Genomic DNA, 222,096 nt, shown 5'->3' on the forward strand with positions numbered 1-222,096 from the left:
AGGCGTACCGTGCGTAGCCTGTCAGACCACAGGCGGACTCCACGGAATCCACGGAATCCATCGCCTGCGTGAGCGCAGCGGAAGGGACGGCGGTGACCGACACACCGATCTACGACCAGATTCGCGACGAGCTCAGCATGCGCAGGGAGTCCGAGCAACAAAGCACCGGCAAACGCGCCGAGCGCGGCGCGACCAGCACCGTGTCCGTGTGGGCCCTCGTCGACGCGAACCGCGACGCGGGCGGCCGGCGCAGGCGGTAGCTCGTTGACGACCTTGCCGGAGATCTTGCACCGGTTGTGGCCGGACCCCGCCGAGCTGACCGACGCCGACCTGGAAGAGCTGTACGACTACCCACCGGACCTGACCAAGCCGTGGGTGCAGGTCAACTTCGTGAGCAGCGCCGATGGCGCCGTGACCGTGAACGGTCGCTCCGCCGGGCTGTCGAGCCCGGGCGACAAGAAGGTGTTCGCGCTCGGGCGCGATCTCGCCGACGTCGTGCTGGTCGGTGCGGGCACGGCCCGCGCCGAGGGCTACAAGGGCGTGAAGCGCACGGAGATGCGCACCGAACGGCGGGCACGACTCGGCCTTGCCCCTGTGCCGCCGATCACAGTGATCACCGCCAGCGCCAACCTGGACCCCGCTTCACCGCTGATCTCCGGCACCGAGGTACCCACGATCGTGGTCACCTGTGAGAGTGCCCCAGCCGAGCGGCGCAAGGCGCTCGCCGACGCGGGCGCGGACGTGGTGGTCGCCGGTCAGGACACCGTGGACGTGCGTGCGTTGCTGGCCGAACTCGGCGAGCGCGGCCTGCACCGGGTGTGCTGCGAGGGCGGCCCGACGCTGTTCGGCGAGCTCATCGTCACCGACCTCGTCGACCAGCTCTGCCTGACGATCGCGCCGCTGCTCGCCGGCGGTGGCGCCGGGCGGATCGTGTCCGGCAGCCCGGTCACCGCCGGGCTCGACATGACCACCGAATCGGTGCTGCGCGACGAGGACGGCTTCCTCATGCTGCGGTACCGGCGCACCTGACGGCCGGTTCACCTGGCGCGTGCGACGCTGCGGCCTGAAATGGGATTCGACTCGAGGAGAATCGCAGTGCCGCGCCGCATGGGTAAGGCCGCGCTGGCCTGCGTGTCGGTCGTCCTGTTCGGTGCCGCGTGCACCGCGGGGCCGTCGCAGAGCCCACCGATCCTCGTCAACGACGGCAACGGTGGCAGCCCGCCGTCCGCCTCCACACCGCCCACCGCTGCCACTCCCCTGCCGCCCCTCGAGCGCGAGCGCGACTCGGTCTACCCGTGGCGCGACTGCAACGAGACCGTGCTGAAGACCATGCCGGATAAGCGGCCGAAGGCGTTGCAGTGCACCAGGATCGCGGTCCCGCTGAAGTCCCCGGCGCAGCCCGAGCGGCTGCAGGAGCTGGTGACCATGGACAAGGTCGGCACGGGGCCGGCGCCGGTGCTCGTGCTCAACGACGTCAGCGGCGTGCCGGGCACGGTGTACGCGGTGCAGCTGGCCGACGAGCTGCCCGCCGACGTGCTCACCAAGATCTCGCTGATCGGCGTGGACCGGCGCGGCACCGGGCAGTCCGACCCCGTGCGGTGCGTCCCGCCGCACGCCCGCAGCGGTTACCTCGGGTCCGACCCGGCCGTGCTGGACGTCTCCGGGCTGCTCGACTACACGAGCACCGCGGGCCAGACGTGCACCATCGACCTGGAAGAGCAGCTGCTGGCGCTGGACACCAAGCGCACGGCGGGTGACCTGGAGGTCATCCGCGCGGGCCTGGGCATCGAGAAGCTCAGCGCGATCGGCCACGGCGAGGGCTCGCGGGTGCTCGAGCAGTACGCCGACCTGTACCCCGACAAGGTCGGGCGACTGGTGCTCGACGGCGCGCCCGAGCCCAGCCTGGACGCCCAGCAGGCGCTCGCCGACGTGGCCGCCGGGGCCGAGGCGACGTTCGACGCGTTCGCCCGCGACTGCTTGTCACGCTCGTGCTCGCTCGGCCCGGACGTGCGCAAGACGCTGACCACGGTGCTGGACCAGGTGCGCCACGATCCCCTCGACGACGGCGACCTGACCGGCGCGGGCATCGGGCCCGGCGAGGTGATGGAAGGCGTGCTCGCCGGCCTGGCCGACCCGTCGAGCTGGCCGAAGCTCGCCGACGCGATCGCGTCGCTGCGCGACGGCGACGCGAAGGGCATCATCGCGTTCCTCACGCCGATCATGGCCGACGACCGCGACGACCCACCGCGCTTCGACGTGACCACGGTGACCAGCTGCAACGACACCAAGTCCCGGTTGTCGCCGGACATGATCACCAAGGCCGGCGCCGACTGGCAGCACCGGTTCCCGTTGTTCGGCACCGTGATCGCGAAGCGGCTCGTGCTCTGCAGCTCGTGGGCGGCGGCCTCCGACCCGCCGGGCCCGATGCCCGCGCGGGGTGCGCCGCCGATCCTGGTGCTGGGCACCGCGAACGACCCGGTGACGCCGTTGCCCGGCACCGAGCACGCGGCGACGGCGTTGACCAGTGGGGTCATGGTGACGTGGCAGGGGTCGGGCCACGGCGCGCTGACGGGGTCGCAGTGCGCGGCGTCCGCCGCTCGCGGCTACCTGATCGACGGCACCGTCCCCCGCGACGGCCTGGTGTGCCCTCCGTGAACCTTTGACCAACTAGCTTTCGACTATGGTCAAGACCCACGGAGCTGGCTTAAGGTCTGGGCCATGCGTCCTCGCCTGCTCGCTCTTGCGACCGCTTTCGTCGTGGCCGGCTCCGTCGCCGCCGCCACCCCCGCCGCTGCTTCCGGGTTCCCGCACGTCGCGCCCCTGCGCGTGATGGCCTACAACATCCATTCGGCCATCGGCGAGGACGGCGTCCTCGACGTCGACCGCACCGCGGCGACGATCGCCGCGCAGCACCCGGACGTGGTCGGTCTCGAAGAGGTCGACGTCAACTGGGCGACCCGGAGCAACTACCTCGACGAGGCCCGCGAGCTCGCGCAACGCCTGCACATGCACGTGTTCTTCGCGCCCATCTACGACCTGCCGCCGGACCGGCCGGGTGCGCCGAACCGCCAGTTCGGCGTGGCCGTGCTGACGCGCCTTCCCGTGCTGGCAACGGAAAACCACCCGATCACCCGGCTGTCCACCCAGGACCCGAATCCGGTGCCGGCTCCCGCGCCCGGGTTCGGCGAGGTCGTGGTGAACGACCGCGGGGTGCGGGTGCACGTGTACGTGACGCACCTGGACTACCGGGCGGACCCCGCGGTGCGCGCCATGCAGGTGGCCGACACGCTGTCCATCTTGGACTCCGACCCCGTTGGGGAACCGCAGATCCTGATCGGCGACTTCAACGCCGAGCCGTCGGCGCCGGAGCTCGCGCCCCTGTTGGCCCGCATGCAGGACACGGCGCCGGCGGGTGCGCCGACCTACCCGGCGGACGTGCCGACCAAGAAGATCGACTACGTGACGGCGGCCGGCTGGTTCCGGGTGCTGGGCGGGTCGGTGCCGGACACCCTGGCGTCGGACCACCGCCCGGTCGTGACGCAGTTGCTGGTCGGCCGCGGCTAGCTTCCCGGCGTGTCCCACACTCGCGCCGGGTGTGTCCCCCGCTCCCGCAGGGCGTGTCCCACACTCGAGCGGTTCGTGTCCCACACTCGCGCAAGGCGTGTCCGACAACGAATGTGGGACACGCGCCCCTTGGACGTGGGCCACACCCGGCCTGAACGTGGGACACACCACGCGCCAACGCGGGACACCCGGAGCGGAACAACCAACCCCGAGACCAACCCGCAGCCAACCTCGCCCGTGGGTTCGGTTTTACACGGGGCACGACGGCCCTAAACTCGCGCGGTGCGGGCGCCTCCCCTTCCTGCCCGTTTTAGCGCCCGCAGGGCCGTCGTGGGGGTCCCCGTGTCAAACCGAACCCACCCCAAAGACCCTGAACACAACGTCGGACTCACCCGACGCCAACAGGGGACACACCCAGCCTCAACGTGGGACACACCGGGTCGGATGAGGGGACACACCCGGTCGGAACGGGGGACACACCCCACGCGAACGTGGGACACGCCTGAGGAGGTCAGAACTCTTCGGCGTCTTCGCGCAGGCGGTATTCGCAGCCGTACTCCACGGAGTAGGCCAGGTCGTAGTGGTGGACGATCTTCGGGCCGCCGTGCAGGTGGATGTGCCGGACGGTTTCCTTGGGCTCGTCCGGCGGCGCACCAAGGGTGTCCACACGACCGTCCAGCGGCCCACCGACATAGCGCACCACGTAAGACGCGGTTTCGTCAGCGGTCATTCGCCGAACCAATGCTGCAGGACGAACACCACCGTGTCCCAGGCGGCCACGGCCACGCCCAGCATGATCAGCAGGACCAGGATCCCCGCGGTCAGCCTGCGGTGCCCGCCGAGGCGGTTCGCCGACTCGGCGAAGTCCTGGATGCCGGAGACGTAGCCCTCGACGGTGTAACCCGGCCCACTGCGGCGGATCCGGTCCAGGTGCTCGGCGAACGCGCGGGCCTCCGGGTCCTCGGGGTCGAGGCCCAGCAGCTCGTCCTCGTGGAACCGGTCGGGACGACGCTCATCGTCGTCCGGCTCGCCGATGGTCCCGCTGACTCCCATCCGTCCACCGTAGCTCCAGGCGGACGGTTCTGGCGTCAGGTGACCTTCACGGCGTCGACGACGAACACCAGCGTCTCGTTGGGCTGGATGCCGTTGCCGCCCGGCCCGTAGCCGAGGTCCGGCGGGATGATCAGCAACCGCCGGCCACCCTCCTTGATGCCGATCATGCCCTTGTTCCAGCCGTCGATGACCTGCGCGTGCCCCAGGTCCTCGATCGGGAACGGCTGACCGCGGTCGAAGGAGTTGTCCAGCACCTGCTTGTCCGACCACGTGACCAGCAGGTAGTTGGTCTGCACGGTCGACCCTTTGGCGGCCTTCTTGCCCGACCCGGCCGACAGGTCCTTGATGACCAGCTTGGTCGGCGGCGCGCAGGTGTCCGGGATCGTCACCTCGGGCTTCGCGCCGAACTTGCCGGCGACCTTGATGTCCGCCGCCGTGCACTCGGGCTTGTCGGCCACCGTGGGGCCCGCCGCGGACGTACCGGTCGGCGCCTCCGGCGCCGGCGGTGCGGCCGGTGCGGCCGGGGTGTTGCCGCCGGCACCGGCGTCGCGGGAACCGCAGGCGGTCAGGACGAAGACGAGGACCAGGAGGATCTTGCGCACGGGGCGCAACCCTACGGGACCGCTCAGAACGGCCAGCCGGTGACCGGCAACGACAGCGCCGAGTCCACCGCGAGCGCCACGAACACCGCGCACAAGTACGAGTTGGACAAGTGGAACAACTTCATCGGGTCGCTGCGCTCGCCCCGGCGCACCACGTTGTGCAGGCGGTGCGACGCGATCAGGAACCACGCCCCGAGCACCGCCGCGAGCCCGGCGTAGAGCCAGCCGGTCGCGGGCACGAGCAGCAGGCTGCACAGCACCATCGCCCACGAGTAGAGGACGATCCGGAACGACACCTGCGTGGCGGTCGCCACCGCCGGGAGCATCGGCACGCCGGCGTTGACGTAGTCGTCCTTGAACTTCATGGCCAGCGCCCACGAGTGGGGCGGTGTCCAGAAGAAGATCACGCCGAACATCACGAACGCCGGCCAGCCGACGTTGTTCGTCACCGCGGCCCAGCCGATCACCACCGGCATGCAGCCCGCGATGCCGCCCCACACGATGTTCTGTGACGTTCGCCGCTTCAACAGCATCGTGTAGACGAAGACGTAGAAGAGGATCGCGCCGACGGCCATCACGGCGGCCAGCAGATTCGTGGTGAGCAGCAGGAAGCCGAAGGAGATCAGCCCCAGGACCACCCCGAACACGAGCGCGTTGCGGGTGGGCACCTGGTGCTTGACCAACGGCCGCGCGCTGGTGCGCTTCATGACCGCGTCGATGTCGGCGTCGACCACGCAGTTGAGCGCGCCGGCGCTGCCCGCCGCGAGCGTGCCGCCGACCAGGGTGGCCAGCACCAACAGCGGCGACGGGATGCCCCGCTGCGCCAACAGCATCGCGGGCACGGTCGTGACCAGCAGCTGCTCGATGATGCGCGGCTTGGTCAGTGCGACGTAGGCACGGACCACTTCCCTGCGGGTGCGGGTGGTACGGGGTGTCGCCTCGGAGGTGGTGCTCACCGCGTCCCACTCATCCGAGCCGTGCTCGTCGCTGTTTCCCGACCGTCGGTCACAACCGCGAATAGTAGCCGCGCTACGCGTGCACCCCCTCTTCGGGTGGCATGCGGCGCGCGCGGTCCGAGGTCATCCACCGGCGAGCGCGCCCGCGACTAGGCTGTGGCTCGGACGAGGGAGAACAGCGGGGGTCGCGCCCCGTCCGGCCGACGTCTGCGACGGCATCGCCGGCGTCGAGGCGCCCCTTTCACGAGAAGGAACTGGGAGCAACTGTCCGTGGCCAACACCGATTCCGCCGAAGTCTCCACGCTCACCGCCGCACACCTGCCGGACGACTGGACCGACCTGGACAAGCGGGCCGTGGACACCATCCGGGTGCTCGCCGCCGACGCCGTCCAGAAGGTCGGCAACGGCCACCCGGGCACCGCGATGAGCCTCGCGCCCACCGCCTACTCGCTGTTCCAGCGGATCATGCGGCACGACCCCGCGGACCCGGAGTGGGTCGGCCGCGACCGGTTCGTGCTCTCCTGCGGGCACTCCAGCCTGACGCTCTACATCCAGCTCTTCCTGTCCGGCTACGGGCTCGAGCTCGCCGACCTCGAAGCGTTGCGCACCTGGGGTTCGCGCACGCCGGGTCACCCCGAGCACGGCCACACCGCGGGCGTAGAGATGACCACCGGCCCGCTCGGCCAGGGGCTCGCGAGCGCGGTCGGCATGGCGATGGCGGCGCGGCGCGAGCGCGGCCTGCTCGACCCCGACGCGGCACCGGGCGAGAGCATCTTCGACCACCACATCTACGTGCTCGCCTCCGACGGTGACATCGAGGAAGGCGTCACGTCCGAGGCCTCGTCGCTGGCCGGGCGCCAGGAGCTGGGCAACCTCGTGGTGATCTACGACGACAACAAGATCTCCATCGAGGACAACACGAACATCGCGCTCTCCGAGGACACCGCCGCCCGCTACGAGGCCTACGGCTGGCACGTGCAGGTGGTCGAGGGCGGCGAGAACGTCGCGGGCATCCTCGAGGCCATCGAGAACGCCAAGGCCGAGACGACCCGGCCGTCGTTCATCCTGCTGCGCACGATCATCGGCTACCCGGCGCCGAACCTGATGAACACCGGCAAGGCGCACGGCGCCGCGCTGGGCGACGCCGAGGTCGCCGAGGTCAAGAAGATCCTGGGCTTCGACCCGGAGAAGAACTTCCAGGTCGAGGACGAGGTGCTCGCCCACGCCCGCGAGGTCGCCGAGCGCGGCAAGCAGGCGCACGCCGAGTGGAACGAGCGGTACGCGGCGTGGGCTGAGGCCAACCCCGAGCGTGCCGCGTTCGCCGATCGGCTGCGCACGCACACGCTGCCCGACGGCTGGGCCGACGCGCTGCCCAGCTGGGACCCGGACCCGAAGGGCGTCGCGACCCGCAAGGCCTCCGGTGAGGTGCTCACGGCGCTCGCCGGCGTGCTGCCCGAGCTGTGGGGTGGCTCGGCCGACCTCGCCGAGTCCAACAACACCACCATGAAGGGCGCCGACTCGTTCGGCCCGGAGAAGGCCTCCACCGACATGTGGCAGGCCAACCCGTACGGCCGCACGCTGCACTTCGGCGTCCGCGAGCACGCGATGGGCTCGATCCTCAACGGCATCGCCCTGCACGGCGGCACCCGCCCGTACGGCGCGACGTTCCTGGTGTTCAGCGACTACATGCGCCCGCCGGTGCGCCTGGCCGCGCTGATGAAGCTGCCGGTCACCTACGTGTGGACGCACGACTCGATCGGCCTCGGCGAGGACGGCCCGACCCACCAGCCGATCGAGCACCTCGCGGCGCTGCGCGCCATCCCCGGGCTCAACGTGGTGCGCCCCGGCGACGCCAACGAGACCGCGGCGGCGTGGGCGGCCGTGCTCGAGGACGTCCACGCGCCGTCGGGCCTGGCGCTGACCAGGCAGAACCTGCCGACGCTGGAAGGCACCAAGGAGAAGGCCCGCGAGGGCGTCAAGCGCGGTGGCTACGTTTTGGCCGACGCGAGCGGCGGTACCCCGCAGGTGGTGTTGATCGCGACCGGGTCCGAGCTGCAACTGGCCGTGGCGGCGCGGGAGACCCTGGAGGCCGACGGCGTGCCGACCCGCGTCGTGTCGATGCCGTGCGTGGAGTGGTTCGAGGCGCAGGACCAGGCCTACCGCGACTCGGTGCTGCCGCCGACGGTCACCGCCCGGGTCACCGTCGAGGCGGGAATTGCCCAGCCCTGGTACCGGTTCCTCGGTACAGGGGGTCAGGCCGTCTCGATCGAGCACTTCGGCGCCTCCGCCGACTACAAGACCCTGTTCAAGGAGTTCGGGTTCACGCCGGAGGCCGTGGTCGACGCCGCGCGCCGCGCCCTCGGCAACTGACCCCGCGACTTCTTTCCGAGGAGGAATTCCCATGGCAGTCGATCGCCTCGGCGCCCTGAGCGCCGCCGGTGTCTCCATCTGGCTCGACGACCTGTCCCGCGAACGGCTCGAGAGCGGCAACCTCGCCGAGCTGATCCGCGACAAGCACGTCGTCGGCGTCACCACCAACCCGACGATCTTCGCGACGGCCCTGTCCAAGGGCGAGTCCTACGACGCGCATGTCCGCGAGCTCGCGGCCCGCGGCGCCGACGTGGACGCCACCGTCCGCGAGATCACCACCACCGACGTCCGCAACGCGTGCGACCTGTTCCGCGACATCTTCGAGGCCACCGACGGCGTGGACGGCCGGGTGTCCATCGAGGTCGACCCGCGCCTGGCCCACGACTTGGACAAGACCACCGCCGAGGCCCAGGACCTCTGGAAGACGGTGGACCGGCCGAACCTGTACGTGAAGATCCCGGCCACCCAGGAAGGCATCCCGGCGATCGCCAAGACGCTCGCCGAGGGCATCAACGTCAACGTGACGCTGATCTTCTCCGTCGAGCGCTACCGCGAGGTCATGAACGCGTACCTCGACGGCCTCGAAGGCGCCAAGGCCAACGGCCACGACCTGTCGAAGCTCACGTCCGTGGCGTCGTTCTTCGTGTCCCGTGTGGACACCGAGGTGGACAAGCGCCTGGACGCCATCGGCACCGACGAGGCGAAGGCGTTGCGCGGCAAGGCCGCCATCGCCAACGCGCGGCTGGCCTACGCGGCGTTCGAGGAGGTCTTCTCCAGCGACCGCTGGAAGGCCCTCGCCGCGCAGGGCGCCAAGCCGCAGCGTCCACTGTGGGCGTCCACCGGCACCAAGAACCCCGACTATCCGGACACCTTGTACGTCGACGAGCTCGTCGTCGCCGACACGGTGAACACAATGCCCGAGAAAACGCTGCACGCGGTCGCCGACCACGGCAGGATGTCCGGCGACAGCTTCCCCGACAAGGTCACCGGCACCAAGGACGAGGCGGCCCAGGTCTACACGGACCTGTCCGCGGCCGGGATCGACATCGACGACGTCTTCCTGACCCTCGAGAACGAGGGCGTGGAGAAGTTCGAGAAGTCGTGGGTCGAACTGCTGGATACGGTGTCCGGTCAACTGGACAAGGCCGGGAACGGAAAGGGCTGAGGCCGGCAACATGGCAGAGCCGCAGGGTGAGCTCAACATCAACGTCTCCATCACGGACGAGCGGCTCGCCGGCGAGGCGGCGCCGCTCGTCGACGAACTCGTCGCCGACAACGTCGCCTCGAAGATGACCGCCCAGGACCCCACGCTGTGGGGTGAGGCGGCGCGGTCCGAGGCAGCCATCCGGCTGTCGTGGACCACGCTCGCCGAGTCGTCCCGGCCGCTGCTGGCCGAGATCGACGCGTTGCGCGCGGAACTGCGCGGCGAGGGCGTCGACCGCGTCGTGCTGGCCGGGATGGGCGGCTCGTCGCTGGCGCCGGAGGTGATCACCCGCACCGCCGACGTCCCGCTGGTGGTCCTCGACACCACCGACCCGGCTCAGGTCGCCGACGCGCTCGCGGGCGATCTGAGCCGCACGGTGCTCGTGGTGTCGTCCAAGTCGGGCTCCACCGTGGAGACCGACAGCCACCGCCGGATCTTCGCGAAGGCGTTCGAGGCCAACGGCGTCGACGCCGCTTCGCGCATGGTCGTGGTGACCGATCCCGGGTCGCCGCTGGAGAAGCTCGCGACCGAGGCGGGCTACCGCAAGGTCTTCACCGCCGACCCGCACGTGGGTGGGCGCTACTCCGCGCTGACCGCGTTCGGGCTGGTGCCCGCCGGTCTCGCGGGCGCGGACATCACCGGGCTGCTCGACGACGCGGCCGCCGCGGGTGAGCTGCTCTCGGCGGACTCGCCCGACAACCCGGCGCTGCGGCTGGCCGCGGCGCTCGCCGTGCGCCACTCGACCGGCGCGGAGAAGGTCGTCTTCGCCGACACCGGCTCGGGCATCAAGGGCTTCCCCGACTGGGTGGAGCAGCTGATCGCGGAGTCCACCGGCAAGGAGGGCACCGGCCTGCTGCCGGTGGCCACCGAGGGCCCGGAGGCCGTGGGCTTCGCCGACGCGAAGGACGACGCCACGACCGTCGCGATCGGACCGGCGGTGGCGGGCGCGCGGATCGCCACCGAAGGCCCGCTCGGCGGGCTGATGTTGTTGTGGGAGTACGCGACCGCGGTCGCCGGGCGGATGCTCGGCATCAACCCGTTCGACCAGCCCGACGTCGAGGCGGCCAAGAAGGCAGCGCGCGCGCTGCTGGACGACCCGGAAGCCGGCAAGTCGGGTGCGCCCGCGCTGACCGACGGCACCGTCGAGGTGTACGGGAACGTTCCCGAGGGCACGAGCACGCTGGCCGCGGCGCTCAAGGCGTTCTTCGGCGAGCTGCCCGATTTCGGTTACGTCGCCGTGCAGGTCTACCTCGACCGGCTGGACGACGCGTCAGCCGCGCTGCTGCGCCCGGAGATCGCACGCATCACCGGCGCGCAGACCACGTTCGGCTGGGGCCCGCGGTTCCTGCACTCGACCGGCCAGTACCACAAGGGCGGTCACCAGAACGGGATCTTCCTGCAGGTCACGGGCGCGAACGAGCAGGACCTCGAGGTGCCCGACCGCCCGTACACCCTCGGCGTGCTGCAGAAGGCGCAGGCGCTGGGCGACGGTCAGGTGTTGCTCGAGCACGGACGGCCAGTGTTGCGCCTGCACCTGACCGATCGCGCCGCCGGACTGGCGCGCGTCGTCGAGGCTTTGTCGGAGGTCGGCAAGTGAGGGCTTGGACCAACCCGCTGCGTGACGAGCGGGACAAGCGGCTGCCGCGGATCGCGGGCCCGTGCGGGCTGGTGATCTTCGGGGTGACCGGTGACCTGTCCCGCAAGAAGCTGATGCCCGCGATCTACGACCTGGCCAACCGGGGGCTGCTGCCGCCGGGCTTCTCCCTCGTCGGGTTCGCCCGCCGCGACTGGGCCGACGAGGACTTCGGCCAGATCGTCTACGACGCGGTCAAGCAGCACGCGCGCACGCCGTTCCGCCAGGAGGTCTGGGACCGCCTCGCCGAGGGCGTGCGGTTCGTGCAGGGCTCCTTCGACGACGACGAGGCGTTCGACAACCTGGCCGCGACGGTCAAGGAGCTCGACGTCGTGCGCGGCACCGGCGGCAACCACGCGTTCTACCTGTCGATCCCGCCGGGTGCGTTCCCGGTGGTGACCAAGCAGCTGGCCCGCTCCGGGCTGGCCGACCAGACGGCCACCGACCAGTGGCGCCGGGTGGTCATCGAGAAGCCGTTCGGCCACGACCTCGCGAGCGCCAAGGAGCTCAACGCGATCGTCAACGACGTCTTCCCCGAGGAGTCGGTGTTCCGCATCGACCACTACCTCGGCAAGGAAACCGTCCAGAACATGCTGGCGCTGCGCTTCGCCAACCAGCTGTTCGAGCCGATCTGGAACGCCAACTACGTCGACCACGTGCAGATCACCATGGCCGAGGACATCGGCCTCGGCGGTCGCGCGGGCTACTACGACGGCATCGGCGCCGCGCGTGACGTGATCCAGAACCACCTGCTGCAACTGCTCGCGCTGACCGCGATGGAGGAGCCCGTCTCCTTCCACCCGGGCGACCTGCGCGCGGAGAAGATCAAGGTGCTGTCGGCGACCAAGCCGATCGGGCCGTTCAACGAGACCACCGCCCGCGGGCAGTACACCGGCGGCTGGCAGGGCGGGCAGAAGGTGCCCGGCCTGCTGGAGGAGGAGGGCTTCGCCAAGGACTCCACCACGGAGACCTTCGCCGCGATCACCCTCGGCGTCGACACCCGCCGCTGGGCCGGCGTGCCGTTCTACCTGCGCACCGGCAAGCGCCTGGGCCGCCGGGTCACCGAGATCGCGGTGATCTTCAAGCGCGCACCGCACCTGCCCTTCGACGACACCGCGACCGAGGAGCTCGGCCAGAACGCGCTCGTCGTGCGGGTGCAGCCGGACGAGGGCGTGACGCTGCGGTTCGGCTCCAAGGTGCCCAGCACCACCATGGAGGTCCGCGACGTCACGATGGACTTCAGCTACGGCCACTCGTTCACCGAGGCGTCGCCGGAGGCCTACGAGCGGCTGATCCTGGACATGCTGCTCGGCGAGCCGTCGCTCTTCCCGGTCAACGAAGAGGTCGAGCTGTCCTGGGAAATCCTGGACCCGATCCTGAAACACTGGCGCAGCAGCGGAAAACCCGAGCCTTACCCGGCCGGGACCTGGGGGCCGGTCTCGGCCGACAAGATGCTCGGTCGCAGCGGCCGCAACTGGAGGCGTCCATGATCATCGACATGCCGTCGACGACCACCTCGCAGGTCAACGCCAAGCTGGTGCAGCTGCGTGAGCAGGGCGGCGTGACCACGCTGGGCCGCGTGCTCACCCTGGTGATCGTGACCGACGACGGGCAGAAGACCGAGGGCGCCATCGAGGCCGCGAACGCCGCGAGCCGCGAGCACCCGTGCCGCGTGATCGTGGTGGCCCGTGGCGCCAAGCGGGCCGCGGCCCGGCTGGACGCGCAGGTCCGCATCGGCGGCGACGCGGGCGCGAGCGAGGTCATCGTGCTGCGCCTCTACGGCCCGCTCGCCGAGCAGGGCGCGAGTTGCGTCGTCCCGATGCTGCTGCCGGACGCGCCGGTCGTGGCGTGGTGGCCCTCGGAGGCGCCGCCCTCGCCCGCCGAGGACCCGATCGGGCGGCTCGCGCACCGGCGGATCACCGACTCGGCCGCGGAGAAGAACCCGATCAAGGCCCTCGAGCAACGCCGGAAGTCCTACGTGGAGGGTGACACGGATCTGGCCTGGACCCGGCTCACGCTCTGGCGGGGCCTGCTGGCGTCCGCATTGGACCTGCCGCCGTACGAGCGGGTGTCCGACGTTGTCGTGACCGGTGAGGCGGACTCGCCGTCCACGGAACTGCTGGCCGCGTGGCTCGCGGTGTCGTTGAAGGCGTCGGTGCAGCGCAAGAAGGCGACCCAGGGCGAGGGCATCGTGTCGGTGCGCCTGGAGCGGCGCTCCGGTGCGCTGACCCTGGAGCGCCCGGACGGCAAGGTCGGCACGCTGGAGCAGCCGGGCCAGCCCGCGCGGCGGGTGGCGTTGCAGCGCCGGTCGGTGCAGGACTGCCTGACCGAGGAACTGCGCCGGCTCGACCCGGACGAGATCTACGAGATGACGTTGAAGGGCCTGGACAAGCTCAACAAGGGCCGGTCGGCGGCCAACGGCGCGAAGACCGCTTCCGCCGCCCGGCGGGCGCCGCGCAAGGCACCGGCCCGCAAGCCGAAGGCGGCCGCCGCCAAGGGCTCCTCGTGACCACGGCGCCGCAGGTCGTCGTCCACCGCAACCCGGAGCTGCTGGCGGCGGCGACCGCGGCGCGCCTGGTCACCAAGCTGGTCGACGCGCAGGCCGCGCGCGGCCACGCGTCCCTCGTGCTGACCGGCGGCCGCACCGGGACGACGGTGTTGCAGCAGTTGCGTTCCACGCCGGCCCGGGACGCGATCGACTGGTCCCATGTGGACTTGTACTGGGGCGACGAGCGGTTCCTGCCCACCGGGCACCAGGACCGCAACGAGACCCAGGCCCGCGAGGCGTTGCTCGACCACGTCCCGGTCGACCCGGCCCGCGTGCACGTGATCGCGGCGTCGGACGGTGCCTACGGCGACGACCCCGACGCCGTCGCGCACGCCTACGCGGAGATCCTCGCCGCGGCCGCCCGCCCCGAGGACCACGGCGACGTGCCGGCGTTCGACGTGTGCCTGCTCGGGGTCGGCGAGGAAGGCCACACGGCGTCGATCTTCCCGTCCTCCCCCGCGGTCTACGAGACCGACCGCACGGTGGTGGCCGTCCGCAACTGCCCCAAGCCCCCGCCCACGCGCGTGAGCCTGACGCTGCCCGCGATCCGCTGCTCGCGCGAGGTGTGGCTGATGACCACCGGCTCGTCGAAGACCGCGGCCGTGGCGATGGCACTGGGTGGCGCGGGTGAGGTGCAACTGCCCGCCGCGGGCGCGATCGGCACCACGCGGACGCTGTGGCTGCTGGACAAGGCGGCCGCCGCCAAGATCCCGAACGTCTTCACTCCCCCGCTGGCGTAGCGCGGGCCTGAGGTCAGCCGCCGTCGGGCACCGATGGCGGCTGATTGCCGACAGGATTCGGGTCATCCGGCCCTAGCGCGCCGAGCGTTCGCCAGTGCGACTACCGGCAACTGTGGAATGTGCCAATGCACACACATTACCCACGAGACGTCCCGCGGGTGGCCCAAGTCTGTCTTCAATGGGTATCGACCGGCTGACCCATCGCCGGCCGAGGAAAGGGCCCGACATGCCCCGCCAGCAGCGACCGGCGACGCCGCACCGGCGCCCGGCCGCACCGCGCCAGGAGATGCCACTGCCACGGCAGCCCCAGGGCGCGGGTGATACTGGCACGGTCCCGGACCCTGCCGACACCGGAGGTGCCGCCTTGGTCTTGCAGAACGTCGCTCCGGCCGAACTCGCCGCCGCCACCGCGCTCAAACGCGCGCCCAAGGCCAGGTCCGTCGTCTCCGACCGGCTCGGCGCGTTGCGGGGCAAACGCTGGCTGACCGGGTTCGGCGGCGACCTGCTCGCCCTGCTCGTCGCCGTGCTGGACGTCTGGCTGGTCATCCCGAACGACGCCGAGCCCTACCAGATCATCACGTCCGGGATCGCCTGCTCGGCCATGCTCATGCGCCGCTTCGTGCCGTTCCTCGCCGTGCTGGTGACCGTGCCGGGCTTCCTGTTCGGCTGGTCGGAGCTGGCCGCGATGATCGCCATGGCCACGCTCGCGTGGAAGCACGCGTGGACGTGGCGCACGTGGATCGGCTTCGGCCTGATCTGGACCTGCCGCGAGGTGATCTGGCCCTTCGACGAGTTCCTCGCCACCGGGTGGCGCGGGCACATCCTCGACGGGATCTGGGGCGTGATCGTCGGCGGCATGCCGGTGGCCATCGGGTTGCTGATCATCGCCCGCACGGAGCTGTCCGCGCAGATCGCCGAGCTGGCCGCGACCCGCGAGCGGGAGAACCGGCTGCACGCCCACGCCGTGCGTGAGTCCGAGCGGGCGAAGCTGGCCCGCGAGATGCACGACGTCGTGTCGCACCAGGTCACGTTGATCGCGATGCAGGCGGGCGCGATGCAAGTGGCACCACCGGAAGAGGCCAAGAAGATGGCCGAGACCATCCGGTCACTGAGCACGAAGACCCTGGACGAACTGCGTGAGCTCGTCGGCCTGTTGCGCTCGGGCGCCTTCGACGACGAGTCCGCGCACCCCGGCCTCGACCAGGTCGCCCAGCTCGTCCGCACCAGCGACGTGAAGGTGACGCTGCGGATGGACACCGACCCCGAGCGGCTGCCCGCACCGGTGTCGGGCGCGGCCTACCGCACGGTGCAGGAAGCACTCACCAACGTCCGCAAGCACGCGAGCGGCGCCAAGGCCAACGTGTGGATCCGCGTCGACCACGACGAACTGCTCATCGACGTGACCAACTCGAAGGCCAAGGCCGGGCGGAAGCTCGACCTGCCCTCGGGCGGGCACGGCCTGGTCGGGCTGCGCGAACGGGCGGGCCTGCTCGGCGGCACGTTCGACGCCCACACCACCTCGGACGGTGGCTTCGAACTGCGCGCCCGCTATCCCCTGGCCGGCTGAGCCCCTCATCCGCTATCCCCTGCTCGGCTGAGCCCCTCACCCGCTGTCGCTTGGCCTGCTGAACCCTCACCGGCCATCGCCTGGCGGCCGGCTGAGCCCTCACCCGTCATCGCCTGGCGGCCGGCTGAGTTCCTCATCGCCCGGCGCAGCACGCACCGGGCGATGACGGCTGACTCAAGACGGCATCAGACACCCGACCGACGAAGCCCAGAGAACTTTGTGCACGGTTCGTGCAACCGTTGCCCCTGATCCTCGACGCTCGCGCGCACCTTCCATTCCAGCGAACGCGCGCAGACTCGCCGCCGTTCCCGCGGTGCACCGCAAGGTTGCACTCGCGGGACACGCGTTGGCGGGAACCGGCTGGTGAGACCCCAGAAGTCGCGGGTTCAGCCGGCGAGCGTGCGCTAGGAAAGGCCTTCGCGCTGCTTGCGCAGCTTGGCCAGCGCCTCGGCGAGGATGGCCTCGCCGTCGGCGTCGGAGCGGCGCTCCTTCACGTACGCGAGGTGGGTCTTGTAGGGCTCCGTGCGCGGTGCCGCGGGCGGGGCTTCCTTGTCCCGGCCACCCGGCAGGCCGCACCGCGGGCAGTCCCACGAGTCCGGCTTCTCCGCGTCCAGGGCGAACGACGGCCGCGATTCGTGACCGTTCGCGCACCAGTACGAGATCGTCTCGCGGGGCGCGGACTCGCCGCGCTCCGACTCACCCATCGGCCCGGCACCGACCCGGGTCCCCCGGATCGCGTTACCACCAGCCATCGAGCGTCACACCCCCAAATGTGTGTTCACGGCGCGGAATTGACCGGTCAAGGCCACCGCGCAGGTCTCCACCATGCCGGGCACTGCCCGGGTCACACCTTTGCCAGCAGCCCGAGGCCGATGATGCAGATCAGCCAGATCGCTCCGAAGAACAGCGTGATCCGGTCGAGGTTCTTCTCCACGACGCTCGAGCCGGACAAGCTCGACTGCATCCCACCGCCGAAGAGGGACGACAGGCCGCCACCGCGGCCACGGTGCAGGAGCACCAGCACAACCAGGATCAAGCTGGTGACGATCGCACCGATCTGCATTGCCAGAATCATGTCGTCCTCGCGCGTAGGGAAGGTCGGCTACAAAGGTTACCGGGTCCAGGCCGGTGGTTCGACCACCGGCCTGTCCGAACGATCAGGACGGCAACGGCCCGCCGGCCGCCATGGCGCTGAGCTTGGTGAACTCCTCGGCCTGCAGGCTGGCCCCGCCGACCAGGGCGCCGTCGACGTCCTTCTGCGCCACGATGTCGCCGATGTTGGCCGACTTCACCGAGCCGCCGTAGAGGATGCGCACCTCGTCGGCCACGTCCTGGCCGTACTTCTCGGCCAGCGCCGCGCGCAGGGCGCCACAGACCTCCTGCGCGTCCTGCGGGGTCGCCGTCTTGCCGGTGCCGATCGCCCAGACCGGTTCGTACGCCACCACAACCTTGCCCACTTGGTCAGCCTTCAAGCCCTTCAGGCACGCGAGCAGCGACGTCGTGCAGTGCTCGACGTGGCCGTTCTCCTCCCGCACCTCGAGCTTCTCGCCGACGCACAGGATCGGCGCCATGCCGTGCTTGAGCGTCGCCCGCACCTTCTTGCCGACCAGTTCGTCGGTCTCGTGGTGGTACTCGCGCCGCTCGGAGTGCCCGACCACGACGTAGGTGCAGCCGAGGGTCGCGAGCATCGGCGCGGACACCTCACCGGTGTACGCGCCCGAGTCGTGCGTCGACACGTCCTGCGCGCCGTACTTGAGCAGCAGCTTGTCGCCGTCCACGGACGTCTGCACGCTGCGGATGTCGGTGAACGGCGGCAGCACGGCCACCTCCACCTTCGCGTAGTACTTCTCCGGCAGGCCGTGCGCGATCTTCTGCACCAGCGCGATGGCCTCGCGGTGGTTCAGATTGCACTTCCAGTTGCCCGCGATGAGCGTCTGCCTGGCCACCCGCTCAGCCCTCCAGCACGCTGACACCGGGGAGGTCCTTGCCCTCCAGGAACTCCAGCGACGCACCGCCGCCGGTGGAGATGTGCGAGAACCCGTCCTCGGCGATGCCCAGCCGGCGCACCGCCGCGGCCGAGTCGCCGCCGCCGACCACGCTGAACGCGCCGCTGCCCGCGATCGCCTGCGCGACCCCGCGGGTGCCCTCGGCGAACGGGGCCAGCTCGAACACGCCCATCGGGCCGTTCCAGAACACGGTGCCCGCCTGCTCCAGCGCCGCGCTGTAGCGCTCGACGGTGATCGGGCCGATGTCCAGGCCCTTCCAGTGCTCGTACATCTGCGCGACGAGGACCGTCTCGGTGTTCGCCTCGGCGGAGAAGTCGTCGGCGATCACGACGTCGGCCGGCAGCATGATCTTGTCGCCGGATTCGGCCAGCAGCCGCTTGCACGTGTCGATCATGTCGGCCTCGAGCAGCGAGTCGCCGACGCCGAGTCCTTGTGCGGCAAGGAAGGTGAAGCACATGCCGCCCCCGACGAGCAGCTGGTCCACCTTGGGCAACAGCGACTCGATCACCGCGAGCTTGTCGGAGACCTTGGAACCGCCCAGCACCACCACGTATGGCTTGGCCGGGTCGCCGGTGAGCTTGCGCAGCACCTCGACCTCGGCCAGCACGAGGCCACCGGCGTAGGCGGGCAACAGGCGGGCGACGTCGTACACCGAAGCCTGCTTGCGGTGCACCACACCGAATCCGTCGGAGACGAACGCGTCGGCCAGCTCGGCGTACTCGCTGGCCAGCGCGGTCCGCTCGGCCTGGTCCTTGCTGGTCTCTCGGGCGTCGAAGCGCACGTTCTCCAGCAACGCCACCGCACCGTCGGTCAAGCCGTCCACAGTGGACCGTGCTGACGCACCGGTGACGTCCTGCGCGAGCGCGACGCTCGTGCCGAGCAGTTCCCCGAGCCGCGCCGCCACCGGGGCGAGGGAGAACTTCGGGTCCGGGGTGCCCTTCGGCCGGCCCAGGTGCGCGGCCACCACGACCTTCGCACCGGCGTCGGCAAGCTTCTTGATCGTCGGCACCGACGCGCGGACCCGGCCGTCATCGGTGATCTTGTCGCCGTCGAGCGGGACGTTGAGGTCGGCGCGCACCAGCACGCGCCGACCCGCAACACCCTCGGACAGCAGGTCGTCCAGGGTCTTCAAGGGGAACTACCTTCTCAGAGCTTCGAACCGACGAGGGCGGTGAGGTCCGCGAGGCGGTTGGAGTAGCCCCACTCGTTGTCGTACCAGCCGACGACCTTGACCTGGTTGCCGTTGACCTTGGTCAGCGGCGCGTCGTAGATGCAGGAAGCCGGGTCGGTGACGATGTCCGACGACACGATCGGGTCGTCCGAGTAACGCAGGATGCCGGTCAGCGCGCCCTCGGCGGCCGCCTTGTACGCGGCGTTGACCTCGTCGAGGGTCACGTCGCGGCCCAGCGTCACGGTCAGGTCGGTGGCCGAACCGGTCGGCACCGGGACCCGCAGCGCGTAGCCGTCGAGCTTGCCGTTGAGCTCGGGCAGCACCAGGCCGATCGCCTTGGCCGCACCGGTCGACGTCGGCACGATGTTGATCGCCGCGGCGCGCGCCCGGCGCAGGTCCTTGTGCGGCGCGTCCTGCAGGTTCTGGTCCTGCGTGTACGCGTGGATCGTGGTCATCAGGCCACGCTCGATGGTGAACGCGTCGTGCAACACCTTCGCCAGCGGCGCCAGGCAGTTCGTCGTGCAGGACGCGTTCGAGATGACGGTCTGCGAGCCGTCGTACTTGTCGTCGTTGGCGCCGAGCACCACGGTCAGGTCCTCGCCCTTGGCCGGCGCGGAAATGATGACCTTCTTGGCGCCGCCCTCGTCGACGTGCTTGCGGGCGTCGTCCGCCTTCGTGAAGAACCCGGTCGACTCGACGACCACGTCGACACCGAGGTCCTTCCAAGGCAGCTTGCCCGGGTCACGCTCCGCCAGCGCCTTGATGGTCGCGTCGCCGACCTTGATGCCGTCATCGGTGACCGACACGGGCTCGGCCAGCCGGCCGAGGATGCTGTCGTACTTCAGCAGGTGCGCCATCGTCGCCACGTCACCGAGGTCGTTGAACGCGACGATCTCGATGTCGTGGTCGCTGGCCTGGACCGCCCGCCAGAAGTTGCGGCCGATACGACCGAAGCCATTGACACCTACGCGAACCGTCACGGGTGGGACTCCTCCTGCTCGACCGGCACCGCCGCCGGAAATGGGCATGGATTACCGACTCAAGGCCACACCCTAGTCGGCATGGACCAGCACGAGACCCTGGCCCTACGTCGACTTTATCGAATCAGAGGGAGACGTCACCACCCTCGTCCCACCATGTGCCCGGACGCAAAGTGGGTGGCGCAATGTGGGATGACGCAATGTGGGAGAGGCCGGCCTCCCCGCCGAACCCCTCCCACATCCGCCCCCCGGGGCAGATCCGTTGCACCGCGCTGACCGGCATCCCCCTCGAACCCCGGTAAACGTCCCCAATCGGAATCCCCACGGAACAAGAGCAACCACCTGCTCTCTGGGATACAAACCAACCCACAATGCGACCCAGGTCACAGTGTCTAACTGCGCGCGCTTCGCTGCGCGCGGGCCTCGGCCCCTTCATGGCCTGCCTCGCTCCGGTCGCGAGCGACCTCCACGAGGCAGCCCGGGCCGAGGCCGTTGTGGCTGTGTTGGATGGCGCGCGCTTCGCTGCGCGCGGGTTTCGGGCCTCTCATGGCCTGGCTCGCTCCGGTCGTGACCGACCTCCACGAACCAGGCCGGCCCGAAACCGTGACGGTTGGGTTTTTGCTTACCGGGCTTGGGTTACCCGGCCCTGCCGACCTGGGCCGCCAGTCAGGCTTCGGCTTCGAGCATGTCGGGGGTTACCGCCGACTCCGTGTCCGGGACGCCTAGTTCCTTGGCGCGCTTGTCCGCCATGGCCAGCAGACGCCTTATGCGGCCGGCCACCGCGTCCTTCGTCATCGGCGGGTCCGAGAGCTGGCCCAACTCCTCCAGCGAAGCCTGCCGGTTCGCCAGGCGCAGGTTGCCCGCCATGATCAGGTGATCGGGCGCGTTCTCGCCCAGTATTTCGATCGCCCGCTGCACCCGCGCCGCCGCCGCCACCGCGGCCCGCGCCGAGCGCCGCAGGTTGGCGTCGTCGAAGTTCGCCAGCCGGTTCGCGGTCGCACGCACTTCGCGGCGCATCCGCCGCTCCTCCCACGCCAGGACGCTGGAATGCGCGCCGAGCCGGGTGAGCAACGCGCTGATCGCGTCACCGTCGCGGATCACCACGCGGTCGGCGCCACGCACCTCACGCGACTTCGCCTGGATCCCCAGCCGCCGCGCCGCGCCGACCAACGCCAGCGCCGCCTCGGGACCCGGGCAGGTCACCTCGAGCGCCGACGAGCGGCCCGGCTCGGTCAGCGAGCCGTGCGCCAGGAAAGCCCCGCGCCACGCGGCTTCCGCGTCGCACACGCCCCCGGACACCACCGCGGCCGGCAGCCCGCGGACCGGGCGACCCCGCGTGTCGAGCAGGCCTGTCTGCCGGGCGAGCCCGTCGCCGTCCTTGACCACGCGCACCACGTACCGGGTGCCCTTGCGCAGCCCGCCGGACGTGATCACGTGCACGTCCGCGTGGTGGCCGTAGAGCTCGTGGACCTCCTTGCGCAACCTGCGTGCGGCCGCGCCGGTGTCCAGCTCGGCCTCGACCACGACCCGGCCGCCGACGATGTGCAGGCCGCCCGCGAAGCGCAGCAGCGACGACACCTCGGACCGCCGGCAACACGTCTTCGACACGGCAAGTCTGCTCAGCTCGTCCTTGACGGCAGCGGTCATCGCCACAGGTGCTCCTCTCCCCGCGCCCGGGGTCCCCGAGCCACGCTCCCGGCCTCAATCCCATCACGGCGCAGTGTTCGCGCCGGTCAGGCCCCCCGCACCTCGGCCAGCGCGGCCCGGAAGCTCTTCGCGAGCGATTCCGGGTCGTGCCGCCAACCCGCCCCGGGTGCCGCGACGACGTCGAGCCGGGTGGTCGCCCCCAGCCCGCCCGCCGCCCGCTTGCGTAGCCGGTCGGGCGTCGCCACCGCATCCGCGTCGGCGATCACCGCGTCGACCCGCAGCCGTGGTGCGTGCTCGCAGAGTACGTCCAGGTGCCGTTCGGGTGAGAACCCCGTGGTCTCCCCCGGTTGGGGGACGAGGTTCAGTACCAACAGACGTGTCGCAGAAGTGGTCACCAACGCTTCATGCAGCTCAGGGACCAGCAGGTGGGGCAGCACGGACGTGAACCACGAACCGGGGCCGAGCAGGACGACGTCGGCGTCACGCACCGCTTGCACCGCTTCCGGGCAAGCCGATGGAGGTTCACCCGGGCGGGTGGCACTGTGCAGGCGGATCCGGCGCACCCGGCCCGGCGTGGAGGCGACGGCGACCTGCCCGCGGATGCGGCGCATCGCGGTCGGGTCCTCATCGACGCCCTCGACGTCGGCCTCGATGTCGAGCGGCTCCAGGCTCATCGGCAGCACGCGACCGGTCAGGCCCAGCAGCTCCGCGACCTTCGCGAGCGCGAGCACCGGGTCGTCGAGCACCTCGATCAGCCCGGCGATGAGCAGGTTGCCCACCGCGTGCCCGGCCAGCGCGCCCGTGCCGCCGAAGCGGTGCTCCAGCACCCCGGCCCAGTCGTCGGCGCCGTCGCCCGCGAGGGCGGTCAGCGCCTTGCGCAGGTCGCCCGGCGGCAGCAGGCCGAAGTCCCGGCGTAACCGCCCGGACGAGCCGCCGTCGTCGGCGACGGTCACCACCGCGGTCACGTCGGGGGTGATCCGGCGCAGGGCGCCGAGGGTGGCCTGCAACCCGTGCCCGCCACCCAAAGCCACGGCCTTGAGATCAGCGCTCACTCACGCCCCAAGTCCCGGTGGACGACCTTGACCGCCGTTCCGTCCTCAGTGGACATACGGCGGGCCAGTTCTTCGGCGATCGCCACGCTGCGGTGCTTGCCGCCGGTGCAGCCGACCGCGAGCGTCATGTACCGCTTGCCCTCGCGCCGGTAGCCGGCGCCGATCAGGCGGAGCAGGTCGTGGTAGCGGTCGAGGAACTCGTCCGCACCCTCCTGCGTGAGCACGTAGTTGCGCACCTCGGGGTCCTTGCCGGTCTGGTCGCGCAGCTCCGGAATCCAGAACGGGTTCGGCAGGAACCGCACGTCCATCACGAGGTCGGAGTCCATCGGCAGGCCGTACTTGTAGCCGAAGGACAACACCGTCACACGGGTCTGCAGGCTGGACTCGGTGCCGAAGACGTCCTCGATCTTGGCCCGCAACTGGTGCACCGACAGCCCCGTGGTGTCGACGACCAGGTCGGCCTCTTCGCGCAGCGGCGTCAGCAGGTCGCGCTCGGCCTTGATGCCGTCGATCAGCCGGCCGTCGGCCTGCATCGGGTGGCTGCGCCGGACCTGCTCGAACCGGCGGATCAGCACGTCGTCGGTGGCCTCGAGGAACAGCACGCGCGGCTTGTAGCCGCGGGCGTCGAGGTCGCGGATGACCGAGGCCAGGTCGTCGGTGAACGCGCGGCTGCGCACGTCCATCACGACGGCGACCTTCGTGATCACGCCGCGGGCCTGCGCGCCGAGCTCGACCATCGTGGCGATCAGTTCCGGCGGCAGGTTGTCGACCACGAACCAGCCGAGGTCCTCCAGGCACTTGGCGGCGGTGCTGCGCCCGGCCCCGGACAACCCGGTGACCACGGCGACTTCCACCCCGCTCTTGTCTGGTCGTCCCCGCGTTTCTTCGTCGGTCATGACTGCCCCTCCGGTGCGTCTTGTGCGTCCATTGTGGCCGGTGCCGCGCCGGTGAGCGCGGCGTGCACGGCCTCGGCGGTGCGGGTGCCGATGCCGGGCACCTCGCTGATCTCGGCGACGCTCGCCCCACGCAGCCGCTTGAGCGAGCCGAAGTGCTTGATGAGCGCGGATTTGCGGGTCTGCCCCAGCCCGGGCACCTCGTCGAGGGCCGAGGTGGTCATCCGCTTGGACCGCTTCTGCCGGTGGTAGGCGATGGCGAACCGGTGCGCCTCGTCGCGCACCCGTTGCAGCAGGTAGAGCGCCTCGCTGGTGCGCGGCAGGATGGCCGGCTCCGGCTCGACCGGCAGCCAGACCTCCTCCAGCCGCTTGGCCAGCCCGATCACCGCGACGTCCTGGATGCCCAGCCCGGCGAGCACGTCGGCGGCCGCGTTGGCCTGCGGGCCGGCGCCGTCGACGACCAGCAGGTTCGGCGGGTAGGCGAACTTGCGGGGCTTCCCGGTCTCGGGGTCGATGCCAGGACGGTGGTCGGGCACACCTGGGTCATCGTTCGCGGTCTCGCTCTTGTAGCGGGCGAACCGCCGGCGCACGACCTCCGCGATGGACGCCACGTCGCCCTCGGTGGCGGCCTCCTTGATGGCGAACCTGCGGTACTCGGACTTGCGAGCCAGGCCGTCCTCGAACACCACGAGCGAGGCGACGACGTCGCTGCCCTGGATGTGGCTGATGTCGATGCACTCGATGCGCAGGGGCGCGGTGTCGAGCCCCAGGTTGTCCTGCAGCTCCTGCAGGGCGGCCGAACGCGCGGTGAGGTCACCGGCGCGGCGCAGCTTGTGCTGGGTGAACGCTTCCTTCGCGTTGCGCTCGACGGTCTCCATCAAGGCCTTCTTGTCGCCGCGCTGCGGGATGCGCACGTTGACCCGCGAGCCGCGCAGCCGGGAGAGCCAGTCGCCGACCGCCTCGGCGTCCTCGGGCAGGGCGGGCACCAGCACCTCGCGCGGCACGGCGCTGCCACCGGTCTGGTCGTCCTCCTCGGCCTGGTCACCGTAGAACTGGCCGAGGAACTGGTCGACCAGGCCCGCCTCGTCGAGCTCCTCGATCTTGTCGATCACCCAGCCGCGCTGGCCGCGGACCCGGCCGCCACGCACGTGGAAGACCTGGACCGCGGCCTCGAGGTCGTCGTGGGCGAAGGCCACGACGTCGGCGTCGGTGCCGTCGCCGAGCACGACGGCCTGCTTCTCCATCGCGCGGCGCAGCGCGGCGAGGTCGTCGCGCAGCCGGGCCGCCCGCTCGAACTCGAGCTCTTCGGAGGCCGCGGACATCTCGCGTTCGAGCCGCTTCATCATCAGGTCGGTGCGCCCGGCCAGGAAGTCGCAGAAGTCCTCGACGATCGACCGGTGCTCGTCGGCGGTGACCCGGCCGACGCACGGCGCCGAGCACTTGTCGATGTAGCCGAGCAGGCACGGGCGCCCGATCTGACCGTGCCGCTTGAAGACGCCGGCCGAGCAGGTGCGCGCGGGGAAGACCCGCAGGAGCAGGTCGAGCGTCTCGCGGATGGCCCACGCGTGGGCGTAGGGGCCGAAGTAGCGCACACCCTTGCGGCGCGGGCCGCGGTAGACGTGCAGGCGCGGGAACTCCTCGTGCAGCGTGACCGCGAGCACCGGGTAGGACTTGTCGTCGCGGTAGCGGACGTTGAACCGCGGGTCGAACTCCTTGATCCAGTTGTACTCGAGCTGCAGCGCCTCGACCTCGGTGCCGACCACGGTCCACTCGACGGAGGCGGCCGTGGTCACCATCTGGCGGGTGCGCGGGTGCAGCCCGGCGAGGTCGGCGAAGTACGAGTTCAGCCTGCTGCGCAGGCTTTTTGCTTTCCCTACATAGATGACACGACGCCCGGCGTCACGGAACTTGTAGACGCCGGGTGCTTCCGGGATCGTGCCCGGCGACGGTCGGTAGGTCGACGGATCGGCCACACCCACAACCCTAGATGGCACCACCGACACCGCCGATCGCGCGGCCGCCTCCGTAAAGTCGTCGCGTGCCGAGATTGGAGATCGTCACCGCCATCGCCGCACCACCGCGGCGGGTCTTCGACCTCTCGCTGCAGGTGCAGACGCACACGGAGTCGATGGCCGGTTCGGGCGAGCAGGCGATCGACGGCACGACAACCGGCCGGCTGCGGCTCGGCGACCAGGTCACGTGGCAGGCGCGCCACTTCGGTCTGCGGTGGCGGATGACCGCCCGGGTCACCGCCTACGACCCACCGGCCGGCTTCGTCGACGAGCAGGTCACCGGTCCGTTCCGGCGATGGCTCCACCGCCACGCCTTCGAGCCGGACGGTATCGGCGGAACCGTCATGCTGGACACGGTCGAGTTCGCCGCTCCGCTCGGCCCGCTCGGGGTCCTCGCCGAGGTCGCTGTGCTCAATCGGTACCTGCATCGGCTGATCCGCCGGCGCAACGCTCACCTCAAGGCCGTGGCCGAGGCGGAGCCGGCTGGGTGATCCCCGCCGACAGTGCCGATGGCGCTCTCTCCGTTCGCGCGGATCGCGGCCTCTTGACCGCCTGGCTCGCTCCGGTCGCGGGCGACCTTCACGAACCAGGCGCGGCCGCGATCGCGCTGGTCACCACCCGATACTGTCGGGAAATGCGGATCCGGCGAACCGTGCCGGTCGAGACGATCAAGGTCAGCCAGGAGGAATGGCTGCGGGTCCGGCAGGCGCCAGGGGTTCGCGGCCGGGAGCTGACCGAGCTGGCAGCGTGGCTGTACCCGAAGTCGCAGCGCGCGCCGGGCGGTCACGTGTTGGCTGGGCCGGGCTGGTTGCTCGACCAACCGGTCGAGCTCGACTCGGTCCGGCTGCGGTGGACCCCCGACGCGCCGCCGCACACGCCGCCTGAGGTGACGACCGACCTGCTGCCGCTCACCGACAGCGGCGCCCGCTACTCCGACTACAGCCGGGCCGTGCGCGACCTGGTGCGCCCCCGGCTGCTGGAGAACCGGCCCAGCTACCGGCTCGCTGGAATCGACCCGACGCCATCACTGGGCATGAGCTTCACCACCACGACATTCTTTGAGGTGTTCAACCTCAAGCAAATGGTGGCGCACGAGTTCAAGCGCGCCTGGCTCGACTCGGGCCGGCAGATCCCGCGACTTGACCTGCTCCCGCTTCGAGCGGCGATCGCGGATCCGTTCGACCCGCGCAAGCTGCTCATGTCGCCGGGGATCAACACGCTGACCATCAGGCGCGGTGGCATCGGCGAAGAGCCGACCATGGTGTTGCACGAACGCGACGGTGGCAAGGTCGCGGACGGCGGCGGCCTGTGCCACGTGATGCCCGCGGGCGAGTTCCAGCCGACCTCCCCGGCCCCGGCCGATGTCCGCAACGACTTCTCTTTGTGGCGCAACATCATGCGGGAGTTCTCCGAGGAGTTCCTCGGCAACCCCGAGCACGACGGGTGCGGCTCGCGGTCGATCGACTATGCGCACGACGAGCCATTCGACCGATTCGAGCGGGCTCGGCGCCGCGGGTTCCTCCGGCTGTGGCACTACGGCCTGGTCGTCGAGCCGCTGGAACTGGGAGTTCAGCAGCTCACCGTCGCCGTGGTGGAAGCACTCGAGTTCGACCGGCTGTTCGGCGCCATGGTGGCGGTCAACGATGAGGGCAGCGTCATCGGCATGAACGACACCAAACGGGTTCCGTTCACCGAGGAGGCGATCGACCGGCTCGAGCCGCGGTTGTCCGCCAGCGCCGTCACGTTGCTCCGATCAGCGTGGCGGGACCGGAAGGTTCTTCTCTGAAGAACAAGATCACCTGCTGAGCCGCCGCCAGCGGGGGATCTCCACCACCGTGGCCACGACGACCAGGACGGTCACCAAGATCGCCGCCCACACGGGCCACGCCACCCACGCGCCGACGAGAGCCGCCACGAACTGCAGGACCACCAACGCGATCGTCACCCAGCCGGGCACCGCCACCACGACACCGCGCTTGTCGCCCGGCGTCGCGAACACCGTGGGCAACCCGATCAGCAGCACATCCGCGAGGATCGCCAGCACCACCGAGTGGGGCGCCAGCGCCCACGGCACCGCGACCCACGCCACCAGTTCGGCCAGCGCCCGGGGCAGGGACGACGCGACCGGTTCCTTGCCGACCTGCGGCGCTTCTGTCATGACGCGGATTGTGCACGGTGCCCGGACACGCCGACGGACGGCCCGTTTCGGGGGTACGGGCCGTCCGTCATCACCGCGGGAGTGCGGCGGGTCCTACGAGTTGGCCGCAGCCGACACCGTGGCGTGGAGGTTGCCGTCGGAACCGGCCAGGCACTGGCCCGACTGCGAACCCGACTGCACGAACTCGGTCACGCACCGGCCGAGCTGGGAGTGGCCGAGGGCGTTGGGGTGGAACGACTGCTGCGCCATGTGGATGCCGATCGCGTCGAGGCCGCCGTGCACCCAGGCCCACGGGTCCACCGTGATCCGGTTCTGCCACTCCGAGGACTTGTCGCTGCCGCCGCTGCAGGCCTCGTGGCCTTCGGTGGCCCGGGAGAAGTCGATGAACTTGATCCCGGTGTTGTTCGCGACCTGGTGCAGCGCGTCGGCGAACTGCGGGACCGCTTCGGTGCGGCCGTACTTCGCGTCGTCGAGGCGCAGCGGGCAACCCTGCGGGCCGTGCAGCACGGAGTCCATGTGCTCGGTCACCGGCGAGGCGTACGACGTCAGCACGAAGGTGTAGCTGCCGTCGGCGTAGCCGGCCTGGCGCATGGCCTCCTTGATGTCGTTGACCGCGTGCGTCACCTTCGGCTGCATGGCGGCCAGGCGCTGCGGCCAGTCCGTGCGCAGGTGCTTGGCGCAGCCGGACCCGAACGGGTTCAGCCAGCGCTCGATGCAGTCGAGGATCGTGTCGGCGAACTGCGGGTCGTCGTTGGCGCCGTCCTGCAGGATGACCGTCGTGACGCGGTACTGCCGCGCGACGTCGATCAGCCTGCGGGCCTGCGAGCCCTCGGTGTAGTGCGTGGTGTCGTCGAGCGAGACGTTCGCGGAGTCGGCGCCGGAGCACGCGAGGTTGATCGTCTTGTCGGCCAGCTGGGTCTGGTGCACGAGCGCGTTGGCCGAGCGGTGGCACCAGTCGCCGTTCTCCCCTTCGGTGCCGGACTCGTAGTTGCCGGCGCCCTCGCCGGAGATGGCGCTGTCGCCGAGCGACACCACCGCGGTCTGGCGGTCGTCGGACGCGGACGCGATGCTCGGCACGACGGCCAGCGCGGCCCCGGCCAACACGAACGCCAACGCGGCGCCGAGCGCCTTGCGTGGCACCTTGCGGGACATCTGGTTCCTCCTCGATCGACGCTGGCCGAGGTGTGGCCAAGGAGCACCGTAAGCCCGCGCTACTCGGTGAATCAATCAACTGATTGGACGTTCTTGACGCCATTCGGCCCACACCGTCCGATGTGGTCAATTGACCACATCGAGCTTCCCTCTTGTGACCAAAGATCCGATCACTCAGCGCCACCAACGCCTGTTGACCGCTCCAACTGCATCGAAATAGGTCTAGACATCTGATGCTTAGCCCGCCTAAGGTTCGCCGGGAAGACCCCCGCTGGCCTCTCCAGGAGGAAGCAGATGCCGACTTCGACGGTGCGCGGTCTTGTCGCCGCCGGCGCAGTGCTCGCCGCAGTTTTCAGTGCCGCAAGCGTTCCCGCCGCCGCAGCCCCGCAGAGCAGTGGCTGCACCGGCGCCATCAAACCCGCCTCGATCATGCAGGTGCTGCCCTGCGACGACTTCGACCGCGTGCTGGCCAAGGCGGCCAACGTCGTCCCGCGCGAAGGGCAGGTCGCGTGGCAGCAGCGGCCGGTCACCGCGTTCACCCACTTCGGCATGAACACGTTCACCGACCGCGAATGGGGCTCCGGCGCGGAACCCGAGTCGCGCTTCGACCCGCCGGTGGTCGACACCGACCAGTGGATGCGCTCGCTCAAGGCCGCGGGCGTCACGCAGGTGATGCTGACCGTCAAGCACCACGACGGGTTCGTGCTCTACCCGACGCGCTACACCAACCACTCGGTCGTCGCGAGCCCGTGGTGGGCGAACGGCGCCAACCCGCGCGGTGACGTCCTGCGCGACTACATCGACTCGGCCCGCGCGCAGGGCCTGAAGATCGGCGTCTACCTCTCCCCCGCAGACGGCGCCGAGCTGCCCAAGGCGTTCTTCGCGAGCGAGGTCCAGCGGATCGCGGCGAAGGTCCAGGCCGGCCAACCGCTTTCCATCGAGGAGCAGGCGACCTGGGACGACCGCGACAGCGCGCCCCGCGGCGAGGGCCGCTACGGCAGCGGCAGCGCGATCACGCAACGCACGATCCCCACGCTGGTCCCGAACGACGACCGTGCGGCCGCGCTCGCGCACGGCGAGCTGCCGAAGTTCACGGTCCAGGAGGACGACTACAACGCCTATTACTTGAACCAGCTCTACGAGCTCTTCACCCAGTACGGCCCGATCGACGAGCTGTGGCTCGACGGCGCGAACCCGTGGCGCGACCGCGGGATCAGCGAGACCTACGACTTCACCACCTGGTTCTCGATGATCCACAAGCTGTCGCCGGACACCGTGACGTTCGCCGGTCCCGCCGGCGTGCGCTGGGTCGGCAACGAGGGCGGTTCGGCCCGCACGACCGAGTGGAGCGCGCTGCCCACCACCGGCGACCCGAACACCGCGCACAACGAGGAGCTGTTCCTCGGTGGCGCGACGGCCACTGACCTCGGGTCCCGCACGGTGCTCGCCGATCCGTCGGTGCGCTACGTGCAGTGGGCGCCCGCCGAGTCCGACGTCTCGATCCGGCCCGGCTGGTTCTTCCACCCGAGCCAGCAGCCCAAGACCGCCGCGCAGCTCGTGGACATCTACCGCCGCACGGTCGGGCGCAACTCCTCGCTGCTGCTCAACGTCCCGCCGGGGCCGGACGGCAAGATCGCCGACACCGACGCGGCCCAGCTGGCGTCGTTCGGCGGTTCCGTTGCCCAGACCCAGGCCCGCAACCTGGTCCCGGGGAACTCCGTGGTCACCGACGACGAGCTGACCACCGCGTGGTCGCCGGCCCGCGGCGCGCTCACCGGCACGTTGGACCTGCCGCTCGCCGGACCGACCACGTTCGACCAGATCCGCCTCGGCGAGGACATCACCCGCGGTCAGCACATCGAGGGCGCGGTCGTGCAAGCCCGCGTCGATGGCACGTGGAAGTCGATCGGGACGGTGACCACGATCGGCTACACCCGGCTGATCACCCTCACCGCACCGGTCACGGCCGACCGGCTGCGCGTGGTCGTCACCCAATCCCGGGCCACGCCAAGGGTTTCAACCGTCGCCCTGTACCGCACCGTGCCCCCGGCCGCCTGAGAAGAAGGAAGCCCATGAGAATCCAGCTCGCCGCGGTCGTCGCCGGCCTGGCGACCATCGCCCTCGGCGCGCCCGTCGCCGACGCGGCGCCCGCAGCCACACCGCAGGCGCTGCCGCCGGTGTCGCCCACTCCGCAACAGATTTCCCGCGACGGCGCGGACGTCCAGGTGCCGAGCACCGTCACGGTCGTCACGGACTCGGCGACCGACAAGCCCGCGCTCGACCTGCTCACCACCCAGCTGCGCGCGCACGGCGTGCACAAGGTGGTCACGGACAACGACAACCACGGTGGCCTCGTGATCCGCCTGGGCGGACCCGAAATCGCGTCCGTGCCGACCCAGGCCGAGGGCTACACGCTGCGGGTCGACCGCGACGAGGTCGTCATCGCCGGGCGCGACGGCGCCGGGCAGTACTACGGCGTGCAGACGTTGCGGCAGCTCTTCGTCCGGTCCGGGCAGAGCTGGAAGCTCGCCGGCGCGTCGGTGCAGGACTGGCCGAACATGGCGCTGCGCGGATCGATCGAGGGCTTCTACGGTCCACCGTGGACGACCGCGGACCGCGTGCGGCAGCTGGAGTTCCTGGGTTCGGTCAAGGCCAACACCTACGTCTACAGCGCGAAGGACGACGCCTACCTGCGTGCGCGCTGGCGTGACGCGTACCCGGCCGACCAGCTCGCCACCCTGGGCACGCTGGCCCAGGCGGCAACGGCCAACCACGTCGAGTTCACCTACGCGCTGTCCCCCGGCGTGTCGATCTGCTTCTCGTCGCCCGCGGACCGGGCGGCGGTGTTCGCGAAGTTCCAGTCGGTGTACGACCTCGGCGTGCGGTCGTTCTCCATGCCGTTCGACGACATCTCCTACACGCGCTGGAACTGCGCCGCCGACCAGACGGCGTACGGCGCTCCGGGCCGCTCGGCCGCCGGGGCCGCGCAGGTGTCGCTGCTCAACGACATCGCGCAGAACTTCATCGCCACGCATCCCGGCACCAAGCCGCTGCAGACCGTGCCGACCGAGTACAGCGACCTGGCCGACTCGGCGTACAAGACGCAGCTGCGCGAGCACCTGGACCCGTCGGTGGTCGTGCAGTGGACCGGCACGGACGTGGTGCCGCCCAGCATCACCACCGGCCAGGCCGACCAGGTGTCCACTGTGTACGGACGCAAGGTCTTCCTGTGGGACAACTACCCGGTCAACGACTACGGCCAGTCCGGCGGACGGCTGCTGCTGGCGCCCTACGACAAGCGCCAGGCCGGGTTGTCGGACTACCTGAGCGGGATCGTGTCCAACCCGATGAACCAGGAGGCCGCGAGCGAGGTCGCCGAGTTCGGGGTCGCGGACTTCGCGTGGAACGACAAGGCCTACTCCGCCGCGAAGTCCTGGCCGCTGGCCCTGGCGCACCTGACCGACGGCGACCAGCGGGCGGTCGACGCCATGCTGGTGTTCGCCGACCTGGAGCACCTCGCGCCGACGTTCGGCACGACGCCGTGGCAGCCGCAGGCCCCCGCGCTGGCCGCTCGCGTCGACGCGTTCTGGCAGCGCTGGAACGCCGGTGACCACGCCGGCGCGGCAACGGAGCTGCGTGCGTACGCGCAGCGGATCGCCGACGCGCCAGGGGTGATCCGCGACGGGGCCGTGTCCCCGGCCTTCGTCACGGACGCCGGGCCGTGGCTGGACGCCACCGCGTTGTGGGGCGCCGCGCTGGTCGACCAGCTCGACGCGCTGGTCGCCGCCGACAACGGCGACCAGCAGCAGGCCCGGCAGCTCACCGCGTCCGCCGATGCCCTCGTGGCCCAGGCGAAGGCGACGAAGACGGGCAACACCAACCGCTGGGGCATCCGCCAGGCCCTCGTCGGCGACGGTGTGCTGGACGTGTTCATCACCCAGGCTCGCGAGCTCACCGCTCCGTGAGGCTGCCGTCGGCGACGTGCTGCTCGATCGACTTGGGCAGCAGGTAGACCGGTCCACCGCCAGGCCGGTCGTGCCACGGCACGGTGCGGCCGGCGAGGGTGCTCCCTCGCCGGCCGCTCCGCCATGGCGGGAAGTCGGCATCCCCGTCTCGACTACGGGACGAGGATGGCCTTGCTCAAGCCACCAGGACCGTGCCCACCGCGATGATCGTGCCCACTGGGAGCGGGACCGGGTCGTTGCACGTGAGGACCTTGTCGCCGTTGCGGGCCGCGGGCTTGCCGTTGATCAGCACCGTCGGGCTGCCCACCACGATCTTGCCGTTGTTGGTCGGCGGCTTCTGGAACGAGCCGGACGACGGCACGTGCGGCGGCACGATCACGGCCTCGCTGCCCACCACGGCCGCGGGCTTCCCGGCGATCAGGACGTTCGTGCTGCAGCCGTTCAGGATCTTGGCGTTGAACGGGAACGGTTGCGGCGTCGGCACCGGCCCACCCGGCGACGGCACCATGACGATGTGCGTGTCGGTCCCGGTCACCGCATCGCCCATCTTGGCCGCGGGCTGACTCATGCGATCACCTCGCGGACGCGAGACGGTGTCCGGTCCCTTCGGCGCATGACATCCATGATTCGCTCGCAAGCTTCGCTCATGCGGGGCTCTCCGTGATCCGGCCGCGCGGCGGCGGCACCGACCGCACGGGTTCCGGGTCCGGTGGACGCGACCCGGCGATGCCGAGGTCGACCTGTGCCGGCGCAGGCGCGAGTTCGGTGACCACCGGCATCGGCACCGGCGCCGTGAGCACGAGCTCGATGCTCGCGCGCGGCGGGATGCCCAGCGCCGACCACAGGTCCAGCGGCGCGGGCGCGAACTCGGGGCTCGCCACCGCGAGCGCGACGTCGTGCAGGCCGCCGTGCAGGTGTTGCTCCGGCACCGATGTGCCGACACCGAGCCCGGCGAGCGCCATGCCCAGCAAGGCGTGTTCGCGTTCGACGTCCGCCGCCCACGCCGTCAGCAGGTAGGTGAGCTGGTAGCGGCGCGAGACCGGCACGCGTGCGGTCACCCTGCCGTTCCCGTCGCGCACGTCCGACCAGGCCGCCGCACGCGCGGCCAGGTCCTCGACCACGCGGTAGAGCAGCGCACCGACCGCCTCTCCCCCGGCCCGCCAGGCCGGGTCGGGCGGGTCGAAACGCACGGCCGTCCCCGCGGGCAGCGCCTCGGCGAGCATCGACCGCACCACGGTGTCCACGTCGTGCAGCACGCGTCGAGCATCCGTCGCCGCCGGCCGGCGGGGCAGTCGCGACGGGGCACGTCATCGGCCTTCGGGGCATACCCCATGAGGCAACGCGGCCTGCTCGTTGGCTTGTGGTGCGAGCGGTCCCGGGCGATGGACAGTGACCGCGACACCCGCAGTGGTTGGGAGGGGCGATGCCGAGTTATCTGTCACCTGGCGTGTACATGGAGGAGGTTTCCTCCGGCTCGAAGCCCATCGAAGGCGTCGGCACGGCGGTGGCCGCGTTCGTCGGTTTCGCCGAGATGGGACCGGTCAACGAACCGGTGCTGGTCACGAACTGGACCCAGTTCACCCAGGCCTTCGGCGGCTTCATCGAGGGCGGCTACCTCGCGCACGCCGTCTACGGTTACTTCTCCAACGGCGGTGGCGCCGCGTACATCGTGCGGATCGGCGGCGGCAACGCCGACGCCGGCAACAACGGTCACGCGCAGCTGCCCGCCGCCGCGCGAGCCGAGTTGCCCGCCGCGAAGGGCGGGAAGCCGCTGGCGTTGCGCGCGGTGGCGACTGACGCGGGCGCGGGTCCGATCACCGTGGAGGTGCAGGACCCGTCCGAGCCCGGCGAGGAGAGCTTCAAGCTCGTGGTGAAGCAGGGCGAGAAGGAAGAGGTCTTCGACAACCTCACCACCAAGCGCGGGCCCGCGAACGTGCAGACCGCGTTGCGCCAGTCCACTTTGGTCGCCGTCGAGGAGGAGACCAAGGGCGGCACGCTTGCCGTGCCGCGCAAGGGAACCCAGGTCACGCTGGCCGCCGCGGCGGCGGAGGCGCCGGTGCCGGCCCGGCTGAGCGCGGACGACTACGTGGGCGACGCGGCCGACCGCACCGGGTTCGCCGGGCTCGAGGCGATCGACGACGTGACCATGCTGGCGGTGCCGGACCTGATGATGGCCCACCAGAACGGCGTCATCGACGACGAGGGCGTCCGCGCGGTGCAGGCCGCGATGATCGCGCACTGCGAGCTCATGTCCGACCGCGTCGCGATCCTCGACCCGCCCCCGGACATGCGCCCGCAGCAGGTCAAGGACTGGCGGATGAACGTCGCCGGCTACGACTCGAAGTACGCGACGCTGTACTGGCCGTGGATCAAGGTCATGGACCCGCGCAGCGGCAAGCCGGTCTTCGTGCCGCCGAGCGGGCACGTCGCGGGCATCTGGGCCCGCAACGACGACACCCGCGGCGTGCACAAGGCGCCGGCCAACGAGACCATCCGCGGCGTCATCGACCTGCAGTCCGGGCTCACCCGCGGCGAGCACGACCAGCTGAACCCGATCGGCGTGAACTGCATCCGGGCGTTCCCCGGCCAGGGCATCCGGATCTGGGGCGCGCGGACGCTCTCCAGCGACCCGGAATGGCGCTACCTGAACGTGCGGCGGCTTTTCAACTACGTGGAGAAGTCGATCCTCAGCGGCACCAACTGGGTCGTATTCGAACCGAACGACGAATTCCTGTGGCGTTCGGTGGAACGCACGATCAGCATGTTCCTGCGCCGGGTCTGGCGTTCGGGCGCGCTTTTCGGCCGCACCCCGGAACAGGCGTTCTACGTCAAGTGCGACGCCGAGAACAACCCCGAGGAGAACCGGGACGCCGGCATCCTGACCGTCGACGTCGGCATCGCGCCGGTGAAACCCGCCGAATTCGTCGTCTTCCGCCTCTCGCAGTTCTCCGAGGGCGCGGCGCTCGACGAGTAAGGGTGGAGGATCGCCATGACCGCGGTGGTCAGCGCCGCCCGCTTCTGGATCTCCTGCGAGGGCTGGGCGACCGGGCTCGGTTTCTCCGAGCTCGCCGGGTTCAACACGACGGTGGAAAGCCAGGAGTACTCCTACAACGGGCTGGTCGGCAACGTGCACACCAAGCAGTTCGGGCGCTCGCGGCCACCGCAGATCAGCCTCAAGCGGGCGCTCGACGCCACCGGGTTCGCCCAGCTCTTCGGCTGGCACATGCTGGCCCGGATGAACAACCCGCTGGCGAAACTGCCGGCGATCTTCACCATCATGGACGCGTCCGGTGAGGTGTCGATCGTGTGCACGCTGGAAAACGCGTGGTGCGCGAAACTCGACATCGATTCCACGCAGGCCGGGGCGGCGAACGTCGTGATGATGAAAGCCACGATCGAATGCGACAGCATTCTCATCGGATGAGAGGGTGAGCGTCCATGCCTTTGGGCACGCAACAGCAGCAGGTCGTCAGCGCGGCCCGGTTCGTCATCGATTTCCCCGCACCGCTGGGCCGGATCGCGTTCCAGGAACTGGGTGGCATCACGTCGAAGGTCGGCTCGCAGGAGTACATCTACAACGACGACCGCGGCCACACCATCCACACCAAGCAGTACGGCAAGACCGAGCCGCCCACCGTCACGCTCAAACGCGGCCTCGACACCGAGGGCAGCAAGCTCATCATGGCGTGGCACGGGCTCGCCCGAAGCGGTGACCCGAAGGCCCGGCTCGACGGCCTGCTCACGGTGATGGACGCCTCGGAGCCGCCGACCATCCAGATCGTCTACAAGCTGCACAACGCGTGGTGCTCGGACGTGACGGTCAGCAGCATGAAGGCGGGCTCGGCGGACGTCGCGACGATCGAGTGCAAGATCACCTGCGAAGCGATCGTGGCGGCGTGATGAGCGCGCCACACCTGACCGCGCCCGACACGGCACTGCGCACGGAGTATCCGTTCGTGCTGCCAAGGGGTTTCGTCGACGACCACGGTGTCGTGCACCGCAACGGCGTCATGCGCCTGGCGACCGCGCGGGACGAGATCGCGACCCAGACCGACTCGCGGGTCCGGCAGAACCCGGCGTACCTGACCGTGCTGTTGCTGGAGCGCACGGTCAGCTCGCTGGGGTCGCTGCCCTTGATCGACACGCTGGTGATCGAGGGCCTGTTCGCCTCGGACCTCGCGTTCCTGCAGGACCTCTACCGGCGCATCAACCAGGAGGGCCACACGGAGGCGCAGGTGGCCTGCCCGTCGTGCGGCAACGCGTTCGCGGTGGACCTCGCCGGTGATGCGCCGGGGGGATCGTGACGTACACGGCCGACCGCCTCTGGCAGGAAGCCGTGTACGTCGCCTACTACCTGCACTGGCCGCTGGACCACATCCTCGGCCTCGAACACCCGGCCCGCAGGCGGGTCATCGAAGAGATCGGCGGGATCCACCGCGAGCTCAACGCGGCGGACCAATCCGCGCCATCCATGCCATCCATGCCGTGGTGAGGGAGGGACACGATGCGCTGGGCGTTCTGGCGACGCGGCCGCAAGACCGCACATGTCGTGGCCGCGGACGTGGTACCGGATGTCGCGGGGCGACCGGCCGTGCGCGGGCACGCCTGGACGCAGCTGCCCGCGTTCCGCACCACGATCCGGATGTCGGCGCCCACGCTGGTTCCGGTGCTGCGCGGGCCGGCCGTCGCGGGCACCCGGTCGCTGCTGCACCGGCGCCGGCCGCGGCGCGTCATCACGGGCGAAACCGTTGTGCCCGTTGCTGTTTCGGCGTTCCCGCCGGCGCCGAGCGGCCAGGTCGAGGGTCTGCTCACGGTGGCGGCGCCCGTGTTCGCCGAGCCGCCTGTCGAGCCACCTGTCGAGTCGTCTGCCGGGCCACGGGCCGTCCGGCCGACAGCTGACCCGGTACTCGCGGAGGTGGCGGAGGACGCCGCTACCCCCATGGCGCCCGTGCCGGTGCGGGTCGTGCCGGTGGCCGGTCCACCGCGCAGCCACCCGGTGCTGACGAAGGCCACCGACGACTACGTCGGGACGCCCACCGCACCGGCCACACCGTTCCACAGCGTCACCGAGTTCGAACGGATGATGCGGCAGTACACCGACGAATCCGGCGAGCTCGACGTAGCGGCGCTGGTGGGGTTCTCGTCGTCGGCGTCCATGCCGCCGGCCGAACCGGTCGTCCCGGTGGCCGCTCCCCCGGCTCCCGAGCAAGTCCTGCGCCGGCCGACCCTCGCGGAGAGCCGCAAGCTCGGCCTGCGCAGGCCGCCGGTCACCGCCGCGGACGACGCCGAACCGGTCGCCGAACCGGCCGACGAAGCCGCCATCGATGTGCCACCGGAACCCGCCGTCCCGGTGGAGCCGGCGCGCGAAGAGTCCACTGTGGAGGTTGCGGCGCCGCCGACCGCGCGCCCGGCCCCACCGCGGCGGCTCGGCCTCGGCGCGCCGGTGCCGTCCCGGCCGGACACGACCCTGACCCACCGCCGGCCGTTCGTGCCCGCGCGGCAACGGCAGGTGGACACCCCGGCCGCACCGCGCCAGGACGAGCCCGACGACACGGAGCACGACCAGGCCCCCGCGCAACCCGTTCGCCTGGAACGACTCCAGGCCGAGCCGCCGATCGTGGAGCAGGAGCCCCTGCTCCACGAACAGGTTCACGCCGAACCCGTGGCCACCGAGCTGATCCACCCGGCGCCACCCCAGCCAGCGCCACCCCACCCAGACGCAGTCCACCCAGGGCCAGTCCACCCAGGGCCAGTCCACCCAGCGCCATTCAACACAGCGCCGACCGAATCGAGTGCGGTCGACCCGGGGCCACCTGATCCGCCGGCCACACGGCCCGCACCGGATCGGCCGCCGGCGGCAGAAGCGGCGGCGGAGCAGGAGCCCGGACCGGTGCCGACGTTCGCGGAACCGGTCTACCGCGCGCCGCTGGCGGTGTTGCCACCGCCGGCGGCGCCCGAATCGGCCACCTGGTACGAGCAGACGCGCCAGGTCGTGCCGTCGGAGCTGGTGAGCGTCTTCATGACCACGTTCGGCGTGGACGTCACCGATGTCCCGGTGCATCGCGGCCGGTCCGTGTCACGCCAGGCGCGTGCGCTCACCGCGCGGGCGTTCACCCGGGCCGGGCAGGTGTACCTGCCCGACGAGGTCGGCGAGCTGACCGGGCCGGAGGCGAAACCGTTGCTGGCCCACGAACTCGTGCACGCCGTGCAGCAACAGGTCCTCGGCGAGCAGCTGCCCGGCGCGGACACCGCCGAGGGGCACGAGCTGGAAGAGGCGGCGGTGACGGCCGAGCGGTGGGTGCGTGGCGAGAGCGCTCCCCCGCTCACCTTGCTGCACCGCCAGGCTCCGGCACGGCCGGCGCCCGACGCCGGGAACGCCGCCCCGGTCCAGGCGCCGGACAACGTCCAGCTGGCCGAGAACGACGCCGTCGCCGCGTTCCTGGAGATGGCCCGCGAGGAGCGGCGCGAGGACACCGAGCCCGCACCCGTCGAGCACGAGGTCACGAAGGTCGCGTCGTGGGCGCTCCCGGAGAGCCACTTGCCCTTCCCCGCGTCGCAGTCGTCCATGCCGGCCACTGTGTCCACATCGGACCAGTCGGCGGTCGACCAGGCGGTGCTGACCCGGCTCGCGCAGCTGGACGCGGCCGTGACCGCGTTGACCGAGAAGCACCAGGAACGCGATGCCGAGCCGGCGGACGCGACGTCGATGCAGGAACTCGCCGACCGGCTCTACGGCCGGCTGCGCAACCGGTTGCGTGCAGAACTGCTGGTGGACCGGGAGCGGGCGGGCACGCTCGCGGACCGCAGGTAGGAGGAGATCACCATGGCCCTCGGCGGCATCTCGGGGATGGGCGCACCGTCGAAGATGGCGGAGCTGCTGACCGGACAGGTCGGCATGAGCCACCGGTTCGTCGTGCGCATCGACGACAGCGACTACGACCTGGGCAGCTGGCAGAAGGTCTCAGGGCTCAAGGTCACTTGGCAGAAGGCTTCCTGGCGACCGGGCAACAGCAACGACGAGCGGATCAGCTCCGGCAACATCAGCTACAGCAACATCAAGCTGTCCCGGGCCGCGTGCTCGGATTCCGCCGTGGTGCAGAAATGGCTCGCCAAGACCAGCAGGCACCGGCAACCGTTGAGCGGCGCCATCTTCATGGTCGACTTCGTCGGCCTGCCGGTGATCGAGTGGACGCTCAAGGAGTTCTTCCCGGTCGGCTGGGACATCACCGATTTCGACGCGACCGGCGCCAAGGCCGCGGTCGAGTCGCTCGAGCTCGCCCACACCGGCTTCCTCAACGACGAAGGGATGGCGAGCACATGACCGGGGCACTCGGCGTGGTCGGTGGGCTCGCCAACGCGCAGACGCTGCAGAACGCACCCGCGGCCATCGGCGCGGGGTTCACGCAGAAGGGTCGCACGTCGAAGAAGCCGGACAAGACCGCGCTCGGCATGTCGATGTGGTTCAGCGTGAAGGTCGCCGACGGGGACCCGGACAAAGCCGGTGACCAGTCCCTGGGTGACTGGTCCTCGTGCTCGGGGCTCAGCGTCAAGTTCAACACCGAGCCGTTCGACGAAGGCGGCGACTACGACAGCCCGTGGCACATGCCGGTCAAGATCACCTATGGCGAGGTGACGCTGGAACGCGCCATCACCAAGGAAAACGCCAAGAAGACCGAGGCGTGGCTCCAGCAGGTGGCGACCAAGTGGATGCGGGGCGACGCGGGCGGCAGCAAGGAGGTGGCGCACCAGAGCAGCACCGGGAAGAACGAGCCGGGGGCCACCTCCGCCAACGTCTCGACCACGGTCGAGATCAAGTTGCACAGCAGCATGATCGCCACCGACACCAAGGACAACATCGTGCACACCTGGCGGCTGCGGGACGCGCTCCCGGTCGGCTACACCGGGCCTACGTTGTCCAGCAAGAGTTCCGACGTCGCCACCGAGAAGCTCACCATCGCCCACCGGGGCATCGAGTCGATCCTGCAATCGAACTCCGAGGACACCACCAAGCCGTCCACCTCGAACGACGGCGCGCTCGTCCTGTCCTACGGCCCGCCCGACGAAGGCACCGTGACGTTCCCCTTCAACCCCAAGACCGTGAGCCTGTCGAAGACCGTGACCTTCTCCAAGGACGGTGTCGTCGGCACGCTCGAGCAACAACTCACCGACGCGGGTGAACTGGGCATCACGATCGACGGGCTGCGCCTGGAGGGGGTCAAAGCGGTCGAGGACGTCGAGCAGCTGATGAGCTGGATCGACCCGATCCCACCCCCTGAAGGCGAGAAGAAGACCCCCGACTCCCCGCCGAAGGTGGTCGCCTCCGCCACCGCGGCACCCAGTGCGTCGGCCCCACCGGCGAAGAACTCCAAGGAAGAGGCGGCCACCAACCAGTCGCCCAAGGGCACCGCCAAGGAGATCCAGCTCAAGCTGGGCAGCGGGCTCAGCTTCACCGTGTTGTTGAAGGGCGTGACCGCGAAGTACGTCCGGTTCACCAAGTCAGGGATCGCGAGCCGGGCGGACGTGAACCTCACGATGCAGGTGAAGGACAAGCCCCGGCACAAGACGAATCCGACCTCCGGCGGCCGGCCCGGCGGCACGATCCACACCGCCAAGGCGGGCGACACGCTGGCCGGCATCGCCGTCTCGACCTACGGCACACCATCGGCGTGGCGGGACATCGCCGAGGCCAACGGGATCGACGATCCGATGCGGTTGCCGCCCGGCCGCGTGCTGTTCCTGGAGGGGGCATGACCACCGCAGCGGGGAGCCTGACCCGGGTCGCGCCCGCCATCTACGTGGGCAAGGGCCAGCGTCTGCTCGCCGCTGAGGACGGCAACCTGGTCGTGGACGTCGTGGTGGACCTGCACCTGCACCTGCCGGACATGTTCACCATCACCTTCCGCGACCCGCACGGCGACGTGGTGGCGCGCACCGGGCTGCTCATCGGCACGCCGGTGGCGATCGCGGGTGCGTCACCGATGTCGCCCACGGTGCCCTACACGCTCATGGCGGGCGAGGTGACGGCGATCGAGGGGACCTTCGACGAGCGCTGCCACACGGTCATCCGCGGCTACAGCAAGGACCACCGGCTGCAGCGCGCGGCCCGCACCAGGACGTTCGTGAACATGACCGACTCCGACATCGCCCGCAAGATCGCCACCGACGCGGGGTTGTTGATCGGCACCATCGAGTCGACGCGGACCACCCACGACCACCTCGGCCAGCTGAACGAGACCGACTGGGAGTTCCTCAGCGCGCGAGCGGCGCTGATCGGCTTCGAGTTCGGGATCGCGGACGACAAGTTCTTCTTCCGCAAGGCGTCCGGCACCACGGGATTGGGCCGGCCGGTGGAGCTGACCTACCCGAGCACCCTGCAGTCGTTCCACCCGAGGATCACCGCGGGCAACCTCGCGTCCGAGACCGAGGTGCGGGTGTGGGATCCCGTTGCCGCGAAGCTCACCAGCGCGAAGAAGCCGACCGCGACGACGTCGGTCACGCTGGCGAGCGCGACCCCCGCGGAGGCCGCCGGCGTGTTCGACAGCAAGCAGATGCCCGCGGCGGTGGCGGCCGCGAACCCCGCGCTGGGCGACCTCGGTCCGCCGCCCAGTGACCACGGCCACGTGTTCTCCGACCGGGGCCTGGCCATCGGCGGCGCGACCGGCGCGGCCTCCGACGAGGCACTGGCCGGTGCGCTCGAGCACGTCGCCAGCACGTTCGCCGAGGCACACGGCATCTGCATGGGCGACCCGCACCTGGCCGCGGGCGCCGCGGTGAAGATCGCCGGGGTGTCGACCGTCTTCTGCGGCACCTGGGCGCTCACCCGGACCCAGCACGTGTTCGACGTCGACGGCTACCACACCCACTTCGAGGTCAGCGGCAGGCACGAACGTTCGCTGCTCGGGCTGGCCACCGGCGCCGCGGCGGGCCCGACGAGCCGCGTACCCGGCCTGGTCTGCGCGATCGTGTCCAACATCGCCGACCCGCAGCACAAAGGCCGCGTGAAGCTGACCATGCCGTGGCTTTCGCCGCAGTACGAGTCGGACTGGGCGCCGGTCGTGCAGCCCGGCGGCGGCAAGCGCAGCGGCGGGATGTTCATGCCCGAGGTGGGTGACGAGGTGCTCGCCGGGTTCGAGTTCGGCGACCCGTACCGGCCCTACGTGCTCGGCGGCGTCGTCAACAACAACAGCGCCTACGACCTCGGTGGCGCGCCGGTCAAGGGTCAGGGCGGCAGCGCAGGCATCGCGTGGCGCGGGCTCGTGTCGAGTTCGGGCAACCGGCTCGCCTTCCACGACGAGCTGCCGCCAGGCGAGGGCGGTGGGCCGCCGCAGGCCTCGGAGATCGTGCTCGGCACCAAGACCGCGTCGCTGGCCCTGGCCATCGACCAGGTCGCCGGAACCGTTGCGCTGACGTGCAAGCCGGCGCCGCCGGACAGCAAGTCAGCCAAGGGACAGCTGACCATCGAGTGCGGTGACGCCGGCGTGATCGACATCAAGACCGGGCCCGGCGGCACGGTCAACATCGACGGCGGCGCGCAGCTCAACCTCAAGGCGCAGGCCGCGGTGAAGATCGAGAGCAGCGGTGTCGTCGAAATCAAGGGCAACCCCATCAAGCTGAACTGAGGGAGGCACAGCGGTGATCACGAACTCGACCGATTTCATCGGCGCGGGGTGGAACTTCCCCATGGAGATCAACGTGAACGGCGAATTCGCGCTCGCCAAGGGCACCCACAAGATCGAGCAGGCGATGCACCTGATCCTCGCCACCTACCCCGGCGAACGCCCGATGCGCCCGGAGTTCGGTTCACGCCTGCGGGACTTCGTGTTCCAGCCGACCACTTTGGACAATGCGGCCGACGTGGGCCGCGAGGTGACCCGCTCGCTGGAGCGCTGGGAACCGCGGGTGACGATCAAACAGGTCGACGTGGTGCCCGACCCGGTCGACGTCGGCCTGCTGCACATCGACATCCACTACCTGGTCAAGGCCACCAACGACGAGCGGAACCTGGTTTTCCCGTTCTACACCATTCCCGAGACCGAAGGGGTGTGACGAGATGGCGCTGCCCACCCCGAACCTCGACGACCGGCGTTTCCAGGACCTCGTCGACGACGCCAAGCGGATGGTGCAACGACGCTGTCCGGAGTGGACGGACCACAACGTGTCCGACCCGGGCGTGACGCTGATCGAGACCTTCGCCTACATGACCGACCAGCTGCTCTACCGGCTCAACCGGGTGCCCGACCGGCTGCACGTGACGTTCCTCGACCTGATCGGGCTGCGCATCCTGCCGCCGACCGCCGCGCGCGCCGACGTGACCTTCTGGCTCTCCGCGCCCGCCGAGAACCCGATGACGATCCCGGTCGGCACCCAGGTCGGCACCGTCCGGACCGAGACCGAAGAGTCCATTGTGTACTCGACGAGCGGGCCGCTGAAGGTGGTGCCGTGCTCCTTGGCCGCGATCCGGACCGGCACCGAGAGCGGTGACGCCGAGGAGCAGGTCGACCGGACCTCGATGCTCGCCGACCGCGTGCCGTTCGCCGCGTTCGCCGACGTGCCCGGCCCGGGTGATCACCTGCTGGTCGGGTTGACCACGCCGGTGCCGCGGTGCGCCGTGCGCATGGACTTCAGCGGCACCGTGCAGGGCATCGGGGTGCACCCCGACCACCCGCCGCTGGTGTGGGAGGCGTGGACCGGCGAGGGCTGGACCGAGTGCGAGCTCAGCGCCGACGAGACCGGCGGGCTCAACCGGTCGGGCCAGGTGGTCGTGCACGTCCCGGCCGGGCACGAGGCGAGCATCGTCGACGGCGTGCGCGCGGCCTGGCTGCGCGCCCGGGTCACCGAGCCCGAGGAGGGCCTGCCGCCGTACTCGGCGTCGCCCACCGTCGAGGCGTTCTCCGCGTGCACGGTGGGGGTGACCGGCGAGACCATCCACGCCGAGGTGATCACCCACGAGGTGCTCGGCAACTCCGAAGGCGTCGCCGGTCAGGTGTTCCGGTTGCAGCACCGGCCGGTGCTCGCCGGCGTCGGCGACCCGGTGCTCGAGGTCAGCTCCACCGAGGGCTGGGTCGAGTGGCGGCCGGTCGACGCGTTCGCCGACAGCGGCCCGGACGACCGGCACTTCCTGCTCGACGCGTTCGCGGGCGAGGTCCTGCTCGGACCCGTGGTCCGCGGCGCCGACGGCACGCTGCACCACCACGGCGCGGTCCCGCCGAAGGGTGCGGTGCTGCGCCTGCGGCAGTACGCGATCGGCGGCGGCGCGCGCGGCAACGTCGGGGTGGGCGCGATCAGCACGCTCAAGTCGTCGATCCCGTTCGTCGCGCGGGTGGAGAACCGGCACTCCGGGCACGGCGGCATCGACGGGGAAACGTTGGAGGAAGCCAAGAACCGGGGCCCGCTGCTGATGCGCACGCGCAGCCGCGCGGTGACCGCCGAGGACTACGAGGTGCTGGCCCGCGAGGCGGTGCCGGAGGCGGCGCGGGTCCGGTGCATCACCGCCGGCGAGGCCGGTGTGCACGCCGGGTGCGTGAAGGTGCTCGTGGTGCCCGCCGCGGCGGTCGACAACGGGCGGGTCCGGTTCGTCGACCTGGTGCCGCCCGAGGACCTGCTCGCGCGGCTGGCCGACCGGCTGGAGCAGGTGCGGCTGATCGGGACGCAGGTGCTGGTGGAACCGCCGCGCTACCGGGGCGTCACCGTGGTGGCCCGGTTGATCGCGCGGCCCCGGGTGAACATGGCCCGGGTGCGTGACGACGCGCTGAACGACCTCTACCGGTTCCTGAACCCGCTCGCTGGGGGTGGCCCGGACCGCACCGGCTGGCCCTTCGGCCGGTCGGTGCGCACCGGGGACGTGTACTCGGTGCTGCAACAGGTGCGTGGCGTCGAGTCGGTCGAGGACGTGCGCCTGTTCACCGCGAACCCCGTGACCGGCGAGCGCGGTGACGAGGCCGACCGCATCGACCTCGAGGCCAACAGCCTCGTCTTCTCTTTCGAGCACCAGGTCCGGGTCGAGGAGCACTGATGGTCATCTGCCGAGATTGTGGACACCACAACGACGACAAGGACATGTTCTGCGGGTCGTGCGGGCATTTCCTCGAGTGGACCGGCGAGAAGGTCCAGGTGAAGGTCGACGAGGAACTGGTCAAGGAAGTCGAGGAGGAGCAGGCCGCCGCGCCCAAAGGCGGGTTCCTGCACCGGATGCACCGCAAGGCCGTCGCCATCGTCAGCGGGCCCGGCATGTTGACCGATGACGAGGCGTTGCACGGCAAGAAGGACGCCGGTGGTGCTGGGGCCGCCAAGCCGGGTCCGCCGGGTGCGCCCGCGCCGCCCGGCGCGCCCAAGCCACCTGGTCCGCCTGGCCCGCCGAAGCCACCCGGTCCCCCTGGGGCCGCCGGGCCGCCCAAGCCGCCTGGACCACCGGCGCCACCGAAGCCGCCCGGTCCGCCGGCGCCACCCAAGCCGCCCGGCCCACCGCCGGGTGCGGCGGGTCCGCCGAAGCCACCCGGTCCGCCCAAGCCGCCCGGACCTCCGCCGGGCGCGGCCGGTCCGCCCGCGCCGCCTGGCCCGCCCAAGCCGCCGGCTCCCCCGGCAGCCCCTGGACCACCTGCGCCGCCGAAACCACCAGGCCCGCCGAAGCCACCCGCGGCCGCAGGTCCGCCGAAGCCCCCGGCTCCCCCGGCTTCCCCTGCACCCTCGGCTCCTTCGGCCGAGGACAAGGGCGCGGAGGCGTTGGTGGCGCCGGTGACCAAGGCACTGGACCTGCCCGCGGATGCCACCGACGAGTCCACAACGGACGGTGAGCTGGTGCCGCAGGCCGCGCGGACCAAGCCGCCCGCGGTCACCAAGCGCCCGCCGACGCGCAAGCTCAGCGCGGGCGACCTGGTTTGCGGGCAGTGCGGCGAGGGCAACAAGCAGTCCCGCAAGTTCTGCAGCCGGTGCGGGGAGTCGCTGGCCACCGCCGAGACGGTGAAGCTGAAGTGGTGGCAGCGGCTGATCCCCAAGCGGCGCAAGGCGAAGGTGCTCGCCGCCGGGACGCGACCGAGCTCGCCGAACGCCGCCAAGGGCCGCACCGCGGTGCGCTCGGTCGGCCGCAAGGTGCGAGCGCTGATCGGGGTGATCGTGCTGACCGGCGGCATGCTCGTCGGGTTGTACCCGCCGGCACGCACGTGGATGGTCAACCAGGTGAACGCGGTGAAGGCGAAGCTCACGGGCGTGGCCGAGACCGCGCTCAGCCCCGTGCACCCGGCGAGCGTCAAGGGCAACGCGCAGGTCAAGGGGCACCCGGCGAAGTTCGCGCTGGACGAGTTCAAGAACACCTACTGGCTCGCGCCGTGGAGCGACACGAAGCACCCGATCCTCACCGTGCGCCTGCAGCACAAGGTCGCGTTGAAGAAGCTGATCGTGTTCAGCGGGGCCAGTGGGGCGTTCATCACGCACGACCGTCCGCAGACGCTGCACCTGACCTACTCCAACGAGAAGTCGGAGACGGTGGTGCTGAAGGACACGTCCGAACAGCAGGAGCTCACCCTCAACGACGGGCTGGGTGTCGACGTGGTGCAGATCGAGGTGACCGGCGTCTTCCCCGCGCAGGGGGCGAAGGACGTGGCGCTGACCGAGGTGGAGATGTTCGGCATCGGCTGAGAGGATTCCCATGCGTGGCACGGTGATCGGCCTGGAGACGCCGCACCCGATCGGCGCGACGCTGCCCGCGATCCTGCAGGAGGACCCGTTGACGATGCGGCTCACCGCCGCCTTCGACGACGTGCTCGCGCCGGTGATCGCAACGCTCGACTCGCTGTACGCCTACGTCGATCCCCGGCTCGCGCCCGCGGACTTCCTGGAGTGGCTCGCGAGCTGGGTGGGCGTGACCCTGGACGAGAACTGGCCGATGGAACGCAAGCGGGTGACGGTGCTGCTCGCGATCGAGCTGTACCAGTCGCGCGGCACGCTGGCCGGCCTGCAGCGACACCTGGAGGTGGTGACGGGCGGCCTGGTCGAGCTCCACGACAGCGGCGGGGTCCGCTGGTCGACGGCCCCGGACGGTGAGTTCCCGGAGTCTCCGGCGCCGCGGCTGGCGGTGCGGGTGACCGGCCCGGACTCGCCGAAGGTGCGGCACTCGGTGGTGGATGCGGTGGTGTGCGCCGCCAAGCCGGCACATGTGGTGCATCGGGTCGAGCTGTACGGCGAGCCCGGGGACCAAGAACCCTTGACGCAGTGAGTTGCCGGTTGGGTGGGTGGTGCAGTGAGTAAGGGCTCCTAACAGATTGAGTGGTTCTTGAGTCGGCGCCAGCAGATGATGCTGCAGCCCAAGCTGAGGACAGCTTCGTGGATGTCGTCGTGGACGTCCCAGCGGATGCGCAGCCGGCGGAACCAGTGCAGCAAGGCGAAGCATCCTTCGACGACCCAGCGGTGGACACCGAGTCCGGAACCGTGGACGACCCCACGGCGGGCGATGACCGGGCGGATGCCCTTGGCGCGGACCAGCTTGCGGTACTTGTCGTGGTCATAGGCCCGGTCGGCCAGCACCTGGTCGGGGCGCTGCCGGGGCCGGCCTCGGCGACCGCGAACAGGAGGGATGGCCTCGATCAGCGGGATGAGCTGGGTGACGTCGTGGCGGTTGCCGCCGGTCAACAGCGCCGCCAGTGGGATGCCGGTGCCGTCGGTGATCACGTGATGTTTCGAGCCGGTCCGGGCACGGTCGACCGGGCTCGGACCGGTTTTGGGCCGCCCTTCACCGCCCGCACATGTGACCCGTCCGCGGCGGCCCGTGACCAGTCGATCAGGCCCGCGGCATGCAGCTTCACCAGTAGCACCTCGTGCAGGCGAGGCCACACCCGGCATCGGTCCACTTCCGCAACCGACGCCAGCACGTCATCCCCGAGCCGTAGCCGAGTTCCTGGGGCAAGAACTCCCACGGCAGGCCGGTGTAGAGCACGAACAAGATCCCGCCGCGCACAACGCCTGCCGGTCATCCAACCGCTTACGACCGGGATGCCGGTACCGGCGCTGCACTTGCGGCAACAGAGGCTCGATCAACTCCCCCAGGCCGTCGTCGACCTCCCACGGCCGCCGCTGCGCCACCCCAACCCACCCCCAGAAGATCAACAGTATGGGCAGCATCCAACCACACCAAGATCATTCTGTTAGCAGTCCTAATTGGCCACCGTAGGCTAAGCCGCCAACAACAGCGGCTGGGCAGAGGCCGCGGCGGACACAGCGCGCGCCGTCAAGCGGTGCGTTGCAGCCAGGCCGGTCGGGTGAATACCGGCATCCCGTTGTCCATATGCACCGTCCACCCGGCATGATGGATCAGGCGATGGTGGAATAGACACACCAACACCATGTTGTCCAATGTCGTCAATCCCCCGTCAGCCCAATGTTGAATATGGTGGGCCTGACATTGATTCGGTGTTCGCTCGCATCCCGGGACCGCGCAACCTTGATCCCGGATGGCGAGGGCTCTACGCAATCGTTTGTCGGCCAGGCGTTTCGATTCGCCGATGTCGATTGGCTGGGACTTGCTACCCAGCACCACCGGGATGATTTCCGCATCGCAAGCGAAGCGGCGGGCCTGCTCCGGAGTCATCCACCGGGCGTCGTCGAGAGTGGCCTTGCCGATCGCGGTCTGCAAAGTCTCCAGGGAGACCGTGACGGCAATGTGCGGGCGCTCGCCACCCTCCACCGGGGCCTGACCGGAGTCAGCAGCAAAGCGGATCACCTCCGCCAACGCATCACCCTGACGCTCGACCAGGGTGCGGTCATCGTCCGGCTGGGGCGCGGTCAGCGACGACAACAGAGGGCGCAGGAAAGCGGCCGTTTCGGCGCCCAGCTCGAACCAGCCCTTCAGTGAGCCGTCCTCGCGCTCCTGCAAGTCCAGGATGTTCTGGGCTTCCACCACAGTCGGGTCGTCTGGCTCGTCACCGTCGGGGTTCAGAGCATCGACCATGCGCTTCCCCAGGCGCGCGAGCTGAGCGGGGTTGAACTCGCGGGCCAGCTCGGCCAGGTCAGCTTCGACCTGGTCGACGTACTCGGCGGGCACCGCCGCGACCGTCTTCGCGATGCGGGTGACGTGCTCGGTGGAGATCGCGCCCTCGGCCATCGCCTCCCGCGCAGCAGGAAGCTGCGGCGGGATTACCTGACCCGTGATCCCTATCTTCGGGCACAGCAGCGAAACCTGAGTCTCCAATATCTTGGCTTCGCGTCGACCCACCCGTAGCGCATCCATCAGGAACTGCCACAAATGCAGATACCCAGACTCACGCCAATCCACCCGAGAAATCGAATCCAGGATCGCCAAATCAAGCCGCCGACGCTCGGCGACAAGCGACTGAAGCTCCCCCAGATCCATAACCCAATCATACCACAACATACCGCCAAACGGCCTAACAGCAAACGGACTCAACGCAAACAAAACCCACGCCACCAACAACGCAACCGCAGCCCGGCAACGCAACCCAACAAAGGGCGAACACCAGACCGCCCCTCAACCTCGTCCGGGCGCCTTTTAGCACGCTGCGGTCAGGGTCAAGGGTCGGCGAAGCCGATCGCGAAGCGACGCCGAAGGCGCCCTTGAGGCTGACCGCAGCGTGCTAAACAATCAAGCCAGAGGTTGAGTCACCCGCGCCAACTAATGCACAATCGAATGCGCGTCCGCCAGCGAAGCCCCAGCCAGCCGAGCAGCGGCGATCTTGGTGAAGTTCGGGCAGTCGTACGTGGGCTGGTGCTTGCACGCCAGCCCGTGCTCCAGCGCCGAGCGCGCGGCCTGGATCTTGGCCATCCGCTCGTCCAGCTCGGCGAGCTTGCGTTCCTGGAACTCCCGCCACGCGGCCGGGGACCCGGCGCGGACGGCCACGAGCTCCTTGGTTTCGCTCAGGGTGAACCCGACGTCCTGCAGGATCAGCACCAGGCCGACCAGCGCCACCGCCGACCGCGGGTACCGCCGCTGGCCGGAAACCCTTGCCGGCGCGGGGATCACGCCCAGTTCTTCCCAGTAGCGCAACGCCGAGGTCGCCACCCCGGTCGCCTTGGCCAGCTCGCCGATCGTCAACTCCGCCATTGCCTTCAAGGGTACTTGAAGTTGTTGGCTTCGATCATGTCCCTCAAGCACTACCTGATCACCCAGTTCGGCCACCCGCGTGGGCTCACCGGCCGGTTCGTCGGCTGGTTCATGGCGCACCGCTCCTCCAACCGCCGGCGCGGCCTTTGGGTCGTCTCCCTGCTCGACCCGCGCCCGACGGACCGCGTGCTCGAGCTCGGCTGCGGCCCCGGCGTGGCCATTCGCGAGCTCGCCCGGCACGCGGGTCACGTCCACGGCGTGGACCACTCCGCGGAAATGGTGCGCCAGGCCCGCAAACGCAACGCCGCCGCCGTCCGGGCGGGCCGGGTCGAGGTGGTGCAGGCGTCCGTTGACCGGTTGCCGCGCTTCGACGCGCCGCTCGACACGATCATGGCCATCAACACGGTCGGGTTCTGGCCGGACCCCGACCAGCGTCTCGTCGAACTGCGCGGGCTGCTGCGGCCGGGTGGGCTGATCGCGCTGGCCAGCCAGCCGCGTTGCCCCGGCGCCACGGCGGCGACCACCGCCAAGGCCGGCCGCGAGCTTCGGGACCGGCTGGTCCGGGCCGGGTTCACCCAGCCACGCCTGGAAACCCTGCCGCTCGACCCGCCCGTGGCGTGCGTGCTGGCCACGAGGCCGGTCACCGGCGACCGGTGAACCCGGGCGGCTGGAACGTGCCCAGCACGACCAGCAGCGGCGCCTCGATGTGCAGGGTCGTGCCGGGGGCGGTCACCACCACCGGCGCCGGTCCCACCACCGCGTGGTCGAAGATCACCAGCGGAGTGGTGAACGTCCCGGTGGCGCTCGTGTGTGCGGTCACCGGAGTCGAGCCGGGGCGGCTCACCGTGACGTCGTGGTCGAGCGGGAACCCTTGTCCCGTCACGGTGGCCACCCGCCCGGACGGCAGCGCGGCGGGACTCACCTGCAGGGTCGGCACCGTCGTGGTGAAGAGCAGCCCGACCAGGTGCGGCCCACCGGCACTGGTGTCCGCAATGGACAGCACGGCCTCGGTCAGCCCGGCGCCGTGCCCGGTCGCCACCACCGTCACCCGGCACGTTCCGCCCGCGGGCACGGTGGTGTTCGCGCACGTGTTCGCCGTGATCTTGAAGTCGCCCGGGTTGAGGTGCGGGCCACCGATCACCTTCACCGCGCCGATGTTCCACGGCACCGGACCGCGGTTGGCGATGGTCACCACCGCCGGTCCGGTCGGTGCCAGCGCCGGCTTGATCGCCGTGAACACCAACGGGTTCGGCGCCGCGACGAAGCCGGTGGCCACGCCGCCGCCCGCCCCGGTCAGCGACACCACCGTGGGCGGCGCGCCCACGACGTCGATGCGCAGGGTCCCGGCGCGACCGGTCACCGCGGTGGGCGCGAACCGGACCGACACCAGGCAGCTGCCGGTCTCGTAGAGCGTCGCGCCCGCACACGTTTGCGCCGGGAACACGTCGAAGTCCACACCGGACACGGTGACACCGGTGATCCGAAGCGGGCTGAACCCGTTGTGCCGCACGGTGATGGTGCGGGTCTGCGAACTACCCAGGGGCACCTGGCCGAACTCGGCCGGGTCGGCCTGGGCGAACGGGCGGAACGTGCGCGCGTACACCCGGTCCGGGCAGCACGGCAACGGCGTGCTCATCAGATCCGTCGCCCTGGAGTCGAAGGCCACCACCCGGCCATCACCGGACAGCGACGGCGTGTAACTGCTCCCGCTGCCACCGCATTGCGTGCCGGGCGGCAGGTCTTCCCCGCAGTCGGGCTGCACGCTGACGGTCGCCAGCTCGCCGGGCAGCTGCGGCTGGTGGGCCGCGGCGCGCTGCTGGTCCACGACGATGTCGCGCACGACGATCTCCGACGGCGGTCCCTCGCTGCCCATCGCCGAGCCCGGCGTGACGCCGTCGGACATGTCCTGGTCGCTCGTCGCGAACGCGACGTAACGCCCGTCCGCGGAGATCGACGGCTGGAACGCGTATCCCGGCTCGCCGTTGTTGTTCCGAGAGACCACAAAGGACTTCACGGGTTCGCCGTCACCGGGGCCGAGCTTGCCGTCGCCGTCCGGGTCGCGGTCCACCGCCATGATCGTCGGCACGACGTCGTCCCCGGTCTGCGAGTAGTCGGGCTGGGCCTGGTACACCACGACCCGTCCGTCACCGGAGATCGCCGGGTCGTAGACGTAACCGGTCGAGCGCAGGTGGCCGTCCGGCTCGTAGTCCACCCGCACGGTGCGGCGGTTGGTCAGGTCCTCGACCTCGACGACCGTCAGGTTGCTGTAGACGGGCGCGCCGTCCAACGCCAGCAACGGTTTGCGGTGCAGGTACGTCACGCAGCTCTCGCCGCACAGGTGCACCACGAACGCCACCTGCCTGCCGTCGGCGGACACCTTCGGCGTGCTCGACCCGACCTCGGTGGCCTGGTCGTGCTCGGCCGACGCGAGGTCGATGTAGTCGGACTCCTGCGGCTGGAGCAGCACGCCGTCGTCGGTCGACAGGTGCACGGCGACGACCGTGGTCGCGTAGTCCCCGCCCAGCGCGTGCTGCCGCCACGCCAAGGTCATGCCGTCGGCGGAGATGCTGGGCGAATCGTTGGTGTAGGCCCGGACGCCGCCCTGGTAGGCGCGGCCAACGACCACGTACCGGTCGTTGGTGCCACCACCCTCGACCGGCTCGTCGAACACGCCGTTGCCGTCGGGATCGCGGTCGCACACGACGACGTCGCTGGCGGCGTCGCGGTCGTTGTCGGGCAGGTTGGCCGCCGTGGTCTGGAACGCGACGAACCGGCCCGTCGCCGAGAGCGCGGGTGCGGCGCTCTCGCCGCTCGGGTCCGCCGCCCCGATCCCCAGCTCGACGGTGATGGAGCTGCCGGAGCCGCCGTCCTCGTCCGGGACCGGCCTGCTGATCAGCACCGTGTGGCCGGGCGCGCGCAGGTCGCGGACGTAGACGTCGCGGTTGCCGTAGTAGCTGCCCGGCGGATCGGGGTCGGCGGGGTCGAGCGCCTTGATCGTGTCGAACCCGACGTAGCGGCCGTCCTGCGACAGCGACACCGCCATCGAGTCGCCGTACGTGTCGTCGAACGGTGGCTCGGAGCCGTCGTCGCGCACCGACGCCAGCTGGGTGTCGCCGGGTGCCACCGCGGCCGCCGCGGGCCCGCCGACCGCGACCAGCACACCGGCGAACAAGACCAGCACGACGGCGGGCACGACGCGTGCGGACCGGGTTCTCACGTAGGCAAGCTAAAGGCGCGAACCCGTGCGCCGGTCCGCTGATCGGGCCGGTGTTCGGGCTCGTCCACACGCCCGATCGGGCACGCCGGCTTTCCCTGTCCGGTACCCAGGAGCCGCTGCCCGTGCGGGCGCGGCCACCGGAAACTGACGGCCATGAGCGTCGCCGTATCGCTGACCGCCCCCGTGCTGACCGTCGCCGGGGGCGCCGAGACCACGTGCACCGCGCGGGTGCGCAATTCCGGTCAAGTGGTCGACCAGTTCGCCATCGACCTGGTCGGCGACTGCACGGGCTGGGCGACCGTGGTGCCGTCCATGGTCAACCTGCTGCCCGGCACGCACGCCGACGTGACCGTCACCTTCGCGCCACCCAAGGACTCGCGGGTGCTCGCCGGTGAGGTGCCCTTCGGCGTGCGGGTGGGTTCGCGGGAGGACCCGCACAGCACCGTGGTCGAGGAAGGCGTGGTCACGGTCGAGCCGTTCGTCGAGGTCGGCGCGGAACTCGTGCCTGCCAAGCGGAAGGGCCGCAAGCGGGCCAAGTTCCGGCTCGCCGTGGACAACACCGGCAACCAGGGCGTGCCCGTCGAGGTCCTCGGCGCGGACCCTGACGACGAGCTGGCCATCGAGATCGACCCGCCCGCGTTCGTCGCGCAGGCCGGCACGGCGACGATCGTCAAGGTCAAGGCGGTGCCGCACAAGCGGTTCCTCAAGGGCGACCCGAAGACCCGGCCGTTCCAGCTGCTGGTGCTCGCCGAGGGCAAGGACCCGGTGACCGCCGACGGCGTGATGACCCAGGAGCAGTTGCTGCCGCGCTGGCTGCTGCCCGCGGCCGTGGCGCTGGTGGCGCTGGCGGGGGTGCTGGTCGCGGTCTGGTTCACGCTGCTCAAACCGTCGGTGGAGTCGATCGCGCAGGACAAGGCGCAGGAACAGGCGAGCCAGGCCAACAGCGCGGCGGCGCGCGCCGACCAAGCCGCGGCGCGGGCCAACAAGGCCGCCGACGGGTCCGGCAGCGGTGCTGCCGGCGGCGCGAACGGAGCCGCCGCGGTCACCACGACGGCCAAGAGCGGGGCCGCGGGGGCCGGCGGCGCGGGTGGTGCGGGCGGTTCAGCCGCGGCACCGGCCAGCAAGCCGGTCTCGTTCCGCGTCGCGACCCAGGCGCCGCCGGTGACCGACGGGTCGTTCAAGGAATTCAGCTACACCGCGCCCGACCACCACACCCTGGACATCGGCGACCTCGTGCTGCAGAACCCCCGTGGTGACACGGGTTTCCTGCGGATCATGATGGGCGACAAGGTCGTCCTGGAGGAGGGCCTGGCCAACTTCCGCGACCTGGACTACCACTACGTCACCCCGCTGCACCTGGCCAAGGACCAGCCCGTCGTGGTCGCCGTCAGCTGCACGACGCCCGGCGCGGGCGCGTCGCAGTGCACGCCGTCGGTGTCGTTCTCCGGCATGCTCGGCAAGTAGTCGTCAGGTTTAAGCGGCGAGCACGTTGCCGCCGCTGACCTTGACCGGCACCTGCTTCAAACCCGAGGTCGCCGGACCCTTGGTCACGGCACCGCTCGCCGCGTCGAACGTGCTGCCGTGGCCCGGGCACACGATGGTGCCGCCGGCCGGCGGGCTCACCGTGAAGCCCTGGTGCGGGCACGCCGGGTCGAACGCATTGACCGTGCCCGCCGTCGGCTGGACGAGCAGGAGCTTGCGCCCACCCGCGTCCACCAGCACGCCGCCGCCCACGGGGACGTCGCTGACCTTGGCCAGCACGCCGCCGGGCTTGACCGCGCCATCGCTCGGACTGCCGCCGCTGTCGCTGTCGGTCGAGCAAGCGGCGAGCACCGCGCCCGGCGCGACCAGCGCCATGGCGAGTCCGCAGAGGACCTGTCGGCGAGAAGTCACGCGCACACCTCCGAGTAGTCGATCACCACCAGGGAGTACGCGCCGCGCGCGTGAATGGTTCAGCCGGCCGCGCGCTGCTGGTACGCACGGTGCAACCGGCGCAGCTCACGCATGGCTTCCACCGCACGCACACCGTCGAAGGCCTGGATCGCCATCACCGGGACGTATTCGTAATCCGGCAGCTCGACCCGGGCCCACCACGCCTTGTCCGGGAAGCTGATCGACCGCACCAGCTCCCACTCGTAGCGCTGCCAGCCCAGCAGGTTGCGCACCTCGATGCCCTCGTCGTCGGCCCGCACGGACGGCCGCATGATCACCAGCGTCGCGGCGGCGAGCACGACCCCGATTCCGATCATCGCGAGCTGGTCGGAGGTCTTGAAGAACACGCCCGTGGACGACTTCTTCAGCAGCAACGCGATCACGGTGAACACCACGACGAAGAACACCGCGCCGGCGATCGCGACGAACCGGATCCGCCGCGGCCGTGCCTGGTACGTCGTCACGAGAAGCCACGCTCCGTCCACGGTTGACGCAGCCCGCGCAGCACCTTCGCGGTGTCGAGCGCCGCGACGCACGCCTCGAATCCCTTGTCCTCCACCGAACCCGGCAACCCGCAGCGGTCCAGCGCCTGCTGCTCCTCGTTGACGGTGAGCACCCCGTTGCCGACCGGCGTCGCCTCGTCGAGGGCCACGCGGGTCAACCCGGCGGTCACCGCGTCGCACACGTACTCGAAGTGCGGGGTGCCACCGCGGATCACGACGCCGAGCGCGACGACGGCATCGTGGTGCTTGGCCAGCGCCTGGCACACCACGGGCAGCTCGATCGCGCCCGCGACCCGCACGACCGTCGGCTCGTCGATGCCCGACTGCTTGGCCGCGACCAGCGCGCGCTCCAGCAACGCGCCGGTGATCTTCGCGTGCCAGCGGGTGGCGACGATGCCCAGCCGGATGCCCTCGCATTCGGGCACTTCCAGCTCCGGGCGGCCTTCCCCGCTCATGCTTGCGGCTCCTCGTCCAGGTGGCCCAGCTCGTGTCCCATCCGGTCGCGCTTGGTGCGCAGGTAACGCAGGTTCTCCGGGTTCGGCCAGATCGGCAGCGGCACCCGGTCGACGATGGTCAGGCCGTAGCCCTCCAGCCCGACCCGCTTGGCCGGGTTGTTGGTGAGCAGTCGCATCGACCGCACGCCCAGGTCGACGAGGATCTGCGCGCCCTGGCCGTAGTCGCGGGCGTCGGCGGGCACGCCGAGCGCGAGGTTGGCGTCCACGGTGTCCGCGCCGTCGTCCTGCAGCTGGTAGGCCTGCAGCTTGTGCATGAGGCCGATCCCCCGGCCCTCGTGCCCGCGCATGTAGAGCACGATGCCGCGGCCTTCGGCGGCCACGGCGGCCTGCGCGGCGTCGAGCTGCGGGCCGCAGTCGCAGCGCAATGAGCCGAACACGTCGCCGGTCAGGCACTCGGAGTGCACGCGGACCAGCACGTTCTCGCCGTCTTCGAGGTCGCCGTAGACCAGCGCGATGTGCTCGATGCCGTCGAGCAGGCTGTCGTAGCCGACCGCACGGAACTCCCCGTGCGCGGTCGGGATCCGTGCCTCGGCGACCCGCTTGACCTGCTTTTCGGTGCGCCTGCGGTAGGCGATCAGGTCGGCGATGGTGATGATCTTCAGGTCGTGTTCGGCGGCGAAGACCTCGAGCTCTTCGCGCCGGGCCATGTCGGCGTCTTCCTTCTGCGACACGATCTCGCAGAGCACGCCGGCCGGGCGCAGGCCGGCCAGCCGGGCGAGGTCGACGGCGGCCTCGGTGTGACCGGGCCGGCGCAGGACGCCGCCTTCCTTGGCCCGCAACGGAACCACGTGCCCGGGCCGGGTGAAGTCGGCCGCGGTCGACTTGGCGTCGGCGAGCAGGCGGATGGTGTGGCAGCGATCGGCGGCGGAGATGCCGGTGCTCACGCCCTCGCGCGCGTCGACGGTGACCGTGTACGCGGTGCCGCGCACGTCCTGGTTGGTGTGGAACATCGGCGGCAGGTCGAGCCGGTCGCAGTCGGCCTCGGTCAGCGGGACGCAGACGTAGCCGCTCGTGTAGCGGACCATGAAGGCGAGCAGCTCCGGCGTCGCCTTCTCGGCGGCGAAGATCAGGTCGCCTTCGTTCTCGCGTTCCTCGTCGTCGACGACGATGATCGGGCGCCCGGCCGCGATGTCGGCGATGGCGGCCTCGATGACCTCGGTCAGCGTCTGGGTCATGACCCGCTCCGCTCGGCCCGCGCGGCCAGGTCCTGCGCGGGCGGGTGCTGCGCGGCCAGGTGCGGGGCGGCCAGCCTCTCCAGGTACTTGGCGAGCACGTCGACCTCCAGGTTCACCAGCTCGCCCGGCTGTCGCTCGCCGAGCGTCGTCATCTCCAGTGTCGCCGGGATGAGCGCGACCGCGAACTTGTCGTCGGTGACATCCACCACGGTGAGCGAGACACCGTCGACGGTGATGGAGCCCTTCTCGGAGAGGTAGCGGGTCAGGCGGGCCGGGATGCCGAACCAGGTCAGGCCCTGCTCGTCGCGCGAGAGGAACACGCCGGTGCCGTCGACGTGGCCCTGCACGATGTGCCCGCCGAGCCGGTCGCCGAGCGCCATCGCGCGCTCCAGGTTGACCGGGTCGCCCTTGGCGATCTTGGCCAGGCTGGTGCGCTCGAGCGTCTCGCGGACGGCGTCGACGGTGAACACCGCGTCGGCCAGGTGGACCACGGTGAGGCAGACGCCGTTGACCGCGATCGAGTCGCCGAGCTTGGCGTCGCTGGTGACCAGCGGCCCCGAAATGGCGATCCGCGCCGAGTCCGGCAGCTCCACGACCTCTACGACTTCGCCACGTTCTTCGACGATCCCGGTGAACACCGACAGCCTCCTCATGCCTCGCGGACAGTCTTCTCCACCGGCTCGGTCGGTCAGCGAGCGGCCTGCGCCCGCAAGGCGGCGACCGCCCGGGCCGGGTCGTCGGCGCCGTAGACGGCCGAGCCCGCGACGAAGCAGTCGACGCCGGCCTCGGCGGCCTGCTCGATGGTGTCGGCGTTGATGCCGCCGTCGATCTCGACGATCAGGTTCAGCTCGCCCTTGTCGGTTCTGTCGCGCGCGACCCGGACCTTGTCGAGCACGTCGGCGATGAAGTCCTGGCCGCCGAAGCCCGGCTCGACCGACATGACAAGCAACGTGTCGTAGTGCTTGAGCAGGTCGAGGTAGGGCTCGATCGGCGTGCCCGGCTTGATCGACAGGCCGGCCTTCGCGCCTGCTGCTTTGAGATCCTTGGCGAGCTTGACGGGGTCGTTGGCCGCCTCGACGTGCACGGTGACGTTGTAGGCGCCGGCCTCCGCGTACCCGATCGCCCACCTGTCGGGGTCGTCGATCATCAGGTGGCAGTCGATCGGGATGTCGGTGGCCTTGAGGAGCGCCTTCACCACGGGCAACCCGAGGGTCAGGTTGGGCACGAAGTGGGCGTCCATCACGTCGACGTGCACCCAGTCAGCCCCCTCGACGGCGGCCAGTTCGTCGGCCAGCCGCGCGAAGTCCGCGGACAGGATGCTGGGGGCGATCATCGGCTTACGCTGCACGTTTGCCGAGTCTAGGCGAGGTTGCCGACCACCGGCTGAAGGGCTCCCGGGCTCAGGTGCCCATGGCTTCAGCCACCAACGACTGGGCGGCGCGGGCGGTGCCCCAGGACAGAGTGACGCCCATCCCACCATGGCCGTAGTTGTGGATCACGGTGGACGAGCCGATGTGTTCGGCTTCCACGCGCGGGGCCGGACGGCCGGGGCGCAGGCCGACCTGGTGGTCCAGGACCTCGGCGTCCGCCAGCAGGGGTTCGACTTCCGCGCACAGGGCCAGCATCCGGCGCGCGGTGTCCAGGTCCGGCTCCAGGGACGTCTCCCCCGGCTGCGCCACGCCGCCGACCACCACGTAGTCGCCGTGCGGGAAGTAGCCGGCCCAGATCGAGCCGTCGGCCTCGGTGTCTTCGGCGGCCACGGGCGGGAAGAAGCCCGCGCCCTTGCCCGCGCGCGCCTCGACGTAGAACTCGTCGATGCCCGGGTTGGCCACGACGACGTGCTGGCCGCGCACCGGTTCGAGCGCGTCGTCGGCGGTCAGGGCGAGGGCGCCGTAGCCGGTGCAGTTGACCACGATCGGCGCCACGTCGAGGCGGTCCACCGACCGCAGCTCCACCGAAACCCCCGCCGAAGCCAGCCGCGACACCAAGTACCGCAGGTAGACCGGCATCGTGATCACCGGGACGGTGGTGCGCAGGCCGAACAGCATGCCGTGCGGCAACGTCGCCGGGTCGCAGTACTCCAGCTCCGGCAGGTGGTCGACCCACGGCGGCGGATCCGCGGAGATGTCGGTGACCTCGCGGCCGCGGACCTGGCGCACGCCGGTCGACGGGTCGAGCGCGAGCTGGTCGAACTCGGCCTTGGCGGCCAGGCTCCAGCCCAGCTGCGGCTCGCCGAACGCCGGGCCCCACAACGCGCCCGCCACGATCGACGTCGTGCGTTCCGGCGGTTCGGCCGCCCAGACCCGCACCGGCACGCCGAGCTCGGCGAGCCCCAGGGCGGTGGTCAAGCCGATCACACCCGCGCCGAGCACCACCACGTCGTCCATGCCGCGACGCTACTAAGACCGCACCGCCTCGACCAGCACGTCCTCGTCGGCGGTCACGTCCTGGGCGGCACGCACGAAGGCCGCCACCGCCCGCGAGCTCGACGACTGCGCCCAGCCCAGGTAGAGCGTGGCCGGGCTGAGGTCGGCGACGGGCACGAAGACGACGCCACGGTCGGGGTAGGCGTCGCGCACCGAAGCGGGCAGGAACGCGACGCCCTGACCGAACGCCACGACCTCCAGCAACTGCGTCATGTCCGTGATCACCGGCCCCGGCTTGGTCTTGATGTCCGGGTGCCGGTCGGTGCCCGACCAGTACCGGGCCAGGTCGCTGTCGGGCTCGGCGTCGGGCCAGAGCGGGATGGCTTCACCGTCCAAATCGGACCGCAGCAGGCCGGTGCGGTTTGCCAGCCGGTGACGGGCAGACAAGGCGGCCATGCGGGGCTCGCTGTGCAGCGGCTCGATGTCCAGGCCGACGGCGCAGAACGGGCCACCGATGAGGGCGACGTCGGCGCGCCCGTCGCGGACCATCTGGGCTTGTTCGGCCCAGCCGCCGATCACGACCTCGGCCGGCGGGAGGCCGGGGTCGAGCGAGTACCGGCAGATGATGTCGCGCAGCAGGTCGCCGCCGGTCCCCGGCTTGATGGCGACGAGCAGCGCGGGATCGGCCGCGGCGGCGCGGCGGGTGCGGGCGACGGCGGCCGCGACGCCGAGCAGGACCGGGCGCGCGTGTTCGGCCAGGACGCGACCGGCCTCGGTGAGCTCGACCTTGCGGGTGGAGCGGGTGAACAGCTGGACGCCGAGGCGGTGCTCGATGGCGCGGATGGCCTTGGAGAGGGGTGGTTGCGCGATGCCCAACCGTTGCGCCGCACGGGTGAAGTTCAGCTCGTCGGCGACGGCCAGGAAGTAGCGCAGTTCGCGGACTTCGAGGTCATCCATACCCCCAGGGTATGACTAACGGCGGTGCAGGACGAATGCCCACCAGGCCTCGGCCGGGAACCGCAGGACCGGGCCGGAGATGTTCTTCGAGTCCCGCACGGCCGCGCGGCGCGGACTGATCGCCACCTCCACGCAGTCGCTGCCGTTCCCGCCGCTGTAGCTGCTCTTGCGCCACTCGGTCATCGGCTGCGCCGGACGAACGCCTGCCAGGCCTGAGCCGGGAAGCTCAGCTCGGGACCCTCGGTGTTCTTCGAGTCGCGCACCGCCGCCTGGACCTGGCCGAACGCCACCTCTACACAGTTGGTCCCCCCACCCTGGCTAAAACTGCTCTTCCTCCACTCGGTCGGTGGCATGCCGGAAACCCCTTCGGTCGTACTCGTCCGCCAACGCGGCGATGAACGACCTGGATTCTTCCGCAACCATGGCCACCGACGCGAGTTCGTTCGCCAGGGCGCTGTAGGTGGCGATGTACGTCGGATCTTCGAGGAAGAGCGCGGTGACCGCACCACCGAGGTAGGCGAGCGGCTCGTGTTCTTCGTACTGGAACAACACGAAGTCTTGTCCGAAGTAGGACCGCGCTCCCGCCTTCGCGGGAACAACTCGCAGCTCAAGTTTCGGTTCGGCCGCCGCCAAGGTCAGAGCAATCATTTGCTCATACATGAGATTGGCGCTGCCAACCTCGAGGCGTAGAGCCTGTTCATGGATGTAGAAGACGTATTTCGACGACAAGCGATCAAGGGTGTTGCGCCGATCGAGCCGTATTTCCACCGCCGACTCGATGTCGGCGGGCGTGCGCCAGCGCTCGCGGCTGATCATGGCGTGCGCGTAGCGCTCGGTCTGCAGCAGGCCAGGCACGACCATCGGCTCGTAGCCGATCGACAGTGAGGCCGTTGACTCGTGGTAGATCAAAGAGCTTAGCGTGTCCGGGATCCACTCGCCGTGTTGGCTCAGCCAGAAACCCTTGTCCTCCTTGGCCTGGCGGCACAGGTCGATCAAGGGCAGTGCCACGTCTCTGTCCACGCGGAGTATCCCCAAGTACCAACACAAGTCCGCCACATCGATGTTGATCTGCCCCGACTCGATGCGCGACACCCGGGTGGGGTCCCATTTGGTCTTGCGCGCAATCGAGCGCCCCGTCAATCCGGCCGCTTCGCGCAGCCGTCGCATTTCCGCGCCCAGTTCCCGGTAACAGGCTGCCGCGTTCCCTCTGCCCATAGCCGACAACGCTAGAGCGTGATCGGCCATCTGCGGAGGGTCACGCGCCCAATCCACCCCAAAGGATCACCTGTAGCCGGGCAGGCAACACCCATACCCGCGCGCTATGACTCCGGACCGTGACGGTCTTTCCCTTGCCCCGCACACCAATGATCGACTGGGCCCATGAGCAAGACGATCGCGCTGGTTACCGGCGCCAACAAGGGAATCGGCAAGGAGATCGCGCGTGGCCTGGCCCGGCTCGGCCACACCGTCCTGGTCGGCGCGCGCGACACGACCCGGGGCAAGGAGGCAGTGGCCGAACTGGAGGGCGACGGCGACGTCCGACTCCAGCAGCTCGACGTGACCGACGCTGAATCCATTGCAGCAGCAGCACAATCGATCGAGAACGAGTTCGGTCGGTTGGACGTCCTGGTGAACAATGCGGGCATCCTCAGCATGACCCACGACGACCTGCGGCCCATCTACGAGACCAACGTGTTCGGCGTGGTCGACGTGACCAACGCGTTGCTTCCGTTGCTGCGCCGCTCTTCCGCGGGCCGCATCGTCAACGTGTCGTCGTTCATGGGGTCGCTGACGATGATGAGCAAGCGCCTCGACGGCGTGCCGGTGTCGCTGGCGTACCCCACGTCCAAGGCGGCGCTCAACGCGATCACCGTCCAGTGGGCGACGATGCTCGCGGACACGCCGATCAAGGTCAACGCCGTCTGCCCGGGCTACTGCGACACGGACCTCAACGACCACAGCGGTCCCCGCACCCCGGCCCAGGGCGCGGCCATCGCCATCAAGATGGCCACAGTGGACAGTGACGGCCCCAGCGGCACCTTCGTCGACGACAACGGCGAGATCCCCTGGTAGGCCTAGCCGTAGAGGGCGAATGCGGCTGAGATGCCGTCGCGGTCGGTGCCCGCCGCGAGCAGGAGCTGGAGCAGCACTCGGGCCTTCGCCGGGTCGAGGAAGCCCGCGTGGATCAGCCCGCGCCGCAACAGGTCCCGCTCGGAACCGGGGTAGGCGTAGGTGTTGCGCAGCACCGATCCGGAGCCGGTGCGGGAGGCGAGCACGACCGGCATCTCGGCCGCGACCTCGGACACCAGGTCGACCATGGTGGCGGGCACGTGTCCCGCGCCTAGTCCACCTAGGACGAGGCCATCGCAGGCGGGGTAGGCGCGGCGCAGCAGTTCGCCGTCGTCGCCGAGGGCGATGGTCACGAGGCCGACTCGCAGCCGCGCGACCGCCGGGGTGGCGGGCAACGTGAGCGGAACCCTTGGCGTGGGCCGGAATCGCGGCTCGCCCTCCACCATGAACCCCAACGGCCCGAACTGCGCGGAGACGAACGCGGCGGTACTGCTCGTGTGCGTCTTGCGGACGAAACGCGCGCCGTGCACCTCGTCGGACATGACGACCAACGCGCCCAGCCCGCGGGCCTGCGGCGCGATGGCGACTCGGACGGCGGCGTAGAGGTTGGCGGGCCCGTCGGCGCCGGCCGACGCGGGGGCGCGCATGGCGCCGGTGAGCACGACGGGCGCGTCGCCGGGGACGGTGAGGTCGAGGAAGAGCGCGGTCTCCTCGATGGTGTCGGTGCCGTGGGTGACCACGACGCCGACCGCACCCGCGTCGAGTTCGGCTCGCACGGCGGCGGCCAGGTCGACGAGGTCGGCGAACCCGATGGACGGGCTGGGCAGGGACCGCAACGTGCGCGCGGTGATCTCCAGGTCCAGCTCGGCCAGCCCCGGCACGGCCGCGATCAGGTCGTCGGCGTTCAACTCGGGCACGACCCCACCGGCCGCGGTCGGAGTCATGGCAATGGTCCCGCCCATCGCGATGATCGCGACTCTCACCACGCGTGTCCCCTCTTCCGACCCGGCGTGTCCCCTCGTCCGACCCCGCGTGTCCCCCGCTCCGGCCGGGTGTGTCCCACACTCGCGTCGGGTGTGTCCCACGTTCGGCCCCCGCGTGTCCCACGTTCAAGCCGGGTGTGTCCCCCGTTCCGGTCGCCCGTGTTCCACATCGGCGTGGCGCGCGGCTCGGTCACGGGCCCTCCAGCAGGTCCAGCATGGGCTCCCACCCGACCTCCGGCGGCTCGTCCGACACGAGCACCCCGGCCTCGCGCAACGCCTTCACGTGCCCCGCGAACGCCGGATGACCGCGCTGCGCATCCCCGGCCTGCGGCCGCACGACCATCGGCACCCGCGCCCCGACCGCCTCGCACGCCGCCGTCAACGCCTGGCTGTCGGCGATGCCCAGGGCCAGCTTCGCCACCGAGTTCGCCGTCGCCGGCGCGAACACGAACGCCGACGGCATCGGATACGGCTTGGGCTGCCCCGGCATGCGCGGCTCGCTGCGCACCGGTAGATCCGTCAACGACTGCAGCTTCGCCAGCTCACCCGTCGCCGCCAGCCAGCGGGCCGCGGTCGGCGTCAACGTCACCGCGAGCGTCCAGCCACGCGCGACGGCCGGCTCGGCCAGCTCCGGGCGCAGCCGCCGCTCAACCCCGCCGCCGGCGGAGGCGATCAAACCGAGGATCACGACAGGATCACTGCAGGTTCACTCGGGCTTCCGCAGCAACGCGCAGAACATCGCGTCGGTCCCGTGCCGGTGCGGCCACAACTGCACGTACGGGCCATCGCCGAGCTCCGGCACGTCGGGGAAGTACGCCCGCGCGTCCAGCGCCTCGACCTTCTCGCGGCGCAGCACGTCGGCGAGCACGCTCTCGGTCTCGGCGAGGTGCGGCGAGCACACGACGTACGCCACCACGCCGCCCGGGCGCACGAGATCGATGGCCGCGTGCAGCAACTCGCGCTGCAGCTTGGTCAGCTCACCGACGTCCGATGGCTGCCGCCGCCAGCGGGCCTCCGGGCGCCGCCGCAACGCGCCGAGCCCCGTGCACGGCGCGTCCACCAGCACCCGGTCGAAGCTCGCCGACGGCAACCCCGAGGATCGGCCGTCGGCGACGTGCACGGTCACCGGCAAGTCCTGCGTCGCCTGCTCCACCAGCTTGGCGCGGTGCGGTGCCTGCTCGACGGCGTCCAGCGTGCCGCCGTTGATGTCGACCAAAGCGCCCAGCAACGCGGCCTTGCCACCGGGCCCCGCGCACAGGTCGAGCCAGCGATCATCCGGGCCGTCCACCGGGGGCCGGGTCAGCGCGACGGCACACAGCTGGCTGCCCTCGTCCTGCACCTGGCAGAGGTGCTCGCGCACCGCCTCCAAGTCGCCGGGGTCGCCCGCGCCTGCTTCCAACCGCACGCCGTAAGGCGAATACGGCGCGGGGTCGCCGCCGGTGATCGCGGCCAGCTCCTCCGCGCTGACCCCGCCGGGGCGCGCGGCCAGGTGCACGGCCGGGCGAGCGTCGTCGGCTTCCAGGGCCCGTGCCAGCTCGTCGCCGGTGGTGCCCAAGGCATCCGCGAACGCACGCGCGATCCACTTCGGGTGCGCGGTCCGCAACGCCAGCGCGCCGATCGCGTCGGAGGGCGCGAGCTTCTCGACCCACTCGGCCTCGTCGTGCTGGGTGATCTTGCGCATCACGGCGTTGACGAACCCGGCGACGCGCGAGCCCAGTTCCTCCCGAGCCAGGTCCACTGTGGACATCACGGCAGCGTGCGGCGGGATCCGGGTGCGCAGCAACTGGTACGCGCCCAGCCGCAACGCGTCCAGCAACTGCGGCTCGACCTTGGCCAGCGGCCGCTCGATGCAGTCGGCCAGGATCACGTCCAGCAGCCCCGCGGCCCGGCAGGTGCCATAGGCGAGTTCGGTGGCCAGTGCCGCGTCCCGGCCGCTGATCCGCCGTTCTCGCAACAACTTCGGCAGCACGAGGTTGGCGTAGGCGTCTTCCAGGCGCACCGCGCGCAGCACGTCGAGTGCGACCCGGCGGGCCGGGTCCTCGGCGGGTGGGCGGCCTTGTTCCCTGCGGCCACGGGGCGGGCCGGAGTTGCGCGGGCGGGAAGGTCGTCGGTCCATCAGTGCAACCGCTCCCCCGCCTCGATGCGGGCGCCGCGGGCCCAGTCGGTCGCGGCCATCCGCTTCTTGCCCGGCGCCTGCACCTCGCCCAGCGCGACGGGCGTGGTGGCGGTGCCCACGAGCACGCGCTTGCGTTGCACCAGCAGCTCTCCCGGTTTCAAGTCGACATCGGCTTCCGCGGCGACCGGCTTGACCGGGCCGAGCTTGATCCGCTCCTCGCCGAGCAACGCCCAGCCGCCGGGGTCGGGGGTCACCGCGCGCAGCAGCCGGTCGACGGCCATGGCGGGGGCGGTGAAGTCGGCGTGCGCGTCGTCGACGCTGATCTTGGGGGCGTAGCTGACGCCGTCCGCCGGCTGCTCGACCGCGTGCAGCGTCCCGTCCTCGATGCCATCCACAGTGGACACGAGCAAGCCGGCGCCCGCCTCCGCGAGCCGGTCGAGCAGCGCGCCCGCCGTGTCGTCGGGGCGGATCTCCTCGGTCAGCACACCGAACACCGGGCCGGCGTCGAGCGCCTTGACGATGCGGAACGTGCTCGCGCCGGTGATCTCGTCACCGGCGCGCACTGCGGCCTGCACCGGCGCGGCGCCGCGCCACGCGGGCAGCAGCGAGAAGTGCAGGTTCACCCAGCCGTGTTCGGGGATGTCGAGCGCCGACTGCGGCAGCAGCGCGCCGTAGGCGACGACCGGGCAGCAGTCCGGCGCCAGCTCACGCAGCCGCGCCTGGAACTCCGGGTCGGACGCCTTGGCCGGGGTCAGCACCTCGATGCCTTGCTCGTCGGCGAGCGCGGCGACGGGCGAGCGCACCACGTGCCGGCCACGCCCGGACGGCGCGTCTGGGCGGGTCACCACGGCGACCACCTCGTGGCGCGGCGATGCCAGCAACGCCCGCAACGACGGCAGCGCGACCTCGGGGGTGCCCGCGAAGACCAGCCGCATCTTCACGCCCCGCCGAAGAGCGGGTGCGGGCTCTGCTTGATGACGGGCACCGTGCCGTCGAACCACTCGGCGGCGCGGATCTCCTTCATGGCCTGCTTGCGGGTCCGCGCGTCGAGGCGGTCGAGGAAGAGCACGCCGTCGAGGTGGTCGGTCTCGTGCTGGATGCAGCGCGCGAGCATGTCGGTGCCCTCGACGGTGATCGGCTCGCCGTGCTCGTTCCAGCCCGCGGCCACCACGTTCTTGTGCCGCACGCACGGCCAGTACATGCCGGGGATGGACAGGCAGCCCTCGTCGCCGTCCTGCGTCTCGTCGCCCACCACCGTCCACGTGGGATTCACCAGGTGCCCGGCGAACCCGTCGGTGTGGTAGGTGAAGACGCGCAGGCCCACGCCGATCTGGGGGGCGGCGAGCCCGGCGCCACCCTGCCCTTCCATCGTGTCCCACAAGTCCTTGACCAGGGTGCGCAGCTCCTTGTCGAAGTCGACGACCTCGGCCGCGGGGGTGCGCAGCACCGGGTCACCGAAGAGCCGGATTGGCTGGACGGTCACGGTGCTCCTCTCGTGCGTGCGTAACCATGTCAGTCTAGGTGCCCCCGCCGACGCAACACGCGAGGTGGCTGCGGACACCTCCAGACGTGACGACAATCCCGATACGACAACGGGGGGCGGGACCGGCGATGGACCGATCACCGGCCGACGCCCCGGTGAGCGACCCGGACCTGTGGGACCGGGCGGCGACCGGCGACCAAGCCGCCTTCGAGCAGCTGTTCCAACGCCACGCCGAGGCGGTCTGGAACCACGCGTACCGGCTGACCGGGGCGTGGAGCCTGGCCGAGGACCTCACCTCGGCGACGTTCCTGCTGGCCTGGCGCAAACGCGCCGAGGTGCGGCTGGTCCGCGACAGCGCGCTCCCATGGCTCTACGCCGTGGCGGGCAACCTCGCCCGCTCGGAGTTCCGGCGCGCGGGCCGGTTCACCCGGGCGCTGCGCCGGGTGCCCGCGGGGGACAGCAGCCCCGACCACGCCGACGAAGTCGCCGGGCGGGTCGACGACGACCGCAGGGTCCGTGCCGTGCTCGAGGCGGTCCGGGCCCTGCCCAAGTCGGAGCGGGAGGTCGTCGAGCTGTGCCTGCTCGGCGACCTCTCCACCGCCGACGCGGCCGCCTTGCTCGGGCTCGCCGAGCCGAGCATCAGATCCCGCGTGTCCCGCGCCAAGGCGCGCCTGCGCACCCTCCTGGAGGTCTCCGATGATTGATCTGCCACCGCGGCGCTCGCTGCCGCCGCAAGTCCGCGACAAGATGCTCGTCGACCTGCGCGAGAAGCTGGACGAGAAGCCTCGTCGGTCGAACACGCCGTACGCCGTGGCCGCGGGCGTCGCAGCCCTGGTTGCGGGCGGCGTCGTGGCCGTGACGACCTTGCAGGGCGGGGGCGACGGCACCGACACCGCGTCGGGCAAGGTCACCGGCAACACGAAGGGCGTCGAGATCGCCGCCCAGCGTTGCCACGACGCATCGAAGAAGGTCGGCGGGTTCCCGGCGAAGGCAGACTGGCGCGTCGTGGCGCACATCGCGGCTGCCGGCTACACCGACCTCGCCGTGCGAGTGGGCGACCGCCCGGTGTTCTGCGAGGTGACCGCGACCAGCGTCACGCTCAGCAAGTTCGACGCGCGCCCCGCCTACGTGCCCGGCACGAAGACCGGCGTGCTGGTGGAAACGCCGGGCCACGTGCTGGGACTCGTCGTCGACCCCTCCTGGCACGGGATGGACGCCTACGAGGGCGGCACCACTGGCAACAACAGGGATTCCGGCGGGCCGGACAACCTCGGTTACGGGTCCGGGGACGACATGGTCGTCTGGATGCCGGAGTACCCCTTCGCCAAGCGGTTCGTGGCGCCGCCGAAGGACAAGCACCCCACCGCCCTTCCCGCTGCCCCGGGCGACAACACGGCGACGGTCCTCGACCGCCCCGGCCACGGGCCGGCACCGGATCGCACCTCGGCCGCAGGCAAGCTGGTGGCCGCCTGCATCGAACGCGACGCGAAGGCGGGTCACCCCCTCCCCGACCCCGACACCTGGCAGACCGGCCCGATGCTCACCGGCGACACCGACGCCATCGTGGTGATCCGGGGCCTCCAGCAGGTGACGACCTGCAGTCGCGAAGGCACCCCCAGCATCGGTCTGTCGGGCGGCGCGCTGCGCGTGGCCGCACTGCCGAAGGGAAACCGGCCCGCGGTCGCGATCGCAGACCGGCTCCTCGTTCGAAACAACGAGAACCGAGACATCCTGTTCGGCTCGGTTCCGCTGAACGCGGCATCGATGACCGCGGTCACCGGTGAGCACCGAACCGTCACCGCGCAGGTGGCCGACGGCATGTTCATCGCGGACGCCCGGGCGACGCCCGAGAACTACGACGACTTCACCCCCTACGCGGAGCTCGTGTCCGTGACCGTGAAGGACAAGGACGGCAAGGTGCTCTACCAGGGCAAGCCAGGCAAGTGACCGGCCTCAGCTCCGAGGAGACCGATCCTGCAGCCCGCGACCACATCGCCGTGGAGATCCTGTTCGAACGGCACGCCGACCAGGTCTGGAACCACGGCTACCGCTTGACCGGCACGTGGGCCAGGCCCAGGACCTCCTGATCGCGACGTTCGCGCGGGCTTGGAGCAAGACCGGCGAGATCCGTCTCGTCCGCGACGACGCACTGCCCTGGCTGTACGCCACCGCGGGCGACATCGCCCGGTCCCGGTGGTTGGGTCGCATGCCGCCCGGGGCCACCAAGGAGAACCTGCGCACGCGGAAGGTCGCCGAGGCCGTCCGGGCGCTGCCCGGGCCCGAAGTGGAGGTCGCCGAGCTGTGCCTGCTCGGCGGGCCTCGCCCTCGGCGATGTCGCGGCACTGTTGGACCTGACCGAGTCCGACGCTCAGTCCCTCTTGTCCCGGGCCGAGTCGCGACTGCGCTCTCCCCAGGAAAGTCCTCAGGAAAGGAATCGATGACCGACCGCGACCACTAGATCAGCTCCAGCGGATCGAGCCGGACCCGGACCGGGTCCGGCTCTTTTCGTGCCGTGCGCACCGATTGGGCCGCGGCGAGAGCGGCGGCCAGTGCCTTTCCCTGAGCGCGGGGGACGCGCACCAGTGCGCGTTCCTTGCCGTCCGGGTCGCCTTCGATCGGGACCGGGCCGAGGACCTCGCCGGTGTCGGGGAGTTCCAGTTCGTCGAGCACCGCGGCCAGCGCGTCGGGGCTGCCGTCGATCGAGGCCATGCGCACCGCCGGCGGAAAGCCCAACTCCGTGCGGCCGGCCAATTCCAGGCCCGCGTGCCACGCCGGGTCCCAGCGGACCAGGGCCTGCACGGTGGGGATCGACGACTCGGCGATCACCACCACCCGGCCGCCCTCGCCCGCGGGCTTGGCCAGCGCGGCCGCCGACATCCAGCGGCGCAGCGTCTCCTCCGACGCACGCAGGTCGGGCCGGCCGAGCAACGCCCACCCGTCCAGCAGCAGGACCGCGCCGTAGCCGCCTTCGGCCACCGGCTCGGCGCCCGGGGTGGCCACCACCAACGCCGGTTCCGCGTCCACTGTGGACAACACCTCGCCCGCGCCGGAAGTCCGCACGGGCACACCGGAAAACGCCCGGCCCAGTTCCTCCGCGGTCCGCTTGTCGCCGACCACGACGGCCCGCAACCGCCGCGAACCGCAAGTGGCACAACGAAAAGCCGCCTCCGTGACGCCGCACCACCGGCACCTCGGCAGCCGCGCCTCACCGCCGCTGACCGGCAACGCCAGCGGACCCGCGCACCGGCGGCACCGCGCGGGCGCCCGGCACTGCGCGCAGGACAACGACGGCACATACCCGCGGCGGGGCACCTGGACAAGCACCGGCGCCCCGGCCTTGAGGGCGGCCCGCGCGGCGTCGAAGGCCATCGAGGGCAGGCGGGCAGCGTGGGCGGCGGGGTCGCGGGCGAGCTGCCCGTCGTGCTCGCCGACCGAGGTGACCCGGGGCATGGTGGCGCGCACCGCGTCACGGCCGGCGTCGATCGGGTGGGCCCAGCCGGTGTCGACCAGCAACTGGGCTTCGGCGGTCCGGGCGAACCCGGCGACGACCAGCGCCGCGCCGGTCTGGTGGGCGCGCTGGACCAGCACGTCGCGCACGTGCGGGTAGGGCGCGCGCTGGTCGGCGTGCAGGTCGTCACCGTCGTCCCAGACCACGAGCAGCCCGGGGTCGGCCACCGGCGCGAACGCGGTCGCGCGGGTGCCGATGACGATGCGTGCCGTGCCCCGTTCGGCGGCGAGCCAGGCCCGGTAGCGCCGCGCCGGGCCGAGATCGGCGGAGAGCGCGACCACGGCGTCCTTGCCGGCGAGGCGTTCGCAGGCGTCGCGCAGGCGGGCGAGGTCGCGGTGGTCGGGCACCACGAGCACGCTCCCCCGGCCCTCGGCGGCCACGGTCGCGGCCAGCTCGGCCAGGCGCGTCGGCCAGTCCTCGCCGGGCAACGCCTGCCAGACGGCGTGCGCGTTACGACCGGCCTTGAGGGCATCGAGGAAGGCCGGGCCGCGGGCGTAGCGCTGCCAGCCGGTCGAGTCGGGCGGCTCGTTGCGTTCTGGCGGTGGGGCGGGCTCCTCGCTCTCGACTTTGGCGTGCCGTGGCGGAATCGCGAGCCGCAGCACGTCGATCATGGCGCCTGCGTAGCGATCGGCGACCGCGCGGGCGAGAGCGGCCAGCTCGGGACCGAGGACCGGCTCGGGCGAGGTGACGCGTTCCAGGAAGGCCAGGCGGCCGGTGTGCTCGGACGTCTCGGCCCGCTCGACCACGAACCCGTCGACCAACTGGCCCGCGAACCGCACCCGCGCCCGGCAGCCGGGCACCGCCGTCTCCTCGAACTCGACCGGCACCTGGTAGTCGAAGAGCCGGTCGAGGTGGGCGAGCGGGACATCCACGCACACGCGCGCGATCGGCCGGGTGGCCGCGGGAGTGCGCTGGCCCCGGCCGGGCTTGCCGGACTTCGGCACCGCGCGGGTCACAGACCCTGGTCTACCAGAGGACGCCGACGGACACGTGCGGTACCGGCTCCGCGCAAGCACCCACGACGCGTGTCCCCCGTTCCGGCCGGGTGTGTCCCCTGCTCCGGCCGGGTGTGTCCCCCGCTCCGGCCGGGTGTGTCCCCGTTTCAGCCGGGCGTGTCCCCCGTTTCAGCCGGGTGTGTTCCACGTTCGCGCAGGGTGTGTTGCACGTTGGGTTCGTGTGGGGTGGGTTCTGTTTGACACGGGGACCCCCACGACGGCCCTCGCGGGCGCTAAAACGGGCAGGGGTGAGGCGCCCGCACCGCGCGAGTTCAGGGCCGTCGTGCCCCGTGTAAAACCGAACCCACTAGCCGCGGTTGGATGCGGCTTGGTCTCGGGGTGAGCGACGGATTTCGGGGCAAACAAACGCGACTCCGCGTTCGGCGCGCGTGTCCCACGTTCGCGGCGGGGCCAGGCCCGAGGGGTGCAGATTTGTAGGACTCACCTGTCGTGAGTGGGGGACACACCCGGCCGGAACGAGGGACACACCCTGCGGGAGCGGGGGACACACCCGGTCGGAGCGGGGGACACGCCCGACGGGAACGTGGGACACGCCCGGGGGTTACTCGTGGTACTTGGCGTTGCCGCGGTAGCGGGCGGCGTAGCGGGCGACGACTAGGCGCCGGTCGGGCATCGGGATCTCCTCGCGGATGGCCCGGGCGAGCCCCGCCGGGTAGCCGTGCTTGACCACCCGGCGCTCGGAGGCGTCCTCCGTGAACAACAGCGACAGGAAGATCGACAACGACACCGCCAGGGCGAACGCCCACCAGCGCACGTCCCACTCCAGCGGCAGCAGGAGCACGACAAACCACAGGGGCTGCTGCGCGATCACCCGTGCCAGGTGCCGGAACACCCACGTGCGGCACGTCAGGTCGTTCAGCACCCACTCCCGGCACCGCTCCGGCAGCTTGCCGCCGTAGGCGTACCAGAGCCAGCGGAACGGGCCAGGACGCATTCGACCAAGGCTAGTTGGTCACCGCGCGAGTGGTCAGGCGCCGGCCGCGGCCTTCAGCGCCTCGGCGCGATCGGTGTTCTCCCACGGCAGGTTCAGCTCCGGGCGGCCGAAGTGGCCGTACGCCGCGGTCTGCGCGTAGATCGGGCGCAGCAGGTCGAGGTCGCGGATGATGGCCGCCGGGCGCAGGTCGAAGACCTCGGCGATCGCGGCCTGGATCTTCGTCGGGTCCACGGTCTCGGTGCCGAAGGTCTCGACGAACAGACCCACGGGCGCGGCCTTGCCGATGGCGTAGGCGACCTGGACCTCGATGCGGGTCGCGAGCCCGGCGGCCACGGCGTTCTTGGCCACCCAGCGCATCGCGTACGCGGCCGAGCGGTCCACCTTCGACGGGTCCTTGCCGGAGAACGCGCCACCGCCGTGGCGGGCCATGCCGCCGTAGGTGTCGACGATGATCTTGCGGCCGGTCAGGCCGGCGTCACCCATGGGACCGCCGATGACGAAGCGGCCGGTCGGGTTGACCAGCAGCCGCACGTCGGAGGTGTCGAAGTTCAGGCCTTCCAGCTCGGGCGCCACGACCTGCTCGCGCACATCCTGGCCGAGCAGCCGCTCGAGGTCGATGCCGTCGGCGTGCTGGCTGGAGACCACCACGGTGTCCAGGCGCACCGGCTGGTCACCGGCGTACTCGATGGTCACCTGGGTCTTGCCGTCCGGGCGCAGGTAGGGCAGCACGCCGTCCTTGCGCACGGCGGTCAGCCGCCGGGACAGCCGGTGCGCCAACGCGATCGGCAACGGCATCAGCTCGGGGGTGTCGGTGCACGCGTAGCCGAACATCAGGCCCTGGTCGCCCGCGCCCTGCCGGTTGATCTCGTCGTCGGCGCTCTCCACCCGCGACTCGTACGCCGTGTCGACGCCCTGGGCGATGTCGGCGGACTGGGAGCCGATGGCGACGTTCACACCACAGGAGTTGCCGTCGAAACCCTTGGCCGAGGAGTCGTAGCCGATGCCGAGGATCACATCGCGGACGATCGCCGGGATGTCGGCGTAGGCCTCGGTGGTCACCTCACCGGCGACGTGCACCTGGCCCGTGGTGACCATGGTCTCCACCGCGACGCGGGAGCGGGGGTCCTTGGACAGCAGCGCATCGAGGATCGAATCGCTGATCGCGTCGCAGATCTTGTCGGGGTGCCCTTCGGTGACCGACTCCGAAGTGAACAGGCGGTGATTCACAGTTGCACTCACGACAAATCCTCGCTCGGCTGGGTGGATGGCACTTTCAGCGTACTGACGTCGCACCGTGGTTGCGTAGCGCTACAACGGCGTCCCACACCTCGGTAGCCAACCGTGCCTTGGACCCCAACTCAATCGGCCGTTCGGCGCCGTCGGCGGCCAGCAACCAGCCCGCGTTGTCCTCCACCTCGAACGCCTTGCCGTCGCCGACCGCGTTGACGACCAGCAGGTCGCAGCCCTTGCGGGCCAGCTTGGCGCGGCCGTGGGTGAGCACGTCACCGCTGGCGTCGCCGGTCTCGGCGGCGAATCCGACGATCGTCTGACCCGCCGCCCGTTTGGCCACCAGTTCGGCCAGGATGTCCGGATTGCGGGTGAGCGCGACCGGGTCCGGATCGTGATCGGTCTTCTTGATTTTGTGCTCGGTGACCTGAGTCGGCCGGAAGTCGGCGACGGCGGCGGCCATCACGACCACGTCGGCGTCCGCGGCCGCGTCGAGCACGCCACTGCGCAGCTCCTCCGCGGTCCCGGCGTGCACCAGATCGACGCCGGCCGGGTCGGGGATGGCCACGGTGTGCGCGGCCACCAGCGTCACGCGGGCGCCCCGCTGGGCGGCCACCCGCGCCAGCGCGTAGCCCTGCTTGCCCGACGAGCGGTTGCCCAGGTAGCGCACCGGGTCGAGCGGCTCGCGGGTGCCACCGGCCGACACGACGACGTGCAGCCCCTCGAGGTCGCGGGGCAGCCCGTCTGGGCGCTCCAGCATCAGCCGGGCCAGGTCGACGAGCTCGGCCGGGTCGGCGAGCCGGCCCTTGCCGGTGTCCTTGCCGGTGAGGCGGCCGCTGGACGGTTCGAGGACCACCGTGCCTCGCGAACGCAGCGTCGCCACGTTGGCCCTGGTCGCCGCGTGCTCCCACATCTCGGTGTGCATCGCGGGCGCCAGCACGACGGGGCACCGCGCGGTGAGCAGCGTGCTGGTGAGCAGGTCGTCGGCCAGGCCGTGCGCGGCCTTGGCGATCAGGTCCGCGGTGGCCGGGACGACCAGCACCAGGTCGGCCTCCTGGCCGATCCGGACGTGCGGGACCTCGGGCACGTCGGCGAACACCGTGGTGTGCACCGGCTGCCCGGACAACGCCTCGAACGTCGCGGCGCCGACGAAGTGCAGTGCCGCCGCGGTGGGCAGCACGCGAACCTCGTGCCCGCTCTCGGTGAGCCTGCGCAGGACCTCGCAGGCCTTGTAGGCGGCGATCCCGCCGCCCACGCCCAAAACGACCTTGGGTTTGCTCACCTGGTCATCGTGCCAGGATCACTCGCCCTCGGTGTGCTCGAGCAGACCGGAGTGGATCTCGCGCATCGCGATCGACAGCGGCTTCTCGCGCGGGCCCGGCTCGACCAGCGGGCCGACGTACTCCAGCAGGCCCTCGCCCAGCTGGGCGTAGTAGTCGTTGATCTGACGCGCGCGCTTGGCCGCGTAGATGACCAGCGCGTACTTCGAGCTGACCTTGTCCAGCAGGTCGTCGATCGGCGGGTTGGTGATGCCGAGGTTGGACGCGTCGATGCCAAGCTGGGAGGGGGTGCTCACTCGGTGTGCTCCTGAACGTTCAGAGAAGAAGAGGCGGTACCAACCACCAAGGTTAGCAACTCCCGCGCGGCCCGGTTGAGGTCGTCGTTCACCACGACCACGTCGAACTCGTCCTCGGCCGCCAGTTCCTCCTTGGCGACGGCGAGCCGGCGGGCCACCTTGGCCGGGTCCTCGGTGCCGCGGCCGGTCAGCCGGTCGACCAGCTCCTGCCACGACGGGGGCACCAGCATCACCAGCTGCGCGTCGGGCATCGACCGGCGGATCTGGCGCGCACCCTGCAGTTCGATCTCCAGCACGGCGGGCCGGCCATCGGCGAGCGCGCGCTCGATCGGCTCACGCGGGGTGCCGTAGTTGTTGCCCGCGTAGTGCGCGTGCTCGAGCAATTCCTTGTGCTCGACCATCTCGTCGTAACGGGCCTGGTCGATGAAGTGGTAGTGGTCGCCGTGCGCCTCGCCGGGGCGCGGCGCGCGGGTCGTGACGGAAACGCTCAGATAAATGTTCGGGTCCAACCGGCACAGCTCGCGGACGACAGTCGACTTGCCGACGCCGGATGGACCCGACACGACAGTGAGCCGGGGCCGGACGTTGCCGCCCGGCCCCGGCTCACCGCTTGTGATTCCGTTGTTCATTCGCCGCCGAATTCGGCGAGCAGCGCCTTGCGCTGGCGCTCGCCGAGACCGCGCAAACGGCGGCTGGGGGCGATTTCGAGGCGCTCGATGATTTGCTGGGCGCGCACCTTGCCGACGCCCGGGAGGGCCTCGAGAAGCGCGGTGACCTTCATCTTGCCCAGAACCTCGTCGCTGTCGGACTGGGTCAGCACCTCTTTGAGGGTGGTGCCGCCTCGCTTCAGGCGCTCCTTGAGCTCGGCGCGCGCGCGACGGGCGGCAGCCGCCTTCTCCAGCGCTGCGGCCCGCTGCTCCTCGGTCAGCTGGGGAAGGGCCACGATTTCCTCCGGTGGGGTGGGGTTTTCTGGATCGGTGCCGCGACGTTACCGACTTCCGATGCCACAGGACAACGCGGGTCCCGTCAATTGCGCAGCGTAATCACGCATTCGGTCCATGATCAACAGCGGGTGAGCGGTGCAACCCGGCTCCGCCGGCCACGAGCAGGCCGTTCGCCGTGTGGTCCCAGGCCAGGGCGTGGACCGGGCCGGGTGTGGTGTGAATCGCGCCAAGGGCGCCGTCCACGACGGTCACCCAGTGGATCCGCCGGCCCAGCCCGACGGCCAGCCACTGCCCGTCCCCGCTGAAACACGCGGTCGCGTGAGTCGGCTCGCCGGGCTCGGAAAGGTGCCTTGTCCAGCGCAAAGAGCCGTCGTCCGGGTCGACGACGACCAACGCGCCGTGCCCGGGTCGTCCCTGCGCGTGGGCCCACATGGCGACCGAACGACCGTCCGGTGCGCAACCGAGCCAGCCGACGCAGGACATCCGTTCTCTGATGAAACCGACCTCGTCGTCGGTGTGCAGGTAGCGCAGCACCGGCTGGTCGCCGCCGAGGTCGGTGCCGGTCAGCGTGAGCCGGCCCGCGTCGTCGGACAGTGACACGACGCGATCACCCACCAGCACGGCCCCACCAGGCCACGCGCCGGCGAAGACGTCCGCGCCGAACCGCTCGGCCAGCGCGCCGAGGTCGGCGACCTGGGTGCCGCCGCGGTCGAAGACCAGCGGCCCGCCGCGTTCGGCGGACACGACGATCCGCGCACCGGCGTGCTCGACGGTCACCAGCCGCGCCCCCGCCTCGGGCCGGATCGTGGTGACGTCCCCGAGGTCGCGCCACGGCCGCAGCTCCAGCCGGTCGCCGCCGACCGCGACCAGCTTGCTGCCGTCGGGCGCGACGGCGAGCGCACGCGGCACCGCGTGACCGGCCCAGCGCGTCTCCCCCGCCGCGAACGCCTCGATGGGCCGCGGCGGGTCCTCGGCCAGCGACCACCGCACCAGCACCGGGTCGTCGGCGACGGTGATGGCCTCGGCCATGTACGGGTGGACGACCAGGGCCTGGTGCGGCACCGCGGTTTGGTCGGCCGGGTCGAGCAGCAGCGAGCCGGTGTGGACGCCCGCGTCGGCCAGCGCCGCGCGCAGCCATGCGTCGCCGCGCTGGGCGGCGATGCGGGCGGCGGTGGCGCTCGGGCGGGCACCCGCGTCGAGCAGCGCACGCACGTCCGCCCGGTAGGCCCGCTCCCCCGCCGCGCCCGCCACGACGTCGTCGAGCATCGCCTCGGTGACCTGGATGCCTTCGCGCACAAGGAAAGCGAGCGCACCCGGCACCTCGGCGGCGTCGTCGGCCGGAGTCACACCGTTGGCGTCCTCGACGCGCGGGCCGGCGCCGTGGCGCAGCAGCAGCGCGATCAGAGCGGCGTCGCAGGCTCGGTGCAGTGGCGTCTGGCCGGACGCGTTGCGGGCGTGGACGTGGTTGGGGTGGCCCGCTTCGAGCAACAGCTCGCCCGTGGCGGCGTCGGCCGCCCAGTGCAAGGCGATGTTGCCGCACCGGTCGGCGCACTCGGGGTGCGCGCCGTGGGCGAGCAGCACGCGCACCATCGCCGGGTCACCCGCCGCGGCCGCGAGGTGCAGCAGCGGTTCGCCGCCGAACTGCAGGCGCTGGTCGGGGTCGGCGCCGTGGGCGAGCAGGACGTCGACCACGTCGGCGAGCCCGCGTTGCACGGCGGCGCACAGCGGGGTGTAGCCGCTGACGTCGGGCCGGTCCACGGCGTCGGCGCCGAGGTGCTCGAGCAGCAACGCCGCGCCCTCGGCCGTGGCGACCTCGTGCAGCGCGCCGGCTCCGGCGTCGTCGGTGGCCGCCGGGTCGGCACCGCGGGCGAGCAGCGTGTGCACCACGGCCGGGTTCGGGTGACCGGCGGCGCGCAGCAACGGCGTCGCGCCGAAGTCGCCCAGCGCCTCCAGGTCCGCGCCCGCGTCGAGCAGCAACTCGACGACTTCCTTGGCGGCGGCGCGGTGCAGCGGCTGGTCGGCGCCCGCGGCCGTGTGCACCGGCGCGCCGCGGGCGAGCAGGACCGAGACCGCCTCGGGTCCGCCGTGCTCGGCCGCGTCGTGCAGCGCCGTGCGTCCGTAGCGGTCGGCGAGGTGCACGGACGCACCCGCGTCGAGCAGGGCACGCAACACGGCGGTGCCGTGCAGGCGTGCGGCATATTGCAGCGGGAACGAGTCCTGCCACCACGTGTCGTTCACAGGAGCGCCCGCGGCGAGCAGCTCGCGCACCGCGGCGAGATCGTCCTGCTGGATCGCCAGCCGAAGCCGAGAGCCGAGCATCGGGACAATCTAGGGCCAAATGGCCGAATCCGCGCCCGACGTCACCCCTTCGGTACCAACAGCGCCACCTCGGCACCCCGCGTGGTCAGTGCACGGGCAAGGTGTCCCGCACCCGCAGGGCCGCCGCACGCAGCGCCTTCACGTCCGGGCCGTGCCGGAGGATGTCACGCGACGACGCCGGCAGCACGTGCCGCAACGCGCCGCCGAAGACAGTGCGCAGCTCGGCCAATCCCGCGCCCTGCGCGCCCAGGCCGGGCGCGAGGATCGGGCCGTTGAGCTTCGCCAGGTCCAGCCCCGAATCCCCCACCGTCGCTCCGATGACCAAGCCGGTGCTGCCCAGCGGCGACGCACCGGCGTTGCGGGCGGCCGCCTCGTCGACCATCGCCTGGGCGATCGTGCGGTCGTCCGACAGCGCGCGTTGCACCTGCGCGCCCTCCGGGTTCGACGTCATCGCCAGCACGAACACCCCGCGCCCGGTCCGGTCGGCCAGGTCCAGGGCGGGCGCCAGCGAACCGAACCCGAGGTAGGGCGACAACGTCACCGCGTCCGCGGCCAGCGGCGAGCCGTCGGCCAGGTACGCCTGCGCGTAGGCGGCCATCGTGGAGCCGATGTCGCCGCGCTTCACGTCCAGCAGCACCAGGGCGCCCGCGTCCCGCGACTCGGCGACCACCCGTTCCAGCACGGCGATCCCGCGCGACCCGAAGGCCTCGAAGAACGCCGACTGCGGCTTCAGCACGGCGATCTCGCCGGCCATCGCCTCCACGCACGTGAGCGCGAACCGCTCCAGTCCGGACGCGTCGACCGGCAGGCCCCACGCTTCCAACAGGCCCGGGTGCGGGTCGATGCCCGCGCACAGCGGCCCGCGCACCGAGACCGCGGTGGTCAGCCGGGCCCCGAACGGCGCCATCACCGCATGCTCCGCAAGGCCGCCTGCAGCTCCTGCAACGGTTGTACGCCGATGTCCTGGCGGATCAGCGCCTCGATGCCGTGCACGGCCGCCGCCGCGCCCTGGATCGTGGTGATGCACGGGATGTCCTTGGACACCGCGGCGGTGCGGATCTCGTAGCCGTCCACGCGCGGGCCCGGGTTGCCGTACGGGGTGTTGATCACCATCTCCACCTCGCCGTCCTTGATCAGGTCGACGATGTTCTGCTGGCCCTCGAAGTGCTTGCGCACCACGGTGCAGTCGATCCCGTTGCGCCGCAACACTTCCGCGGTACCGGAGGTGGCCAGGATCTGGAATCCGAGGTCCGCCAGGCGTTTGACCGGGAACACCACGGCCCGCTTGTCGCGGTTGGCCACGGACACGAACACCCGGCCGGAGGTGGGCAGCGAGCCGTACGACGCCGTCTGCGACTTGGCGAACGCCTTGCCGAACGACGCGTCGATGCCCATCACCTCGCCGGTGGACTTCATCTCCGGGCCCAGCAAGGAATCCACGCCGTGGCCCTCCGGGGTGCGGAACCGGTGGAACGGCATCACGGCCTCCTTCACCGCGACCGGTGAGTCCATCGGCATGTTCTCGCCATCGCCGTGCGCGGGCAGGATGCCCTCGACCCGAAGTTCCGCGATGGTCGCGCCCAGCATGATCCGCGCAGCGGCCTTGGCCAGCGGCGTGCCGGTCGCCTTGGACACGAACGGCACGGTCCGCGACGCACGCGGGTTGGCCTCGAGCACGTAGAGCACGTCGTCCTTGAGCGCGTACTGCACGTTGAGCAGCCCGCGCACGCCGACGCCGTGGGCGATCGCCTCGGTGGAGCGGCGCACCGCGTCGAGATCAGTGCGGCCCAGCGTGATCGGCGGCAGCGCGCACGACGAGTCGCCGGAGTGGATGCCGGCCTCCTCGATGTGCTCCATCACCCCGCCGATGAACACCTCGTCGCCGTCGCACAGGGCGTCGACGTCGATCTCGATGGCGTCGTCGAGGAACCGGTCGACGAGCACCGGGTGCTCCGGGGAGACCTCGGTGGCCCGCTTGATGTACCCGGCAAGGGAAGCCTCGTCGTAGACGATCTCCATGCCGCGCCCACCGAGCACATAGGACGGACGCACGAGCACCGGGTAGCCGATCTCGTCGGCGATGCGCCGGGCCGCCTCGAACGAGGTCGCCGTGCCGTACTTCGGCGCCGGCAGCCCGGCCGACATCAGCACCTCGCCGAACGCGCCGCGCTCCTCGGCCAGGTGGATGGCCTCGGCCGGGGTGCCGACGATCGGCACGCCCGCGTCCGTGAGCCGCTGCGCGAGGCCCAGTGGCGTCTGCCCGCCCAGCTGCACGATCACCCCGGCGACGGTGCCGGACTCCTGCTCGGAGTGCACGACCTCGAGCACGTCCTCGAACGTGAGCGGCTCGAAGTACAGCCGGTCGGAGGTGTCGTAGTCGGTGGACACCGTCTCCGGGTTGCAGTTGATCATCACGGTCTCGAACCCGGCCGCCCGCAACGCCATCGCCGCGTGCACGCACGAGTAGTCGAACTCGATGCCTTGCCCGATCCGGTTCGGCCCGGAGCCGAGGATCAGCACCTTCGGCCGCTCCCGCTGGGGCGCGACCTCGCTCTCGGCGTCCGGGTCGTACTCGTAGGCGGAATAGTGGTACGGCGTGGTGGCGGCGAACTCCGCCGCGCACGTGTCGACGGTCTTGTAGACCGGCCGCACGCCGAGGCGGTGGCGCAGGATGCGCACGCCGTTCTCCCCCGCCAGCTCCGGGCGCAGCGCGGCGACCTGGCGGTCGGAGATGCCCGAGCGCTTGGCCGTGCGCAGCAGGTCCGCGGTGAGCACCGGCGCGTCGATGAGCTCCTTGCGCAACTCGACCAGCGACAGGATCTGGTCGACGAACCACGGGTCGATGCCCGACGCCTCGTGCACGTCGGCCACGCTCGCACCCAGCCGCAACGCGCGCTCCACGGTGTAGAGGCGTCCGTCGTGCCCGGTGCGCAACGCCGACAGGCAGGCGTCCAGCGTCATCGTGTCGGGGTCGGGCACGGTCCAGAAGCCCGACTGCTTCGTCTCCATCGACCGCAGCGCCTTGCCCAGCGCCTCGACGAAGTTGCGGCCCAGCGCCATCGCCTCGCCCACCGACTTCATGGTGGTGGTCAGCGTCGGGTCGGCGCCGGGGAACTTCTCGAAGGCGAACCGCGGCACCTTCACCACGACGTAGTCCAGCGAAGGCTCGAAGCACGCTGGGGTCTCGCCGGTGATGTCGTTGCGGATCTCGTCGAGGGTGTAGCCGATGGCGAGCTTCGCGGCGATCTTGGCGATCGGGAAGCCGGTGGCCTTCGACGCCAGCGCACTCGACCGGGACACCCGCGGGTTCATCTCGATCACCACGAGGCGACCGGTCTCCGGGTGCACGCCGAACTGGATGTTGCAGCCGCCGGTGTCCACGCCGACCTCGCGCAGCACGGCGATGCCGACGTCACGCATCTTCTGGTACTCGCGGTCGGTCAGGGTCATCGCGGGCGCGACGGTGACCGAGTCGCCGGTGTGCACGCCCATCGGGTCGACGTTCTCGATCGAGCACACGACCACGACGTTGTCGTGCTTGTCGCGCATCAGCTCGAGCTCGTACTCCTTCCAGCCGAGCACGCTCTCCTCGATCAGCACCTCGGTGACCGGCGACTCGGACAGGCCGACGGTGGCCATCCGCTCGAGTTCCTCGTGGGTGTGCGCGAGGCCGGAACCCAAGCCGCCCATGGTGAACGACGGCCGGATCACCACCGGCAGGCCCAGCTCCCGGACGGTGTCGTTGACCTCGTCGAGGGTGTGGCAGACCCGGCTGCGCGGCACGTCGCCGCCGATCTTGCGGACGATGTCCTTGAACAGCTGGCGGTCCTCACCACGCTGGATCGCGTCGATGTCCGCGCCGATCAGCTCCACGCCGTACTTTTCGAGCACGCCGCGCTCGTGCAGCGCGACCGCGGTGTTGAGCGCGGTCTGCCCGCCCAGGGTCGCCAGGATCGCGTCCGGGCGTTCGCGGGCGATGACCTTCTCCACGAAATCGGGCGTGATCGGCTCGATGTAGGTGGCGTCGGCGAACTCCGGGTCGGTCATGATCGTCGCCGGGTTGGAGTTGACGAGGCTGACCCGCAGGCCCTCCTCGCGCAGCACGCGGCACGCCTGCGTGCCGGAGTAGTCGAACTCGCACGCCTGGCCGATCACGATCGGGCCGGAGCCGATGACCAGCACATGCTTTATGTCGGTGCGCTTGGGCATCAGCTGCTCCTGTTCATCAGGCCGGTGAACTCGTCGAAGAGCAGGGCCGCGTCGTGCGGGCCGGCCGCCGCCTCCGGGTGGTACTGCACCGAGAACGCGGGCACGTCGACCGCGCGCACGCCCTCGACGCAGCCGTCGTTCGGGCAGTAGTGGCTGACCACGGCGTCGCCGAACGGGGTGTCGAACCGGGTGCCCGGCTCGCCCGCGAGCGCGAACCCGTGGTTCTGCGCGGTGATCGCGACCCGCCCGGTCGCGGTGTCGATCACCGGGATGTTGATGCCGCGGTGGCCGTAGCGCAGCTTGTAGGTGTCCAGCCCCAGCGCGCGGCCGAGGATCTGGTTGCCGAAGCAGATACCGAAGAGCGGCAACTGGCGGCGCAGCACCTCCTCGGTGAGCGCGATCGCGTGGTGCTGGGTGGCCGGGTCGCCGGGACCGTTGGACAGGAACACCCCGTCCGGCTCAATCGCCAGCACGTCGTCGATGCTCGCCGTCGACGGCAGGATGTGGGTCTCGATGCCGCGCGCGGCCATCATCCGCGGAGTGTTGGACTTGATGCCGAGGTCCAGCGCGGCCACCCGGTAGCGGGCCTCGCCGTCCGCGGGCACCACAACCGTCTCCTTGGTGGTGACCTCGCCGGCGAGGTCCGCGCCCACCATGGCCGGGCTGGCCTTGACCTTGGCCACCAGGTCGCCGGTGATCGCCTCGCCGGAGAAGATCCCGGCCCGCATGGCCCCGCGTTCCCGCAGGTGCCGGGTCAGCGCGCGGGTGTCCACCCCGCTGATCCCGACAACCCCTTGGGCGGCAAGGGCTTCGTCCAGTGGCCGGGTCGAGCGCCAGTTCGACGGCACCCGCGCCGGGTCGCGCACCACGTACCCCGCGACCCAGATCCGCGCGGACTCGTCGTCCTCGTCGTTCCAGCCGGTGTTGCCGATCTGCGGCGCGGTCTGCACCACGATCTGGCGGTGGTAGGACGGGTCGGTCAGCGTCTCCTGGTAGCCGGTCATGCCGGTGCAGAACACCGCTTCGCCCAACGTCTGGCCGGTCGCACCGTAGGAGCGCCCACGCAGCGTCGTCCCGTCCTCGAGCACCAGCACCGCCGGTGTCTGCTCGCTCATCGCGCGCTCCCTTCCCCGGTGTTCGTTCCTTCTGGGGCCGCCAGTTCCTTGATCGCGTGGACGAAGGCGACGGATGCTTCGTCCTCCTCCGGGAGGAACCCGGTTTCGTAGCGTTCGCCTGCCCACCGCCAGCGCACGACGAACGGGACGCCCACCTGCGCGTTGACGGCGGGCTCGGCGTCGAGCAGCGCCTCCGTCGGGATCCACACGGGCTCACCCGCGCACTGGAACAGCAGGCCCTCCTCGGTCAGGTAGGCGATCGCCGCCCCTTCCTTGGCCAGCTCGCCGGGCGCCTTGCCCGCGATGGCCGTGGTCCCGACGTAGGTGCCGCCGGTCGGCGGGGCCAGGAAGTCGCTCTCGTCGCGCTCCTCCGGGTCGTCCAGGTCGGCGGGCGGCAAGGGGAACTCCGTCATCGGCCGGCCCTCCCTTCGCGTGCGGTGACGTTGCCGCGCAACAGGGTGGCCAGCACCCGGCCGGGCAACACCATGCCTTCGTACGGCGTGTTGTGGGCGATGCTGGCCAGTTCCGCGCCGCGCACCGTCCACTCGGCGTCCGGGTCGACCAGCGTCAGCGTGGCCGGCTCGCCCACCGCGATCGGCCGGCCCTGGTCGGGCAGGCCCGCGATCTCGGCAGGGCGTTCGCTCATCACCCGCGCGACGCCACGCCAGTCGAGCAGGCCCGGTCGCACCATGGTCTGAACCACCACGGACAGCGCGGTCTGCAGGCCGCACATGCCCGGGCGGGCCGCCGCCCACTCGCAGTCCTTGTCCTGCACGGCGTGCGGCGCGTGGTCGGTGGCCACGCAGTCGAGCACGCCCTCGGCCAGCGCCGCGCGCAACGCCTCGGCGTCGGACGCGGTGCGCAGCGGCGGGTTGACCTTGTTCACCGGGTCGAACGTCTCCAGGCGGGAGTCGTCGAGCAGCAGGTGGTGCGGGGTGACCTCAGCGCTCACCTGCGTGCCCGGAGCCGTCGTGTCCCGTGCCTTGGCCCAGCGCAGCACGTCGACCGTGCCCGCGGTGGACACGTGGCAGACGTGCAGCCGCGCGCCGAGCTGCCCCGCCATCAGGCAGTCGCGCGCCACGATCGACTCCTCGGCGAACGCCGGCCACCCGGCCAGCCCGAGCCGCGCCGCGGTCGGGCCTTCGTGGGCCTGCGCGCCGACGGTGAGCCGCGGTTCCTCGGCGTGCTGGGCGATCACGACGTCCAAGGCGGTCGCGTACTCCAGCGCCCGGCGCATGATCAGCGGGTCGGCGACGCAGTGCCCGTCGTCGGAGAACACCCGCACCCCCGCCGCCGACGCGGCCATGCCGCCGAGCTCGGCCAGCTTCTCGCCGTCGAGCCCGACGGTGACCGCACCGACCGGGTGCACGTCGACCAGCCCGGCCTCCTGGCCACGGCGCCACACGTGGTCGGTCACCAGCGCGTTGTCCGCGACCGGCGTGGTGTTGGCCATGGCGAAGACGGCCGTGTAGCCGCCCAGCGCGGCCGCGCGGGAGCCGGACTCGATGGTCTCGGTGTCCTCGCGGCCGGGCTCGCGCAGGTGCGTGTGCAGGTCGACGAAACCGGGCAGCAGGACCGCGCCGTTCCCGTCGATCGTCGTGTCGGCGCCGGTGTCCACGGTGCCGAGTTCGGCGATCACGCCGTCGCGCACCAGCACGTCGACCGGGTCGCCTTCGCCGTAGGGACGGACCCCACGCAGTACGAGCTGTGACGTCCCTGTCATGAGCGGTCCTCCTCCGCGGCGAGCAGGTGGTAGAGCACGGCCATCCGCACGTGCACACCGTTGCGCACTTGTGCGGTGATCGCCGAGCGCGGCGAGTCGGCCACCGCGGACGCGATCTCCATGCCGCGCAGCATCGGGCCGGGGTGCAGCACGACCGCGTGGTCGGGCAGCAGGTCCATCCGGCGTTCCGAGAGGCCGTAGGCGATCGAGTACTCGCGGGCGCTCGGGAAGAAACCACCGTGCATGCGCTCGGCCTGGACCCGCAGCATCATCACGGCGTCCACAGTGGGCAGTTCGGCGTCGAGGTCGTGGGTGACCCGCAGGCCGGGCACGCCCCACTCCGCCAGCCCGGTGGGCAGCAGGGTCGGCGGCGCGACCACGACGAGCTCGGCGCCGAGCGCGGTGAGCAGGTGCACGTTGGACCGCGCGACCCGGCTGTGCCGCACGTCGCCGACGATCGCGATCCGGCGCCCGTCGATCCCGCCCAGGCGTTCGCGCAGGGTCGCCGCGTCCAGCAGGGCCTGGGTCGGGTGCTCGTGCATGCCGTCGCCCGCGTTGACCACGTGGGTGCCGGTGTCGCGCAGCCAGCCGGCCAGCCGGTGCGCGGCGCCCGAGGCCGGGTGCCGGATGATCACGCAGTCGGCACCCGCGGCGGACAGGGTGAGCGCGGTGTCCCGCAAGGACTCCCCCTTGCCCACCGACGACCCGCCCGCGGAGACGTTCACCACGTCCGCGCTCATCCACTTGCCCGCGATCTCGAACGAGACGCGCGTGCGGGTGGAGTTCTCGTAGAACATGGTGATGACGGTGCGGCCGCGCAACGTCGGCAGCTTGTGCACCTCGCGGCCGAGCAGCGCGTGCTTGAGGCCGTCGGCGGTGTCGAGCACCGCGGTGGCCGCGGCGGCGTCGAGGGCGGCGGCGGTCAGCAGGTGTTTCACCGGGCCTCCCCCCGTCGGACCAGCAGCACGCCGTCCTCGCCGTCCAGTTCGGACAGCAGCACGTCGACGCCCTCGTCGGTGGCGGTCGGCACGTTCTTGCCCACGTAGTCGGCGCGGATCGGCAGTTCCCGGTGGCCGCGGTCGACGAGCACCGCGAGCTGCACCGCACGCGGGCGACCGAGGTCGCGCAGGGCGTCGAGGGCGGCCCGCACGGTGCGGCCGGAGTAGAGGACATCGTCGACGAGCACCACGAGCGCGTCGTCGATGCCGTCGTCGGGCACGACCGTCTCGTGCAGCGGCATCGTGGGCTTGCGGCGCAGATCGTCGCGGTAGAGCGTCACGTCGACGGCGCCGGTGGGGACTTCGATGCCGGAGAACTCGGCCATCCGGGTGGCCAGCCGCTGGGCCAGCGGCGCTCCCCGGGAAGGAACACCCAAGAGGACGACCCTGGGGGCCGATGCTGAGCCGAGCGTGGTCTTCTCGATGATCTGATGGGCCATTCGGGCGACGGTGCGCGCGACATCACCCGCGGACAGCAATTGGCGCTGCCCGCCGGGATCCGTCGCGCCACGGGTGCGCGGCGCCACGGTGGACCTCCTTCCCCGCCTCGCCGGACGGGTCATTAAAGGATGTCGGATACCCGCTGTTCAGCGGGCCTGGCACGCACGTTATCAGCCTCGCGCGCATCCACCGTCCGGGTGGTGTAGACCGATTCGTCACACCACGCCGGTGCTATCGGCTTGACCTGATGGCAACAGTGGGTAACCATTACTCTGCGTATCGATCTCAAGCCACCCGCGGCACCGCCATTGAGCCGTCGGGTTGAACGAACGGAGAACCGCCAGATGGGCGACTACGCCAAGGCGCTAGGGGCCAAGCTCCGCGCGATTCGCCAGCAGCAGGGCCTGTCGCTGCATGGCGTTGAACAGAAGTCTGGGGGCCGCTGGAAGGCCGTGGTCGTCGGCTCGTACGAGCGTGGCGACCGTGCGGTCACGGTGCAGAAGCTGGCAGAACTCGCGGACTTCTACGGTGTGCCCGTTGTCGAACTGCTCCCCGAGGGTCGGGTCCCGTCGGGCGCCGAGCCCGCCACCAAGATCGTGATCAACCTGGAGCGACTGCAACAACTACCCGCCGAAAAGGTCGGCCCCCTGGCGCGCTACGCGGCAACCATCCAGAGCCAGCGTGGCGACTACAACGGCAAGGTGCTGTCCATCCGAACCGAGGACCTGCGGTCCCTGGCGATCATCTACGACATGACGCCGGGAGAGCTGACCGAGCAACTGATCGACTGGGGCGTGCTGCCGCCGGAGGCGCGGCCGTCCAAGGAGGACTAGGTTCGTACGCAGCACGCCCTACCGCGCGGCCGGGGATACCGCGCGGTGGGGCGTCCGTAGCCCGCCCCACCGCGGGCGTGTCTCCCACTCACGCCGCGCGTGTCCCCCACTCACGCCGCGCGTGTCCCCCACTCAGGCAGGGCGTGTCCCCCGCTCACGCCCCGCGTGTCCGCAGTCAGGTCGGGTGTTTCCTGCGCTCAAGCAGGCGAGTTCCGCATTCCGGGCACGCGTGAGCCACGTGGGTGGTGCAACTTGGCGCGGGCTTGTTCTCAGAGAGTGGCGCGCAGGCGGTCGGCGATCCCGGCGATCCGGCCCAGCACCCCGTTCACGAACCGGGGCGAGTCGTCGGTCGACAACGACTTGGCCAGCTGCACGGCCTCGTCCACAGCCACCGGGTCCGGCACGTCGTCAGCCCACAGCAGCTCGTACAGCCCCAGCCGCAGGACGGCCAGGTCGACCTTGGGCATGCGTGCCAGGGTCCAGCCCTCGGCGTGCTCGGTCAGCAGTTCGTCGATGCGCTCGCGGTGCTCGGTCACACCCTCGACCAGCTTGATGGTGTAGTCGTTGAGCACCGGCACCTCGGGGTCCCCGACGCGGTCGGAGAACAGGGACACCGCGTCGACGCCGCGGACGTCCGCCTCGTAGAGGACGTCCACGGCGCGCTTGCGTGACTTGGACCGGGCGCCCATCAGTTGTTGATACGACCGAGATAGCGCCCGTCGCGGGTGTCGACCTTGACCTTCTCGCCGGTCGTCACGAAGAGCGGCACCTGGATCTCGGCGCCGGTCTCGAGCTTCGCCGGCTTGGTGCCGCCGGTCGACCGGTCGCCCTGCAGGCCCGGGTCGGTGTGCTCGATGACCAGCTCGACCGAGGTCGGGAGCTCGATGAACAGCGCCTCGTTGTCGTGCTGGGCGACCACGACTTCCTGGTTCTCCAGCATGAACTTGGCCGCGTCACCCACGACCGCACCGGGGATGGTGATCTGGTCGTAGGTCTCGCCGTCCATGAACACGAAGTCGGCGCCGTCCTTGTACAGGTACGTCATCGCCCGGCGGTCGACGGTCGCGGTGTCGACCTTGGTGCCCGCGTTGAAGGTCTTGTCGACGACCTTGCCGGTCAGCACGTGCTTGAGCGTGGTGCGCACGAAGGCGCCGCCCTTGCCCGGCTTCACGTGCTGGAACGCGGTCACGGTCCACAGCTGGCCGTCCAGGTTGAGGACGAGGCCGTTCTTCAGGTCGTTGGTGGTGGCCACGGGCTTGATCTCCTGTAGGGGCCGTGCAAGCGCGCGCTACACGACTACGAGGTTCTTGGTGGTCAGGGTGAGGAGTTCCGCGTCGTCGTCGCGCACGACGAGCGTGTCCTCGATGCGGACTCCGCCCTTGCCCGCGAGGTAGACGCCGGGCTCCACGGTGACCGCCATGCCAGCCGAAAGTGTACCTTCACCGGTCTTCGCCAGGGACGGCGCCTCGTGGATCTCCAGTCCCACGCCGTGCCCGAGGCCGTGCAGGAACTGCTCGCCGTAGCCCGCTTCCTCGATCACCGCGCGGGATGCGGCGTCCACGTCCTTGACGTCCGCGCCGACCGCGAGCGCGGCCCGGCCGGCCGCTTGCGCCGTGGCGACCAACTCGTAGATCTCGCTCTGCCAGGCCGCGGGCTTGCCCAGCACCAGCGTGCGTGTCATGTCGGAGTGGTAGCCGTCGACCAGCGCGCCGAAGTCGATCTTGACGAGGTCGCCCGCCTGCAACACCGCACCGGTCGGCCGGTGGTGCGGGACCGCCGAGTTGGCGCCGGTGGCCACGATCGTCTCGAACGACGGGCCCGCGGCGCCGTGGTCGAGCATCCGGGTCTCGAGCTCGCGGGCGACTTCCTTCTCGGTGCGACCGGGGCGCAGGCCGCCGTGCTCGATCAGGCCGGCGAGCGCGCGGTCGGCGGCGGCGCACGCCATGCGCAACGCCTCGACCTCGACGTCGTCCTTGACCAGCCGCAACTGCTCGACCAGGCCGGGCGCACGCACGAAGGCGGCCGCGCCCGCGGCGGCGGTCAACTGGTCGAGGCCGTCGACGGTGACGTGCTGGCTCTCGAAGCCGACCCGCCGGTAGCGGCTCGACCGCTCACCGGCCACGGCGGCGAGGCGCAGCGCGCTCGGCCGGTCGATCAGCCGGGGCAGGTCGGGCACCTGCGCGGCCGACTGGGTGAGGTAGCGGCCGTCGGTGCAGAAGACCGTCAGGTCGTCGGCTTCGTCGGCGTGGACGAGCAGGGCGGCGTTGGAGCCGGTGAAGCCGGTCAGGTAGCGGACGTTGAGCAGGTCGCCGACGAGCAACGCGTCCAGGTCGCGCTCGCGCAGCAACGCCCGCAACGCGGCACGGCGATGAGCGTGGGATACCGGCATGGCGGCCAGCCTAGGCAACTACGCTGGGCGGATGCGACCCTGGCTGACCCGCGCCGCCGTGCTCGCGGTGTTGCACGCCGCCGCCGACACGCTCATCGCCTACTACCGGCTCGGCGAGCCGACGGCGTTGAGCCTGCCGCGGGGTGTCGCGCTCGGCGTCCTGGTCGGTGTCGCCGCCCTGTGGGGTGCGCTCGACGGGTTGCGGCGCAAGCTCGACAGCGGCCGCACGTGGGTCCTCGCCGCGATCTTCGGCGGTCTGCTCGCCGCGATCATCGGGTTGGTCGCGAAGGCGATCCTGCTCAACCAGACCAGCGAGGAGGACATCTGGCCGGCCATCACCGGCGGGGCCGCGTTCACCGCGCTGCTGGTCCTGATCCCGGCGGGCATCGGGCTCGCGGTCGGCGGGGCGATGAAGTCGCCGCGCAAGCCGGTCGAACTCGACGACTCAGACGAGAATGCGGACGACGAGGACGACGAGGAGCCGGTTGCGAAGCCCTCGCCGCGGCCACGCAAACCGCGCCCGGAGCAGCAGGCGCGCCACCGTCACCGGAAGGACAAGGTTCCGCCGGCGTAGCCGTCGAACTCCTCGGGTGTCACGGTCGCCGTGGCCGACGCGTTGAGCGCGGCCGCCGCGGCGGGCACCGTCCAGAGCTTGCCGTCGTCGAGCAGCAGGCCGACGCCCCGGCCGGGAGCGGTGCGGGCGGGTGCACCGGGCTTGAGCCGAGCCAGCACCGGCACCCCGGCCAGCGCGGGCACGGGGTGGTCGAGCACGGCCACGGCGAGCTTCGCGGCCACCGAGCGCCGGTCGACGCGCACCACGCCGGACCCGACGACGAGGTCCATCGTGCGCTGCGGTGACGGGAACGCGTAGCCGCGCAAAGTGTTCAGCGCGCGCTCGACCGTGCCGCAGCCGTCCGCACCGGTCACGTCCAGTCCGAAGTGGACCATGTTGGTGGGCGCGGCCGGGTTCACGGTGGCGCGCAGGACGTCCAGCGGCACCCGGCCGCACGGGTCGTCGACGGGGATCACGGCGTGCCCGTCCGCCGTGCGGGCCAGCCCCGGCCCTTCCTGCCACGGCCCGGTCAGCACGACCGGCTCGTACGGAGCGGCGGTCAGGTCCGCGCCCAGGAACGTGATCGTGGTGCCGCTCTTGGTCTCGTGCGCGACCGCGAACGCGTTCAGGGCGTCCACCCACATCCAGTCGGCGCTGAACGCGTCCACAATGGACTTCTTGACCGGGTGGGCGTCCCGCGCCTGGAAACCGTTCGCCGTCAGCGTTTGCACGTCCTTGGTGAAGGCCGCGTCGTGCGCCCGGAGCACGAACTGCCCGGCGCCGTTGGGGCCCGCGCCGGGCTCGGTCGTGTCGGTGTACATCAGGTAGAACCAGGCGCCGAGCTTGAGCGCGGCGGGCTGGCCGATGCCGTACTTGTTGGCCTTCGGGTCAAGACCGGACGCGGTGGCGATCGGCTTCACGCGCCGCTGCCAGTGCCGGCCGTCGGTGCTCACGGCGAGACCGATGGCGTTGCCGTGCGCGTGCCCGCCCGCGGAACCGGTGTAGTAGAGGTAGTAGGTGCCGTCGATCCGGAGCACCGACGGGTCGCAGGTATGCACGGCGTCGAAGCCGCGCCGGCTGCCGGTGAAGACGGCCCTGGGCGAGCGGAACGGCCCGTCCAGCGTTGGGGCGCTCGCGTAGAGGATGTCGTCCCCGGGCGGGCCGGCCGAGCCGAGCTGGCTGCACCACCACAGCCGCACGGCCCCGCCGTCCTGCATCACGGCGGGTGCGTAGTTGTAGTGCGAGTCGCCACCACCGGCCGCCACGGTGCCCCTGCTGGCCCGGCCGCCGGCGGTCTCGAGCACGACGGGGGCGACGGGCGCCGCGGTGGCGGCACGCTGCTGCGCGTGCGCGACCGGGGTCTCCTGGGCGGTCGGCAGCAGCGGTTCCGAGGAACAGCCGGCCAGCACCGTCACCGCCGCGGCGGCCACGAACAACCGTCGCGCTCGCATCACCCGATCGAGTGTAGAGAGGGTCCCCGATCAGGTGGTGGCGATCCGGACCTTTACCGGTTTGCGAGCCAGCGCAGGGCGAGGGCGTAGCCGTCCACGCCGAGGCCGACGAGCACGCCGTCGGCCACCGCCGAGATGTAGCTGTGGTGGCGGAACTCCTCGCGCTTGTGCACGTTCGAGATGTGCACCTCGACCAGGGGCGCGGTCAGCTGCGCGCACGCGTCGCGCACGGCGATGGAGTAGTGGGTCCAAGCACCCGCGTTGAGCACGACCGGGGCCTCACGGTCGGCGGCCTCGTGCAGCCACTCGACCATGACGCCCTCGTGGTCGGTCTGGCGCACCTCGACGTCCAGGCCCAGCTCGGTGCCGGTCCGCTCGCACAGCGCGACGAGGTCGGCGTAGGTGGTGGCACCGTAGACGTCGGGCTCACGGGTGCCGAGCCGGCCGAGGTTGGGGCCGTTGAGCACGAGCACGTTCACTGCGTTCCTCCCGCGACCGCCCGGTAGGCGGCGGTCAGCAATTCCGGATCGGGGCCTTCGAGGCGGCCGGGCTTGGCGAGGGCGTCCAGCACCACGAACCGCAGCACGCCGGACCTGGTCTTCTTGTCCCCGGCCATGGCCTCGAGCAGTTGTGGGAAGGCGTCCGGCGCGTAGGTGACCGGCAGCCCGAGGGCGGTCAGCACCTCCCGGTGACGCGCGGCGGTGGCGTCGTCGAGGCGCCCGGCGAGGCGCGCCAACTCGGCGGCGAACACCATGCCGACGCTGACCGCCGCGCCGTGGCGCCAGGCGTAGCCCTCGCGCCGCTCGATGGCGTGGCCGAGGGTGTGGCCGTAGTTGAGGAACTCGCGGCGCCCGGATTCCCGCAGGTCGTCGGCGACCACCTCGGCCTTGACGGCGATCGCGCGCCGGACGAGCTCGCCGAGCACCTCCCCGTGCGGGTCGATGGACCCCGCGGGATCGGCCTCGACGAGCTCCAGGATGCGGGGGTCGGCGATGAACCCGGCCTTGACCACCTCGGCCATCCCGGCCACGAGTTCGTTGCGCGGCAACGTGATCAGCGTGTCGAGGTCGACCAGCACGGTGGCCGGCTCGTGGAAGACGCCGACGAGGTTCTTGCCCGCGTCGGTGTTGATGCCGGTCTTCCCGCCGACCGCGGCGTCGACCATGCCGAGCAGCGTCGTGGGCACGTTGACCAGGCGGACACCGCGCATCCAGGTGCCCGCGACGAACCCGCCGACGTCGGTGACCGCTCCCCCGCCGAGCGCCACGACCGTGCCGGTGCGGTCGAGCTTGATCCGCGCGAACTGCTCCCAGAGGAAACCGGCGACGGCGAGGGTCTTGCCGCTCTCGGCGTCCGGGATCTCGATCTGGTGGGCGTCGATGCCCGCGGCGCGCAGCCGCCCGCCCACCTCGCCGGCCCGGCTCGCCAGCGTCGGCGGGTGCACGACGGCGACCGTGCCGGTCACCGCCGCGACGAGGTCCTCGCCCAGGCCGGTGCCCACCACTACGTCGTAGGGGCGCTCGGTGGACACGGGGATGCGGGCGTGCTGCACGTGCTTCCTTTCGCGGGCCTTGCGGGTTGCTCCGGTGGAGCATTCCACCCCGGTCTGCTCGCCGCTGACCCTGGTCAGCTGCCGGGAGCGGCGAGCCTTACCTGGTGGTCAGCAGTGCTTGGCCTTGGGCGCGCGAGGTGATGCGGATGAAGTCGAGGTGGCGCCAGGCCGGGTCCGCCGCGGCGGCTTCGTAGCGGTCGCGGTAGGTGGTGTGGCGGGTCCACGCCCAGCGGATGACCGACTCGTTGGGGTCGGTCTTGAAGAGGTTCGCGAGGCGTTCGCGGTTGCCGTTCCACAGCTCTTGGCGCAACAGGCCGCGGCGGACCGTGCGGCCGATGACCTGACGCATCACCGTGCGGCGGGGCAGGTCGAACCAGATGACCGTGTCGGCGCGGGCCCAGACCTGGGGGCGTACCGCGCTGTAGTTGCCGTCGATGACCCAGCCGTCAGCGGCGACGACCTGCGCCACCCGTGCCTGGAACTCGTCCGTCGGCAGCGGCTGCCAGTCGGGCTGGTGCTGGATCGAGTCCAGCTCGACGAACGGGACGCCGAGGCGGGCGGCCAAGGCGCGGCCGATCGTCGTCTTGCCGGAGCCGGAGTTGCCCACCACGGAAATGCGCTGCACAGCGACCGATTCTAGGAGGGATGACCACCTATTTTGAGGTGACGATCCGCCCGGAGACTCGGACTAGCCCGCCAGGTGAGCCAGCACTTCCTTGACCACTCCCTGGACGTCCAGGTCGTCGGTGGCCACCTCCACGGCGGCCACCTCGCGATAGATGGGCATCCGCTCGTCCAGGAGGGCCTTGAAGGTCGCCCTCGGGTTCACGCCGGCCAGCAGCGGCCGGGCGGTGGACATGCCGGTGCGGCGGAAGCCTTCGGCCAGGCCCACCGTCAGCAGGACCACCCGGTGCTCGGCCAGGCGCTCGCGTGTCGCCGCCGAGAGGACCGCTCCCCCGCCCAGGGCCAGGATGCCGTCGTGGTTGACCAGGGCGTCGGCGACCGCCTGCTCCTCGATGGCCCGGAAGGTCGGCTCGCCGTCGGTGGTGAAGATGTCGCCGATCGACCGACCCTGATCGGCGACGATCTTGGCGTCGGTATCGAGGAAGGGGACGCCCAGGTGCTCGGCCAGCGCCGTGCCCACCGAGGTCTTGCCCGCGCCCGGCGGGCCGACGATCACTGCTCGCGGAGTCACCAGCGCTCCACAAGGGACTTGAGGTAGCCCTCGGCATTGCGCCGGGCCTCGGTCAGGGCGTCGCCGCCGAACTTCTCCGCGGCGGCGTCGGCCAGCACCAGCGCAACCACGGACTCCAGCACGACCCCGGCGCGTGGGACCGCGCACACGTCGGAACGCTGGTTGATCGCGACCGCGGGCTCGCCGGTCGTGACGTCCACTGTGGCCAGTGCGCGGGGCACGGTGGAGATCGGCTTCATCGCCACGCGCACCCGCAGCGGCTCGCCGTTGGTGATGCCGCCCTCCAGGCCGCCCGCGCGGTTGGAGCGGCGGGTCACGCCGGTGACGCTGCCCTGCTCCGTCGAGCGGTCGATCTCGTCGTGGGCCTTGCTGCCCCAGCGGGTCGCGGTGGTGAAGCCGTCGCCGATCTCGACGCCCTTCATCGCCTGGACGCCCATCACCGCAGCGGCGAGCCGTGCGTCGAGCCTGCGGTCCCAGTGCACGTGCGAGCCCAGGCCCGGCGGCAGGCCGTAGGCGAGGACCTCGATCACGCCGCCGACGGTGTCGCCCGCCTTGCGCACGGCGTCGACCTCGGCGACCATCCGTTCGCTCGCTGCCGGGTCGTACGCCCGGACCGGGCTTTCGTCCACAGTGGCCAGATCGTCGGGGCCGGGCATGGGTCCGTCCGGGTCGGCGGCCGCGCCGCCGATCGAGACGACGTGGCTGATCACCTCGACGCCGAGCAGCTGGCGCAGGTAGGCCTTCGCGACCGTGCCGAGCGCCGTGCGGGACGCGGTCTCCCGTGCGCTGGCGCGCTCGAGGACCGGGCGGGCCTCGTCGAAGCCGTACTTCTGCATGCCCGGCAGGTCGGCGTGGCCGGGGCGGGGACGGGTGAGCGGCTCGTTGCGGGCGAGCTCCGCCAGTTCGGCCGGGTCGACCGGGTCGGCGGCCATCACCTTCTCCCACTTGGGCCACTCGGCGTTGGCGATGCGCACCGCGATCGGGCCGCCCTGGGTGCGGCCGTGGCGCACCCCGCCGAGGAACTCGCAGGCGTCGGTCTCGAAGTTCATCCGCGCCGACCGGCCGAAGCCGAGGCGGCGCCGGGCCAACTGCTCGCCGACATCGCTCGTGGTCACCTCGACGCCGGCCACCATGCCTTCCAGCACAGCGATCAGCGCGGGCCCGTGCGATTCGCCGGCCGTCATCCACCGCAACACCCCCGAATCCTCGCACGTCGCACCGTGGCCTCATGGCGGTGGTGTGGCGGGGAGCACCGGGAACAGCGTCGCCAGCGAGCAGACCGCCACCACCGCCGCGGTGAACCGAACACGCCCACCGATCGACGCAGCCAGCTTCGCGACACCCGATGCGCCTGCCAGTCCCGGCCTCAACGCCACGGCGGTCCGACCGCCGTGAGCACCCGCCAGCCAGGCGACGCGAACACGCGACCATGCATGCCAGGCGCCACCAGGGCCGAGTGCCGCAGCGACGCGCGGAGCCACCGTGGGCAACTCGGCTCGCGAGCTCATGGCGGCGATGCCACGGGAAGCACCGGGAACAGCGTCGCCAACCAGGCGGCTGCCAGTAGGCCGGGGCCGTGGGGTGCGCCGGTCGTGCGCCAGGCCGGCGCCAGCCTCAGGACCAGCGAGCAGACCGAAGCCACCACCGTCACCAACACCATCGCGGGCCAGCCGAGCACGCCCAGCACGCCACCGAGCCACCCGGCCAGCTTCACGTCACCCGCGCCCAGCGCGTCCGGGCGCCACCAGTGCACGGCCAAATGCGCACCACCGAAGACGAGCACGCCGAGCAATGCCGCCAGGCCCAGTGACACCCCGCCCCAGGACGCGGCGACCACGACGGCGGCGCCCAGGGCTGGGTAGCCGAGCAAGTTCACTGGATCCGGTAGTCGGCGGTGGGCGAGGTCGGCTGCCGTCAACAACACCGTGAACCAGCCCAGCAACACCGGCACCGGCAGCCACCACGGCGGCAGGGAGCCGAACCGGGCGCCGACCAGGCACCACACCGTGGCGGTGCCCACGACGCACCACAGTGGACGGACGCGAACACTGCGCGCCAGCAACCGGCTGCCGATCCACCCGGCGGGCGCACCGGCCACGCCCGAAACGATCATCGTCGAAACGTTCATGACTCCACGATGGACGCGCCGGACCGGCGTGCCAAGGACGAGCCCGGGCGAAGGGTGCCCTTCGCCCGGTGTTCACCCGACACGGTGAAACAGCGGCAACTCAGAGTGGCAGCGGGACGGCGTTCCCGGTCGCGGCGAGCAACGCATCACGCATCGCCGCGCGTGGCGCCGCACGCCCGGTGAACAACTCCACCTGACCGAAAGCCTGGTGCAGCAACATGTCCAGGCCCGTGGACAACCGTCCACCGCGGCGGTGCACGGCGGCGGCGAGCGGGGTCGGCCACGGGTGGTAGATCACGTCCAGCACCCGCCCGGCCGCGGCCACCTGGTCGGCGACGGCCTCGGTCGCCGACGGCGGAACGGTGCTCACCACGACGTCGGCCCGCGCGCAGACCGCCGCGAAATCGGTCTCCGCCCACGCGTGCACGGCAACCTCGGCCACTCCCGCACCGGACGCGGTGCTCAGAGCGTCGGCGGCCCGCGCGGGATCGCGCACCACCAACGCCAAGTCCTTGACCCCCAACGAGACGAGCCCGGCGATCGCCGCGCGCGCGGTCCCGCCGGCGCCGAGCACGACCGCCGACGCGGCCGGTGCGCCGCCGAGCGCGCCGGTCACCCCGTCGACGTCGGTGCAGTCGGCGAACCAGCCAGAATCCTTGCGCACCAACGTGTTGGCGGCGCCGACCAACGAGGCGCGGTCGGACACGGCGTCGGCGAAGCGCAACGCCGCGACCTTGCCCGGCATGGTCACCGAGAGACCGATCCAGGACGCGTCGAGCCCGCCGACCAGCGGTGCCAGACCTGCTTCGTCGCATTCGATGCGCGAGTAGGTCCACGACAGGCCAAGGGCTTCGTACGCGGCACCGTGCAGAACCGGGGAGAGCGAGTGGGCGACCGGCGAGCCGAGTACGGCCGCGTGCCGCTCAGTAGACATGGTTCGCGCGGGCCTTGTCCACGTTGCGCTGGTGCTCCTCGCCGGTCACCGCGAAGCACGAGGTGCCGTCCTTCTCGCACTTGACGAAGAACATCCACTTGCCCGGCGCCGGGTTCACCGCGGCGTCGATGGCCTCGTTGCTCGGCGCGGAGATGGGCGTCGGGGTCAGGCCGAAGTTGTTGTACGTGTTGTAGGGCCCGCCCTTGGCGCGGTCGGCGTCCTTGGTGGTGATCTCGGGGCGGTCCAGCACGTAGTTGATCGTGGAGTCGTAACCCAGCTTCATCGGCTTGGCCAGCCGGTTGTAGGTCACCCGCGACACCTTCGGGAAGTCCGAGGTGATCGCCTCGCGCTCGATGAGCGAGGCCATGATCAGCACCTCGTACGGCGTGAACCCGGTGTCCTTGGCCACCGACGGCATGCCGACCGCCTGCAGGTGCAGCGCCGACTTGCTGAGCACCGTCTTCCACAGCTCGGTGGCGTCCGAACCCGGCTTCACGTCGTACACGTCGGGCAGGATGAGCCCTTCCAGGCGCCGCTTGGGCTCGGCCTTCTTGGCGTACGGCACGGCCCAGTCCGGCACGCCGAGCGACGCGAGGTCCGCCTTCTCGTAGGCGTTGCGCAGGGCGTCGGGCGACACGCAGGTGTCCTTGCCGTTGAGCTTCGCGCAGGACGCCTTGGACAGCTTGGAGATGATGCCCGAGACGATCGAGCCGTCCGGGGCCTTCACGTCGTCGAGCTGCGAACCCGCCCGGATCTGCAACTCGCCGACCCGCGCGTCCGGGTTGACGATCGCGGCCACGGCCGCGGCCCCCGACATCTTGGTCTTCATCACGTAGAAGCCGGGCTGCACGCCACGCAGCTTCGAGTTGTCCTCGCCCGCCTTCACGAACGCCTTCGCGCTGGCCACGACGTCGGCCTTGTGCAGCGTCTCGGCGATGTCGCCGGTCGACTCGCCGTCGGTGACCTCGACGACGACGTCCGCCTCGCCCTGGCCGGAGTAGTCGTCGTAGCTGCCGAAGCCGAGCACCTGCGTCACGCCGTAGTAGGCGCCGCCGGCGATCAGCAGGACGACGACACCGACGATGGACCAGATGACGAGCTTCCGCTTGGGCACGCGCTCGCGGCGCCTGGGGGTGGTGGCCCGTTCCTCGCCGTGCCCACCGCCACTGGTGTACGGATCGTTGAACAGGTCAAGGTCGTCACTCATCGTCGCTTCCCGTCCTGCCCCCGTGGATACCGCGCTCGCCCAGCATGCGATGGGCGGCCGACCGCGCGTCCAGCCACCCCTGCAGGATCGACACGGCCGCCGCCTGGTCGACCACCGCGCGCTGCTTGCGCCCCTTCACCCCACGCTCGCTGAGCATCCGGCTCGCCGTCACCGTGGTGAGCCGTTCGTCGGCGAGCCGGACGGGTACCGGGATCCGCTCCGCCAGCTGGTCGGCGTACCCGACCGCGGCTTCGGCGGCCGCACCGTGCCGGTCAGCCAGCGTCCTCGGTAAGCCCACGATCACCTCGACCACTTCGTGCTCGGCGACGAGCGCGACGACCTGGTCGAGGTCGCTGCCCGACCGGGTGTCCCGGGACAGCGTAACGAGCGGGGTCGCCAGCACCGGGCTGGGATCGCTCAGCGCGACACCGACCCGCACCGAGCCGACGTCGATCCCCAGCCTGCGGCCCGGCCCGGGATCGTCGGATCCCGGGCGGTCGGGCCGTCGGCCGGTGGTCCCGCTGGCCATGGGCTACAGGGCCGCCCGCAGCGAGGCGATGGCCTGCGGCACGCCGGCCGGGTTGCTGCCACCGCCCTGGGCGAGGTCGGGCTTGCCGCCGCCGCGACCGCCGATGGCCTCGGCGAACGAGGGCACCAGCTTGCCGGCGGCGAGGCCGGCGTCGCGGGCGGCCGACGTGGTGGCCACGACGAAGCTGACCTTGCCCTCGGCGGCCGAGAACAGGGCGACGACGCCGGGGCGGGCACCGAGCCGGTTGCGGACCTCACTGGCCAGCTGGCGCAGGTCGTTGCCGCTCACGCCGTCGGGAGCGGCCAGGGCGACCAGGGCCGTGCCGCGCACTTCCTCGGCCTGCTCGGCGAGTGAACCGGCCGAGGACAGCAGCTGGCCGGCCCGCAGCCGCTCCAGCTCCTTCTCGGCGGTGCGCAGCCGGGTCACGGTCTGCTCGATGCGCTCGGGCAGCTCCTCCGGCTTGGCCTTGAACTGCTCGGCGAGCTGGGAGACCAGCACGTGCTCGCGGGCGAGGAACCGGAAGGCGTCCAGGCCGACCAGGGCTTCCACGCGCCGCACGCCGGAGCCGATCGAGGCCTCCGAGAGCAGCTTGACCACGCCGATCTCGCCGGAGCGGTGCACGTGCGTGCCGCCGCAGAGCTCCTTGGAGTAGTCGCCGATGGTGATCACGCGGACCTCGTCGCCGTACTTCTCGCCGAAGAAGGCGATGGCGCCGGACTTGCGGGCCTCGTCGAGGCTGAGGATCTCCGAGCGGACGTCGTAGTCGTTCAGCAGCACGTCGTTGACCTCGTCCTCGACCTCGGCCAGCACCGAGGGCGGCACGGCCCCGGTGGGCGAGGTGAAGTCGAAGCGCAGCCGGCCGGGGGCGTTGAGCGAGCCGGCCTGGGCGGCCTGCGTGCCCAGGGCGCGCCGGACCCCGGCGTGCACGAGGTGAGTAGCTGAATGCGACCGACTCACCGAGCGGCGGCGCGTCGGGTCGACCTTGGCGTGCACCTGGGCGTCCAGGGTGATCTCGCCGGCGGTCACCTTGCCGCGGTGCACGGACAGGCCCGCGACCGGCGTCTGCACGTCGTAGACCTCGACCTCGGCGCCGTCGGCGACGATCGTGCCGGTGTCGGCGAGCTGGCCACCGCCCTCGGCGTAGAACGGGGTGCGGTCGAGGATCAGCTCGACCTCGGTGCCGGTCCCGGCGGCGGGCACGGCGACACCGTCGGCCAGCAGCCCGACGACCCGCGACTCCGTGGTCAGCTCGCTGTAGCCGAGGAAGTTCGTGCTGCCGTGGCTGTCGAGCACAGCGCGGTAGGCCGAGGCGTCGCCGTGGCCGGTCTTGCGGGCGGCGGCGTCGGCCTTGGCGCGCTGGCGCTGCTCGGCCATCAGCCGGCGGAAGCCGTCCTCATCGACCTTCAGGCCCTGCTCGGCCGCCATCTCCAGGGTCAGGTCGATCGGGAAGCCGTAGGTGTCGTGCAGCTGGAAGGCCTTGTCGCCGGGCAGCGTCGAACCGCCGCCGCTCTTCACCTCACCGGCGGCCATGTCGAAGATGCGCGAGCCGCTGACCAGGGTGCTGAGGAAGGCCTCCTCCTCGACCCGGACGACCTGGTCGATGCGGGCGAAGTCGGTGATCAGCTCCGGGTAGGACTCGCCCATCTCGTCGCGCACGACGGCGGCGAACTCGCCGAGCACCGGCTCGTGCACGCCGAGCAGGCGCACCGAGCGGATGATCCGGCGCAGCAAGCGGCGCAGCACGTAACCGCGGGCCTCGTTGCCCGGCGACACGCCGTCACCGATCAGCATCACGCCGCTGCGGGCGTGGTCGGCGATCACGCGGAACCGCACGTCGTCGATCGGGTCGGCGCCGTAGCGGCGGCCGGACATCTCCTCGGCCTTGGTGATCACCGGGCGGACCAGGTCGGTCTCGTAGACGTTCGCGACGTCCTGCAGCAGGTAGGCGACACGCTCGACGCCCATGCCCGTGTCGATGTTCTTCTTCGGCAGCGAGCCGAGGATCGGGAAGTCGGTCTTGCCGCTGCCCGGACCACGCAGGTCCTGCATGAAGACCAGGTTCCAGATCTCCAGGTAGCGGTCCTCGTCGACGACCGGGCCGCCGTCGCGGCCGTGCTCCGGGCCGCGGTCGTAGTAGATCTCCGAGCACGGGCCGCTGGGGCCGGGCACGCCCATCGACCAGTAGTTGTCGATCATGTCGCGGCGCTGGATGCGCTCCTCGGGGATCCCGGTGAGCTTGCGCCACAACTGGAAGGCCTCGTCGTCGTCCTCGTAGACGGTGGCCCAGATGCGGTCGGGGTCGAAGCCGTAGCCGCCCTCGTCCTGGCTGCCGGTGATCAGCTGCCAGGCCAGCTCGATGGCGCCTTCCTTGAAGTAGTCGCCGAAGGAGAAGTTCCCGGCCATCTGGAAGAACGTGTTGTGCCGGGTGGTCTTGCCGACCTCGTCGATGTCGGGCGTGCGCACGCACTTCTGCACGCTCGTGGCGCGGTCGTAGGGCGGCGGCACCTCGCCGAGGAAGTACGGCTTGAACGGCACCATGCCGGCGTTGACGAACAGCAGGTTCGGGTCGTCCACCAGCAGCGGAGCGCTGCGGACGAGGGTGTGCCCGTTGCGTTCGAAGTGGCTCAGGAAGCGGTTGCGGATCTCATGGGTCTGCACGGTCGTGTCCTAGGAGAGGTCGAAGCGGGATCGTGGCGGGTCCGGCGGTCCGGCCTCGTGCCTGCGCCGCGCGCAGGCAGCGGTCAGCCGTCCGCCCGGCGCGCTCGCGCGTCGTGACGGGCGTAGCGGGGCGCCTCGACACGGGCGCGCCGGTACCCGGGCGTGACCCCGGACCGCTGCTCCACCACGTCGGCCAGCTCCTCTTCCCGCTCGCTCATCCCAGCCCGCACGTCGGCGCCGAACGCGCCGATCGCCCCGGCCAGCTCGCTCACCGCGTCGCCCAAGGTCGACGCGATGCCGACGGGGGCGTTGTGCACCGTCTGCTTCGCCTTGCGCGTCAAGGCTACGCCGGCCGCGACGCCGACCCCAAGCCAGAAAAGCCGCCTCACTTCTTGCGTCCCTTGCGCCTGCCCCGCTGGGAGTGCTTGCCCTCGGGGTCGTTCTTCGCCTTGCGCCGTGCCCGGACGGCCTTGCTGACGCCGTAGGACAGCGCCGCGACCTTGACCAGCGGACCGCCGAGCGTCGCGGTGAACACCGAGCTCAGCGCGGACACGTTGCCGGTGACCGCCTGCGCGTTGGCCGTGATGCCGTCCACGCGCTCCAGCTGGGTGTTCACGTGGTTCAACGAGGTGTTCGCGCCCTGGAACAGCGGCTCACTGTTCATGTGGGCCTTGTGGATGGCCACCGTCGCCTCGTCGAGGGTTCGGCCGAGCTTGATCATCGCGACCGCGAAGAACGCCACGGCGATGACGAACGCGACCGCGGCGACCAGGGCGATGATCTCCCCTGTTGACACGAAACCTCCTGCGATGTGGAGCACGACCGATGTGGCCAGGGCCCGATCGATATGGGCGGGCGTCAGGCTACCGCGCGGCCGGTCGCACGGCCTGATGGCCCCGCCGGGGATGATCAGGTGTTGCGGCGCACCCCGGTGTACAGCGCGGCCATGTCGTCCTCGCCGTGCCCGGCTCGCTCGGCGGCCTCGAGGTGGCGCAGAGCGGCCCGGATGCCGGTGAGGTCGTTGTCCTCGCCCGCGGCCTCGAGGACCAGGCGCGCGTCCTTCGCCGCGAGGCTGGCGGTGAAGCTCGCCGGGTACTCGCCCTTCATCATGGCGCCGCCCTTGAGGTGGGCGTAGGGCAGGTCGAGCCCGCCCCCGGAGATCGCGTCGAGGAACTGCGCCGGGTCGACACCCAGCGTGTTCGCGAGCGCGATGCACTCCGCGACGCCGTTGGTCACGGCGAGCACCCAGGAGTTGGCGACCAGCTTGAGCTTGCTCGCCGTGCCCGCCGGACCGAGCCACATCGTGCGCGTGCCGACCGCGTCGAACACGGGCGTGCAGCGGTCCTGCACGTCCTCCGGACCGGACGCGAGGACGACCAGCTTGCCCTGCTCGGCGGGCTGGCGGGTGCCGAGCACGGGGGCGTCGACGAACGGCACGCCGGCGCTGTCGGCCAGCGCGGCCAACTCGTCGGTGGCGGCCACGCCGACCGTGCTCATCTGCAGCCACAACGGCTCGGCGGTCTCGTCGTTCTCCGACGTCATCGCGTCCAGCACGCCGTCGTCCATGACCGACCGCACGGCGGCACCGTCGGACAGCATGGTGAGCACGATGTCGGCGCCGTACGCGGCCTCGGCGGCGTCGTCGGTGACGGTGATGCCGTGTTCGGCGAGCGGGTGCGCCTTGTCCGTGGACCGGTTCCACGCGCGCACGTCGAGCCCGGCCTTGGCCAGGTTCGCCGCCATCGGCGCGCCCATCAGCCCCGTGCCCAGCACCGCCACGGTCGTCATTGGGTTCCTCCCTTGTCCTCGCCCCGGATGACCCGGCGCAGGCGGGGCACACGTTCGGAGAGCGCTCGCTCGCCGCCGCGGCCGGCCGGGTTGTAGTAGTCGCGGCCCACCAGTTCGTCCGGCGGGTACTGCTGTTCGAGCACGCCTTCGGGCACATCGTGCGGGTAGCGGTAGCCCTCGGCGTTGCCGAGCTTCTTCGCGCCCGCGTAGTGGCCGTCGCGCAGGTGCGGTGGCACCGAGCCGGCCAGTCCCGCGCGGACGTCGGCGAGGGCGGCGTCGACGCCCATGATCACCGCGTTGGACTTGGGCGCGGTGGCCAGGTGCACGGTGGCCTGGGCCAGCGCGAGCCGGCCTTCGGGCATGCCGATCAACTGCACGGCGCTGGCGGCGGCGACGGCGGTCTGCAGCGCGGTCGGGTCGGCCATGCCGATGTCCTCGCTGGCGTGCACGACCAGGCGGCGCGCGATGTAGCGCGGGTCCTCCCCCGCCTCGATCATCCGGGCCAGGTAGTGCAGCGCGGCGTCGACGTCCGAGCCGCGGATGGACTTGATGAACGCGCTGATCACGTCGTAGTGCTGGTCGCCCTGGCGGTCGTAGCGGACCGCCGCTTTGTCCACAGTGGACTCGACGGTGGCCAGGTCGATCTCCTCGGCGCCCTTCGACGCCGCCGAATCGGCGGCCGCCTCCAACGCGGTGAGAGCGCGGCGGGCGTCACCACCGGCGAGGCGCACCAGGTGGTCCTCGGCGTCCTTGGCCAGGGTGAGCTTGCCGCCGAGGCCGCGCTCGTCGGTGACCGCGCGCCGCACGAGGGCGCGGACGTCGTCGTCGGTGAGCGGGTGCAGTTGCAGCACAAGGGATCGCGAGAGCAACGGGGACACCACGGAGAAGAACGGGTTCTCGGTCGTGGCGGCGACCAGCAGGACCGTGCGGTCCTCGACCGCGCCGAGCAGCGCGTCCTGCTGGGTGCGGGAGAAGCGGTGCACCTCGTCGATGAACAGGACGGTGGACTCGCCGGAGTGCACGAGCCGGCGCCGCGCCTCCTCGATGACGCCGCGCACCTCCTTCACCCCGGCGGACAGCGCCGACAGCGCGGAGAACCGGCGCCCGATCGCCTGCGACACGAGGGTGGCGAGGGTGGTCTTGCCGGTGCCGGGCGGGCCGTACAGCAGGATCGACGCGGGGGCCGCGCCCTCGACCAGGCGCCGCAGCGGCGAGCCCGGGCCGAGCAGGTGGTCCTGGCCCACGACCTCGTCGAGCGTGCGTGGCCGCATCCGCACCGGCAGCGGCGTGTGCGGGGACGGCCGGTCGCCTGCCACCCGTTCCTCCCTGGCGGTCTGCGCGACCGGTTCGTCGAACAAGCCCTGCTCCACGCGCCTGACGCTACCCGGCATGTGGGATAGTCGTGTTCCGTGGTCGAACAGCCGTTGCTGCGGGATGCGCCGCGCCCAGTCGCGCTCGCGTCGGTCGTGTTGCTCGGGGGTCCGTCGGGATCCGGCAAATCCACGTTGGCCGCGTCCCTACCCGGACCGGTGATCCGCTTGGACGACTTCTACCGCGACGGCGATGATCCAGCGCTGCCGCGTGATGCCGCCGGCGCCGTGGACTGGGAATCTCCGCTTTCGTGGAACCGCGCGCGGGCGTTGGCGGCGGTGGTCGAGCTGGCGACGACCGGGTCCGTGACCGTTCCGCGCTACGAGTTCGCCGCCAACGCCGCCGTGTCGACGTACTCGGTGTCGCTGGACGGCGCGACCTCGTTCGTCGCGGAGGGGTTGTTCGCCGACCAGCTGGTGGCCGGGTGCCGGGAGGCCGGGGTGCTGGCCGATGCCCTCGTGCTCTCGCCCTCGGCGACGCGAACCGCGGTGCGGCGGTTTGCCCGGGATGTGTCCGAGGCGCGCAAGTCGGTGCCGACGCTGGTTCGGCGAGGTCTGCGGTTGTGGCGCGAGCACGCGCAGGTGGTTCGCCGGTGCGAGAGCGCGGGGATGCGCCGCCACAGGCGTTGAATGTCGCCGAGCTAGTCGCGGAAGGCCCGAGCTAGTCACGGAAGGCCGGGTAGAGCGGCAGTTCTTCGGCGCCACCGTCTTTTTCCAGGGCGGCGACGACCGCGCTCGCGTGCACGGCCACCCTGTCCGCGCCGGCCTGGCGGGCGGCGGTGCACAGGTCGCGCCAGCGCTCGGTCAGCACCACGATCCGAGGCGGGCCCGGCACGGCGCCGTCCACCCAGCTGTCTTGCGCGGCCGACAGCGACAGGAACCGCCACGTCGCCAGCCACACCCAGAACAGTTGCGCGTCAAGCAAAGCAGGCAGGAACACCGCATCGTCGTCGATGTCGGGCCACATGGTGCGGACCTCGGCGCGCCAGGCGGCGAGCATCGCTTCGGCCATGCCGCGGGGCAACCGGTTGGCACACCAGCAGGTCGCGAACGGCACACGCAGGCACGCGGCGTCCACCAGAATGGAGCGGATGCAGCCGCCCTCGAAGTCGAGGAAGCGCACGCCCCGGCTGGTCAGCAAGTTGTTGTCAGGACAGGAATCCGACGGGCTGAACGCGCGGTGCCCCGGCGCGGACAGCAACCGGGTGCTCTGCGTCGCGCGCTGCAGCACCGGGTCCGGCGTCGCGACCCCGAGCTTCGCTTCCAGCAGCGCGGGCACCTCGTCCAGGGCGTGCATGCCCTGTTCGGCGAGCGGGTCCTTCTGGACCATGGAGGTGAGACGACGGCCGAGTGCGTCGAAATCGGCCTCGCGGCCGGCGGTGGTGGCGTGCAACTTGCCCAGGGAACGCGCCCATGACAGCAAGGCACGCTCGGCGACCCGCGCGTCCGCGCCACGCAACTTCTCCGCCAGCGTCGGCGCCCGGCCCAGGTCCTCGATCACCAGCAATCGCATCTCGCCGTCGTGGGCGAAGAGTTCCGGGCACATCCGGTCGTCCTCGGCGAGCGCGGTGAAGAGCTGGTAGCTCACGGCCTCGCGGACGAAGCTCGCGCTCGGCTCGGCGACGTAGCGCTTGAGCACCATCGTGCGCGGCAACGCGAAGGGCGTCTCCGCCACCCGCACCCGCAGCACGATCGACCGCTCGCTGCCCCCGAGGTCCTGCGGTTCGGCCAGCGCGATGCGCGACCCGAACCGCTTCGCGAGTAACTTCTCGGCGGCTCGCACCGTGTCGTCTACTGCTTCATCGACGGTCACTACCTCCAGTGCCGCCCCGACTCCCTGCTCACCTCCGCCGCTGCCCTTGCCGGTGTCCGGCGGGTCGGCGGCGATCTCCACAGTCATCTCCTCAGACCCTACTCCCGCTGGGTGACAGCCCGGCCCGCACACCGAGCCAGCGCCGAACCACTCACCGTAGCGGCCGCGATCGATCAAGAACGACGGTCAACCGGGCGACAACGGCCGATTGGCCGCACTGGGCGCCCATGATTTCCTGCGCACCACCAGGACCAGCGCCGCGGCGAACACGATTCCGACGATGTTCACCGCGAGTTGGACCAGCGAGCCGACGCTGCGGCCCCACTCACCCAGCACGGCCGCGACCACCACGTAGCCGGCGGCGGGCACGGTCGTCACCGAGATGAACACGCCGACGAGCACCGCGGAGCGGGCCGAGGTGACGGCCAGCATGCCTGCCGCGCCGGCCAGCAACGCGACGACCAGCGAGAACGGGCCGACCTGGTAGACGAAGTCGACGTTGTCGGCCGCGCTCATGGCGTCGGCACCGATGAGCCCGGTGGCCTTGCCGAGCAGGGCACCACCCGCGGTGATCAGCATCGCCAGCGGGAAGCCGGCGAGCAGCGCGAGCGCGGCCCGCCCGGCCAGGTCGAACCGGCGCAGCACCAACCCGACCGCCAGCGCCGCGAGCGGGCCGAACTCGGGGCCCACGACCATCGCGCCGACCACCGTGATCGGCGAGTCGGTCACCACGCCGACCGCCGCCAGCAGGCAGGCGATGGTCAGGAACGCCAGGAACGTCGTGGTCAGGCGGGAGTCCTCACCGGTGCGGGCGAGCAGTTCGTCCCACACGACGGCGTCGGCGCCGTCGCCGGGGGCGGCTTGCTCGGCCCGGTCGGCCGCGTCGGACAACGCGGTGTCCAGCTCGTCGAGGGTGATGCCGCCGACGTGGTCGAGGTCCAGCGCGCAGAGTGCACCGAGCAACTCGTCCACGGCCTCGCGGGCGACGTCGGCCTCGATGACGTCACCCGCGGGCTCGACCGCGGCGCCACGCAGCACCACGACGTGGGTCGCACCGGGCTGGGCGCGCAGGACGGCCAGCGCGTCCTCGGTCTTCGCCGTGGGGCTCAGCACCCGCAGGCGCAGCACCTCAGCCCTGGTCCTTGGGGGCCGCCGGCTTGGCGTCGACGCCGGCCTCCTTGCGCTGCTGCGCGGTGATCGGCGCGGGCGCGCTGGTCAGCGGGTCGAACCCGCCGCCGGACTTCGGGAACGCGATCACGTCGCGCAGCGAGTCGGCACCGGCGAGCAGCATGACGATGCGGTCCCAGCCGTAGGCGATGCCGCCGTGCGGCGGGGCGCCGTAGGAGAACGCGTCGAGCAGGAAGCCGAACTTCTCCTGCGCTTCCTCCGCCCCGATGCCCATCAGGTCGAACACCCGCTGCTGGACGTCCTTGCGGTGGATACGGATCGACCCACCGCCGATCTCGTTGCCGTTGCAGACCATGTCGTAGGCGTAGGCCAGCGCGTTGGCCGGGTCTTCCTCGAACCGGTCGATCCACTCGGGCGTCGGCGAGGTGAAGGCGTGGTGCACCGCGGTCCAGCGACCGCCGCCGACGGCGACGTCCCCGGCGCTGCGGGCGGCCTCGGCCTCCTCGAAGAGCGGCGCGTCGACGACCCACACGAACGACCAGGCGGACTCGTCGATCAGGCCGCAGCGGCGGCCGATCTCCAGGCGTGCGGCGCCGAGCAGGGCGCGGGCGTCGTTCTTGGTGCCCGCGCCGAAGAACACGCAGTCGCCCGGCTGGGCACCCGCGGCCTTGGCCAGGCCTTCGCGCTCGGACTCGGAGATGTTCTTGGCGACCGGGCCGGACAGCGTGCCGTCCTCGCCGACGACGACGTAGGCGAGGCCCTTGGAGCCGCGCTGCTTCGCCCACTCCTGCCACGCGTCGAACTGGCGGCGGGGCTGGCTCGCGCCGCCGGGCATGACCACGGATCCGACGTAAGGCGCCTGGAACACCCGGAACGGGGTCTCGGCGAAGTACTCGGTGAGGTCGGTCAACTCGAGGTCGAAGCGCAGGTCGGGCTTGTCGGTGCCGTAGCGGGCCATCGCGTCGGCGTAGGTCATCCGCGGCACGGGCAGCGGGATCTCGTAGCCGGCCAGGTCGCGCCACAACGCGCTGATGACCTTCTCGCCGAGCGCGATGACGTCGTCCTGCTCGACGAAGCTCATCTCGATGTCGAGCTGGGTGAACTCCGGCTGGCGGTCGGCGCGGAAGTCCTCGTCGCGGTAGCAGCGGGCGATCTGGTAGTACCGCTCGAGCCCGCCGACCATGAGCAGCTGCTTGAACAGCTGCGGCGACTGCGGCAGCGCGTACCAGGAGCCGGGCTGCAGCCGGGCCGGCACCAGGAAGTCGCGGGCGCCCTCGGGCGTGGACCGGGTCAACGTCGGGGTCTCGACCTCGACGAAGTTCTCCTGGTGCAGCACGTCACGGGCGATGCGGTTGGCCTCGCTGCGCATCCGCATGTTGCGGGCCGGGCCGCTGCGGCGCAGGTCGAGGTAGCGGTGGCGCAGGCGCACGTCCTCGCCGACCGACAGGTGGTCGTCGAGGGGGAACGGCAGCGGCGCGGACTCGCTGAGCACCTCGAGCTCGGTGGCCAGCACCTCGATCGCGCCGGTGGGCAGCTCGGGGTTCTCGTTGCCCTCGGGGCGCTTGGCGATCTCGCCGACGACCTTGATGCAGAACTCGGCACGCAGCCGGTGCGCGCGCTCGGCCATCTCGCCCTCGCGGAACACCACCTGCGCGATGCCCGAGGCATCCCGCAGGTCGATGAAGATGACACCCCCGTGATCGCGCCGGCGGCCGACCCAGCCGCTGAGCGTGACGGTCTGCCCTGCCTGGTCGGCACGCAGCGTGCCGGCCTCATGGGTGCGGATCACGGGTACTGCACTCCTGGGGTGTCAGAGAACGTCTTCCTTGGCTGTTCAGCCAGCAAGAGACTAGTCTCGGCGCCTCGGCCCGGCTGCGGCAGGCCGGTGCTGCACCCAACACCCGTGGCAAAGGTCCGGTGACCCGACGAGTTCGGGCGATCACCGAAGAATTAACGCCACGGCTACCACACGGCCTCTTCACGACGTAGTGTGCTTACCACGGCGTAGGGTGACGCAGGGAGTACACATATGGGTGGCGGTGTAGCCCACGGTCCGGTGACGGAGTTCGAGAGAACCAACGGGAAGTCACGCTCCATTGTCCGTGCTACCCCTCAAGAGGCGGCTGCGCCTCCCTCGGGTGACGCTTTCCCCACGGCGCTGCGCGCCGCGATCCAGGCCAGCGGCCTCTCGCTCGACCGCATCCAGTACCGGCTGCGAGCCCGGGGCGTGTCCATCAGCGTCACGGCCCTGAGCTACTGGCAGTCCGGCCGGCGCCGGCCCGAACGCGCGGAGTCGTTGATCGCGCTCGGCCACCTCGAAGCGGTGCTCGGCGTCCCGACCGGCTCGCTGACCGCTTTGCTCGGCCCGCCGCGACCCCGTGGTCGCGCCCACCGCGAATCGTCCCGCGTGCCGATCGACTCGCTGTGGGACAAGAGCGACGTGGTGGCGATGCTGCTGGAGCAGATCGACGTCACCGGCGACTCGGCGCTGACCAGGATCAGCCAGCACGACAAGCTCTCCATCTGCGCCGACCGCGGCGAGATCTGCACGCAGGTCCGCCAGGTCATGCGGGCCGACGGCGACGGCGTCGACCGCTACGTGATGGTGTTCGACCCCGACCACGCCGACCGCCCGTTCGCCGACCTCTCGGCGATCCAAGGCTGCCGCGTCGGGCGGGTGGCCAAGGACAACGAGACCAAGCTGATGGTCGCGGAACTGCTCTTCGACCACGCGCTGCGCCGCGGCGAGACCGTGATCATGGAGTACGCGCTGCACCACCCGGGCCCGCCCTACTTCCGCGGTGCCGACTACCACTGCCGCAAGTTCACCACCCCGGTGCGGGAATGCGTGGTGGAGCTGCGGTTCGACCCGCGCGCGCTGCCGGTCTACCTGGAGCAGCACACCATCGACACCGACGACGTGGTGACCAACCGCAAGCGGGTGACCATCGCGGAGAACGGCCACGCGCACGCGGTGCTGCTGGACTTCGGCCCCGGCCAGTTCGGCATGCGCTGGGAGTGGCCGGACTAGGTCACCGGAAGTCCGCGACGTGGTCGCGGGCCCACTGCGCGAACGTGCGGGGGCGCTGCCCGGTGACGTTCTCGACCGTCGTGGTCAGGTGCGGTGGCGGCTCGGCGAGCAGTTGTTCCTGGGTGTCGAGCAGAGGGTCGACGAAGGCGTCCGGGAAGTCCGGATCGGCCAGGAGGCGTTGGCGCGCTTGGGTTTTGGTCAGTTCGTGCCAGCGCAACGGGCGCCCCAGCGCCGCACCGATGAGCTCGACCTGCTCGGTCTGGGTCAACGCCTGCGGGCCGGTCAGGCGGTAGATCGCGCCGTCGTGGCCGTCCTCGGTCAGGGCGTGCACGACGACGTCGGCGATGTCGGCCTCGTGCAGCATCGGCATCCGCAAGGCGCCGAACGCGCCGGACACCGTGTCGCCCGCGCGGATCTGGTCGGCCCACCACAAGGCGTTGGCCGCGAAGGTGCTCGGGCGCACGATCGTCCACTCCAGACCGGACGCGCGCACGGCGTCCTCGACCACGGCGTGCGTGCGGCCGACCTCGTTCGCACCGTCCTCGACGGAAACCGAGGACAGCAGGACGATGCGCCGCGCGTGCCGGGCGATCGTCGCCACCACGTCCGGTGCCGTGTCGGCGTTGTCGTGGAACGGCCACATCAGGTAGACCGCGTCCACTCCGGACAGACACGACCCCAGGCTCGCGGGATCGGCCAGGTCGCCGTACTCGCCGAACGCGGGGTTGCGGGACATCGCGCGCACGGGCTCCGGAAGTCGGGCCAGCACGCCGCGGCCGACGTTTCCGCTTGCTCCAGTCACCAAGATCATGCGCCAAGCCTGATCGGCAGCGGCCGGAGACCGCCAGCCGCAGCGTGAAAGCCGGCGGATTCCGCCATAGGGTGCGCAACTGTGGTGGATTCCCTCGACGCGGAGTTGTTGCACGCGCTGCAGCTGGACGGCCGGGCGCCGTTCAGCCGCATCGCCGAAGTGCTGGAGGTGTCGGAGCAGACCGTCGCCCGCCGGTACCGCCGTCTGCGGTCGGCCGGCGTGCTCCGGGTCGTCGGCGGGGTCGACGGCACGCGCCTGGGCTACACGTCCTGGACGCTGCGGATCCACACGACGCCCGACGCCTCGGCCGCGGTCGGCGCCGCGCTGGCCGAGCGCACCGACACGTTCTTCGTGCACCTGCTCTCCGGCGGCACCGAGATCTCCTGCTTCACCCAGACGCCGCTGGACCACGCGCCCCTGCTGGACAAGCTCCCCCGCACCAGCAAGGTGCTCGCCGTGAGCGCGCACTCGCTGCTGCACGGCTTCACCATCCCCGGCGAGTGGGCGGGACTGGCCGCCCTGGCCCCGGAGAAGGCCGACCGGCTGCGGTACGCACCGGAGCCGGCCGACGGCACCGCGACGCCCGACGACCAGGGCCTGCTCGCGGCGCTGGCGGTGGACGGCCGGGCGAGCCACACCCAGCTCGCGACCGCCACCGGCTGGTCGGAGTCGACGGTCCGGCGGCGCCTGGAGAATCTGCGGCGCAGTGGCGCGCTGCGCATCCAGCTGGAGTTCGACCCGAAAGCCCTGGGGTACAAGGCCCAAGCCCGGCTCTGGCTGACCGTGCGGCCCAGCGGCCTCGTCGACGTCGCGCGGACGCTCGCCACGCACCCGGAGGTCTCGTTCGCGGGCGTGACCACCGGTGCGACCAACCTGATGGCCGAGGTCAGCTGCACCGACGACGCCCACTTCTACCGCTACCTCACCGAGCGTGTCGCCCGCCTCGACGCCGTCCAGACCCTGGAGACCGCGCCCGTGCTCCGCACCCTCAAGCGGATCGGCACTGTCTAGAGCAGCGTGAGCTGCTCCTCGTCGATCACGCCGGCCTGCTCGGTCTTCGCGGGCAGGCTGCCCTTCGGCCAGCGGTGACCGCTCTCGCGGCGTTCGCGGTAGTTCAGTTTGTACTTGCGCAGCAGCGGCCCGACCTTGGCGCCCAGCCACGCCCGGTACTGCGGGTCGACGGTGGCGCCGCGCGCGTAGAGCTTGCGGTACACCGGAAGCAGCGACGGGTGCGTGCGCTCCAGCCACTGCAGGAACCACTCCCGCGCGCCCTTGCGCAGGTGCAGCGCGAGCACGGTCGCGCCGGTCGCGCCCGCGTCGGCGACCGCCGCCAGCAACGCGTCCAACTGGTCGGTGCTGTCGGTCAGCCGGGGCAACACCGGCGCGATCATCACCCCGCACGGCAGGCCGGCCTCGCGGATCTTGCGCACCAGGTCGAGGCGGGCCTGCGGGCTGGCCGTGCCCGGCTCGACGCTGTGCTGCAAGTCCCGGTCCAGCAACGCGATCGACACGCCGACGCCCACCTCGACCTGCTGGGCCGCGTCGGCGAGCAACGGCAGATCACGCGCGAGCACCGGGCCCTTGGTCAGGATCGAGAACGGCGTGCCCGACTCGGCCAGCGCCTTGATGATGCCGGGCATCAGCTGGTACCGGCCCTCGACGCGTTGGTACGGGTCGGTGTTGGTGCCCATGGCCACGTGGTCGTGCTGCCACGACGGCGCGCGCAACTGCCGGGCCAGCACCTCGGCCACGTTGACCTTGACCACGATCTCGGAGTCGAAGTCCTTGCCGGAGTCCAGATCGAGGTAGGTGTGGGAGTTGCGAGCGAAACAATAGGTACAGGCGTGGCTGCAACCTCGATACGGGTTCACCGTCCACGCGAACGGCATCGGCGACGAGCCGGGCACCCGGTTCAGCACCGACTTGGCCCGGACCTCGTGGAACACCATCCCGGCGAACTCCGGCGTGCGCACCGTCCGCACCACGCCGGGCAGCCCGGGCAGGGTCTGCTGTCGATCCGCGTCCACGCGTTGCCGTTCCCACCGCACCCCGCCATCGAACGCTTGTTCGACGCGGCTGTCAAATCTCCCCATGCGGGCAACATCGCCAAAGCCGCAGTACAGGGCGTCGCAGTGGGGCATCATGCGAATCATGACCGCCCCGTCGCGCCGGCCGGCGCGGAACCGCACGAACGAGCCAGACGGCAACTTCGCCCTCACGATCGTGCGGCGCGCCGACGTGCGCCGGCTCGCCACGTCGGGGGTGCCCGCCGGCTGGCTGCCCCCGGTGCACGCCACCGAAGGCGACCGGCGCTACCCCTCCCCCCGGCGCCTGCGCCAGGGGTTCGCGTTCACCATCGACCTCGTCCTGCACCTCGGCCTCGGCATCGCGGCCGGCGTGGCGCTGGCCGGCCGGCTGGGCCCGGGGGTGGCGTTGGGCGTCGGCGCGGGCACGTTCCTCGCGCTGTCGATCCTCGACCGGATCGTCCTGCAACGGCTGTGCTCGGCGACCGTCGGCAAGCTCGTCACCGGCGTCTGCCTGATCCGCACCGACACCGGCGGCCCGCCCACCACGAAATCCCTGGTCTCGGCCTGGTTCATGGGTGTGTTCGTCATCGTGGCGAACCTGCTGGGCTGACATGACCGCGACGACGCGACCACGCCGGGCCGATGCCCGCCGCAACCACGACCTGCTGCTCGCCGCGGCCCGCAAGGTGTTCGCCGAGCAGGGGCCGAGCGCGCCGCTGGACGACATCGCCCGCGCCGCGGGGGTGGGCAACGCGACCCTCTACCGGCACTTCCCGAGCCGCCAGGACCTCATCGTCGCGGTCTACGCCGACGAGGCGGACGCGTTGCGGACCCGTGGCGCGGAACTGCTGGCCACCGACCCGGCGGGCGACGCGTTGTTCGGCTGGCTCGCCACGTTCGTCGAACACGTCGCGGGCAAACGGGAACTGGCGCTGACCCGGCCCGGCGACCACGAGACGCTCTTCCACCGCTGGCACGAGGGCATGCACGAGACGGCCGCCGCGCTGGTCGAGCGAGCCAAGCGGGCCGGCGAGCTGCGGCCCGACGTCGCCGAGCGGGACCTGCTCACCATGGCCAACGGCATCGCACTGTCCACAACGGACCCCCAGCGGCGGGCCCGGCTGCTCACGCTGCTGCGCACGGGCGCCTGCTGACATGTCACTGCTCGATCCCTTGAACGCCACGGCGATCACGCTCTTCGGCGCGCCGACGACGTGGGGTGAGGTGCTCGGCTTCGTCACCGGCGCGTTGTGCGTGTGGCTGGTCGCGCGCCAGCACGTCGCGAACTGGCCCATCGGCATCGCCAACAACCTGGTGTTCTTCGCGTTGTTCCTGCACAACGGGTTGTTCGCGGACGGCTGGCTGCAGATCGTCTACCTGGTGCTCGGGGTCTACGGATGGTGGGCCTGGCTGCGGGGCGGGGAACGCCACAGCGAGCTCGCCGTGTCGCGGACCACGCCGGTCCAGTGGTGGGCGCTCGCGGGCACCGGGGTCGTCGCGACCGCGGGCATGACCGTCTTGCTGGACACCGCGACCAGTTCGACGGTGCCGCTGGCCGACTCGGTGACCACGGTCCTGTCGCTGCTGGCGACCTGGGGGCAGGCACGCAAGAAGCTCGAGTCGTGGTGGCTGTGGATCGCCGCCGACCTGGTCTACGTGCCGCTGTACCTGTACAAGGATCTGGTGCTCACCGCGATCCTCTACGTCGGCTTCCTCGCCTTGTGCGCCATGGGGTTGCGCAACTGGCTCGGCGCGCTGCGACGCGAGGTGGTGCTGGCGTGAGCCGCTTCCGGCACGCGCTGGTGCTCGGCAAGTTCTACCCGCCGCACGCCGGGCACCACCACGTGATCCGCACGGCCGCGGCCGGCGCCGAACGGACCACCGTGGCCGTGCTCGGTTCGTCGGTCGAGTCGATCCCGATCGCCGACCGGGTGCGCTGGCTCGCGGCCGAACACGCGCGTGACCCCGGGGTGGCGGTGCTCGGCGACCTCGACGACCACCCGATGGACTACCACGACGACGCCATTTGGGAACTGCACGTCGGCGTGGCCCGTGCCGTGCTGGCCCGGCGTGCGATCCACGACGGCGACCCGGCCGCGGCGCCGGTCGACGCCGTCTACTCCAGCGAGGAGTACGGCCCCGAGCTGGCGAAACGGCTGGACGCGACGCATGTGCCGGTCGATCCGGCGCGGACGGTGTTCCCGGTGTCGGGCACGGCCGTGCGGGCGCGGCCGTTCGCGCACTGGTCGGTCCTGGCCGCGCCGACCCGGGCCGGGCTGGCCGCGCGGGTCGTGGTGGTGGGCGCGGAGTCGACGGGAACGACGACGCTGGCGAACGACCTCGCCGCGCACTACCGGCGCCGCGGTGGCGCGTTCGCGTCGACCACGGTGGTTCCCGAGTACGGCCGCACGCACACCGGGCACAAGCTGGCGGCCGCGCGGGCGTTCGACCCTTCAGCGTCCTTGGAAAGTCTGGTGTGGACAGTCGGCGACTTCGTCGATGTCGCCGCCCGGCAGGCCGCGGACGAGGACGCCGCCGCGGGCGCGAGCCCGATCCTGGTGTGCGACAACGACTCCTGGGCCGCCACCGTGTGGTGCGAACGCTACCTGGGCAGCAGCCACCCGGACGTCGAAACCGACCGGCGCCCGCACCTCTACCTGCTGACCGATCACGTCGGCGTGCCCTACGAACAGGATGGCTGGCGCGACGGCGAGCACGTGCGCGGACCGATGACCGCGCTTTTCGTGCGAGGGCTATGCGAGCGCGGGGTGCCATGGGCTTTGGTGGCGGGGAACCGAGCGCACCGGCTGCGGCAGGCGGTGCGCCTGTGCGACGAGGTGCTGCGGCGGCGGTTCACCTTCACCAACCCGTTGCAACCACCGTTGCCCTGACGATCCACCTCGGCAATTGCCTGCGGGACCCGATATGCGCGGGATTTGCCTCGCGCGCGCGAAGCGGCCCCCGCCCATCCCGGGGGGCGCCCCGAGATCCATTTTATCGGGGTTGTGGGTCGTGTGCGGGCGACGGCGGGATCTGTGGACATTACTAGATGAGTGACACTTTTTCCCATGACAGAGAAAGTGATCTTGTATCGCCGGGCAGTCCGAGATCCGCACGCTTTTGACCTGGCCTTTCAGCGTCCGCAGCAGGCATGCCTGGCGGTCCTTGCCGGGCTAGACCACCGTCTCACGAGCGTCTTTCAGGACGATCCGCACGGGTCGGTCGGCCCGTTTGAAAGGCGCTGATCGCCGTGAACAAACTGGTTGGAATCTACCTGCGGATCAGCGACGACCGCGAGGGCCGGGAGCTTGGCGTCCAGCGGCAGGAGGAGGACTGCCGGAAGCTGGTCGCGCGCAAGGGTGACACGGTGGTGGCGGTCTACAAGGACAACGACATCAGCGCGTCGACCCGCTCGAAGAAGGTCCGTAAGGACTACAACCGGCTGATCGCCGATGCCAAGGCCGGTTTCGTGCAGGAGATCGTCGCGTACACCTCTGGCCGGCTCACGCGCAGGCCGATGGAGCACGAGGGTCAGATCGAGCTGGCCGAGCACTACGGCGTCACCTTCGACTATGTCGCGTCGCCCAGTTTCGACCTGAATACGGCGGCCGGTCGCATGATCGCCCGCGTCCTGGCCGCTCGGGACGCCGCTGAGGCCGAGGAGATTTCCGAGCGGGTGCGACGGGAGAAGGAGCAGGCGCGCGAGGTGGGCGAGTGGACGGGCGGGGCACGGCCGTTCGGGTACGAGGGAGCCCAGTACGACGAGGACGGTGTGATCACGAACAAGCGGCGGGTCGGTCGGGCGCTGGTGCCGCGCGAAGCGAAGATGATCAAGGATGCCGTGCAGCGGGTGATCGCTGGCGAGTCGCTGCTCTCGATCTGTGAGGACTGGACCGCCAGGGGCTTGCCGACGCCGCGGGAGGCACCCGCCTGGTACCCGAGCACCTTGCGGAGCATCCTCAAGCGGGGGCGCAATGCGGGGCTTGTTGAGGACCCGGACGGCCGCATCCGTGATGGGGTGACAGGGACGTGGCGTTCGATCATCACCGTCGATGAGTGGCAGGCGGTGTGCAAGATCCTCAATGACCCGAGCCGCCGGACCTATCACGGGACCCGCACGTTGAAATGGCTCGGCTCCAACCTGTACGTCTGCGGGCTGTGCGGAAGCCTCATGCGCTCATCCGGCCGCACCTCGCAGGGGCCGGTCGGGGTCCGGTTGGCCACCTACCGGTGCAAACGGTCTTCGCACTGCCAGGCGCGGGCGCAAGGGACCGACGACGCTGTCCTGGCCGTCGCGCGGGCGTTGCTGAGGAAGTACGGGGGTGACCTGCTCAAGGCTCCAGTGGACGACAGCACGATCGAGCTGCGCAACGAAGCCAACGCGCTGCGGGTGCGTCTGGAGGAACTGGAGGACATGTACGGCGACGGCGAGATCAGCCGTGCTGGCCTGATCCGGCAGAAGGCCAAGCTGGACACTCGCTTGGGCTCGATCGAGGCGCGTCTGTCCCAGCACGCCGAGGACGCGGTGCTCTACAGCGTGGTACACGCGCCGGACCCGGCGGCAGTGTTCGACGTGCAGCCGATCTCGCGCAAGCGCGCGATCGTGGACACGCTGATGACGGTGACCATCGAGAAGGGCCGCAAAGGGCGTTTGCCCGCGGGCGTGAAGTTCGATGGCAGCCGGATCACGATCGTGCCCCGCGAGGGCCTTTCAGCCGCGTAGGAGCTGACTCGGCGATTAAGTCGGAATGTCCGATTGCGACCGAGGTGAGTCGTCATAAATACCGTCACCCGTCTGGCCTAACTTTGACCGGTCAATCGGTTCAGTCGAGACGCGCCGAACGAATCATGATCACAACCGGTGATCGTTCCGGTCTAGAACACTGTAGCGCCGAAGGGTGACCCATCCGACTGACGGACTAGTCGTTACGGGGGGTCGGCGCACACTTTGTGCGACATTTTGTGATCTGGTCAGTCCTATAGGTGGTTCACGAGTGACTGCTCGCTTTCCCCTGCCGACTACGTAGGGTCGCTGCTAGCGTCGAGCGCACCGCACGATTCGTTTCACATGATCGGAGGTCGCTGCCCCAGCCGGGGGGTTGGTGCAGCAACGAAGTAATGAGCAGTAATTTCGAGCCACAGTCAGGGGGGTCTGCGGGTGGGAGCGCAGACCGTGCCTGCGGCGGCCTGGCCTGCCGCGCCCGGTTGATCCCGAGTGTCGACGGCGCAGTGTTCGGGCTGGGCGGTGTCGGCGTGGCCGGTAGATCGCTAATGCCTCAGTGATTTTCCGGCCACGCCGTCACTAATTCACGTGCTTGATTAATCGCGCACTGCTTGAGTGCGTGGTTCCGGCCTGGATAAATGGCGGGGGAAGCTCATGAATAGCGTTATTGGTATCGGGGTGCTCGCTGCCCTGGAGGGGCTGGTCGGGGTGATCGGCCTAGCCGCAATACAAGAAGTTGAGCTGTGGTTTGCGCGTCGCAGGGCTCGTCGCATGTTGGCTGCGGTTTCCGTCTTGGCCGCCGCCCTGTATCAGCGGAATCGAGGACGGCGGTGAACCGCGGGACGATCCCCCCGTTCACGCTGAGCGCTGCTCAGCGTGTGCGGGACGGTCAGCACCTGCGCGAGGTCCTGGCGGCCTATCACGAGCCCGAGCTGCGATGGCGTGGCGCTGGCGCCGCAGCGGAGCGGGAGTTCCGGCGGGCCGGGCGTGTCCAGCTGATCGTCGTGGCCGACCGCATCATCGGCCTGACCGACGTCGACCCGCATCATCTGCCGCCTGCGCATGACTCACCGGTGCTGGGCGACCATGCGCGTCCGCGACGGCAGCGGAAGACCCATGGTGGCGCTGGTCGGCGTATGCCGACCACGCTTGACGAGCTGGTCAAGCGAGCACGCAAGGCGGGCGCCGAAGTCTCCCTGGGCGGCCGTCACCTTCGTGTCCAACGGCCGGATGGTGAGCCGGTGATCATTTCCGTAAGTCCGAGCGATTGGCGCTCGATCAACAACGCTGCACACACGTTGTGTCGCGCCGGGGTGAACGTCATGCGTTTCTGACCTCACCGCAGCAATCCTTACCAACCATTATCAGCGTTCGAGAAAAGGATGTTCGTTTCTCATGGCACAACGAGTGCGCACGCTGCTGGTCGATGACCTGGACGGCACCGAGGCTCACGAGACCGTGACCTTCGGTCTGGACCGGCAGAGCTTGGAGATCGACTTGTCCAGCGACAACGCCGACCGACTCCGCACCGCCCTGGCTGAATTTATCCAGGCTGCGCGGGTCGTCGGCGGAGGACGCAAGCGACGCCGGGTCAGCACGGGCAAGGACGGAGGCCAGCCCAAGGTCGGCCGCAAGACCCCCGTCGCGCAGGCGACGTCGATGCCCACCACGACCGGCGAGCAGGTGGCGGGTCAGCCTCAACCCCTGGCGTTCTCGGCCGAGGTTCGCCAGTGGGCCAAGGGCCAGGGCTTGAAGGTGAGCGACCGTGGGCGCATCGCGAACACGGTGATCGAGGCATACCAGTCGCGTACCGACCCGACGCCGAAGGCGCGTACCAAGAAGGCCAGGTGAGCCACGGGTGTATGACGGGCGTGCTCCGGACGGGCGGCACCCCTACCAGCGCATCGCCGATGTCTTGCGCCTGGAGATTGAGGCCGGCAAGTACGCTCCCGGCACCGCTCTACCGTCCACGCGTGATCTGGAGAAGCGCTTCGGTGTATCGCGGATGACGGTGCGGTCGGCCGTGCATACGCTGCACCAGGAGGGGCTGGTGCGCCCCCAGCACGGCAAGGGGGTGTTCGTCCGGCGCTTGGACGATCAGGCAGTACTCGACACCCCCATCCGCTCGGACCCTGGGGACACCGCTGGCTCAGGGTCCGAGACGGACCAGCCGGGCAATGACCCCGTGATCAGTCGATTGGACGCTTTGAACGAGCGCGTGGAGGGCGGGTTGGGCATCGTGCTGGAACGTCTCGACGCCATCGAGCAGCGGTTGACCTAGCCGGACGACGACGTGCCCCCGTGCCGACCGATGTCGACACGGGGGCACGATTCGTAGCAAGGTGATGACGCGCCGTCGAACAGGAGCGAGGCATGGGGTTCTGGAAAGACGCCTGGAACACCGAGGTCAAGAACATGAAGGAGCGCTTCCGCAACGCCAAGGAGGAAGGCACGGCGCAAGCTGAGTCACGACTCGCAGGCAACTCGTTCCACGGCATCCACGTGCACCAGGGCCGCGTCCACTACGAGAAGCAGAGCGTGTCCCTGGCCGGTGCCGAGGCGTTCGTGGAGACCGCGGGACAGATCGAGCGGCGCGGTCGTGGGTTCCTAGCTGTGGGCGGCATCGGTGTGGTACTCGGCCGCAGCAAGGACAACCGCGAGCTCTACCTTGGGGTCAAGGGCACCGATGGGGCGTTCGTCGTCTCGCTCGACCCGGACAAGGGCAAGCAGGCGCGGGAGTTCGCCGCCAGGATCAACGCCATGGCAGCCTCGGCCGGCCAGCCGCCCAGCACGAGCTGAGACCCCGGCTCACCGCAGGTCCCGATCGACAGGCGTGCCATCAAGCCGCGTGTCGTCGAGCCGTGTCCGCTCCCGCCGCCCCTTCTGCTTCAAGCAGTGAGCCGGGCAGTACTGCGTGGTCGTCACCGACCACACGTCGTCGCGGGTATAGATCGCGAAGGTGACCTTGCCTAGCCAGGCGCCATCAGCGCGACGCACCCACTCCGACAGCATCGCAGGCACCTCGGCCTGGGTGTTCACGCCGTTGGGCACGTTCTGGTAGTCCTCGTGCGGGCCGCGCGGGAACAGTTTGGCCAGGTCAACCCACACGTGCACGGGTGGCTCGACCCGGCGCACAGGAGGCGGGCCAGGGCTCTCCCCGTTGGCCGCCCCGTCGCTCATACGTTCGATTCAAGCATCGCGTCAGCGTCGCTGTCGACACGACGCATGACGTGTCACAATCGAAGGATGGCGGCGGACCGCAGGCGACCCGGAGTGTGGCGGAAGGCCATGCTCGCGGTCGGTGCGGCGCTGGCGGCAGTGGCAGCCGCTTCGGCCGGGTTCCACGAGGCGCCGAACTTGTTCCAAGCCGCCAGCACCCTCGTCGCCGCTGGCCTGGCTGGATGGCTCGGCATCACCGAGCCGTCAAAAAAAATGCGCCGGAAGAGTGGACAAAAGCTGGACAGTTCACTGTCAATCGCCTGACTCGGCGGGGATCAGTGGACGTCCGTCCGTGTCGCGTGGATCTGACATCGGCGTGACCTCCGGCTCGGCGGCGCGCAGGATGTGCAATCCGTGCAGCACAGCGGTGACCGCAGTGATCAGCGTCGCGGCTGCCGCCACCAGGTTGTTGAGAGCCGTAACCTGCTCGGCGTTAAGCAGTCCAAAGGTGACTGCTGCGGTGAGGGCAGCACCGAGGACGGACACCCAGGCACCGGACCGGATGGCCTCCAGGATCGGCCTAGGGCGGCTGTCCAGTACGGCCGAGGTGACCGGCTCGGCTGCGGGTTCGGTCATCGGTGGTGGTCTCCTCAGTAGTGGATGACTTGGCCCGCGTAGATACGGTCCGGGTTGGACAGATGGTTGAGAGCGACGAGCGTCGGCACGCTGCGGCCCAATACTCGAGCCAGCGCTGACAGGGTGTCCCCAGGCCGGACCGTGTAGCTCTTGCTCGCGGGCGTGGCCGTAGCGGCGCCGGGCGCGCCGGGCCGCTTGAGGATCTGCCCGACCTGGATCACGTCGGGGTCGGCGATGCGGTTGGCGACCGCGACAGCCGAGACGGTGACGTGCCACATCGAGGCGATGCGCGAGAGCGTGTCGCCCGAGCGCACGACGTACGTGTCCTTGGTCGTCGACGTGGCCGGCGGATGCGTGGCGGGTGGCACGACCGGCGAGGCCGGGATGGGCCGTGGCACCGGGACGTTGCCGATGGTGATGGCCTGGAGGTTGTAGCCCGCCATGGTGGCGTTGCGATCGACATGGCCGGGGATGCCGGGCACGGTGCCGGTGGAGCTGTGCTGGTGACACGCCATCCGCGAGTAGGTCCAGCCGGGGGCGCCGGGCTTGCCGTTGTAGCGAGCGATGTGGCCGAGGATCGTGCGGTTGCTCCAGCGGCCGGGTTGAAGCGTGGTCACCCACCAGTCGAGGTTGCCGTAGCAGTCCAGCGGCGAGACGCCGAGCTTGTCGTAGAACGCGATGAGCGCGGGGTTGGCGGTGCCTCGCACGTCGACGGACTCCAAGTCGGCCATCGGCATCAGGGAGCCGAGCGCAAGGCACCCGGCGTCACCCGCGACGTCGCGGAAGTGGCGGGCTTGCGCGGCGGCATCTCCCGCGCGCAGGAAGTGGTAGGCGCCGACACGGATGCCCGCGGCCCGGAGCTGCTTGACCTTGTTCGCGAACGTCGGGTCGACGTAGTTCGTGCCCTCGGTCGCCTTGACCCAGGCGTAGGTGATGCCGTTGTTGCGCACGGCGTGCGCATCGGCGATGGCGTTGAAATGGCTGACGTCGATGCCATAGTCCATTGAGGACTCCTCCGTTTAGGGGCACACCGCGCGTGGTGGAGGCGGGTAGGGGTGGGCCTGCTGCTGCCGCTTCACTGCCTCGCGCTTGGCGAGGTAGTCGGCGATGGCGTGCTGCACTGCGGCCCGGTCGACGGCGTTGCCGCGCAGGGCGCCACCCACGGTGGACATGAGGTCGTCCAGCGCTTCCTGCGCGTCGGTGCTGGCCTGAGAGCGGGCATCGAGTGCGTCGGCGAAGTCGTTGGAGTAGTCGGCCTGGCACTGCGTGAGCCGGTCCGTGGCCGCCGACTGCACCAGGCCCTGGATGACCGTGAGGATGCCGAGCACGACCACGACGATCGCGACGACGGTCTGCGAGCTGATCCGCGGGATACGTGGCTTGCGCTGCATCGTGTCCTCTCCGGTCACGGCATCGGCGATGCGCTGGACGTCGCGGGCGGCGTGACCGGCGAGGTAGCCGCCGAGGAAACCGACCGCGGTCCAGCCGAGGGACTGCGCGAGGTAGGAGGCGACGATCACGGGTCCGCCTTGTCGCTGGGATTGGGGCGTGGCTCGTCATCGCCGCTGATCAACTTGCCGAGCTTCTTACGGGCTGACCGCACGGCGTCGTCCTTGCGGCCCAACGCGTAGATCCCGCCCACGACGATCGCGAAGATCGCGTTCACGGTGGGGTCTCGCCGGTCCGGCTCGATAAAGCCGATGACGACGTTGAACGCCCAGACGGCGCTAATGAGGACTGTGAGACCGATAGTGACGGCACGAGGTAGCACGCCGTCACCGTCGCGGATGCACAGGGCGCAAGACCAAGTGCAATGTTGGCCCGAAAGGTTGCAGTGCGCCGCGAAATGTTCCACGCGCCAAAATTGGGCCAACATGCCGCTGCGCACTGGCCGACATCAGGCGGCCTGCGTGGTCGCCTGGTTCGAGCCGCCCGAGGTCTCGGTGTAGGCGCCGGCCATGGCGTCCCACAGGCTGTTGACGGTGAACTCGACGTCGTTGTCGGTGGCGTCGGGGTTGACTGCCGGGTTGGCGGACACGCCCCAGGCGAAGACCTCGCCCCAGTTCTCGGCGTGCTTGAGGACCTGGGTCGCGAGGGCGCGGCGCATGATGCGGTACTGGGTGCCGTCGTAGACCTCGTTGCCGACCGCGACCGCGGCCTTGACCGTGGCGGCGGTGACGCGCCGGATGAACGGCGGGTAGGCCGCGAGGTCGGCCACATCGGTGAGCACTGCGGGCATGCGTTCTCCTTGGTGTTAGGCGATTTTGCCCAGGGCGATCCAGCCGCCGGGCGTGAGCGCCAGCACGACGACATCGCCGACGGCTGGGGTCCAGGTGGCAAGGCGGGGCACGGTGAGCGACGCGCCGCCGGAGGTGGTGACGGTGAGGGTGTTGTTGATGACGGCGCCGACCTGTCCGGTGCGGAACCGTTCGGCCGTCTCGGTGAAGCGCTGTTGCAGGGCGCGTTCGGGTCGCATCACGGCTCCCGTGAGGACGGTCAGGATTCGGCGGGCAGAACGAGTGAGCGGGTGGTGATCTGCTGCGCCTCGCCGACGCCGAGCGGGATGGACACCGTGTCCACGATGTGCAGGGTTCGCGTGCTGCCCTGCACGACGGCGATCACGTCGCCCGCGTCCAAGGCGGGGTTGGTGATCGCGGTGAGGGTGACGGTGGCTTGCATGCCGGTCGTGCGGGCCAGCAGACCGGCTGCTGCGGTGCGGCATTGCGTGACCGTGGTCAGCAGCGGTGAGGTGTAGAAGCGCGGGCGGCGACCGAACGGGCCGTTGATGTAGGTGGGGCTGGTCGGGTCGGTGTCGGCGACGATCGCGTAGACCGGTGGTGTGCCGTCGGATCGCTGGCCGGAAGCGACCACCTCGTTGTAGGTCAGGCTGCGGGTCTGGGTGTCGCTTTTGGACACGAGCACGCCGTCCGCGCCTGCGGCGATGACCCAGGCGACCGGATCGGCCAAGGTGGGCGTCGGCCGGATCACGAAGTTGCCGATGGCGTCGGCGAAGGTCTCGGCGCCGATGGCGTCGGTCAGGACTTCGATGCCGTCGGCCCACCGTTCGCGTTCGATGTCCAGCCGCGCGGCGACCTGGGTCGAGCCTGTCCGGTCGATGACCGTGACGCCGGGCAGGACGGCGGTGATCAGCCGGGTGATCTCCGCGACATTGGTCGCGCCGGCATGGGTTTGAGTCGGCTGCTCGAACCGTGCTTCGGCGACGGTGCTGGAGCGGTCCGCAACGGACACGGTGAGCGCGGCGTCGCCGGAGCTGTAGGGCCGGTCGCGGCGGACTTCGGTGATCGGGCCGCGGATGACTGGTACCCACTCGGTGCCGACCTGCGGGATGACGATGCCGTACTCCACCGCCAGTTCCGAGCCCAAGGGCGAGAGGACCGCGAGCGGGTCGGCGGGCCACCACACCGGGTCGGCGATGCCGACCGTGCCGGTGCGCCGGACCTGGCTGGTCGCGTCGCAGGTGATCGAACCGGACGACACCGGCATGGTGACCGCGCCGTAGGCGGCGGTGTAGGCGGTGGCGCGCACGGTGATCGAGTGCGACCCGGTGAGGACGAGTTGGGCGAGCGAGGACAGCGGCCACACGGTTATGCCGCCGGGAAACTGCTGGGCGCGTAGGGCGCGTCCACGACGGTGAACGAGGCCGCCAGTGCTCGGCCTTGGCTCCACTGGGGACGGCCGACGGCGCTTTCGGTGAGGTCTCCCAGGGCGATCCACCAGCCGTAGCCCAGGCCGTAGTCGGCCGGGGCACGCAGCAGCAGGGGCGCGCCGTCGGCGAGGAGCTCCAGCAGCGCGTCCCGGTCGGCGAACGTCGCGGCGTCCAACGTCAGGGCGCCGGTCGGTGCGCTGCGGGCGGCGGACACGACGACCGGGCGAGCGCGGCCGATGATCGTGTAGGTCGCCGACACCGCGGTGCGGGTCAGGTCCGGGGCGGCGGTGACCCGTGCCCGTACCGGTTGCGCCGGTTGGGATGGATGCGAGAGCCAGGACCGGTCACCGCCGTCCAGGGTGGTGGGTTCGGAGGTGGCGCTGCCGCCGCCGAGTGCCGGGTTGATCACCTGATAGCTGACCGGCACGTCCAGGGGGGCTTCGCCGTCGATGAGCGTCTGAAGCGGCGCGCCGACTGAGGCAGACAAGCCCGCAACCCCGGTCCACGACCCGCCGAGGGAGTCGCCGTCGACGTAGCTGCCGTCGGTGGCGCCCAGCTCGTGGGTTTGGTGGGTGGCGTCGAGCGTTGCGCCTGTGGGCAGGCTGGTGGCGGCGACTTTGACGCTCGCGGTGATCGGCCCCTGGCCCATCGGCGCGGTCGCGGTGACGACGTGTCGTGCCCACTGCGCGACGCTGCGGTTGATGGCGTTGCTGCTGAGCGCGGACGTGCTGGAGGCCAGCGCAGTGCCGGTGCTGTCGGTCCAGGTGATGGTGATCGTGACTGCGCTGGGTCGGGCCGAGATCCGCAGGTCCATGCCGACGGTGACGATCTGACCGGGCGATGCGACGACGAGCTGGGTCGGCACCGTTAGTCCACACGTACCCGCCGCCGCGAGCGTGCACCGGACCGCGGTGCCCGGCGGGGCTGGTCCGTCGGTGAGGACGCTCAGGGCCGGGTTGCCCTCGCCCGGCACGTACCCGGCGAGTCCGGCGGCAGCGGACGGGTTGGGCGCCAGGTTGCGGCGGGTGACGCCGAGGACGGTCAGCGGGTAGCCGCCGCGCACCGGGGTGCGGCTGCCGTCGGGGTGCAGCCGCACGATGTGCACGGTGGTGACGTCGGGCCACCACGCCGTCAGGGCCACGGTGCCGGCCAGCGCGTTCGGGACGGCGATGATGCCTCCGAACAGCGCGCCGACGAGCGGCGGTGCGCCACCGGCCCATGACCCGTAGGCCCAGGGCCAGGCGCCGGTGGCGACGGCGTAGGTGTAGCTGCGGGTGCCGCCGGGGATTGGCGGTGGCAGTACCTGTCCCGGTGGGACAGTGGCCGAGACGTCGTTACCTGCCCACGGCACGAGTCCGCGGGGGTACCGAGACCACATTGGACAGACCTAGGCAGCCCGGTAGATCGCCGACAGCGACAGGTGATCGCCCGCAGCGAAGGTGAACGGCGAGGTGGCGGCAATCTGACCGGAGCTGTAGATGCCGCCGATGGTGCTGCCGCTGGAGTCGATCGTGGCAGTACCTGCGTAGTAGTTGAACGCTGAGACGTCGCGCATGATCGCGGCGCCGCCGTAGAGCGGCCAGGGGTTGTGCGCGGTGGTGTAAGCCGCGGTGATGGGCAAGGAGAAGCCCCACGCGTTCGTTCCGCCGGACGTACTCGAGCCCCACGTGAGGCTGACCCGCACGAACACGAGATTTCCCACCCGTGCCCATTCGCCGGTCAGGGCGCCGTTGCCGAGCGAGGGCTGGGTGCCTGAGGTCGTCCAGGCTGGCGTGTAGCTGGTCCAGGCGCCGTTGCTGACCCAGCCTTGGGTGCTGGACCGCTCGACGACGGCGGCTTCGTCCACGATGAGGCAGCGCATGCCGACATGTGCGTCGGCGGGTAGCGCGGACCTGGTGGTGACCGGGTACAGCCCGTCTCGGGCGGTGGGTGCGCACACCCACTGCGTTCCAGCGGGCCAGGCTTGCGCGGCCGTGTTCTCCCGGCCGCGCACCACGGTGAGCGTGGTGGCGCCTGCCGCGTGTGCGGTGACCCAGACCTTCTCGTGCGTCTTGGTGGCCGGGTTGAGCAGCACCAGCGGCAGGTAGACGCTGGTGGTGGCGGCGCTGGGCAGCGAGGCGAAGTCCGCGCTGCTGATCACCGTGTCGGACACGGCGGCAGCGTTGGTCAGCACGCCGAAGGAGAAGTCGACGGGCGTGCGGTACTCGTAGACCACGAAGCGGTCCCCCTAGATGCGGGTGCGGGTTGCGATGGCGTCGCCGAGCGCGTCGGATGCCTGGTTGATCTCGCCGCGGACGACGCCGAGGAACTGCCCGGAGTTCAGGACGAGCGTGCCGGTGAAGCTGCCGCCGGTGGAGCCGATGGATCGCTCCACGGCATCCCACTGGCGTGCGGTCAGCACGGCTTCGGGTGTGCGGGTGCCGTTGTAGACAGTGGACAGTCCCGGCGGCAGCCAGCCGCCGGAGTCGTAGCCGCCGGGCTTGTCCATCGCGTACTGGAGCGACGGGTAGCGGTGCAGCGCGTAGTTGAGTCCGGCGTAGATGTTGGCCAGCGGGTCGTAGATGTCGGGCGAGAGCGCGGGGTTGCACCACCGGTCGAACGTCGGCTTGATCACCTGCATCAGCCCAATCGACGGTGTGCCGTGCTGGGCGTTGATGTCGGTGAGGTTGATCGCGCGGGGGTTGCCGCCGGACTCCTGGTTCATCCGGCGCATGACGTTGGGCACCAGGGACAGCGGCTGGCCCAGCAGCGCGAGCACCTGCTGCACGAGCCCGGTCCAATGCTGCACACCGGCCGCGACGGGCGGCTGTGGCGCAGGGCCACCGCGGTGGTCGTCCTCCAGGCCGAGCGCGCGCTTGATCGTGGAGATGAGGCCCCCGATGACCGAGCCGGGAAGCTGGACGATGGCCTTGCCCCACCCGGCCGAGGCCCACCGCTTGAGCCCGTCCAGGCCGGGGATCATCGAGGTGAGCGTGCCGAGCGGGTCGGTGGTGAAGTGGGCGATGAATGACGCGGCATCGGCGATCCCGCCTGCGACGTTCTCGACCGCGTGCACGATGCCGCCCGCGACCGACGTGATCCCGTCCCACAAGCCACCCAAGAAGAAGTGCGGCACGCTGCCGGTCATGGTCGGGCCGGTGCCGGTGCCGCCGCGTCCGCCGCGTGCGGCAGCGTTGGCCGCGACGATGTTCGCCGGACCGAGGAGGCGCACCAGCTCGGGCACGAGGACGGCTTCGCCGGGGCTGAGGATCGCGGGCACGGTGTCGCGGCCGGGCGCGTAGCCGGCCAGCACGCCACCTGCGGCGAACTTGACCGGCGCCAGCTCGCCGAGGGTGAGGTCGACGCCGGGAATCCAGCCGGTGATGGCGTTCCACACCTTGCGGATGCCGTTGTTCCAGATGGTCTGGATGACGAAGTTGATCGGCGCGGCGGCGTAGCCCTTGATCTTGTTCCAGGCGATCTTGATGCCGTCGACCACCGCGCCGAACGCCGAGCCCACCGCGCGCACGGCGGTCTTCACGGCCTCGAACGCCGGGTGGAGCACGTGGTCGTAGACCGCACGGACGGCGTTGCCCATCCCGGCCCAGGCAGGGCGGATGACGTTGGCGTAGACCCACGCGAACGCCGCACCCACCGCCGACACGGCCACGCGCAGCGCGGACAGCACGGGCTGCACCACCGAGCGCCACACCACCGACACGGCCGCACCGATGCCGTGCCAGGCCGGGACGATCGCGTTCTGCCACACCGACACCGCGGCCGAGCCGAGCGCCTGGACGCCGAACACGATGGCGTCGATGACCGGCTTCACCATCGTGGTCCACAGCCACGTGAACAGCCACGCGATCCCGGCCAGCGCGGGCTGGATCGCGTTGTGCCACAGCCAGATCCCGACCTGCGCCCACATCCGGAAGTAGGCGACGATCCCGGCGATCACCGGCCGGATCGCGATGGTCCACAGCCACAGCGCGAACGCGCCGATCGCGGCGAACGCCGGGTGGATCGCGTGGTCCCACAGCCAGAGCGCGACCGCGCCGACGAGCTTGAGCGCCAGCACGATCGGCGTCAGCACGGCCGTGACGACGATCCCGAACAAGATCGCCGCCGCCGTGTAGAGCACCTTGAACACCGGCGCCAGCACCGTGAACCACAGCCACGACGCCGCAGCACCCACCGCCTGGACCGCGACGACGATCCCGTGCCAGGCCGCGACGAACGCTGACCCGACCGCCTGGGCCGCGCTGCCCAGCGCAACCAGCGTGGGCTTCAAGACCGAGTTCCAGGCGAACGCGGCGGCGACCTGGATGCCGTGCCAGCACGCTTCGACCACCTGCCGGAACCCGGCGAAGTGCGTCCAGGCGTAGATCACCCCGGCGACCAGCCCGGCCAACAGGGTGATGATCACGCCGATCGGGCTGACGATGAACGCAGCCGAGAGCAGCAGCCACGCGCCCCGTACGAGCAGAATCGCCGTCTGCAACAGCTTGAACGCCTTGGTGACCGCGCCGACCGTGGTCGCGATGACCAGCCAGGTGCCGAACGCCGCCGCGAGCCCGACCACGACCGGGGTCAGCGGGTGCAGCCAGGTCGCGATGGTGACGATGGCCGGACCGACGTAGTCGTGCAGGATCGAGCCGAGCAGCCGCCAGCCCACCACGATCGCGGCCCCGGCGATCTGTCCAAACAGGACAACCACCGGACGCAGGGCGTCGTACACGATCCGGGCGGCGATCCCGATCTGCTCGAAGAACCCGGCGAGACCGCTGGAGGTCACGTCCCGTTCGCCGGAACGGAACGCGGTGAACATGGCGCGGAACCCGCCCGCCACCTCGCCGACGGCCGTGCGCAGCGCACCGGTGACCAGCACGACCAGCGGGTTGTGCGCGACGGCGGTCATCACCGCCGGGAGCTGACCCAGCTCGGTGGTCAGCCACGTCAACGCGGTCTTGATCGCGGGCATCGCCGGGGCGACGAGTCGGCCGAGGCTGCGGTTGAGGTTGTCGGTGAAGTTCGACCAGACCCCGGTCAACGTGGTCGCCTGGTTGGCCATCATCCCGGCGAACGCCTGGGTTTGACCGGCCGCACCCTTGGTGCCGCGCTCGATTCCGGTCAGCAGCAACGGGATCGCCTTGGAGCTGGGAACCAGCCCCTTGCTGATCATGTCCTGCAACTTCGCGGTGGACACGCCCATCTGATTGGCCAGAATCCGCAGCGCCGGGATGCCCGCCTCGGTAAGTTGCAAGATCTCGTCGCCCTGGACCTTGCCCTTGGCCGACATCTGTCCAATGGCGAGCGTGACCTGGTTGATCTGCTCGGCGGACCCGCCCATCCCGGCCACGGCGTCGCCGATCGCCGTCAGGGTCGGCAAGACCTGCTTGGCGTCGAAACCAAACGCCATCAACCTCTGCGCGCCGGTCACCACCGAGGGCAGGTCGAACGGGGTCTTCGCAGCGAAATCCTGGAGCTGCACCATGAACTGGCGTGCGTCCTGTCCACTGTGGAGCATCGTGGTGAACGCGGTGACTGCTTGTTCCTGGCTGGCCGCGAACTTGATGCCCATGCCCACGGCCGCCACCCCGGCCACGGTGAACGCCGTGCCCGCGGTAATCCCGTACCCGGCAAGCACCGTGGTCGCCCCGCGCAGCGGCGCGCTGATCGCGGACTCGATGGTGGAACCCACGCGGGTCAGCGCTGGCCGGCTGACCGACGCCATCGCCGTGAACCCGGACCCGACACGGCTGGTCTGCTCGGCCACCGTGCGCAGGCGACCGCCGACGGTGCCTGCCGTGCCGGACAGCGCCATCCCGGCGATCTGCGCCGAGCCGAACCCATCGCGAACCCGGCCCAGAACCGGGCTGACCTTCGCGAGCTGGTCGAGCACCGGCGCCGTGCCGCGCGCCAGCGTCGACATCTCGCCCGCGCCTGCCTTGGCCGTGTCCGTGAACGCCGTCCTGGCCCGGTCCAGCGCGGGCAGCAGCCCGGTGGTGACGCCACCGCCGAGCCGGGCGCCCACGTCGCGGCCAGTACGTTCGCCGACCCCGCGCAGCTCGGTGCCGAGCTGGGAGTTGACCGACGCGCCGATCCCCCGCAGGGACGGAACCACTTGCAGGACCGCCGTCCCCACGGTGTACGGCACAGACTCACCCCCCAGGCGACGTCACGTTGGGCAGCAGGAGCCGCACCCGTTCCTGGTGGCGGCGGTAGCGGTCGGTCTCGGCGAGCCGGTCAGCGGCCAGCACGGGGCGCGGCATGGGCTGGGTGGTTTGGCGCTTGCCGGTGCGCTGGGCTTCCAGCGACGCGCGGATGCCGATCAGCAGGTCCGCAACGTCCGCGAGCGCGGCACGGACGGGTGTCCAGGTGCGCGGGTCCACACGCCGACTTGATGCGGCCGGACGGCTTGTCTCGAGTTGGCGTGCCCGGTGCAGCAACTCGTCGTCGTCGTGGATCGAGACCTTGTAGTGGCTGTGATCGGGCAGCCGCTCGATCAGCCGAATGAGCTGCGGCCAGGGACGCCGGCCACGGAAGAAGTCGAGCAGGTCAACGCCGAGCTCAGCTTGGAGGTCGTACTCGATCGCCTCGCCGCGATCCTCGATCAGCGCAACGAGGCCGACGAACCCCCCGGCGGCACCGGCGAGAGCCCGAAGTGGTCCACCATGTCGGTGACCAACGCGTTGAGCACCGAGGCGGGCGCGGAGCCGACCAGCTCCCGCACTCGCTCGTAGTGCTCCCCGCACAGCAATGCCAGCGTGCGCCGCGAACTACGCGACTCCTCGATCTCCAGCACCGTGTCGCCATCCGGCGCCGGAATCTGGAGCACCTGGCCGTCGTCCAGCTCCAGCGGGAACGGCTCGACCTTGGCCTGACTGATGTACTGAGTGAACTTGTAGGTCTTCGCCATCGCGGGGTGGTCTCCTCGGGTCAGAACGCGGGCATGTCCGACTCCGGCTGAGCCGGGTCGCTGGTGAGCTCGCTGGCCGGCTGAGGCTCGGTGGGCTGCGCGGGCGGCTCGGGCGTCTCCTCGGGCTGCTTGCCGGGCTGATCGCCGCCCTCGTCGCCGTTGCCGGCGAGGACCCGATAGCCGTGGCCGAGCGTCAGAGTCCGCACCTCGATGTCGTTGTCGGTCTCGTAGCGGGTGCCATCGGGGGCCTGGAGCGTCGTCATGACGCACTCCTGTCCGGGGTGGTGTCCGAGTGGGATGTGGCGCGGCGCAACGGCCACCCCGTCCGCCAGCGCCGCGCCACGTCTCATGCGGTGGCGAAGTCCATCTGCGTCAGCAGCGACTTCCAGCCAGGACCGCCGAAGAAGTAGCGGATCGCAGTACCAGTGACCTCGTCGTAGTTCGCGGTCAGCGTCACGTCGTAGCCGACAGGGGTGTCGCTGTCGGTCCACTTCTGCTCGCCGCGATCGGTGACGTTGGCCTTGGGCAGCACCTTCGCGACGTAGATCGTGTCCACCCCGGCGCCGTCCACGAACAGCCCGAAGACGCGGTAGTACTTGGTCGAGGGGCGCGACGGACGGTCGAAGGTGACCTCACCGGTCGTCGGGTCCGGCACCACGCTGGACAGATCGATGCCCTCATAGAGCTCCAAGGTCTGCCGCTTGGTCTCCTGTGCGACGAATTTCAACCCGTCGGTCTGCTTGGTGATGTCACGTCGGGTCGGCTCGACCGCGCCCCAGCTCTCCACGTCGGACGTGTCCACCGAGCGGGACCAGGTGGCGCCGTCGCCCTTGTCCACCCATCCGATGTCGGTGTAGCCCTCGGGCAACGGCAGGAGCTGCGAGTCCGCGCCTGCGGTCAGGGTGGTCGGCAGCGGCGCCGTGTCGCTGGCGATGAAGATCGAACCCTCCAGCGCCTTGCGGATCAGTTCGCTCTGCTTGTTCTTGAGCTCGTCGTAGGTCGTGGTTGTCGGCCCGGTCATCAGTTCTCCCTAACCACAGCATCCGAAGGTTGCTAGCCTTGATGCACTCAGGCAAAGAGGAGGCATAGCAATGGCGCTGTTTATCTCAATTCTGTCGCTCGGCGTATCTGCACTGTCGCTTCTCTTTGCCTACTTCTCCTTTAGGCGAAATGGCCCGAGCGTGTTCGGCGCTTTAAAGCTTGGCTTTTTTATAGGAACGCCCGATGAGATGAACCACGGCGTACAGTGGCACTTCCCGCAAATAGGCCAAACGATAGCTCCGTCGTTTGAATTGCATATTGTCAATCGTGGACGCCAGCCGATTGACATCATCAACGTCGCAATTAGGTTCGCGGGCGACGGACATCCGGGATCGTTTGAAGATGATGGCGAGCCTACGTATCGCCTCGAAGGTGGGTCAACGCTCACGCGAGCTTATCCGCTTTACTATCATCGGATTAATAATAGTCCAATGTACGGTCTGTTCTATGCGCAGATATGGTTCGGCGACGGGAAGACGCGAAGGGCCGCCGGTCTTGTCAACATCGATCGCGAAGCGATAGACGCAGCCTATCTTCGCGTTATTGAGCGTTTGCGAGCATCAGGCGAATTGCGCTAATCGCTAAAGGTCCCTATCCGCGGCCGTCGCCACGCTAAGCGGAAGTAGGCGACGACTCGACGCATGTCGTCGGTGGTGTTCCACGGCACCTGCGTGGGCGGGTTGTCGGTGCGGGCGCTGTCGATCAGCACGCGGTCATCGCCGGTGCCGACCTGGGTACGGACGGAACCGAGGATGAGCTGCCGTGCTTGCTCGGCGAGCTGCCACGCCTGCGCGCGATCCGCGCCGTAGCAGGCGATCTCCATACGCGGGTAGTCGGTGATCCCGTCGTCGGAGCCACCGACGCGCTGGACGCGGATCAGGGGCGCGGTGAGATCGGCGGGCGTTGCCGTCACCGTGGCGGCCAGTGGTTCTAGCAGGTCGAGCAGCACCGTTTCCGCGTCGGGCCACGGTGCGAGATGGTCGCCCATCAGCCCGCCTGCACGATGCCTAGGGTCTGGCCGAGGACGTGGTACGGGTGGTCCTGGTGGACGTTGCCCCACTCGACTACGGCCGAGTGCGGGGCGCTCGCCACGATCAGCCCCATCACACGGTCCCCGTGGGCGCCGCCGAGTCCGCCGTCCTCGGCGTGGATGGCCGCGGCGTACTCGCCGGTCCGGCGGGGTGCGATGCGGGCGGCGAACTGCGCGCCAGCACGGGCACGGCTCATCACGAACTCTCGCATTTCCTCCGAGCGCAGGAGGGCCGCGATCCCCGCCGGGTTTGGTTCAAAGTGGACAGATCTGTTCATCCGGTGACCCTTTCGATGTGGACCTGGCAGACCCCTGCCGGTGCGAACGGGCTGCGGTAGCGCTGCGGGTCGCCGATGACCTGCCAGCGGGTGCCGTCGGCCAGGACCAGTCGGTCGGTCGCGCCCACGTCGGCGTCGACGTCGGCATAGACGGTGGCTCGCCGGGTCACTTGCTCCTGGCGGTCGGTCTGCTCGTCGGACCCGGCCGGTGCGATGACGCAGCCGGTGACCTGGTGCTCGGTGGCGGGCAGCGGGTCGCCGTAGCGGTTGGTGCCGCCGGGCCTGGACACGGTGACTGTCTCTCCGGTCAGGCCCATCACCACGGCTTGCCGTCCACAAAGGACGTCACGGGCGCAGTAAGGGTGGTGTCGATGTCGAACGCCTTGCCGCGCCCGACCGAGCGCAGCACCCGCATCCGCTGATCGCGGGAGAGCGCCCCGCCGCCCGTGCCGGTGGCGGCATAGGTGGCCGAGTACGGCCCGATGGTCGTGGACGCCACCCCGCCCGGTGAGGGCACGGCGCCGCGCCCGAGTTCGAGCGCCACGGCCGCCACGCCTGCGGGGAGCGGTACGGGCAGCTCGCCGACTTCGGCCGTGAGCACCGCGCGCACCCAAGACTCGATGGCCGCGGCCTGCTCGTCGGTGCACGGTCGACCGGACAGCGCCGTCAAGGTGGCGGCGGTGAACAGTTCCGGCAGGTCAGCCATCGCGGCGCCCGCTGGGACGTGCCTTGGCGTCCGGCTTCGGTACGTCCGGGTTGGCGCCCAGGTCGCTGGCCGTGTCGCTGGCCGGCCGGACGCCCAGCTCGGGAGGGAGCTTGCGCAGCAAGGCGGCCGTCTTGGTGTCCACTTCGGCCTGGCCACCTGTGAAGCGGACGCCAAGATCGGCGATGACCAGCTCGGGGTAGATGTCGTTGACGAAGCGCATGACCGGTGGGCCTCACGCGCCGGTCGGGGCAGTGGTCAGCCCGCTGATCTTGCCGTGGGCGCGCTCGTTGCCATACTTCAAGCCGACCTCGCCGTAAATCTGGTACTTGTCACTGGCGCCGGTCTTCGCCAGGGGCTCGGTGAACAGAAACCCCTTGCCGGGGATACGCAAAAACACCGGCGCCAGCTCGTCCAGCGACGCGACGATCACCGTGCCGGTCGGCATGTACCGGTTGAGCATGATGTTCAGCCGCCCGAAGTCGGTCTCGATGGTGTCCAGGCTGACCCCGCCGACGTTGCGGGTGGACTCCTTGTAGCCCTTGTCAGTGATGAACGCCTTGGTGAGCATCCGCTTCTGCCAGGCGTTGCAGATGATCGTGGCGGTCTCGGAGATCCGGATGCCGCCGTTCTCCCAGGTCTTCTGGAGCAAGTCCACGATCAGCGTCTCGGTCAGCTCGACCGGCGTGGAGTTGGTGACCACGTTGGTCGTGATCGCCTGGAGCAGGCCGCGGGTCTTGCGGGGCTGGGTGTTGTCCTCGGGCTGCGCGAACGTGCCGGAGATGAACGACACCTCGATGTCGCGGGCGATCTGCTCCAGCTGCCGCTGGCTCTGCCAGACCAACTCGTCCCCGGCCGGGTTTGTCCCGCCGATGCTCGCCGAGGTGGGCACGTTCGACCCGGTGACCGCGAACTGTCCGGTCGCGGCCTCGCGAGTGTAGGTGATGGCCAGCGCTTCCTGGTGGATCTCCACCACGTTGAACGCGTTCTGCCGGACCCGCGCCTCGGGCGGGGGCGCGTCCGCGCCTTCCAAGCGCTGCCGGTTGGCGTCGGGATCACGCAGGTCATAGGTCTGCCAGGTGAAGATCGTCGTGTCGACCGACTGGCCGCCGGTCAGACCGCCGATGGACGACAGCAGTGGCGTGTCGGTCGGGGTGATCGCGAACAATTCGCCCACATAATTGGGGCTGTTGAACGTGTTGAGCATGCCGGTGATGCCAGGCATCGAAACTCCTGTCTACTTCGGACACCCGACACCGCGGCCGGGAGGGTCAGCGCTTGTTGGCGCTGAGGAGCTGCTGGGCCTTGAGGGCGAGCGCAGTGCGGTGATCGCCCTTGCGCTCGGCGTCGCGAATCTGGTCAGTGATCGAGGCGGACCCCCGAGCGCCCTGGCCGGGGTCGGGGTTCGGGCCGCGCTTGCCGGAACCGTTGGCCGCCAACAGGTACGGGCGTTCCTTCGCGGCGGCGGCGACGTCCTCGGCGATGGCCTTGGTGTCGATTTCGCCGTCGTCGCCGATGTAGCGGTCCTTGTCGTCTAGGTAGCGCACCGCGTCAGCGGGGTTGGTCCAAGCGGATGCGGCGGCGCGGATCTCGGCGTTCACAGCTGAGGTGATGGCGGTCTTGGCACGTGCTTCGGCCTGCTCGGCGCGGGCTGCGGCCTTCTCGGCTTCGGTGCGGTTGGCCGCCTCGGCTTCGTCCCACTTCTTGGCCTTGCTCGCGTTGTCCTTGGACCGGGACTCCCACTTGCGCGACTCGGCGAGCGTCTTCTCGTAGAGCGCCTTGTAGTCCGGCTCGGCGGCCTCCTTGGCCTTGCCGGGGTCCTGAGTGGACCCGGTGCCCTCGGGGTCTTCTTGGCCGGTCTGGGTTCCCTCTGCGGTGCTGGTGCCGGTGTTGGCCGGTTCGGTCATCGGTGGTGCCTTCCCGTGCGGGATCGCCCGACGCCGTGCGGCATCAGGTCAGGGGGTGGTGAAGGGGGCGGTGCGCCGTGCGGCGCGGGGTGATGGGGCGGGTCAGAGCACGTAGCCGTAGCGGCGCAGTGCTGCGATCAGCTCGTCTCGCGACCGGTCGGCGTAGTCGGTGACGACCTGGCCTGCCGTTGGCCGCGCGAGCTGCGTGCGGCGGTACCGGCCGCCGCTGGATGTGGGGACCGTGGCCAGCTGGCCCAGGCGTGCGCCGGCCAGTCCGCGGCTGGTGGTGCCCGAGCGGGTGGTCCAGCGTCCAGCGACCGGCATCGCGCCTCGGCGGGCGTTGACCACCTGGGACAGGTCGGCCCCGGCCCGGATCGCGTCGGCGTTGCCGACACCGAACCGTGCGTTCTGCTCGGCCGCGGTCATGGCGTCGAACAGGGCGCGCGGGTGGTTGTCGGGGTTCTCGGTGCGGTATTGCTCGGCCGTGACCGGCCGCATCGAGCAGTCGCAGCGCGGGTGCCGCCGAAAGCCTTCGGAGTACCGGTAGAGCCGTCCGGTGAGGATCACGCACCGGTCGCACGCCGGGAGCTTGACCACGCGCTCGTAGCCAGCGACACGCGTGTCCGCGATCAGCTGCACTTGGGTGGCGGTGCGGCCCGCGTCGGTAATCTCGGTGCCTGCGTAGGTCAACGCTCGCCGAAGCCCGCGGGCTGCCGCATCGGTGGCGCTCATCCCGGCCCCGATGTCGGCCAGCAGCCGCCACAACACCAGCTCGGCGAGCGCGGCCAACGGGAGACCGGACGCGCCGACGCCGGCGAACGCTGCGGGCACCACCGACGGAGTTAGCTCGTCTGCCTCTCCAAGCACGTCAGCGACGTACGGGGTGGCGAGCGCGGCGGCCTGGGTCTGCCCGTCCGTGACCGCGGAGAGGAACACCGGCAGCACGTGAGCGGCGAAAGAGCCGCGCAGGCCACCGAACTCGAGAGAACGCCAGCTGCGCTGGATCACCTCGGCCTGCCGCCGGACGATCACCTGTGTGGCATCAACGTGCCGCAGAGGTCGCGTCAGTTGTGCGGTCACGGCGCCACCTGTTCGAGCGAATGAGGGAACGGGACGCGGGACGCGAGCAGTCGCATCGCCATGGACCGCGAGGAGCTACTACGGCGGGTGGCGGGCATGCAGCCGTGGCACCAGCTGGCCGAGCTGGACTACTACCGCTCGGCCGCCGAGCTGGGCGTCACCAGGACCGCGGCTGAGCAAGCGGTGTCCGCCGCGATCGAGATGGCTGCGTCCGGCGACTCACGCGGCGGCGACGTCTACGGCCTGGCGCTGAGCCTGCTGACCGCCTGACTGGTCTTCCGGGGACTGCTCGGGCTTCGGACCGAAGTCGCCTGCCGGGTCGTAGACCGCGCGGGTGACGTCGGCCTTGTCCTCGGCTTCCATGTCCTCGATCTGCGCCGTGGTGAACCCCAGCGTCCGGCGGGCCATCCGGCGCGGCACCAGCTTGTCCGCCTGGTAGAGCTTGACCACCGCGTCCGAGCGCTGCGCGAACGTCGGCGTCGCGGGATCGGCCCAGACGGTCTCCATCCACCGCGCAGAGTCCGGCACCGACCCGTCCCGCACCAGCAGGACCAGGCGCATGATCCGCTCCCACGCCGTCTCGAACCCCTTGATCCGCCTCTCGGCCCGCTTGACGTGCCGGGCCTCGGCGGCGCGGATGCCGTCGGCCGATGCCGGGTTGTCCGAGCTGTAGCCCAGGGTGTGCAGGGCCATCCCGGACACCGTGGACACCTGCACCGCCAGGGTCCGCAGGGTGTCGTGGAAGTTGCGCAGGTCCGCCTCCGGGAACTGCCCGACCTCGACCCCGTCGTCCTTCTTGTTCTTGATGGTCGACCAGATTTTCCCCGCGATGGTCTGCCAGGGACTGATCTTGTTGCCCTTGTCGTCGGTGAAGTCCGCCTCGTCGAAGCCCAACGCCCAGCGCCTCGGCATCGCGTGAAACTCGGCGCTGACCATCATGTCCGTGGCGACCTTGCAGGCCGCGTCGCTGATCGGGATCACGTCGTTCAGCTCGCTTGTCCCCAGCGGCGCCCACAGCTGTGGACGATTCACGATCGGCACCACCAGGACTTCGCCCAGCTCGTGATCGTCGCGGCTGATCTCCACCAAGCTGCCGCCGTCGGCGGCGTAGGTGACGGTGTAGTCGGGCAGGTACAGCGTCGTGAACCACTGGATGGTGCCGTCCAGCGCGGTGTCACTCCACCGCTTGATCCCCGCGACAACCTGCCGCGTGGCCGGGTCCAGCTCCACGTGGACTTCCAGCGGCGATTCGATCGTGACCAGTGGGTACTTCCGGTCGCCGAGCTTCGGGTTGGTGCCGACGATCGCGTACGAGCGCCGCATCACCATCGCGGTCACGTGAGCCTGCTGGTAGCCGGCATCCAAGTCGTTGTACTGCCACACGTGGCTGAGCTCGGTGTCCGCCTCCGGCTGCCCGCCGAGCCGGAACCCGTCGAGGTCGATGCGCTCCTCCAGCGCGTCAACTACCAACCTCGGCCAGTTAAGCACGACCTGCCGCACCCGATCGTCCAACGTCGCCAGCAACTCCGGGTGCATGTAGCTGAGTGGCTGCCGACCCTCGTAGTAGTTCAGCAGCGCGGTCAGGTCCGGTAGCTCGGCGTTGTGGGCATTGACGAGCCTGACAAGCCACTGAGTATCAGTTACGGAGGGCCCTGCGGTACTTCGGGTCAAGCCCCCTCCTAACAGTAAGTAGTCGATCGCCACCCGAAGGTGGTGCGGGTCTTACACCAACGGCGGTAGGACTGCCATTCGCCGCCGGTACGTTCAAGAGTGCGGGTCAGGGATCATCAATTACTCATCCCGCGAAGGGGGAAAATGAAAAGCCTAAGAATTGCCGTGGCGACACTGCTCTCATTCGCCGCGCTTCTTATTCCCGAAACGGCTTCCGCTTCAACAGCGGCCGGCTCGCTCAAGGCGTTGCCGGATTGCAATTCCTGGTTTGGGGAGTACATCGGAGTCAGTGATTCTGGCGGGGAAGCAATCGTTTCCATCAACTACAGCGGACTCAGCCGCTGGCTCGGCGGTAACCCGGGACTTGTTTATTACACATTCAGCGATGGAAAAGAATCGAAAGCATACAACGCCGCGCCTGGCGGTGGCCAACACGGCGTGAATTACCTGATTGAGCAGAGTGGAAGATGGGTGGCCACCGTGAAAAACGTTTGGGGGAAAGACGTCTGCGATGAGTACATCCAAGTGATCACGCAGCGCTAAGGGCTGCGCCTCACTCTCGTATACTCTGGCCGGCCGCTCTCGCGGTGCCACCCTCGGTGAGCGGTGGTACCGTGAGCGCGTGACTCATGGGGACCTTTCAGGTGAGATGCTGCACAAGTCAGGCGAGATGGACGTGTTCGGCATCTCGAACTGGCATGGCAGTCAGCACCTGCAATTCTTTGAAGTTGACTCAAATCAGAACATCGTAGAGATTTGGCTTGCACATAGATCCGAACCGAACACCGATCTGCAGTGTCCTACACGTCACGTTATGGTGGGATCATTTGATCCAGCGATCGGCCAGAGGTTGAATCTGGAAGAATATGTTGTTCAAGACGCTGTGACGAAAGTTGTTTCGTCGGCAGTACCTCGCAAACGGGTTAATAAACCAATCGACAGTGGTAGCAGGCGTGCCGTTTTCCATCACATCCAGCAGGTCACCGCAAGCAGGGGCACGTGGCCGTTGACGGATGTATCGGTGGACGGTGTACAGGTCCCGTGTCGCGTTTGGAGTTTCGCGATGCTGACTGTGGGCTTCTGTCCGCCAGTTGAAGAACACCCGTTTGTGTTCATCGCATCACGTTTTCAAGACGTAACCGCGTTGCAATTCAGGCAACTCGTGTCCACTGAAGACTATGAGTTCGACATGACGGCCGGGATACGCAGAGCCGACATTCGCTGGTGGGACGAGTCGCCTGTCGCAGCTGACGTGGACTACCTCAACTTGTACCATCGAGACCCGCTCAGCGGATGATCATTCCGCCGTGCCGCGCGTGCTTGGCCGCCAGCTCACGCCAGCGAGTGACGGCCATGGCGGCGGTGGGCACTGCGTCGATGCGCTTGCCAACGGCCGCCCGGTCCGGCTTGTCTGGGCGGAGTTGGTCCGCATCGCCTGGCGGATGGCGGACCTCCACGGCGTCGAAGGCCCACTCGGCGACGGGGTTGCCGTGGTGGTGCCAGGTGCGTGAGCGGGTGAGCGCCATCAGCTCGGTCATGCCGTAGGTCATGCCCCGGAAGGTTTGCGGAATCGGACTGAGGTCGAGTCGGGTGCGCTTCTGGATGGCTTGGCGCGCGGGTTCGCCGGACCATTCGTCGTATCCGGCGGCCATGACGCGGAAGGTGTTGCAGTCGGCGGCGATGTCGGCGTAGATCACGTCGTAGTCGATGACGTCGCCGGGCGTGACGGTGATCCATCCGCCGTCGGCCCACTGCGAGATCCGCCCGTTGGTCCGCTGGTCGAGGAAGGTCACTGCGGCTTCTGGGAGCCAGAAGCGCCACAGCATCGACGCCTGCCCATCGAGCCCGTCGGGGACGACGAGCGCCCAGGCGGTGAGGTCGAGCTTGGCTGCGAGGTCCAGGCCGCCGTAGGCGCGGCGTCCCGCGAGTTCGGCGCGTAGCCAGTCCGCGGCCGGCGCGACCGTGCCGGTGCACTGGCGGTAGAGGTGCATGGGCATCCACCGGTGCGCTTGCTGGACCCATTGGTTGAGGCGGTACTGCCGGAAGGCGTTTTCCTTGGACGGGTCGTTCTTGGCTTCCTGGGCTTCCTCGCGCAGGGCCTTGATCGACAGGAAGTCGCCGAGCGCGGGGTTGGCAAGCGGCCAGTTCGTTTCGTCCCACGGGTCGGCGTCCTCGGGGACGTTGCGGATGTAGGCGAACCGGTGCCGTGCCCGCTCCGGGTCGTCGGTGATGCGCAGGCACTCGTCGTGTTCGCTGCGAGCGAAGCTGGCGGGATCGTCGCCCGCGGTGGTGGCGGCGACCATGAGCGGCTGCGCGCGGGTACCCATGCCGGTGCGCATGGCATCCCAGAGCGAGGCGTTGCGCTGGGTCAGGACCTCGTCGAAGACCACGCCGTGCGGGTTGTGGCCGAGGTTGCCTGCCGCGTCGGCGGCGACGACTTCGTAGTAACTGCCGGTGCGCTCGTCGATGATCCGCTTGATGTGGTCCTTGACCGCCAGGCGGGCGCTCAGAACCGGGGAGAGCTTGACCATGCGGGCGGCGACGTCGAAGACCTTCGCGGCCTGGCCGCGGTCCATGGCGCAGCCGTAGATTTCCGCGCCCTCCACGCCGTCGGCGACTAGGAGGTAGAGCGCGATGAACGCCAGGAGCTCGGACTTGCCGTTCTTGCGGGCGACCTCGATCCAGACGATGCGGTAGCGGCGGACGTAGGACTCCCACTCCTCGTCCCAGACGACCTCGCCGAAGACCGGACCAACGATGTCCTCGCGCTGCCACTCGGCGAGGATGAACGGACGGCGTGCCCACCGGTCCTTGGTGTGGCGGCACAGTTCCTGGGCGAACGCGATGGCGTGGTTGGCGCGGGGCCGGCAGAAGTGCTCGCCGTGTTCGGTGCAGGTCAGGTCATCGAGCGTGAACCCACACGCGGGCGGCTCGTCGGTGCCTGCGTCAGGAGAGGAGCCGGGCGGCGTTGTCCGCCGAGCCGCCACGCTCCACCTTCAACTGCGAGCGGTCCGAGGGCGTGAGTCCGAAGCGGGCGCCGAGCTGGGCGAAGGTCATCTCCGCCTCGCGCTGGACGACCAACGCCGGGTTCTTCACGAACCCGTTGGCACCCTGCACAAGCAGGGCGCTGCCGTTGACCAGCTTCGTCGCCGCTCGGTAGCGGGCCAGCGCCTCGCAGACCATCGCGAAGCCGTCGACATCCCAGGCGGTCAGGACTCCGCAGGCGATCAGGTCGGGCGCGAGCCGGTCCCACGCTGCCCGTGCGTCGTCGGACAAGGTGTCCGGCGCGGTGATGCCGCCCTCGGCGGGCAGCGGCTCGTCGTTATTGATCCGGTCCGGTCGGTCGCCGTGCAGCACGCGCAGCGCGGTCGGTTTCGGAGCTGGTCCGCGCTTGCCCATGCGTCTTCCCTCCTGGCTGGCTGTGGTCGTCGGGGTGGGTGGCTCGGGCGGCCGGGCTTGACGCGTTCCGTTCGTTGCGCCCCGGTGGCTCTTACCTAACGGCGAGGCCCGAGTGGACGTGGGATCAGGTGCCGGAGCTGCGGCCCCGGCCAGCGCCCGCTGCGCGGATGCTGAGCCTGCGGGCCACGCTGCGTGCTGCGCTCCTAAGCCGTCCAAACATGGTCGTCCCTCCCCTCAGCTATTCGTCTTCCATGGGCACACCGAGGATTCGCGCAGCGGCGTACCCGTCGAGGTACTTGTCGCCCACGCCCATCAGCTTGGCGTTGCGCAGGAACAGTTCCTTGTCCTCCCGTGTTCGGAAGCACAGGACGAACCAGAACTCCGAGTCCGTCGCGAGCCGGAACCGCTCCTCTTCCCGCTTGGCGCGATCACGGAAGGCTTGCTGGATCGCGTTCAGCTCGGCGTGAGCGTCGGCCTCCACATCTCCGGTGTAGTCCACTGCGGACAGTGGATCGGGTTCCGGCTCGGCGTTGAGCAGCCCGAGGATGTCCTCGTTGGACATATCGCCGCCCGCGACGGCCATGCCGGAGAGCTGGGCCAGCAGGTCATCGTTGGAGTCCGGCACGGAACACCTCCAGGTCCGCGAGCGGGAACCACTCCAAGATCGTCTGGTAGTCCTGCGGCCGATGCCGCCGGATCGGTTCCAGGAAACGGATGTCCAGCCCGTCGAAGGATCGGCCGAACCACTCGTACTCCGGCGGCAGTGGGCAGTGGTGTCGGGCCAGCGCTTCGCGGACATGCCGGATGCGCCAGTCCCACACCGGGCTGACCTTGTGAATCCGTTCCCGCCACGGCCCGCGCTGCTTCATCGCACTGCGCCGGTTTGGCGAGTCCGCTGCCCGCACCCCGTCGGCTGTCCAGGTCTGCTCCGGGTCCAGCCCGTAGACCTCCGTGCACAGCAGGCGGGAGATGTCGGTGTAGTCCGGCTCCGGGAGCTGCGCCGCCTCGATCACGGCGATCCGCTCCGGCGGCTGGAACGTGAGCGCGTTCAACCACCGGCACAGGCTCGGGTGCGGGAACTGCGGGATCTTCACGCCGAAGAACCGCTCGTACTCCGCCACGGACTCGTCCACGAACGACAGGCCGGGCACGAGGTACAGGTGAAACGGTCGGACATCCACGCCGGCCTCACGCAGGGCCAGCCAGGTGACCAGGCTGTCCTTCCCGCGCGAGAACGCCAGCAGCACCGGCCGCCCGGCCGCCGCCAGCTCGGCCCGCACCTGCTCGGAGGGAGCGGCCCCGTCGATCACGATGGGCACGGTCTGGTCAACGGTCGGGTCAATCGCCATCGGTGCGCCCCTCCTGGTCAAACGACACCGGCTCGCTCCGCCACCGGAGGCGCTGACCCCACTGGTAGGCATCGATGATCTGCTCGGCGGTACAGCCCAGACTGCGAGCGCGCGCCAGGGCCTCCCGGTACTGGCTCGGCTGGTCGTCACGGACAGCCGCAGCCAGCCCATCCAGGGCACTCATGGTTTTGACCAACGGGCCGTCATCCTCGACCACGAGCGTCTCCCCGATCTCGGAGTGCGGCGCGCTCGGCTGGCGCGGACACCGGCCCGGCGAAACCTGTCGGCACACATCCCGGCCTAGCTGACGATCGAGCGGACCCGGTAGGGGGAGGGGTCACCCCCTGGGGCGATGCAGGTCTAGACGACCCCACCACCACGGGTAGCCGGATCGGTTGCGGTGGCCCGGTTGTGGCACCCCTGACACAGCCCACGGCCAGCTTGCGGGTTGTCCGGGTCCAGCCCACGGGCGACCAGGACCCGACGAGACAGCGGCCAGTGATCGGCCACTGTGGACAGCACTGCACACGATCGGCCCCGATGGGTTGGGCAGGCAGCATCCGAGCAACGGCACACGGGATCACGGGACAGCACAGCGGCACGGAAGGCACGGTGACCGGCTGACCGGTAGCCCTGTTGCCATGGGTCAGATGCCCTACGGCTGGCAGCCTGCCGAGCATGGTCAGCACAGCGGCCACCCTGGGCAGGCTCACCACACCCCGGCACGGTGCACAGGGCACGGGCACGGTGCGGCATGTGCCCTCCCTGTACGGCCCCGGCACGGGCCTACGGCTCAACGGGGAGTGCCCCCCTGCCGAATCGGCAGAGGGGCACCAGCGGGGGGTGGTCATGCTGCGGCCACGATGTCCCGGCACAGGTTGAACGTGTCCAGCTTGAGCTGGTCATAGGTGCCATCGAAGTTGCGGAACGATCGGACCCGGTCCTGGTCGGCGTTGTCGGCGGTCATGTTGACCGGGACCTTCCAGTCCAGGTACTCCACCACGGACTGGTAGCCCGCCCACACCGTGTCCCGGATGTTCTCCTGGGTGTCGGCCGATTTGAACAAGCCTTCCAAGGTCTCCCAGTGGGTGACCTGCGGCTGACGCCACTCCGCCTGCGGGCCGACCCACTTCTCCGGCCAAACCTTCTTGACCAACTCCTCGAAGGTCTCCCCGGTCATCTTGGTGTTGATCATGGACTCAGCCTCGACCTTGAACACCTCAGCCCAGTCGAAGGTCAGCTTGAGCGCCTCCCTGGCCTCGGCGATCCGACCGGAGATGCCGGGGGTGTGCCGGAAGGTGTACGAGGATCGGTGGTTGCCCAGGGCGGCCCGTTCGGTGTTGGCACAGACCACCCGGACGGGAGTGGTGAGCACCTGCAACCGGCGGCGACCGGTGTGCGAGTTGAGACCGGCCAGGTAGAGGTCCACGTCGTCCACGCCCCCGACCCGAACACCCTGCGGGAGCTTCACGGTCATGAACACGTCGGCCCCGTCACGCAGCGACCCGGCGGTCTCGAACACGGCACCCGACTGCTCGGTGATGCTGGTCAGGAACTCCGCCAGTTCCTCGTTCTGCACCGGGGTGTAGTCCGGCCCAACCACACCGAGCGGCTGAACTTCCTTGGACACGGGCTCGGTGCGCAGCACCGAGTACCAACCGGGCATGCCCATCAGGCTGGTCGTGTCCTCCGCGGTGACTTCCTGACCGGGCTTGCGCTCGGCGTCGTCCTGCGGGATGGGGCACTTCTGGGTGTGCTTCGCGCCGACGGCTCGCTTGCACTCCGGGCACTTCCCGGTCGGAACCAGGGCGGCCACACCGAGCGACTTGCGAACGTCCCACCCACCCAAGCCGGACTTGTCCAGCATGGTGGCGGCATCCATCAGGTCATCGGCCACGAAGCCGAGACGGTGCCAGGCAGGCACGCGAGCCGAGGCAAAGGCCACGGATCCATCGGCGAGAGTTTCCAACTCATGCGACACGGGGTGTCTCCCTTGTGTTTTCGGGCTGTCTTGCTGACAACCAAAACACTACCCATATGCGGGACCTGTGTCTCTTAAATGTGATGCCTATCACTATTAGGAGACGACGGACTCATATCGGTCGATAGTAGAGCTGTCAGCAAGACAACCCCACTCGGGAGACAATCAGTGTTCAGCTATCTATGGCACACCATCATGGTGCCTCCATTCCAGGCCATAGCAGCGGCCTGGGGCTGGATCACCTGGCACAGCATCACCGGGGCCATCTTGGTGCCTCTGGCGGCTGTTGCGGCAGGTCTGTTGCTCTCCCGGTACACCAGCAAGGGAGACAGCAACTAGTGGACCCCAACGAAGTTATAGCGACGATGCGCAGTCAAGTCACTGCGCTCGCCGAATCGGTTTCGGCCGCCATCGAGGCCGGTTCAGTCCAGCGTGCCGCTCGTCACTACGAGCGAGCCGACACGCTGCGCGCCGCATTGGTGGACGAATTCGTGACACTGGACGAATGGTTGACCAATGGTGGTTTCCTGCCCACCGCGTGGACGAATGGACGACCGTGACTAACGAGACCGTGACACCCATGCGTTGGCTCATGCTGACTTGGGTGCGGGGCGGCCACGTCCGCTCCGGTGAAGATAAGCCGAACGCCGCCAGTTGGATTTACAGCGACGTTATCGCGGACTCGGGTATCGCTCGCCCCGAACTAAACCGCGCCCTCCACTGGCTGCTACGCAGCGGGTATGGGCAGGTTTCAGGCGATCAGTACCCGCCGCCTGCAGAGACGCTGGTGGTGGCGACCGCACAGGGCATCGCCGAGCTGCGCGCCGGTGACGGCACGGTGCTGGCCTGGCTGTGCAAGATCGCCGAAAAGGCGGGCTGGTCGTGATGTCCAACGAAGATGCGCCGATCCGCGTCTGCGCTCGGTGCCTGCTCGCGCTGAACCACCGCACGACCGCTGTCGGCGTGAGCTGGGAGCACCCGGTCGACGCGGAGGTCGGACACGAGGTCGTGCCGATCCCCCCGCCGCCCGGATGGACGGGCAAGTGCGACTTCTGCTCGACCGCCCGGCCGACGCACGTCGTGCCCGCCAACGACTTCCTCGTTCCCGGCGTCGCCGGGCACTCCTCGGGCGGCAACTGGGCCGCCTGCGGCACGTGCGGCGAGCTGGTCGAGCAGGCGAAGTGGGACGAGCTGGGGGCCCGAGTCGCCGAGGAGTTCGAGCGGCGCAACGGATGGCCCATGTCCCGCTTCGCCCGGCGACACCTCACCAAGCTTTACACCCGCCTACGTCGCAACATCACCGGCCCGGTCAGGCCGATCAGGGAGGTCAAGGGATGACCACAGAGGACACGCTGGCCTGGGGCTACCAGGCCGGCGTGCCCGCCGGGACCACGACAGCTTGGGGCTGCCGAGCCATCGTGGACGCCAGCGGGCACCTGGACGTGCCGCCGGACCGCCAGTCCGCGGTCGGACCGCGAACAGACGCACTGCTCGACCACCTCCACCACCACGTGCGCGGAGCCTGGCGCGAGCGCGCGGCCGAGCTGCTGCGCAACGGCGTGATGAACACACGCACCGCGACCGAGCTGGTGCTGTACCAGGACGGCGTCGTGATGATCAAGGGCAATACCAAGGGCAGCGGCGGCTACCTCTACGTGTGCGCCTACCTGCTCACAGAGGAGGACGAAGGATGAGCCGCCACGTGCACCGCCGCAGTCACAACGGCTGCCAGACGTTCCGCTTCGTCAACTACCGGTGGTGCCCACCTACGCCCTGAGCGAGACCACATCCAAGACCATTCAGATCCCGTGGAGGTGAACACGCCATGATCAGCGACAGCCCCGGCCGTCAGACGGCCGGGGCTATCGTGTCTTCCTGCAATGTGTCAGCAAGACAGGGAGACATTCGGATGATACGGGACCCGCTCATCCCCCGACTGGTCTCGACCACCGAGGCCGCGGACATCTTGGGGATGGCTCGGTCCCATGTTCATCGGCTGGTCACCGAGGGCAAGCTCCCCGCTGCACACGCGGGGAGCTCGATCGTCCTCGCCGAGGAAACCGTCCGCCGGTACAAGGCCGGCGAGCGCTTCTCGTTGCCGTCGCAGCTCCGGGTGAGTGTGTACGACGAGTCGGCCGACGGGTGGACCATCGTCCGCACGGTCCCGGTCGGGCCGGAGTACGTGCTGCCGACCCGGTTCCCAGCGGACGAGTACGACATCGAGGATGGTGTGTCGTGGCGGGTCGAGCTGGTGGACGTCACCGGCAAGACCATGAAGGTCGCACACCCGGTCACTTGAGTGAGGTAGCCCCGCGTCGGGGGGCTCCGCGGGGCTACTGCAACTAGATCGTCACACGACACCCACTGTTACTGTGCGCAGCATTGCACGAGGTCAGACGGTTGTCCAGTCGGGTTCGATGGTTCGGCTGCTCACGCTCGACAGGACGTCGAGACGCGCCCAGAGCAGGCGGTCCGCCGTGGTCGCTTGCCGTCCGCACTCGCTCCTGATCGCGTCCCGGTGGTCGGCCACGGCCTTGGCGAGCGCTCGCAGGTCGCCGCTTACCCGATCAAGTGCGTGGCCTTGGCGAAGCCACCGTACGCGATCCTCCAGCTCGCGACGGCGTGCGTTGAGACAGCCTAGGAAATGCACGGTCCGTGACTTCCAGTCCTGATACTCGGCGTTCGCGGCCCGATATCCCGCTCGCGTGCCCTGGTACCCGCTGAGCGCCGACTTGTGAGCGGTGAGCGCAACTTGGGTGTTCTTGACGAGCTGGCCAAGGACTCGGTAGGTCTGCTGGACTCGGTCGTCATCCAAGGTCATTGCTCGCCAGCGGGCAGGGTCCGGTCGATTGATTTCGTGGCCGACCGCCTCGTAGGCGGCTTCATCATCGTTCACGCTGTACGGGAGTATCATCGCCAGCTCCTCGCGTACTCCTGTGGTCTATGATGCAGTCCGCTTGTCGCAAGTGTTGATAAACTTCCGCAGGATCCAACGAGCACAGTTCAGCAGCATTTTCCAAGGCCGTGATAGAAAACCACGCCACATCAGACGCCTGCGATTGATAGCGCTTCGTATCCGCCCATATTTGCAAGGGACGAAGTTCTGGGAGATCCATCTTGGCGATGGCAGGCAGATGAACGGCGAACCCGTCATCCCGACGTGAACCATCAACATCGTTGAGCGCATCGGTAAGGACGGTCGACGGATCCAGTGACAAACTATCGCACAGCTGCACCAGTCGATACACCGTCATCCGCCTGGTGCCCAGTTCGTAGGTTGCCATCGTTTGCGTCGAAATATCGAGTCCGCTGCGGGCGAGGAATTCTTCGCGTGTCCAACCTCGCTTAACGCGGACTGCTCGTAACAGCGTGCCGAGCGTGCGCGAGAATGCCCGCTCGGTCTCGGCGACAGAGTCAGTCATTGGCCACCTGGCGTTTCGTGGCACCTCCGCGTGACCGCATGTGGACGCCGGATTCACTAAGGACTCGATGAACAAATCCATAGGAGCGCCCCGTGCCCTCGGCCAGCGTCCTGATCGATGCGCCCCGCTCGTACTTGCGGCGGAGCTTTCTCGCTAGCTGATCGCGCTGCTCACCCTGAACACGTTTGAACGGCGCGATCTTTCCCGATGTCATTGCGTGCCGCCGTTCCGGCGATCTTCCAGGCTGACGACATCGGCCCGCTCGTCAGTCCACCTGCCGACCACCTTGGAGTGATCAGGCCCGGCAGTACCAACGTGGTCCCCGTTGTGCCCCTTCTTTTTAGTGCACTTCGTTCCGTCACCAGCGTTGTCAAAGCACAGTTCAGTCGCCATGAGTTTCTGCTTTCATTGATTAGGCGGGAAAATGAGCGGCGGCGGGTTGGTCGCACCTGGTTCCCTGAGCGGCAGGCCATGGTCGGGCGGCGCAGGGAACATGGCGTTGATCGCGTGTTGGCAGCACTCTGGGCAAAGGCCACGGCCGTTCGCGGCTGGTCGGCTCTCCCATGCCTCGTCTGCCAGTACGCCGCACAGCGCATACGGCTGCCGGGAAGGCGACAAGGGCCACAGCAAGTGGACTTCGCCGGGCCACCGTGAATGACGTGTGGGCAGGGTCGTGCCCCACGCCCACATCACCCACCTCGTTCGGTTGTGACGCGGTGGATGAACTCGCGAGCCTGGGCAGCAGGTAGTGCTGAGCTGGCGAGAGCGTCGCTCACTTTGCTCACCCATCCGCGCTGGTACGGGATCGGTACTCGTGCGGCCAGCAGCAGGGCCGCGCGAGCGCCGTCCATGCCAACCAGCCGGCGAACCGGCCAGCCCATCGTGGCGACCAGGCTGACGAACCAGCACGTGGTCTCGTCGTCCTCACCGGCTCCTTGCTCAATGGCGGCGGCCCGCGCAAGCAGTTCCTCGCGGAGTTCAGGGCATCGCGCCGGGCTGCTCATCGGTGAGCCCGCGTTTCTTCGAGAATGTCCGCGCACGTTGCGCAGCGCGTCAGGCTGGCCTCGTCCACCTGGGTTTCCTCGCTGTGCAGCACAGCGCGACACACCGCGATCCAGGCGAACCCCTGCGGCATTTGGACACGCCGAGGATTGCCGCCCGAGGTCTCCACCAGGTGCACCGTGTCCTTGGTGGCCAGACTCCGTGCCCATAGCTCAGGCATGATCAATGTGGTCATATGTCCCGCTCCTGCTCGTGATAGGACCGTGCCATCGGCTGTGCAGGCGCACCAGGCTGACCCGGCTCGGGCAGAGCAAGAGCCGCTTCCACGACCTCGCCCACGGGGCCGGACTTGGTCCACAGCAACCGACCGTCGTCGTCCTCGCGTTGGGCCAACGCCGTGGCATCGACGCTGATGATCACGGTGTCCATGACGACCGCCTGTGCCAGCTCCCAGGAGCGCATGAGGATTCCGCGTAGAGCGCCATCGGTCCATCCGGCCGAGTGCAGCCGGTCGATGGCGACAGCGGTCGCGTCCTTGGTCATGTTGGGCTCGGTCATCATGGCGTCTCGTCCTCGGTGATGTGCACGATGCCGCCGATCGTCCGATGGTCGGAGTAGGGCAAGTCAGAGGTGTCCACCCACACCGAACGCGGCACGGTCGCCAACGCGCCGAAGGTCAGACACCGGTCGATGATCAGCTCGCCGCCCCGGTCATACCCAGGTGCAATGGTCGGCGTGGTGTTGCCGTCCGCGATGTGCTGGTCGATCCAGCCGGTGTCGATCAGATAGTCCAACGCGTCGGTCTCGGGCGCGGTCTGGCCGTCCGGGCCGGTGTCTGGCCAGACACCCTTGCCGTAGCGCTGGGCCGGCGGCATCTTCGAGAAGTCGCGCTGAGGTTCTCCTTGCTCGCGAGTGCGCCGGGACGGGATGGAGTTGAAGTCCCCGCCGATCAATGCCCGCTGACCGGGCTTGATCACCGCATGGATCTCCCGCGCATCGGCCAGCCGGTCGCGTGCATCGCGCGGGTTCAAATGGATCGACTTCACCCACAGGGTGCGTTCCTCGTCACCGTCCACAATGGCTTCGACGTAGCCGTACAGGCCGCTTGGCTCGTCTTCGTCGAGACCGCGCCAGTGATGTGCCACCTCCAGGCGGGCGGTGTCCAGGAACACCACCTGGTGATGATGCGAGCGCGTGGATCGAGTGAGGAACCCGCGGTAGATGCCGAGCCCGTCTCGGCGTAGAAGTCGCTCGACGTAGAGCAGCAGCTCGTCGCCGTAGCGGTCGAACCACTTCGCTTCCTGAAGCAGCAGCAGATGCGGCCGCTCGGGACTAAGGCGGACCACCTCGGGGAACCGTGTCAGCCACTCCATGTCCAGCGAGCCGTGCCGACGCAGCAAAGAATCGCCAGGCAAGACGCGGGTGCCACCGGACTTCAGGTTCACGCTCTGCCACACCAGTGACGTGCCTGCGCTCATGACAGCCTCTTCGGCTGAGCGATAGTGCCATCAGAACGTCGAGGGGCCGTCAGAGCAAGGAGCTTCCAGAATGTTCGCTGGGGCCTGCCCTCAGCGCACCACTCGGGATCGGGGCTGGCGGGTGTGCGTCGCATGGCGTGCGCCATCGTCGGCGTGGTGACACAGATGACGTCCACCACGTCTGCATCCCAACTGCGAAGCGCGAACAGGTAGGACGCCCGATACATGAACGTCCAGTAGGGCTTGTCGTCCGCGCCCAGCATCGATTCAATCCGGATTTGCATCGCGCTTGCTTCGTCTGGCTTGAGCCCGGCAGCGATTTGTTCCAGTAGACGACGGCGTTCGGCAAGTTGGCGGTCGTCAAGAAGAAACAGTGGGTTGTACACGGTCACTCCGTCGAGGTGGCTCTGGCAGATCGGGATCGTGAATCGGCTATAAGGACTCCGCCTCGCGCAGTTCGTCCAGGATCTGCTGGTAGATCACGTCCAGATCGGTTGCCGTCATGCCGCGTGCCTGCCATGTCGAGGTTCGGAGTCGTCAGACGTAGGCGCCGATGGCGGTCCGTCCGCATCCGCGCGGGTCTTGAAGCACGCCGCGAGCAGCCGTGCGAGTGGCCCCGATCGCGATGGCGGCATGCGCCGCTCCACCGAGGGCATCGTCAGCCGAGCCACGCAGTACCGGCACTGCCCACCAACCGGCGCCACCGACATGGACGCCGCCACGAATGTCTCGCCGCACAGAGCCGCGAACACTCCATCTCTGGCTTCCGCCTGGGCGTCATCAGACACCGCGTGTTCAACGCGCTTCGGGCTCTGTTCAGTGATCCACACCGGCTTGACCATCACGCTCTCTCCCTCCTGGCTTCCGGCCTGGCGGGCTGGCGGGTCGAGGTGGGAGGGCTACGCGCGGCGCTAAGGCACTCCTTTGCGCGCAACCCGCTCGACCCGCCAGCGATTGACAGAGTATCGTTTGACGTGTGCAAATCGTCAACCCCAAACGGGTGATGAACGACCTGTAATGGAACTACGGACAGTGGCTAAGGTGAGCGCATGGCTGTTGGAACGACGCGCGGAAAGCGCAGGTTGGGCCGCTACATCCGTCCGCTCATGGAGCGTTCAGGGCTGACGCCGAAGGAGGTAGCGACTCAAGCGCGTTGCGCTCAGCAGACCGTGACCCGGCTGTTGAGCGGAGACAGCTTGCCGCGGATCCACCTCTTCCTGATGATCCTCTCGGTCCTCGACGTCCGAGAGGATGAGCGTGCCAAGGCGGTCCAGCTGTGGGAGGTCGCCGACGCTGACACGGCGACCATCGAGCACGCAGCCGAGTTGCCAGTCAGCTACCGGCGCTTCCGCATAGACGAGCGGGAAGGTCGGCTCGAACGGACTCTGGACGCTGTGATCATTCCCGGCCTACTCCAGACGCCCGAGTACGCAGCCGCCAACGCCAGCAAGGGAAGGGTTCGAGGCAATTGGGACGCCGAAGCGGAAGCTGCCGAGCGTCGAGATCGGCAGGGTCTACTCCACCGGCCAGAGAATCCGCTCGAACTGCACGCGCTGATCGACGAAGCTGTCCTCCGTCGAGTCATAGGCGGCTCGGAGGTGATGGCCGGGCAGTTGGATCATCTCTTGGCGATGGCCGCTCTACCGCACGTGACCGTCCAGGTCATCCCGTTTGACGTCGGAGCGTACGGCGCCATGTCCGGCCCGCTGGTTCTGCTGAGCTTTCCGGAAGATGACGAGCCTGACTCGGCCTACGTCGAGAGCTTGATCGGCATGCATACGGTAGAGAATCAGGTAGACGTGTCAGCTCTGTCGGCCGTGTGGGACGGCGCGGCGGCGATGGCGCGGTCTCCCGAGGAGACGATCACGATCATCCGAGCGCTAAGGGGCAATCTCGATGGACATGGATAGGGTGACCTTCCGCAAGAGCAGCTTCAGCAACACCCAAAGTTCTTGCGTCGAGCTAGCCGTTGGCCGGCGTCAGACGCAGATCCGGGACTCGAAGCGCGTGGCAGCGGGCACGCTGACGATCGGCGCCAAGCCGTATGCCGCGTGGCTCGGCGCCGTAAAGAATGGCGACTTGGATCGACCGGCTACGTGATGCGGGCGGCCCCTTCAACGACCGAGTGAGGGGGCCGCAAGGTCTGCCTACTCCGTCTGGGCGTATCGCATTGTGTTCACCGAACGTACACGTGAGGCTACGGAGCCGTGCGTAAGTTCCTCTTCATCGTCGCCCTTGGCGTTCTCGCATGGATCTTCGTGGTGCCGAGCTGTTCGACCAAGTTCGGATGTGAGTCGGCGCCTGCTGTGGCGAACGCGGACAGCGGGGATTGTCCGTCGGACATTGAAGATGCGGAGTCGGACGCGGTATGGGCTGCTGCGCGCCTAGACAAGATCAAGGGAGAGAAGCCGACCGTCGGGCTGGCCTACGACGACGACGGCACGGAGCAGCGCTACGACAGCAGCAAGGATGCCACCGCTAAGCGGGTCACCGAGATTCTGCGTGACCTCGGCGTGCTGCCGCCACGGGGGACAACCGATGCGGCGAACCACGTGGAGATGAAGGTGGCGGCTGACATGCGAGACGGCGAGGTCGACGGCATCGTTCTGGTGATCAACAACCAGAATGGTCCGTGCCCGGCTGGTGACCCGCAGCCGCTGACGTGCAGGTCGCTGCTACCGAAGGTGCTGCCGGAGGATGCGACGCTCACGGTGTGGTGGCGACCGCCTGGCGGGAAGATGACCTCGACAACGTTCACAGGGGACGACGAATGACGACGTTGAACGACGGACCGTTGGCGAGGTCGGACCTGTACTACTCCGACCGGTACGAGCTGAGGGCATCCGGCCTCTTCGCGTTCCCGGACGCTGCCTACAACGTGACCTTCGTCAACGAGGAGGGCGTGCGCCGCTGTCTGGACGTGATGCTCGCGTTTCCAGACAAGCCCGCCACACCACGATTCGTCCTCCGCCCCGAGGGGTACCGGGACGAGCGACCGGAGTGGCCGGTCTGCACGCTGCGCTTCGACTACGACATCGAGCACCAGGTGGCGGCTGCGGTCATGCTCACCTTGGACAAGGACGCCAATACCCACCCGTGGATGAGCCAGGGCACGGTCGGCCGCGACGACGTGGAATTGACCTACGACTCGTGGGCACCCCAGGAGCGTCCCTTCCCGCCAGAGTCGCTGATCACCATCGCCGAGCTGCGAGAGGTCGTGGTGCAGTGGGCGTTTGGCGACGCACTGCCTCCTGCGGCGATCGCCTGGGCGGCTGTTGATCCCGACCTCGTTGGTTGGTAGTGACAGATCAGGACGCCTCCCGCTGCTGGGCCAGATCGATCACGTCGCCCACCCTGCACAACGGCCGGTCGTTGTCAGCTTGGCGCTGCGCGTAGGCGACGCCGTGGTGCACCCAGGCGCGCGGAAGAAGGCGTCCACGGGCGATCCAGGATCGGATGGTGTTGACGCTGATCTGGCGGCCGTAAATTCCGGGGACGGCCTGGGCGATTTCGGTCGCGGTGGCGAGCCGGTCTTCGGCTGCCGCGAGCAGCCACGCGCGGCGTTTGGCGAACTCGTAGCGTTCGCCGCAGGAGCGGCAGGTGAGGTACGCGGCCTTGGGGTGGCCGCGGTCGTCGGTGCCGCAGTAGAGGTCCGAGCCGCAGTGGTCACAGGGTCCGGCGTAGAACAGGCTGGGCGGGTGGTCGATGGCGCGGGTGACCTGGGCGATGGCGTAGCGCACTTCGTCGTAGAGCTGCGCGGCCTCGTCGGACTGGCGGACGCTGTCGATGTGGCCGGCGAGCCACTGCGCGAGCGCGACCACGGTGTCCCGGCACTCGAGCGGGACGCCGCGCTGTTCGGCGATGGTCCTGGCCCAGGGCTGGAGGGTGTAGCGCAGAGTGGACGCGGCCTGGATGGTGGTCAACCGCAACGGCAGAGGCGTGCCGGACTCGGGGCCGGCACCCGCCCCCGCCGGAACCCGGTCGAGCCGGGCCATCGTCAAGGTGAGCTGATCCATAAGCCAGGGCACCCGCAGCAGATCGATCAGCAGCAGCCGGGTGCAGCGGGGGCACAGGAACGCGTCCGGGCTGGGACGGCCGCAGCTCGTGACGCAGCGCAGGGCGGGGTCGGTCACGACAGCAGCTCCAGGGCGGGGATCGCGCCGAAGATGAGCAGCAGCAGGAACATGAGGATGGTCGCCAGGCACAGGGCGATGAACCAGTTCTCGGCGCGGTCGCGCCGGTTCCATTCGCGCCGCCAGCGGTCGCGCCAGGTCGGCCGGGTCACGACGGCGTCACTGCCTGCCGCTCGCACCGGTCGCAGGCGAGATGGTCTTCGTCGACGTACTCGCCGTCGGGGTTGGCCATGAGGTCTGCCAGCAGTTCGTGCAGGCGGGCGCCGGGTTCGGGTGAGAGCGTGGCGGCGGCCTCGTAGATGGCCGCGGTCAAGGTGTGGGCGTCGTGGGACTTACTGGCCCACATGACCTCGGCGGCGAGCATCATCCCGGCGGCCAGCTCGACCCGGATGCGTTCAGGCAGGTACTCGCGCAGTTCGGAGAACAGGATCACGCGGCGATCCCTTCACGGTCGGGCCACGCGGCCCCGGCCAGCGCGGCGGGGTCGGGGCCGGCCATCGGGAGCAGGCCGAGCCAATGCGCGCCCATGGAGGCGAGCACGAGGGCGTCGGCCTCGTTGTCGTCGGTGGCGTGCTGGGGCTGCCAATACGGCTGCCAGAGCCGGGCGATGGCCTGCCGCACCGTTTCCTTGTCGGCCCGGCCGGACCCGGTGGCCCACTTGGCGCGGGTCTGGGGTGGGACGACGGCGACCGGAGCGTCATGGCCAAGCAGGCGGGCGACGATCCGCCACCACAGGCCCGCGCGGTCCCAGGCCGAGCCGACACCGCCGGAGCCCAGGGATGGGCCTTCGATCACGGCGAGGTGGCAGGGCAGCGCGTAGTCCAGGACGTAGCCGGTGATGCCTGCGAGCCGGGCGGCGCGGTCGGTGAGCGTGGCCTGCCGTGTGCCGGTCGAGGGCCGCACCCTGGTCTCGGCGATGGGGTCGCGCTCGGCGGGGATGGTGACGCGGGCCAAGCCGGTGCGGCGCAGTGACGGGTCGATCCCGATCACTGTCGTGGTCATGTCGTGTCCTTTGGGGCGTGCGGGCTGATCTGGGCGGCGCGGGCGGGGTGGACGAAGACCTGGAGTTCGGGTCCGCGTCCGGCCTGGGCGCGGCAGGCGTCGCCTGGGGCGGCGTGGCAGTGCGGGCAGGGCTTGGTCTTGGCCAGGGCGCGCAACAGGGCGAGCGTCCGGTTCATCCGGTGGTGGGCGGGTCGAGCTGGGGCAGGTCTTCGCCGCGTGCCCAGGCAGCCAGCGCGCGGTCGGTGATCTGGCGGGCGTGGTCGCGGCGCCAGGTGATCTCGGCGCGGGGGTCGTCGGCCAGCTCGCGGGGCGGCTGGAGGTCGGCGCGCAGCAGGGTGCGGCTGATGGTGCGGCGCAGGTCCGTGAGGGTGTCGGTGATGTGGCCGGGCTTGATCCGGGGCCGGTCGCCACCGCGGCGGTAGTGCTCGATGACTGCGCGCTGCGCCAGCGGGCTGGTCCAGTCCTCGGCGGTGGCGATGAGCAGCCACGCCTGCACGTCGTCGTCGCCGACAGTGCGCTGGTCGAACGCCGCGATCATCGTCAGCAGGTCGATGACCTCGTCTGCGGTCATGCTCACGAGTTGCCTCCGGTGATCTGGCGCTGGCTGATCGGGCTGGTGGGCTGGTTGGTGGGCTGGTTGGTGGGGTGGTCGCGGTAGCGGGCTTTGAGCGCCTGCGCGGCGGCGGTGCGCTGGTCGGTGGTCGCCGGCCGGGCGCTGCCAGTCCCGGTGCCGGGGGCACGGTTGGCGACCTCGTTGGCCACGCTCGGGAACGCGGCGGGGTCCAGGCCCTTGTCGCCCCAGGTCCGCAATGCGGCGGCGAGCAGGTCGGGCGGCCAGTCCTCGGCCAGCAGCTCGTCCACCAGCGGCCCGAGCTTGGCCAGCACGCGGGTCGGCGGTCGGCGTGGCCGGGTCGCGGCGAACGCCTCGACCAGCCGGTGCGCGGGCAGGCTGTGCGCGGTCGCGGCGAGGTCGCGCGGCGACGGCGGCGAATTTCGTGCGCGGTGACCAACAGGAAGATCACCACGCAACGTAGGTTCCTTCTCTCCCTCTACCTCTCCCTCTACCTCTTGGGATTCCTCGTGGGATCGGCGAGGAGTCCGTCCGGACGCTGGTTGGGAGTCCTGTGGGGACTCCATTGGGGATTCCTTCCGGGACGGTGGCGGGACTCCGCCCGGAGTGCACAAAGGACAGTCGGGGTCGGTCACCCGGCGGTTGGCGTGCCAGCGCTGGTGGTTGGCGCGCATCGACACCCGTTGCCGCTCCTCCTGCTTGGCCTCGATCTGCGCCGTGGGGGTCTGGTGCTCGGGGTAGTCGTGCATCAGCACGTAGCCGCCCGGCACGGCCGGACAGCGCGGGCAGGAGTGGCCGGGATGGTGGACCATCTCGGCTTCCAGCTCTGCGCGCGCTTTGGCTGGCCCGCGGCGTTTCCACGCCTCCAGCCGGAACAGCCCGTCGTTGCGCTGGCGCTTGCACCAGCACCACGTGCAGACCAGCAGACGGAACGCCCTGTCCGACAAGCCTTCGATCTTGGGGTGGTCCTCGATGCAGTCGTGGACCTTGATGTAGGTGCGTCGATCCGACACGTGCCTGTCATGCCCCCTTCTGCTGCCGTGGGCGCAGCCGCCGCAGCTCGGCCTTCGCCTCGGTCAGCGCGCCCCGCAACCAGTCGGCCCACGCCTGGGTGGCCGCCTGATCGCGGGCTCGCTCGGCAGCCGTGAGCCGGCCGGTGAGCGCGTGGTCCAGCTCGCGCATCTGCTCCGCGGCTTCCTGGGCCTTGGCCCGCACGTACGGGGAGGTGGACGTCGCGGCCAGGCGCAGCAGGTCGTCCACGGTGCGCTTGCGGCTGATCCGGCCGTGCTCGTCGGCGACCAGGCTGTGGCGCTGCATGGTCTGGGCGACGTCGTTGACCGTCCAGCGCGGCGAGCGCAGCAGCTCGTCGGCGTTGGCGCCTTCCCCGATCGCGGCGAGGATCGCGGACTCGTGCTTGGAACGACGAAGAGATGCCACCGTGGGCAGCGACCGGGCGGTCACGAGGACACCCCGAGCGCGTCCCGCAAGGTCTTCAGCGACTTCTCGGCCTTGAGCGCCCGGATCTTCCAGCGGTCGCGATCCTTGGTGATCTCCTCCACCTGGCCGAGCTGCTTGACCAGCGCCGCCACCGGATCACTGCTCGTCGTGGCACGGGTGCGCTTGTGCTTGCTCAGATGCGGGCGGATGGACCGGACGTTGGGCGAGGTGTAGGTGCAGTGCGCGCAGCCGTACACAGTGGACCCATCGGCCAGCAGCAGTGTCCGGGTCTGCTGCCACACCACGGGACGCCCGTCATGAGAGATCGGCGCGGGTGTGGGCTCGTCGGCGATGACCTCCTGCCCGTTGACCTGCCGCGCCATCACCACTCCGTCCCGCCATCGGCGCCGTTGCCGCCGTCGGGTGAACCGGTCGCGGTGCGGTCAGCGAGGGTGAGACTGTCCAGCTCGCGTTCGATCTCCAACGGCAGCTCGACCTGTCCGGTGCGGCGTTCGTAGGCACGGCGCATCAACCTGCGCAGCTCGTTCGCGTCGGTCTCGTGCGCGGTGATCGGTTCGATCGCGCGGACCCGGACGGTCGGGACTACGTCGCCGCTGGTGACGTTGGTGGTCAGCTTGACCGCGTCGATCAGCACGACCGCGACCCGGACCTTGTCTGGGGCGTCGACCAGGGCGTGGGCGATCGCGGCCAGGCCGTTGCGTTCGCCTTCGGGCATGGCGCCGGACATGCGGACGCTCATCAGGTGTCCTCCTCGTAGTTGTCGGCGATCACCTGGGCGCCCAGCTCGGTCATCAGCAGCTCCAGCGTGTCCATGAACTGGCCGTCTGTGGCCTGGGCCTGGATCTGGGTCAGGGCGTCGATCAGCGTGTTGGCCTGGTTGACCGTCAGCTCCGTGGAGGAGTTCAGGTCGGCGCGGCTGGTGAGCACGCGGGCGATGCGCAGCTTCTGCTCGCGGTCGGTGATCTCGTGGGTGGTGAAGATGGCGTGCAGCTTGCGAAGCTGATCCGGTGTCGCCTTGCGCGCGTCGGCACCCGGCGGGCTGTCGGTGGTCGGAGCAGGCTGGTCCTCGACCACCTCGGCGTCGGTGATCTCGTCGGGCAGCGGTGGCTCATCGGTGCGCTCATCGGTGCGCTCATCGGTGCGTTCGTGGGTGCGCTCGTCGGCAGGTTCGGCGCCGTGTTCGGCGGGATGGGGCTGGGCGCTGGGCTGGACCGGTGTGCGGCGCTTGGCGCGTGCCGAAGGCTTGGCCGGCTCCGGCACGGACGTTCCGGCCTGTTCCAGTTCGCCCCCGCCGTCGGTGATCTCCTCCGGCGTGTAGGCGCCGCCGATGACGTCGGGGAAGATCAGCCTGCACAGCTCGCCCGTGGCCCTGGCCACGAGCATCTGCCTGGGCATCCTGCGCCAGTTCGGCTTCTGCGCCAGGTTCAAGTCGCGGGCGTCCTGCATCGACCACTCGACGGTGGTCCACTCGGTCTCGTCCCTGCGCCGTCCGGACAGCACGCACCGGGCCTTGGTGCGTTCGCCCCACCGCAGGGAGTGCCCGGCCGCCAGGACCATCGCCCGCATCTCCTGGGGCTTCAACGTGGGTGTCCCGTCGATGACGTAGACGCCCTGCAACGACTTCATCGGCCCCATACCCAGCTCGCGGCCGTAGAGCATCGCCGCTGCCGTGGCCGCCGGGTTGCCGCGCACGCCACGGGGCACGAAGTCGGTGTTGGCCACGTGCTCGGCCAGCGCGACGATCGGCCGGAACACGTCCTTCCACGAGTCCACGGCTGGACGGTGATCTCGGTGCGCGGGTTGTACCGCTCGATCTCGCTCATGCCGCCTCGGCCTCGTCGTCCGCGGCGGCGGCAGCGTCGGGCACGGTGAGCAGAGCGGCGAGCCGGTCGCGCTGGGCCGGGGTGAACGGCTCGAACTGCTCCAGCACGCCGAGCACCCAGTCCGCCAACTGCTGCCGGTACTGCTCGTCCTCGCAAGTCCGGTCGTGCTCGGTCATCACGCGGCCTCCAGCGTGCGGGGCGGCGTCAGCGGTTCGCCGACCAACTCCTTCGCGGTGTCCACGAACGCGGCGATCTGCTGGGCGTAGAGGAACGTCCGGTGCTGGGCACGACCGGCGACGACGGGGACGAGCTGGTAGCCGTCGCCGAGCACGTGCACCACGCCGGTCCGCTCGACCTCGGGCACGGGCAGCTCGGTGCCGTCGGCCGCGCGGTAGACATCGGCGTAGCGGTAGGCCGCGAGCTGGAGGGCGGTCTCGCCCCACACACCCTGGCTGGTCTTGATGTCTAGCAGCCACGGCACCGCGCGGCCGGGCTCGTCCGGGTCGTCCAGGTACGCCAGCAGGTCGGCGGTTCCGGCGTAGCCGTGCCGGTGGGAGGCCACGACGAATTCGGCGAGGACCGGCTGCACCCGCCACTGGTCCAGGAAGTCGACGTACGCGCGGACGTGGCCGGCCAGCGCCTCGGGGACGTCGACCTCCTCGCCGTGGACCAGGCGCTCGGCCAGGCTGTGCACCTGGGTGCCACGCCGGGCCGCCTCGTCCCGCTCGCCGAACCGGGCCTTCTCCAGCCGGGTGAGCCGTTCGGAGACCGGCAGCTCGGCCAGCTCGTCCCAGTAGTCGACGGCGTAGGCCGCTGTCACCCTGGCCGCCCAGTTGATCAACGCGGGCTTCGGGACGCCGCTGGAAATCACCGTCGTGACGCCAGGGACTTTGCGGCCGTGGGCGTCCTCGTAGCGATGTCCCCGGCCTGAGTTGACCCGCCGGACCGGTGGCGTGAACTCAGAGGACACGATGATCACCACGCAGCCGTCCACGGGCCTTGTGACGCCGGTAGCGCCGCATCGCGTCCGCGAGGTCAGCCCACTGCTCGTCGTTGCCCGGCCGATCGACCCCGTCGACCTGGTCGTCCCCGACGTCGACGCCAGCGCGCCACGCAATCACCAGCAGGGCGACGAACAGCGCAGTAATCAGCAGGCCGGCGATCACGCGACTGCCCCCGCGACTGCAACGAGGTGGTCCAGGTCGTGGCCCGTGAAGTCGACAGGCTCACCAAGCTGGGGCGTCTGACCCCACCGGGCGAACACCTGCAACGCCACCGGCAGTGGCAGATGCGTCCACACCTCGATGTGCACCTTGTCCACCTGCGTCGCTGTGGACAGCCGAACCAGCGACTGCTGAACGACCAGCCGCACGTCGGCCTTGAGCAGCCGCGCCCAGGCCACGACGTCGTGCGCGTTGCCGTTGCGGGCCTGGATGAAGATGTCGTGCGACCCCACGTTCGCCCGGACCGCATCCGGCGGCCGAGGGGTGGAGGCCGTGAGCAGATCGGCGAGCGTGGCCGCCGCGGGTGCCAGTGCGTGGGTCACGACCTGACCTCGCGCATCTGCTGCGTTCCGTCGTGCCGCGTAGCTGCCAGCTCCTCCGGCCAGCGCCCAGTCTCGCGGCGGATGATCAACGCTGCTGCGCACACCGAGCCTGCGCAGGGCAGCGGGATACGATGTTGTGCGCTCATGCGGACTCCCAAGTTCGTGAGCACAGGGGCCGTTCGCGCCTAGCCCGCGCGGGCGGCCCCGCTTTTGGGGTGGATGGTCGTCACGCCACGTCGGACTCGTTCCACGGATCGGAGAGCAGGACCCGGCGGTCATCGATGCGCAGCGCCGTCGCGATGCGCGCGAACAGTGCCGGGCCGACCTGACGGGCCAGACCGTTCTCGATCTTGCGGATGTAGTCCGGGGTGACCTCGACCTCGGTCGCCAGCTGCGACGCGTTGAGGCCGGTCAAGATGCGGATGTGCCGCAGAGCCGGGCCGTTGATGCTCACCGCCGAGCCATGCCAGCGGTGTCCGGGCTCGTTCCTCATGCCGACGAACTTTCGGCGGGAATACCCCGCTGCGCAACTAGCCCTGTCCAACCCTAGTCGCGTGTTTGCCCACGTCAACGCCGTTGCCGGGCTACTTACATGGGTGTCGTTCGGCACGTAAGTCGGCGAAAAGAATGAGACGCAAGACGTCTAGAAAAGCGACTAAAAAAGAATGAATTTTACGCACAGAAGGGTGAATGGTTTCTGTGCGCGTGTCCAGTAGCTGACCGCTGGCCGTGCTTGTCTAGGCCAGAGGCGGCGCTGACCCCCGCTCACCCCGTGCTCAACGGCAACGAAGGGAGGTGTACCGACACGGCCGGTAGGATGGGTGTCAGCAATCACACCCGGTCTGACCTGGGCAAACAAAATGTGTCACCCCTGGGGTCTTGCATGGACAACCGGGTGGCTGTGGAAAAGTGTCTCGGCGGGAGGGCTGACGAGAAGCTGACCCCGGCCCTGCTCCGAGCACCGCTACCCCGACCGGCCACCATGGGCGCGTGCACGACGACGTGACCCGGCCGATCCCCCGCATCACCGAGACCGGGCACAGACATGGGCACGGTCATGGGCATGGGCATGGACCGGTGCCACCGGCGTCGCGCCGCGTGCGCAGGCTGCTGACCATCTTGCTCGCGCCGCTCGCCGTGGCGGCCGTGGTCGCGCTGTTCCTGCTGTACCCGTGGCACTCGACGGAGATCGCGCCGCCAGGTGGGCAGCAGACGCCGGTGCGCGGCGATGTCACGGCGACCGCGGCAGCGCCGTGCTCGACGCAGGCGCAGGGCCCGGCCGACTGCATCGCGGTGTCCGTGCGGATGTCCGACGGCCCGGCCAAGGGCAGCGACGTGCGGATCCTCTCGCCGAACGAGCCGACGACGCCGCGGTTCGCGGTCGGCGACCCGGTGGTCTTGTCCTATGCGGGCAGCGATCCGCTGGCGGGGACTTCGTACCGGCTGGTGGACTTCCAGCGCACCACGCCACTCGTGCTGCTCGCGGTGCTCTTCGCGGTCGCCGTGTTGCTGCTCGGGCGGTGGCAGGGCCTCGCGGCGCTCGGCGCCCTGGTGCTGAGCTTCGTGGTGCTGCTGCTGTTCGTGCTGCCGGCGATCATCGCCGGGGAGAACCCGTTGCTGGTCGGCGTCGTCGGCGCCGGGGTGATCATGTTCGCGGTGCTGTACCTGACCCACGGGCTGACCGCGCGCACGTCGACGGCGGTCCTGGGGACCCTGGTGAGCCTCGCGCTGACGGGGTTGCTCGGCGCGTTGTTCTCCGCGGTGTCGCGGCTGACCGGGCTGGACGAGGACACGTCGTACCTGGTAGCCGGGCTCGGCCACCCCATCGACACGCGCGGGCTGCTGCTGGCCGGCGTCGTCATCGGCGCGCTGGGCGTGCTCGACGACGTGACTGTGACGCAGACCAGCGCGGTGTGGGAGCTACGGCGGGCCAACCCGGCGCTCGGCTGGCGCGAGCTCTACGCGTCGGGTCAGCGCATCGGCCGCGACCACATGTCGTCGGCGGTGAACACGCTGGTCATGGCGTACACGGGAGCGGCGCTGCCGGTGCTGCTCTACTCGTCGATCTCCGGGGTCGGCATCGGCACGATCCTGACCTCGCAGTCGATCGCGCAGGAAATAGTGCGCGCGCTGGTCGGCAGCATCGGGCTGATCGCGGCCGTGCCGGTGACGACGGCGCTCGCCGCGCTGGTGGCCGTGCAGGAACCGGCGGCGAAGAGACCCTCCGGGAAGCGACAACCCAGTCGAGCATCGCGGCGAAACGGCTGACCTGTGATCGAATCGACCGCATGACGATCGAGCACGTCCCCGTCTCCGGCGCGGGCCACCTGTGGGCGGAGAAGCTCGGCGACGGAGCGCCAATGGTCCTGCTGCACGGCTCCGTGCAGGACAGCCGTCTGTGGGACGGCGTGTTCGCCGAACTCGCGCTGCACCGCACCGCGATCCGGTACGACGCGCGCGGCCTGGGCCGCTCGACGCCGCCGACCGCCCCGTTCCGCTACGAGGACGACCTGCTCGCGGTCCTCGACCACTTCGGCATCGACCGCGCCGCGCTGGTCGGGTTGAGCATGGGCGGCGAGGTCGCCCTCGACTTCACGCTGGAGCACCCCGAACGGGTGCGCTCGCTGACGCTGGTCGCGGCCTCGGCGAGCGGCCACGAGTGGCCGCCGGCTCCGGAGTTGGACGCCTACACGGCCGCGAACCAAGGCAACAACGCCGACCGCCTGGCCGAACTGGAACTCGCGGTGTGGGCCTCGCTGGGCGACCGCGCCCCGGGGTACTCGGCGATCGCGACCATGGTCACTGAGAACGCCGCGGTGCGAGCGGCCGCGCAAAAGGGGCACGTCCGCGTCGCGGCGGAAGATGCCGTCGAGCACCTCGGGCGGATCGACGTGCCGACCACGATCGTCGTCGGCGACCACGACCACCCGGAGATCGGTGTGATCGCCCGCAGGCTTGCCGAGGGCATCCCCGGCGCGCGCCTGGAGGTCGTCGCCGGGGCCGATCACTACCTGCCGCTGCGTGCACCGGAAAGGCTCGCGGAAATCCTCGTACGCCAGTGAGTCAGTCGAGGGTCGCGACGAAGCGGCTGACCGCGTCGGGCCGCAGGCGTTGCGCGATCCGGCCCGGCGGGGCCACCGACGCCAGCCGGTAGAGCGGCCGGTCGCCCGCCGCCTCGCCCTTGGCCTCCGACCGCAACTGAGCGACGAGCAACTGGGAGTAGACGAGACCCGCGGTGTTCTCGCTGCCCGCCAGGACGTCGGCGAGGCGGCGCAGCACCAGGATGCCGAGCTCGCGGTAGCCGGTGCCGGAGTACGTCGCCACCGACAGGTTGACCGTCTTCCCCTTGGGCGGCCCCGTGATCAGCAGCCCGACCGTCCGCATGCCACGGACGTCGGTGATCAACAGCTCGATCTGCTCGGCGCGGTGCAGGTCCACCCGTTTGCGGCCGAACGTGCGCGCGACGACGTGGCTGCCTTCGAGCCAGACCGAGCGCCGCGCGATCCCGTAGCTGAACGCCGCCATCACCACGACGACCACGCCCGCGCTGATCAGGCCGGGCACGCGCCCGCCGATCAAACCGACGACACCGCCGATCGCCGCGCCGAGCAACACGGGGATGACCAGCCACGCACAGCCGCGGCGCTTGGAGTTCTCGGCCAGGTTCAGCGACAGCGGCCCCTGGTCTTCCTTGCGGACGTCCTCGTCACTCACGCGATCACAGCCCCGGCCGGCGCGCGGCCGGGTCGGCGAGCCCGGAGAGGTACGGGTTGGTGGCGCGTTCGCGGCCGATGGTCGTCGTCGGCCCGTGCCCGGGCAGCACGACCGTCTCGTCGTCGAGCGGCAACACCTTGGTGCGCAACGATTCCCACATCTTCTCGGTGTTGCCGCCGGGCAGGTCCGTGCGGCCGATCGAGCCGGCGAAGAGCACGTCGCCCGCAAGCACCAGCAACCCGCCGTCCTCGGTGGCGTGCCGGAAGAGCACCGAGCCCTCGGTGTGCCCGGGCGCGTGGTCGACGGTCAGCTTCAGCCCGGCCAGGTCCAGCTCCGCGCCGTCGGACAGCTCGCGCACCTCGTGCGGCTCACGCATCTTGATCCGGCCGCCGAAGAACCCGCTCGACCCGCCGCTCATGCCCTTCAGCGGGTCGGAGAGCATCGCGCGGTCGTCCGGGTGGATCCACGCGGGGATGTCGTCGCCGTCGCAGATCGGCGCCACCGAGAACGAGTGGTCGAAGTGGCCGTGCGTCAACAGGACCGCCACCGGCGACAACCGGTACTTGCGCACCGCCTCGGCAACCGGCTCGACCGCTTCCTGACCGGGGTCGACGATCACGCACGGCTCGCCTTCACCCGCCGCGAGCAGATAGCAGTTGGCTTGGAGAGCCCCGGTCGGGAACCCGGCGACGAGCACGGAACGGACCTCCGGACACTGCGGCGAACGGCGCGAATCACCCGCAAGCCTAGCCGCCACACGGACCTTACCTACGTTCCCCATAGACTTACGCGCCAACTAGCGGATCACGCACTTCGTCAGGCCCGGGGAGGGTGCAGGTGCCGACCAACCAGCAGCGGCGTGCTGCGGCAAAGCGCAAGCTCGAGCGCCAGCTCGTCAACCGGGCCGAGCGCGCACGCAAGCGCCGCAACCTCGGGGTGATCATCACCGTCGCCGGCGTCATCGTCGTGGTGGGCGGCATCTACCTGCTGGTGAACCTCTCCAGCGGCGACGACACCGCGGCCCCCGCGAGCACCCCGCCGTCGAGCTCCGCGGCCCCGCAGCCGGACAAGCCGGCGACCATCCCGACCAAGCTCGCCGCGGAACCCAAGCGGCCCAGCCCGCTGCCCGCGACCGTGTCCTGCGAGTACAAGCAGGACCAGGGCGCCGGCGCGGCCAAGCCCGCCACCGCGCCGAACGGCAAGAACGTCTCCGCCACCGGCAAGACCAGCGCCACCATGGCCACCACGATCGGCGACATCAAGATGACGCTGAACCGCGCGCTCGCGCCGTGCGCGGTCAACAGCTTCCTCAGCCTGGCCAAGCAGGGCTACTTCGACAACACGCCGTGCCACCGGATGACCACCGGTGCCGGCCTGCAGGTGCTGCAGTGCGGTGACCCGACCGGTCAGGGCACCGGCGGCCCGGGCTACTCGTTCAAGGACGAGACGTTCAAGCAGTTGAAGTACGGTCCCGGCATCCTCGCCATGGCGAACTCCGGCCCGAACACCAACGGCAGCCAGTTCTTCATCGTCTACGGCGACGGCTCCGGGTTGAAGCCCAACTACACCGTGTTCGGCACGATCGACCAGGCGAGCATCCAGCGCATCGACGACGTGGCCAAGGCCGGCGTCAACCCGACCAACGGACCTGGTGACGGTGCACCGGTGACCCCGGTGAACATCACCGGCGTCACCGTGGCGAACTGACGTGCGCACGAGGGTGACCGCGGCGCTGGTGTGCGCCGCGTTGCTGGCGGCGGGCTGCACGGAGAAGACGACCGGTGCCGCCAAGGCCATCGCGGCGCCGCCGACGACGACCGCGCCGTCGGTCTCCGTCACCACGCCCCCGGTCTCGCCGGACACCTCGCAGCCGGCGTCGGCGGACTTCCCCAGCTCCATCCCCTCGACCCGCGCGACCGAACCGACGCGCCCGACGCCGCTGCCCGCGACCGTGAAGTGCGACTACGTGACCGACACCGGTGGGTCGCCCGCGAAGGTGGTCGCCAAGCCCGGTGGGCAGGCCTCGTCGACCGGCACGCAGACCGTCGCCCTGATCACCGGGGTCGGGCAGATCAGCATCAAGCTGAATCGCGCGCTCGCACCGTGCACCGTGAACAACTTCCTCAGCCTGGCGCGGCAGGGCTACTTCGACAACACCACGTGCCACCGCATGACGACGGTCGACACGTTGCAGGTGCTGCAGTGCGGTGACCCGACCGGCCAGGGCACCGGCGGCCCGGGCTACTCGTTCGACGACGAGCTGTTCGACGGCATGACCTACGGCCGGGGCATCGTCGCCATGGCCAACGCCGGGCCGAACACCAACGGCAGCCAGTTCTTCATCATCTACGGCGACAGCAGCGCGTTGCAGCCCACCTACACGATCTTCGGCTCGGTCGACGAGGCGAGCCTGCAGGTGATCGACACCGTGGCGAAGAGCGGGGTCAACCCCACCAACGGCCCCGGCGACGGCCCACCCGTCATGCCGGTCACCATCGCCTCGACAACGATCAACTGACGATCAACTAGCGCCAGCCCCAGTGCCTGCGGTGGGCGTCGGTGGCCCAAGCCGTGATCGCGTCGAGGTCCGGGCGCTCCGGCAACGGCGTGCGTCCGTCGGCGAGCAACTGCTCGACCTGCGCGGCGACGCCGTCGATCTCCGCCAAGGCCTCGTGCATGTCGCGCACATCGCCGCGCTTGACCCGCAGCACGCGCTCCCGCTCGTGCTCGGGCATCGGCAGGGTCAGCCGCGCGTCCCGCGCGATCTCCAGGCCTTGGTAGGCGAGGCGCAGCGCGTGCGAGGCGTACTTGACGTCGTAGCCGTAGCGCGCGATCAGCTCGGGCCGGTTCGGCACGTTGCGCTTTTCCTGGCCCAGCAACCGTTTGCGCTGCGAGTGCAGGAACCCGAGGAACCGGTGCACGGCCTGCTGTGAGAGCAGTTCGCGGCGCATCGCACGCAGTTCGTCGCCGAGCGCGGTCGTCGCCATCACCGACTCCGGCGGCGCGTAGAGCGGTAGGAGAACGGTCGGGTTTCCTTTGGTGGCAAGGCGGAGGTACTTGCGCAGCGAGTACATGACGAGGTCGACGTCGCCCGGTCCGGAGCGCGCGCCCTCGGGCTGCGTGCGGTAGATGTAGTGGTCCGTGCGCGGGCCGAATCCCAGCACCCGAGCGGCCGGTTCGACGTAGATGCCCATCTCGTCGTGGTCGTCGGTGCCCTTGATCGCGATGCCGTGCACGCCCGAGCCGACCTCGGTGCGCAGGACCTCGCCGGCGACCGCCACCTCCCGGTCGCCGTGCTCGGTGTGGTTCCGTGCCTGCGTCATGCGAGCCATGATCGCAAAGACCCGGCCGCAGCTCATCCCGTTTGTGTCAGGGGGCCGTGTCAGACTCGGGGTATGGGCTACTCGGAACACGCGACGCCCGGCGGTGGGCCGGTGACCTGCGTGTGGTCCCGGGACGTGGCCGAGCCCGCCGAGTTCCGGATCGTGCCCGACGCGTGCGCCGATCTGATCTTCGACGGGGAGCGGCTGTGGGTGGCCGGGCCGGACACGCGGGCGCACATGTCCGTCACCAGGCCCGGGCAGCTCGTCGGCGCGCGGCTGGCGCCGGGCTCGGTGGCGCGCGGGCTGGGCGTCGCCGCCGACGAGTTGCGTGACGGGCGGGTCGACCTGCTCGACCTCTGGCCCGCGGCCCGGGTGCGCCGCCTCGCCGAGCACCTGGCCGACGCCCGCGGCACCACCGCGCAGCAGGTCGTGCTCGCCCAGGCCCTGACCACCGACACCGAGCCGGACCCCGTCGTGCGCGCGGTCCTGGGTGGCGGGCCGGTGTCGGCGATGGCCGAGCGGCTCGCGATGAGCGAGCGCCAGGTCCACCGCCGGTGCGGGATCGCGTTCGGTTACGGACCCAAGACCGTGCAGAAGGTGTTGCGGTTCCAGCGCGCACTTCGCTTGGCACGCAAGGGTAATCGCCTCGCCGACGTGGCCGCGGTGACCGGCTACAGCGACCAGGCCCACCTGGCCCGCGACGTCCGGGCCCTGGCCGGGGTGCCGATGGGTCAGCTCCTGTAGGCCCGCAACGTCTGCAGGGCACCGATGGTCGCGATCGGCCGCCACTCGAACTCGGTGACCGGCGTCCACACCAGGAAGTGGATCGGCCAGCCACCGTCCTCTCGCTGCTCGGCGGCCAGTTCGTCGAGGCTCGCTTGCAGCTCCGCTTCGCTGAACCAGGCGGCCGCCACGCTGTCAGGCGACGGCGCGTAGACGTGCGGCTTGTGCGCCTCCCCTTCCCGGACGTCCCCGGCGAACGCGATCAGGTCCTGCTCGCGGACCAGGGCACCGAGCCGCTTGGCCGCCGCCTGCGCCCGCGGCCGGTCGGGCACGTGGTCGAGGAACCGTGCGCAGGCCGAGGCCTCGTAGGCGTGGGTGCCGGTGAGGTGCTCGATGCGTTGCCAGCAAAAGGAATCCGCGCCGTCCAGCCACGGGTGCGTGACGCCCGCGCGGTGCAGGTGCCCCGCGATCGCCGCGGTCGGCAGCAGGCTGCCCGACCCGTCCTCGGTGACCTCCCACCACGGCGCCCGCGGGTGCTCGCGGATGTTCGGGTGCACGAACGGCGCGCCACCGTCCGGGCCGGTGATCGAGGCGAGGTAGTCGCAGATCCCCTTCGCGTGCTCCCCGACGGCGTCGAGTTCGGTGAGCACGTCCAGCGCGCTCAGCACGTGCACCGGCTGGCTGCCCGGCCCGCGCCCGTCGGGCTCGAGCGCGTGCCCGTAGCCGCCGTCGTCGTTGCGATAGGCGTCGAGCGCGGCGAGCACCGGCGCGGCCGGCCCGTCCCGGAACAGGAAGGCGAACCGGCGGCGCTCCAGCACCCGGCCGTTGAGCGTGATGAACCGTTCGGCATCGTCCAGCATCATGGCCGGAAACCTAGCCGCGCCACGGCACCCGGCGATTGAACGAATCGGACGTGCCTCAGGAAGCTGACGTCACCCGGTACACGTCGTAGACGCCTTCGACGCTGCGCACCGCCTTGAGCACGTGGCCCAGGTGCTTCGGGTCGCCCATCTCGAACGAGAACCGGCTCACCGCGACCCGGTCGCGCGAGGTGGTCACCGACGCGGACAGGATGTTCACCCGCTCGTCGGCCAGGACCTTGGTGACGTCGGACAGCAGCCGGTGCCGGTCCAGGGCCTCGACCTGGATGGCGACGAGGAAGACCGATGTCTCCGACGGCGCCCACTCCACGTCCAGCAGCCGGTCGTCCTTGGCCAGCAGGTCCTTGGCGTTGGTGCAGTCGGTCCGGTGCACCGAGACGCCACCGCCGCGGGTGACGAAACCCAGGATCTCGTCGCCGGGCACGGGCGTGCAGCACCGCGCGAGCTTCACCCACACATCGCTGGCGCCCTTGACGATCACGCCCGCGTCGCCGGACGCGCGGCGCCGGGTGATCGTCGACGGCGTGGCGCGCTCGGCCAGCTCCTCCTCGGCGTGGTCGACCCCGCCGAGCAGGGCGACGAGGCGCTGCACCACGTGCCGTGCCGACAGGTGGTTCTCCCCCACCGCCGCGTACAGCCCGCTGATGTCGCCGTAGCGCAGCTCGCGGGCCAGTGCCGTGATCGAGTCCGCCGACACCAGGCGCTGCATGGGCAGCCCGACCCGGCGCACCTCCTTGGCGATGGCGTCCTTGCCCGCCTCGATCGCCTCTTCCTTGCGCTCCTTGGCGAACCACTGCCGGATCTTGGCCCGCGCCCGCGGCGACGCGGCGAAGGTCAGCCAGTCCCGGCTGGGCCCGGCGCCTTCGGCCTTCGAGGTGAAGATCTCGACGACCTCACCGTTCTCCAGCTTGCGTTCGAGCGCGACGAGCCGGCCGTTGACCCGCGCGCCGATGCACCGGTGGCCGACCTCGGTGTGCACGGCGTAGGCGAAGTCCACCGGCGTCGAACCGGTGGGCAGCGTGATGACCTCGCCCTTGGGTGTGAACACGAAGATCTCGCGGGTGGCGAGGTCGTAGCGCAGGGCTTCGAGGAACTCGCCGGGGTCGGCGGCCTCACGCTGCCAGTCCAGCAGCTGGCGCATCCAGGCCATCTCGTCGATCTCGACGCTGCGGCCGTTGTGCGAACCCCTGGTCTCCTTGTACCGCCAGTGCGCCGCGATGCCGTACTCGGCGGTGCGGTGCATCTCGTGCGTGCGGATCTGCACCTCGAGCGGCTTGCCGTCCGGGCCGATCACGGTGGTGTGCAGCGACTGGTAGACGCCGAAGCGCGGCTGCGCGATGTAGTCCTTGAACCGCCCGGGCATCGGCTGCCACAACGCGTGCACCACGCCCATCGCCGCGTAGCAGTCACGCACGTCGTCGACCAGGATGCGCACGCCGACCAGGTCGTGGATGTCGTCGAAGTCGCGGCCCCGGACGATCATCTTCTGGTTGATCGAGTAGTAGTGCTTGGGCCGGCCCTCGACCTTCGCGGTGATCCGCGAGGACTCCAGCTGGCTGGTCAGCTCCTCGACGACGCGCTTGAGGTAGGTGTCGCGCGAGGGCGCGCGGTTGGCGACCAGCCGCACGATCTCGTCGTACTTCTTCGGCTGCAGGATCGCGAACGCCAGGTCCTCCAGCTCCCACTTCACCGTCGCCATGCCGAGGCGGTGGGCGAGGGGCGCGAGGACTTCCAGCGTCTCGCGGGCCTTCTTCGCCTGCTTCTCCGGCGGCAGGAACCGCATGGTGCGCATGTTGTGCAGCCGGTCGGCCAGCTTGATCACCAGCACCCGCGGGTCGCGGGCCATGGCGATCACCATCTTGCGGATGGTCTCGGCCTCGGCGGCCGCGCCCAGCTGCACCTTGTCCAGCTTGGTGACGCCGTCGACCAGGTGCGCGACCTCGTCACCGAAGTCGCCGCGCAGGTTGTCCAGGCCGTAGTCGGTGTCCTCCACGGTGTCGTGCAGCAGCGCCGCGACCAGCGTGGTGGTGTCCATGCCGAGCTCGGCGAGGATCGTGGCGACGGCCAGCGGGTGCGTGATGTACGGGTCACCGGACTTGCGCCGCTGGTTGCGGTGCGCCTCCTCGGCGACGTCGTAGGCGTGCTGCAACAACGCGAGGTCGGCGTTCGGGTGCAGTTCCCGGTGCACCGCGGCCAGCGGCTCGAGCACCTGCTTGACCGGCGCGGGCCGCTGCGCGGTGATCCGCCGGGCAAGACGGGCCCGCACACGCCGCGTCGCGGGCGGCTGGCGGGCCGGGGTCTGATCGACCGGACCGGACTCGACGTCGTGACTCAGGGCACACGCTCCCGGCAGGTTGGCGCCACCTGGTGACGCATAACCCTCCGAACCACGGCCGTGGCCCGGACACCGAGGATAACGCCGTTGCCCCAGCCCAACGTTCCACGGGTCGGCGGACCTGCGGATTCAGACGCTGAGCAGCGTCCGCACCGACCGCCCGGCGAGTCGCTCCCGACCGCCCAGCGCGGCCAGGTCCACGACCACCGACACGACGGTGACCTCCGCCCCCGCGCGCTCGACCAGTTCGCAGGTCGCGGCGGCCGTGCCACCGGTGGCCAGCACGTCGTCGATCACCGCGACCCGCTGCCCGGCGCGGATCGTCCCGGCCGGCAGTTGCAGGGTCGCCGAGCCGTACTCCAGGTCGTAGGAGACCTCGTCGGCCACGGTGGGCAGCTTGCCCGGCTTGCGCACCGGCACCAGCCCGAAGTCGTGAGCGGCGGCGATCCCGCCGCCGAGCAGGAAGCCACGCGCCTCGACCGCCGCCAGCACGTCGGTGTCCGCGGGGATCGTCTCGGCGAGCGCGTCGACAACCACCCGGAACGCCTTGGCGTCGGCGAACAGCGGGCTGAGGTCCCGGAACAACACCCCGGGCTGGGGGAAGTCCGGGACCTCGGCGATCAGCCCGAGCGCATGCTCGAGCTGACTCACCGGCGCTTCTTGCCCGTCGGCTTGCCGCTGGGCCGGCCGCCTTGGGTGCGACGGACGTCCGTCGCCTTCGGCGTGCGGCTCGGCACGCTGGACGCCGCCGCGTAGGCCCGCTCCTTGCGCACCTCGTTGTCGATCGACTCCTCGTCGGTGGGCTCGATCTCGCCGGCTTCGGCGCGACCCGCGGCGTGGCGGGCCGCGGCCTTGGCGGCCTGCTCCTTGCGCCGCTGCAGCACGCGCGTGGCCTGCTGCTTGAAGCGCGGGTCACGCATCTTCATGTCGACCAGCAACGGCGTCGCCAGGAAGATCGACGAGAGCGCGCCGGCCAGCATGCCGACCAACTGCACCAGGGCCAGGTCGGCGAGCGTGCCGACACCGAGCAGACCGACGCCGACGATCAGCAGGCCGATCACCGGCAACAGGCCGATGAGCGAGGTGTTGATCGAGCGCATCAGCGTCTGGTTCAGCGCCAGGTTCGCCGTTTCGGCGTAGGTGCGCCTGGTCAGGCCGAGCAGGCCACGCGCGTTCTCCTTGATCTTGTCGAACACCACGACGGTGTCGTAGAGGGAGAAGCCGAGGATGGTCAGCAGGCCGATCACCGTCGCCGGGGTGACCTCGAAGCCGACGAGCGAGTAGACGCCCGCCGTGACCACGACGTCGTGGATGAGCGCGATCAGCGCCGCGACCGCCATCCACTTCTCGAAGTAGAACGCCAGGAAGATCGTCACCAGCACGAGGAAGACGGCGAGGGCGATCAACGCCTTCTGCGAGATCTCCCCACCCCACGAGCCGCTGACCGCGCTGTCGCTGACCGCCTGCGCGGCCGGCTGACCGGCCGCGGGCTGCGGCTTGAGCTCGGCCACGAACGCCTTCTTGAGCTCGGCGACCTCGGCCGTGGTGAGCGCCTCCGAGCGGACCTGGATGGAGGCGTTCTTGCCCGCACCCACCGACTGCACCGAGGACGGTTCCTTGTGCAGCGTGGACTTGAAGACGTCGGTGACCCGGTCGGTGGTGATGGGCGCGCCGGACGTGCTGGCCACCGGCATCTGCAGCCGGGTGCCGCCGGCGAACTCGATGCCCAGGTTGAAGCCGCGGAAGATCATCGAGCCGATGCAGACCAGCACCAGCACCGAGAAGATGATGTAGAACCGCTTGCGCTTGCCGACGATGTCGAACGCGCCGGTGCCGCTGTAGAGCCGGTGGACGAGGCTTTCCTTGCCGCTCTTGCGAATGTCACCGGTCGAGGTCCGCTCGCCGGCTTCCTCGACCTCGTCCACAGCGACGTTCGCGGAGTTCTCCGCCTTCTCGGCCTTGGGGTCGGTGCCTGCCATCTCAGGCCTCCTTCGCGGCGGTCTTGGCCGGCACACCACGCCCGGCGGGGTGCCGGTGGATGCGGCCGAGGCCGGAGAACTTCGGGCTGGAGAGCGTCTTGGACTTCGCGGCGATCGCGACCAGCGGGTGGGTCACGAAGAACACCACGAGCAGGTCGAGCACCGTCGACAAGCCCAGGGTGAAGGCGAAGCCCTGCACCGTGCCGACCGCGAGGACGTACAGCGTCGCGGCGGCCAGGAACATGACCGCGTCGGCGGTCAGGATCGTGCGCCGGGCCCGGATCCACCCGCGCGGCACGGCCGAGCGGAACGTCCGGCCCTCGCGTATCTCGTCCTTGAGGCGTTCGAAGAAGATCACGAACGAGTCGGCGGTGATACCGATCGCGATGATGAAGCCGGCGACACCGGGTAGGTCGAGGGTGAACCCGATCCAGCGGCCGAGCAGCACCAGCACGCCGTAGACGATCGCGGCCGAGAAGGCCAGCGACAACATCGTCAGGATGCCGAGCAGCCGGTAGTAGATCAGGCAGTAGATGAACACCAGGGCGAGGCCGATGGCACCGGCGATCAGGCCGGCCTCCAGCGACGCGAGGCCCAGGGTCGCCGAGACGGTCTCCGCGTCGGAGGACTCGAACGACAGCGGCAGCGAGCCGTACTTGAGGACGTTGGCCAGGTCCTGCGCCTCGGTCTGGGTGAAGTCACCGGTGATGCGGGTGTTGCCGCCGGCGATCGCGGTCTCGATGTTCGGCGCCGACTGCACCTGGGTGTCGAGCACGAACGCGGCCTGCTGACCGATGTTCTTGCTGGTGAAGTCCGCCCAGATGTTGCTGCCCTGGCTGTTGAAGCTCAGGTCGACCTCCCAGTGGCCGACGCTGGTGGAGTCGACCTGGAAGGAGGCGTCGGTGATGTCGGTGCCCGGGAGGAACACCGGGCCCAGCACGTAGGGCCGGCCGTCCTTGCCGCAGGTGACCAGCGGCTTGTCGGGCAGGTCGTTGCCGACCAGTTCCTCGTCGGCACGCGGGTCACCCGGCTTGCCGGGTCCCGAGACGCAGGAAAGCGTCAGCAGCGCCTGGGCCTGCGCCTGGGGGTCGGTGTCGACGTTGGGGGCCTGCAGGATGTCCTGGGCCGCCTTGATGATCTTGGCCTCGTCCGAGGTCACACTGCCGTTGGACGGCGGGGGCGCCGTGGGCGCGCTCGACGTCGGCGGAGCCTTGGACGTGGAGGTCGCCGGCGGCTTGGTCGTCGTGGTCGGCGCGGCCGCGCCTTCCAGGTGCGGGGCGACCCGGCCCTGCGGCGCGCCGGACGTCGGCGTGCCGCTGCCCGCCGTCGGCTTCTTGCTGGTCGAGGTCGGCGTGCCCGGCTTGGTGGACGTGCCCGGCTGGCTGGGGTTGGGCTGCTGCGCCTGCTTGGCGGCGAGCTGCTGCTGCACGAGCTGGTTCGCGGTCTGGTCGATCGGGATGACCTTGCGGAACGCGAGCTTCGCCGTCTTGCCCAGGTTCTTGGCCTGGTCGCCCTGGTCGCCCGGCACCGTGATCACGATGTTGTTGCCGTCGAGCAGCACTTCGGTGCCGCCGACACCGATGCCGTTGACGCGCTTCTCGATGATCTGGCGTGCCTGGTTCAACGAGTCCCGCGACGGCGCCTCGCCCGTGGTGGTGCGCGCGGTCAGCGTGACGCGCGTGCCACCTTGCAGGTCGATGCCGAGCTTCGGACTCGCCTTGTCGTGACCCACGAACGCGGGGATCAGCACGAGGCCGTAGACCAGGATGAGCAGGAAGGCGAAGAACGCCAGGTAGCGCAATGGGCGGATCTGCCCAACCGGTGGTGCCACGGTCGGTCCGTCTCCTCAACTACAGCATCGGGAAGCGCCTCGCGGAGGTGGTGCGAGCGCCGGAGATGCCCTCGGGCAGGTCATGGCGCTGCGCCCACACCCGCGTGCACAGGTGGGTGAGGGCGCAGCCTACCTCCCGCCAGGTGAGCCCCTTGTCACGTGGGTCACCCAGACGGGTTCAGGTGGTCGCGGTCAGCGACCCTTCTTGCTCGGCGCGGTCTCGTCGTCGGCGTCGGCGGTCTCGGTGTCGACGGCGTCCGAGTCGACGACCTCGTCCTCGAGCTCGTCGTCGATCTGCTCGACCTCGGGACCCTCGTCCAGGGTCGGGTCGACCTTCTCGCGGACCGCCGCACGCAGCCACGTGGTGGTCATGCCGGGCGCGATCTCGATGTCGATCGTCGAGTCGTCGTCGGTGTTCACCACGGTGCCGTACAGACCGGAGGTGGTCATCACGCGGTCGCCGATGGTCAGCGAGCTCTGCAGGTCCTGCTGCGCCTGCATGGTGCGCTTCTGCTTGCGGCTCATGAAGGTCATCAGGACCACCACAGCGGCGATCATGATGATCATTGGCAGCGCGCTCATCGTTCTCCGTTTCAGCGGACGCCGTGCGAGGCGAGACGTCCGATTTGTTCGATGTCGGTTCTTACGAGTGTGCCAGGGACCACAATGATCGTGTCCCGCAGCCTCGCCTGGACCGCTCTCACTCGTCGAACAGGGTAGGTGCGCTCGCGCCCGCCACCTCGGGCGGGGGCGTGAGACCGAGGTGCGACCACGCCGCCGCGGTGGCCACCCGGCCGCGCGGCGTCCTGGCCAGCATCCCGGCGCGAACCAGGTACGGCTCGCACACCTCTTCCACCGTAGCTGCTTCTTCGCCGACAGCCACGGCCAGAGTTGCCACGCCGACCGGTCCGCCGCCGAACGAGCGGACCAGCGCGGTCAGCACGGCGCGGTCCAGCCGGTCGAGCCCGAGCGCGTCGACGTCGTAGATTTCCAGCGCCGCCCGGGCGATGTCCCTGGTCACGGCGCCGTCGGCGCGCACATCGGCGTAGTCGCGGACGCGGCGCAGCAGCCGGTTGGCGATGCGCGGGGTGCCGCGGGAACGGCCTGCGATCTCCGCTGCCCCATCCGGGTGCAGGTCGACGCCGAGGATGCTCGACGAGCGGCGCAGGATCTGCTCGAGGTCCGCGGGCTCGTAGAACTCCATGTGCGCGGTGAAGCCGAACCGGTCGCGCAGCGGCCCGGTCAGCGCGCCCGACCTGGTGGTGGCGCCGACCAGGGTGAACGGCGCGATCTCCAGCGGGATGCTGGTGGCGCCGGGGCCCTTGCCGACCACGACGTCGACCCGGAAGTCCTCCATCGCCAGGTAGAGCATCTCCTCGGCGGGGCGGGCCATCCGGTGGATCTCGTCGATGAACAGGACGTCGCCCTCGACGAGGTTGGAGAGCATGGCGGCGAGGTCGCCCGCGCGTTCCAGGGCGGGCCCGGACGTGATGCGCAGGGACCGGCCGAGCTCGGTGGCGATGATCATGGCGAGGCTGGTCTTGCCCAGGCCGGGCGGCCCGGAGAGCAGGACGTGGTCCGGAGGCGCGCCGCGGTGGGTCGCGGCCTGGAGCACCAGCTCCAGCTGCTCACGGACCCGGCCCTGGCCGACGAACTCGGTGAGGTTCCGGGGCCGGAGCGTGGTTTCGTCCTCACGCTCCCCCGCCGCGATGGCCGGCGACAACTCCGGCGCGGACGTGAGGTCCTCGAACTCGGCGTCGATGTCGTCGTGCATGGTTACTTCTTACGGCCCAGGGTGGTGAGCGCCTTGCGCAGGACCACCGACGTGTCACCCGTGCCGTTGTCGGCGAGCACCGCGTCGACGGCCTGCTCGGCTTGCCTGCTCGCGAAACCGAGGCCGATGAGCGCCTCGACGACGGACTCGCGGACGCCGGCCTGGCTGCTCGCCGCGGCGGCGCCGTCGCCCGCGACCGGCAGCTTGCCGACCTTGTCGCGCAGCTCCACGACCAGGCGTTCGGCCGATTTGCGGCCGACGCCGGGGACCTGGGTGAGCACCGCGAGGTTGCCGTCGGCGAGCGCGGCCCGCAGCCGGTCGGGTTCGAGCACCGCGAGCGTGGCCATGGCCAGGCGCGGCCCGACGCCGGACACGGTCTGCAGCAGGCCGAACAGCTCGCGGGCGTCGGGGTCGGCGAAGCCGAAGAGGGTCAGGGAGTCCTCGCGGACCACGAGCGTGGTCGCCAGCGTGGCCTCTTCGCCGCGGCGCAGGGTCGCGAGCGTGGCCGGGGTGGCTTGCACGGCGAAGCCGACGCCGCCGACCTCGACGACCGCGTGGTCGAGCCCGATGGCCAGCACCGTGCCCCGAAGTGAGGAGATCACCGGGCCTCCTTCGCGGCCGCGGCGAGCCGGGCCTTGTGCGTGCGGGCGAGTTCGGCGGCCTTGGCCTCCGCCTCGGCGAGCCGCGCCTTCATCGGGCCGCGCCAGAGGTGGCAGATGGCGATGGCGATGGCGTCGGCCGCGTCGGCGGGCTTGGGCGCGACCTCGAGCTTGAGCAGCCGGGTGACCATCGTCGCGACCTGTTTCTTGTCGGCGCGACCGGACCCGGTGACCGCGGCCTTGACCTCACTGGGCGTGTGGAACTCGACCGGCAGGCCACGCCGGGCGGCGGCCAGCGCGACGACGCCGCCGGCCTGCGCGGTGCCCATCGCCGTGCGCACGTTGTACTGGCTGAACACCCGCTCCACGGCGACGGCGTCGGGCTTGTAGTGGTCGAGCCAGCGTTCGACGCCGTCGCTGACGAGCAGCAACCGCGTGGCCAGGTCGGCCTCGACCGGGGTCCTGATGACGTCGACCGCGACGGCGGTGACCTGGCGCCCCCGGCCGCCGTCGACCACCGCGATCCCGCAGCGGGTCAGCCCTGGGTCGACTCCCAGCACACGCACTCCACAGCCCTTTCCGCGAACACCCGTTCGACGAACTGTATTGGTTTCCGCCTGCCTTCAACCCCGGGACACGCCGTCAGGAAACGTCTGGGGTGCCGGAAAGCGGACTCGGCGTGACGAGGAACGCGGGCTCGATCGGCTCGACCTTCAACGGGCAGTCCGGTTTGAGCCAAGGATCGGTGACCGAGCCGTTCGGGTCGGGCACCCAGTCGCGGCACACCCGGTCGACCTTGATCGGGTGGACCGTCAGGCCTTCGGCGGTCAGGTGGATCCGCAGGAACCCCTTGTAGTCCTCAATGGACTGACCGGCGAACACCTCGTTGAGGTTGATGCCGCGCAGGCTGGCGATCAGCAGGTACACCGCGACGATCTCGGCGTCCAGGAAGCCGATCACGGTGGGTGTGCCGAGCAGCACCATCGCCGCGAACAGCCAGTCCCCCGCGTTGCCCGTGGGCAGCACCTGGTGGAACAACCACAGCGCGAGCACCGCCCAGCCGACGCTGAAAGCCATGTGCGCCACCGCGTGCAGCACGCCCGCGGTCCAGTACGCGAGCGGTCGGCCGCGCGCCGTGCCCAGGCGCGCGAACGCGACCCCGGCCACGAGCAGTCCAAACGCGACGATGGCGGCGGGCGACCACGCCTGCAGCAGGTCGAAGGCGCTCGTGCCGTCGTGCACGAGGCCGAGCAACAGGGCCAGCGTCAGCACCAGCTGGAAACCACCGGTGAGCAACCAGAACTTGGGGTTGCGCCACGGCAGCGTCGCGATCCCCCAGGACAACTTCCGCGACGTGCCCTCGTCCGGGTAGCGGTGCACGAGGTCGAACTCGGTCTGGTCGCTGGGCTGGCGCACGCGGGACAGGCGCGGCGGCAGCGACAGCTTCTCCGGCAGCCGGTGGGTGGCCGCGAGGTAGGCGCCCCCGATGCCGCAGGTGACCCGCTGGGCGCTGCCGCCGTGTTCGGCGTAGCGGGCGTAGTGGTGGGTGTCGCCCGAGAGCATCAGCCGGACCTGGGCGCCGCGCGGGCGGACGATCTCGCGCAGGAAGAACTCGATGGTGTCGTAGCCCTTGGTCTCGCCGCCGGACCCGGCGGGCACCCACGCGGGCGTGGCGGTGCAGAGGATCACGGAGTCGCCGCGGTCGATGTGCTCGGCGACCTCACGGAAGTAGTCCAGCTGCGGCGCGTCCACGTAGTCGTCGAACTGGGTGTCGATGGCCAGCAGCCACCACCTGTGCGGGAGCTGGACGGCGAAGTAGCTGCGGGTCTGCTGGGTCGCCCAGCCGCCGAAGGGCCGGCGCTGGGCGAACACGCGCAGGAACGCGGTGAGCCCGTCGTACCAGTCGTGGTTGCCGGGCACCGCGAACAGCACCGGCGGCACGCCCTCGGCCTGGGGCAGGGCGGCGCGGTAGACACCCTTGCTGCGGTCTTCGTAGTTGCGCGTGGAGGCGACCGGGTAGACCTCGTCGCCGCCCATGACCAGCAACCGGCCGCGCGGCAGCTCGGTGCCGTCGGGCATGGTCAGCTGCTCGGCGGCGAGCAGGCTCGCGACCGACATGGTGGCGTCGAAGCCGTCGCCGAGGTCGGCCACGAAGTCGAACCACAGGTCGTCGCCGTCCTGGTGGTGCAGGATCTTCTGGGGCAGGCTGGCCTGCAGTTCGCGCTTGTCCGCGTACGAGCCGAAGATCTCCGCGACCAGCGACTTGATGCCGGTGCCGATCAGCACGGCGGGTGAGAGCCAGCGGACCGCTTTCTGGGGCTGGAAACCCAGTTCGTCCTCGGTGAGCGCGGTCGGGCGCGGACGTGGCTGGGTCACCGCGCCACCTTAGCGATCAGGGGCCGTCGACTCCCGGGGTCCAGCTCTCCGGCACGCCGGACTCGGTCAACACGATCTGCCACTCGGCGAAGCCCTCGGGCCCGTCGGCGTCCCACGGCCACTTCCCCTCCGGCGTCGGCACGATGAGCTGGATGGCGGGGAAGTCGCCGGTGCGGTAGAGCAGGAACGCGCTGCCGAGGAACTCCGGGTAGTGCCCCTTCGCGACCCGCTCGACGGTGATCGGGATGCCTTCGAAGAACTCGTCGTACAGCTCGCCTGGCAGGAATCGCTCCCCGGCGGCAGCGCGTTGCACGTAGGCGTCGACCAGCACTCTGCCCATGCCGTCGGGCAACCCGACCACCACGGCCTCGGGCACGCCGAAGCGCCGCCAGGCGCCGACGGAGAAGACGTACCCCGCGCCTTGCCCGTCGCCGGCGACCTCGACCACCGCGTTGCCCCGCTGCTCGGCCTCGTCGAGCAGCCGCTGCCGCAAGTGCTTTTCCTGCTGGGTGAGCTGGTCGGTCGTCACGGCCTCACCGTATGCCGAACGCGGTGCGTCACGGCTACTCCGTTCCGGGTAACGAAACCGAACCAGCAGCCGCCGTCGATCGGCGGGCCCGCCTCTGCGCGACCCGGTGCGCCGGGCCCGGTCCGGCAGCCTTGACCCGGGCCGGCGATCTGGCCACCGAGCGATTTGATTCGTTTTCACATTCGCACAGTTGTTCGACTCGTGGTAGAATTCAGTCATGGATCTGGGGGATCTTCACGAACTTTTCGCCGCGCGCAGACGGCTGGATTTGGCGATCCAGGACAGCGTTTCCCGGCTGGACTGGAGCGATTCCGGCTACCGGCGGTTGTGGCACTTTCTCAAAGACACGTTCCGGCTCACCGCCGCCGAGGCGAAACGGCTGGAGAACCACATCGATCTGCTCTGCCCGCAGACGGCGATCACCGGGCAGCCGATCCCGGAGAACCTGCCGGTCGTGCGGGCGGCGATGGCCGAGGGGGCGATCTCCGTCGACCACGTCGTCATCATCGACGCGGCGCTGAAGGAGGTCCCGGCCGATCACGCCGACCGAGTCGAGGCGGACCTGACGGAGCTGGCGCGGGAGTTCGCGCCGCCGGAGCTCAAGCGACTCGGACGCCGGATCGTCGAGGCAGTGAACCCCGACGGTTCCCCGCCGCCCGATGCGGCCGCGCCCGAGAACCGCCTGGACCTCAACCGCCGCGGTGACGGATCCGTGTCCGGCCGGTTCGTGCTGGGCGCGGAAGCCGCCGCGACCCTGTTGCCGCTGCTCTCCCCGCTGACCAAGCCGCAACCTGGCGATCACCGCAGCCAGCCTGAACGGCAGGGCGACGCGTTGGCGGAGGTGATCCGCCTCGCTGCCGACGCCGGCACCGCGCCGATCGAAGGCGGGGAACGTCCGCACGTGGCGGTGACCGTGTCGCTGGAGGCGTTGCAGACCGGCCTCGGCCGCGCCGTCTTGGACGATGGCCACGGGTTGACGGCGGCGCAAGCGCGGCGGCTGGCCTGCGATGCAGGCATCACCCGCGTCGTCCTCGGCAGCAAATCGCAGCCGATCGACATCGGGGAAACCAAGCGCCTCGCCGACAAACGATTGCGACGAGCACTCGCGATCCGGGATCGCGGATGCGCGGTCCCGGGTTGCGGTCGGACGCCACAACAATGCCACGCCCATCATGTCCACCATTGGGCCGACGGCGGTCCGACAACGCTGGCGAACATGGTATTGGTGTGTCATTACCACCACCGGTTGATTCACCACGCCGGGTGGCAGGTCGAAATGGACGACGGAATGCCGGTCATCACCAAACCATCGTGGATGCGCCCTGCTGCCTGACGGGCTCCTTGCAATTCTTCGCAGCCAGAAGATGGTGGCGACGATGGGGCCGGCAACCCTGAGCCCGATCCCGGGGAACGCGCCTCCCTCACGCACCGCTTGGTCGCCCGTCAACGGCACCTTCAACCCGCACGCCTGTCTGCGCTGCCGAGCACCCGGCGGACACCTCCACCCCAGCCGTCGCAGGCAGCCGGCCAAGCAAGCTTCACGGTAACGGCCGAACACTTTGCGTAACGAATGGTCCGTTTGCCGCAACCCCATCCCGCTGTGTGATGGCCGCGCTCCATGTGGGCGACAACCGGGCTCGGCAATGCCGCACAGACGGCGGTAACCACGGCGTCCCAAGCGATGCATGCTCGACAGGACAGCGGCCCGACACGTCGACACCCTCAGGCAGCAGACGACATGGCTCAGTGCGGCGCACTGATGAGAGATGGCAGTCCGTGCGGACTTCTGGTCGCGCGCGATGGTGAGCGTTGCTACCGCCACGAGACCCCGGAAGACGCGCGCCACCGGCTCGCGTCCGAACTGGTGGTCCAGTCGCGGACGCGCGCGGAAGTCCTGGTACCCGACCGCGTGGTCAGCGCGCTCGACCACTGCGCACGGCTGGTGACCAGCGAGCAGTGGCGCGACGCCGTCGCGGGCATGGTGATCACACGCGTGCCGGACAAGACGTGGACCTCGCTGCTGACCTCGGGACGCTCGGATCGCTGCCTGGCCCTGGCCAACACGGCCGCGGACGTGCTCATCGCGGGCAAGTCGCCCCGAGGGCCGCTCTTCCGGCGGATGCGGGTCGCGGCGGGCATGGGCCGGACAGACCAGCGCTTCGCCCGCCAGCTCGCGAAGCGGATCAAGCTGCCGGCCGCCGCACGGGCCACCGCGGTCGGCCGGGGGCTGCAGGTCACCGGCATCCTGCTGTGCCTGGCCGACGGGCAGGACCTCGACCGGTGCCAGTGCTTCGTCGACCTCGCCCGCACCGAGTTCAAGCAGCGGGTGAAGCAGATCCTCGTCGCGGCCGCGCACGACTGGGTCAACCTGGCGTTGTACCCCGGGCGCGGGCAGCACGGGCGCACCCTGGGCGAGGTCCGGCCGATGCGCTACCGCGCGGAAGCGGAGCAGTCGCGCACCGACCTGCCGCCGGTCTCACGCACCGATCTGCCGCCCTACCAGCCGCGGCACGAACTCCCGTCCACGCTGTCACGCACCGACCTGCCGCCGGTGCGGCAGCCGCGGCACGAACTCCCGTCCACGCAATCACGCACCGACCTGCCGCCGGTGCGGCAGCCGCGGCACGAACTCCCGTCCACGCAATCACGCACCGACCTGCCTCCGGTGCGGCAGCGCATCGACCTCGGACCGCGCCCCGTGCACCCGGAGATCCCGCCGATGCGGGCGGCGGACAGCGACATCCGACCGGTGCGGCCGCGAACGGAACTGGGCCCCAACGCCATGTGGCGTCAGGGCCCAGCGGAAAGCTGACGATCAGGCGTCGACTTCGGCCATGACCTCGTCGGAGACGTGGAATCCGGCACAGTGCGTAGACGTTCTGCCCGCGCCGCCAACGATCAGGCGTCGACCTCGGCCATGACCTCGTCGGAGACGTCGAAGTTGGCATACACGTTCTGCACGTCGTCCTGGTCTTCCAGCGCGTCGATCAGCTTGAAGACCTTGCGCGCCGCGTCGGCGTCCAGCTGCACCGACACCGACGGCAGGAAGCTCGCCTCGGCCGACTCGTAGTCGTAGCCGGCCTCCTGCAGCGCCGTGCGCACGGCGACCAGGTCGGTCGCCTCGGACACGACCTCGAAGCTCTCGCCCAGGTCGTTGACCTCCTCGGCGCCCGCGTCGAGCACGGCCATCAGCACGTCGTCCTCGGAAAGGCCCTCGGACGGCAGGATGACGACGCCCTTGCGGTTGAACATGTACGCCACCGAACCCGGGTCGGCCATGGTGCCGCCGTTGCGGGTCATCGCGGTGCGCACGGCACCGGCCGCGCGGTTGCGGTTGTCGGTGAGGCATTCGACCAGCACGGCCACGCCGTTGGGGCCGTAGCCCTCGTACATGATCGTCTGCCAGTCGGCGCCGCCGGCTTCCTCGCCACCGCCGCGCTTGCGGGCCCGCTCGATGTTGTCCAGCGGCACCGAGTTCTTCTTCGCCTTCTGGATGGCGTCGAAAAGGGTCGGGTTGCCCTCGGGGTCACCGCCGCCGGTGCGGGCCGCCACTTCGATGTTCTTGATCAACTTCGCGAAGAGCTTGCCACGCTTGGCGTCGATGGCGGCCTTCTTGTGCTTTGTGGTCGCCCACTTTGAGTGGCCGCTCATCTGTCCTCCATCAACTCCTCGAATACACGCGCGTCCGCGCGCCAGTCACAATCCGCGGACTGTTTCCACGAACAGGCGGTGCACGCGCCGGTCACCGGTCAGCTCCGGGTGGAACGCGGTGGCCATGGCGGCGCCCTGCCGAACCGCGACGATCCTACCGGCGGCCGCCCCGGCCTCGGGCGAGTCCGGCACCGCGGCCAGGATCTCGACGTCCGGGCCGACAGATTCGACCCACGGCGCGCGGATGAAAACCGCGTGCACGGGGCCGTCGTCCAACCCGGCGAAGGCGAGGTCTTCCTCGAAGGAATCGACCTGCCGCCCGAAGGCGTTGCGCCGCACGATCATGTCGATGCCGCCCAGCTGGTGCTGGTCAGGCCGCCCGTCGAGCACCTTGTCGGCCAGCAGGATCATCCCCGCGCACGACCCGTACGCGGGCAGCCCGTCGGCCAGGCGCGCCCGCAGGGGCTCGAGCAACTCGAAGGTGGCCAGCAGCCGCGACATGGTGGTGGACTCGCCACCCGGGAGCACGATCCCGTGCAGTGCGGCCAGCTCCTCCGGCCGTCGCACCGGCACCGCGTCACAGTCCAACGCCCGCAAGGTGGCGACGTGTTCCCGTACGTCACCTTGCAGTGCGAGCACGCCGATCAACGGACGAGCTGCGGTCACCGGTCACCTCCTGCCAAACCTGCTGGTGACCAGCCTATGCGGTGGCGTCCTCGCTCGTAACGCAGGTCCGTGGTCCCGCCTGGGCGCCCAGCGTTCACCCAGGAGGGAACTCGACAGAAAGTGCCCGTTTAGGCACTCTGTGTATACGACCGTCGTGTGGGGAGCTATCTCGTGTTGAGCCTGGCTGACGTACGTCGCTACGCCTGGGCGGACGAGGATCCCGATCTGGCATGGACGGTTGCGGTCGTCCGCGGGCGATCGGCCGACGAGGTGGTACGGGCCTACGGCGGCGACCCGACCGACCCACCGCGGACCATGGCGTTTCGCGAGGCGGTCGTGTCGCACGAGGAGCTGGGCCGGTCATCGTGGCTGTTGGTGCACGAGGACGACGGTGCCGTCATCGTGCTGGAGAACAACGGGTGGTTCGGCACCCGGGAGGCAGTGGCGAAGCAGGCGTCCGCGGGCGGCGGTCACTTCATGAGCGTGCATTGGGACCTCAACGCCAACCACCAACTCCTGGCGGCGATCGACGGCGAACTGGTGACGTCGTTCGACCCGCTGCTGGTCGAGCACCAGCCGGAGTGGTTGGACGACGTCGTGCTCGACGACGAGTCGCTGCACGCCGTGCTGCTGGCCGTGCTTGCCGAACGAACAGGCGTAGTGGCGCAGCGGCAGTGGCTCACCGCTGAGTTTCGCGCCTACCTGGCACGCCGCCGCGATTAGTCCACTGTGGACGTGAACTCGGCGCGGACGAACGCGGCGAACGCCGTGTTCGGCACAGCCAGGTGGGCGGCGTCGGGGTTCTTGGAATCGCGCACCGCGACGAACTGGTCGGCGAAGGCGATCTCGACACAGTCGCCATTCGAGCCGTCGGCTGTGCTGCGGCTGCTCTTGCGCCAGCTCAGGCCGGAGAGGTCCAGCACGGTGTTCGCCTCTTTCATGGTGCGGGCAGTTCGGTGGCGTGCTGCTCAATGAGCGCCACCGAGTCCGCCGGGTTCAGTGCCTCGCCGCGCAGCGAGTCGAACACAAGTTTAGCGGCCTGGACCTCCTCCTGGTCCTCAATATGCAGCGCCCCGGTCACGTACTCGTGGTACAGCAAGTCCGGCTCGCCGGGCCCTGTGAAGCCCAGCAAGTTGAACCCCCCGCCGAGGCCACTGGGCGGACATGTCCGCAGAGGCAACACCTGAAGGGTCACCGACGGCAGCTCGGCCATCATGATCAAGTGGTCGAGCTGTTCACGCAGCACGGCGGGGCCGCCGATCTCCCGCCACAGCGCAGCCTCGTCGATGACCGCAACCAATTCGAGCGGGTTGTCCTCGCTCGTGAGCCGCTGCTGGCGGATGCGACGCACGGCGAGGTCGTTGTCCACCTCCTTGGCGCTCCGGCGGCGCTGCGCACTGTCGAACTGGGCGCGGATGTAGTTCTCGGTGTGCAGCAACCCGGGCAGTTGCATGCCCGCATAAGTGAGGACGCGGCAGGCTTCGGTCTCCGCGTCCGTGTAACCCATGTCCTGCACCCCGTAGCTGGTGAACCAGCTCGGTTTGGCGGCCTCGCGAACGGCGTCGAGCAGGTCGGGCTCGTAGTGGTCGTAGAGGTCCATCATCGAGCGCACGACGTGCACGTCGGCACGGGTCTCGCCCGCCTCCAAGCGGTGCAGGACACTGCGGCTGAGGTCCAGCATCGGCGCGGCCTTGTCCAAGGTCATACCGGCCGACTCGCGCAGGTCACGCAACCGCCGGCCGAGGCGGCGGCGACGGAACGGCGGCTTGGTGGACGTCACGAGCTTCTCCCCGCAGTGCTGACTGTGTGTGGTCACATGGTCGCACCGGGAATTCCGCTTTCGGTCATCCCGCGGGTTCGAGGTGTCGGTCGCGCACCGACAGCAGCGCGGCGTCCAGGTCGGCCCAGAGGTCGGCGACATCCTCGAGCCCGACCGACAGGCGCAGCAAGTGCGCGGGCACGCCGGACGCGGCCAGGTCGTCGTCGTCGACCAAGCGGTGGGTGAGCGCGGCGGGGTGCTCGATCAGCGTGTCGACCGAGCCCAGGCTGACCGCGGGCGTGACGAGCTTGAGCGCGCGCACGACCGCGTGCGGGTCGCCGACGGTCTCGAACGCGAGCATCCCGCCGGGTCCGCGCAACTGCGTGCCGAGCAGGCCGTGCGGGTCCGAACCGGGCAGCCCCGGGTACCGCACGGACAGCACGCCGGGGTGCTCGGCCAGCCGGGTCGCCAGTTCGCTCGCCGTGGCCTGGGCGGCGTGCACGCGCAGCGGCAGCGTGGCCAGGCCGCGGTGCAGCAGGTAACCGCCGAGTGGGTGCAGCACGGCGCCGGTGAGGATGCGGACCTGGCGCAGCCGCTCGGCGAGGGTCTGCGAGCACGCGACGACACCGCCGAGCACGTCGCCGTGACCGCCGAGGTACTTCGTGCCGGAGTGCACGACGTAGGCGACGCCGTACGCGGCCGGGTTCTGCAGGACTGGTGTCGCGAAGGTGTTGTCCACCATGACCGGCACCGAGCCCGCCGCGGTGACCACGGCGGCGATGTCGATCAGGTCGAGGTTCGGGTTGGCCGGGGTTTCCACGACGACGAGCCCGGTGTCCGGCCGGATGGCGGCGGCGAGTTCGTCGGCGGCGGCGTAGGTGACCGACGTGCCCAGCAGGCCGGTGGTCAGCAGGTGGTCGGTGCCGCCGTAGAGCGGGCGCACGGCGACCACGTGCTTCAGGCCGATCATGGTGCACGCGGCCTGGATGACGGCGGCAATCGCGGCCATGCCGCTGCCGAACGCGACGGCGGTCTCGGTGCCCTCCAGGTCGGCGAGCGCCTGCTCGAAGCGGGCCACCGTCGGGTTGTGCAGCCGGGCGTACACCGGCGACGCGGCGCTGGCCGCCCCTTCGGCGAGGTCCTGCAGCGCGGCGCCGCCGACGCCCTGGTCGGGCACGGGGTAGGTGGTGGACAGGTCGATCGGCGCGGCGTGCACACCCAGTGCCGCGAAGTCCTCACGACCGCCGTGCACCGCACGCGTGCGCAACCCAGCCATCCAGCACCTCCGATTGTTCGGTCAGTTCGCCTCATGTTGCACTGAGCGCGAGATCTGCGGTGAAATCACGAATCCTGTTCGACAAATGGAGGGTTGCGCCGTGTTGGATGCGATCGACGCCGCGATCGTGCGAGAGCTGCAGAACGATGCTCGGCTGTCGAACAAGGACCTGGCCGCACGCGTGAACGTGGCGCCGTCGACGTGCCTGGTGCGCCAGCGCGCGCTGCGGGAACGTGGCGTGATCACCGGCTACCGCGCGGAGGTCGATCTGGGCGCGCTCGGCCGGCCGCTGCAGGCGATGATCGCGGTGCAGGTCCGGCCGCACACCCGCGTCGTGGTGGAGGCGTTCCTCGCGTACGTGCTCGACCAGCCGGAAACGATCATGGCCACCCACGTCGCCGGCCCGGACGACTTCATCGTGCACGTGGCCGTCGCCGACGCGACGCACCTGCAACGCCTGCTGCTCGACCGCTACACGACACGCAAGGAGGTCACGCAGCTGCACACGAACCTGGTGTTCGAGCACCACCGCCGGCGCACGCTGGTGCCGACCGCGGACGTGCTCAGCTGAGGCCCGCGAGCCGCAGCAACGCGGTGGTCGCGGCGGCGACCACGACAACCACCACGAACGGCGCCTTGCGCCAGGCCAGCACTCCCCCGACGGCCACCCCCAGAGGCAGGGCGAATCCGGCGAACTGGTGACCGGTCATCAACGCCGACGTGGCGACGACCGCGACCAGCAGGACGATCGCGGCCATGGACAGCAGCTCGCGGATGCGCTCAGGCACCTCCATCCGGCCACGCAGCAAGGTGCCGGAGATGCGGAACGCGTAGGTGCCCAGCGCAAGCACCAAGATCGGCACGAACGTCATGATTGGTCAGCCTCCCCAGATTTCCCTCCGCCGGCCGCGGTGCGAGCCGGCTGGGCCGCATCACGGTCCCTTTTGGACGGTGACGTCAACGTGACCAAGAGCCCGGCGAGCGACAGCAGGACCGGGAGGCCGGTCGGCAGGAACGGCGTGGTCGCGAGCGCGACGGCGGCTCCGGCGAGGGCCGCGCCGAGCGTGGTCCGGTCCTTGAGCGCGGGCAGCACCAGCGCGAGCATCGCGGCGGGGAAGACGGCATCGAGGCCGAGCGCGTTGGGGTTGCTGACCAGCTGGCCGGCGAGGGCGCCGATCACGACGCTCACGTTCCAGCTGACGAACAAGGCGCCGCCGCACAGCCAGAACGCGCTTCGAGCCTGCTTGGAGTCCTTTTGCGACAAGGCAAACGCGACCGACTCGTCGACCAGCAGGTGGCTGCCCAGCAGCCGGGTGGCGAGGCGGTCGCCGACCACCTGCCCGATCGCCAGCCCGAAAGGTAAGTGCCGCGAGTTGAGCACCAGCCCGCCGAGCACCGCCGCGACCGGGCTGCCCCCGGCGGCGACCACGCCGACGACCAGGTACTGCGAGCTGCCCGCGAAGACCAGCAACGACATGGCCACCGGCACCCAGAGCGGCAGTGCGGCCGCGACCGAGATGGCGCCGAAGGACAGCCCGTTGACGGCCACGGCGGCGGCGAGGGCGCCGACCCCGCGGACCAGATCCTTGTCCAGTGTTCGCCACATCGAACGCATGACTTCTATACTGAACACAAGGCCTGCCGTTCGTCAAGTCGAACGTGCGGCCGTTCTGCCGAACGTCACGAGAGGGTTCGATGACCACCAAGGGTGCCCCGCTGGACGTGATCGCATACGCGTTGCGCCGGGCACGCGACCGGGCCGGGCTGTCGTTGAGCGAGGTCGCCAAGCGCGCGAACATCGCCAAGTCGACGTTGTCGCAACTGGAGGCGGGCACCGGCAATCCGAGCGTGGAAACGTTGTGGGCGTTGGGAGTCGCGCTCGACGTGCCGTTCAGCCACCTCGTGGAGCCGCCGCGCCCGACGGTCCAGGTGATCCGGGCGGGCGAAGGCCCCGCCGTGTTCTCCGAACGCGCGAACTACGTGGCGACCCTGCTGTCGTCGTGCCCACCGAACGCGCGCCGGGACATCTACCTGATCAACGGCGAGCCCGGCCTCGGGCGTTGCTCGGACCCGCACATGCCGGGCGTGGTCGAGCACGTCGTGCTGAGCACCGGGCGCGCCAGCGTCGGCCTCACCGATGACCCGGTGGAACTGGCGCCGGGCGACTACATCGCCTACCCCGGCGACCAACCCCACGTCTTCGAAGCCCTCGACCCCAACACCTCCGCCGTCCTGATAAGCGAACACACCTGACCCCTCCCGGCGTGTCCCCCGTTCCCGCCCGGCGTGTCCCCCGTTCCGGCCCGGCGTGTCCCCCGTTCCGTGCGGGTGTGTCCCACAGTCGCGCGGGGTGTGTCCCCCGTTCCGACCGGGTGTGTCCCACAGTCGCGCGGGGTGTGTCCCCCGTTCCGACCGGGTGTGTCCCACAGTCGCGCGGGGTGTGTCCCACGTTCGCGTCGGGCGTGTCCCCCGCTCGGCCTATTGCGCCTGCGGGATCTGCTCCACCACGGTGGTCGCAGGCCTGGCAGATCGAGGGGGGAACTCGATGGGGCGCAGGATCGGCGGTGCCGGGGGCGGCTCCGACAAAGGCGCGAGCAAGCCCGCGGTCATCGCGGCCGCCGCCGCGGCGGCCATCGCGCTCGGCGGCGGAGTCGGCGGCGGGATCGGGATCGGCACGGAGGCCGCGAGTGGCGGGTCGGCCTCGATTGCCGAAGTGACCGACGGCAGCGACGCTGCCTTGTCCCGTGATGTCGGCACCAAGTCCAAACGCGCGAAGTCCTCGGCAAAGCACGGGAAGACCGACGAGGCGTGGCGCCACACCCGATGCGAACGTGGGACACACCGGGCGTGACTGTGGGACACACCCGGCGCGAACGTGGGACACACCCGGCCGGAGCGGGGGACACACCCTGCCGGAAGAGGGGACACACCCGGCCGGAAGAGGGGACACACCCGGGTGGAGGGTTAGAGGGTGGCCCATTCGGTTAGGACGGAGCGGCCGTCGGCGGTGTGGACCAGGAGGCGGAACAGGCCCACCGGGAGCGGGCGCAGGACGAACCAGCCGACCTCGTCCACCGGCGCGGCGGTCGCGGAGCCGTCCTTCTGGCGCAACTCCACGGTGCCGGGTTGCGGGGGGACGACCTGGCCCAGCAACGCGTCCTCGGTCAGCTCCACCTCGATGGTCACGCCACTGGCCACAAAGGTCAGTGAGCGCAACGCCGCAGGCTCGGCCCGGGTCCCGGCCAACGCACCGTCCACAACGGAGTCGTAGCTCAGCTCGGCCAGTTCGGCATCGATTGTCCGCCAAGCAAAGGCCGCTTTGCCCGCTTCGACGAACCGGGACGGCACGGCTGCCGCACTGCGCAAGGCCTCCCCCAATTCGTTGTACAGCTGCTCGTCATCGGTCCAGTCGGGCCACTCACGCGCCACCCCGGTCACCTCCGTCCCGCCGTCTGCGCGAGCAGGGCCGCGACCACGGGCCGGCGCCGCAGCTGTTCGAGGCAGCGCATCCGGTTCGGGCCGACGCCGCCGATCGGCATGCCCAGCTGCGCCGCGATGTCCGTGTAGGACGTAGGCGGGTCGTCGAACAGCATCGACAGCAGCCTGCGGCACTTCTCCGACAGCTCCGCGAACGCCGTGCGCAACACCACGTGCCGCTCCTGCGCCACCAACGCCTCGTCGAGGTCGATGCCGGTGCCGATGTCCGGTTCGGGCAGCCGCTCGTGCTCCACCGGCACCTGCTTCTGCTTGCCACGCAACAGAACCAGGCACTCGTTGCGGGTGGTCGTGACGAGCCAGCCGGGCAGCGCGGCCGGCTCGCGCAACGTCTCCAGCCGTTCCACCAGCCGCAGCCACACGTTCGCGCCCACGTCCTCGGCATCGGCGTCGGAAAGCCGGTGCCGCTGGCAGATCGACCAGACCAGCGGCGCGTACCGCTCCACGATCCGGTCCCATGCCGCCTTGTCGCCGGTCCGGGCCTGCTCGACCAGCGCCACCACGGTCGCGTCGTCGCGCATGAGGTCCATCATGACGGCAACACGTACTTGCTGACCACACCGCCCGGTTCGGACAGCAGCCGCGCCAGCGCGTCGCGGGCGCTGACCCGCCCGGGCTTGGTGGCCGCCGCGATCGCGCCGGTGACCGCGGCGGCGGAAAACGACGTGCCGCGCCAGGTCGCGTAGCCCTCGAACGCCTTCACATCGCCCTCGCTCGCGGGGACCGACAGCTGGTCGATGAGCAGCACGGACGCGTCCAGGTAGGTGCTCACGGCGGTGCCCGCCGCGGTGCACGTCACCCAGGGCGCCATCGGGCTGTAGTCGGCTTCCGCGGCTCCGTCCGTGGCGCCGACCGCGACGACGTCGGGCAGCGCGGCGGGCCAGGTCGGCCGGGCCATCGCCTTCGGCTGGCCTGGTGCCGGCGCGCCGTGGTTGCCCGCGGAGGCGATCACGAGCACGCGCGGGCTGAGCAGCTCGATCGTGCGGCGCAACACCAGCGGCGCCTGGTCGTCCTCGGTGTGGCAGCCGACCGACAGATTGATCACGTCGAGGTTCTTCTCGGCGAGGTCCATCAGCTTCGTCGCCAGCCGCCAGACCGTGGCCTCACCCTTGTCTGCGCTCAACGCGTCGACCACGTGCAGCTCGGCCGCGGGCGCCTGGCGCAGCACAAGCCCGGCCACGAACGTGGCGTGCCCGGCCCGGAAGGGCGTCGGCCCCAGCATCGGCGGCAGCCAGACCGCCGACCGCTCGGCCACGAACCGCCCGACGAGATCCGGGTGGTCGGCGATCGCCGAATCGGCCAGGCCGACGCGCACGCCACGGCCGTCGTCCGGCTGTGCGGTGCTCGCCTCGGGCGAGGCCGGGGACGGGAGGCCGGCCGAGTGCGGCTTGGTCTCCCCGAGCCCGACCACGCTGGTCAGGTGCCGGTTCTTGCCGACCAGCGGGACCCAGCCGCGGAAGGTGTCCCGGAAGTGCTCGCGCATGGCCTTGAGCACCGGCTCGATCGCATCGGCCACGCTGACCTCGAGCAGCGCCAGCCCCAGCCGGTCGTCGCGGGCGAGTTCCTTGGTGACCGGGGTGCCGTTGTCGCGCAGCCAGGCGGTCACCAGGTCCAGGTGCGGGAGGTGCACCACCAGCTGGTCGGGTTCGGCGGTGGTCGGCAGAACGAGGGGTGGTGTCTCGCTCATTGCTTCACCTCACGTCGTCGGGGGTGTCCACTACCCAGAGACCCGAACACCCGGGTTGATACGAGAATCAAGCCGGCAATCACGCCCGTTACCGCCGCTTTGCCGCCGCTTTGTCCTTACCCTTGCCCCGTGGAGCCGCACACTGGGGAGCCGCACACCGCGAAGCCGGACACCGCGCTCGCCGCGGCCCGCACCGCGATGCGCCTCGCGGACGCCAACCCCGGACGCGCCCAGCCCGCGGCCCGGCTCGCGGTGCGCCGGGCGCGACGGGAGGGCGACCCGGTGGCGGCGGCGGTCGCGGAACTGGCGCTCGGGCATTCGCTGTCCCAGTGCGGTGAGGTGCCCGCCGCGATCCGGCACCTGCGTGCGGCGGCCCGCCATGGCGACGAGGCCGGCTCCACGACGCTCGCGGGCGAAGCCCGGATGAAACTCGCCTACGCGCTGGTCCAGCGTGGCCAGCCCCGCGCGGCGCTGCACGCCATCGACGCCGCTCTGTCGTCCTTGACCGGGCCGGGCAAGGCGATCGCTCGCGCTCAGCGCGCGGTGATCCTGTACGAGGTCGGCCGGCTCGAGGAGGCGCTCGCGGAGTTCCGCATCGCCATCCCGGCGCTGCGCCGGACCCAGCAACGCCGTGACCTGCAGCGCGCGCTGGTCAACCGCGGCCTGACCCTGTCCGGCTTGGCCTACTACCAGGCGGCCATCGCCGACCTGAAGGAAGCCGACACGATCGCGCGCGAGCTGAACCGGCCGCTGGCCATCGGGATCATCGCCGAGAACCTGGGCTTCGTGGAGTCGTTGCGTGGCGACGTCCCGGCCGCTTTGCGCTACCTCGACGACGCCGAGAGGACCATCGTCGAGCACGGCGGGCAGCTGGCGCCGGTGCTGCTGGACCGCAGCCAGCTGTTGCTGTCGGTCGGTCTGGTCGCCGAGACGCGGGAGGTGGCCGAGCGCGCGATCGCCGCCTTCCAGGCCAGCCGGCGGCAGCTGAAGGTCCCGGAGATGCGGCTGACCTTGGCCCGTGCGTCCTATTTGGATGGCAAGACCGCGGAGGCGGCGACCCAGGCCCGCTTGGCCGCCAAGGAATTCGCCGCGCAGCACCGCGACGGCTGGGCCGCGCTGGCCCGGCTGACCGCCGTGCAGGCCGGGCTCGCGAACGGCGAGCAGATCACCGACGCGCACGTCCAGTCCATTGTGGACGTCCTGGTGGCCGGTGGCCGCAAGGCGGCCGCGCTGGAGGCGCGGCTGGTCGCGGCGCGCCTGGCCGAACGACGCGGCCGCGCCGACGTGAGCCGCGGGCACCTCGAGCCGGCCAGCGCCGAGCGACGGCGTGGGCCGGCGGCCCGGCGTGCGCGCGGCTGGTACGCCGAGGCGTTGCTGCGCCAGGCCGACGGACGCACCCGCGAGGCGGCCACCGCCGTCCGGGCCGGGCTGCGGATCCTCGACGAGCACAGCACCGCGCTCGGCGCGACCGACCTGCGCGTGTACTCGGCCGTGCACCGGGCCGAGCTCACCGACCTGGGCCTGCGCATCGCCATGCGGGACGGGCGGGCCCGCCAGGTGTTCGAGTGGTCCGAGCGCGGCCGGGCGAGCCGGCTCGTGCACCGCGCCGTGCTGCCGCCGCCCGACCCGGAACTGGCCGAGCTGCTGGGTGAGCTGCGGGCCACCGCGTTGGAGATCGACAAGGCACGGCTGGCCGGGCAGCCGGTCGCGCGGCTGGAACAACGGCAGGTCGCGCTGGAGCGGCGGATCCGGGATCGCAACCGCTTGCTGCCCGGCGGGAGCGGCCAGCAAGGCGCCGGGCCGGTGTCGCCGTCGGTGCTGGGCGCCGCGCTCGGGGACCGCGCGCTCCTCGAGTTCGTGCAGTTCGACGGGAAGCTGCACGCGCTCACGCTGGTCGACGGAGTCCTTCGCAGGCACGAGCTGGCCGCGGTGGCCGAGGTCACCGACCTGCTCGACCGGATCCCGTTCGCCTTGCACAAGCTCGCCCGCCGCGACGGCCGCAGTGCCACGATCGAAGCGGCCGCGGCCCTGCTCGACGCCACGGCGGTCCGGCTGGACCGGCTGCTGCTGGCCGGCCTCGCCGAGATCGGCGACCGGCCGCTGGTGGTCGTGCCGACCGGCGGGCTGCACAGCCTGCCGTGGTCGATCCTGCCGTCGTGCGCGCACCGGCCGGTCGTCGTGTCACCGTCGGCGACCCTGTGGCACGCCGCCGCGACCGCGACCGGTTCCGCGGCCCAAGGCGTGGCGGTGGCCGCCGGTCCCGGCCTGTCCGGGGCGCGCGCGGAAGCCCAAGCGGTGGCCGCGATCCACGACGGTGCCCAGGCGATGCTCGACGACACGGCGACCGTCGGCGCCGTGCTGGCCGCACTGACCACTGTGGACGTCATGCACCTGGCCGCGCACGGGCGGCTGGCCACGAACAACCCGCTGTTCTCCGATCTGCGCCTGCACGACGGCCCGCTGGTGGTCTACGACCTGGAACGCCTGCCCCGCGTGCCGAGCACGGTCGTGCTGGCCGCGTGCGACAGCGGCCGGTCGGTGGTGCGCACTGGCGACGAGCTGCTCGGCCTGGCCGCGACGTTCATCGCGCGCGGCACCATGCGGCTGATCGCGTCCGTGGTGCCGATCCCGGACGCCGAGACCGCGCCGCTGATGGTGGCGTTGCACCAACGGCTGGCGAAGGGTCACTCCCCCGCCGCCGCGCTGGCCGAGGCCCAGCGTGAGGTGCGCGACGAGAGCCCCGCCGGCCGGGCCGCCGCGGCCGGGTTCGTCTGCATCGGCGCCTGACCCGGTTCGTATCAAAACCCGGATCGGCGCATCTGTCCTGGCATCAGCCATTGTCAAATCAGGACGGATGAGAACGATGGAATTCGGAATCGACGTCAGCCACCACAACGTGGTGGACGACTGGCATGCCGTGCGCGGCAACAACATCACGTTCGCCAGCATCAAGGTGACCGACGGGGAGGAATTCGTCGACCCGCAGGCCCGCCACCACGTGCCCGGCGCGCGGGCCGCCGGGATCCGGGTCGGCGGTTACCATTTCGCCCGCAAGGGCAACGTCCAGAAACAAGTCGACCTGTTCTTCGAGCAATTGCACGCCCGGGCGATGCTGTCGTCGACCTCGCTGGCGCCGATGCTCGACATGGAAGAAGCGTCCGGGTTGCGGGACACCGCGAACTCGTTCATCCCGCAGTTCATCGCGAAGCTGCGGGCCAAGGGCGGGATCAAGCGGGTGTTCGTCTACGCCAACCTCGACTGGTTCACCAACGTGTTGCGCCCCAACGACTGGGCGGACGCGAACGTGATGCTCTGGATCGCGCGGTTCAACGGCAACCCCGGCAAACCCGGGTTCAGCCACCCGAAGCTGGTGCTGCACCAGCACAGCATGAAGGGCAAGGTGCCCGGCATCCCCGGGCACGTCGACCGCGACGCCACCATCGGCACGCACAAGCTGGCCGACCTGCTGCTGCGCACCCCCGCGCCGGCCCCGGCCTGAGCATGGTCCACTTCGGACCGGGGCGCGGCGCGGGAGCGGCGGCTCAGCCGTAGATGGCCCGCGCCCACTCCGGGTGGTCGATGAACGGGTTCCGGTTGTGCTGGAACTGCGTGTAGATGACCTCGTTGCGGTGCATCTCGGTGGCGTCCGGCGGGTCCTGGTCGTTCCACGCCAGCAGCACCGAGAGCTTGCCGATGTTCGGGTTGGTGTTGTTCGAGGTGGACTCGTTCGGCTCGAGGTCGGGGAAGCCGTCGTCACCCTCGTAGCGCACGGCCATGTAGAGGATCATGCGGGCGACGTCGCCCTTGACCGCGTCCCGCGGCTGGAAGGAGTCGCTGTCGGTCAGGCAGCCCGAGCACTGGTCGACCGGCGAACCGCCGTTGTCGAAGTCCTTGTTGCTGCGCGTGCTGTTGACCGTCACGTCCTCGGCCCGTAGGTGGTGCAGGTCGGTGCCGGGCCCGGTCGCGGTGCCGAAGTCACCGTGGGACTTCGCCCACACGTGCTCGCGGTTCCAGTCGTCCGGGTCGCCGCCGTTGGTGCTCTTGGGCACCGAGCGGCCGCTGTAGATCTCGATGACGTTGTTGGGGTTGTTCGGGTCCTCGTCGGTGGCCTTGATCCCGTCCCAGTCCTGGTCGTAGGACAGCTTGGTCATCTGGCTGATGATGGTGTGCAGCGCGGCCTTCAACTCCGGACCGGTCTTGCCGAGCGCGGCGGCGTAGTAGGCGTCGGTGTCCCCCGGGTCGCCGGGCGCCGACGTCGTGGTGGTGGTCGTCGGCGTCGAGGAGCCGGTGATGGTGAACGCCGTCGTCGACTTCAGGCCCGGGTGGGAGAAGTACGCGCCCAGGGCCCCGGTGACGTCCAGTTCCTTGCCGACGAGGTCGGGGTTGGACTGCAGCCCGTACGCCGAGCGGAAGGTCGACGTGATCTGCACGTAGAGGACCTGTCCGGTGGCGGTCTGCCCCGGCGCGTCGGCGAGCGCGAGCGCGTAGTCGTTGGGGAAGTTGCTGGTGACGACCGTGGTGGTCGCCGTGGGCTGGCCGACCACGTAACCGCGGACGGTCGCCGTACTCCCGTTCTGCCCGGCGATGGCCTGGGCCACGGTCAGCGGCGTGCCCGCGGCGGAGCTGGCGCCCGCTTGCAGGACAACGAAAACCGACGCGAGGACGGTCAGTACGGCGGATAACAGCGCGAGGCGCTTGCGGCGCGGTGTCACGATCCCTCCCGACAGGGTTCACCCGGCAATGAGAGGAAGGTGACAGGCGAAACCCGCGGGTGGAACGAACGAAAGTCGAAGATCAGGTGTCTTGGGCGCGAGCGGCGCAACTACCGACGATCGGCTGGGACCGAACGCCGAGGCGATTGGTCCGGTCGGCGGCTGGCGCGACCCGCGATCACACGAACGACGGCCCGGGTGAACTTCCACCCGGGCCGTCGCGCTGTGCGTTTGCGATTTACCTTCGGCTTACCAACCACGCTCCGCGAGCCGGTGCGGCTCGGGGACGTCCTCGACGTTGATGCCGACCATGGCCTCGCCCAGACCACGCGAGACCTTCGCGATCACGTCCGGGTCGTCGTGGAAGGTCGTCGCCTTGACGATGGCCTCCGCGCGCTTGGCCGGGTCGCCGGACTTGAAGATGCCGGAGCCGACGAACACGCCCTCGGCGCCCAGCTGCATCATCATCGCCGCGTCGGCCGGGGTGGCGATGCCGCCCGCGGTGAACAGCACGACCGGCAGCTTGCCCTTCTCGGCGACCTCGCGCACCAGCTCGTAGGGCGCCTGGAGTTCCTTGGCCGCCACGTAGAGCTCGTCCGGCGAGAGCGAGGTGAGCCGGCGGATCTCGGCGCCGATCTTGCGCATGTGCGTGGTCGCGTTGGACACGTCACCGGTGCCGGCCTCGCCCTTGGAGCGGATCATGGCCGCGCCCTCGGTGATCCGGCGCAACGCCTCACCCAGGTTGGTGGCACCGCACACGAACGGCACGGTGAACTGCCACTTGTCGATGTGGTTGGCGTAGTCGGCGGGCGTGAGCACCTCGGACTCGTCGATGTAGTCCACGCCGAGCGACTGCAGCACCTGCGCCTCGACGAAATGGCCGATCCGGGCCTTGGCCATGACCGGGATCGAGACCTGGTTGATGATGCCGTCGATCAGATCCGGGTCGCTCATGCGCGCGACGCCACCCTGCGCGCGAATGTCCGCGGGCACCCGTTCGAGCGCCATGACGGCCACCGCGCCCGCGTCCTCGGCGATCTTCGCCTGTTCGGCGGTGACCACGTCCATGATCACGCCGCCCTTGAGCATCTCGGCCATGCCGCGCTTCACCCGCGCGGTGCCGGTCTCCGCGACCCCGGTGGTGGTCTCAGTGGTGGGCTGTGGTTCGGACACGCTGCGCCTCTCGAACGAACTCGTGATGTGGGTCATACCAGCAGGTCAGGAACCTGCTACTAGCAATGTACGACGCACGTGGCCTGCTGAGGCGGGCCAATGGCACCCGTTCTCGGCAGGCCACTTGGCCACCTCGGCGCCACTCGGCGCCACGAGGCCGTCCTGGGCTTGTCCCAGCCTGGCAACAGGTGTGAGATCGAACACAGACCATTCGGCGGGGCCGCCGGCCGGCCCCCGACACCCGGGAGGTGAGGGCCAGATGGCAAGCAAGCATGGCGACAGCGCCCAGGACCAATCAGCAGTCGCGGTGGACGATCCAGCCAAGGTCAGGAACGTCGTGCTCGTGGGTCCATCCGGATCCGGCAAGACGACGCTCGCCGAGGCCCTGCTCGCCGCGACCGGCACCGTGCCGAGGGCGGGCTCGGTCACCGAGGGCACGACGGTGTGCGACCACGACCCGGCCGCGGTCCGCCAGCAGCGCTCGGTCGGCCTGTCCGTCGCACCGGTGTTGCACGGCGACATCAAGATCAACCTCATCGACACCCCCGGGTACGCCGACTTCGTCGGTGAGTTGCGGGCCGGACTGCGAGCCGCGGATGCCGCGTTGTTCGTGGTGAGCGCCGCCGAGGGCGTGGACCCGGCGACCGTCGCCGTGTGGGCGGAGTGTGCCGCCGTAGCCATGCCGCGAGCAGTGGTCATCGCGCGCACCGACCACCAGCGCGCCGACGTCTCCGCCGAGATCGCCGCGTGCCAGGACCAGTTCGGCGCCGGCGTGCTCCCGCTCTACCTGCCCGCGGATGACGGCACGCCGTCGTTGATCGGGCTGATCACCCAGCGCCGGTTCGACTACGGAGGCGGCTACCCGCCCGTGGTGTCCGACCCGGACGGCGAGGACATCGCCGACGCACGCAACGAACTGATCGAGGGGATCATCGCCGAGAGCGAGGACGAGACCCTCATGGACCGCTACCTCGGCGGCGAGGAGATCGACCAGGACGTCCTGATCGCCGACCTGGAGACCGCGGTCGCGCGCGGCAGCTTCCACCCCGTGATCCCGGTGTGCGCGTCGAGCGGCATGGGTCTCGCCGAGTTGCTGGAGGTCATGGCGCAGGGCTTCCCGTCCCCGCTGGAGCACCCGCTGCCGGCGGTCACCACGCCCGACGGCGCCGAGCACGCCGCGATCACCGCCGACCCGGACGGCCCGCTGGTGGCCGAGGTCGTGCGCACCGCCGTCGACTCCTACGTCGGACGGGTGTCGCTGGTCCGGGTGTTCTCCGGGACGCTGCGCCCGGAACGCCCGGTGCACGTCTCCGGGCACGGCCTCGCCGAGCGCGGCCACGACGACCACGACGCCGACGAGCGGGTGGCGCACGTCTACTCACCGCTCGGGTCGAACCTGCGCGAGGTGCCGTTCTGCGTCGCGGGCGACCTGTGCGCGTTGACCAAGATCGGCTCGGCGGAGACCGGCGACACGATCTCCTCGCCCGAGGACCCGATCCTGATGGCGCCGTGGACGATGCCCGAGCCGCTGCTGCCGGTCGCCATCGTGGCCAAGACCCGCAGCGACGAGGACGCGCTGGCCCGCAACCTCGGCCGGCTCGTGGCCAGCGACCCGACGCTGCGCCTGGAGCGCAACGCCGAGACCCACCAGATGGTGTTGTGGTGCATGGGCGAGGCGCATGCCGACGTGGTGCTCGCCCGGCTGCGGGCCGGCGGCGCCGACGTGGACAGCGAGCCGGTGCGGGTGGCGCTGCGCGAGACGTTCAGCGGCCCCGCGCAAGGAAAAGGCCGGCACGTCAAGCAGTCCGGCGGGCACGGCCAGTACGCGGTGTGCGACATCAAGGTCGAGCCGCTGCCACGCGGCAGCGGATTCGAGTTCGTCGACAAGATCGTCGGTGGCGCCATCCCGAACCAGTTCATCCCCAGCGTGGAGAAGGGCGTGCGGGCCCAGATGGAACGTGGCCTGCGCGGCGACGGCCACCCGGTGGTGGACATCCGGGTGACACTGGTGGACGGCAAGGCGCACAGCGTCGACTCCTCCGACGCGGCGTTCCAGACCGCGGGCTCGCTCGCGTTGAAGGAAGCCGCCGCCGCGGGCCGGGTCGCACTGCTGGAACCGGTGGACGAGGTGTCGATCCGGCTGCCCGACGAACACCTCGGCACGGTGCTCGGCGACCTGTCCAGCCGTCGTGGTCGCGTGCTGGGCACGGAGGCGGCCGACGTCCCGGGCTACAGCGTGGTGCACGCGGAGGTGCCCGCGAGCGAACTGCTGCGCTACGCGATCGACCTGCGCTCGCTCACCTCCGGTGCGGCGACGTTCACCCGCCACTTCTCCCGGTACGACCCGCTGCCCGATTCCCTGGCCGGCGCCGCGACCGGCTGACACCAGGACCGGCTGAGACCGGCTGACACGCCTGACGGCCGGGCCCACACCGGCCCGGCCGTCCGTGGGCAGGTCCGCGGGTTCCGAAATCGACGCGCGGGTTGTCGGTGGTCGTGACTAGGGTCCGCGGCATGATCCGAGTGCCGTACACCGGCGGTGAGAAGGAAAGCCTGCACGCGAGCCTCGAACGGCACCGCCAAGCGGTGTTGTGGAAGGTCGAGGGGCTCGACGACGAGCAGTTGCGCAAGGCCATGACGCCGACGGGCACCAACCTGCTCGGGCTGGTCAAGCACCTGGCCGCGGTCGAGTACGGCTGGTTCTGCGAGACGTTCGGCCGCGAGACCGAACCGCTGCCGTTCGACGACGACGATGAGAACGCCGACCTGCGCATCGAGCCCGGCGAGACCACGGCCGACGTGCTCGCCTTCTACGAGCGGGCCCGCGCGGCCGCCGACTCGGTGATCGCCGAGGTGGACGTCGAGACCACCGGCACCGCGTGGTTCGGCGAGCAGGTCAGCCTGCGCTGGGTGCTGATCCACATGATCGAGGAGACCGCGCGGCACGCCGGTCACATGGACGTCGTGCGTGAGCTGATCGACGGCACGGCGGGCGATCACCGCGAGGACTAGGCCCTAGACCCGTCCGGCCAGCGTCGCCACACCCGGGCCGGTCAGCTCGGCCAGCGCCTCGGCCCGGCCGGCCAGCGCCATCAGCAGCGCCTCCCCCGGACCCCGCACCTGCGGGCCGTCCCCGTGCGTCCAGTCCACATCGGACGCGACCAGCCCGAGGCCCTTCGCACGCTGAGCCGCGTGGATCGGCCGCGCCCGCAGCGCGAGGCGCAAGGTCGCGCGCAGCCGGTCGGCGGGGATCTCGCGGGGCTTGCCGAGTGCGCGGCGGATGTCCTGGTGGTGGACGGTGCCGTCGACCAGCGCGATGAAGCCGCCGAACGCGGCCGTGATCCCCCGTGGCCGTTGGTGCTTGCGCAGCAGGGCGATCAGCTCGGCCGGGGTGTGCTCGGCCTCGGCCACCCGCTTGGCGTTGCTGCGGTGCAGCGAGAAGCCGCTGCGGGCCAGCGACCCGATCGTGCGCAGCAGGCCGAGCTCGTCGTAGCCGATCATGTGGGTCACCACGTCCCGCACGGTCCAGCCTGTGCAGAGGCTCGGCACGTCCCAGTGCTCCGGCGCCAGCGTTTCCAGGAAATCGGCGAGCTCGCCGCGTTCCACCGCTGCCATCGCCTTCACGTCCGCGCTCATCGCGATGCCTCCTCCCCCGGCGTCAGCTCGAGCACCGTATCGCCCGGGGCAGCGGTCCCGCAGTTCACCTGGCGCGCTTGGCGCCCTTCTGGGCGGCGGCCTCGGCCTCGGCGATCGCCGCGAAGTTCGCCAGCGCGGTGCGCCAGAACCGGTCGAGGTAGTCGCGCAGGGCGTCCAGGCCGGCGCGGTTCACCCGGTACAAGTGCCGCGTGCCGATCGTCTCGGCGGACACCAGCTGGGCGTCCTTGAGCACCTTCAGGTGCTGGGAGACCGCGGGCCGCGAGATCGGCAGCACCTTGGCGAGCTCACCGACCGGCTTCGGCCCGCGCACGAGGTGTTCCAGGATCGCTCGGCGACTCTGGTCGCCCAGCGCGTCGAGCACCAGGGCAGCGGAAACAGGCACAACTCAACTGTGACCACACGACAAGCGGCTGTCAACCGTTCGCACGGGCTTACCGTGACGTGGGACTCAGCGGATCACGCGAATCTCGCCGTCCCAGTCCCGGTCGAGGTCGGGCAGCAACTCGGCCAGCTGCACCGGGTACACCTTCTCCTCGGTGGCGGCGAGCTCGTCGCGGGTCCACCACCGGTGCCGGTCCACGGTGTCCCGCTCGACCTCCTGGAACCCCGAGGTGTCCACAGTGGTCGATGGGGGCACCCGCTCGGCGAGGAAGAACCACTCCTCGCCGTCGTAGCTGCGCCCGTCGAAGCTGAACACCACGCGCCGCCGCCACACCGGCCCGATCAGGTCGCCCGGCGCGACCACCAACCCGGTCTCCTCCTGGAGCTCGCGTGCGGCGGCCGCCCGCAGATCCTCCCCTGGCTCCACCCCGCCGCCGACGGTGAACCAGAACGTGTCGCTCGGCTGCGCCGGGTCGTGGCCGTGGAAGAGCAGCACCCGCCCGTCGACGTCACGCAGCACCACCCGCGCCGACGGCCGGGGCGTGGGCGCCGAACCGGGCTCGCCCGGCTCGGCGATCTCCAGGTACTCCGGGCGCGGCGCGGTACCGGACAGGCGCAGCCAGCGCACGATCCGCCTGCGCCGCTGGGCGAGGGTGTCCCGCACGGCGTCGCTGTGCACCCGCCGCGCGATCACCACGCGTTGCTCGGCGTCGGTCAGCTCGGCGGCCAGCGCGACCGGCAGCGCCGCGCGGTCCACAGTGGACAAGCGACGACCCAGCTCGTTCTCGGTGGACTCGCGGTCCGGTCGCTTCGCCCGCTCGGCCCGCTCGGCGGCCGCGCGCAGCTCGTCGGCGGCGGACTGGTCGAGACATCCGGCGGCCGCCACGGCCCGCACCACGACCGCCCGCCGGGCCAGGGCCGCGTCCAGCGCCGCCCACGCCGCGTCGGTGCGCACGTGCAGCCGGTCCAGGCGGTTCGCGGTCATGGCCAGCCACGCCAGCAGCAGCAACGCCACCACGACGAGCAGCGTGACGAGCCAGCCGCTCATCGCGACCCGGACTCCACGACCCGCCGCGGGTTGGCCGCGATGGCCTGGTCGTAGACGCGCAGCACCTGATCGGCCACCACCGACCAGTCGTACTGAGCGACCCGCGCGCTCGCCCGCGCGACCATCTCCGCACGGGCCACCGGATCCGCGAGCGTCGAACGCAGCCCGTCGGCCAGGCGGCCGCTGTTCCCAACGGGGGTCAGCACGCCCGCGCGCCCGTCGTCCAGGACCCGGCGGAACGCGTCGAGGTCGCTGCCCACGACGGCGGCGCCCGCCGACATCGCCTCGGTCAGGATGATGCCGAAGCTCTCACCACCGGTGTTCGGCGCGCAGTAGACGTCCATGCTGCGCAGCGCGCGCGCTTTGGTCGCGTCGTCGACCTGGCCGAGCAGGACCAGCCGGTCGGCCACCGGACCGGCCTGGCGGCGCAGCTCGTCCTCCTCGCCGCGACCGACCACCAGCAGCCGCAGGTCCGGCAGCTCCGGCGCGAGGATGCGCAACGCCTCGAGCAACACCTGCATACCCTTGCGCGGTTCGGTGTAGCGGCCGACGAAACCGATGGTGTTGCCGGTGCGGGGGTGGTCGTCGAGGGGGCGCGCACCGGCGAAGAACCCGACGTCCACGCCGTTGGGGATCTCCACCGCGTCGCCGCCGAGGTGCTCCACCTGCACGCGACGGGCCAGCGCGGACACGGCGATCCGCGCGGTGATCTTCTCCAGGAACGGCTGCAGCACCGGCTGGAACGCCGACAGCGTGCGCGAGCGCGGCGTCGAGGTGTGGAAGGTCGCCACGATCGGGCCGTCGGCGACGGTCAGCGCGAGCATCGACAGGCTCGGCGCGGTCGGCTCGTGCAGGTGCAGCACGTCGAAGTGGCGGTCCCGCAGCCAGCGCCGCACCCGGGCGTAGGACACCGGCCCGAACGAGAGCCGGGCCACCGAGCCGTTGTACGGCACGCCCAGCGCACGACCGGCCGGGGTGACGAAGTCGGGCAGCGGGGTGTCCTCGTCGGCCGGCGCGAGCACGTCCACGTCGTGCCCGCGGCGCAGCAGCGCGTGGGCCAGGTCGAGCACGTGCGCCTGCACCCCGCCGGGGACGTCGAAGGAGTACGGGCACACGATCCCGATCTTCACGCCGACCCCTCCCCTGCTCGGGTCACGTCGGATCGCTCCTCGTGAGCGCCTTGCGGCGGCCCTCGGCCAAGTCTTCCAGCCAGAGCTTCTGCATCATGTGCCAGTCGGTGGGGTGCGCGGCGATGTCGGCGGCGAACGAGTCGGCCAGCGACTGCGTGGCGGCGGGCACGTCATCGTTGCCTGTGACCCGGATCGGCGGGTGGACGCGGAAGCCCCAGCCGCCGTCGTCGGTGAACCAGCAGCCGACCGGCAGCAGCGCGGCCCCGGTGGACGCGGCCAGCCGGGCCGGTCCGGCGGGCATCCGCGTCGCGTGGTCGAACAGGGTCACCGGGATGCCGGACGGGGTGAGATCGCGGTCGGCGACCAGGCAGATCACCTTGTTCTGGCGCAGCCGCTCGGTCAGCACGGTGCCCGGCGGGACCCGGCCGCCGGTGGCCGGGAGGATCTCGAAGCCGAGCGACTCGCGGTAGGCCACGAACCGTTTGTACAACGACTCGGGCCGCAACCGCTCGACGACGGTGGTGAACTGACCGGAGTGGTGCACGAGGAAGACGCCCGCGATGTCCCAGTTGCCGGAGTGGGTGAGCGCCAGGATCGCGCCGTTGCCCTTCGCCAGCGCCGCGTCCACGTATTCCAGGCCGGCGATCATGCCGCTGACCGATTCGTGGATGGCCTCGTGGTCCATGCCGGGCAGCCGGAACGCCTCACGCCAGTACCGCGCGTAGGACCGCAGCGCCTTGCGCACGAGGTCGTCCAATTCCTCCTCGCCCGCCTGCGGGACGACCCGCGCGAGGTTGCGCCGCAACTGCTGGGTGCCGGTGCCGTTGCGCTTGGCCGCGCGGTCCGCGCCCATGTTGAACAGGCGCTCCGCGGTGCCCTCGGGCAGCGTGCGCACCAACCGCCAGCCCGCCGCGTACCCCCAGTCGGTCATGCGCTCGCCGAAGCCGGTCATCCACCCTCCTCCGCTCGGGTGGCCGAGGATCGCGCCACGGCCAGGAACCGCTGCAGCACCGTCACCACGGACAGCACGGCGAGCAGCAACAACGCGACGATCACCGCGTGCGGCACGCCCAGGCCCTCCAGCCCGGTGCCGACCAGCGTGATGATCAGGCGCTCGGCCCGCTCGACGAGCCCGCCGTCGGCATCCAGCCCGGCGGCCTCGGCGCGGGCCTTGATGTAGGAGATCACCTGACCGAGCACGAGGCACACCAGGCACGCCGCGGCGGCGATCCGATCGTTCGCGACGACGAAGCACCACCAGGCCACCGCGCCCATCAACGCGCCGTCGGCGATCCGGTCGCAGGCGGCGTCCAGCACCGTGCCGAACCTGGTGCCGTAGCCGCGCGCGCGGGCCATCGCGCCGTCGAGCAGGTCGAACATCGCGAAGCCCCACACGACGAACGTGCCCGCCAGCAGGTGGCCGGTCGGGAAGAGCCAGAGGGCACCCGCCACCGCGCACGCCGTGCCGAACACGGTCATGGCGTTGGGGGTCAGGCCGGCGCGGACCAGCAGCGCCCCGATCGGATCGGTGACGCGCGAGACCGAAGCGCGGGCGAAGATGTTGAGCATGGCGCGGGCGCGACACCACCGGGGGCCGAGGGGCAGGGACTGTGCCGAAGCCTAACGATTCAGTGCCTGCCGCCGCGCAGCGCCTTCGGGGAGCCCGTCCAGCAACGCGTGGCTGATCTCGCCGAGCGCGACGACCTGCTCGGGGGTCAGCCGGTCGAACAACTTCTCGCGGACGGCGGTCACGTGGCCCGGCGCGGCCTCCTGCAACGCGGCGAACCCCTCGTCGGTGAGCTGGGCGAGCGCGCCGCGTTTGTCGGTGGGGCAGGCGAGCCTGCGCACCCAGCCGACCTCCTCGAGGCGGGCCACGGCGTGGGAGAGCCTGCTGCGCGACGAGCTGCGCGCACCCGCGAGTTCGCTCATCCGCAGGGTCCGGTCCGGTGCCTCGGAGAGCGCGACCAGGATCTCGTAGTAGGTGTAGGGCATGTTGGCGTCGCGCTGGATCTGCCGTTCCAGGTGGTCGACGAAGGCGTCGACGGCGGAGATGAAGGTGCGCCACACCTCCTGCTCCTGCTCGGTCAACCATCGCGTCTCGGTCATACCGACCACCTTACCCCCCTTGTTGAAGTCTCAATCTTCTTAGCGTAAACTACCTACTTGAGAGCTCAACCGAGGAGGAAACCCACATGACCACCCCTACCGCCACCATTCCGGGATACATCGCCGGGACCTGGGACATCGACCCCGTGCACTCCGACGTCTCCTTCATCGTCCGGCACCTGGGCGTCTCCAAGGTGCGTGGCCGGTTCGACACGTTCTCCGGCTCGATCGTCACCGCCGAGAACCCGCTCGAGTCGTCGGTCACCGCGACGATCGACGCGAACAGCGTCAGCACCCGCAACGAGCAGCGTGACAACCACGTCCGCAGCGAGGACTTCCTGCACACCGGCGACCACCCGGAGATCAGCTTCCGGTCCACCGGCGTGCGCTACGAGGAGGGCGAGACCTTCGTCCTCGACGGTGAGCTGACCGTGCGCGGCGTGACCAAGACCGTGCCGCTGGTCCTCGAGGTCAACGGCTTCGGCGACGGCATGCAGGGCGGCAAGGTGGCCGGCTTCTCCGCGACCACCGAGATCAGCCGCAAGGAGTTCGGCGTCTCCGGCGGCCCCGCGGGCGGCGTCGTCGGCGACAAGATCCAGATCCACCTGGAGATCGAGGCCAACCTCCGCGAGGCCTGATCGACCACGCGACGACGCCCGGCGAACCGACGCCGGGCGTCGCCTCGTTTCAGCCGGTCTTGCGCGCGAGCAAGTACGCCTGGGGCGACTTCTCGTTCGCATCGGGCGCCCGGACCAGCTGCGCCTCCACCACGAGACCCGCGTCGGCGAAGAGCCCGGCGACGAACTCCGGGCGCAGCCGGTACGCGTCGAGCGTGATGTCGTGGCCGTAGGCGTGCGACAGGTGCCGCCGCTCGTCGCCCACCTGGAAGGCGGTCAGCAACCGCCCGCCCGGCGCGAGCACCCGCACCAGCTCCGCCACCACGGGCGCCAACCGCTCCGGTGGCGTGTGGATCAACGAGTACCAGGCCAGCGCACCGGCCAGCGCGCCGTCGGCGAGGTCGAGCGCGGCGAGGCTGCCGACCTCGAAGCGCAGCCCCGGGTGGTCCTGCCGCGCCTGGGCGACCATGCCCGGCGAGAGGTCGACCCCGAACACGTCCAGCCCGCGCGCGGCCAGGTAGCCGGTGATCCGGCCCGGCCCGCAGCCGAGGTCGCCGACCGGCCCGCTGGTGCCGACCAACTCGACGAAGCTGTCCAGCATCGCGCGGTCCCAGGTGTTCGTGGCGAGGTCGTCGCGCAACTGCTCGGCGTAGGACTCGGCGACGAGGTCGTAGGCGGTGCGGGTGTCGATCACGTGCGCGGGCTCGGTCATGCGCGGAGGCTATCGGCGGGGTCCGACACGATCAGTCCGCCGCGGACCACGCCTCGGCCAGCAGCCGTCGGGTCTCCCCCAGCAGCTGCGGCAGCACCTTCGTGTGCCCCACCACGGGCATGAAGTTGGCGTCGCCGCCCCAGCGGGGCACCACGTGCTGGTGCAGGTGCGCGGCGATGCCCGCCCCCGCCACCACCCCCTGGTTCATCCCGATGTTGAACCCGTGCGGCGCGGAGATCCGCCGCGCCGTCGTCATCGCCCGCTGCGTGAACACGGCCAGCTCGACGGTCTCGGCGTCGGTCAGGTCGGTGTAGTCGGCGACGTGCCGGTACGGCACGACCATCAGGTGGCCCGGGTTGTACGGGTAGAGGTTGAGCACCGCGTACACCAGCTCGGCACGGGCGATGATCAGCGCGTCCTCGTCCGGCAGCGACGGCAGCTCGCAGAACGGGCAGCCGCCGCTCTCGCTCGCGGGTTTCTCCTGGCCGCGGATGTAGGCCATCCGGTGCGGCGTCCAGAGCCGCTGCAGGGCGTCGGGGACGCCGATGCCGTCCTGCGCGACGAGCTCCGGGCCTTGGTCGGTCATGCCGCGATCCTAGGTAGCGGCACCGGGAAGGGCCCCGTGCAGCCCCGCTACAGGTCCAGCCCCGGGAAGATCCGGGCGGCGTTGCCGGACAGCACGGCGCGCACGGTGTCGTCAGGCAAACCCAAGGCGCACAACGCCTTCACGTTGCGCGCGGTGCCGGGCACACCAGGCCAGTCGGTACCGAAGACGAACCGCTTGGCCAGCCGCGCGAAGTCGAAGCGCGCGTAGTACTCGGGCAGCTTCGCCGGCGGCAGCCCGGCCAGGTCCAGCCACACGTTGTCCTTCGCCAGCGCCAGGAACGCGGCCGTGTCGTACCACCAGCCGCGCCCGCCGTGGGCGAAGACGAACTGCACGCCCGGCCAGTCCTCGACCACGTCCGAGAGCAGGGCCGGGTCGCCGAAGCGGGCCCGCGCGCCGGGGAAGCTCGACGTGCCCGAGTGGATGATCACCGGCACGCCACGCTCGGCGCACAACGCGTAGACCGGGTAGAGCTCCTTGTCGGCCGGATCGAAGCCGGCATGCACCGGGTGCAGCTTCACCGCGACCGCGCCGAGGTCGAGCTGGCGGCGCGCCTCGTCGGCCAGCGGGTGGTGCAGGTGCGGGTTGACGTTCGCGACCTGCCGGAACCGCACCGGGTTGTGCGCCGCGACCGGCGTCACGTCGTCGAAGGTCTGGATGCCGGTGGCCCGCGGGCTGTACTCGCAGAACAGCAACGCGCGGTCCACGCCCTCGTCGGCGAGCAACGCGTCGAGCCGGGCGGGGATCGGATCACCCGCGTCGTCGTAGACCGAGCGCCACCGGCGGTCGCCGGAGAAGTGGTCGGCCCACTCCAGCCACGCGGGTTTCAAAGTCGACAGCCGCGGCACGTGCACGTGCGCGTCGACCACCAGCTCCCCGTCGATCACCCTGTCGATCCCTTCAGCCGGATACCGGAGCCACCGGCGGCGGTTCCACCGGATCGGCCACAGGATCGGCCACCAGCTCCGAGCGCGCGATCTCCCGCAGGACGTTGCGCCTGATCTTGCCCGTCGCGGTCTTGGGCAGCTCGTCGAGGTTGAGCACGGCCCGCGGCCGTTTGAACGCCGCGAGACCCTGGCGGCACCACGCGATCACGTCGTCGGCCCCGACGGCCGCACCCGGTTTCGCCACGACGCACGCCACCGGCTTGTCCAGCTCGTCGGCGTCACGCACCCCGACGACCACGGCCTCGGCGATGCCCGGGTGCTCCAGCAGCCGCGCCTCGACCTCGCTCGGCGTGACCCAGATGCCGCCGACCTTGAGCAGGTCGTTGAACCGGCCCAGGCAGCTGTAGGTGCCGTCGGCGTTGCGCACGTAGCTGTCGCCGGTGCGCATCCACGAGCCCAGGAACACCCGCCGGGACACGTCGGCGCGGCACCAGTAGCCGGTGGCCGCACTCGCGCCACGCACGTACAACTCGCCGGGCCGGTCGACCTCGGTGATCACGGCGCCGTGCTCGTCCCGCAGCTCCACCTCGTAGCCGGGCACCGCCGTGCCCGACGACGCCGGGCGCACCGCGCCGGGCCGGTTGGACAGGAAGATGTGCAGCATCTCCGTCGACCCGATGCCGTCGAGCACCTCGACGCCGAAGCGCTCCACTATGCCGTGGAACATCCGGGCGGGCAGCGCCTCCCCGGCCGAAACCCCTTGGCGCACCGTGCGGAACGCGTCGTCCGGCACGACCGACGGGTCCATCGCGAGCAGCGGACCCCAGAAGCTGGGCATTCCGAAGAGCAGCGTCGCGCCGTCGCGGGCGGCCCGCTCGGCGAACAACGCGGGTGTGGGCCGCGACGGTTCGAGCAACGCCATCGCACCGACCGACAGCGGGAAGAACATGGAATTGCCGATGCCGTAAGCGAAGAAGAGCTTCGCCACGGACAGGCAGCGGTCGTCCGGGCCGATGCCGAGCACCTGGCGGCCGTACAGCTCGGCGACCAACCGGATGTCGTCGTGGCGGTGCATGGCCGCCTTGGGCAGCCCGGTCGTGCCCGACGTGTAGAGCCACAACGCGGGCGAATCCGGCCACGACGAGTACGGCTCGGCCAGTTCGCCGGCGCCCCGCAACCGGTCCCACTCGTCGGCGAAGACGACCTCGCGCACCTCCGGTGCCGCGGCCACGGCCGTGCGCACGGCATCGGCGAACTCGACCGAGCCGAGCACCGTCGTGGCCCGCGCGTCGGCGACGAGCGTGCCCAGCTCCGCGCCGGTGAGCATGGTCGACGACGGCACGGCGACCGCGCCGAGGTACATGGTCGCGAGGATCGCGACGTACAGCTCGAGGTCGTCGGTCATGCACATGAAGACGCGTTCCTCGGGCCGCACGCCGAGCGCACGCAAGCCCGCCGCCACCGTGCGCACCTCGGCGAGGAGTTGCGCGTAGGTCAGCGACCTCGTCGGGGTCGCGACCGCGACCCGTTCGCCCGCCCCCGCGCGGACCTGCCGGCCGACCAGGTGGTCGGCGGCGTTGAAGGTGGTGGTCGATTCGCTCGCCATGACCCGCTCCGTTGCTGGGCTTCGGGGAATCAGTCGAAGTAGACGTATTCGAAGTCGAAGGGCTTGCCGTTGATCCCGTTGGACGGCGGGGCGATCCAGCTGGCGATCTTCCCGCGTTCGTACACCGGGTGCATCAGGGACCGGACGAAGGCGAGGTCCTCCGCGGTCGGCAGCCACCGGCCCCGGTTGGCCTCCCACGTGGCCTCGTCCACGATGGACCCTTCGGGCGTGATGTGGAAGTCCGCGTACGCCCCGACCTTGCGGTTGAACCCCGGGTGCGGCAACGAGAACCGGTAGGAGATCTCGTGCTCGTCCAGGATGCGGTTCCAGCGCTTGACCCCGGTCTCGCAGTCGGCGATGTACTCGGTGCGCAGGTCGAGGTTCAGCGCGAGCAGCGCCTGCACCTCCTCCTGGGTCCAGGTGCCGTCCTCGCCGGGCCGGTCGAGGAACGCGCTGTCCTCGGTGAGCAGGTGGTCGTCCTTGCGCCGCGTCTCCTGCCAGCGGCCCTTGAGCCCGGCGGTGTAGTAGTTCGCGGCGTTGGTGGAGGTCTCGCTGCCGAACAGGTCCAGCGACACCGTGTAGTGGAAGTTCAGGTACTTCTGGATGATGTCGAGCGGGATGCCGTGGTGCGCGGCGATGTCCGCGGTGTCGTGCTCGCGCATCAGCTCGGCGCTGCGCCGCACCACCCGGTCGACCCCGGTGGTGCCGACGAACATGTGGTGCGCCTCTTCCTTCAGCATGAACTCGCACGTGCGCGACAGCGGGTCGAACGCCGACTCCTTGAGCGTGCCCAGCTGGTACTTGCCGTCGCGGTCGGTGAAGTACGTGAACATGTAGAAGGCCAGCCAGTCCGCGGTCTCCTCGTTGAACGCCCCGAGGATCCGCGGCGTGTCCGGGCTGCCGGAGTTGCGGAACAGCAACCCCTCCGCCTCCTCCCGGCCCTCACGGCCGAAGTAGGCGTGCAGCAGGTACACCATCGCCCACAGGTGCCGCCCCTCCTCCACGTTGACCTGGAAGAGGTTGCGCAGGTCGTACAGGCTCGGCGCGGTCAGCCCCAGCAGCTTCTGCTGCTCCACCGACGCGGGCTCGGTGTCGCCCTGGATGACGATCAGGCGTTGCAGATCGGCCCGGTACTCCCCCGGCACCTGCTGCCACGCCGGCTCGCCCTTGTGCTCGCCGAACGCGATCGTGCGGCCGGGATCCCGCTCGGCCAGGAAGATCCCCCACCGGTAGTCGGGCACGTTCACGTGGTCGAAGTGCGCCCAGCCGGCGCGGCCGACCGCGACCGCGGTGCGCAGGTACACGCCCTGCGTGCGCAGCGTGGGACCCATCTCGCCCCACCAGTTCATGAACTTGGGCTGCCAGCCCTCCAGCGCGCGCTGCAGCCGCCGGTCCGAGGACAGGTCGACGTTGTTGGGGATCTTGGCGTCGTAGTCGATGCTCTCCGGCACGCTCAGACTCGCTTCCGGTCGAACACGGCCTTGCGCCCGGTGCCGTAGCGGCGCAACGCGCCTTCCGGTCCCGAGGCGTTCGGTCGCGTGAAGATCCAGTTCTGCCAGGCGGTGAGCCGCCCGAAGATCTTGGTTTCCATGGTTTCCGGTCCGACGAACCGGTGGTTGGCCTCCATGCCCGTGCACGCGTCGGGGCTCAGCGCCGTGCGGCCCTCCACGACGATGCGGATCTCGTCTTCCCAGTCCAGGTCGTCGGGAGCGTCGGTGACGAGTTCCAGTTCCAGCGCGCGGCCCGCGTCCACCGGGCCGGTCTCCGCCCGCAGCGCCTCGACGTGGGCGTCGTCGCCGTAGAAGCGCGACTCCAAGCGCGTGAGGCCGTTGCCCATCGGCAGCGGGCCGAAGTTGGCCGGCGAGAACCGGATGGCCGCGCGCAGCGGGCTGTCCTCGTCGTCGAGCGGCGGGCCGTCGAGCATGTACTGCCGGTCGCAGGCCAGGGCCAGCTCCAGCAGCACGCCCGCGAAGCAGCTACCTGGCTCGATGAGCGCGATCAGGCTGCGGCTGGTCACGTCGAGCCGCTTCAGCACCCGCTTGGCGTAGTGGATGATCTCGTTGGCCAGCCAGTCGTCGCGGTGGTCCAGCACGACCTTCTCGTGGGCCAGCACGGCGTCCACGTCGCCTTCGGTGCGGACCAGCCAGGTGCCGAGCTCGGGCTCGTTGGTGCGCAGCCGCAGGATGGCGTCGTCCAGCTCGCGGGTGACGGCCAGCAGCCACCCGTCCACGCCCTGCTCGTGCAAGGCCTCGACATCCGCCGGAGCTTCGGTGTCCGGGCCGCGCACGGTGAGCTCGACCGTGCCCGCCGCCCGGTCCAGCACCGCGGTCACGTAGCGGTACGTGATGACGTCGTCGGTGACCTCGCGGCGCAGTGGCGTCAATTCGATGCCGCGCGCCTCCCTCGGCCGCACACTGCGATCTGCAATTTGCAGCGCCCGTTCCCGGACGACGTCGGCGAAATCGCGGCGCGGCGCGAGTTCGTCGACCAGACGCCAGTCCACCGCGGTCCGGCCCTTCACCCCGTCCGGGCGGGTCGCGAACACGTCGGCGCGGTCCTTGCGCACGTGCCGCTTGTCGACCACGCGCGTCAAACCGCCGGTGCCCGGCAACACCCCGAGCAACGGCACCTCCGGCAGCGCCACCGTGGACGAGTTGTCGTCCACCAAGATGATCTTGTCGCAGGCCAGCGCCAGTTCGTAGCCGCCACCGGCGCACGAACCGTTGACCGCGGCGACGTACGTTTGCCCGGAATTGTCGGTGGCGTCCTCCATGCCATTTCTTGTCTCATTGGTGAATTTGCAGAAATTCACCTTCCATTCGTGCGTGGAAGCGGCCAGCATGCGAATGTTCGCGCCCGCGCAGAACACGCCTTCCTTACCGCTGGTGACCACCACCGCCCGCACCTCGGGGTGCTCGAAGCGCAGCCGCTGGGTGGCGTCGTAGAGCTCGATGTCCACGCCGAGGTCGTAGGAGTTGAGCTTGAGCTCGTAGCCGGGCACCAGACCGCCCGACTCGTCCACGTCCAGCTCCAACCAGGCGACCGGTCCGTCGCAACGCAGCCGCCAGTGCCGGTAGCCATCGGGGTGCCGGTCGAAGTCGACCCGTGGCCGCTCCGGTCCTTGTACCTGCTGGTCGGACTGGTGGGCCGCGACTGAAGCGGTCATCACGGACGTCTCCTCACCGGGGTCGCGCGAGGTCTACATTCTACGTCAGCGCGCATCTGCGTCAAGGTTGCGTAGAATCAAGTTGCCCGTATTCCACAGTGGACTTTCACGGTCCGATCCGCCCTGGTGGGACGCCGTTTGCCATCACCCAAAGCGACCAAATGGGCGCTGTCAGTCCACCGAGCAGTGGACACCGCGTCGCGCGGTCTGATTACATTGCGGTCACGCCCGGCCGGCGGAGACCGGGTGTACGGGGCCCGACCGCGACCAGAAAGTATGGGGACTTATGCCGACCCGGGCTCGCAGACTGCTTGAGCAGTCGCGCACCCTGCTGGACCGTTCTCGTGTAGCGGCAGCCCAATTCCTCGAAGCAGCCCGCCAGCCGGCGCCACCCGGCGCGCACACCCAAACGGTGCCGCCCTCGCCGCCGCCGCGCCCGGTCCGGGAGTCCGCCGAGTCGCAGGAGGTCCTCGCGGGCATCTGCGCCGGGATCTCCCTGCGCGATCTGAACCTGGTGGACACCTTGCTGTCCCAGCTCGAGGAGATGGAAGCCAAGGAAGAGGACCAGGACCGGCTCGCCGAGCTGTACCGCCTCGACCACCTGGCGACCAGGCTGCGGCGCAACGCCGAGAACCTCCGTGTGCTCGCCGGCCGCGACGCCTCGGAGACCACCACCGACAGCGCGTCGGTCGTCGACGTCGTGCGTGCCGCGATGTCCTCGATCGACCAGTACACCCGCGTCACCATCGGCCGGGTCGTGCAGCTCGGGGTCGTGGGCTTCGCCGCGGAGGACCTCTCGCGACTGCTCGCCGAGCTGCTGGACAACGCCACCAGCCAGTCCCCGCCGGACACCCCGGTGCGGGTCAGCGCCCACCTCACCGAGCAGGGCAGCGTCCTTCTGCGCATCGAGGACGAGGGCATCGGCATCCCCGACGAGCGCCTGCGCGAGGTGAACGCGCGGCTGGCCACGGCGCCCACGCTCGACCGGGACTCCGTGCGCCACATGGGCCTCGCCGTGGTGCGCAGGCTCTCGCACCGCCACGACATGCGCGTGCACCTCGACCGCCGCAGCCCCCATGGCACGACCGCCACGGTGCTGCTGCCGTCGTCCACGGTGTGCGAGCTGCCCGGCGCCACCTGGTCCGGTTCGCAGACAGTCGTGCCGAGGGCCGGGTTCACCCGGGTCAGCGGGACGCTGGACCCGGAGGCGAACCACCCGATCGCCCGCCCGCGCAACGGCAACCACGGCGTCACCGCGACGGGTCTGCCCAAGCGCGGCGGCTCCGCCGTGCGGGCCACGGCCGTCTCCCCGCTCGCGCCGACCAAGCCCTCGGCCGCGACGAAGACCGCCGAGCCGGAAGCGCCGCTGTCCACCACCCCGAGTGGCCTGCCCCGGCGGGTCTCCCGCAGCATCAAGGGCACCGTCGAGCGGCCCGACACAACGGACGCCACGGACTCCATCGACGACACCGATCCGATCGAGCCCATGGGCGCACCCGCCGAGGCCCCTTCGGCGACCGCCGGGCATGATCAACTGCTGGCCGACCTCGACGCCTTCGCCGACGGGGAGCAGGCCGCGCTCGCCGAACACAAGGAAACGAGCGCCGACCAGGACCAGCCCACTGATCGGGCCGACGAGCACGACGCGGACACCGGGGAAGCCAAGCCGTGACCAGCACCGACGAACGCATGCCCAAAG

The 222,096-nt window shown here is 70.3% G+C and carries 249 protein-coding genes and 1 pseudogene (1 of these 250 only partly in view); 80 read left to right on the plus strand and 170 right to left on the minus strand.

Annotation, left to right across the window (positions count from 1 at the left end):
- Window positions 1-92 precede the first annotated feature (92 nt).
- The 4 genes from EV186_RS38905 (at window position 93) to EV186_RS14465 (ending at window position 3,564) form a co-directional block, all read left to right on the plus strand.
- Entirely contained in the window at window positions 93-260 is a 168-nt protein-coding gene (locus EV186_RS38905; protein WP_166659173.1) for a hypothetical protein, read from the plus strand.
- A gap of 13 nt (window positions 261-273) precedes the next feature.
- Entirely contained in the window at window positions 274-1,029 is a 756-nt protein-coding gene (locus EV186_RS14455; RefSeq protein WP_133850258.1) for a pyrimidine reductase family protein, read from the plus strand.
- A 66-nt stretch (window positions 1,030-1,095) separates the two neighbouring features.
- Entirely contained in the window at window positions 1,096-2,655 is a 1,560-nt protein-coding gene (locus tag EV186_RS14460) for an alpha/beta hydrolase (RefSeq protein ID WP_166659174.1), read from the plus strand.
- 63 nt (window positions 2,656-2,718) lie between these two features.
- The gene (locus tag EV186_RS14465; RefSeq protein WP_133849726.1) at window positions 2,719-3,564 is read left to right on the plus strand and encodes an endonuclease/exonuclease/phosphatase family protein; all 846 of its coding nucleotides are present in this window, start codon (window positions 2,719-2,721) and stop codon (window positions 3,562-3,564) included.
- 511 nt (window positions 3,565-4,075) lie between these two features.
- Here EV186_RS14465 and EV186_RS14470 read toward each other — a convergent pair.
- Genes EV186_RS14470 through EV186_RS14485 form a run of 4 tightly spaced genes read right to left on the minus strand, consistent with a single transcriptional unit; the run spans window position 4,076 to window position 6,175 of the window.
- Window positions 4,076-4,294, minus strand: coding sequence for a hypothetical protein (locus EV186_RS14470; RefSeq protein WP_133849727.1), 219 nt, complete (start codon window positions 4,292-4,294; stop codon window positions 4,076-4,078).
- Window positions 4,291-4,617: a hypothetical protein gene (locus tag EV186_RS14475; RefSeq protein ID WP_166659175.1), complete on the minus strand. Its 327-nt coding sequence runs from the start codon at window positions 4,615-4,617 to the stop codon at window positions 4,291-4,293. Before EV186_RS14475 ends, EV186_RS14470 begins: the two co-directional genes overlap by 4 nt.
- Before the next feature lie 35 nt (window positions 4,618-4,652).
- Entirely contained in the window at window positions 4,653-5,228 is a 576-nt protein-coding gene (locus EV186_RS14480) for an FKBP-type peptidyl-prolyl cis-trans isomerase (RefSeq protein WP_133849728.1), read from the minus strand.
- Between the two features lie 14 nt (window positions 5,229-5,242).
- Window positions 5,243-6,175 (minus strand): heme o synthase, encoded by a 933-nt coding sequence (locus EV186_RS14485; protein WP_208115600.1) that lies wholly within the window; start codon window positions 6,173-6,175, stop codon window positions 5,243-5,245.
- A gap of 270 nt (window positions 6,176-6,445) precedes the next feature.
- On the opposite strand from EV186_RS14485, the gene tkt reads away from it, so the two are divergent.
- The 7 genes from tkt to EV186_RS14520 all read left to right on the plus strand — a co-directional run bounded on the left by tkt (window position 6,446) and on the right by EV186_RS14520 (window position 16,237).
- Window positions 6,446-8,545 (plus strand): transketolase, encoded by a 2,100-nt coding sequence (gene tkt, locus EV186_RS14490; RefSeq protein ID WP_133849730.1) that lies wholly within the window; start codon window positions 6,446-6,448, stop codon window positions 8,543-8,545.
- Window positions 8,546-8,576: 31 nt separating this feature from the next.
- Window positions 8,577-9,710 (plus strand): transaldolase, encoded by a 1,134-nt coding sequence (gene tal / locus EV186_RS14495; RefSeq protein WP_133849731.1) that lies wholly within the window; start codon window positions 8,577-8,579, stop codon window positions 9,708-9,710.
- Window positions 9,711-9,720: 10 nt separating this feature from the next.
- Window positions 9,721-11,346 carry a glucose-6-phosphate isomerase gene (locus tag EV186_RS14500; protein WP_133849732.1) on the plus strand — a complete coding sequence of 542 codons (1,626 nt, stop codon included), beginning with the start codon at window positions 9,721-9,723 and terminating at the stop codon, window positions 11,344-11,346.
- The gene (zwf, locus tag EV186_RS14505; RefSeq protein ID WP_133849733.1) at window positions 11,343-12,872 is read left to right on the plus strand and encodes a glucose-6-phosphate dehydrogenase; all 1,530 of its coding nucleotides are present in this window, start codon (window positions 11,343-11,345) and stop codon (window positions 12,870-12,872) included. Before EV186_RS14500 ends, zwf begins: the two co-directional genes overlap by 4 nt.
- Window positions 12,869-13,891, plus strand: coding sequence for a glucose-6-phosphate dehydrogenase assembly protein OpcA (gene opcA / locus EV186_RS14510; RefSeq protein WP_133849734.1), 1,023 nt, complete (start codon window positions 12,869-12,871; stop codon window positions 13,889-13,891). The genes zwf and opcA overlap by 4 nt, the downstream gene beginning before the upstream one ends.
- Window positions 13,888-14,670 carry a 6-phosphogluconolactonase gene (gene pgl / locus EV186_RS14515; RefSeq protein WP_133849735.1) on the plus strand — a complete coding sequence of 261 codons (783 nt, stop codon included), beginning with the start codon at window positions 13,888-13,890 and terminating at the stop codon, window positions 14,668-14,670. Before opcA ends, pgl begins: the two co-directional genes overlap by 4 nt.
- Before the next feature lie 364 nt (window positions 14,671-15,034).
- Window positions 15,035-16,237, plus strand: a complete 1,203-nt coding sequence (locus EV186_RS14520; protein WP_243754038.1) for a sensor histidine kinase — start codon at window positions 15,035-15,037, stop codon at window positions 16,235-16,237.
- Between the two features lie 404 nt (window positions 16,238-16,641).
- Here the strand turns inward: EV186_RS14520 and EV186_RS14525 are convergent, their stop codons facing one another.
- From EV186_RS14525 to uvrC, 9 genes are all read right to left on the minus strand, one after another.
- Window positions 16,642-16,989 (minus strand): RNA polymerase-binding protein RbpA, encoded by a 348-nt coding sequence (locus tag EV186_RS14525; RefSeq protein ID WP_133849736.1) that lies wholly within the window; start codon window positions 16,987-16,989, stop codon window positions 16,642-16,644.
- Between the two features lie 92 nt (window positions 16,990-17,081).
- Window positions 17,082-17,312, minus strand: coding sequence for a preprotein translocase subunit SecG (gene secG, locus EV186_RS14530; protein ID WP_133849737.1), 231 nt, complete (start codon window positions 17,310-17,312; stop codon window positions 17,082-17,084).
- Between the two features lie 82 nt (window positions 17,313-17,394).
- Window positions 17,395-18,183, minus strand: coding sequence for a triose-phosphate isomerase (tpiA, locus tag EV186_RS14535; protein WP_133849738.1), 789 nt, complete (start codon window positions 18,181-18,183; stop codon window positions 17,395-17,397).
- A 4-nt stretch (window positions 18,184-18,187) separates the two neighbouring features.
- A complete protein-coding gene (locus EV186_RS14540; protein ID WP_133849739.1) occupies window positions 18,188-19,375 on the minus strand; it encodes a phosphoglycerate kinase in 1,188 nt (395 codons plus the stop codon).
- Between the two features lie 14 nt (window positions 19,376-19,389).
- A complete protein-coding gene (gap, locus tag EV186_RS14545) occupies window positions 19,390-20,394 on the minus strand; it encodes a type I glyceraldehyde-3-phosphate dehydrogenase (RefSeq protein ID WP_133849740.1) in 1,005 nt (334 codons plus the stop codon).
- A gap of 666 nt (window positions 20,395-21,060) precedes the next feature.
- A complete protein-coding gene (gene whiA / locus EV186_RS14550) occupies window positions 21,061-22,047 on the minus strand; it encodes a DNA-binding protein WhiA (protein ID WP_133849741.1) in 987 nt (328 codons plus the stop codon).
- An 80-nt stretch (window positions 22,048-22,127) separates the two neighbouring features.
- Entirely contained in the window at window positions 22,128-23,093 is a 966-nt protein-coding gene (locus tag EV186_RS14555) for a gluconeogenesis factor YvcK family protein (protein ID WP_133849742.1), read from the minus strand.
- A complete protein-coding gene (gene rapZ / locus EV186_RS14560) occupies window positions 23,090-23,989 on the minus strand; it encodes an RNase adapter RapZ (RefSeq protein ID WP_133849743.1) in 900 nt (299 codons plus the stop codon). The genes EV186_RS14555 and rapZ overlap by 4 nt, the downstream gene beginning before the upstream one ends.
- Window positions 23,986-25,959 carry an excinuclease ABC subunit UvrC gene (gene uvrC, locus EV186_RS14565; protein ID WP_133849744.1) on the minus strand — a complete coding sequence of 658 codons (1,974 nt, stop codon included), beginning with the start codon at window positions 25,957-25,959 and terminating at the stop codon, window positions 23,986-23,988. Before uvrC ends, rapZ begins: the two co-directional genes overlap by 4 nt.
- A 65-nt stretch (window positions 25,960-26,024) precedes the next feature.
- On the opposite strand from uvrC, the gene EV186_RS14570 reads away from it, so the two are divergent.
- Window positions 26,025-26,489 carry an SRPBCC family protein gene (locus tag EV186_RS14570; RefSeq protein ID WP_133849745.1) on the plus strand — a complete coding sequence of 155 codons (465 nt, stop codon included), beginning with the start codon at window positions 26,025-26,027 and terminating at the stop codon, window positions 26,487-26,489.
- 143 nt (window positions 26,490-26,632) lie between these two features.
- Entirely contained in the window at window positions 26,633-27,784 is a 1,152-nt protein-coding gene (locus EV186_RS14575) for an XRE family transcriptional regulator (protein ID WP_208115601.1), read from the plus strand.
- 9 nt (window positions 27,785-27,793) lie between these two features.
- Here EV186_RS14575 and EV186_RS14580 read toward each other — a convergent pair whose 3' ends face one another.
- Window positions 27,794-28,156, minus strand: coding sequence for a hypothetical protein (locus EV186_RS14580; protein ID WP_133849746.1), 363 nt, complete (start codon window positions 28,154-28,156; stop codon window positions 27,794-27,796).
- 93 nt (window positions 28,157-28,249) lie between these two features.
- The gene (locus tag EV186_RS14585; RefSeq protein ID WP_133849747.1) at window positions 28,250-29,308 is read right to left on the minus strand and encodes a GDSL-type esterase/lipase family protein; all 1,059 of its coding nucleotides are present in this window, start codon (window positions 29,306-29,308) and stop codon (window positions 28,250-28,252) included.
- Window positions 29,309-29,602: 294 nt separating this feature from the next.
- Between EV186_RS14585 and EV186_RS14590 the strand changes: the two genes are divergently transcribed.
- The gene (locus EV186_RS14590) at window positions 29,603-31,366 is read left to right on the plus strand and encodes an alpha-L-fucosidase (RefSeq protein ID WP_133849748.1); all 1,764 of its coding nucleotides are present in this window, start codon (window positions 29,603-29,605) and stop codon (window positions 31,364-31,366) included.
- A gap of 14 nt (window positions 31,367-31,380) precedes the next feature.
- Window positions 31,381-33,273, plus strand: a complete 1,893-nt coding sequence (locus tag EV186_RS14595) for a glycoside hydrolase family 84 protein (protein WP_133849749.1) — start codon at window positions 31,381-31,383, stop codon at window positions 33,271-33,273.
- Here the strand turns inward: EV186_RS14595 and EV186_RS39960 are convergent.
- The 3 genes from EV186_RS39960 to EV186_RS14605 form a co-directional block, all read right to left on the minus strand.
- Window positions 33,260-33,355: a TNT domain-containing protein gene (locus EV186_RS39960; RefSeq protein ID WP_166659176.1), complete on the minus strand. Its 96-nt coding sequence runs from the start codon at window positions 33,353-33,355 to the stop codon at window positions 33,260-33,262. The genes EV186_RS14595 and EV186_RS39960 overlap by 14 nt on opposite strands.
- A 93-nt stretch (window positions 33,356-33,448) precedes the next feature.
- Window positions 33,449-33,841, minus strand: a complete 393-nt coding sequence (locus tag EV186_RS14600; RefSeq protein WP_133849750.1) for a PAAR domain-containing protein — start codon at window positions 33,839-33,841, stop codon at window positions 33,449-33,451.
- Window positions 33,842-33,917: 76 nt separating this feature from the next.
- Window positions 33,918-34,529, minus strand: a complete 612-nt coding sequence (locus tag EV186_RS14605) for a Pvc16 family protein (protein WP_133849751.1) — start codon at window positions 34,527-34,529, stop codon at window positions 33,918-33,920.
- A 167-nt stretch (window positions 34,530-34,696) separates the two neighbouring features.
- Between EV186_RS14605 and EV186_RS14610 the strand changes: the two genes are divergently transcribed.
- From EV186_RS14610 to EV186_RS14670, 13 genes are read left to right on the plus strand one after another with little or no spacing between them, the layout of a single operon-like run.
- On the plus strand, window positions 34,697-36,247 hold the full coding sequence (locus tag EV186_RS14610) for a phage tail sheath family protein (RefSeq protein WP_133849752.1): 1,551 nt from the start codon (window positions 34,697-34,699) through the stop codon (window positions 36,245-36,247).
- A 15-nt stretch (window positions 36,248-36,262) separates the two neighbouring features.
- Entirely contained in the window at window positions 36,263-36,697 is a 435-nt protein-coding gene (locus EV186_RS14615) for a phage tail protein (RefSeq protein WP_133849753.1), read from the plus strand.
- A 14-nt stretch (window positions 36,698-36,711) separates the two neighbouring features.
- The gene (locus EV186_RS14620; RefSeq protein ID WP_133849754.1) at window positions 36,712-37,173 is read left to right on the plus strand and encodes a phage tail protein; all 462 of its coding nucleotides are present in this window, start codon (window positions 36,712-36,714) and stop codon (window positions 37,171-37,173) included.
- Window positions 37,173-37,577, plus strand: coding sequence for a phage tail assembly protein (locus EV186_RS14625; RefSeq protein WP_133850261.1), 405 nt, complete (start codon window positions 37,173-37,175; stop codon window positions 37,575-37,577). The genes EV186_RS14620 and EV186_RS14625 overlap by 1 nt, the downstream gene beginning before the upstream one ends.
- Window positions 37,574-37,765 (plus strand): DUF6760 family protein, encoded by a 192-nt coding sequence (locus EV186_RS14630; RefSeq protein ID WP_133849755.1) that lies wholly within the window; start codon window positions 37,574-37,576, stop codon window positions 37,763-37,765. The genes EV186_RS14625 and EV186_RS14630 overlap by 4 nt, the downstream gene beginning before the upstream one ends.
- A 12-nt stretch (window positions 37,766-37,777) precedes the next feature.
- Entirely contained in the window at window positions 37,778-40,084 is a 2,307-nt protein-coding gene (locus EV186_RS14635) for an eCIS core domain-containing protein (RefSeq protein WP_133849756.1), read from the plus strand.
- A 12-nt stretch (window positions 40,085-40,096) separates the two neighbouring features.
- The gene (locus tag EV186_RS14640; protein WP_133849757.1) at window positions 40,097-40,594 is read left to right on the plus strand and encodes a phage tail protein; all 498 of its coding nucleotides are present in this window, start codon (window positions 40,097-40,099) and stop codon (window positions 40,592-40,594) included.
- Entirely contained in the window at window positions 40,591-42,024 is a 1,434-nt protein-coding gene (locus EV186_RS14645) for a phage tail protein (RefSeq protein WP_133849758.1), read from the plus strand. The genes EV186_RS14640 and EV186_RS14645 overlap by 4 nt, the downstream gene beginning before the upstream one ends.
- A complete protein-coding gene (locus EV186_RS14650) occupies window positions 42,021-43,892 on the plus strand; it encodes a phage baseplate assembly protein V (RefSeq protein ID WP_133849759.1) in 1,872 nt (623 codons plus the stop codon). The genes EV186_RS14645 and EV186_RS14650 overlap by 4 nt, the downstream gene beginning before the upstream one ends.
- A gap of 13 nt (window positions 43,893-43,905) precedes the next feature.
- A complete protein-coding gene (locus tag EV186_RS14655; protein ID WP_243754039.1) occupies window positions 43,906-44,319 on the plus strand; it encodes a GPW/gp25 family protein in 414 nt (137 codons plus the stop codon).
- Window positions 44,320-44,323: 4 nt separating this feature from the next.
- Window positions 44,324-46,285 (plus strand): putative baseplate assembly protein, encoded by a 1,962-nt coding sequence (locus EV186_RS14660; RefSeq protein WP_133849760.1) that lies wholly within the window; start codon window positions 44,324-44,326, stop codon window positions 46,283-46,285.
- The gene (locus EV186_RS14665; RefSeq protein WP_133849761.1) at window positions 46,285-47,904 is read left to right on the plus strand and encodes a zinc ribbon domain-containing protein; all 1,620 of its coding nucleotides are present in this window, start codon (window positions 46,285-46,287) and stop codon (window positions 47,902-47,904) included. The genes EV186_RS14660 and EV186_RS14665 overlap by 1 nt, the downstream gene beginning before the upstream one ends.
- A 10-nt stretch (window positions 47,905-47,914) precedes the next feature.
- Window positions 47,915-48,481 (plus strand): phage tail protein, encoded by a 567-nt coding sequence (locus EV186_RS14670; RefSeq protein WP_133849762.1) that lies wholly within the window; start codon window positions 47,915-47,917, stop codon window positions 48,479-48,481.
- Window positions 48,482-48,519: 38 nt separating this feature from the next.
- Here the strand turns inward: EV186_RS14670 and EV186_RS14675 are convergent.
- The 3 genes and pseudogenes from EV186_RS14675 to EV186_RS14685 all read right to left on the minus strand — a co-directional run bounded on the left by EV186_RS14675 (window position 48,520) and on the right by EV186_RS14685 (window position 51,319).
- Window positions 48,520-49,383 (minus strand): annotated as a pseudogene (locus tag EV186_RS14675) (IS5 family transposase).
- Window positions 49,384-49,489: 106 nt separating this feature from the next.
- Window positions 49,490-50,611 (minus strand): HNH endonuclease signature motif containing protein, encoded by a 1,122-nt coding sequence (locus EV186_RS14680; protein ID WP_166659177.1) that lies wholly within the window; start codon window positions 50,609-50,611, stop codon window positions 49,490-49,492.
- Window positions 50,612-50,890: 279 nt separating this feature from the next.
- Window positions 50,891-51,319: a helix-turn-helix domain-containing protein gene (locus EV186_RS14685; protein WP_133849764.1), complete on the minus strand. Its 429-nt coding sequence runs from the start codon at window positions 51,317-51,319 to the stop codon at window positions 50,891-50,893.
- A 36-nt stretch (window positions 51,320-51,355) separates the two neighbouring features.
- Between EV186_RS14685 and EV186_RS14690 the strand changes: the two genes are divergently transcribed.
- Complete coding sequence (locus EV186_RS14690; protein WP_133849765.1) at window positions 51,356-51,976, plus strand: class I SAM-dependent methyltransferase; 621 nt, start codon at window positions 51,356-51,358, stop codon at window positions 51,974-51,976.
- On the opposite strand, the gene EV186_RS14695 is transcribed toward EV186_RS14690, so the two are convergent.
- Window positions 51,960-54,536 (minus strand): choice-of-anchor D domain-containing protein, encoded by a 2,577-nt coding sequence (locus EV186_RS14695; RefSeq protein WP_133849766.1) that lies wholly within the window; start codon window positions 54,534-54,536, stop codon window positions 51,960-51,962. The two genes, EV186_RS14690 and EV186_RS14695, sit on opposite strands and share 17 nt — an antisense overlap.
- 153 nt (window positions 54,537-54,689) lie before the next feature.
- Here EV186_RS14695 and EV186_RS14700 point away from each other — a divergent pair, with 153 nt between their 5' ends.
- Entirely contained in the window at window positions 54,690-56,000 is a 1,311-nt protein-coding gene (locus tag EV186_RS14700) for a COG1470 family protein (protein WP_133849767.1), read from the plus strand.
- A 9-nt stretch (window positions 56,001-56,009) separates the two neighbouring features.
- On the opposite strand, the gene EV186_RS14705 is transcribed toward EV186_RS14700, so the two are convergent.
- From EV186_RS14705 to EV186_RS14755, 11 genes are all read right to left on the minus strand, one after another.
- Entirely contained in the window at window positions 56,010-56,429 is a 420-nt protein-coding gene (locus EV186_RS14705; protein WP_243754040.1) for a Rieske (2Fe-2S) protein, read from the minus strand.
- 59 nt (window positions 56,430-56,488) lie between these two features.
- The gene (locus EV186_RS14710) at window positions 56,489-56,932 is read right to left on the minus strand and encodes a PH domain-containing protein (protein WP_133849768.1); all 444 of its coding nucleotides are present in this window, start codon (window positions 56,930-56,932) and stop codon (window positions 56,489-56,491) included.
- Window positions 56,929-57,426 carry a 6,7-dimethyl-8-ribityllumazine synthase gene (gene ribH, locus EV186_RS14715; RefSeq protein WP_133849769.1) on the minus strand — a complete coding sequence of 166 codons (498 nt, stop codon included), beginning with the start codon at window positions 57,424-57,426 and terminating at the stop codon, window positions 56,929-56,931. Before ribH ends, EV186_RS14710 begins: the two co-directional genes overlap by 4 nt.
- The gene (locus EV186_RS14720; protein WP_133849770.1) at window positions 57,423-58,661 is read right to left on the minus strand and encodes a bifunctional 3,4-dihydroxy-2-butanone-4-phosphate synthase/GTP cyclohydrolase II; all 1,239 of its coding nucleotides are present in this window, start codon (window positions 58,659-58,661) and stop codon (window positions 57,423-57,425) included. The genes ribH and EV186_RS14720 overlap by 4 nt, the downstream gene beginning before the upstream one ends.
- Window positions 58,658-59,299 (minus strand): riboflavin synthase, encoded by a 642-nt coding sequence (locus EV186_RS14725; protein WP_133849771.1) that lies wholly within the window; start codon window positions 59,297-59,299, stop codon window positions 58,658-58,660. Before EV186_RS14725 ends, EV186_RS14720 begins: the two co-directional genes overlap by 4 nt.
- A gap of 50 nt (window positions 59,300-59,349) precedes the next feature.
- Window positions 59,350-59,994 (minus strand): ribulose-phosphate 3-epimerase, encoded by a 645-nt coding sequence (gene rpe, locus EV186_RS14730; protein ID WP_133849772.1) that lies wholly within the window; start codon window positions 59,992-59,994, stop codon window positions 59,350-59,352.
- A gap of 67 nt (window positions 59,995-60,061) precedes the next feature.
- The gene (locus EV186_RS14735; RefSeq protein ID WP_133849773.1) at window positions 60,062-61,048 is read right to left on the minus strand and encodes an FAD-dependent oxidoreductase; all 987 of its coding nucleotides are present in this window, start codon (window positions 61,046-61,048) and stop codon (window positions 60,062-60,064) included.
- 12 nt (window positions 61,049-61,060) lie between these two features.
- Entirely contained in the window at window positions 61,061-61,984 is a 924-nt protein-coding gene (locus EV186_RS14740; RefSeq protein WP_133849774.1) for a LysR family transcriptional regulator, read from the minus strand.
- Window positions 61,985-61,999: 15 nt separating this feature from the next.
- Window positions 62,000-62,167 carry a DUF397 domain-containing protein gene (locus tag EV186_RS14745; RefSeq protein WP_133849775.1) on the minus strand — a complete coding sequence of 56 codons (168 nt, stop codon included), beginning with the start codon at window positions 62,165-62,167 and terminating at the stop codon, window positions 62,000-62,002.
- The gene (locus tag EV186_RS40780; protein WP_424982676.1) at window positions 62,164-62,274 is read right to left on the minus strand and encodes a DUF397 domain-containing protein; all 111 of its coding nucleotides are present in this window, start codon (window positions 62,272-62,274) and stop codon (window positions 62,164-62,166) included. The genes EV186_RS14745 and EV186_RS40780 overlap by 4 nt, the downstream gene beginning before the upstream one ends.
- A gap of 28 nt (window positions 62,275-62,302) precedes the next feature.
- Window positions 62,303-63,229, minus strand: a complete 927-nt coding sequence (locus tag EV186_RS14755; protein WP_133849777.1) for a helix-turn-helix domain-containing protein — start codon at window positions 63,227-63,229, stop codon at window positions 62,303-62,305.
- A 135-nt stretch (window positions 63,230-63,364) separates the two neighbouring features.
- Here EV186_RS14755 and EV186_RS14760 point away from each other — a divergent pair, with 135 nt between their 5' ends.
- The gene (locus EV186_RS14760) at window positions 63,365-64,057 is read left to right on the plus strand and encodes an SDR family oxidoreductase (protein WP_133849778.1); all 693 of its coding nucleotides are present in this window, start codon (window positions 63,365-63,367) and stop codon (window positions 64,055-64,057) included.
- Between the two features lie 2 nt (window positions 64,058-64,059).
- Here the strand turns inward: EV186_RS14760 and EV186_RS14765 are convergent, their stop codons facing one another.
- The 5 genes from EV186_RS14765 to def form a co-directional block, all read right to left on the minus strand.
- On the minus strand, window positions 64,060-65,040 hold the full coding sequence (locus tag EV186_RS14765; protein ID WP_243754041.1) for an asparaginase: 981 nt from the start codon (window positions 65,038-65,040) through the stop codon (window positions 64,060-64,062).
- Between the two features lie 187 nt (window positions 65,041-65,227).
- Window positions 65,228-65,725 carry a flavoprotein gene (locus tag EV186_RS14770; protein WP_133849779.1) on the minus strand — a complete coding sequence of 166 codons (498 nt, stop codon included), beginning with the start codon at window positions 65,723-65,725 and terminating at the stop codon, window positions 65,228-65,230.
- Between the two features lie 18 nt (window positions 65,726-65,743).
- On the minus strand, window positions 65,744-67,153 hold the full coding sequence (locus EV186_RS14775) for an RsmB/NOP family class I SAM-dependent RNA methyltransferase (protein ID WP_133849780.1): 1,410 nt from the start codon (window positions 67,151-67,153) through the stop codon (window positions 65,744-65,746).
- On the minus strand, window positions 67,153-68,088 hold the full coding sequence (fmt, locus tag EV186_RS14780) for a methionyl-tRNA formyltransferase (protein WP_133849781.1): 936 nt from the start codon (window positions 68,086-68,088) through the stop codon (window positions 67,153-67,155). The genes EV186_RS14775 and fmt overlap by 1 nt, the downstream gene beginning before the upstream one ends.
- A gap of 2 nt (window positions 68,089-68,090) precedes the next feature.
- Window positions 68,091-68,636, minus strand: a complete 546-nt coding sequence (gene def / locus EV186_RS14785; protein ID WP_133849782.1) for a peptide deformylase — start codon at window positions 68,634-68,636, stop codon at window positions 68,091-68,093.
- 128 nt (window positions 68,637-68,764) lie between these two features.
- On the opposite strand from def, the gene EV186_RS14790 reads away from it, so the two are divergent.
- From EV186_RS14790 to EV186_RS38915, 3 genes are read left to right on the plus strand one after another with little or no spacing between them, the layout of a single operon-like run.
- Window positions 68,765-69,340 carry an RNA polymerase sigma factor gene (locus tag EV186_RS14790; RefSeq protein WP_133849783.1) on the plus strand — a complete coding sequence of 192 codons (576 nt, stop codon included), beginning with the start codon at window positions 68,765-68,767 and terminating at the stop codon, window positions 69,338-69,340.
- Complete coding sequence (locus EV186_RS14795; RefSeq protein WP_133849784.1) at window positions 69,333-70,583, plus strand: hypothetical protein; 1,251 nt, start codon at window positions 69,333-69,335, stop codon at window positions 70,581-70,583. The genes EV186_RS14790 and EV186_RS14795 overlap by 8 nt, the downstream gene beginning before the upstream one ends.
- Window positions 70,580-70,723, plus strand: coding sequence for a hypothetical protein (locus EV186_RS38915; protein ID WP_166659178.1), 144 nt, complete (start codon window positions 70,580-70,582; stop codon window positions 70,721-70,723). Before EV186_RS14795 ends, EV186_RS38915 begins: the two co-directional genes overlap by 4 nt.
- A gap of 367 nt (window positions 70,724-71,090) precedes the next feature.
- Here the strand turns inward: EV186_RS38915 and EV186_RS14800 are convergent, their stop codons facing one another.
- The 15 genes from EV186_RS14800 to pyrR all read right to left on the minus strand — a co-directional run bounded on the left by EV186_RS14800 (window position 71,091) and on the right by pyrR (window position 88,732).
- Window positions 71,091-73,100, minus strand: a complete 2,010-nt coding sequence (locus tag EV186_RS14800; RefSeq protein ID WP_243754042.1) for a primosomal protein N' — start codon at window positions 73,098-73,100, stop codon at window positions 71,091-71,093.
- 601 nt (window positions 73,101-73,701) lie between these two features.
- Entirely contained in the window at window positions 73,702-74,094 is a 393-nt protein-coding gene (locus EV186_RS14805) for a DUF5313 family protein (RefSeq protein WP_133849785.1), read from the minus strand.
- 33 nt (window positions 74,095-74,127) lie between these two features.
- The gene (gene metK, locus EV186_RS14810; RefSeq protein WP_133850266.1) at window positions 74,128-75,309 is read right to left on the minus strand and encodes a methionine adenosyltransferase; all 1,182 of its coding nucleotides are present in this window, start codon (window positions 75,307-75,309) and stop codon (window positions 74,128-74,130) included.
- 58 nt (window positions 75,310-75,367) lie between these two features.
- Window positions 75,368-76,603 carry a bifunctional phosphopantothenoylcysteine decarboxylase/phosphopantothenate--cysteine ligase CoaBC gene (gene coaBC / locus EV186_RS14815; protein WP_133849786.1) on the minus strand — a complete coding sequence of 412 codons (1,236 nt, stop codon included), beginning with the start codon at window positions 76,601-76,603 and terminating at the stop codon, window positions 75,368-75,370.
- 18 nt (window positions 76,604-76,621) lie between these two features.
- Entirely contained in the window at window positions 76,622-76,897 is a 276-nt protein-coding gene (gene rpoZ, locus EV186_RS14820; protein ID WP_133849787.1) for a DNA-directed RNA polymerase subunit omega, read from the minus strand.
- Window positions 76,894-77,526 (minus strand): guanylate kinase, encoded by a 633-nt coding sequence (gene gmk, locus EV186_RS14825; protein ID WP_133849788.1) that lies wholly within the window; start codon window positions 77,524-77,526, stop codon window positions 76,894-76,896. Before gmk ends, rpoZ begins: the two co-directional genes overlap by 4 nt.
- Window positions 77,523-77,840, minus strand: a complete 318-nt coding sequence (mihF, locus tag EV186_RS39425) for an integration host factor, actinobacterial type (RefSeq protein WP_133849789.1) — start codon at window positions 77,838-77,840, stop codon at window positions 77,523-77,525. Before mihF ends, gmk begins: the two co-directional genes overlap by 4 nt.
- A gap of 100 nt (window positions 77,841-77,940) precedes the next feature.
- Complete coding sequence (locus tag EV186_RS14835; RefSeq protein ID WP_133849790.1) at window positions 77,941-80,160, minus strand: ankyrin repeat domain-containing protein; 2,220 nt, start codon at window positions 80,158-80,160, stop codon at window positions 77,941-77,943.
- Between the two features lie 85 nt (window positions 80,161-80,245).
- Complete coding sequence (gene pyrF, locus EV186_RS14840) at window positions 80,246-81,067, minus strand: orotidine-5'-phosphate decarboxylase (protein WP_133849791.1); 822 nt, start codon at window positions 81,065-81,067, stop codon at window positions 80,246-80,248.
- Window positions 81,067-84,369: a carbamoyl-phosphate synthase large subunit gene (carB, locus tag EV186_RS14845; RefSeq protein ID WP_133849792.1), complete on the minus strand. Its 3,303-nt coding sequence runs from the start codon at window positions 84,367-84,369 to the stop codon at window positions 81,067-81,069. The genes pyrF and carB overlap by 1 nt, the downstream gene beginning before the upstream one ends.
- A complete protein-coding gene (carA, locus tag EV186_RS14850; protein ID WP_133849793.1) occupies window positions 84,369-85,484 on the minus strand; it encodes a glutamine-hydrolyzing carbamoyl-phosphate synthase small subunit in 1,116 nt (371 codons plus the stop codon). Before carA ends, carB begins: the two co-directional genes overlap by 1 nt.
- Window positions 85,481-85,897: a PH-like domain-containing protein gene (locus EV186_RS14855; protein WP_133849794.1), complete on the minus strand. Its 417-nt coding sequence runs from the start codon at window positions 85,895-85,897 to the stop codon at window positions 85,481-85,483. Before EV186_RS14855 ends, carA begins: the two co-directional genes overlap by 4 nt.
- On the minus strand, window positions 85,894-87,207 hold the full coding sequence (locus tag EV186_RS14860) for a dihydroorotase (RefSeq protein WP_133849795.1): 1,314 nt from the start codon (window positions 87,205-87,207) through the stop codon (window positions 85,894-85,896). Before EV186_RS14860 ends, EV186_RS14855 begins: the two co-directional genes overlap by 4 nt.
- A complete protein-coding gene (locus EV186_RS14865; protein ID WP_133849796.1) occupies window positions 87,204-88,145 on the minus strand; it encodes an aspartate carbamoyltransferase catalytic subunit in 942 nt (313 codons plus the stop codon). Before EV186_RS14865 ends, EV186_RS14860 begins: the two co-directional genes overlap by 4 nt.
- Window positions 88,142-88,732, minus strand: a complete 591-nt coding sequence (gene pyrR, locus EV186_RS14870; protein WP_133849797.1) for a bifunctional pyr operon transcriptional regulator/uracil phosphoribosyltransferase PyrR — start codon at window positions 88,730-88,732, stop codon at window positions 88,142-88,144. The genes EV186_RS14865 and pyrR overlap by 4 nt, the downstream gene beginning before the upstream one ends.
- Before the next feature lie 258 nt (window positions 88,733-88,990).
- Between pyrR and bldD the strand changes: the two genes are divergently transcribed.
- Window positions 88,991-89,479, plus strand: coding sequence for a transcriptional regulator BldD (gene bldD, locus EV186_RS14875; protein WP_018686187.1), 489 nt, complete (start codon window positions 88,991-88,993; stop codon window positions 89,477-89,479).
- A 269-nt stretch (window positions 89,480-89,748) separates the two neighbouring features.
- Here bldD and nusB read toward each other — a convergent pair whose 3' ends face one another.
- From nusB to EV186_RS14890, 3 genes are read right to left on the minus strand one after another with little or no spacing between them, the layout of a single operon-like run.
- Window positions 89,749-90,168 (minus strand): transcription antitermination factor NusB, encoded by a 420-nt coding sequence (gene nusB, locus EV186_RS14880; protein WP_133849798.1) that lies wholly within the window; start codon window positions 90,166-90,168, stop codon window positions 89,749-89,751.
- On the minus strand, window positions 90,168-90,731 hold the full coding sequence (efp, locus tag EV186_RS14885; RefSeq protein WP_133849799.1) for an elongation factor P: 564 nt from the start codon (window positions 90,729-90,731) through the stop codon (window positions 90,168-90,170). Before efp ends, nusB begins: the two co-directional genes overlap by 1 nt.
- 36 nt (window positions 90,732-90,767) lie before the next feature.
- On the minus strand, window positions 90,768-91,868 hold the full coding sequence (locus tag EV186_RS14890; RefSeq protein ID WP_133849800.1) for a M24 family metallopeptidase: 1,101 nt from the start codon (window positions 91,866-91,868) through the stop codon (window positions 90,768-90,770).
- Between the two features lie 31 nt (window positions 91,869-91,899).
- Between EV186_RS14890 and EV186_RS14895 the strand changes: the two genes are divergently transcribed.
- Complete coding sequence (locus EV186_RS14895) at window positions 91,900-92,442, plus strand: B-4DMT family transporter (protein ID WP_133849801.1); 543 nt, start codon at window positions 91,900-91,902, stop codon at window positions 92,440-92,442.
- Here the strand turns inward: EV186_RS14895 and EV186_RS14900 are convergent.
- The 15 genes from EV186_RS14900 to EV186_RS14970 all read right to left on the minus strand — a co-directional run bounded on the left by EV186_RS14900 (window position 92,412) and on the right by EV186_RS14970 (window position 107,179).
- Entirely contained in the window at window positions 92,412-93,872 is a 1,461-nt protein-coding gene (locus EV186_RS14900; protein WP_133850267.1) for a glycoside hydrolase family protein, read from the minus strand. The genes EV186_RS14895 and EV186_RS14900 overlap by 31 nt on opposite strands.
- Window positions 93,873-93,925: 53 nt before the next feature.
- A complete protein-coding gene (aroQ, locus tag EV186_RS14905) occupies window positions 93,926-94,351 on the minus strand; it encodes a type II 3-dehydroquinate dehydratase (RefSeq protein ID WP_133849802.1) in 426 nt (141 codons plus the stop codon).
- Complete coding sequence (gene aroB, locus EV186_RS14910) at window positions 94,348-95,424, minus strand: 3-dehydroquinate synthase (RefSeq protein WP_133849803.1); 1,077 nt, start codon at window positions 95,422-95,424, stop codon at window positions 94,348-94,350. The genes aroQ and aroB overlap by 4 nt, the downstream gene beginning before the upstream one ends.
- A gap of 97 nt (window positions 95,425-95,521) precedes the next feature.
- On the minus strand, window positions 95,522-96,049 hold the full coding sequence (locus EV186_RS14915; RefSeq protein WP_208115604.1) for a shikimate kinase: 528 nt from the start codon (window positions 96,047-96,049) through the stop codon (window positions 95,522-95,524).
- Between the two features lie 63 nt (window positions 96,050-96,112).
- Window positions 96,113-96,619 carry a shikimate kinase gene (locus EV186_RS14920; protein ID WP_133849804.1) on the minus strand — a complete coding sequence of 169 codons (507 nt, stop codon included), beginning with the start codon at window positions 96,617-96,619 and terminating at the stop codon, window positions 96,113-96,115.
- The gene (gene aroC / locus EV186_RS14925; RefSeq protein WP_133849805.1) at window positions 96,616-97,815 is read right to left on the minus strand and encodes a chorismate synthase; all 1,200 of its coding nucleotides are present in this window, start codon (window positions 97,813-97,815) and stop codon (window positions 96,616-96,618) included. Before aroC ends, EV186_RS14920 begins: the two co-directional genes overlap by 4 nt.
- 308 nt (window positions 97,816-98,123) lie before the next feature.
- Window positions 98,124-98,747, minus strand: a complete 624-nt coding sequence (locus EV186_RS14930) for a prepilin peptidase (RefSeq protein WP_133849806.1) — start codon at window positions 98,745-98,747, stop codon at window positions 98,124-98,126.
- A gap of 100 nt (window positions 98,748-98,847) precedes the next feature.
- Entirely contained in the window at window positions 98,848-99,681 is an 834-nt protein-coding gene (locus EV186_RS14935; RefSeq protein ID WP_133849807.1) for a shikimate dehydrogenase, read from the minus strand.
- On the minus strand, window positions 99,671-100,888 hold the full coding sequence (gene mltG / locus EV186_RS14940) for an endolytic transglycosylase MltG (RefSeq protein ID WP_133849808.1): 1,218 nt from the start codon (window positions 100,886-100,888) through the stop codon (window positions 99,671-99,673). Before mltG ends, EV186_RS14935 begins: the two co-directional genes overlap by 11 nt.
- Entirely contained in the window at window positions 100,881-101,417 is a 537-nt protein-coding gene (gene ruvX / locus EV186_RS14945; protein WP_133849809.1) for a Holliday junction resolvase RuvX, read from the minus strand. Before ruvX ends, mltG begins: the two co-directional genes overlap by 8 nt.
- Window positions 101,418-101,420: 3 nt before the next feature.
- Window positions 101,421-104,075 (minus strand): alanine--tRNA ligase, encoded by a 2,655-nt coding sequence (alaS, locus tag EV186_RS14950; RefSeq protein ID WP_133849810.1) that lies wholly within the window; start codon window positions 104,073-104,075, stop codon window positions 101,421-101,423.
- An 83-nt stretch (window positions 104,076-104,158) separates the two neighbouring features.
- Window positions 104,159-104,464 (minus strand): hypothetical protein, encoded by a 306-nt coding sequence (locus EV186_RS14955; RefSeq protein ID WP_133849811.1) that lies wholly within the window; start codon window positions 104,462-104,464, stop codon window positions 104,159-104,161.
- The gene (locus tag EV186_RS14960) at window positions 104,461-104,871 is read right to left on the minus strand and encodes a DUF948 domain-containing protein (protein ID WP_133849812.1); all 411 of its coding nucleotides are present in this window, start codon (window positions 104,869-104,871) and stop codon (window positions 104,461-104,463) included. Before EV186_RS14960 ends, EV186_RS14955 begins: the two co-directional genes overlap by 4 nt.
- Before the next feature lie 113 nt (window positions 104,872-104,984).
- Complete coding sequence (locus EV186_RS14965; RefSeq protein ID WP_133849813.1) at window positions 104,985-105,863, minus strand: NAD(P)-dependent oxidoreductase; 879 nt, start codon at window positions 105,861-105,863, stop codon at window positions 104,985-104,987.
- Entirely contained in the window at window positions 105,860-107,179 is a 1,320-nt protein-coding gene (locus EV186_RS14970; RefSeq protein ID WP_424982818.1) for a replication-associated recombination protein A, read from the minus strand. Before EV186_RS14970 ends, EV186_RS14965 begins: the two co-directional genes overlap by 4 nt.
- A 93-nt stretch (window positions 107,180-107,272) precedes the next feature.
- On the opposite strand from EV186_RS14970, the gene EV186_RS14975 reads away from it, so the two are divergent.
- A complete protein-coding gene (locus EV186_RS14975) occupies window positions 107,273-107,863 on the plus strand; it encodes a uridine kinase family protein (protein WP_133849815.1) in 591 nt (196 codons plus the stop codon).
- Window positions 107,864-107,894: 31 nt separating this feature from the next.
- Here EV186_RS14975 and EV186_RS14980 read toward each other — a convergent pair whose 3' ends face one another.
- The 3 genes from EV186_RS14980 to aspS all read right to left on the minus strand — a co-directional run bounded on the left by EV186_RS14980 (window position 107,895) and on the right by aspS (window position 111,963).
- Window positions 107,895-109,133, minus strand: coding sequence for a hypothetical protein (locus EV186_RS14980; RefSeq protein ID WP_341814853.1), 1,239 nt, complete (start codon window positions 109,131-109,133; stop codon window positions 107,895-107,897).
- A 99-nt stretch (window positions 109,134-109,232) separates the two neighbouring features.
- Window positions 109,233-110,174, minus strand: a complete 942-nt coding sequence (locus EV186_RS14985; protein ID WP_133849816.1) for a DUF389 domain-containing protein — start codon at window positions 110,172-110,174, stop codon at window positions 109,233-109,235.
- A 1-nt stretch (window position 110,175) separates the two neighbouring features.
- Window positions 110,176-111,963 (minus strand): aspartate--tRNA ligase, encoded by a 1,788-nt coding sequence (aspS, locus tag EV186_RS14990; RefSeq protein WP_133849817.1) that lies wholly within the window; start codon window positions 111,961-111,963, stop codon window positions 110,176-110,178.
- A 438-nt stretch (window positions 111,964-112,401) separates the two neighbouring features.
- Between aspS and EV186_RS14995 the strand changes: the two genes are divergently transcribed.
- Window positions 112,402-113,205 (plus strand): hypothetical protein, encoded by an 804-nt coding sequence (locus EV186_RS14995; RefSeq protein WP_243754044.1) that lies wholly within the window; start codon window positions 112,402-112,404, stop codon window positions 113,203-113,205.
- 1 nt (window position 113,206) lies between these two features.
- Here the strand turns inward: EV186_RS14995 and EV186_RS15000 are convergent, their stop codons facing one another.
- A complete protein-coding gene (locus tag EV186_RS15000) occupies window positions 113,207-114,016 on the minus strand; it encodes an SDR family oxidoreductase (protein WP_133849818.1) in 810 nt (269 codons plus the stop codon).
- Between the two features lie 81 nt (window positions 114,017-114,097).
- Between EV186_RS15000 and EV186_RS15005 the strand changes: the two genes are divergently transcribed.
- A complete protein-coding gene (locus EV186_RS15005) occupies window positions 114,098-115,027 on the plus strand; it encodes an Lrp/AsnC family transcriptional regulator (protein ID WP_243754045.1) in 930 nt (309 codons plus the stop codon).
- Here EV186_RS15005 and EV186_RS15010 read toward each other — a convergent pair.
- On the minus strand, window positions 115,024-116,109 hold the full coding sequence (locus tag EV186_RS15010; RefSeq protein ID WP_243754046.1) for an Rv2578c family radical SAM protein: 1,086 nt from the start codon (window positions 116,107-116,109) through the stop codon (window positions 115,024-115,026). The two genes, EV186_RS15005 and EV186_RS15010, sit on opposite strands and share 4 nt — an antisense overlap.
- Window positions 116,110-116,167: 58 nt before the next feature.
- Here EV186_RS15010 and EV186_RS15015 point away from each other — a divergent pair, with 58 nt between their 5' ends.
- From EV186_RS15015 to EV186_RS15055, 9 genes are all read left to right on the plus strand, one after another.
- Window positions 116,168-116,653 carry an RDD family protein gene (locus EV186_RS15015; protein WP_133849820.1) on the plus strand — a complete coding sequence of 162 codons (486 nt, stop codon included), beginning with the start codon at window positions 116,168-116,170 and terminating at the stop codon, window positions 116,651-116,653.
- 1 nt (window position 116,654) lies between these two features.
- A complete protein-coding gene (locus tag EV186_RS15020; RefSeq protein WP_133849821.1) occupies window positions 116,655-117,197 on the plus strand; it encodes a TetR/AcrR family transcriptional regulator in 543 nt (180 codons plus the stop codon).
- Window position 117,198: 1 nt separating this feature from the next.
- Window positions 117,199-117,825 carry a nicotinamide riboside transporter PnuC gene (gene pnuC, locus EV186_RS15025; protein ID WP_133849822.1) on the plus strand — a complete coding sequence of 209 codons (627 nt, stop codon included), beginning with the start codon at window positions 117,199-117,201 and terminating at the stop codon, window positions 117,823-117,825.
- Window positions 117,822-118,934, plus strand: coding sequence for an AAA family ATPase (locus tag EV186_RS15030; protein ID WP_133849823.1), 1,113 nt, complete (start codon window positions 117,822-117,824; stop codon window positions 118,932-118,934). The genes pnuC and EV186_RS15030 overlap by 4 nt, the downstream gene beginning before the upstream one ends.
- Window positions 118,935-119,293: 359 nt before the next feature.
- On the plus strand, window positions 119,294-120,766 hold the full coding sequence (locus EV186_RS15035; protein WP_133849824.1) for a recombinase family protein: 1,473 nt from the start codon (window positions 119,294-119,296) through the stop codon (window positions 120,764-120,766).
- Between the two features lie 830 nt (window positions 120,767-121,596).
- Window positions 121,597-122,100: a hypothetical protein gene (locus EV186_RS15040; protein ID WP_133849825.1), complete on the plus strand. Its 504-nt coding sequence runs from the start codon at window positions 121,597-121,599 to the stop codon at window positions 122,098-122,100.
- A gap of 61 nt (window positions 122,101-122,161) precedes the next feature.
- Window positions 122,162-122,617, plus strand: a complete 456-nt coding sequence (locus EV186_RS15045) for a histone-like nucleoid-structuring protein Lsr2 (RefSeq protein WP_133849826.1) — start codon at window positions 122,162-122,164, stop codon at window positions 122,615-122,617.
- Window positions 122,618-122,624: 7 nt separating this feature from the next.
- Window positions 122,625-123,047, plus strand: a complete 423-nt coding sequence (locus EV186_RS15050; RefSeq protein WP_133849827.1) for a GntR family transcriptional regulator — start codon at window positions 122,625-122,627, stop codon at window positions 123,045-123,047.
- A 92-nt stretch (window positions 123,048-123,139) separates the two neighbouring features.
- On the plus strand, window positions 123,140-123,565 hold the full coding sequence (locus tag EV186_RS15055) for a hypothetical protein (protein ID WP_133849828.1): 426 nt from the start codon (window positions 123,140-123,142) through the stop codon (window positions 123,563-123,565).
- A 9-nt stretch (window positions 123,566-123,574) separates the two neighbouring features.
- Here EV186_RS15055 and EV186_RS15060 read toward each other — a convergent pair whose 3' ends face one another.
- Window positions 123,575-123,946, minus strand: a complete 372-nt coding sequence (locus EV186_RS15060) for a hypothetical protein (RefSeq protein WP_133849829.1) — start codon at window positions 123,944-123,946, stop codon at window positions 123,575-123,577.
- Between the two features lie 66 nt (window positions 123,947-124,012).
- On the opposite strand from EV186_RS15060, the gene EV186_RS15065 reads away from it, so the two are divergent.
- Window positions 124,013-124,249, plus strand: a complete 237-nt coding sequence (locus EV186_RS15065; protein WP_133849830.1) for a hypothetical protein — start codon at window positions 124,013-124,015, stop codon at window positions 124,247-124,249.
- Here EV186_RS15065 and EV186_RS15070 read toward each other — a convergent pair.
- The 14 genes from EV186_RS15070 to EV186_RS15135 form a co-directional block, all read right to left on the minus strand.
- Window positions 124,238-124,561: a hypothetical protein gene (locus tag EV186_RS15070; protein WP_133849831.1), complete on the minus strand. Its 324-nt coding sequence runs from the start codon at window positions 124,559-124,561 to the stop codon at window positions 124,238-124,240. The two genes, EV186_RS15065 and EV186_RS15070, sit on opposite strands and share 12 nt — an antisense overlap.
- Before the next feature lie 14 nt (window positions 124,562-124,575).
- On the minus strand, window positions 124,576-125,565 hold the full coding sequence (locus EV186_RS15075) for a LysM peptidoglycan-binding domain-containing protein (RefSeq protein ID WP_133849832.1): 990 nt from the start codon (window positions 125,563-125,565) through the stop codon (window positions 124,576-124,578).
- A 15-nt stretch (window positions 125,566-125,580) separates the two neighbouring features.
- Complete coding sequence (locus tag EV186_RS15080; RefSeq protein ID WP_133849833.1) at window positions 125,581-126,081, minus strand: hypothetical protein; 501 nt, start codon at window positions 126,079-126,081, stop codon at window positions 125,581-125,583.
- Window positions 126,078-126,449, minus strand: coding sequence for a hypothetical protein (locus EV186_RS15085; RefSeq protein ID WP_133849834.1), 372 nt, complete (start codon window positions 126,447-126,449; stop codon window positions 126,078-126,080). Before EV186_RS15085 ends, EV186_RS15080 begins: the two co-directional genes overlap by 4 nt.
- Before the next feature lie 9 nt (window positions 126,450-126,458).
- Entirely contained in the window at window positions 126,459-126,800 is a 342-nt protein-coding gene (locus EV186_RS15090) for a hypothetical protein (RefSeq protein ID WP_133849835.1), read from the minus strand.
- 15 nt (window positions 126,801-126,815) lie between these two features.
- A complete protein-coding gene (locus tag EV186_RS15095; RefSeq protein WP_133849836.1) occupies window positions 126,816-127,037 on the minus strand; it encodes a hypothetical protein in 222 nt (73 codons plus the stop codon).
- Window positions 127,038-127,057: 20 nt separating this feature from the next.
- On the minus strand, window positions 127,058-128,164 hold the full coding sequence (locus EV186_RS15100; protein WP_133849837.1) for a DUF5047 domain-containing protein: 1,107 nt from the start codon (window positions 128,162-128,164) through the stop codon (window positions 127,058-127,060).
- A 2-nt stretch (window positions 128,165-128,166) separates the two neighbouring features.
- The gene (locus tag EV186_RS15105) at window positions 128,167-129,579 is read right to left on the minus strand and encodes a hypothetical protein (protein ID WP_133849838.1); all 1,413 of its coding nucleotides are present in this window, start codon (window positions 129,577-129,579) and stop codon (window positions 128,167-128,169) included.
- A gap of 36 nt (window positions 129,580-129,615) precedes the next feature.
- Complete coding sequence (locus EV186_RS15110; protein WP_133849839.1) at window positions 129,616-130,443, minus strand: hypothetical protein; 828 nt, start codon at window positions 130,441-130,443, stop codon at window positions 129,616-129,618.
- Window positions 130,444-130,455: 12 nt separating this feature from the next.
- Window positions 130,456-134,364, minus strand: coding sequence for a tape measure protein (locus tag EV186_RS15115; protein WP_133849840.1), 3,909 nt, complete (start codon window positions 134,362-134,364; stop codon window positions 130,456-130,458).
- Between the two features lie 4 nt (window positions 134,365-134,368).
- Window positions 134,369-134,599 carry a hypothetical protein gene (locus EV186_RS15120; protein WP_133849841.1) on the minus strand — a complete coding sequence of 77 codons (231 nt, stop codon included), beginning with the start codon at window positions 134,597-134,599 and terminating at the stop codon, window positions 134,369-134,371.
- 221 nt (window positions 134,600-134,820) lie between these two features.
- Window positions 134,821-135,126 carry a hypothetical protein gene (locus tag EV186_RS15125; protein ID WP_133849842.1) on the minus strand — a complete coding sequence of 102 codons (306 nt, stop codon included), beginning with the start codon at window positions 135,124-135,126 and terminating at the stop codon, window positions 134,821-134,823.
- A gap of 20 nt (window positions 135,127-135,146) precedes the next feature.
- A complete protein-coding gene (locus EV186_RS15130) occupies window positions 135,147-135,389 on the minus strand; it encodes a hypothetical protein (protein ID WP_133849843.1) in 243 nt (80 codons plus the stop codon).
- Window positions 135,390-135,472: 83 nt separating this feature from the next.
- Window positions 135,473-136,147: a phage tail tube protein gene (locus tag EV186_RS15135; RefSeq protein ID WP_133849844.1), complete on the minus strand. Its 675-nt coding sequence runs from the start codon at window positions 136,145-136,147 to the stop codon at window positions 135,473-135,475.
- Between the two features lie 70 nt (window positions 136,148-136,217).
- Between EV186_RS15135 and EV186_RS15140 the strand changes: the two genes are divergently transcribed.
- On the plus strand, window positions 136,218-136,745 hold the full coding sequence (locus EV186_RS15140) for a dsRNA-binding motif domain-containing protein (protein WP_133849845.1): 528 nt from the start codon (window positions 136,218-136,220) through the stop codon (window positions 136,743-136,745).
- On the opposite strand, the gene EV186_RS15145 is transcribed toward EV186_RS15140, so the two are convergent.
- The 8 genes from EV186_RS15145 to EV186_RS15180 form a co-directional block, all read right to left on the minus strand.
- The gene (locus EV186_RS15145) at window positions 136,742-137,155 is read right to left on the minus strand and encodes a phage tail termination protein (RefSeq protein ID WP_133849846.1); all 414 of its coding nucleotides are present in this window, start codon (window positions 137,153-137,155) and stop codon (window positions 136,742-136,744) included. The genes EV186_RS15140 and EV186_RS15145 overlap by 4 nt on opposite strands.
- Complete coding sequence (locus EV186_RS15150) at window positions 137,155-137,409, minus strand: hypothetical protein (protein WP_133849847.1); 255 nt, start codon at window positions 137,407-137,409, stop codon at window positions 137,155-137,157. The genes EV186_RS15145 and EV186_RS15150 overlap by 1 nt, the downstream gene beginning before the upstream one ends.
- Before the next feature lie 62 nt (window positions 137,410-137,471).
- Window positions 137,472-137,765 carry a hypothetical protein gene (locus EV186_RS15155; protein ID WP_133849848.1) on the minus strand — a complete coding sequence of 98 codons (294 nt, stop codon included), beginning with the start codon at window positions 137,763-137,765 and terminating at the stop codon, window positions 137,472-137,474.
- 26 nt (window positions 137,766-137,791) lie between these two features.
- Complete coding sequence (locus EV186_RS15160; RefSeq protein ID WP_133849849.1) at window positions 137,792-138,181, minus strand: hypothetical protein; 390 nt, start codon at window positions 138,179-138,181, stop codon at window positions 137,792-137,794.
- Window positions 138,174-138,401, minus strand: coding sequence for a hypothetical protein (locus EV186_RS15165; RefSeq protein ID WP_133849850.1), 228 nt, complete (start codon window positions 138,399-138,401; stop codon window positions 138,174-138,176). The genes EV186_RS15160 and EV186_RS15165 overlap by 8 nt, the downstream gene beginning before the upstream one ends.
- A 12-nt stretch (window positions 138,402-138,413) precedes the next feature.
- A complete protein-coding gene (locus tag EV186_RS15170) occupies window positions 138,414-139,403 on the minus strand; it encodes an SU10 major capsid protein (RefSeq protein ID WP_133849851.1) in 990 nt (329 codons plus the stop codon).
- Window positions 139,404-139,449: 46 nt separating this feature from the next.
- The gene (locus EV186_RS15175) at window positions 139,450-140,085 is read right to left on the minus strand and encodes a hypothetical protein (RefSeq protein ID WP_133849852.1); all 636 of its coding nucleotides are present in this window, start codon (window positions 140,083-140,085) and stop codon (window positions 139,450-139,452) included.
- A 102-nt stretch (window positions 140,086-140,187) separates the two neighbouring features.
- A complete protein-coding gene (locus EV186_RS15180) occupies window positions 140,188-141,165 on the minus strand; it encodes a VG15 protein (protein ID WP_133849853.1) in 978 nt (325 codons plus the stop codon).
- A 60-nt stretch (window positions 141,166-141,225) separates the two neighbouring features.
- Between EV186_RS15180 and EV186_RS15185 the strand changes: the two genes are divergently transcribed.
- Window positions 141,226-141,435, plus strand: a complete 210-nt coding sequence (locus EV186_RS15185) for a hypothetical protein (RefSeq protein WP_133849854.1) — start codon at window positions 141,226-141,228, stop codon at window positions 141,433-141,435.
- Here EV186_RS15185 and EV186_RS15190 read toward each other — a convergent pair.
- Window positions 141,385-142,836 carry a phage portal protein gene (locus EV186_RS15190; RefSeq protein ID WP_133849855.1) on the minus strand — a complete coding sequence of 484 codons (1,452 nt, stop codon included), beginning with the start codon at window positions 142,834-142,836 and terminating at the stop codon, window positions 141,385-141,387. The genes EV186_RS15185 and EV186_RS15190 overlap by 51 nt on opposite strands.
- Window positions 142,837-143,001: 165 nt before the next feature.
- On the opposite strand from EV186_RS15190, the gene EV186_RS15195 reads away from it, so the two are divergent.
- Window positions 143,002-143,379 carry a hypothetical protein gene (locus EV186_RS15195; RefSeq protein ID WP_133849856.1) on the plus strand — a complete coding sequence of 126 codons (378 nt, stop codon included), beginning with the start codon at window positions 143,002-143,004 and terminating at the stop codon, window positions 143,377-143,379.
- Between the two features lie 79 nt (window positions 143,380-143,458).
- Window positions 143,459-144,133: a hypothetical protein gene (locus EV186_RS15200; RefSeq protein ID WP_133849857.1), complete on the plus strand. Its 675-nt coding sequence runs from the start codon at window positions 143,459-143,461 to the stop codon at window positions 144,131-144,133.
- On the opposite strand, the gene EV186_RS15205 is transcribed toward EV186_RS15200, so the two are convergent.
- The 6 genes from EV186_RS15205 to EV186_RS15230 all read right to left on the minus strand — a co-directional run bounded on the left by EV186_RS15205 (window position 144,123) and on the right by EV186_RS15230 (window position 149,508).
- On the minus strand, window positions 144,123-145,823 hold the full coding sequence (locus tag EV186_RS15205; RefSeq protein WP_133849858.1) for a terminase large subunit: 1,701 nt from the start codon (window positions 145,821-145,823) through the stop codon (window positions 144,123-144,125). The two genes, EV186_RS15200 and EV186_RS15205, sit on opposite strands and share 11 nt — an antisense overlap.
- On the minus strand, window positions 145,783-146,235 hold the full coding sequence (locus tag EV186_RS15210) for a phage terminase small subunit P27 family (RefSeq protein ID WP_133849859.1): 453 nt from the start codon (window positions 146,233-146,235) through the stop codon (window positions 145,783-145,785). The genes EV186_RS15205 and EV186_RS15210 overlap by 41 nt, the downstream gene beginning before the upstream one ends.
- Before the next feature lie 238 nt (window positions 146,236-146,473).
- Window positions 146,474-146,860, minus strand: coding sequence for a hypothetical protein (locus EV186_RS15215; RefSeq protein WP_243754047.1), 387 nt, complete (start codon window positions 146,858-146,860; stop codon window positions 146,474-146,476).
- Window positions 146,841-147,584 carry an adenine nucleotide alpha hydrolase family protein gene (locus tag EV186_RS15220; RefSeq protein WP_208115605.1) on the minus strand — a complete coding sequence of 248 codons (744 nt, stop codon included), beginning with the start codon at window positions 147,582-147,584 and terminating at the stop codon, window positions 146,841-146,843. The genes EV186_RS15215 and EV186_RS15220 overlap by 20 nt, the downstream gene beginning before the upstream one ends.
- On the minus strand, window positions 147,574-147,801 hold the full coding sequence (locus EV186_RS15225) for a hypothetical protein (RefSeq protein ID WP_133849860.1): 228 nt from the start codon (window positions 147,799-147,801) through the stop codon (window positions 147,574-147,576). The genes EV186_RS15220 and EV186_RS15225 overlap by 11 nt, the downstream gene beginning before the upstream one ends.
- A 630-nt stretch (window positions 147,802-148,431) precedes the next feature.
- The gene (locus tag EV186_RS15230) at window positions 148,432-149,508 is read right to left on the minus strand and encodes a DUF932 domain-containing protein (protein WP_166659181.1); all 1,077 of its coding nucleotides are present in this window, start codon (window positions 149,506-149,508) and stop codon (window positions 148,432-148,434) included.
- A 395-nt stretch (window positions 149,509-149,903) separates the two neighbouring features.
- Between EV186_RS15230 and EV186_RS15235 the strand changes: the two genes are divergently transcribed.
- The 5 genes from EV186_RS15235 (at window position 149,904) to EV186_RS15255 (ending at window position 151,864) form a co-directional block, all read left to right on the plus strand.
- Window positions 149,904-150,125 carry a hypothetical protein gene (locus EV186_RS15235; RefSeq protein ID WP_133849862.1) on the plus strand — a complete coding sequence of 74 codons (222 nt, stop codon included), beginning with the start codon at window positions 149,904-149,906 and terminating at the stop codon, window positions 150,123-150,125.
- Window positions 150,122-150,451 carry a hypothetical protein gene (locus EV186_RS15240; RefSeq protein WP_133849863.1) on the plus strand — a complete coding sequence of 110 codons (330 nt, stop codon included), beginning with the start codon at window positions 150,122-150,124 and terminating at the stop codon, window positions 150,449-150,451. Before EV186_RS15235 ends, EV186_RS15240 begins: the two co-directional genes overlap by 4 nt.
- Window positions 150,451-150,903 (plus strand): hypothetical protein, encoded by a 453-nt coding sequence (locus tag EV186_RS15245; protein WP_133849864.1) that lies wholly within the window; start codon window positions 150,451-150,453, stop codon window positions 150,901-150,903. The genes EV186_RS15240 and EV186_RS15245 overlap by 1 nt, the downstream gene beginning before the upstream one ends.
- On the plus strand, window positions 150,900-151,259 hold the full coding sequence (locus EV186_RS15250; protein WP_133849865.1) for a hypothetical protein: 360 nt from the start codon (window positions 150,900-150,902) through the stop codon (window positions 151,257-151,259). Before EV186_RS15245 ends, EV186_RS15250 begins: the two co-directional genes overlap by 4 nt.
- A 215-nt stretch (window positions 151,260-151,474) precedes the next feature.
- A complete protein-coding gene (locus tag EV186_RS15255; protein WP_166659182.1) occupies window positions 151,475-151,864 on the plus strand; it encodes a helix-turn-helix domain-containing protein in 390 nt (129 codons plus the stop codon).
- Between the two features lie 93 nt (window positions 151,865-151,957).
- On the opposite strand, the gene EV186_RS15260 is transcribed toward EV186_RS15255, so the two are convergent.
- The 9 genes from EV186_RS15260 to EV186_RS15300 form a co-directional block, all read right to left on the minus strand.
- A complete protein-coding gene (locus EV186_RS15260; RefSeq protein WP_133849867.1) occupies window positions 151,958-152,461 on the minus strand; it encodes a hypothetical protein in 504 nt (167 codons plus the stop codon).
- Window positions 152,451-152,987: a helix-turn-helix domain-containing protein gene (locus EV186_RS15265; RefSeq protein WP_133849868.1), complete on the minus strand. Its 537-nt coding sequence runs from the start codon at window positions 152,985-152,987 to the stop codon at window positions 152,451-152,453. Before EV186_RS15265 ends, EV186_RS15260 begins: the two co-directional genes overlap by 11 nt.
- Window positions 152,980-153,201 carry a helix-turn-helix domain-containing protein gene (locus EV186_RS39965; RefSeq protein WP_133849869.1) on the minus strand — a complete coding sequence of 74 codons (222 nt, stop codon included), beginning with the start codon at window positions 153,199-153,201 and terminating at the stop codon, window positions 152,980-152,982. Before EV186_RS39965 ends, EV186_RS15265 begins: the two co-directional genes overlap by 8 nt.
- Window positions 153,198-153,380 carry a hypothetical protein gene (locus EV186_RS15275; RefSeq protein WP_133849870.1) on the minus strand — a complete coding sequence of 61 codons (183 nt, stop codon included), beginning with the start codon at window positions 153,378-153,380 and terminating at the stop codon, window positions 153,198-153,200. Before EV186_RS15275 ends, EV186_RS39965 begins: the two co-directional genes overlap by 4 nt.
- A 296-nt stretch (window positions 153,381-153,676) precedes the next feature.
- Window positions 153,677-153,991, minus strand: a complete 315-nt coding sequence (locus EV186_RS15280; RefSeq protein WP_133849871.1) for a hypothetical protein — start codon at window positions 153,989-153,991, stop codon at window positions 153,677-153,679.
- Window positions 153,988-154,224: a hypothetical protein gene (locus tag EV186_RS15285; RefSeq protein WP_133849872.1), complete on the minus strand. Its 237-nt coding sequence runs from the start codon at window positions 154,222-154,224 to the stop codon at window positions 153,988-153,990. The genes EV186_RS15280 and EV186_RS15285 overlap by 4 nt, the downstream gene beginning before the upstream one ends.
- The gene (locus EV186_RS15290) at window positions 154,221-154,550 is read right to left on the minus strand and encodes a hypothetical protein (protein WP_133849873.1); all 330 of its coding nucleotides are present in this window, start codon (window positions 154,548-154,550) and stop codon (window positions 154,221-154,223) included. The genes EV186_RS15285 and EV186_RS15290 overlap by 4 nt, the downstream gene beginning before the upstream one ends.
- Window positions 154,547-155,467, minus strand: a complete 921-nt coding sequence (locus tag EV186_RS15295) for an endonuclease/exonuclease/phosphatase family protein (RefSeq protein WP_133849874.1) — start codon at window positions 155,465-155,467, stop codon at window positions 154,547-154,549. Before EV186_RS15295 ends, EV186_RS15290 begins: the two co-directional genes overlap by 4 nt.
- Entirely contained in the window at window positions 155,464-155,853 is a 390-nt protein-coding gene (locus EV186_RS15300) for a hypothetical protein (protein ID WP_133849875.1), read from the minus strand. The genes EV186_RS15295 and EV186_RS15300 overlap by 4 nt, the downstream gene beginning before the upstream one ends.
- A gap of 663 nt (window positions 155,854-156,516) precedes the next feature.
- Here EV186_RS15300 and EV186_RS15305 point away from each other — a divergent pair.
- The 4 genes from EV186_RS15305 to EV186_RS15320 all read left to right on the plus strand — a co-directional run bounded on the left by EV186_RS15305 (window position 156,517) and on the right by EV186_RS15320 (window position 158,768).
- Window positions 156,517-157,377, plus strand: a complete 861-nt coding sequence (locus EV186_RS15305) for a helix-turn-helix domain-containing protein (RefSeq protein ID WP_133849876.1) — start codon at window positions 156,517-156,519, stop codon at window positions 157,375-157,377.
- A 1-nt stretch (window position 157,378) separates the two neighbouring features.
- Window positions 157,379-157,567, plus strand: coding sequence for a DUF397 domain-containing protein (locus EV186_RS15310; protein ID WP_166659183.1), 189 nt, complete (start codon window positions 157,379-157,381; stop codon window positions 157,565-157,567).
- 107 nt (window positions 157,568-157,674) lie between these two features.
- Window positions 157,675-158,241 carry a DddA-like double-stranded DNA deaminase toxin gene (locus EV186_RS15315; protein WP_133849878.1) on the plus strand — a complete coding sequence of 189 codons (567 nt, stop codon included), beginning with the start codon at window positions 157,675-157,677 and terminating at the stop codon, window positions 158,239-158,241.
- Window positions 158,238-158,768 carry a hypothetical protein gene (locus EV186_RS15320; protein ID WP_133849879.1) on the plus strand — a complete coding sequence of 177 codons (531 nt, stop codon included), beginning with the start codon at window positions 158,238-158,240 and terminating at the stop codon, window positions 158,766-158,768. The genes EV186_RS15315 and EV186_RS15320 overlap by 4 nt, the downstream gene beginning before the upstream one ends.
- Before the next feature lie 7 nt (window positions 158,769-158,775).
- Here the strand turns inward: EV186_RS15320 and EV186_RS15325 are convergent, their stop codons facing one another.
- The 16 genes from EV186_RS15325 to EV186_RS15395 form a co-directional block, all read right to left on the minus strand.
- Window positions 158,776-159,600, minus strand: a complete 825-nt coding sequence (locus EV186_RS15325) for a hypothetical protein (RefSeq protein ID WP_133849880.1) — start codon at window positions 159,598-159,600, stop codon at window positions 158,776-158,778.
- Window positions 159,597-159,752 (minus strand): hypothetical protein, encoded by a 156-nt coding sequence (locus EV186_RS38920; protein WP_166659184.1) that lies wholly within the window; start codon window positions 159,750-159,752, stop codon window positions 159,597-159,599. Before EV186_RS38920 ends, EV186_RS15325 begins: the two co-directional genes overlap by 4 nt.
- The gene (locus EV186_RS15330; protein ID WP_133849881.1) at window positions 159,749-160,033 is read right to left on the minus strand and encodes a hypothetical protein; all 285 of its coding nucleotides are present in this window, start codon (window positions 160,031-160,033) and stop codon (window positions 159,749-159,751) included. Before EV186_RS15330 ends, EV186_RS38920 begins: the two co-directional genes overlap by 4 nt.
- A complete protein-coding gene (locus EV186_RS15335; protein WP_133849882.1) occupies window positions 160,030-160,602 on the minus strand; it encodes a hypothetical protein in 573 nt (190 codons plus the stop codon). The genes EV186_RS15330 and EV186_RS15335 overlap by 4 nt, the downstream gene beginning before the upstream one ends.
- Window positions 160,599-160,778: a zinc finger domain-containing protein gene (locus EV186_RS15340; RefSeq protein ID WP_133849883.1), complete on the minus strand. Its 180-nt coding sequence runs from the start codon at window positions 160,776-160,778 to the stop codon at window positions 160,599-160,601. Before EV186_RS15340 ends, EV186_RS15335 begins: the two co-directional genes overlap by 4 nt.
- Window positions 160,775-161,179 carry a hypothetical protein gene (locus tag EV186_RS15345; protein WP_133849884.1) on the minus strand — a complete coding sequence of 135 codons (405 nt, stop codon included), beginning with the start codon at window positions 161,177-161,179 and terminating at the stop codon, window positions 160,775-160,777. Before EV186_RS15345 ends, EV186_RS15340 begins: the two co-directional genes overlap by 4 nt.
- Complete coding sequence (locus tag EV186_RS15350) at window positions 161,176-162,186, minus strand: hypothetical protein (RefSeq protein ID WP_133849885.1); 1,011 nt, start codon at window positions 162,184-162,186, stop codon at window positions 161,176-161,178. The genes EV186_RS15345 and EV186_RS15350 overlap by 4 nt, the downstream gene beginning before the upstream one ends.
- Before the next feature lie 7 nt (window positions 162,187-162,193).
- Window positions 162,194-162,634 carry a hypothetical protein gene (locus EV186_RS15355; RefSeq protein WP_133849886.1) on the minus strand — a complete coding sequence of 147 codons (441 nt, stop codon included), beginning with the start codon at window positions 162,632-162,634 and terminating at the stop codon, window positions 162,194-162,196.
- Window positions 162,631-162,993, minus strand: a complete 363-nt coding sequence (locus EV186_RS15360; RefSeq protein WP_133849887.1) for a hypothetical protein — start codon at window positions 162,991-162,993, stop codon at window positions 162,631-162,633. The genes EV186_RS15355 and EV186_RS15360 overlap by 4 nt, the downstream gene beginning before the upstream one ends.
- Window positions 162,993-163,370, minus strand: coding sequence for a hypothetical protein (locus EV186_RS15365; RefSeq protein ID WP_133849888.1), 378 nt, complete (start codon window positions 163,368-163,370; stop codon window positions 162,993-162,995). The genes EV186_RS15360 and EV186_RS15365 overlap by 1 nt, the downstream gene beginning before the upstream one ends.
- The gene (locus EV186_RS15370) at window positions 163,370-164,404 is read right to left on the minus strand and encodes a recombinase RecT (RefSeq protein WP_133849889.1); all 1,035 of its coding nucleotides are present in this window, start codon (window positions 164,402-164,404) and stop codon (window positions 163,370-163,372) included. Before EV186_RS15370 ends, EV186_RS15365 begins: the two co-directional genes overlap by 1 nt.
- Window positions 164,405-164,450: 46 nt before the next feature.
- Window positions 164,451-164,630: a hypothetical protein gene (locus tag EV186_RS15375; protein ID WP_133849890.1), complete on the minus strand. Its 180-nt coding sequence runs from the start codon at window positions 164,628-164,630 to the stop codon at window positions 164,451-164,453.
- The gene (locus tag EV186_RS15380) at window positions 164,630-165,424 is read right to left on the minus strand and encodes a hypothetical protein (protein WP_133849891.1); all 795 of its coding nucleotides are present in this window, start codon (window positions 165,422-165,424) and stop codon (window positions 164,630-164,632) included. The genes EV186_RS15375 and EV186_RS15380 overlap by 1 nt, the downstream gene beginning before the upstream one ends.
- A complete protein-coding gene (locus EV186_RS15385) occupies window positions 165,414-165,620 on the minus strand; it encodes a hypothetical protein (protein WP_133849892.1) in 207 nt (68 codons plus the stop codon). Before EV186_RS15385 ends, EV186_RS15380 begins: the two co-directional genes overlap by 11 nt.
- Window positions 165,617-166,000 carry a hypothetical protein gene (locus tag EV186_RS15390; RefSeq protein ID WP_133849893.1) on the minus strand — a complete coding sequence of 128 codons (384 nt, stop codon included), beginning with the start codon at window positions 165,998-166,000 and terminating at the stop codon, window positions 165,617-165,619. The genes EV186_RS15385 and EV186_RS15390 overlap by 4 nt, the downstream gene beginning before the upstream one ends.
- Window positions 166,001-166,226: 226 nt before the next feature.
- A complete protein-coding gene (locus EV186_RS15395) occupies window positions 166,227-166,493 on the minus strand; it encodes a helix-turn-helix domain-containing protein (RefSeq protein WP_133849894.1) in 267 nt (88 codons plus the stop codon).
- A gap of 497 nt (window positions 166,494-166,990) precedes the next feature.
- On the opposite strand from EV186_RS15395, the gene EV186_RS15400 reads away from it, so the two are divergent.
- Entirely contained in the window at window positions 166,991-168,268 is a 1,278-nt protein-coding gene (locus EV186_RS15400) for a YibE/F family protein (protein WP_208115606.1), read from the plus strand.
- Between the two features lie 20 nt (window positions 168,269-168,288).
- Window positions 168,289-169,062: an alpha/beta fold hydrolase gene (locus EV186_RS15405; RefSeq protein ID WP_133849895.1), complete on the plus strand. Its 774-nt coding sequence runs from the start codon at window positions 168,289-168,291 to the stop codon at window positions 169,060-169,062.
- A 1-nt stretch (window position 169,063) separates the two neighbouring features.
- On the opposite strand, the gene EV186_RS15410 is transcribed toward EV186_RS15405, so the two are convergent.
- Both EV186_RS15410 and EV186_RS15415 read right to left on the minus strand, forming a co-directional pair.
- A complete protein-coding gene (locus EV186_RS15410) occupies window positions 169,064-169,714 on the minus strand; it encodes a hypothetical protein (protein WP_133849896.1) in 651 nt (216 codons plus the stop codon).
- 4 nt (window positions 169,715-169,718) lie between these two features.
- Window positions 169,719-170,411, minus strand: a complete 693-nt coding sequence (locus tag EV186_RS15415) for an MBL fold metallo-hydrolase (RefSeq protein ID WP_133849897.1) — start codon at window positions 170,409-170,411, stop codon at window positions 169,719-169,721.
- Window positions 170,412-170,551: 140 nt separating this feature from the next.
- Here EV186_RS15415 and EV186_RS40485 point away from each other — a divergent pair, with 140 nt between their 5' ends.
- Together EV186_RS40485 and EV186_RS40490 are read left to right on the plus strand one after the other, a co-directional pair.
- A complete protein-coding gene (locus EV186_RS40485) occupies window positions 170,552-171,421 on the plus strand; it encodes a peptidylprolyl isomerase (RefSeq protein ID WP_133849898.1) in 870 nt (289 codons plus the stop codon).
- A 1-nt stretch (window position 171,422) separates the two neighbouring features.
- A complete protein-coding gene (locus tag EV186_RS40490) occupies window positions 171,423-172,232 on the plus strand; it encodes a peptidylprolyl isomerase (RefSeq protein WP_133849899.1) in 810 nt (269 codons plus the stop codon).
- Between the two features lie 7 nt (window positions 172,233-172,239).
- On the opposite strand, the gene EV186_RS15430 is transcribed toward EV186_RS40490, so the two are convergent.
- The gene (locus EV186_RS15430) at window positions 172,240-173,037 is read right to left on the minus strand and encodes a nucleotidyltransferase domain-containing protein (protein ID WP_133849900.1); all 798 of its coding nucleotides are present in this window, start codon (window positions 173,035-173,037) and stop codon (window positions 172,240-172,242) included.
- Between the two features lie 72 nt (window positions 173,038-173,109).
- On the opposite strand from EV186_RS15430, the gene EV186_RS15435 reads away from it, so the two are divergent.
- Window positions 173,110-173,781 (plus strand): helix-turn-helix transcriptional regulator, encoded by a 672-nt coding sequence (locus tag EV186_RS15435; protein ID WP_133849901.1) that lies wholly within the window; start codon window positions 173,110-173,112, stop codon window positions 173,779-173,781.
- Here EV186_RS15435 and EV186_RS15440 read toward each other — a convergent pair.
- The 11 genes from EV186_RS15440 to EV186_RS15490 form a co-directional block, all read right to left on the minus strand.
- Window positions 173,769-174,623 carry a hypothetical protein gene (locus EV186_RS15440; protein ID WP_243754048.1) on the minus strand — a complete coding sequence of 285 codons (855 nt, stop codon included), beginning with the start codon at window positions 174,621-174,623 and terminating at the stop codon, window positions 173,769-173,771. The genes EV186_RS15435 and EV186_RS15440 overlap by 13 nt on opposite strands.
- A gap of 55 nt (window positions 174,624-174,678) precedes the next feature.
- The gene (locus tag EV186_RS15445; protein ID WP_133849902.1) at window positions 174,679-176,976 is read right to left on the minus strand and encodes a RelA/SpoT family protein; all 2,298 of its coding nucleotides are present in this window, start codon (window positions 176,974-176,976) and stop codon (window positions 174,679-174,681) included.
- Between the two features lie 129 nt (window positions 176,977-177,105).
- On the minus strand, window positions 177,106-177,627 hold the full coding sequence (locus tag EV186_RS15450) for an adenine phosphoribosyltransferase (protein WP_243754049.1): 522 nt from the start codon (window positions 177,625-177,627) through the stop codon (window positions 177,106-177,108).
- Complete coding sequence (gene secF / locus EV186_RS15455) at window positions 177,624-178,955, minus strand: protein translocase subunit SecF (protein ID WP_133849903.1); 1,332 nt, start codon at window positions 178,953-178,955, stop codon at window positions 177,624-177,626. The genes EV186_RS15450 and secF overlap by 4 nt, the downstream gene beginning before the upstream one ends.
- Before the next feature lies 1 nt (window position 178,956).
- Window positions 178,957-180,786, minus strand: coding sequence for a protein translocase subunit SecD (secD, locus tag EV186_RS15460; protein WP_133849904.1), 1,830 nt, complete (start codon window positions 180,784-180,786; stop codon window positions 178,957-178,959).
- A gap of 192 nt (window positions 180,787-180,978) precedes the next feature.
- On the minus strand, window positions 180,979-181,368 hold the full coding sequence (yajC, locus tag EV186_RS15465; RefSeq protein WP_133849905.1) for a preprotein translocase subunit YajC: 390 nt from the start codon (window positions 181,366-181,368) through the stop codon (window positions 180,979-180,981).
- A gap of 118 nt (window positions 181,369-181,486) precedes the next feature.
- A complete protein-coding gene (ruvB, locus tag EV186_RS15470) occupies window positions 181,487-182,560 on the minus strand; it encodes a Holliday junction branch migration DNA helicase RuvB (protein WP_133849906.1) in 1,074 nt (357 codons plus the stop codon).
- A gap of 2 nt (window positions 182,561-182,562) precedes the next feature.
- On the minus strand, window positions 182,563-183,162 hold the full coding sequence (ruvA, locus tag EV186_RS15475) for a Holliday junction branch migration protein RuvA (protein ID WP_133849907.1): 600 nt from the start codon (window positions 183,160-183,162) through the stop codon (window positions 182,563-182,565).
- The gene (gene ruvC, locus EV186_RS15480; protein ID WP_133849908.1) at window positions 183,159-183,725 is read right to left on the minus strand and encodes a crossover junction endodeoxyribonuclease RuvC; all 567 of its coding nucleotides are present in this window, start codon (window positions 183,723-183,725) and stop codon (window positions 183,159-183,161) included. The genes ruvA and ruvC overlap by 4 nt, the downstream gene beginning before the upstream one ends.
- Before the next feature lie 76 nt (window positions 183,726-183,801).
- A complete protein-coding gene (locus EV186_RS15485) occupies window positions 183,802-185,535 on the minus strand; it encodes a metallophosphoesterase family protein (protein ID WP_133849909.1) in 1,734 nt (577 codons plus the stop codon).
- Between the two features lie 16 nt (window positions 185,536-185,551).
- On the minus strand, window positions 185,552-186,064 hold the full coding sequence (locus EV186_RS15490; protein ID WP_243754050.1) for a DUF4262 domain-containing protein: 513 nt from the start codon (window positions 186,062-186,064) through the stop codon (window positions 185,552-185,554).
- A gap of 217 nt (window positions 186,065-186,281) precedes the next feature.
- Between EV186_RS15490 and EV186_RS15495 the strand changes: the two genes are divergently transcribed.
- Entirely contained in the window at window positions 186,282-187,397 is a 1,116-nt protein-coding gene (locus EV186_RS15495) for an HNH endonuclease signature motif containing protein (protein ID WP_133849911.1), read from the plus strand.
- Between the two features lie 426 nt (window positions 187,398-187,823).
- Window positions 187,824-188,876, plus strand: a complete 1,053-nt coding sequence (locus tag EV186_RS15500) for a hypothetical protein (RefSeq protein WP_133849912.1) — start codon at window positions 187,824-187,826, stop codon at window positions 188,874-188,876.
- An 86-nt stretch (window positions 188,877-188,962) separates the two neighbouring features.
- Here the strand turns inward: EV186_RS15500 and EV186_RS15505 are convergent, their stop codons facing one another.
- Window positions 188,963-189,715, minus strand: coding sequence for a YebC/PmpR family DNA-binding transcriptional regulator (locus EV186_RS15505; RefSeq protein WP_133849913.1), 753 nt, complete (start codon window positions 189,713-189,715; stop codon window positions 188,963-188,965).
- 45 nt (window positions 189,716-189,760) lie between these two features.
- Window positions 189,761-190,381, minus strand: coding sequence for a pyridoxal 5'-phosphate synthase glutaminase subunit PdxT (gene pdxT / locus EV186_RS15510; RefSeq protein WP_133849914.1), 621 nt, complete (start codon window positions 190,379-190,381; stop codon window positions 189,761-189,763).
- A gap of 171 nt (window positions 190,382-190,552) precedes the next feature.
- Between pdxT and EV186_RS15515 the strand changes: the two genes are divergently transcribed.
- The gene (locus EV186_RS15515; protein ID WP_133849915.1) at window positions 190,553-191,104 is read left to right on the plus strand and encodes a DUF6461 domain-containing protein; all 552 of its coding nucleotides are present in this window, start codon (window positions 190,553-190,555) and stop codon (window positions 191,102-191,104) included.
- Here the strand turns inward: EV186_RS15515 and EV186_RS15520 are convergent.
- The 3 genes from EV186_RS15520 to EV186_RS15530 all read right to left on the minus strand — a co-directional run bounded on the left by EV186_RS15520 (window position 191,101) and on the right by EV186_RS15530 (window position 193,416).
- Complete coding sequence (locus tag EV186_RS15520; RefSeq protein ID WP_133849916.1) at window positions 191,101-191,322, minus strand: DUF397 domain-containing protein; 222 nt, start codon at window positions 191,320-191,322, stop codon at window positions 191,101-191,103. The two genes, EV186_RS15515 and EV186_RS15520, sit on opposite strands and share 4 nt — an antisense overlap.
- A complete protein-coding gene (locus tag EV186_RS15525; protein WP_243754051.1) occupies window positions 191,319-192,161 on the minus strand; it encodes a helix-turn-helix domain-containing protein in 843 nt (280 codons plus the stop codon). Before EV186_RS15525 ends, EV186_RS15520 begins: the two co-directional genes overlap by 4 nt.
- 64 nt (window positions 192,162-192,225) lie before the next feature.
- Window positions 192,226-193,416 (minus strand): trans-sulfuration enzyme family protein, encoded by a 1,191-nt coding sequence (locus EV186_RS15530; RefSeq protein ID WP_133849918.1) that lies wholly within the window; start codon window positions 193,414-193,416, stop codon window positions 192,226-192,228.
- A gap of 85 nt (window positions 193,417-193,501) precedes the next feature.
- Between EV186_RS15530 and EV186_RS15535 the strand changes: the two genes are divergently transcribed.
- Window positions 193,502-193,987: an Lrp/AsnC family transcriptional regulator gene (locus EV186_RS15535; protein ID WP_133849919.1), complete on the plus strand. Its 486-nt coding sequence runs from the start codon at window positions 193,502-193,504 to the stop codon at window positions 193,985-193,987.
- Here EV186_RS15535 and EV186_RS15540 read toward each other — a convergent pair.
- Both EV186_RS15540 and EV186_RS15545 read right to left on the minus strand, forming a co-directional pair.
- Window positions 193,980-194,288, minus strand: a complete 309-nt coding sequence (locus EV186_RS15540; protein WP_208115607.1) for an AzlD domain-containing protein — start codon at window positions 194,286-194,288, stop codon at window positions 193,980-193,982. The two genes, EV186_RS15535 and EV186_RS15540, sit on opposite strands and share 8 nt — an antisense overlap.
- Window positions 194,285-195,031 carry an AzlC family ABC transporter permease gene (locus tag EV186_RS15545; protein ID WP_133849921.1) on the minus strand — a complete coding sequence of 249 codons (747 nt, stop codon included), beginning with the start codon at window positions 195,029-195,031 and terminating at the stop codon, window positions 194,285-194,287. Before EV186_RS15545 ends, EV186_RS15540 begins: the two co-directional genes overlap by 4 nt.
- An 80-nt stretch (window positions 195,032-195,111) precedes the next feature.
- On the opposite strand from EV186_RS15545, the gene EV186_RS15550 reads away from it, so the two are divergent.
- Window positions 195,112-195,669, plus strand: a complete 558-nt coding sequence (locus tag EV186_RS15550; protein WP_133849922.1) for a helix-turn-helix domain-containing protein — start codon at window positions 195,112-195,114, stop codon at window positions 195,667-195,669.
- 292 nt (window positions 195,670-195,961) lie between these two features.
- Complete coding sequence (locus EV186_RS15555) at window positions 195,962-196,267, plus strand: hypothetical protein (RefSeq protein ID WP_133849923.1); 306 nt, start codon at window positions 195,962-195,964, stop codon at window positions 196,265-196,267.
- Window positions 196,268-196,380: 113 nt separating this feature from the next.
- Here the strand turns inward: EV186_RS15555 and EV186_RS15560 are convergent, their stop codons facing one another.
- Genes EV186_RS15560 through EV186_RS15570 form a run of 3 tightly spaced genes read right to left on the minus strand, consistent with a single transcriptional unit; the run spans window position 196,381 to window position 198,598 of the window.
- Window positions 196,381-196,845, minus strand: coding sequence for a hypothetical protein (locus tag EV186_RS15560; RefSeq protein WP_133849924.1), 465 nt, complete (start codon window positions 196,843-196,845; stop codon window positions 196,381-196,383).
- A 5-nt stretch (window positions 196,846-196,850) separates the two neighbouring features.
- The gene (locus tag EV186_RS15565) at window positions 196,851-197,432 is read right to left on the minus strand and encodes an RNA polymerase sigma factor (RefSeq protein ID WP_208115608.1); all 582 of its coding nucleotides are present in this window, start codon (window positions 197,430-197,432) and stop codon (window positions 196,851-196,853) included.
- Between the two features lie 8 nt (window positions 197,433-197,440).
- Entirely contained in the window at window positions 197,441-198,598 is a 1,158-nt protein-coding gene (locus EV186_RS15570) for a S8 family peptidase (protein WP_133849926.1), read from the minus strand.
- Window positions 198,599-198,727: 129 nt separating this feature from the next.
- Here EV186_RS15570 and EV186_RS15575 point away from each other — a divergent pair, with 129 nt between their 5' ends.
- Both EV186_RS15575 and EV186_RS15580 read left to right on the plus strand, forming a co-directional pair.
- Window positions 198,728-201,385, plus strand: coding sequence for a CHAT domain-containing protein (locus EV186_RS15575; RefSeq protein WP_133849927.1), 2,658 nt, complete (start codon window positions 198,728-198,730; stop codon window positions 201,383-201,385).
- A 76-nt stretch (window positions 201,386-201,461) separates the two neighbouring features.
- On the plus strand, window positions 201,462-202,097 hold the full coding sequence (locus tag EV186_RS15580) for a glycoside hydrolase family 25 protein (protein WP_166659185.1): 636 nt from the start codon (window positions 201,462-201,464) through the stop codon (window positions 202,095-202,097).
- A 43-nt stretch (window positions 202,098-202,140) separates the two neighbouring features.
- On the opposite strand, the gene EV186_RS40785 is transcribed toward EV186_RS15580, so the two are convergent.
- Window positions 202,141-203,310 (minus strand): endonuclease, encoded by a 1,170-nt coding sequence (locus tag EV186_RS40785; RefSeq protein WP_424982722.1) that lies wholly within the window; start codon window positions 203,308-203,310, stop codon window positions 202,141-202,143.
- Between the two features lie 249 nt (window positions 203,311-203,559).
- Complete coding sequence (pdxS, locus tag EV186_RS15590) at window positions 203,560-204,483, minus strand: pyridoxal 5'-phosphate synthase lyase subunit PdxS (protein ID WP_133849929.1); 924 nt, start codon at window positions 204,481-204,483, stop codon at window positions 203,560-203,562.
- A 259-nt stretch (window positions 204,484-204,742) separates the two neighbouring features.
- On the opposite strand from pdxS, the gene EV186_RS15595 reads away from it, so the two are divergent.
- Window positions 204,743-206,866 (plus strand): elongation factor G-like protein EF-G2, encoded by a 2,124-nt coding sequence (locus tag EV186_RS15595; protein WP_133849930.1) that lies wholly within the window; start codon window positions 204,743-204,745, stop codon window positions 206,864-206,866.
- A 131-nt stretch (window positions 206,867-206,997) separates the two neighbouring features.
- Window positions 206,998-207,495 (plus strand): DinB family protein, encoded by a 498-nt coding sequence (locus EV186_RS15600; RefSeq protein ID WP_133849931.1) that lies wholly within the window; start codon window positions 206,998-207,000, stop codon window positions 207,493-207,495.
- A 3-nt stretch (window positions 207,496-207,498) separates the two neighbouring features.
- On the opposite strand, the gene EV186_RS15605 is transcribed toward EV186_RS15600, so the two are convergent.
- From EV186_RS15605 to EV186_RS15635, 7 genes are all read right to left on the minus strand, one after another.
- A complete protein-coding gene (locus EV186_RS15605) occupies window positions 207,499-208,119 on the minus strand; it encodes a maleylpyruvate isomerase family mycothiol-dependent enzyme (protein ID WP_133849932.1) in 621 nt (206 codons plus the stop codon).
- A 64-nt stretch (window positions 208,120-208,183) separates the two neighbouring features.
- Complete coding sequence (locus EV186_RS15610; protein WP_133849933.1) at window positions 208,184-208,522, minus strand: ArsR/SmtB family transcription factor; 339 nt, start codon at window positions 208,520-208,522, stop codon at window positions 208,184-208,186.
- A gap of 66 nt (window positions 208,523-208,588) precedes the next feature.
- Window positions 208,589-209,569 (minus strand): NUDIX hydrolase, encoded by a 981-nt coding sequence (locus EV186_RS15615; protein WP_133849934.1) that lies wholly within the window; start codon window positions 209,567-209,569, stop codon window positions 208,589-208,591.
- Complete coding sequence (locus EV186_RS15620; protein ID WP_133849935.1) at window positions 209,566-210,699, minus strand: glycosyltransferase family 4 protein; 1,134 nt, start codon at window positions 210,697-210,699, stop codon at window positions 209,566-209,568. The genes EV186_RS15615 and EV186_RS15620 overlap by 4 nt, the downstream gene beginning before the upstream one ends.
- A gap of 22 nt (window positions 210,700-210,721) precedes the next feature.
- On the minus strand, window positions 210,722-211,651 hold the full coding sequence (locus tag EV186_RS15625; RefSeq protein WP_133849936.1) for a phosphatidylinositol mannoside acyltransferase: 930 nt from the start codon (window positions 211,649-211,651) through the stop codon (window positions 210,722-210,724).
- Window positions 211,648-212,268, minus strand: a complete 621-nt coding sequence (pgsA, locus tag EV186_RS15630; protein ID WP_133849937.1) for a phosphatidylinositol phosphate synthase — start codon at window positions 212,266-212,268, stop codon at window positions 211,648-211,650. The genes EV186_RS15625 and pgsA overlap by 4 nt, the downstream gene beginning before the upstream one ends.
- Before the next feature lie 51 nt (window positions 212,269-212,319).
- Entirely contained in the window at window positions 212,320-212,805 is a 486-nt protein-coding gene (locus EV186_RS15635) for a MarR family winged helix-turn-helix transcriptional regulator (protein WP_133849938.1), read from the minus strand.
- Between the two features lie 86 nt (window positions 212,806-212,891).
- On the opposite strand from EV186_RS15635, the gene EV186_RS15640 reads away from it, so the two are divergent.
- Window positions 212,892-213,443 carry a YceI family protein gene (locus tag EV186_RS15640; protein ID WP_133849939.1) on the plus strand — a complete coding sequence of 184 codons (552 nt, stop codon included), beginning with the start codon at window positions 212,892-212,894 and terminating at the stop codon, window positions 213,441-213,443.
- 49 nt (window positions 213,444-213,492) lie between these two features.
- On the opposite strand, the gene EV186_RS15645 is transcribed toward EV186_RS15640, so the two are convergent.
- From EV186_RS15645 to boxC, 6 genes are read right to left on the minus strand one after another with little or no spacing between them, the layout of a single operon-like run.
- Window positions 213,493-214,134, minus strand: a complete 642-nt coding sequence (locus EV186_RS15645; protein WP_133849940.1) for a class I SAM-dependent DNA methyltransferase — start codon at window positions 214,132-214,134, stop codon at window positions 213,493-213,495.
- A 31-nt stretch (window positions 214,135-214,165) separates the two neighbouring features.
- On the minus strand, window positions 214,166-214,720 hold the full coding sequence (locus tag EV186_RS15650; protein WP_133849941.1) for an HIT family protein: 555 nt from the start codon (window positions 214,718-214,720) through the stop codon (window positions 214,166-214,168).
- Between the two features lie 47 nt (window positions 214,721-214,767).
- Window positions 214,768-215,625 (minus strand): amidohydrolase family protein, encoded by an 858-nt coding sequence (locus tag EV186_RS15655; RefSeq protein WP_133849942.1) that lies wholly within the window; start codon window positions 215,623-215,625, stop codon window positions 214,768-214,770.
- 13 nt (window positions 215,626-215,638) lie between these two features.
- Window positions 215,639-217,231, minus strand: a complete 1,593-nt coding sequence (locus EV186_RS15660; protein WP_133849943.1) for a benzoate-CoA ligase family protein — start codon at window positions 217,229-217,231, stop codon at window positions 215,639-215,641.
- 29 nt (window positions 217,232-217,260) lie between these two features.
- Window positions 217,261-218,682, minus strand: coding sequence for a benzoyl-CoA 2,3-epoxidase subunit BoxB (gene boxB / locus EV186_RS15665; RefSeq protein WP_133849944.1), 1,422 nt, complete (start codon window positions 218,680-218,682; stop codon window positions 217,261-217,263).
- Window positions 218,683-218,684: 2 nt separating this feature from the next.
- The gene (boxC, locus tag EV186_RS15670) at window positions 218,685-220,397 is read right to left on the minus strand and encodes a 2,3-epoxybenzoyl-CoA dihydrolase (protein WP_133849945.1); all 1,713 of its coding nucleotides are present in this window, start codon (window positions 220,395-220,397) and stop codon (window positions 218,685-218,687) included.
- A 286-nt stretch (window positions 220,398-220,683) separates the two neighbouring features.
- Between boxC and EV186_RS15675 the strand changes: the two genes are divergently transcribed.
- Both EV186_RS15675 and EV186_RS15680 read left to right on the plus strand, forming a co-directional pair.
- Window positions 220,684-222,069: a sensor histidine kinase gene (locus EV186_RS15675; RefSeq protein WP_133849946.1), complete on the plus strand. Its 1,386-nt coding sequence runs from the start codon at window positions 220,684-220,686 to the stop codon at window positions 222,067-222,069.
- Window positions 222,070-222,086: 17 nt separating this feature from the next.
- Window positions 222,087-222,096, plus strand: partial view of a roadblock/LC7 domain-containing protein gene (locus EV186_RS15680; RefSeq protein ID WP_133850278.1) — the 5' portion only. It continues 413 nt past the right edge of the window; the window shows 10 of its 423 coding nt (coding positions 1-10); it begins with the start codon at window positions 222,087-222,089; its stop codon lies off the right edge, out of view.

The sequence above is a fragment of the Labedaea rhizosphaerae genome, from assembly GCF_004362825.1.
Taxonomy (GTDB): Bacteria; Actinomycetota; Actinomycetes; order Mycobacteriales; family Pseudonocardiaceae; genus Labedaea; species Labedaea rhizosphaerae.

What these genes read in the sequence shown, in the direction of transcription:
- EV186_RS14465 (WP_133849726.1), top strand. Translation starts at nt 2,719, where the DNA reads ATGCGTCCTCGCCTGCTCGCTCTTGCGACCGCTTTCGTCGTGGCCGGC.
- EV186_RS14470 (WP_133849727.1), bottom strand. Translation starts at nt 4,294, where the DNA reads ATGACCGCTGACGAAACCGCGTCTTACGTGGTGCGCTATGTCGGTGGG.
- EV186_RS14475 (WP_166659175.1), bottom strand. Translation starts at nt 4,617, where the DNA reads ATGGGAGTCAGCGGGACCATCGGCGAGCCGGACGACGATGAGCGTCGT.
- tal (WP_133849731.1), top strand. Translation starts at nt 8,577, where the DNA reads ATGGCAGTCGATCGCCTCGGCGCCCTGAGCGCCGCCGGTGTCTCCATC.
- EV186_RS14500 (WP_133849732.1), top strand. Translation starts at nt 9,721, where the DNA reads ATGGCAGAGCCGCAGGGTGAGCTCAACATCAACGTCTCCATCACGGAC.
- opcA (WP_133849734.1), top strand. Translation starts at nt 12,869, where the DNA reads ATGATCATCGACATGCCGTCGACGACCACCTCGCAGGTCAACGCCAAG.
- EV186_RS14525 (WP_133849736.1), bottom strand. Translation starts at nt 16,989, where the DNA reads ATGGCTGGTGGTAACGCGATCCGGGGGACCCGGGTCGGTGCCGGGCCG.
- secG (WP_133849737.1), bottom strand. Translation starts at nt 17,312, where the DNA reads ATGATTCTGGCAATGCAGATCGGTGCGATCGTCACCAGCTTGATCCTG.
- rapZ (WP_133849743.1), bottom strand. Translation starts at nt 23,989, where the DNA reads ATGACCGACGAAGAAACGCGGGGACGACCAGACAAGAGCGGGGTGGAA.
- EV186_RS14575 (WP_208115601.1), top strand. Translation starts at nt 26,633, where the DNA reads ATGCGGATCCGGCGAACCGTGCCGGTCGAGACGATCAAGGTCAGCCAG.
- EV186_RS14580 (WP_133849746.1), bottom strand. Translation starts at nt 28,156, where the DNA reads ATGACAGAAGCGCCGCAGGTCGGCAAGGAACCGGTCGCGTCGTCCCTG.
- EV186_RS14585 (WP_133849747.1), bottom strand. Translation starts at nt 29,308, where the DNA reads ATGTCCCGCAAGGTGCCACGCAAGGCGCTCGGCGCCGCGTTGGCGTTC.
- EV186_RS14590 (WP_133849748.1), top strand. Translation starts at nt 29,603, where the DNA reads ATGCCGACTTCGACGGTGCGCGGTCTTGTCGCCGCCGGCGCAGTGCTC.
- EV186_RS14595 (WP_133849749.1), top strand. Translation starts at nt 31,381, where the DNA reads ATGAGAATCCAGCTCGCCGCGGTCGTCGCCGGCCTGGCGACCATCGCC.
- EV186_RS14600 (WP_133849750.1), bottom strand. Translation starts at nt 33,841, where the DNA reads ATGAGTCAGCCCGCGGCCAAGATGGGCGATGCGGTGACCGGGACCGAC.
- EV186_RS14610 (WP_133849752.1), top strand. Translation starts at nt 34,697, where the DNA reads ATGCCGAGTTATCTGTCACCTGGCGTGTACATGGAGGAGGTTTCCTCC.
- EV186_RS14615 (WP_133849753.1), top strand. Translation starts at nt 36,263, where the DNA reads ATGACCGCGGTGGTCAGCGCCGCCCGCTTCTGGATCTCCTGCGAGGGC.
- EV186_RS14620 (WP_133849754.1), top strand. Translation starts at nt 36,712, where the DNA reads ATGCCTTTGGGCACGCAACAGCAGCAGGTCGTCAGCGCGGCCCGGTTC.
- EV186_RS14625 (WP_133850261.1), top strand. Translation starts at nt 37,173, where the DNA reads ATGAGCGCGCCACACCTGACCGCGCCCGACACGGCACTGCGCACGGAG.
- EV186_RS14635 (WP_133849756.1), top strand. Translation starts at nt 37,778, where the DNA reads ATGCGCTGGGCGTTCTGGCGACGCGGCCGCAAGACCGCACATGTCGTG.
- EV186_RS14640 (WP_133849757.1), top strand. Translation starts at nt 40,097, where the DNA reads ATGGCCCTCGGCGGCATCTCGGGGATGGGCGCACCGTCGAAGATGGCG.
- EV186_RS14645 (WP_133849758.1), top strand. Translation starts at nt 40,591, where the DNA reads ATGACCGGGGCACTCGGCGTGGTCGGTGGGCTCGCCAACGCGCAGACG.
- EV186_RS14650 (WP_133849759.1), top strand. Translation starts at nt 42,021, where the DNA reads ATGACCACCGCAGCGGGGAGCCTGACCCGGGTCGCGCCCGCCATCTAC.
- EV186_RS14660 (WP_133849760.1), top strand. Translation starts at nt 44,324, where the DNA reads ATGGCGCTGCCCACCCCGAACCTCGACGACCGGCGTTTCCAGGACCTC.
- EV186_RS14665 (WP_133849761.1), top strand. Translation starts at nt 46,285, where the DNA reads ATGGTCATCTGCCGAGATTGTGGACACCACAACGACGACAAGGACATG.
- EV186_RS14670 (WP_133849762.1), top strand. Translation starts at nt 47,915, where the DNA reads ATGCGTGGCACGGTGATCGGCCTGGAGACGCCGCACCCGATCGGCGCG.
- EV186_RS14680 (WP_166659177.1), bottom strand. Translation starts at nt 50,611, where the DNA reads ATGGATCTGGGGGAGCTTCAGTCGCTTGTCGCCGAGCGTCGGCGGCTT.
- EV186_RS14685 (WP_133849764.1), bottom strand. Translation starts at nt 51,319, where the DNA reads ATGGCGGAGTTGACGATCGGCGAGCTGGCCAAGGCGACCGGGGTGGCG.
- EV186_RS14690 (WP_133849765.1), top strand. Translation starts at nt 51,356, where the DNA reads ATGTCCCTCAAGCACTACCTGATCACCCAGTTCGGCCACCCGCGTGGG.
- EV186_RS14700 (WP_133849767.1), top strand. Translation starts at nt 54,690, where the DNA reads ATGAGCGTCGCCGTATCGCTGACCGCCCCCGTGCTGACCGTCGCCGGG.
- ribH (WP_133849769.1), bottom strand. Translation starts at nt 57,426, where the DNA reads ATGAGCGGGGAAGGCCGCCCGGAGCTGGAAGTGCCCGAATGCGAGGGC.
- EV186_RS14720 (WP_133849770.1), bottom strand. Translation starts at nt 58,661, where the DNA reads ATGACCCAGACGCTGACCGAGGTCATCGAGGCCGCCATCGCCGACATC.
- rpe (WP_133849772.1), bottom strand. Translation starts at nt 59,994, where the DNA reads ATGATCGCCCCCAGCATCCTGTCCGCGGACTTCGCGCGGCTGGCCGAC.
- EV186_RS14735 (WP_133849773.1), bottom strand. Translation starts at nt 61,048, where the DNA reads ATGGACGACGTGGTGGTGCTCGGCGCGGGTGTGATCGGCTTGACCACC.
- EV186_RS14740 (WP_133849774.1), bottom strand. Translation starts at nt 61,984, where the DNA reads ATGGATGACCTCGAAGTCCGCGAACTGCGCTACTTCCTGGCCGTCGCC.
- EV186_RS14745 (WP_133849775.1), bottom strand. Translation starts at nt 62,167, where the DNA reads ATGACCGAGTGGCGCAAGAGCAGCTACAGCGGCGGGAACGGCAGCGAC.
- EV186_RS14755 (WP_133849777.1), bottom strand. Translation starts at nt 63,229, where the DNA reads ATGGCCGATCACGCTCTAGCGTTGTCGGCTATGGGCAGAGGGAACGCG.
- EV186_RS14760 (WP_133849778.1), top strand. Translation starts at nt 63,365, where the DNA reads ATGAGCAAGACGATCGCGCTGGTTACCGGCGCCAACAAGGGAATCGGC.
- EV186_RS14775 (WP_133849780.1), bottom strand. Translation starts at nt 67,153, where the DNA reads ATGGACCGACGACCTTCCCGCCCGCGCAACTCCGGCCCGCCCCGTGGC.
- fmt (WP_133849781.1), bottom strand. Translation starts at nt 68,088, where the DNA reads ATGCGGCTGGTCTTCGCGGGCACCCCCGAGGTCGCGCTGCCGTCGTTG.
- EV186_RS14790 (WP_133849783.1), top strand. Translation starts at nt 68,765, where the DNA reads ATGGACCGATCACCGGCCGACGCCCCGGTGAGCGACCCGGACCTGTGG.
- EV186_RS14795 (WP_133849784.1), top strand. Translation starts at nt 69,333, where the DNA reads ATGATTGATCTGCCACCGCGGCGCTCGCTGCCGCCGCAAGTCCGCGAC.
- EV186_RS14805 (WP_133849785.1), bottom strand. Translation starts at nt 74,094, where the DNA reads ATGCGTCCTGGCCCGTTCCGCTGGCTCTGGTACGCCTACGGCGGCAAG.
- gmk (WP_133849788.1), bottom strand. Translation starts at nt 77,526, where the DNA reads ATGAACAACGGAATCACAAGCGGTGAGCCGGGGCCGGGCGGCAACGTC.
- EV186_RS14835 (WP_133849790.1), bottom strand. Translation starts at nt 80,160, where the DNA reads ATGCTCGGCTCTCGGCTTCGGCTGGCGATCCAGCAGGACGATCTCGCC.
- pyrF (WP_133849791.1), bottom strand. Translation starts at nt 81,067, where the DNA reads ATGGCGCCGTTCGGGGCCCGGCTGACCACCGCGGTCTCGGTGCGCGGG.
- carB (WP_133849792.1), bottom strand. Translation starts at nt 84,369, where the DNA reads ATGCCCAAGCGCACCGACATAAAGCATGTGCTGGTCATCGGCTCCGGC.
- carA (WP_133849793.1), bottom strand. Translation starts at nt 85,484, where the DNA reads ATGAGCGAGCAGACACCGGCGGTGCTGGTGCTCGAGGACGGGACGACG.
- EV186_RS14855 (WP_133849794.1), bottom strand. Translation starts at nt 85,897, where the DNA reads ATGACGGAGTTCCCCTTGCCGCCCGCCGACCTGGACGACCCGGAGGAG.
- EV186_RS14860 (WP_133849795.1), bottom strand. Translation starts at nt 87,207, where the DNA reads ATGACAGGGACGTCACAGCTCGTACTGCGTGGGGTCCGTCCCTACGGC.
- bldD (WP_018686187.1), top strand. Translation starts at nt 88,991, where the DNA reads ATGGGCGACTACGCCAAGGCGCTAGGGGCCAAGCTCCGCGCGATTCGC.
- nusB (WP_133849798.1), bottom strand. Translation starts at nt 90,168, where the DNA reads ATGGGCGCCCGGTCCAAGTCACGCAAGCGCGCCGTGGACGTCCTCTAC.
- EV186_RS14890 (WP_133849800.1), bottom strand. Translation starts at nt 91,868, where the DNA reads ATGCCGGTATCCCACGCTCATCGCCGTGCCGCGTTGCGGGCGTTGCTG.
- EV186_RS14895 (WP_133849801.1), top strand. Translation starts at nt 91,900, where the DNA reads ATGCGACCCTGGCTGACCCGCGCCGCCGTGCTCGCGGTGTTGCACGCC.
- EV186_RS14900 (WP_133850267.1), bottom strand. Translation starts at nt 93,872, where the DNA reads ATGCGAGCGCGACGGTTGTTCGTGGCCGCCGCGGCGGTGACGGTGCTG.
- EV186_RS14930 (WP_133849806.1), bottom strand. Translation starts at nt 98,747, where the DNA reads ATGAACGTTTCGACGATGATCGTTTCGGGCGTGGCCGGTGCGCCCGCC.
- EV186_RS14935 (WP_133849807.1), bottom strand. Translation starts at nt 99,681, where the DNA reads ATGTCTACTGAGCGGCACGCGGCCGTACTCGGCTCGCCGGTCGCCCAC.
- mltG (WP_133849808.1), bottom strand. Translation starts at nt 100,888, where the DNA reads ATGAGTGACGACCTTGACCTGTTCAACGATCCGTACACCAGTGGCGGT.
- ruvX (WP_133849809.1), bottom strand. Translation starts at nt 101,417, where the DNA reads ATGGCCAGCGGGACCACCGGCCGACGGCCCGACCGCCCGGGATCCGAC.
- EV186_RS14965 (WP_133849813.1), bottom strand. Translation starts at nt 105,863, where the DNA reads ATGACGACCGTGGCGGTGCTGGGCACGGGGCTGATGGGCGCGCCGATG.
- EV186_RS14980 (WP_341814853.1), bottom strand. Translation starts at nt 109,133, where the DNA reads ATGACTGTGGAGATCGCCGCCGACCCGCCGGACACCGGCAAGGGCAGC.
- EV186_RS15000 (WP_133849818.1), bottom strand. Translation starts at nt 114,016, where the DNA reads ATGATCTTGGTGACTGGAGCAAGCGGAAACGTCGGCCGCGGCGTGCTG.
- EV186_RS15010 (WP_243754046.1), bottom strand. Translation starts at nt 116,109, where the DNA reads ATGGGGAGATTTGACAGCCGCGTCGAACAAGCGTTCGATGGCGGGGTG.
- EV186_RS15015 (WP_133849820.1), top strand. Translation starts at nt 116,168, where the DNA reads ATGACCGCCCCGTCGCGCCGGCCGGCGCGGAACCGCACGAACGAGCCA.
- EV186_RS15020 (WP_133849821.1), top strand. Translation starts at nt 116,655, where the DNA reads ATGACCGCGACGACGCGACCACGCCGGGCCGATGCCCGCCGCAACCAC.
- pnuC (WP_133849822.1), top strand. Translation starts at nt 117,199, where the DNA reads ATGTCACTGCTCGATCCCTTGAACGCCACGGCGATCACGCTCTTCGGC.
- EV186_RS15045 (WP_133849826.1), top strand. Translation starts at nt 122,162, where the DNA reads ATGGCACAACGAGTGCGCACGCTGCTGGTCGATGACCTGGACGGCACC.
- EV186_RS15055 (WP_133849828.1), top strand. Translation starts at nt 123,140, where the DNA reads ATGGGGTTCTGGAAAGACGCCTGGAACACCGAGGTCAAGAACATGAAG.
- EV186_RS15060 (WP_133849829.1), bottom strand. Translation starts at nt 123,946, where the DNA reads ATGAGCGACGGGGCGGCCAACGGGGAGAGCCCTGGCCCGCCTCCTGTG.
- EV186_RS15065 (WP_133849830.1), top strand. Translation starts at nt 124,013, where the DNA reads ATGGCGGCGGACCGCAGGCGACCCGGAGTGTGGCGGAAGGCCATGCTC.
- EV186_RS15070 (WP_133849831.1), bottom strand. Translation starts at nt 124,561, where the DNA reads ATGACCGAACCCGCAGCCGAGCCGGTCACCTCGGCCGTACTGGACAGC.
- EV186_RS15075 (WP_133849832.1), bottom strand. Translation starts at nt 125,565, where the DNA reads ATGGACTATGGCATCGACGTCAGCCATTTCAACGCCATCGCCGATGCG.
- EV186_RS15090 (WP_133849835.1), bottom strand. Translation starts at nt 126,800, where the DNA reads ATGCCCGCAGTGCTCACCGATGTGGCCGACCTCGCGGCCTACCCGCCG.
- EV186_RS15095 (WP_133849836.1), bottom strand. Translation starts at nt 127,037, where the DNA reads ATGCGACCCGAACGCGCCCTGCAACAGCGCTTCACCGAGACGGCCGAA.
- EV186_RS15125 (WP_133849842.1), bottom strand. Translation starts at nt 135,126, where the DNA reads ATGGCGAAGACCTACAAGTTCACTCAGTACATCAGTCAGGCCAAGGTC.
- EV186_RS15130 (WP_133849843.1), bottom strand. Translation starts at nt 135,389, where the DNA reads ATGACGACGCTCCAGGCCCCCGATGGCACCCGCTACGAGACCGACAAC.
- EV186_RS15135 (WP_133849844.1), bottom strand. Translation starts at nt 136,147, where the DNA reads ATGACCGGGCCGACAACCACGACCTACGACGAGCTCAAGAACAAGCAG.
- EV186_RS15140 (WP_133849845.1), top strand. Translation starts at nt 136,218, where the DNA reads ATGGCGCTGTTTATCTCAATTCTGTCGCTCGGCGTATCTGCACTGTCG.
- EV186_RS15145 (WP_133849846.1), bottom strand. Translation starts at nt 137,155, where the DNA reads ATGGGCGACCATCTCGCACCGTGGCCCGACGCGGAAACGGTGCTGCTC.
- EV186_RS15150 (WP_133849847.1), bottom strand. Translation starts at nt 137,409, where the DNA reads ATGCGAGAGTTCGTGATGAGCCGTGCCCGTGCTGGCGCGCAGTTCGCC.
- EV186_RS15160 (WP_133849849.1), bottom strand. Translation starts at nt 138,181, where the DNA reads ATGGCTGACCTGCCGGAACTGTTCACCGCCGCCACCTTGACGGCGCTG.
- EV186_RS15165 (WP_133849850.1), bottom strand. Translation starts at nt 138,401, where the DNA reads ATGCGCTTCGTCAACGACATCTACCCCGAGCTGGTCATCGCCGATCTT.
- EV186_RS15170 (WP_133849851.1), bottom strand. Translation starts at nt 139,403, where the DNA reads ATGCCTGGCATCACCGGCATGCTCAACACGTTCAACAGCCCCAATTAT.
- EV186_RS15175 (WP_133849852.1), bottom strand. Translation starts at nt 140,085, where the DNA reads ATGACCGAACCGGCCAACACCGGCACCAGCACCGCAGAGGGAACCCAG.
- EV186_RS15185 (WP_133849854.1), top strand. Translation starts at nt 141,226, where the DNA reads ATGGACCGCGAGGAGCTACTACGGCGGGTGGCGGGCATGCAGCCGTGG.
- EV186_RS15210 (WP_133849859.1), bottom strand. Translation starts at nt 146,235, where the DNA reads ATGGGCAAGCGCGGACCAGCTCCGAAACCGACCGCGCTGCGCGTGCTG.
- EV186_RS15220 (WP_208115605.1), bottom strand. Translation starts at nt 147,584, where the DNA reads ATGGCGATTGACCCGACCGTTGACCAGACCGTGCCCATCGTGATCGAC.
- EV186_RS15245 (WP_133849864.1), top strand. Translation starts at nt 150,451, where the DNA reads ATGTCCAACGAAGATGCGCCGATCCGCGTCTGCGCTCGGTGCCTGCTC.
- EV186_RS15250 (WP_133849865.1), top strand. Translation starts at nt 150,900, where the DNA reads ATGACCACAGAGGACACGCTGGCCTGGGGCTACCAGGCCGGCGTGCCC.
- EV186_RS15255 (WP_166659182.1), top strand. Translation starts at nt 151,475, where the DNA reads ATGATACGGGACCCGCTCATCCCCCGACTGGTCTCGACCACCGAGGCC.
- EV186_RS15265 (WP_133849868.1), bottom strand. Translation starts at nt 152,987, where the DNA reads ATGACTGACTCTGTCGCCGAGACCGAGCGGGCATTCTCGCGCACGCTC.
- EV186_RS39965 (WP_133849869.1), bottom strand. Translation starts at nt 153,201, where the DNA reads ATGACATCGGGAAAGATCGCGCCGTTCAAACGTGTTCAGGGTGAGCAG.
- EV186_RS15275 (WP_133849870.1), bottom strand. Translation starts at nt 153,380, where the DNA reads ATGGCGACTGAACTGTGCTTTGACAACGCTGGTGACGGAACGAAGTGC.
- EV186_RS15280 (WP_133849871.1), bottom strand. Translation starts at nt 153,991, where the DNA reads ATGAGCAGCCCGGCGCGATGCCCTGAACTCCGCGAGGAACTGCTTGCG.
- EV186_RS15285 (WP_133849872.1), bottom strand. Translation starts at nt 154,224, where the DNA reads ATGACCACATTGATCATGCCTGAGCTATGGGCACGGAGTCTGGCCACC.
- EV186_RS15290 (WP_133849873.1), bottom strand. Translation starts at nt 154,550, where the DNA reads ATGATGACCGAGCCCAACATGACCAAGGACGCGACCGCTGTCGCCATC.
- EV186_RS15295 (WP_133849874.1), bottom strand. Translation starts at nt 155,467, where the DNA reads ATGAGCGCAGGCACGTCACTGGTGTGGCAGAGCGTGAACCTGAAGTCC.
- EV186_RS15305 (WP_133849876.1), top strand. Translation starts at nt 156,517, where the DNA reads ATGGCTGTTGGAACGACGCGCGGAAAGCGCAGGTTGGGCCGCTACATC.
- EV186_RS15320 (WP_133849879.1), top strand. Translation starts at nt 158,238, where the DNA reads ATGACGACGTTGAACGACGGACCGTTGGCGAGGTCGGACCTGTACTAC.
- EV186_RS15335 (WP_133849882.1), bottom strand. Translation starts at nt 160,602, where the DNA reads ATGACCACGACAGTGATCGGGATCGACCCGTCACTGCGCCGCACCGGC.
- EV186_RS15340 (WP_133849883.1), bottom strand. Translation starts at nt 160,778, where the DNA reads ATGAACCGGACGCTCGCCCTGTTGCGCGCCCTGGCCAAGACCAAGCCC.
- EV186_RS15360 (WP_133849887.1), bottom strand. Translation starts at nt 162,993, where the DNA reads ATGGCGCGGCAGGTCAACGGGCAGGAGGTCATCGCCGACGAGCCCACA.
- EV186_RS15365 (WP_133849888.1), bottom strand. Translation starts at nt 163,370, where the DNA reads ATGAGCGTCCGCATGTCCGGCGCCATGCCCGAAGGCGAACGCAACGGC.
- EV186_RS15375 (WP_133849890.1), bottom strand. Translation starts at nt 164,630, where the DNA reads ATGACCGAGCACGACCGGACTTGCGAGGACGAGCAGTACCGGCAGCAG.
- EV186_RS15395 (WP_133849894.1), bottom strand. Translation starts at nt 166,493, where the DNA reads ATGAGGAACGAGCCCGGACACCGCTGGCATGGCTCGGCGGTGAGCATC.
- EV186_RS15405 (WP_133849895.1), top strand. Translation starts at nt 168,289, where the DNA reads ATGACGATCGAGCACGTCCCCGTCTCCGGCGCGGGCCACCTGTGGGCG.
- EV186_RS15430 (WP_133849900.1), bottom strand. Translation starts at nt 173,037, where the DNA reads ATGACGCAGGCACGGAACCACACCGAGCACGGCGACCGGGAGGTGGCG.
- EV186_RS15435 (WP_133849901.1), top strand. Translation starts at nt 173,110, where the DNA reads ATGGGCTACTCGGAACACGCGACGCCCGGCGGTGGGCCGGTGACCTGC.
- EV186_RS15440 (WP_243754048.1), bottom strand. Translation starts at nt 174,623, where the DNA reads ATGATGCTGGACGATGCCGAACGGTTCATCACGCTCAACGGCCGGGTG.
- secF (WP_133849903.1), bottom strand. Translation starts at nt 178,955, where the DNA reads ATGGCAGGCACCGACCCCAAGGCCGAGAAGGCGGAGAACTCCGCGAAC.
- yajC (WP_133849905.1), bottom strand. Translation starts at nt 181,368, where the DNA reads ATGAGCGCGCTGCCAATGATCATCATGATCGCCGCTGTGGTGGTCCTG.
- ruvB (WP_133849906.1), bottom strand. Translation starts at nt 182,560, where the DNA reads ATGCACGACGACATCGACGCCGAGTTCGAGGACCTCACGTCCGCGCCG.
- EV186_RS15495 (WP_133849911.1), top strand. Translation starts at nt 186,282, where the DNA reads ATGGATCTGGGGGATCTTCACGAACTTTTCGCCGCGCGCAGACGGCTG.
- EV186_RS15500 (WP_133849912.1), top strand. Translation starts at nt 187,824, where the DNA reads ATGAGAGATGGCAGTCCGTGCGGACTTCTGGTCGCGCGCGATGGTGAG.
- EV186_RS15505 (WP_133849913.1), bottom strand. Translation starts at nt 189,715, where the DNA reads ATGAGCGGCCACTCAAAGTGGGCGACCACAAAGCACAAGAAGGCCGCC.
- EV186_RS15520 (WP_133849916.1), bottom strand. Translation starts at nt 191,322, where the DNA reads ATGAAAGAGGCGAACACCGTGCTGGACCTCTCCGGCCTGAGCTGGCGC.
- EV186_RS15530 (WP_133849918.1), bottom strand. Translation starts at nt 193,416, where the DNA reads ATGGCTGGGTTGCGCACGCGTGCGGTGCACGGCGGTCGTGAGGACTTC.
- EV186_RS15535 (WP_133849919.1), top strand. Translation starts at nt 193,502, where the DNA reads ATGGAGGGTTGCGCCGTGTTGGATGCGATCGACGCCGCGATCGTGCGA.
- EV186_RS15540 (WP_208115607.1), bottom strand. Translation starts at nt 194,288, where the DNA reads ATGACGTTCGTGCCGATCTTGGTGCTTGCGCTGGGCACCTACGCGTTC.
- EV186_RS15545 (WP_133849921.1), bottom strand. Translation starts at nt 195,031, where the DNA reads ATGCGTTCGATGTGGCGAACACTGGACAAGGATCTGGTCCGCGGGGTC.
- EV186_RS15550 (WP_133849922.1), top strand. Translation starts at nt 195,112, where the DNA reads ATGACCACCAAGGGTGCCCCGCTGGACGTGATCGCATACGCGTTGCGC.
- EV186_RS15555 (WP_133849923.1), top strand. Translation starts at nt 195,962, where the DNA reads ATGGGGCGCAGGATCGGCGGTGCCGGGGGCGGCTCCGACAAAGGCGCG.
- EV186_RS15565 (WP_208115608.1), bottom strand. Translation starts at nt 197,432, where the DNA reads ATGCGCGACGACGCGACCGTGGTGGCGCTGGTCGAGCAGGCCCGGACC.
- EV186_RS15570 (WP_133849926.1), bottom strand. Translation starts at nt 198,598, where the DNA reads ATGAGCGAGACACCACCCCTCGTTCTGCCGACCACCGCCGAACCCGAC.
- EV186_RS15580 (WP_166659185.1), top strand. Translation starts at nt 201,462, where the DNA reads ATGGAATTCGGAATCGACGTCAGCCACCACAACGTGGTGGACGACTGG.
- EV186_RS15595 (WP_133849930.1), top strand. Translation starts at nt 204,743, where the DNA reads ATGGCAAGCAAGCATGGCGACAGCGCCCAGGACCAATCAGCAGTCGCG.
- EV186_RS15600 (WP_133849931.1), top strand. Translation starts at nt 206,998, where the DNA reads ATGATCCGAGTGCCGTACACCGGCGGTGAGAAGGAAAGCCTGCACGCG.
- EV186_RS15605 (WP_133849932.1), bottom strand. Translation starts at nt 208,119, where the DNA reads ATGAGCGCGGACGTGAAGGCGATGGCAGCGGTGGAACGCGGCGAGCTC.
- EV186_RS15615 (WP_133849934.1), bottom strand. Translation starts at nt 209,569, where the DNA reads ATGAGCGGCTGGCTCGTCACGCTGCTCGTCGTGGTGGCGTTGCTGCTG.
- EV186_RS15625 (WP_133849936.1), bottom strand. Translation starts at nt 211,651, where the DNA reads ATGACCGGCTTCGGCGAGCGCATGACCGACTGGGGGTACGCGGCGGGC.
- pgsA (WP_133849937.1), bottom strand. Translation starts at nt 212,268, where the DNA reads ATGCTCAACATCTTCGCCCGCGCTTCGGTCTCGCGCGTCACCGATCCG.
- EV186_RS15635 (WP_133849938.1), bottom strand. Translation starts at nt 212,805, where the DNA reads ATGACCGAGACGCGATGGTTGACCGAGCAGGAGCAGGAGGTGTGGCGC.
- EV186_RS15640 (WP_133849939.1), top strand. Translation starts at nt 212,892, where the DNA reads ATGACCACCCCTACCGCCACCATTCCGGGATACATCGCCGGGACCTGG.
- EV186_RS15645 (WP_133849940.1), bottom strand. Translation starts at nt 214,134, where the DNA reads ATGACCGAGCCCGCGCACGTGATCGACACCCGCACCGCCTACGACCTC.
- EV186_RS15650 (WP_133849941.1), bottom strand. Translation starts at nt 214,720, where the DNA reads ATGACCGACCAAGGCCCGGAGCTCGTCGCGCAGGACGGCATCGGCGTC.
- EV186_RS15660 (WP_133849943.1), bottom strand. Translation starts at nt 217,231, where the DNA reads ATGGCGAGCGAATCGACCACCACCTTCAACGCCGCCGACCACCTGGTC.
- boxC (WP_133849945.1), bottom strand. Translation starts at nt 220,397, where the DNA reads ATGACCGCTTCAGTCGCGGCCCACCAGTCCGACCAGCAGGTACAAGGA.
- EV186_RS15675 (WP_133849946.1), top strand. Translation starts at nt 220,684, where the DNA reads ATGCCGACCCGGGCTCGCAGACTGCTTGAGCAGTCGCGCACCCTGCTG.